The organism is Vibrio sp. A37 (assembly GCF_059777565.1).
In genome coordinates, this window is record NZ_JBLNLI010000003.1 from 173,014 (window position 1) to 403,699 (window position 230,686).

At 41.2% G+C, this 230,686-nt stretch carries 210 protein-coding genes, 2 tRNA genes, 1 other RNA gene and 4 pseudogenes (2 of these 217 running past the window's edge); 128 read left to right on the top strand and 89 right to left on the bottom strand.

From position 1 onward, the window contains the following. Positions 1-1,094, bottom strand: the 5' portion of a protein-coding gene (manD, locus tag ACM2FC_RS06850) for a D-mannonate dehydratase ManD (protein ID WP_498480144.1). 133 nt of this gene lie to the left of the window's left edge; the window shows 1,094 of its 1,227 coding nt (coding positions 1-1,094); it begins with the start codon at positions 1,092-1,094; its stop codon lies beyond the left edge, outside the window. Positions 1,095-1,551: 457 nt separating this feature from the next. Here manD and garL point away from each other — a divergent pair, with 457 nt between their 5' ends. The 5 genes from garL to ACM2FC_RS06875 all read left to right on the top strand — a co-directional run bounded on the left by garL (position 1,552) and on the right by ACM2FC_RS06875 (position 5,496). Next, positions 1,552-2,328 carry a 2-dehydro-3-deoxyglucarate aldolase gene (garL, locus tag ACM2FC_RS06855; protein WP_498480145.1) on the top strand — a complete coding sequence of 259 codons (777 nt, stop codon included), beginning with the start codon at positions 1,552-1,554 and terminating at the stop codon, positions 2,326-2,328. 52 nt (positions 2,329-2,380) lie between these two features. Further along, positions 2,381-3,271, top strand: coding sequence for a 2-hydroxy-3-oxopropionate reductase (garR, locus tag ACM2FC_RS06860; RefSeq protein ID WP_498480146.1), 891 nt, complete (start codon positions 2,381-2,383; stop codon positions 3,269-3,271). A gap of 75 nt (positions 3,272-3,346) precedes the next feature. Continuing rightward, complete coding sequence (hyi, locus tag ACM2FC_RS06865) at positions 3,347-4,123, top strand: hydroxypyruvate isomerase (RefSeq protein WP_498480147.1); 777 nt, start codon at positions 3,347-3,349, stop codon at positions 4,121-4,123. Beyond that, entirely contained in the window at positions 4,102-4,842 is a 741-nt protein-coding gene (locus tag ACM2FC_RS06870) for a FadR/GntR family transcriptional regulator (RefSeq protein ID WP_498480148.1), read from the top strand. Before hyi ends, ACM2FC_RS06870 begins: the two co-directional genes overlap by 22 nt. A gap of 105 nt (positions 4,843-4,947) precedes the next feature. Further along, positions 4,948-5,496, top strand: coding sequence for an NAD(P)H nitroreductase (locus tag ACM2FC_RS06875; RefSeq protein ID WP_498480149.1), 549 nt, complete (start codon positions 4,948-4,950; stop codon positions 5,494-5,496). Positions 5,497-5,583: 87 nt separating this feature from the next. Here ACM2FC_RS06875 and ACM2FC_RS06880 read toward each other — a convergent pair whose 3' ends face one another. Further along, positions 5,584-6,459, bottom strand: coding sequence for a LysR family transcriptional regulator (locus ACM2FC_RS06880; protein WP_498480150.1), 876 nt, complete (start codon positions 6,457-6,459; stop codon positions 5,584-5,586). 244 nt (positions 6,460-6,703) lie between these two features. Here ACM2FC_RS06880 and ACM2FC_RS06885 point away from each other — a divergent pair, with 244 nt between their 5' ends. The 6 genes from ACM2FC_RS06885 (at position 6,704) to recR (ending at position 12,008) form a co-directional block, all read left to right on the top strand. Then, positions 6,704-7,804, top strand: a complete 1,101-nt coding sequence (locus ACM2FC_RS06885; RefSeq protein WP_498480151.1) for a response regulator — start codon at positions 6,704-6,706, stop codon at positions 7,802-7,804. Positions 7,805-7,859: 55 nt separating this feature from the next. Beyond that, positions 7,860-8,264, top strand: a complete 405-nt coding sequence (locus ACM2FC_RS06890; RefSeq protein ID WP_498480152.1) for a YbaN family protein — start codon at positions 7,860-7,862, stop codon at positions 8,262-8,264. 32 nt (positions 8,265-8,296) lie between these two features. Next, positions 8,297-8,842, top strand: coding sequence for an adenine phosphoribosyltransferase (apt, locus tag ACM2FC_RS06895; protein WP_498480154.1), 546 nt, complete (start codon positions 8,297-8,299; stop codon positions 8,840-8,842). Between the two features lie 22 nt (positions 8,843-8,864). Next, a complete protein-coding gene (gene dnaX, locus ACM2FC_RS06900) occupies positions 8,865-10,979 on the top strand; it encodes a DNA polymerase III subunit gamma/tau (RefSeq protein WP_498480155.1) in 2,115 nt (704 codons plus the stop codon). Between the two features lie 74 nt (positions 10,980-11,053). Then, positions 11,054-11,383: a YbaB/EbfC family nucleoid-associated protein gene (locus ACM2FC_RS06905; RefSeq protein WP_498480156.1), complete on the top strand. Its 330-nt coding sequence runs from the start codon at positions 11,054-11,056 to the stop codon at positions 11,381-11,383. Positions 11,384-11,408: 25 nt separating this feature from the next. Continuing rightward, positions 11,409-12,008, top strand: coding sequence for a recombination mediator RecR (recR, locus tag ACM2FC_RS06910; RefSeq protein WP_498480157.1), 600 nt, complete (start codon positions 11,409-11,411; stop codon positions 12,006-12,008). A 27-nt stretch (positions 12,009-12,035) separates the two neighbouring features. On the opposite strand, the gene ACM2FC_RS06915 is transcribed toward recR, so the two are convergent. Beyond that, the gene (locus tag ACM2FC_RS06915; protein WP_498480158.1) at positions 12,036-12,296 is read right to left on the bottom strand and encodes a YkgJ family cysteine cluster protein; all 261 of its coding nucleotides are present in this window, start codon (positions 12,294-12,296) and stop codon (positions 12,036-12,038) included. Positions 12,297-12,441: 145 nt separating this feature from the next. Between ACM2FC_RS06915 and ACM2FC_RS06920 the strand changes: the two genes are divergently transcribed. Further along, positions 12,442-12,882 (top strand): YcgN family cysteine cluster protein, encoded by a 441-nt coding sequence (locus tag ACM2FC_RS06920; protein ID WP_498480159.1) that lies wholly within the window; start codon positions 12,442-12,444, stop codon positions 12,880-12,882. A 31-nt stretch (positions 12,883-12,913) separates the two neighbouring features. Here ACM2FC_RS06920 and ACM2FC_RS06925 read toward each other — a convergent pair whose 3' ends face one another. Further along, positions 12,914-13,375, bottom strand: coding sequence for an Lrp/AsnC family transcriptional regulator (locus ACM2FC_RS06925; protein WP_498480160.1), 462 nt, complete (start codon positions 13,373-13,375; stop codon positions 12,914-12,916). A 154-nt stretch (positions 13,376-13,529) separates the two neighbouring features. Between ACM2FC_RS06925 and ACM2FC_RS06930 the strand changes: the two genes are divergently transcribed. From ACM2FC_RS06930 to ACM2FC_RS06940, 3 genes are all read left to right on the top strand, one after another. After that, entirely contained in the window at positions 13,530-14,492 is a 963-nt protein-coding gene (locus ACM2FC_RS06930; protein ID WP_498480161.1) for a hypothetical protein, read from the top strand. Between the two features lie 85 nt (positions 14,493-14,577). Next, the gene (locus ACM2FC_RS06935; RefSeq protein ID WP_498480162.1) at positions 14,578-15,195 is read left to right on the top strand and encodes an outer membrane protein; all 618 of its coding nucleotides are present in this window, start codon (positions 14,578-14,580) and stop codon (positions 15,193-15,195) included. A 202-nt stretch (positions 15,196-15,397) separates the two neighbouring features. Further along, positions 15,398-15,892 (top strand): porin family protein, encoded by a 495-nt coding sequence (locus ACM2FC_RS06940; RefSeq protein WP_498480163.1) that lies wholly within the window; start codon positions 15,398-15,400, stop codon positions 15,890-15,892. A 71-nt stretch (positions 15,893-15,963) separates the two neighbouring features. Here the strand turns inward: ACM2FC_RS06940 and ACM2FC_RS06945 are convergent, their stop codons facing one another. Together ACM2FC_RS06945 and ACM2FC_RS06950 are read right to left on the bottom strand one after the other, a co-directional pair. Beyond that, on the bottom strand, positions 15,964-16,752 hold the full coding sequence (locus ACM2FC_RS06945) for a PilZ domain-containing protein (protein WP_498480164.1): 789 nt from the start codon (positions 16,750-16,752) through the stop codon (positions 15,964-15,966). 117 nt (positions 16,753-16,869) lie between these two features. Beyond that, the gene (locus ACM2FC_RS06950) at positions 16,870-17,172 is read right to left on the bottom strand and encodes an MGMT family protein (protein ID WP_498480165.1); all 303 of its coding nucleotides are present in this window, start codon (positions 17,170-17,172) and stop codon (positions 16,870-16,872) included. A gap of 52 nt (positions 17,173-17,224) precedes the next feature. Between ACM2FC_RS06950 and ACM2FC_RS06955 the strand changes: the two genes are divergently transcribed. The 12 genes from ACM2FC_RS06955 to ACM2FC_RS07010 all read left to right on the top strand — a co-directional run bounded on the left by ACM2FC_RS06955 (position 17,225) and on the right by ACM2FC_RS07010 (position 28,060). Continuing rightward, positions 17,225-17,965 (top strand): VP0952 family biofilm-associated protein, encoded by a 741-nt coding sequence (locus ACM2FC_RS06955; protein WP_498480167.1) that lies wholly within the window; start codon positions 17,225-17,227, stop codon positions 17,963-17,965. A 151-nt stretch (positions 17,966-18,116) separates the two neighbouring features. Next, positions 18,117-18,213, top strand: an RNA gene (gene ffs / locus ACM2FC_RS06960) — signal recognition particle sRNA small type. Positions 18,214-18,751: 538 nt separating this feature from the next. After that, positions 18,752-18,976: a DDE-type integrase/transposase/recombinase gene (locus ACM2FC_RS06965; RefSeq protein ID WP_498480412.1), complete on the top strand. Its 225-nt coding sequence runs from the start codon at positions 18,752-18,754 to the stop codon at positions 18,974-18,976. A gap of 1,708 nt (positions 18,977-20,684) precedes the next feature. Next, a complete protein-coding gene (locus ACM2FC_RS06970) occupies positions 20,685-21,266 on the top strand; it encodes a helix-turn-helix domain-containing protein (protein WP_498480168.1) in 582 nt (193 codons plus the stop codon). Continuing rightward, positions 21,256-21,948, top strand: a complete 693-nt coding sequence (locus ACM2FC_RS06975; RefSeq protein WP_498480169.1) for a VUT family protein — start codon at positions 21,256-21,258, stop codon at positions 21,946-21,948. The genes ACM2FC_RS06970 and ACM2FC_RS06975 overlap by 11 nt, the downstream gene beginning before the upstream one ends. 185 nt (positions 21,949-22,133) lie before the next feature. Next, on the top strand, positions 22,134-23,156 hold the full coding sequence (locus ACM2FC_RS06980; RefSeq protein ID WP_498480170.1) for a chorismate-binding protein: 1,023 nt from the start codon (positions 22,134-22,136) through the stop codon (positions 23,154-23,156). A 1-nt stretch (position 23,157) separates the two neighbouring features. Then, positions 23,158-23,604 (top strand): hypothetical protein, encoded by a 447-nt coding sequence (locus tag ACM2FC_RS06985; RefSeq protein ID WP_498480171.1) that lies wholly within the window; start codon positions 23,158-23,160, stop codon positions 23,602-23,604. A gap of 602 nt (positions 23,605-24,206) precedes the next feature. Beyond that, entirely contained in the window at positions 24,207-25,091 is an 885-nt protein-coding gene (locus ACM2FC_RS06990) for a transporter substrate-binding domain-containing protein (RefSeq protein WP_498480172.1), read from the top strand. A 270-nt stretch (positions 25,092-25,361) separates the two neighbouring features. Next, positions 25,362-26,036 (top strand): pirin family protein, encoded by a 675-nt coding sequence (locus tag ACM2FC_RS06995; protein WP_498480173.1) that lies wholly within the window; start codon positions 25,362-25,364, stop codon positions 26,034-26,036. A gap of 15 nt (positions 26,037-26,051) precedes the next feature. After that, entirely contained in the window at positions 26,052-26,678 is a 627-nt protein-coding gene (locus ACM2FC_RS07000; RefSeq protein ID WP_498480174.1) for an isochorismatase family protein, read from the top strand. A gap of 2 nt (positions 26,679-26,680) precedes the next feature. Beyond that, entirely contained in the window at positions 26,681-26,905 is a 225-nt protein-coding gene (locus ACM2FC_RS07005; protein WP_498480175.1) for a hypothetical protein, read from the top strand. A 219-nt stretch (positions 26,906-27,124) separates the two neighbouring features. Continuing rightward, positions 27,125-28,060, top strand: coding sequence for an alpha/beta fold hydrolase (locus ACM2FC_RS07010; RefSeq protein WP_498480176.1), 936 nt, complete (start codon positions 27,125-27,127; stop codon positions 28,058-28,060). Positions 28,061-28,134: 74 nt separating this feature from the next. Here the strand turns inward: ACM2FC_RS07010 and ACM2FC_RS07015 are convergent, their stop codons facing one another. Both ACM2FC_RS07015 and cobO read right to left on the bottom strand, forming a co-directional pair. Continuing rightward, on the bottom strand, positions 28,135-28,596 hold the full coding sequence (locus tag ACM2FC_RS07015) for a hypothetical protein (RefSeq protein WP_498480177.1): 462 nt from the start codon (positions 28,594-28,596) through the stop codon (positions 28,135-28,137). A 273-nt stretch (positions 28,597-28,869) separates the two neighbouring features. Then, positions 28,870-29,475 carry a cob(I)yrinic acid a,c-diamide adenosyltransferase gene (gene cobO, locus ACM2FC_RS07020; protein ID WP_498480178.1) on the bottom strand — a complete coding sequence of 202 codons (606 nt, stop codon included), beginning with the start codon at positions 29,473-29,475 and terminating at the stop codon, positions 28,870-28,872. A 122-nt stretch (positions 29,476-29,597) separates the two neighbouring features. Between cobO and ACM2FC_RS07025 the strand changes: the two genes are divergently transcribed. Then, positions 29,598-30,050, top strand: a complete 453-nt coding sequence (locus ACM2FC_RS07025; protein ID WP_498480179.1) for a low molecular weight protein-tyrosine-phosphatase — start codon at positions 29,598-29,600, stop codon at positions 30,048-30,050. A gap of 35 nt (positions 30,051-30,085) precedes the next feature. On the opposite strand, the gene ACM2FC_RS07030 is transcribed toward ACM2FC_RS07025, so the two are convergent. From ACM2FC_RS07030 to ACM2FC_RS07045, 4 genes are all read right to left on the bottom strand, one after another. Next, complete coding sequence (locus ACM2FC_RS07030; RefSeq protein WP_498480180.1) at positions 30,086-31,636, bottom strand: methyl-accepting chemotaxis protein; 1,551 nt, start codon at positions 31,634-31,636, stop codon at positions 30,086-30,088. A 17-nt stretch (positions 31,637-31,653) separates the two neighbouring features. Then, positions 31,654-32,217 carry a PDC sensor domain-containing protein gene (locus ACM2FC_RS07035; protein ID WP_498480181.1) on the bottom strand — a complete coding sequence of 188 codons (564 nt, stop codon included), beginning with the start codon at positions 32,215-32,217 and terminating at the stop codon, positions 31,654-31,656. A 269-nt stretch (positions 32,218-32,486) separates the two neighbouring features. After that, positions 32,487-33,167, bottom strand: coding sequence for an SDR family oxidoreductase (locus ACM2FC_RS07040; RefSeq protein ID WP_498480182.1), 681 nt, complete (start codon positions 33,165-33,167; stop codon positions 32,487-32,489). A gap of 202 nt (positions 33,168-33,369) precedes the next feature. Further along, entirely contained in the window at positions 33,370-33,873 is a 504-nt protein-coding gene (locus ACM2FC_RS07045; protein ID WP_498480183.1) for a VC2046/SO_2500 family protein, read from the bottom strand. A 488-nt stretch (positions 33,874-34,361) separates the two neighbouring features. On the opposite strand from ACM2FC_RS07045, the gene ACM2FC_RS07050 reads away from it, so the two are divergent. Further along, on the top strand, positions 34,362-34,514 hold the full coding sequence (locus ACM2FC_RS07050) for a hypothetical protein (RefSeq protein ID WP_498480184.1): 153 nt from the start codon (positions 34,362-34,364) through the stop codon (positions 34,512-34,514). A gap of 106 nt (positions 34,515-34,620) precedes the next feature. On the opposite strand, the gene sodB is transcribed toward ACM2FC_RS07050, so the two are convergent. After that, positions 34,621-35,205 (bottom strand): superoxide dismutase [Fe], encoded by a 585-nt coding sequence (sodB, locus tag ACM2FC_RS07055; protein WP_498480185.1) that lies wholly within the window; start codon positions 35,203-35,205, stop codon positions 34,621-34,623. A gap of 355 nt (positions 35,206-35,560) precedes the next feature. Between sodB and ACM2FC_RS07060 the strand changes: the two genes are divergently transcribed. Both ACM2FC_RS07060 and ACM2FC_RS07065 read left to right on the top strand, forming a co-directional pair. Beyond that, entirely contained in the window at positions 35,561-35,896 is a 336-nt protein-coding gene (locus ACM2FC_RS07060; RefSeq protein ID WP_498480186.1) for a Grx4 family monothiol glutaredoxin, read from the top strand. An 84-nt stretch (positions 35,897-35,980) separates the two neighbouring features. Next, positions 35,981-37,924 carry a DNA topoisomerase III gene (locus ACM2FC_RS07065; protein ID WP_498480188.1) on the top strand — a complete coding sequence of 648 codons (1,944 nt, stop codon included), beginning with the start codon at positions 35,981-35,983 and terminating at the stop codon, positions 37,922-37,924. 6 nt (positions 37,925-37,930) lie between these two features. Here the strand turns inward: ACM2FC_RS07065 and ACM2FC_RS07070 are convergent, their stop codons facing one another. After that, the gene (locus tag ACM2FC_RS07070) at positions 37,931-38,617 is read right to left on the bottom strand and encodes an SDR family oxidoreductase (RefSeq protein ID WP_498480189.1); all 687 of its coding nucleotides are present in this window, start codon (positions 38,615-38,617) and stop codon (positions 37,931-37,933) included. Between the two features lie 130 nt (positions 38,618-38,747). On the opposite strand from ACM2FC_RS07070, the gene ACM2FC_RS07075 reads away from it, so the two are divergent. The 3 genes from ACM2FC_RS07075 (at position 38,748) to ACM2FC_RS07085 (ending at position 40,677) form a co-directional block, all read left to right on the top strand. Next, entirely contained in the window at positions 38,748-39,665 is a 918-nt protein-coding gene (locus ACM2FC_RS07075; RefSeq protein ID WP_498480190.1) for a histone deacetylase family protein, read from the top strand. A 78-nt stretch (positions 39,666-39,743) separates the two neighbouring features. Next, positions 39,744-40,124 carry a VOC family protein gene (locus ACM2FC_RS07080; RefSeq protein WP_498480191.1) on the top strand — a complete coding sequence of 127 codons (381 nt, stop codon included), beginning with the start codon at positions 39,744-39,746 and terminating at the stop codon, positions 40,122-40,124. Positions 40,125-40,194: 70 nt separating this feature from the next. Continuing rightward, complete coding sequence (locus ACM2FC_RS07085) at positions 40,195-40,677, top strand: NUDIX domain-containing protein (RefSeq protein WP_498480192.1); 483 nt, start codon at positions 40,195-40,197, stop codon at positions 40,675-40,677. A gap of 437 nt (positions 40,678-41,114) precedes the next feature. On the opposite strand, the gene ACM2FC_RS07090 is transcribed toward ACM2FC_RS07085, so the two are convergent. After that, positions 41,115-41,591, bottom strand: a complete 477-nt coding sequence (locus ACM2FC_RS07090; RefSeq protein ID WP_498480193.1) for a MarR family winged helix-turn-helix transcriptional regulator — start codon at positions 41,589-41,591, stop codon at positions 41,115-41,117. Positions 41,592-41,703: 112 nt separating this feature from the next. Here ACM2FC_RS07090 and ACM2FC_RS07095 point away from each other — a divergent pair, with 112 nt between their 5' ends. Then, positions 41,704-42,606 carry an EamA family transporter gene (locus tag ACM2FC_RS07095; protein ID WP_498480195.1) on the top strand — a complete coding sequence of 301 codons (903 nt, stop codon included), beginning with the start codon at positions 41,704-41,706 and terminating at the stop codon, positions 42,604-42,606. Between the two features lie 54 nt (positions 42,607-42,660). Here the strand turns inward: ACM2FC_RS07095 and ACM2FC_RS07100 are convergent, their stop codons facing one another. Further along, entirely contained in the window at positions 42,661-44,319 is a 1,659-nt protein-coding gene (locus tag ACM2FC_RS07100) for an APC family permease (RefSeq protein ID WP_498480196.1), read from the bottom strand. Positions 44,320-44,973: 654 nt separating this feature from the next. Here ACM2FC_RS07100 and ACM2FC_RS07105 point away from each other — a divergent pair. Beyond that, on the top strand, positions 44,974-45,591 hold the full coding sequence (locus tag ACM2FC_RS07105) for an HAD family hydrolase (protein WP_498480197.1): 618 nt from the start codon (positions 44,974-44,976) through the stop codon (positions 45,589-45,591). Positions 45,592-45,667: 76 nt separating this feature from the next. Here ACM2FC_RS07105 and ACM2FC_RS07110 read toward each other — a convergent pair whose 3' ends face one another. Together ACM2FC_RS07110 and ACM2FC_RS07115 are read right to left on the bottom strand one after the other, a co-directional pair. Then, positions 45,668-46,927 (bottom strand): alginate lyase family protein, encoded by a 1,260-nt coding sequence (locus ACM2FC_RS07110; RefSeq protein ID WP_498480199.1) that lies wholly within the window; start codon positions 46,925-46,927, stop codon positions 45,668-45,670. A gap of 130 nt (positions 46,928-47,057) precedes the next feature. Beyond that, positions 47,058-47,393 (bottom strand): cupin domain-containing protein, encoded by a 336-nt coding sequence (locus ACM2FC_RS07115; protein ID WP_498480200.1) that lies wholly within the window; start codon positions 47,391-47,393, stop codon positions 47,058-47,060. A gap of 301 nt (positions 47,394-47,694) precedes the next feature. On the opposite strand from ACM2FC_RS07115, the gene ACM2FC_RS07120 reads away from it, so the two are divergent. The 4 genes from ACM2FC_RS07120 (at position 47,695) to ACM2FC_RS07135 (ending at position 54,245) form a co-directional block, all read left to right on the top strand. Then, a complete protein-coding gene (locus ACM2FC_RS07120; protein ID WP_498480201.1) occupies positions 47,695-49,860 on the top strand; it encodes a heparinase II/III domain-containing protein in 2,166 nt (721 codons plus the stop codon). Continuing rightward, positions 49,860-52,013: a heparinase II/III domain-containing protein gene (locus ACM2FC_RS07125; protein WP_498480202.1), complete on the top strand. Its 2,154-nt coding sequence runs from the start codon at positions 49,860-49,862 to the stop codon at positions 52,011-52,013. Before ACM2FC_RS07120 ends, ACM2FC_RS07125 begins: the two co-directional genes overlap by 1 nt. A 251-nt stretch (positions 52,014-52,264) precedes the next feature. Further along, the gene (locus ACM2FC_RS07130) at positions 52,265-52,990 is read left to right on the top strand and encodes a PAS domain-containing protein (protein ID WP_498480203.1); all 726 of its coding nucleotides are present in this window, start codon (positions 52,265-52,267) and stop codon (positions 52,988-52,990) included. After that, entirely contained in the window at positions 52,962-54,245 is a 1,284-nt protein-coding gene (locus ACM2FC_RS07135; protein WP_498480204.1) for an MFS transporter, read from the top strand. The genes ACM2FC_RS07130 and ACM2FC_RS07135 overlap by 29 nt, the downstream gene beginning before the upstream one ends. Here the strand turns inward: ACM2FC_RS07135 and ACM2FC_RS07140 are convergent. Further along, positions 54,199-54,915 (bottom strand): class I SAM-dependent methyltransferase, encoded by a 717-nt coding sequence (locus ACM2FC_RS07140; protein WP_498480205.1) that lies wholly within the window; start codon positions 54,913-54,915, stop codon positions 54,199-54,201. The two genes, ACM2FC_RS07135 and ACM2FC_RS07140, sit on opposite strands and share 47 nt — an antisense overlap. A gap of 641 nt (positions 54,916-55,556) precedes the next feature. Further along, complete coding sequence (locus ACM2FC_RS07145) at positions 55,557-56,333, bottom strand: SDR family NAD(P)-dependent oxidoreductase (protein ID WP_498480206.1); 777 nt, start codon at positions 56,331-56,333, stop codon at positions 55,557-55,559. Positions 56,334-56,626: 293 nt separating this feature from the next. Between ACM2FC_RS07145 and ACM2FC_RS07150 the strand changes: the two genes are divergently transcribed. Both ACM2FC_RS07150 and ACM2FC_RS07155 read left to right on the top strand, forming a co-directional pair. After that, positions 56,627-57,052 (top strand): GFA family protein, encoded by a 426-nt coding sequence (locus ACM2FC_RS07150; protein ID WP_498480207.1) that lies wholly within the window; start codon positions 56,627-56,629, stop codon positions 57,050-57,052. Between the two features lie 36 nt (positions 57,053-57,088). Continuing rightward, positions 57,089-57,553, top strand: a complete 465-nt coding sequence (locus ACM2FC_RS07155; protein WP_498480208.1) for a GNAT family N-acetyltransferase — start codon at positions 57,089-57,091, stop codon at positions 57,551-57,553. 63 nt (positions 57,554-57,616) lie between these two features. On the opposite strand, the gene ACM2FC_RS07160 is transcribed toward ACM2FC_RS07155, so the two are convergent. From ACM2FC_RS07160 to ACM2FC_RS07170, 3 genes are all read right to left on the bottom strand, one after another. After that, positions 57,617-57,707, bottom strand: a tRNA-Ser gene (locus tag ACM2FC_RS07160). Positions 57,708-57,876: 169 nt separating this feature from the next. After that, positions 57,877-59,670, bottom strand: a complete 1,794-nt coding sequence (locus ACM2FC_RS07165; RefSeq protein WP_498480209.1) for a DUF3413 domain-containing protein — start codon at positions 59,668-59,670, stop codon at positions 57,877-57,879. A gap of 25 nt (positions 59,671-59,695) precedes the next feature. Then, on the bottom strand, positions 59,696-59,920 hold the full coding sequence (locus tag ACM2FC_RS07170; protein ID WP_498480210.1) for a YejL family protein: 225 nt from the start codon (positions 59,918-59,920) through the stop codon (positions 59,696-59,698). A gap of 85 nt (positions 59,921-60,005) precedes the next feature. Here ACM2FC_RS07170 and yejK point away from each other — a divergent pair, with 85 nt between their 5' ends. Then, complete coding sequence (gene yejK / locus ACM2FC_RS07175; RefSeq protein ID WP_498480211.1) at positions 60,006-61,007, top strand: nucleoid-associated protein YejK; 1,002 nt, start codon at positions 60,006-60,008, stop codon at positions 61,005-61,007. Between the two features lie 201 nt (positions 61,008-61,208). Beyond that, the gene (locus ACM2FC_RS07180) at positions 61,209-62,492 is read left to right on the top strand and encodes an Hpt domain-containing protein (protein ID WP_498480212.1); all 1,284 of its coding nucleotides are present in this window, start codon (positions 61,209-61,211) and stop codon (positions 62,490-62,492) included. A gap of 111 nt (positions 62,493-62,603) precedes the next feature. Here ACM2FC_RS07180 and nhaC read toward each other — a convergent pair whose 3' ends face one another. After that, positions 62,604-64,040: a Na+/H+ antiporter NhaC gene (gene nhaC / locus ACM2FC_RS07185; RefSeq protein ID WP_498480213.1), complete on the bottom strand. Its 1,437-nt coding sequence runs from the start codon at positions 64,038-64,040 to the stop codon at positions 62,604-62,606. Positions 64,041-64,765: 725 nt separating this feature from the next. Here nhaC and asd point away from each other — a divergent pair. Further along, a complete protein-coding gene (gene asd, locus ACM2FC_RS07190; RefSeq protein WP_498480214.1) occupies positions 64,766-65,878 on the top strand; it encodes an aspartate-semialdehyde dehydrogenase in 1,113 nt (370 codons plus the stop codon). 81 nt (positions 65,879-65,959) lie between these two features. On the opposite strand, the gene ACM2FC_RS07195 is transcribed toward asd, so the two are convergent. The 3 genes from ACM2FC_RS07195 to ACM2FC_RS07205 all read right to left on the bottom strand — a co-directional run bounded on the left by ACM2FC_RS07195 (position 65,960) and on the right by ACM2FC_RS07205 (position 70,680). Continuing rightward, positions 65,960-66,598: a YchE family NAAT transporter gene (locus tag ACM2FC_RS07195; protein ID WP_498480215.1), complete on the bottom strand. Its 639-nt coding sequence runs from the start codon at positions 66,596-66,598 to the stop codon at positions 65,960-65,962. A gap of 138 nt (positions 66,599-66,736) precedes the next feature. Continuing rightward, complete coding sequence (locus ACM2FC_RS07200) at positions 66,737-67,462, bottom strand: response regulator (protein WP_498480216.1); 726 nt, start codon at positions 67,460-67,462, stop codon at positions 66,737-66,739. A gap of 14 nt (positions 67,463-67,476) precedes the next feature. Further along, positions 67,477-70,680, bottom strand: coding sequence for an ATP-binding protein (locus ACM2FC_RS07205; RefSeq protein ID WP_498480217.1), 3,204 nt, complete (start codon positions 70,678-70,680; stop codon positions 67,477-67,479). Between the two features lie 634 nt (positions 70,681-71,314). Between ACM2FC_RS07205 and adhE the strand changes: the two genes are divergently transcribed. Next, a complete protein-coding gene (gene adhE, locus ACM2FC_RS07210) occupies positions 71,315-74,032 on the top strand; it encodes a bifunctional acetaldehyde-CoA/alcohol dehydrogenase (RefSeq protein WP_498480218.1) in 2,718 nt (905 codons plus the stop codon). A 258-nt stretch (positions 74,033-74,290) separates the two neighbouring features. On the opposite strand, the gene ACM2FC_RS07215 is transcribed toward adhE, so the two are convergent. Both ACM2FC_RS07215 and rne read right to left on the bottom strand, forming a co-directional pair. Beyond that, the gene (locus ACM2FC_RS07215; RefSeq protein WP_498480219.1) at positions 74,291-75,850 is read right to left on the bottom strand and encodes a SulP family inorganic anion transporter; all 1,560 of its coding nucleotides are present in this window, start codon (positions 75,848-75,850) and stop codon (positions 74,291-74,293) included. A gap of 377 nt (positions 75,851-76,227) precedes the next feature. Further along, positions 76,228-79,185, bottom strand: coding sequence for a ribonuclease E (rne, locus tag ACM2FC_RS07220; RefSeq protein ID WP_498480220.1), 2,958 nt, complete (start codon positions 79,183-79,185; stop codon positions 76,228-76,230). 595 nt (positions 79,186-79,780) lie between these two features. On the opposite strand from rne, the gene rluC reads away from it, so the two are divergent. Further along, a complete protein-coding gene (rluC, locus tag ACM2FC_RS07225; protein WP_498480221.1) occupies positions 79,781-80,728 on the top strand; it encodes a 23S rRNA pseudouridine(955/2504/2580) synthase RluC in 948 nt (315 codons plus the stop codon). Between the two features lie 32 nt (positions 80,729-80,760). On the opposite strand, the gene ACM2FC_RS07230 is transcribed toward rluC, so the two are convergent. Next, a complete protein-coding gene (locus ACM2FC_RS07230; protein WP_498480413.1) occupies positions 80,761-81,342 on the bottom strand; it encodes a Maf family protein in 582 nt (193 codons plus the stop codon). A gap of 146 nt (positions 81,343-81,488) precedes the next feature. Here ACM2FC_RS07230 and yceD point away from each other — a divergent pair, with 146 nt between their 5' ends. The 14 genes from yceD to ACM2FC_RS07300 all read left to right on the top strand — a co-directional run bounded on the left by yceD (position 81,489) and on the right by ACM2FC_RS07300 (position 94,055). Then, on the top strand, positions 81,489-82,013 hold the full coding sequence (yceD, locus tag ACM2FC_RS07235; RefSeq protein ID WP_498480222.1) for a 23S rRNA accumulation protein YceD: 525 nt from the start codon (positions 81,489-81,491) through the stop codon (positions 82,011-82,013). Between the two features lie 32 nt (positions 82,014-82,045). Beyond that, a complete protein-coding gene (rpmF, locus tag ACM2FC_RS07240) occupies positions 82,046-82,216 on the top strand; it encodes a 50S ribosomal protein L32 (RefSeq protein WP_014232495.1) in 171 nt (56 codons plus the stop codon). A 9-nt stretch (positions 82,217-82,225) separates the two neighbouring features. Next, positions 82,226-83,272, top strand: coding sequence for a phosphate acyltransferase PlsX (gene plsX / locus ACM2FC_RS07245; protein ID WP_498480223.1), 1,047 nt, complete (start codon positions 82,226-82,228; stop codon positions 83,270-83,272). A gap of 9 nt (positions 83,273-83,281) precedes the next feature. Beyond that, positions 83,282-84,232, top strand: coding sequence for a beta-ketoacyl-ACP synthase III (locus tag ACM2FC_RS07250; RefSeq protein ID WP_498480224.1), 951 nt, complete (start codon positions 83,282-83,284; stop codon positions 84,230-84,232). A gap of 85 nt (positions 84,233-84,317) precedes the next feature. After that, on the top strand, positions 84,318-85,244 hold the full coding sequence (gene fabD, locus ACM2FC_RS07255) for an ACP S-malonyltransferase (protein WP_498480225.1): 927 nt from the start codon (positions 84,318-84,320) through the stop codon (positions 85,242-85,244). Between the two features lie 18 nt (positions 85,245-85,262). Next, the gene (fabG, locus tag ACM2FC_RS07260; RefSeq protein WP_498480414.1) at positions 85,263-85,997 is read left to right on the top strand and encodes a 3-oxoacyl-ACP reductase FabG; all 735 of its coding nucleotides are present in this window, start codon (positions 85,263-85,265) and stop codon (positions 85,995-85,997) included. A 228-nt stretch (positions 85,998-86,225) separates the two neighbouring features. After that, a complete protein-coding gene (acpP, locus tag ACM2FC_RS07265) occupies positions 86,226-86,459 on the top strand; it encodes an acyl carrier protein (protein ID WP_004406112.1) in 234 nt (77 codons plus the stop codon). An 86-nt stretch (positions 86,460-86,545) separates the two neighbouring features. Next, on the top strand, positions 86,546-87,787 hold the full coding sequence (gene fabF, locus ACM2FC_RS07270) for a beta-ketoacyl-ACP synthase II (RefSeq protein ID WP_498480226.1): 1,242 nt from the start codon (positions 86,546-86,548) through the stop codon (positions 87,785-87,787). A 78-nt stretch (positions 87,788-87,865) separates the two neighbouring features. After that, positions 87,866-88,669 carry an aminodeoxychorismate lyase gene (gene pabC / locus ACM2FC_RS07275; RefSeq protein WP_498480227.1) on the top strand — a complete coding sequence of 268 codons (804 nt, stop codon included), beginning with the start codon at positions 87,866-87,868 and terminating at the stop codon, positions 88,667-88,669. After that, entirely contained in the window at positions 88,666-89,682 is a 1,017-nt protein-coding gene (mltG, locus tag ACM2FC_RS07280; RefSeq protein ID WP_498480228.1) for an endolytic transglycosylase MltG, read from the top strand. Before pabC ends, mltG begins: the two co-directional genes overlap by 4 nt. Next, a complete protein-coding gene (tmk, locus tag ACM2FC_RS07285) occupies positions 89,679-90,317 on the top strand; it encodes a dTMP kinase (RefSeq protein ID WP_498480229.1) in 639 nt (212 codons plus the stop codon). The genes mltG and tmk overlap by 4 nt, the downstream gene beginning before the upstream one ends. Beyond that, positions 90,314-91,276 (top strand): DNA polymerase III delta subunit-related protein, encoded by a 963-nt coding sequence (locus tag ACM2FC_RS07290; protein WP_498480230.1) that lies wholly within the window; start codon positions 90,314-90,316, stop codon positions 91,274-91,276. The genes tmk and ACM2FC_RS07290 overlap by 4 nt, the downstream gene beginning before the upstream one ends. Next, positions 91,267-92,034 (top strand): TatD family hydrolase, encoded by a 768-nt coding sequence (locus tag ACM2FC_RS07295; RefSeq protein ID WP_498480231.1) that lies wholly within the window; start codon positions 91,267-91,269, stop codon positions 92,032-92,034. Before ACM2FC_RS07290 ends, ACM2FC_RS07295 begins: the two co-directional genes overlap by 10 nt. Before the next feature lie 452 nt (positions 92,035-92,486). Next, positions 92,487-94,055 carry a PTS transporter subunit EIIC gene (locus tag ACM2FC_RS07300; protein ID WP_498480232.1) on the top strand — a complete coding sequence of 523 codons (1,569 nt, stop codon included), beginning with the start codon at positions 92,487-92,489 and terminating at the stop codon, positions 94,053-94,055. A 227-nt stretch (positions 94,056-94,282) separates the two neighbouring features. Here ACM2FC_RS07300 and aphA read toward each other — a convergent pair whose 3' ends face one another. Both aphA and ACM2FC_RS07310 read right to left on the bottom strand, forming a co-directional pair. Next, positions 94,283-94,996: an acid phosphatase AphA gene (aphA, locus tag ACM2FC_RS07305; RefSeq protein WP_498480233.1), complete on the bottom strand. Its 714-nt coding sequence runs from the start codon at positions 94,994-94,996 to the stop codon at positions 94,283-94,285. A gap of 24 nt (positions 94,997-95,020) precedes the next feature. After that, on the bottom strand, positions 95,021-95,689 hold the full coding sequence (locus tag ACM2FC_RS07310; protein ID WP_498480234.1) for a 2'-5' RNA ligase family protein: 669 nt from the start codon (positions 95,687-95,689) through the stop codon (positions 95,021-95,023). Between the two features lie 185 nt (positions 95,690-95,874). Here ACM2FC_RS07310 and ACM2FC_RS07315 point away from each other — a divergent pair, with 185 nt between their 5' ends. Next, positions 95,875-96,264 carry a nitrous oxide-stimulated promoter family protein gene (locus ACM2FC_RS07315; RefSeq protein WP_498480235.1) on the top strand — a complete coding sequence of 130 codons (390 nt, stop codon included), beginning with the start codon at positions 95,875-95,877 and terminating at the stop codon, positions 96,262-96,264. Between the two features lie 147 nt (positions 96,265-96,411). On the opposite strand, the gene ACM2FC_RS07320 is transcribed toward ACM2FC_RS07315, so the two are convergent. Further along, the gene (locus ACM2FC_RS07320) at positions 96,412-97,182 is read right to left on the bottom strand and encodes a substrate-binding periplasmic protein (protein ID WP_498480236.1); all 771 of its coding nucleotides are present in this window, start codon (positions 97,180-97,182) and stop codon (positions 96,412-96,414) included. 156 nt (positions 97,183-97,338) lie between these two features. Between ACM2FC_RS07320 and ACM2FC_RS07325 the strand changes: the two genes are divergently transcribed. Beyond that, entirely contained in the window at positions 97,339-97,629 is a 291-nt protein-coding gene (locus ACM2FC_RS07325; protein WP_498480237.1) for a hypothetical protein, read from the top strand. A 29-nt stretch (positions 97,630-97,658) separates the two neighbouring features. Here the strand turns inward: ACM2FC_RS07325 and ACM2FC_RS07330 are convergent, their stop codons facing one another. From ACM2FC_RS07330 to ACM2FC_RS07340, 3 genes are all read right to left on the bottom strand, one after another. Then, a complete protein-coding gene (locus tag ACM2FC_RS07330) occupies positions 97,659-97,754 on the bottom strand; it encodes a MetS family NSS transporter small subunit (RefSeq protein WP_498480238.1) in 96 nt (31 codons plus the stop codon). Between the two features lie 4 nt (positions 97,755-97,758). Beyond that, on the bottom strand, positions 97,759-99,216 hold the full coding sequence (locus ACM2FC_RS07335; protein WP_498480239.1) for a sodium-dependent transporter: 1,458 nt from the start codon (positions 99,214-99,216) through the stop codon (positions 97,759-97,761). Positions 99,217-99,689: 473 nt separating this feature from the next. Next, the gene (locus ACM2FC_RS07340) at positions 99,690-100,268 is read right to left on the bottom strand and encodes a porin family protein (RefSeq protein ID WP_498480240.1); all 579 of its coding nucleotides are present in this window, start codon (positions 100,266-100,268) and stop codon (positions 99,690-99,692) included. 176 nt (positions 100,269-100,444) lie between these two features. On the opposite strand from ACM2FC_RS07340, the gene cydH reads away from it, so the two are divergent. Both cydH and ACM2FC_RS07350 read left to right on the top strand, forming a co-directional pair. Beyond that, positions 100,445-100,537, top strand: a complete 93-nt coding sequence (cydH, locus tag ACM2FC_RS07345; protein WP_498480241.1) for a cytochrome bd-I oxidase subunit CydH — start codon at positions 100,445-100,447, stop codon at positions 100,535-100,537. A gap of 12 nt (positions 100,538-100,549) precedes the next feature. After that, a complete protein-coding gene (locus tag ACM2FC_RS07350; RefSeq protein ID WP_498480242.1) occupies positions 100,550-101,704 on the top strand; it encodes a patatin-like phospholipase family protein in 1,155 nt (384 codons plus the stop codon). A gap of 122 nt (positions 101,705-101,826) precedes the next feature. On the opposite strand, the gene ACM2FC_RS07355 is transcribed toward ACM2FC_RS07350, so the two are convergent. From ACM2FC_RS07355 to pyk, 3 genes are all read right to left on the bottom strand, one after another. After that, positions 101,827-102,291: a hypothetical protein gene (locus ACM2FC_RS07355; RefSeq protein ID WP_498480243.1), complete on the bottom strand. Its 465-nt coding sequence runs from the start codon at positions 102,289-102,291 to the stop codon at positions 101,827-101,829. A 171-nt stretch (positions 102,292-102,462) separates the two neighbouring features. After that, on the bottom strand, positions 102,463-102,942 hold the full coding sequence (locus ACM2FC_RS07360; protein WP_498480244.1) for a GNAT family N-acetyltransferase: 480 nt from the start codon (positions 102,940-102,942) through the stop codon (positions 102,463-102,465). A gap of 70 nt (positions 102,943-103,012) precedes the next feature. Further along, the gene (gene pyk / locus ACM2FC_RS07365; protein WP_498480246.1) at positions 103,013-104,455 is read right to left on the bottom strand and encodes a pyruvate kinase; all 1,443 of its coding nucleotides are present in this window, start codon (positions 104,453-104,455) and stop codon (positions 103,013-103,015) included. 320 nt (positions 104,456-104,775) lie between these two features. Here pyk and mlc point away from each other — a divergent pair, with 320 nt between their 5' ends. After that, positions 104,776-105,996 carry a sugar metabolism global transcriptional regulator Mlc gene (gene mlc / locus ACM2FC_RS07370; protein WP_498480247.1) on the top strand — a complete coding sequence of 407 codons (1,221 nt, stop codon included), beginning with the start codon at positions 104,776-104,778 and terminating at the stop codon, positions 105,994-105,996. A gap of 116 nt (positions 105,997-106,112) precedes the next feature. Continuing rightward, on the top strand, positions 106,113-107,063 hold the full coding sequence (locus ACM2FC_RS07375; protein ID WP_498480248.1) for a chemotaxis protein CheV: 951 nt from the start codon (positions 106,113-106,115) through the stop codon (positions 107,061-107,063). A 21-nt stretch (positions 107,064-107,084) separates the two neighbouring features. Here ACM2FC_RS07375 and ACM2FC_RS07380 read toward each other — a convergent pair whose 3' ends face one another. From ACM2FC_RS07380 to imuA, 3 genes are read right to left on the bottom strand one after another with little or no spacing between them, the layout of a single operon-like run. Continuing rightward, the gene (locus ACM2FC_RS07380) at positions 107,085-110,183 is read right to left on the bottom strand and encodes an error-prone DNA polymerase (protein WP_498480415.1); all 3,099 of its coding nucleotides are present in this window, start codon (positions 110,181-110,183) and stop codon (positions 107,085-107,087) included. Beyond that, a complete protein-coding gene (locus ACM2FC_RS07385; RefSeq protein ID WP_498480249.1) occupies positions 110,167-111,585 on the bottom strand; it encodes a Y-family DNA polymerase in 1,419 nt (472 codons plus the stop codon). The genes ACM2FC_RS07380 and ACM2FC_RS07385 overlap by 17 nt, the downstream gene beginning before the upstream one ends. 2 nt (positions 111,586-111,587) lie before the next feature. Next, positions 111,588-112,250: a translesion DNA synthesis-associated protein ImuA gene (gene imuA, locus ACM2FC_RS07390; RefSeq protein WP_498480250.1), complete on the bottom strand. Its 663-nt coding sequence runs from the start codon at positions 112,248-112,250 to the stop codon at positions 111,588-111,590. Between the two features lie 297 nt (positions 112,251-112,547). Here imuA and ACM2FC_RS07395 point away from each other — a divergent pair, with 297 nt between their 5' ends. Continuing rightward, positions 112,548-113,261 (top strand): substrate-binding periplasmic protein, encoded by a 714-nt coding sequence (locus ACM2FC_RS07395; RefSeq protein WP_498480251.1) that lies wholly within the window; start codon positions 112,548-112,550, stop codon positions 113,259-113,261. Between the two features lie 75 nt (positions 113,262-113,336). On the opposite strand, the gene ACM2FC_RS07400 is transcribed toward ACM2FC_RS07395, so the two are convergent. After that, positions 113,337-114,080, bottom strand: a complete 744-nt coding sequence (locus tag ACM2FC_RS07400) for a YciK family oxidoreductase (RefSeq protein WP_498480252.1) — start codon at positions 114,078-114,080, stop codon at positions 113,337-113,339. A gap of 187 nt (positions 114,081-114,267) precedes the next feature. Here ACM2FC_RS07400 and sohB point away from each other — a divergent pair, with 187 nt between their 5' ends. From sohB to ACM2FC_RS07425, 5 genes are all read left to right on the top strand, one after another. Beyond that, entirely contained in the window at positions 114,268-115,329 is a 1,062-nt protein-coding gene (gene sohB, locus ACM2FC_RS07405) for a protease SohB (RefSeq protein WP_498480253.1), read from the top strand. 914 nt (positions 115,330-116,243) lie between these two features. Beyond that, the gene (locus tag ACM2FC_RS07410; protein WP_498480254.1) at positions 116,244-116,933 is read left to right on the top strand and encodes a helix-turn-helix domain-containing protein; all 690 of its coding nucleotides are present in this window, start codon (positions 116,244-116,246) and stop codon (positions 116,931-116,933) included. 14 nt (positions 116,934-116,947) lie between these two features. Continuing rightward, positions 116,948-117,652 (top strand): queuosine precursor transporter, encoded by a 705-nt coding sequence (locus tag ACM2FC_RS07415; protein ID WP_498480255.1) that lies wholly within the window; start codon positions 116,948-116,950, stop codon positions 117,650-117,652. A 17-nt stretch (positions 117,653-117,669) separates the two neighbouring features. Next, positions 117,670-118,248 carry a hypothetical protein gene (locus ACM2FC_RS07420; protein WP_498480256.1) on the top strand — a complete coding sequence of 193 codons (579 nt, stop codon included), beginning with the start codon at positions 117,670-117,672 and terminating at the stop codon, positions 118,246-118,248. Beyond that, positions 118,245-119,477, top strand: a complete 1,233-nt coding sequence (locus ACM2FC_RS07425; RefSeq protein WP_498480257.1) for an ATP-grasp domain-containing protein — start codon at positions 118,245-118,247, stop codon at positions 119,475-119,477. The genes ACM2FC_RS07420 and ACM2FC_RS07425 overlap by 4 nt, the downstream gene beginning before the upstream one ends. Here ACM2FC_RS07425 and rrtA read toward each other — a convergent pair. Further along, a complete protein-coding gene (gene rrtA, locus ACM2FC_RS07430) occupies positions 119,474-120,040 on the bottom strand; it encodes a rhombosortase (protein WP_498480258.1) in 567 nt (188 codons plus the stop codon). The two genes, ACM2FC_RS07425 and rrtA, sit on opposite strands and share 4 nt — an antisense overlap. 3 nt (positions 120,041-120,043) lie before the next feature. Here rrtA and ACM2FC_RS07435 point away from each other — a divergent pair, with 3 nt between their 5' ends. Next, on the top strand, positions 120,044-120,649 hold the full coding sequence (locus ACM2FC_RS07435) for a tRNA-uridine aminocarboxypropyltransferase (protein ID WP_498480259.1): 606 nt from the start codon (positions 120,044-120,046) through the stop codon (positions 120,647-120,649). 39 nt (positions 120,650-120,688) lie between these two features. On the opposite strand, the gene ACM2FC_RS07440 is transcribed toward ACM2FC_RS07435, so the two are convergent. From ACM2FC_RS07440 to ACM2FC_RS07455, 4 genes are all read right to left on the bottom strand, one after another. Then, the gene (locus tag ACM2FC_RS07440) at positions 120,689-121,900 is read right to left on the bottom strand and encodes a C40 family peptidase (RefSeq protein WP_498480260.1); all 1,212 of its coding nucleotides are present in this window, start codon (positions 121,898-121,900) and stop codon (positions 120,689-120,691) included. 456 nt (positions 121,901-122,356) lie between these two features. Then, complete coding sequence (locus tag ACM2FC_RS07445; protein WP_498480261.1) at positions 122,357-123,676, bottom strand: anti-phage deoxyguanosine triphosphatase; 1,320 nt, start codon at positions 123,674-123,676, stop codon at positions 122,357-122,359. Positions 123,677-123,687: 11 nt separating this feature from the next. Continuing rightward, positions 123,688-124,272, bottom strand: coding sequence for a 5'-deoxynucleotidase (gene yfbR, locus ACM2FC_RS07450; RefSeq protein WP_498480416.1), 585 nt, complete (start codon positions 124,270-124,272; stop codon positions 123,688-123,690). A gap of 83 nt (positions 124,273-124,355) precedes the next feature. Continuing rightward, positions 124,356-125,570, bottom strand: coding sequence for a pyridoxal phosphate-dependent aminotransferase (locus ACM2FC_RS07455; RefSeq protein WP_498480262.1), 1,215 nt, complete (start codon positions 125,568-125,570; stop codon positions 124,356-124,358). A gap of 245 nt (positions 125,571-125,815) precedes the next feature. On the opposite strand from ACM2FC_RS07455, the gene ACM2FC_RS07460 reads away from it, so the two are divergent. The 6 genes from ACM2FC_RS07460 to menE all read left to right on the top strand — a co-directional run bounded on the left by ACM2FC_RS07460 (position 125,816) and on the right by menE (position 132,991). After that, a complete protein-coding gene (locus ACM2FC_RS07460; RefSeq protein WP_498480263.1) occupies positions 125,816-127,123 on the top strand; it encodes an isochorismate synthase in 1,308 nt (435 codons plus the stop codon). Then, positions 127,120-128,826: a 2-succinyl-5-enolpyruvyl-6-hydroxy-3-cyclohexene-1-carboxylic-acid synthase gene (gene menD / locus ACM2FC_RS07465; protein ID WP_498480264.1), complete on the top strand. Its 1,707-nt coding sequence runs from the start codon at positions 127,120-127,122 to the stop codon at positions 128,824-128,826. Before ACM2FC_RS07460 ends, menD begins: the two co-directional genes overlap by 4 nt. Further along, positions 128,816-129,610 carry a 2-succinyl-6-hydroxy-2,4-cyclohexadiene-1-carboxylate synthase gene (gene menH / locus ACM2FC_RS07470; RefSeq protein ID WP_498480265.1) on the top strand — a complete coding sequence of 265 codons (795 nt, stop codon included), beginning with the start codon at positions 128,816-128,818 and terminating at the stop codon, positions 129,608-129,610. The genes menD and menH overlap by 11 nt, the downstream gene beginning before the upstream one ends. Before the next feature lie 17 nt (positions 129,611-129,627). After that, complete coding sequence (menB, locus tag ACM2FC_RS07475; RefSeq protein WP_498480266.1) at positions 129,628-130,494, top strand: 1,4-dihydroxy-2-naphthoyl-CoA synthase; 867 nt, start codon at positions 129,628-129,630, stop codon at positions 130,492-130,494. Positions 130,495-130,577: 83 nt separating this feature from the next. Further along, positions 130,578-131,567: an o-succinylbenzoate synthase gene (menC, locus tag ACM2FC_RS07480; protein ID WP_498480267.1), complete on the top strand. Its 990-nt coding sequence runs from the start codon at positions 130,578-130,580 to the stop codon at positions 131,565-131,567. Next, positions 131,567-132,991, top strand: a complete 1,425-nt coding sequence (gene menE, locus ACM2FC_RS07485; RefSeq protein ID WP_498480268.1) for an o-succinylbenzoate--CoA ligase — start codon at positions 131,567-131,569, stop codon at positions 132,989-132,991. The genes menC and menE overlap by 1 nt, the downstream gene beginning before the upstream one ends. Positions 132,992-133,232: 241 nt before the next feature. Here menE and ACM2FC_RS07490 read toward each other — a convergent pair whose 3' ends face one another. The 4 genes from ACM2FC_RS07490 to ACM2FC_RS07505 all read right to left on the bottom strand — a co-directional run bounded on the left by ACM2FC_RS07490 (position 133,233) and on the right by ACM2FC_RS07505 (position 139,356). Next, positions 133,233-134,156 carry a YeiH family protein gene (locus ACM2FC_RS07490; RefSeq protein WP_498480269.1) on the bottom strand — a complete coding sequence of 308 codons (924 nt, stop codon included), beginning with the start codon at positions 134,154-134,156 and terminating at the stop codon, positions 133,233-133,235. A 144-nt stretch (positions 134,157-134,300) separates the two neighbouring features. Next, positions 134,301-136,508 carry a diguanylate cyclase domain-containing protein gene (locus ACM2FC_RS07495; RefSeq protein WP_498480270.1) on the bottom strand — a complete coding sequence of 736 codons (2,208 nt, stop codon included), beginning with the start codon at positions 136,506-136,508 and terminating at the stop codon, positions 134,301-134,303. A 365-nt stretch (positions 136,509-136,873) separates the two neighbouring features. Beyond that, entirely contained in the window at positions 136,874-138,748 is a 1,875-nt protein-coding gene (locus ACM2FC_RS07500) for an MFS transporter (protein ID WP_498480271.1), read from the bottom strand. A 17-nt stretch (positions 138,749-138,765) separates the two neighbouring features. Then, a complete protein-coding gene (locus ACM2FC_RS07505) occupies positions 138,766-139,356 on the bottom strand; it encodes a TetR/AcrR family transcriptional regulator (protein ID WP_498480272.1) in 591 nt (196 codons plus the stop codon). Between the two features lie 181 nt (positions 139,357-139,537). On the opposite strand from ACM2FC_RS07505, the gene ACM2FC_RS07510 reads away from it, so the two are divergent. Beyond that, positions 139,538-140,419, top strand: a complete 882-nt coding sequence (locus ACM2FC_RS07510) for a Tim44 domain-containing protein (RefSeq protein WP_498480273.1) — start codon at positions 139,538-139,540, stop codon at positions 140,417-140,419. Between the two features lie 102 nt (positions 140,420-140,521). On the opposite strand, the gene ACM2FC_RS07515 is transcribed toward ACM2FC_RS07510, so the two are convergent. Continuing rightward, positions 140,522-141,592 carry a PLP-dependent cysteine synthase family protein gene (locus ACM2FC_RS07515; RefSeq protein ID WP_498480274.1) on the bottom strand — a complete coding sequence of 357 codons (1,071 nt, stop codon included), beginning with the start codon at positions 141,590-141,592 and terminating at the stop codon, positions 140,522-140,524. A 125-nt stretch (positions 141,593-141,717) separates the two neighbouring features. Between ACM2FC_RS07515 and ACM2FC_RS07520 the strand changes: the two genes are divergently transcribed. Beyond that, a complete protein-coding gene (locus tag ACM2FC_RS07520) occupies positions 141,718-142,176 on the top strand; it encodes an Lrp/AsnC family transcriptional regulator (RefSeq protein WP_498480275.1) in 459 nt (152 codons plus the stop codon). 27 nt (positions 142,177-142,203) lie between these two features. On the opposite strand, the gene tesB is transcribed toward ACM2FC_RS07520, so the two are convergent. After that, entirely contained in the window at positions 142,204-143,067 is an 864-nt protein-coding gene (gene tesB, locus ACM2FC_RS07525) for an acyl-CoA thioesterase II (protein ID WP_498480276.1), read from the bottom strand. Between the two features lie 187 nt (positions 143,068-143,254). Further along, positions 143,255-143,620: a hypothetical protein gene (locus ACM2FC_RS07530; RefSeq protein WP_498480277.1), complete on the bottom strand. Its 366-nt coding sequence runs from the start codon at positions 143,618-143,620 to the stop codon at positions 143,255-143,257. A gap of 290 nt (positions 143,621-143,910) precedes the next feature. Between ACM2FC_RS07530 and ACM2FC_RS07535 the strand changes: the two genes are divergently transcribed. Continuing rightward, the gene (locus ACM2FC_RS07535) at positions 143,911-144,522 is read left to right on the top strand and encodes a peptide deformylase (protein ID WP_498480278.1); all 612 of its coding nucleotides are present in this window, start codon (positions 143,911-143,913) and stop codon (positions 144,520-144,522) included. A 16-nt stretch (positions 144,523-144,538) separates the two neighbouring features. Here ACM2FC_RS07535 and rlmA read toward each other — a convergent pair whose 3' ends face one another. The 3 genes from rlmA to gap all read right to left on the bottom strand — a co-directional run bounded on the left by rlmA (position 144,539) and on the right by gap (position 147,518). Continuing rightward, a complete protein-coding gene (rlmA, locus tag ACM2FC_RS07540) occupies positions 144,539-145,357 on the bottom strand; it encodes a 23S rRNA (guanine(745)-N(1))-methyltransferase (protein ID WP_498480417.1) in 819 nt (272 codons plus the stop codon). Between the two features lie 114 nt (positions 145,358-145,471). After that, positions 145,472-146,356 carry a D-hexose-6-phosphate mutarotase gene (locus tag ACM2FC_RS07545; RefSeq protein ID WP_498480279.1) on the bottom strand — a complete coding sequence of 295 codons (885 nt, stop codon included), beginning with the start codon at positions 146,354-146,356 and terminating at the stop codon, positions 145,472-145,474. A gap of 166 nt (positions 146,357-146,522) precedes the next feature. Next, positions 146,523-147,518: a type I glyceraldehyde-3-phosphate dehydrogenase gene (gene gap / locus ACM2FC_RS07550; RefSeq protein ID WP_498480280.1), complete on the bottom strand. Its 996-nt coding sequence runs from the start codon at positions 147,516-147,518 to the stop codon at positions 146,523-146,525. 340 nt (positions 147,519-147,858) lie between these two features. On the opposite strand from gap, the gene msrB reads away from it, so the two are divergent. Continuing rightward, entirely contained in the window at positions 147,859-148,272 is a 414-nt protein-coding gene (gene msrB, locus ACM2FC_RS07555) for a peptide-methionine (R)-S-oxide reductase MsrB (RefSeq protein ID WP_498480281.1), read from the top strand. 16 nt (positions 148,273-148,288) lie between these two features. Here the strand turns inward: msrB and ACM2FC_RS07560 are convergent, their stop codons facing one another. Continuing rightward, the gene (locus tag ACM2FC_RS07560) at positions 148,289-149,107 is read right to left on the bottom strand and encodes a DUF2989 domain-containing protein (RefSeq protein WP_498480282.1); all 819 of its coding nucleotides are present in this window, start codon (positions 149,105-149,107) and stop codon (positions 148,289-148,291) included. A gap of 107 nt (positions 149,108-149,214) precedes the next feature. On the opposite strand from ACM2FC_RS07560, the gene ACM2FC_RS07565 reads away from it, so the two are divergent. Then, positions 149,215-149,496, top strand: coding sequence for a YeaC family protein (locus ACM2FC_RS07565; protein ID WP_498480283.1), 282 nt, complete (start codon positions 149,215-149,217; stop codon positions 149,494-149,496). 78 nt (positions 149,497-149,574) lie between these two features. On the opposite strand, the gene ansA is transcribed toward ACM2FC_RS07565, so the two are convergent. After that, positions 149,575-150,588 carry an asparaginase gene (gene ansA / locus ACM2FC_RS07570; RefSeq protein ID WP_498480284.1) on the bottom strand — a complete coding sequence of 338 codons (1,014 nt, stop codon included), beginning with the start codon at positions 150,586-150,588 and terminating at the stop codon, positions 149,575-149,577. A gap of 120 nt (positions 150,589-150,708) precedes the next feature. Continuing rightward, the gene (gene sppA / locus ACM2FC_RS07575) at positions 150,709-152,565 is read right to left on the bottom strand and encodes a signal peptide peptidase SppA (protein WP_498480285.1); all 1,857 of its coding nucleotides are present in this window, start codon (positions 152,563-152,565) and stop codon (positions 150,709-150,711) included. Between the two features lie 290 nt (positions 152,566-152,855). Here sppA and ACM2FC_RS07580 point away from each other — a divergent pair, with 290 nt between their 5' ends. Next, a complete protein-coding gene (locus ACM2FC_RS07580) occupies positions 152,856-154,859 on the top strand; it encodes an FAD-dependent oxidoreductase (RefSeq protein WP_498480286.1) in 2,004 nt (667 codons plus the stop codon). Between the two features lie 20 nt (positions 154,860-154,879). Here ACM2FC_RS07580 and ACM2FC_RS07585 read toward each other — a convergent pair whose 3' ends face one another. After that, the gene (locus ACM2FC_RS07585) at positions 154,880-155,257 is read right to left on the bottom strand and encodes a hypothetical protein (RefSeq protein ID WP_498480287.1); all 378 of its coding nucleotides are present in this window, start codon (positions 155,255-155,257) and stop codon (positions 154,880-154,882) included. 117 nt (positions 155,258-155,374) lie between these two features. Further along, the gene (gene purU / locus ACM2FC_RS07590; RefSeq protein ID WP_498480288.1) at positions 155,375-156,208 is read right to left on the bottom strand and encodes a formyltetrahydrofolate deformylase; all 834 of its coding nucleotides are present in this window, start codon (positions 156,206-156,208) and stop codon (positions 155,375-155,377) included. Between the two features lie 223 nt (positions 156,209-156,431). Here purU and ACM2FC_RS07595 point away from each other — a divergent pair, with 223 nt between their 5' ends. Next, on the top strand, positions 156,432-156,632 hold the full coding sequence (locus ACM2FC_RS07595) for a hypothetical protein (RefSeq protein ID WP_498480289.1): 201 nt from the start codon (positions 156,432-156,434) through the stop codon (positions 156,630-156,632). A 65-nt stretch (positions 156,633-156,697) separates the two neighbouring features. On the opposite strand, the gene ACM2FC_RS07600 is transcribed toward ACM2FC_RS07595, so the two are convergent. Beyond that, positions 156,698-157,294 (bottom strand): hemerythrin domain-containing protein, encoded by a 597-nt coding sequence (locus tag ACM2FC_RS07600; RefSeq protein ID WP_498480290.1) that lies wholly within the window; start codon positions 157,292-157,294, stop codon positions 156,698-156,700. 378 nt (positions 157,295-157,672) lie between these two features. Here ACM2FC_RS07600 and yoaA point away from each other — a divergent pair, with 378 nt between their 5' ends. The 4 genes from yoaA (at position 157,673) to ACM2FC_RS07620 (ending at position 161,368) form a co-directional block, all read left to right on the top strand. Next, positions 157,673-159,583 (top strand): DNA repair helicase YoaA, encoded by a 1,911-nt coding sequence (yoaA, locus tag ACM2FC_RS07605; protein ID WP_498480291.1) that lies wholly within the window; start codon positions 157,673-157,675, stop codon positions 159,581-159,583. Positions 159,584-159,655: 72 nt separating this feature from the next. After that, positions 159,656-160,357 carry a tRNA (adenosine(37)-N6)-threonylcarbamoyltransferase complex dimerization subunit type 1 TsaB gene (tsaB, locus tag ACM2FC_RS07610; RefSeq protein WP_498480292.1) on the top strand — a complete coding sequence of 234 codons (702 nt, stop codon included), beginning with the start codon at positions 159,656-159,658 and terminating at the stop codon, positions 160,355-160,357. Between the two features lie 115 nt (positions 160,358-160,472). Beyond that, positions 160,473-160,781: a chromosome partitioning protein ParA gene (locus ACM2FC_RS07615; RefSeq protein ID WP_498480418.1), complete on the top strand. Its 309-nt coding sequence runs from the start codon at positions 160,473-160,475 to the stop codon at positions 160,779-160,781. A gap of 104 nt (positions 160,782-160,885) precedes the next feature. Beyond that, positions 160,886-161,368: a GNAT family N-acetyltransferase gene (locus ACM2FC_RS07620; RefSeq protein WP_498480293.1), complete on the top strand. Its 483-nt coding sequence runs from the start codon at positions 160,886-160,888 to the stop codon at positions 161,366-161,368. Positions 161,369-161,432: 64 nt separating this feature from the next. On the opposite strand, the gene ACM2FC_RS07625 is transcribed toward ACM2FC_RS07620, so the two are convergent. From ACM2FC_RS07625 to ACM2FC_RS07635, 3 genes are all read right to left on the bottom strand, one after another. Then, the gene (locus tag ACM2FC_RS07625) at positions 161,433-162,311 is read right to left on the bottom strand and encodes an NAD(P)-dependent oxidoreductase (protein WP_498480294.1); all 879 of its coding nucleotides are present in this window, start codon (positions 162,309-162,311) and stop codon (positions 161,433-161,435) included. A 186-nt stretch (positions 162,312-162,497) separates the two neighbouring features. Further along, positions 162,498-163,151: a phosphatase PAP2 family protein gene (locus ACM2FC_RS07630; protein WP_498480295.1), complete on the bottom strand. Its 654-nt coding sequence runs from the start codon at positions 163,149-163,151 to the stop codon at positions 162,498-162,500. Between the two features lie 13 nt (positions 163,152-163,164). Next, positions 163,165-163,749, bottom strand: coding sequence for a GH25 family lysozyme (locus ACM2FC_RS07635; RefSeq protein ID WP_498480296.1), 585 nt, complete (start codon positions 163,747-163,749; stop codon positions 163,165-163,167). Positions 163,750-164,081: 332 nt separating this feature from the next. On the opposite strand from ACM2FC_RS07635, the gene ACM2FC_RS07640 reads away from it, so the two are divergent. From ACM2FC_RS07640 to rnd, 4 genes are all read left to right on the top strand, one after another. Continuing rightward, complete coding sequence (locus ACM2FC_RS07640; protein ID WP_498480297.1) at positions 164,082-164,630, top strand: Slp family lipoprotein; 549 nt, start codon at positions 164,082-164,084, stop codon at positions 164,628-164,630. Further along, positions 164,627-165,490, top strand: a complete 864-nt coding sequence (locus tag ACM2FC_RS07645) for an alpha/beta fold hydrolase (protein ID WP_498480298.1) — start codon at positions 164,627-164,629, stop codon at positions 165,488-165,490. The genes ACM2FC_RS07640 and ACM2FC_RS07645 overlap by 4 nt, the downstream gene beginning before the upstream one ends. Positions 165,491-165,639: 149 nt before the next feature. Then, on the top strand, positions 165,640-167,346 hold the full coding sequence (gene fadD, locus ACM2FC_RS07650; protein ID WP_498480299.1) for a long-chain-fatty-acid--CoA ligase FadD: 1,707 nt from the start codon (positions 165,640-165,642) through the stop codon (positions 167,344-167,346). A 201-nt stretch (positions 167,347-167,547) separates the two neighbouring features. Next, complete coding sequence (gene rnd / locus ACM2FC_RS07655) at positions 167,548-168,681, top strand: ribonuclease D (RefSeq protein WP_498480300.1); 1,134 nt, start codon at positions 167,548-167,550, stop codon at positions 168,679-168,681. 115 nt (positions 168,682-168,796) lie between these two features. Here rnd and ACM2FC_RS07660 read toward each other — a convergent pair whose 3' ends face one another. The 4 genes from ACM2FC_RS07660 to minC all read right to left on the bottom strand — a co-directional run bounded on the left by ACM2FC_RS07660 (position 168,797) and on the right by minC (position 170,978). Continuing rightward, positions 168,797-169,111 (bottom strand): ArsR/SmtB family transcription factor, encoded by a 315-nt coding sequence (locus tag ACM2FC_RS07660; RefSeq protein ID WP_498480301.1) that lies wholly within the window; start codon positions 169,109-169,111, stop codon positions 168,797-168,799. A 103-nt stretch (positions 169,112-169,214) separates the two neighbouring features. After that, on the bottom strand, positions 169,215-169,478 hold the full coding sequence (gene minE / locus ACM2FC_RS07665) for a cell division topological specificity factor MinE (RefSeq protein ID WP_498480302.1): 264 nt from the start codon (positions 169,476-169,478) through the stop codon (positions 169,215-169,217). 6 nt (positions 169,479-169,484) lie between these two features. After that, positions 169,485-170,297 (bottom strand): septum site-determining protein MinD, encoded by an 813-nt coding sequence (minD, locus tag ACM2FC_RS07670; RefSeq protein ID WP_498480303.1) that lies wholly within the window; start codon positions 170,295-170,297, stop codon positions 169,485-169,487. Positions 170,298-170,315: 18 nt separating this feature from the next. Further along, a complete protein-coding gene (gene minC, locus ACM2FC_RS07675; protein ID WP_498480304.1) occupies positions 170,316-170,978 on the bottom strand; it encodes a septum site-determining protein MinC in 663 nt (220 codons plus the stop codon). A gap of 197 nt (positions 170,979-171,175) precedes the next feature. Here minC and ACM2FC_RS07680 point away from each other — a divergent pair, with 197 nt between their 5' ends. Beyond that, entirely contained in the window at positions 171,176-171,460 is a 285-nt protein-coding gene (locus ACM2FC_RS07680; protein WP_498480305.1) for a YcgL domain-containing protein, read from the top strand. Between the two features lie 29 nt (positions 171,461-171,489). Continuing rightward, positions 171,490-172,470 carry a lytic murein transglycosylase gene (locus tag ACM2FC_RS07685; RefSeq protein ID WP_498480306.1) on the top strand — a complete coding sequence of 327 codons (981 nt, stop codon included), beginning with the start codon at positions 171,490-171,492 and terminating at the stop codon, positions 172,468-172,470. Positions 172,471-172,529: 59 nt separating this feature from the next. Here ACM2FC_RS07685 and folD read toward each other — a convergent pair whose 3' ends face one another. After that, complete coding sequence (gene folD, locus ACM2FC_RS07690) at positions 172,530-173,387, bottom strand: bifunctional methylenetetrahydrofolate dehydrogenase/methenyltetrahydrofolate cyclohydrolase FolD (RefSeq protein ID WP_498480307.1); 858 nt, start codon at positions 173,385-173,387, stop codon at positions 172,530-172,532. A gap of 199 nt (positions 173,388-173,586) precedes the next feature. Here folD and ACM2FC_RS07695 point away from each other — a divergent pair. Continuing rightward, a tRNA-Arg gene (locus ACM2FC_RS07695) sits at positions 173,587-173,663 on the top strand. A 74-nt stretch (positions 173,664-173,737) separates the two neighbouring features. Here the strand turns inward: ACM2FC_RS07695 and ACM2FC_RS07700 are convergent. Further along, a complete protein-coding gene (locus tag ACM2FC_RS07700; RefSeq protein WP_498480308.1) occupies positions 173,738-175,147 on the bottom strand; it encodes a cytochrome-c peroxidase in 1,410 nt (469 codons plus the stop codon). 733 nt (positions 175,148-175,880) lie between these two features. Here ACM2FC_RS07700 and ACM2FC_RS07705 point away from each other — a divergent pair. From ACM2FC_RS07705 to ACM2FC_RS07720, 4 genes and pseudogenes are all read left to right on the top strand, one after another. Further along, on the top strand, positions 175,881-176,612 hold the full coding sequence (locus ACM2FC_RS07705) for an SDR family oxidoreductase (RefSeq protein ID WP_498480309.1): 732 nt from the start codon (positions 175,881-175,883) through the stop codon (positions 176,610-176,612). Positions 176,613-176,784: 172 nt separating this feature from the next. After that, positions 176,785-177,384, top strand: a complete 600-nt coding sequence (locus tag ACM2FC_RS07710) for a hypothetical protein (RefSeq protein WP_498480310.1) — start codon at positions 176,785-176,787, stop codon at positions 177,382-177,384. Between the two features lie 341 nt (positions 177,385-177,725). Beyond that, positions 177,726-179,200: pseudogene (locus tag ACM2FC_RS07715) on the top strand (protein adenylyltransferase SelO). A gap of 96 nt (positions 179,201-179,296) precedes the next feature. Beyond that, entirely contained in the window at positions 179,297-179,692 is a 396-nt protein-coding gene (locus ACM2FC_RS07720; protein WP_498480311.1) for a PilZ domain-containing protein, read from the top strand. Positions 179,693-179,700: 8 nt separating this feature from the next. Here ACM2FC_RS07720 and ACM2FC_RS07725 read toward each other — a convergent pair whose 3' ends face one another. Next, complete coding sequence (locus tag ACM2FC_RS07725) at positions 179,701-182,838, bottom strand: response regulator (RefSeq protein WP_498480312.1); 3,138 nt, start codon at positions 182,836-182,838, stop codon at positions 179,701-179,703. A gap of 886 nt (positions 182,839-183,724) precedes the next feature. Here ACM2FC_RS07725 and tig point away from each other — a divergent pair. From tig to pyrF, 13 genes are all read left to right on the top strand, one after another. Beyond that, entirely contained in the window at positions 183,725-185,032 is a 1,308-nt protein-coding gene (gene tig, locus ACM2FC_RS07730; RefSeq protein WP_498480313.1) for a trigger factor, read from the top strand. Between the two features lie 103 nt (positions 185,033-185,135). Beyond that, positions 185,136-185,762 (top strand): ATP-dependent Clp endopeptidase proteolytic subunit ClpP, encoded by a 627-nt coding sequence (clpP, locus tag ACM2FC_RS07735; RefSeq protein ID WP_498480314.1) that lies wholly within the window; start codon positions 185,136-185,138, stop codon positions 185,760-185,762. Positions 185,763-185,834: 72 nt separating this feature from the next. Next, positions 185,835-187,115 carry an ATP-dependent protease ATP-binding subunit ClpX gene (gene clpX, locus ACM2FC_RS07740; RefSeq protein ID WP_498480315.1) on the top strand — a complete coding sequence of 427 codons (1,281 nt, stop codon included), beginning with the start codon at positions 185,835-185,837 and terminating at the stop codon, positions 187,113-187,115. 117 nt (positions 187,116-187,232) lie between these two features. Continuing rightward, entirely contained in the window at positions 187,233-189,593 is a 2,361-nt protein-coding gene (gene lon, locus ACM2FC_RS07745) for an endopeptidase La (protein ID WP_498480316.1), read from the top strand. 185 nt (positions 189,594-189,778) lie between these two features. Continuing rightward, a complete protein-coding gene (locus ACM2FC_RS07750) occupies positions 189,779-190,051 on the top strand; it encodes an HU family DNA-binding protein (protein WP_498480317.1) in 273 nt (90 codons plus the stop codon). Positions 190,052-190,194: 143 nt separating this feature from the next. After that, complete coding sequence (gene ppiD / locus ACM2FC_RS07755) at positions 190,195-192,060, top strand: peptidylprolyl isomerase (RefSeq protein ID WP_498480318.1); 1,866 nt, start codon at positions 190,195-190,197, stop codon at positions 192,058-192,060. 131 nt (positions 192,061-192,191) lie between these two features. Continuing rightward, complete coding sequence (locus tag ACM2FC_RS07760) at positions 192,192-192,491, top strand: helix-hairpin-helix domain-containing protein (protein WP_498480419.1); 300 nt, start codon at positions 192,192-192,194, stop codon at positions 192,489-192,491. A gap of 151 nt (positions 192,492-192,642) precedes the next feature. Further along, complete coding sequence (gene cmk / locus ACM2FC_RS07765; protein ID WP_498480319.1) at positions 192,643-193,338, top strand: (d)CMP kinase; 696 nt, start codon at positions 192,643-192,645, stop codon at positions 193,336-193,338. Between the two features lie 109 nt (positions 193,339-193,447). Continuing rightward, entirely contained in the window at positions 193,448-195,118 is a 1,671-nt protein-coding gene (gene rpsA / locus ACM2FC_RS07770; protein ID WP_498480320.1) for a 30S ribosomal protein S1, read from the top strand. 83 nt (positions 195,119-195,201) lie between these two features. Beyond that, entirely contained in the window at positions 195,202-195,486 is a 285-nt protein-coding gene (gene ihfB, locus ACM2FC_RS07775; protein WP_237361426.1) for an integration host factor subunit beta, read from the top strand. Between the two features lie 175 nt (positions 195,487-195,661). Next, positions 195,662-195,967, top strand: a complete 306-nt coding sequence (locus tag ACM2FC_RS07780; protein WP_498480321.1) for a LapA family protein — start codon at positions 195,662-195,664, stop codon at positions 195,965-195,967. After that, positions 195,967-197,136: a lipopolysaccharide assembly protein LapB gene (gene lapB / locus ACM2FC_RS07785; protein WP_498480322.1), complete on the top strand. Its 1,170-nt coding sequence runs from the start codon at positions 195,967-195,969 to the stop codon at positions 197,134-197,136. The genes ACM2FC_RS07780 and lapB overlap by 1 nt, the downstream gene beginning before the upstream one ends. An 86-nt stretch (positions 197,137-197,222) precedes the next feature. Continuing rightward, complete coding sequence (gene pyrF / locus ACM2FC_RS07790; protein ID WP_498480323.1) at positions 197,223-197,924, top strand: orotidine-5'-phosphate decarboxylase; 702 nt, start codon at positions 197,223-197,225, stop codon at positions 197,922-197,924. 67 nt (positions 197,925-197,991) lie between these two features. Here pyrF and miaE (ACM2FC_RS07795) read toward each other — a convergent pair. Further along, a pseudogene (gene miaE / locus ACM2FC_RS07795) lies at positions 197,992-198,624 on the bottom strand (tRNA isopentenyl-2-thiomethyl-A-37 hydroxylase MiaE); the annotation flags it as partial. Between the two features lie 79 nt (positions 198,625-198,703). Then, the gene (gene miaE, locus ACM2FC_RS07800; protein WP_498480324.1) at positions 198,704-199,465 is read right to left on the bottom strand and encodes a tRNA isopentenyl-2-thiomethyl-A-37 hydroxylase MiaE; all 762 of its coding nucleotides are present in this window, start codon (positions 199,463-199,465) and stop codon (positions 198,704-198,706) included. Positions 199,466-200,558: 1,093 nt separating this feature from the next. Here miaE (ACM2FC_RS07800) and ACM2FC_RS07805 point away from each other — a divergent pair. The 5 genes from ACM2FC_RS07805 to ACM2FC_RS07825 all read left to right on the top strand — a co-directional run bounded on the left by ACM2FC_RS07805 (position 200,559) and on the right by ACM2FC_RS07825 (position 202,805). Next, on the top strand, positions 200,559-201,458 hold the full coding sequence (locus ACM2FC_RS07805) for a hypothetical protein (protein ID WP_498480325.1): 900 nt from the start codon (positions 200,559-200,561) through the stop codon (positions 201,456-201,458). Positions 201,459-201,498: 40 nt separating this feature from the next. Further along, positions 201,499-201,711: a hypothetical protein gene (locus tag ACM2FC_RS07810; RefSeq protein ID WP_258480234.1), complete on the top strand. Its 213-nt coding sequence runs from the start codon at positions 201,499-201,501 to the stop codon at positions 201,709-201,711. A gap of 26 nt (positions 201,712-201,737) precedes the next feature. Beyond that, complete coding sequence (locus ACM2FC_RS07815; RefSeq protein ID WP_498480326.1) at positions 201,738-202,097, top strand: hypothetical protein; 360 nt, start codon at positions 201,738-201,740, stop codon at positions 202,095-202,097. Positions 202,098-202,200: 103 nt separating this feature from the next. After that, positions 202,201-202,461, top strand: coding sequence for a hypothetical protein (locus ACM2FC_RS07820; protein ID WP_498480327.1), 261 nt, complete (start codon positions 202,201-202,203; stop codon positions 202,459-202,461). Further along, positions 202,455-202,805: a hypothetical protein gene (locus ACM2FC_RS07825; RefSeq protein WP_498480328.1), complete on the top strand. Its 351-nt coding sequence runs from the start codon at positions 202,455-202,457 to the stop codon at positions 202,803-202,805. Before ACM2FC_RS07820 ends, ACM2FC_RS07825 begins: the two co-directional genes overlap by 7 nt. Positions 202,806-202,861: 56 nt before the next feature. Here the strand turns inward: ACM2FC_RS07825 and ACM2FC_RS07830 are convergent, their stop codons facing one another. The 7 genes from ACM2FC_RS07830 to ACM2FC_RS07860 all read right to left on the bottom strand — a co-directional run bounded on the left by ACM2FC_RS07830 (position 202,862) and on the right by ACM2FC_RS07860 (position 215,022). Beyond that, positions 202,862-204,226: a zincin-like metallopeptidase domain-containing protein gene (locus ACM2FC_RS07830; RefSeq protein ID WP_498480329.1), complete on the bottom strand. Its 1,365-nt coding sequence runs from the start codon at positions 204,224-204,226 to the stop codon at positions 202,862-202,864. Between the two features lie 41 nt (positions 204,227-204,267). Further along, entirely contained in the window at positions 204,268-205,479 is a 1,212-nt protein-coding gene (locus ACM2FC_RS07835; RefSeq protein ID WP_498480330.1) for a hypothetical protein, read from the bottom strand. Positions 205,480-205,921: 442 nt separating this feature from the next. Next, positions 205,922-209,182, bottom strand: a complete 3,261-nt coding sequence (locus ACM2FC_RS07840) for a type I restriction endonuclease subunit R (RefSeq protein ID WP_498480420.1) — start codon at positions 209,180-209,182, stop codon at positions 205,922-205,924. A gap of 109 nt (positions 209,183-209,291) precedes the next feature. Then, positions 209,292-209,888, bottom strand: a complete 597-nt coding sequence (locus tag ACM2FC_RS07845) for a hypothetical protein (RefSeq protein WP_498480331.1) — start codon at positions 209,886-209,888, stop codon at positions 209,292-209,294. After that, entirely contained in the window at positions 209,889-211,736 is a 1,848-nt protein-coding gene (locus ACM2FC_RS07850) for a DUF262 domain-containing protein (protein ID WP_498480332.1), read from the bottom strand. Beyond that, positions 211,733-212,983 (bottom strand): restriction endonuclease subunit S, encoded by a 1,251-nt coding sequence (locus ACM2FC_RS07855; RefSeq protein ID WP_498480333.1) that lies wholly within the window; start codon positions 212,981-212,983, stop codon positions 211,733-211,735. Before ACM2FC_RS07855 ends, ACM2FC_RS07850 begins: the two co-directional genes overlap by 4 nt. Then, positions 212,983-215,022: a type I restriction-modification system subunit M gene (locus tag ACM2FC_RS07860; protein WP_498480334.1), complete on the bottom strand. Its 2,040-nt coding sequence runs from the start codon at positions 215,020-215,022 to the stop codon at positions 212,983-212,985. The genes ACM2FC_RS07855 and ACM2FC_RS07860 overlap by 1 nt, the downstream gene beginning before the upstream one ends. A 255-nt stretch (positions 215,023-215,277) precedes the next feature. Between ACM2FC_RS07860 and ACM2FC_RS07865 the strand changes: the two genes are divergently transcribed. Next, positions 215,278-217,407: a hypothetical protein gene (locus tag ACM2FC_RS07865; RefSeq protein WP_498480335.1), complete on the top strand. Its 2,130-nt coding sequence runs from the start codon at positions 215,278-215,280 to the stop codon at positions 217,405-217,407. A 6-nt stretch (positions 217,408-217,413) separates the two neighbouring features. Here ACM2FC_RS07865 and ACM2FC_RS07870 read toward each other — a convergent pair whose 3' ends face one another. Beyond that, entirely contained in the window at positions 217,414-219,231 is a 1,818-nt protein-coding gene (locus ACM2FC_RS07870; protein WP_498480337.1) for a relaxase/mobilization nuclease domain-containing protein, read from the bottom strand. Continuing rightward, a complete protein-coding gene (gene mobC, locus ACM2FC_RS07875; protein WP_498480338.1) occupies positions 219,231-219,590 on the bottom strand; it encodes a plasmid mobilization relaxosome protein MobC in 360 nt (119 codons plus the stop codon). The genes ACM2FC_RS07870 and mobC overlap by 1 nt, the downstream gene beginning before the upstream one ends. 370 nt (positions 219,591-219,960) lie before the next feature. On the opposite strand from mobC, the gene ACM2FC_RS07880 reads away from it, so the two are divergent. Continuing rightward, positions 219,961-220,365: a hypothetical protein gene (locus ACM2FC_RS07880; RefSeq protein WP_498480339.1), complete on the top strand. Its 405-nt coding sequence runs from the start codon at positions 219,961-219,963 to the stop codon at positions 220,363-220,365. A 28-nt stretch (positions 220,366-220,393) separates the two neighbouring features. Here ACM2FC_RS07880 and ACM2FC_RS07885 read toward each other — a convergent pair whose 3' ends face one another. The 3 genes and pseudogenes from ACM2FC_RS07885 to ACM2FC_RS07895 form a co-directional block, all read right to left on the bottom strand. Continuing rightward, positions 220,394-221,980, bottom strand: coding sequence for a recombinase family protein (locus ACM2FC_RS07885; RefSeq protein WP_274060771.1), 1,587 nt, complete (start codon positions 221,978-221,980; stop codon positions 220,394-220,396). Between the two features lie 55 nt (positions 221,981-222,035). Continuing rightward, positions 222,036-222,176, bottom strand: a pseudogene (gene miaE, locus ACM2FC_RS07890) (tRNA isopentenyl-2-thiomethyl-A-37 hydroxylase MiaE); the annotation flags it as partial. Between the two features lie 63 nt (positions 222,177-222,239). Next, positions 222,240-223,001, bottom strand: coding sequence for a DNA repair protein (locus tag ACM2FC_RS07895; protein WP_498480340.1), 762 nt, complete (start codon positions 222,999-223,001; stop codon positions 222,240-222,242). Positions 223,002-223,365: 364 nt separating this feature from the next. On the opposite strand from ACM2FC_RS07895, the gene cysB reads away from it, so the two are divergent. From cysB to ACM2FC_RS07925, 6 genes and pseudogenes are all read left to right on the top strand, one after another. After that, the gene (gene cysB, locus ACM2FC_RS07900) at positions 223,366-224,340 is read left to right on the top strand and encodes an HTH-type transcriptional regulator CysB (protein WP_498480341.1); all 975 of its coding nucleotides are present in this window, start codon (positions 223,366-223,368) and stop codon (positions 224,338-224,340) included. Positions 224,341-224,396: 56 nt separating this feature from the next. Beyond that, positions 224,397-225,599, top strand: coding sequence for a methyltransferase (locus ACM2FC_RS07905; protein WP_498480342.1), 1,203 nt, complete (start codon positions 224,397-224,399; stop codon positions 225,597-225,599). A gap of 338 nt (positions 225,600-225,937) precedes the next feature. Continuing rightward, positions 225,938-226,900, top strand: a complete 963-nt coding sequence (locus tag ACM2FC_RS07910; RefSeq protein ID WP_498480343.1) for an ABC transporter substrate-binding protein — start codon at positions 225,938-225,940, stop codon at positions 226,898-226,900. Between the two features lie 53 nt (positions 226,901-226,953). Then, entirely contained in the window at positions 226,954-227,898 is a 945-nt protein-coding gene (locus tag ACM2FC_RS07915; protein ID WP_498480344.1) for an ABC transporter permease, read from the top strand. Continuing rightward, complete coding sequence (locus tag ACM2FC_RS07920) at positions 227,895-228,689, top strand: ABC transporter ATP-binding protein (protein WP_498480346.1); 795 nt, start codon at positions 227,895-227,897, stop codon at positions 228,687-228,689. Before ACM2FC_RS07915 ends, ACM2FC_RS07920 begins: the two co-directional genes overlap by 4 nt. Further along, a pseudogene (locus tag ACM2FC_RS07925) lies at positions 228,689-229,221 on the top strand (shikimate kinase). Before ACM2FC_RS07920 ends, ACM2FC_RS07925 begins: the two are co-directional and overlap by 1 nt. A 65-nt stretch (positions 229,222-229,286) precedes the next feature. Here ACM2FC_RS07925 and ACM2FC_RS07930 read toward each other — a convergent pair. Next, positions 229,287-230,686, bottom strand: partial view of a PAS domain-containing sensor histidine kinase gene (locus ACM2FC_RS07930; RefSeq protein ID WP_498480347.1) — the 3' portion only. Its footprint extends 304 nt past the window's final position; 1,400 of the gene's 1,704 nt are visible here — the last part of the coding sequence; its start codon lies off the right edge, out of view — the gene reads right to left on this strand; the stop codon is at positions 229,287-229,289.

A 230,686-nucleotide genomic window follows, 5' to 3' on the forward strand; every position in this document is an offset into this window, starting at 1 on the left:
TTCTCTGCTTTGTGCTCTGATGGGAACAGCGCATCACATTCTTCAGTTCCTAAGACTAAGTATTCCTGAATGCCAAAATTAGGCGCCCATGCATTAATATGTGCTTGAGCGGCCATTGAAATTGGCGAGTGACTTGGCGCACCGTGAAATCCTGTTCGAACATTGTGTAGGCTCGCCAGATCGACGATCCGCTTAGTTGACGTAATACCCCCAGCGTAAGTGGCTGACACTCGTATAAAGTCTATCAAGTTGCTTTGAATTAGCTTGTTGCAATCATAAATGGAGTTGAAAACTTCACCAATCGCAATGGGTGTGGTTGAGTGTTGACGCAACATGTTTAGTGAATCTTGATCTTCAGCAGAGGTTGGGTCTTCTAGCCAATACAGTTGGTACTGCTCTACATTTTTCGCAAACTCAGCCGCTTCACGGGGCAGTAATCTGCTATGCGCATCGTGCAATATTTTTATATCTGGGCCGACAACGTTGCGTATTTCCCCCAACGCGTCAGGCATGTAGCGCATATATTTGCCAGTATCCCAACACTCTTCTTTAGGTTTCGCACCGCTAAAATCTGTAATAAAGTTTTTCGTATCGCCTTTTTGGTTACTAATTCCATAGCCACCTTTAGGCATATCTGGCACGCCACATTGAACTCGAACGGCTTGATATCCTTGTTCTAAGTAATAAGAGACAGAGTCTTTTAGGTCTTCTATATCTTTGCCAGTCGCATGGGCATATAACATGGCCTTTTCTCGACTTTTGCCTCCAAACAGCTGATAAAGTGGCAATCCAGCAATTTTGCCTTTGATATCCCACAACGCCATATCTATCGCTCCAAATGCAGCCATAGAGATAGGACCTCGGCGAAAATACGCTCCGCGATAAAAATATTGCCAAATATCTTCACTATTTCTTGGATCTCTGCCGATCAAGCAAGGAATGAGGTACTCCTTTAGGTACTCTGCAGGCAGCAACTCTCGATTGTTAAGAGTTGCATCACCGAGCCCGTATATGCCTTCGTCCGTCATGATTTTTAACGTGACATAATTTTTTCCGGGTCCACCAACAAATATATCTGCATTGGTTATTTTCATCATTAGTCCCTGTGTTTGAGTTTTGCTTGCCAGTACGCTGCAAAATTAATCGACACTAAGTTGTGTATATTTGTCTAAATCACTTTTTGTTTCCTAACCCTGACATTTCAAATAATTCGACTTATCCGTTTATCGAGAGCTAAACCCACTTAGAGACAAAGCTAGTCGCTGAAATAGCTTGAAAGCTAGGTATGTATACAGTGAAAATCGGCTTTAATTATCATACAAAATTGGTGTTTTAGGGCTTTTTTAAACCGTATCGAACCTTTTATACTCGTCGTTACTAAGCGAGATTTACAGTAATTTAATGATAATTAGCAATAATTCCATACTTCTTGTTGGATGTTTGATTGTCTTCTCAAAATTAGTCTTTATTTGTATTTTATTATTGTAATACAAAATGGCGGTAATAAACTGAATTTCTCTTGATGAGCTTTAAGGAAATGAGGATTCGAATATGAACGAAGCTCAATACCCAAATAGGTTTCGACAAAAACTACGTAATGGAAATCAACTTTTCGGCTGTTGGAGCAGTATTGGCGATGCTATCACGACTGAGATTTTAGGTTTGGCTGGGTTTGATTGGATCTTGCTTGATGCCGAGCATGCCCCTAATGACGAGTTGACTCTTATCCCTCAGCTTATGGCATTAAAAGATAGCTGTAGTACTCCGTTTGTTAGGGTATCTTCCATCGATCCTGTAATGATTAAGCGAGTTCTGGATATGGGGTTTTACAATATTCTAGTGCCATTTGTTGAGTCTAAAGAAGATGCGATAAAAGCGGTATCGGCGACTCGCTACCCCCCACAAGGTGTTCGTGGTGTCTCTCTCGCACATCGGAGCAACGGTTACGCTTCGGTTGAAAACTATTTCCAATCCGCTAACGAAAATATCAGTGTTGTTGTCCAGATAGAGAATCAAAGTGGGTTAGATAACCTAGCCGATATTCTATCTGTTGATGGTGTTGATTGCGTTTTTGTCGGCCCAAGCGATCTTGCTGCTTCGCTTGGCTATTTAGGTGATATTAATCACGCTGAAGTACAACAGGCCATCAAATATGTATTTGATACTGCAACAGAATATGGCAAGCCATGTGGAATTCTCACTGGTTCTGAGCAAGATGCACGGCGTTATGTCTCTTGGGGAGCAACTTTTGTCGCTGTGGGTGCAGATGTTGGGCTATTTCGAAATGCCACACAAGCACTTGCAAATACATTTATAAACAACAAATAACTAGGCTAGGGATGCATTGAGCGTCGATAGCAATACTAAGTAAGGAGTGAACATGAAAATAGGCTTTATCGGTTTAGGTATCATGGGTAAGCCAATGAGCAAGAACTTGTTGAAAGCAGGTTATGAGCTTGTGGTTTACGATTTCAACCAAGAGGTATTGGCGGAGCTGGCAAACGGGGGTGCAGAGGTTGGCTTGAGCGCAAAGAATGTCGCAGAGCAGTGTGAAGTAATCATTACCATGCTGCCTAATTCGCCTCATGTCAAAACAGCGGCGTTAGGTGAAAACAGCATTATAGAAGGAGCTAAGGCAGGAACAACCGTCATCGACATGAGCTCAATCAACCCAATCGCGAGTCAAGAGATTGAAAAAGCGTTAGCCGAAAAAGGCATTAACCTAATTGACGCCCCTGTTAGTGGTGGTGAGCCAAAAGCGATTGACGGCACTTTGTCTGTAATGGTAGGTGGTGAAAAAGCGTTATTCGACAAGTATTATGACGTGATGAAAGCCATGGCTGGTTCCGTGGTTTACACGGGTAAAATTGGCGCGGGAAATGTTACCAAGCTGGCGAACCAAGTTATCGTAGCGTTAAATATCGCAGCAATGTCGGAAGCTTTCTCACTGGCCACAAAAGCTGGGGTTGATCCAGAGTTAGTCTTTGAAGCGATTCGAGGTGGTTTGGCTGGTAGTACGGTTCTTGAAGCGAAGGCACCAATGATATTGAATCGTAATTTCGAACCTGGATTTCGTATAGATTTACATATTAAAGATTTAGCTAACGCTTTAGACACTTCTCATTCAGTAGGAGCGAACCTTCCACTTACGGCCAATGTAATGGAAATGATGCATGCATTACGGACTGACGGTAAAGGCCAAAATGACCATTCAGCACTTGCTCTTTACTACGAGCGTTTAGCCAATGTGACTATTGAAAAATTAAAATAAGCCGTAAAGTGATATCTTAAGGCGAGCAAATGAAAACTCGCCTTAATTTCTTGATTAGAGAACCTAGGAAGAAACATGTTTAAATTTGCAGCTAACTTATCGATGCTTTTTACGGAGTACGACTTCATGCAACGCTTCTCTGCAGCCGCAGAAGCCGGCTTTCAAGGCGTTGAATACCTTTTTCCGTATGACTATTCAGAAACAGAGATTTCAAAGCAACTAAAGCAGCATGGTTTGACTCAAGTACTATTTAATTTGCCCGCTGGTAGTTGGGGTAGGGGTGAACGGGGTATCGCGTGTCATCCTGATCGAATAGAAGAGTTTAAACAGGGTGTGGATTTAGCAATTAAGTACGCTAACGCTTTGTCGTGCAAAAAAGTGAATTGTTTAGCAGGTATAAAACCAGACGATGTGACGGATGAGCAAGCAAATGAAACTTTGGTGTCTAACTTACGCTTTGCGGCAGAAAAACTAGAAGGTGCAGGCATTGAGTTTGTATTTGAAGCCATTAATACCCTTGATATTCCGGGATACTTTGTTTGTTCTAGTCAGCAAGCAAAGCGGATTATTAAAGAAGTTGGTCATCACAACTTAAAGCTCCAATACGATATTTATCATATGCAAATCATGGAGGGCGATCTTGCCCGCACTATGCAACAAAGCTTATCAAATATTGGCCATATCCAATTAGCGGATAACCCTGGTCGACATGAGCCCGGAACCGGAGAAATCAACTTCGATTTCTTATTTACTCACCTTAACGCAATAGGGTATCAAGGGTGGGTTGGCTGTGAGTATAAGCCGAAGGCCTCTACACAAGATGGCCTAGATTGGATACGGAAATACATCTAATTCAAATGTGGAAAAATGCAATAGAAGCAAGAGCTTCAACACCTAAACAGTCTTTAGCATCGGTAGTTTATGAGCGCATTTTGAGCCAGATTATTGATAGCTATGACGTAAACAGCAAGTTACCAACAGAAGCTCAACTTTGCATGCAGTTTGAGGTTTCTCGAACAGTGATACGAGAAGCCTTAAATCGGCTTAAAGAAGATGGGCTGGTGGTTTCCAAAAGAGGCTCGGGAAACTACGTTGTAAAAAAGCCGGATAGTATGGTTCTCGATTTTACCTCAATCTCAAGTATATCGGGCATTCAGCGGTGCTTTGAATTCCGCATTCATATTGAAAGTGGTGCTGCGGAACTTGCTGCAGAGAGGCGAACAGAGGCACAGCTGGAAAAAATTGTGCAGGCTCTTCATGCAATTTCATCAGCCAATAAAAGTAACCACCTTGCCACAGATGATGACTTTCAATTCCATTTTGCGGTTGCTGAAGCAACCAACAATGATTATTACGTCAATGTATTAAAGTCGCTGCAAGATAACGTAAAGCAGGGAATGAATCTAACACGCTCTCTATCTCTATGCTCGGCAACGGGGAGACGGGATACCGTTCAGCGAGAACATGAAGCCATAGTGGATGCGATTCAATCTTCTAACTCAAGTGCAGCAGAACAAGCGATGAGAGTTCACCTGACAAATGCTAGGCGACGAATGTTTGAAGGGGATTAGAAGTTGGATTCTCTGCTTTTCGGCGATACTATTCCTTCAGGCTCAAAATAGCCCTCGCTTTTTTCAACACTGAGTTGAGGGAATAACAATAAATAAGGATAAGAGATGGAAGCGTTAGAACTGCTTTTAAACCGTCGCTCAATCGCTAAATTAACAGCCCCTGCTCCAGAAGGTGAAGCTCTCGAAAATATAATAAAAGCGGGCTTACGTGCTCCGGATCACGCAGGGTTGACCCCTTGGAAGTTTGTTATTTCTCAAGGGGAAGGGCTGCAGAAATTGTCTGATATATTGGTTAGTGCGGCTCAGTCTGAGAATAAAGAGGCAGCCATTGTTGAGAAATTAAAAAATGCTCCTTTTCGTGCGCCAATGGTCATTACAGTCATCGCAAAAGTAAAGCAACACGATAAGGTTCCGGCACTGGAACAGTATTTATCTGCTGGCTGTGCGGTACAAGCGATGCAGATGGCGGCGTGCGCACAGGGGTTTCAGGGCTATTGGCGCTCTGGGGAGTGGATGTTCCACCCGGAAGTTCATAAAGCTTTTGATCTACAGGGTGACGATGAAATCGTCGGCTTTTTGTATCTTGGTACTCCGGGTTGCACTGCGATGAAGGTGCCAGAAAGGGATTTGAGTAAATTTGTAGAATTTATGTGATACTTTGCGCATATATTAAAAAGTTTAATGATTATAAAAAAGAAAGGCCCGATGAAATAATCGGGCCTTCTGTTATTTTTCTGTCAATTAATGAATCTTGTATGCAATTACAAAGTCTATGAAAAGTCGTACTTTTTCAGGTAGGTGGTCTTTGTGGTTGTACAGCATATAAATGTCACGTGGGTTTGCACTCCAATCATCTAAAACACGCACCAACGTACCTGCTTCTATGTGCTCTTTCAGCATGACATCTGGCATTAAGGTGATGCCAAGACCTTCAGTACAGGCAATGCGAACAACGTCTAATGTATTGGCTTGAAAGCGGCCCTTGTCATTGTTGACGATGGTTTCTCCAGAGCTGTTTGTGAGTTGCCATTTAATTAGTGGGTGGCCTTTAAGCAGAGAATGTGACGCTAAGTCTTCAGCATGTTTTGGTACAGGGCTGTTGGCCAAATAATCTGGGCTTGCAACTAATATATCTTTGACTTCACTGATTTTTCTTGCAATCAAACTCGAGTCACGTTGTGGGCCGACACGGAAAATAACGTCCCACTCGGTAGGGTCTAACTGATCTGCATGATTACTAGTTGTAAGTTCGATATTGATGTCTGGGTATTGCCTCATAAATTCATTAAACATTGGCATCATGGTGCGCTTCGTCAGGTTTGATGGTGCTGATATTTTAATTTTACCTGCTGCTCCTCGGCACTCATCGGTAAGCTCTTCTGCTGTGACAGATAGGCGTTGTAGAAGTGGGGAGCACTCTTGAAAAAAGCGTTCACCTGCTTCAGTTAACGATAATTTGCGCGCATGACGATTTAGTAGTCTTAGGTTTAAAGAATCTTCCAAAGCCTGAACTCGCCGCGTGATAGTAGCTACCGGAATCATTGTTTTTCTGGACGTCGCGGTATAACTACCGTTCTCCACAACCAGCCTAAATAAGTTCAGATCATCTAATTTCATTTTTTCAGACACATTTCATTGCAAATTGACATAATTTATATGTATATCAGAACTCAACGCGTGAGTCACTTTAAGTAGCTATAATAATATAACTTCTCTACATCCCGTACATATAGTATGTCACTCTTGAGAAAAGTGGAATATTTGTATAAATCGAATTTCACAGCTACTTTTAAATGAGTGCTCTAAAAAAATTAAAACCATAATAAATTTACATTAAATGAGATGCTAGAGGCGTAAGCTTATGTATGGAACTCATAATATGGCTACTGTGGACTCGGTTAAGACTTCGGAAAATCAAAAGCTTATAATGCTGGTCGATGATGACCCTATATTTCGTCGAGTTACGAGCGGTTACTTAACTGCTCAGGGTTACGAAGTAATGGAAGCAGAAAATGGCCTAGATGGACTTCAGAAACTGCGTACCGCAGAACCTGACCTGATTTTATGTGATATTGCAATGCCAGTGCTAGATGGTATCGAGTTTGCTGAAGAGGTGAGCTTAGAATACCCATCACTCCCTATGATTGTTGTATCTGCAACAGAAGATATGTCGGATGTAGCAAAAGCTCTAAGATTTGGCATTAAAGACTTTCTACCAAAACCTATCGGTAACCATCAGCACTTAACTGCTGCTATAGAAAATACTCTCGATGATACATTTAATCACATCGCGGATCAGCGAGACTTTTCCAGTCAATGGTTTAGAGTAGACGCCGGAGATATGCCAGAAGAACAAGAGCTGCATTGGCACTTGGATTTTCTCCAGCAAAACCCAAGTGCAGCGCGAGATCTATTGCACGCATTGTTACCTGATAAAGATACCTCTCAAGGGGCTTGGAAGTGCAGCTATCGTTTGCTTCAGTCTACGGATACTATGCCGATGGTATTTGATTATGCGTGGCTGATGAATGGACAATTGGCGTTTTATTTGGTTGATTCTGACAACCATGATGGACATGGAGCGGCCACGACATTGCTCGTTCGGGCGTTGTTCCATGACTATTTACGAAATTTAAAAAGCTTTAACGCTGATTTGAAAGATATGGCCTATTTGCTTGAAAAAGGTATTGACTGTTCAGATTGTGCGAGCCCTGTTAAAGCGTTATTCGGTATCGCTGATCTTGCCGAAGGAACAATCTCTGTATTACCAGCTGGTCTTGATGCACAATGGTCGAATGGTTACGTTTCCCAGCATATTACCGCCGGCACCCTGCTAGGCGAGAATTGCGTTAAAAACTTTATCGTGATGGATTTACCTATTAATAGTGCAGGGCAATTATCGTTAAATCGACTGGGTTCGAGTAGCTTTAGTATGGATCTTCATCAAGCTGCAAGTGCATAAAAAGCTTTACTTAGGTAAGGAGCCAATTTAACAATGTTTAATTGGCTCCTTTTTCATGGATGAAACAAATATAGTGAGAAAAATTGTTTTCAACTGTTTAGGGTTTTTCTTTCTGGTCGTGGGTGTCATTGGTATGGCATTGCCAATACTACCGACGACGCCTTTTATACTGCTAGCAAGTGCCTGCTTTATGCGAGGAAGCATTAGATTTCAACAGTGGTTGCATGAGCACTCTGTGCTCGGCCCGATAGTAGACAATTGGAATAAAAATAGAGCAGTGAGCCGTTCCACTAAAAGGCGGGGAGCAATGCTGATTACATTTTCATTTATGCTGTCTATTTGGCTTGTTTCCATTGTTTGGTTGAAAATCATTCTTATATTGATTTACCTACTGTTGATTTGCTGGTTTATGACGCTACCAACACTTGAGTTTGTTGCGCACAAGCGCGAAAATCACTAGCATTACCCTTTTAGAGTGGACATCGCAGCATTATGACAACTGACAATATTTCTTTAATCAAATCGAGCATCAAAAGCGTTCCAGATTATCCGAAGCCAGGCATTCTTTTTCGAGATGTGACCAGCTTGTTGGAAGACGCAACAGCGTACCGCGAGACTATCCAACTGTTTGTTGAAAAATTTAAAGATTTAGGCTTTACCAAAGTTGTAGGCACTGAAGCTCGCGGCTTCTTATTTGGTGCGCCACTCGCCCTTGAACTTGGTGTCGGATTTGTTCCAGTACGTAAGCCAGGCAAATTGCCAAGAAAGACTATTTCGCAAAGTTACGAACTAGAATACGGCACAGATGAATTGCAAATCCACACTGACTCTATCAATGAAGGCGATAAAGTTCTCGTTGTCGATGACTTGTTGGCGACAGGTGGAACGATTGAGGCAACGGTTAAATTGATTCGTCAATTAGGTGGTACAGTCGAACATGCAGCATTTGTTATAAACCTGCCAGAACTTGGTGGTGACAAACGTATAGAAGCTTTAGGGCTCGACGTTTTTAGTATTTGTGAGTTTGAAGGTCATTGATCAAAGTGAATTGGAAGCGTTCATGAGTTATCTTGCACTAGCACGAAAATGGCGGCCGACTACATTTGAGCAAGTGGTAGGTCAGTCGCATGTTTTAACAGCACTAGAAAATGCGTTGGCGCACAATCGCTTGCATCACGCTTATTTATTTAGTGGTACACGTGGTGTCGGGAAAACCACGATAGGCCGGCTGCTAGCTAAAGGGCTTAATTGCGAGACTGGTATAACAGCGACTCCATGCGGACAGTGTGATACCTGTAAAGAGATCGACCAAGGTCGCTTTGTTGATTTATTGGAAATCGATGCGGCTTCACGCACCAAAGTGGAAGATACTCGGGACTTGCTTGATAACGTCCAATACAAACCCGCTCGTGGCAGGTTCAAAGTTTACCTTATTGACGAAGTACACATGCTCTCTAGGCACAGTTTTAATGCTTTGCTTAAAACATTAGAAGAGCCGCCGGAATACGTGAAGTTTTTGCTAGCGACGACTGATCCACAAAAATTGCCAGTTACTATCCTATCTCGCTGCTTACAGTTCCACCTAAAGCCTATCAGCGTTGACAATATCCATTCGCAACTGGAATCGATTTTAGGTAGCGAATCGATACCCTTTGAACAAAGGGCACTAGGGCTTCTGTCTCATGCTGCAGATGGCAGTATGCGGGACGCGCTTAGCTTAACTGATCAAGCTATAGCTCTTGGAAATGGGCAAGTTAATTCTGGTTTAGTCGCTGATATGCTTGGGACTTTGGATACCGATCAAGCTATCCATTTACTGGAAGCAGTTGGCAGTAAGCAGCCCCAAGCTGCAATGGATCAAATTCAGCTGTTTGCTGAAAATGGTGTTGACTGGGATGGGCTGTTGCAGCAATTGTCTGCTCAACTACACCGAGTAGCTATGTATCAGGCTCTGCCATCTACTCTAGATTCTTCCCAACCAGACGCAGAAAAAATAGAGTTGTTAAGTAGAGCGTTAAACCCACAAGACGTGCAGCTTTTCTACCAAATTGCGTTAAAAGGCCGTGATGACTTAGCTCTTTCGCCGACTGAAAGAGCAGGGGTAGAAATGATCATCTTAAGAATGATGGCATTTCGCCCAGCAACAGTAGCGGTTACCAATGTGATCAGCACAGAGGTAGCCCCACACTCCAGTGTGACACCCTCTCAATTGGCAGCAGAGCCGCCTAAACGAACGACTTCAGAAGGCCAACAGTCATCACCTAGCACTGCGGGGCCGTCTGAAATTCAGCCCTCTGTGAGTAGCTATCAAGATATTGCCCCTCAGCAAGCAGAGTATATTCCAGAGTCTTATGAACCTGTGTCGAGTTATGACCAATATCAGCAAGAAGAAACGGTTCAAAGTCCAGAACCAGCAGAAATAAGCCGGGTTGACGCTGATAAGTCAGGCAAAATTTCAGGGATAGGTGGTTTAAGGCATCAACTGAGATCGAAGCGTAAAGGGTTAAGCTCTAGTGAGCGTAATAACGGTGATAGCGGAAAAAAGCCTAAAGCGGCACTAGCGACAGCCGACTCAGTTTTACAACGAGTCGCACAAAAACACGATGGAACTTCTATGGCGTCGCAAGTGTCAACTAAACAGCAGACAGTAGAGAAAGAAGTCCCTATTGAGCCGTATCAATGGAAGCCTACTCAGCAACCTGTAGAAACTGACAAGAAAGAGCTGACGCCAACTCAGATCAAGTCTGCGTTAGAGCATGTAAAGACGCCCGAAATGATGGAAAAGCTCGTTCGTGAAGCGGTTGAAAAAGATGAATGGGCGGCGCTAGTCAGTAAGCTAAATACTTCTAAGTTAGTGGAACAACTAGCGTTGAACTCGTCGTATAGAAGAGCGGGGAACCAGATAGAGCTCTCATTGCGGAGTAGCCAAGCTCACCTAAATACGGACAAGGCTAAACTAGAGTTGCTTGACGCAATTAGCACAGTGACAGGTGAAAATCTGCAATTGAGTATCGAAGTAGGTGCTCAAGGGGTAACACCTTTCGAGCTGCGAGAAGATATTTATCAGCAGAAATTGAAGTCTGCAATGCAAAGTTTAGAGAGTGACGAGAATGTTCAATTTTTAAAGACTCGCTTTGTGGCAGATATTGATACAGATAGTATTAGACCTATCTAAATAATTTGTGGGGTTGAAAATTTCGGTTTTCTACCCCATAAACAGGACGTAACCATTAAATCAGAGAGATAAGCATGTTTGGTAAAGGTGGCATGGGCAATCTAATGAAGCAAGCCCAGCAAATGCAAGAGCAAATGCAAAAGCTTCAAGAAGAAATCGCGAATATGGAAGTGACAGGTGAGTCTGGAGCTGGACTTGTAAAAGTCACCATTACTGGCAGCCACAGTGTTCGTCGTGTTGAGATTGATGAAAGCTTGATGGAAGATGACAAGGAAATGCTTGAAGATCTTATCGCAGCAGCATTTAACGATGCGGCTCGTCGCGTAGAAGAAACTCAAAAAGAGAAAATGGCATCAGTAACCGGTGGAATGCAACTACCACCTGGCATGAAAATGCCTTTCTAAGACTTTTGCAAAAAGTATCTAATTAATGCGTACCAGTCATATGCTGGAGCAGTTAATGGAGGCCTTACGTTGCTTACCTGGGGTTGGCCCTAAGTCGGCGCAGCGTATGGCCTTTCATTTATTGCAACGAGACAGAAAAGGCGGCTTGCAGCTGGCCGAAGCATTGAATCAAGCAATGACAGAAATAGGTCACTGTTCAGAATGTCGAACATTCACTGAGCAAGAGATCTGTCATATTTGCGATAATCCCAAAAGGCAGGAAAACGGTCAAATTTGCGTTGTCGAAAGCCCAGCAGATATTGCGGCTGTAGAAGCAACAGGTCAATATTCTGGTCGATACTTCGTGCTTATGGGGCACCTTTCTCCTCTCGATGGGATAGGGCCGAGTGATATTGGTCTCGATGTGCTTGACTATCGTTTAGGGCGAGGGGATATCTCTGAAGTGATATTGGCGACCAATCCCACAGTTGAGGGGGAGGCTACGGCTTATTATATTGCCGATTTGTGTAAGGCTCATGAAGTGAGTGCTTCTCGGATTGCTCACGGTGTTCCGGTTGGAGGAGAGCTAGAGTTAGTCGATGGCACAACGCTTTCGCATTCTTTGCTAGGTCGCCAAAAACTTTAAAGCTTTTACTCGGTGACATTAGAAAACTTATTCGTTTTCTTGAGTCACCGATTCTAACTCTAGCAGTGTTTCGAGCGCACTTTCATTTGTATTCCCACAAATATCCGCACATGGTTTAAAGCTAAGGCAGACTTTCGGTCTTTCTGGTTTTCCAAATAGATTGCACAAATTCTCTTCATTCAATTGTACGCAGCGCTCACCTGCTGGCTTGCCATCTGGCATTCCAGGAATGGGGCTAGAGATGCTTGGAGCTATACAGCATGCTCCGCAACCAAGGCGACAATCCATTACTTTTCTCATTTATCTAAAAGATGCGGATAGTAGCAAAAACTAGTACAAGACGTAAACTTATCTTGGAAGGCATGACTTGCACTTTTACTCGTTGAGAGTTATAAAGCCAGGCGAAATTATACTATTCGAAGAAGCGAGATATATGAGCGTACCATTTTGGCAGTCGAAGTCATTAGAGCAGATGAATGAGCAAGAGTGGGAATCTCTTTGCGATGGCTGTGGAAAGTGCTGCCTGCATAAGCTTGTTGATGAGGATACGGATGAGTTGTATTACACCAACGTTGCCTGCAGTTGGCTCAACAGTAAAACCTGTTCTTGCAAAGACTATCCAAATCGCTTTGACTCTGGGGAAGAGTGTTTAAAACTCACCCGCGAAACTATTCCCGAATTCAACTGGCTTCCAGATACCTGTGCCTACCGACTTCTAGCCGAAAATAAACCGCTACCAAATTGGCATCCACTGATCACCGGTTCAAAATCTGCTATGCATACAGCAGGAGAAAGTGTGCGTAATAAGGTTGTTTATGAAATAGATGTTGTGGATTGGGAAGACCATATTTTGAATAGGCCTAAGGGTGTTTAGCGCTTCATGCCGACTTTGCTTATCCGAGTAACTACATTAAGTCTATTTCAGTCGAAAACTTCACTGTCCTCAAAGAAACCGACGTATGGAACTTTCTTATATTAAGTTGAGTGTGCAGTACTCGCTCTACAAAGTGTTCATACGCTTGTATGTCTTTCACGCAGACAATCAGCAAAAAATCGTAATTTCCAGAGACTTGATAACATTGGGTGACTTCGGGCGCTTCATCCATTGATTGTCTAAAGCGCTGATAAATGTCTGCTCGGTCTCTTTCCATTTCTACAGAAACAATCATTGTCATAGTATTGCCTGCTAGTTCAGGGTTCAATATAGACACGTCGCCAACGATTATATTCTCTTCTCTCAAGCGCTTAACCCGTTTTAAGCAAGCAGGGGCCGACAAACCTACTGAGTCGGCGAGCTCGATATTGGCAATACGATTATTTTTTTGCAGTAGTTTTAAGATTGCTATATCTAATCGGTCAAGTTGCATAATTTCTTATATTGATATTTTGTTGAATATATATTTCTCAATATAAGTATAAAAAGAAATACTAGCTATTAATTTATCCCAATAAAGAAATTTAGAAAGCTAGGAGTGCGATAGAATTTTGGTCAGGATTTAGTCAGTTTTTAGGAGCGTTGCAGTGATACGAATAAAAAAATTTTTCATAGAGCTAAGAAAAGAAATCTTAGAAGTCACAGTGACCCTATTTAAAATCATGATTCCTGTGATCATCTTGATGAAGCTGATTGAAGAAGTCGGTGGTATTGATGCACTCAGTCATGCTTTAAGTCCGGTAATGGGACTAGTTGGTTTACCTAGTGAAATGGGTATTGTCTGGGCAACAACATTACTCACCAACAATTATGCTGGTGTTGCAGTCCTGCTTAACCTTGGTATACCTCTTACCGTTGCTCAGGCTTCGATTATTGGGAGTATGATGTTACTTGCTCATTCAATACCGATTGAAGGCGCGATTGCGAAAAAGGCCGGTGTCAGCTGGTGGAGTACGATTTTGCTTAGAGTGGGTGGAAGTCTTCTATTTGGCTGGATACTTCATTTAATTTACCAATCTGGTGGCTATTTGGATCAGCCGTCAGTTGTGCTTTGGCAACCTGACGCTATTACCGATCCACACTGGCTTGATTGGATGGTGGGCCAAGTAGAAAGCTTGTTTATGATTGTCGTCATCGTTTCTTTATTGTTGTTTGTGCTCAAAGTTCTCAAATTGATCGGGATCGAGAAGTTGATGGCGATACTACTACGCCCTCTGTTTAGAATCTTAGGGATTAGCAAGGAAGCGACAAATTTAACCATTATCGGAGTGACACTAGGTATATCTTTTGGTGGAGGCTTGCTGATTAATGAGGCCCAAAAAGGTCATATTCCACCTAGAGATGTTTTTACCGCTGTGATGTTGTTAAATCTACTGCATAGTTTGATTGAAGATACATTGTTGATTCTCATGATCGGTGCTGACTTTTATGCCGTTTTTTGGGGAAGATTAGTGTTCTCAATTGTCCTAGTTTCTATCATCGCAATGCTTGTTAGACAAATGGATGAAAAGTTTTGTGAAAAATATTTTTATCGCCGGGTGTGTGGTTAGACAGCTGTAGTGTTTTTCTACACTGTTGCAAAGCTGAGCATATGCTATACAATCGCTTGATTAATTTTTGTTTGTAAGTGATGCCATGATGAATCGTTGGAGTCTCGTTAACAAGGTGACAAAATTAACCTGTTTAACTACCGTCATTTTTGGTGCAGCCTCAAGCTCTGCTTTTGCTGAAACTTTGTATTTTGAAGGTGGGCTGGGTAGTGCTGTTCAAACTATACCTCACACTGGGTTTAACAATACCACTGAATCACACCTTTCGAGTCGCATTGCTGTGGGGTACTCCCAACCTATGAGCATGAATCTAAATGCAGGCTTAGAAATTGGTTATACCAATTTCGGTGAGGCAACTTTTCAGTATACTAACACCGACGAATACAAAGTCCGTGGCTCCTCAGTTGATCTAGCAGGTAAGGCTTACTATCGAATTGACGATATCTGGAGTATGTTTGGTAAAGCAGGGGCGGCTTATATGATGTCAGATGTCACCGACGAGAGTAACAACACCAAAACAGACGATGGAGCGTTTAAACCTCTGCTAGGTGTAGGGGTGCGATATAACTTTGGTGAAGCGTTAAGTTTTCAAGCATCGGTAACGCATTACTTTGGAGATAAGTCGGTTAACGCAGACAATACAAACGAATTTGTTCCTGTCGTAGACAATTTTATGCTTAGTCTACACTATGAGTTTTATTAAATTACCTGTATTCACACTATCAATATGTAATTGGTGTGTGAGGTGTTCATTTACTCTATGATGACAAGCTATTGACATAGTTGACATTTAATGGGTGCTTATCACCCTAGAGCTTCAGCGCAACCGTTCATACAATACCTTCTTTTTGATTCTACTCGCCAATATGCGGGCAGTTTATCTTTTTGAGCAAAGAAGGTTAATAATGAAAAAAGCCCTAATCGCAATAACATTGCTTTCAGTTTCGGCAGCCGCTAGTGCTGATTCTAAGTTTTATGGGGGCTCCCAAATTGGTGTGGCAAACTTGGGCAATGACTCTTCGGCAACATATGGATTTCATCTAGGAACCAGTTTGACACAGAATATTGGTGTAGAGGCAGGCTATCAGTTTAATGGAAAATTTGACGACTCAAGTTATGACAATACAAACCAACAGCTAAAAGTTAGAGCTCGATACCTTGCGATTCGCCCTAATATTGATGTTGGAGCATACAACTTGTATGCACGCTTTGGTATTGACGACTATAAAGTCACTGGTGCAAATGGATATACCGAAAATCATGCAGCTCCAATGTACGGGCTTGGGGCCGAATACCATTTCAGCCAACGGTTTTCTATTGGGCTCGGTTACAATCTGTACGATATGAAAGAAACTGATTTACACTCGGTGACTGTTAATTCAAGCTTCCACTTTAGTTAATGTACTTCCCTATGCACCAAAGGAGCTGGGTGCTCCTTTGGTGTATAGGCCTTTGACTATCGCTGTGTATGTTATAGCTGATACCGACTAAGGCTTTCATCGAATGATAGGCGGTTCAATAGTTCAGTGGACGTTTCACTACTCTCTTCACTAAACTGCACACCATATTTCCAATAGTGGTTGCTGCGTTTTTTATTTTTGATTGTGCCATGCAAGATGGTTTCTTTCTCATCTTCACCGTCAAGCTTAACGTCAATAGTGTCACCAAGCTTGTAATTATTGCCTTCGATATCAATTACTACTTGGCAACCACTCGCTGAGAAATCGCGAATTTCACAAGCATGCTTATCATCTTCTGGATTGATAATGCCAGGAATGGAAATTTCCAGTCGAGCTTCGGCTCGTAAGCCAAATACAGCGTCTGCAGTGCGAGGTAATGCGACAAACACGATGCTTTTGCCAGAGCCTTCAATTGGCATGATGAACTCGAGTTTGCTTCTAAAGTAAATTCTTGCACCTTCGCCTTTTTGAGAAAGCGCGCAAGCTTTAATTGGGTAGCCCTTCTGAAAATACAGTTGAAATTGCTCTTGTGTAATTTCAGGAGTTTCAAACAATACATAATTGTGTGAATGCATACCTATATATTTAGAACGGCATTTTAGAGGCTTTTGATTTGGTGCTGCAACATAAAATGCTAAGTCACTGAGCGGAGAAACAAGCGCTAGAGCATCTTCACCTTTTATCGAGGTTGTCTCTTTGGGCTCTGCCTTTGCTGACGACGTTTCTGCTTGATTTTGTTCAGCATTCGATTCAGCTTCTTGTGTAGTATCGGGTTCGGATTCATTCGCTAACTGAGTCATCTTTATCGTCTTTTTATATAAAAGCCTTACTAAAAGATACGACATCCTCACACTTATTGGAGAAAAAAATACTCGATTTGTGACCAATTTTCAGTTGTTGAGAAGTAGTGGTGGAATTTAAGGCTGCCAACGATAAAGGCGTAATTGAATTTTTCCTCCTTCACTCACTTTAATATCTTCGCTTTCAAGCATTCTCTTTTGGCGGCTTGCACAATCACCCGTCAAAGAGATTTTTCCTTGGCTATTTATTACTCGAAACCAAGGCAATTTGGTGTCTTTAGGTAAATTACTTAGTGCCCGTCCAACGTGGCGAGCATAGCCCGGATAGCCTGCCATACGAGCAACTTCTCCGTAAGTTGTTACTTTCCCTTGAGGAATTTGAGAGATCACAACCATGATCTGCTGTAAAAATTGGTCCATACTAAAAATGTCCTAATTCAAAAGTCACCAAGGAAAGGTCTAAGGAGAGGGCATGGTATTATCGATGTTTCAGTTTTTGATAACAACATTTCTCGCTATTGTTTGCGCGAGAGCTATCACTTTAGGGGAAGGCGACGTCCCAGTGTTGGCAATGTTAATTCCTGCGTTATGGGCAGTATCTGAACGTAAAGTCGTCAACATTGTTCTTATTTCTGGAATGATAGCGTATGGGTTTACTCTACCTAGTCAACCGGCATCAGTGTCAGTAGCGGTATGGATTATTATGCCTTTACTGATGGTTATTTTTTCCAAAAGAAGCAGCATTGGTGTTGTGTGGACCGCCGCTCTTATTGTTGTCACCTTGCAAATTGGCTTAATGGTTACGCAGTCCTCTGGAAAGTTATCTGGTAGCGCTATGATGACCGCTATTCAAACGTTATCTGTTGTCGCGATCTGGTGGGCCGCAAACAATTGGAAGCCAACAAGGCAAACGCGTTGGTGGTCTTTGTTGCTCATTCTTCCTTTATGGGTAGCAGGATTGAGTTTCGCTGCTGTCGCCTCGATAGCCTTTATTGCGATGATTGCGTCAATGGAAAGCTTTATGAAACCAAAATTTGAAGGGTGGAATGAACTACTTTGCTGGGTTTTACCTGTAATCGCATTTGCGTCTTTGGTTGTTGTGCCAGATATTGATGTGCCTAGCCCTGTATTTGTAGTTTGGTTTTGTCTTCTCGCAACTGCTTGGATGACCGATTATATTTTACGAGCAGAAGAAGAAAATGAAGAGCTATAGCAATAAATCCTTTCAGTTTGTGCAATTGCTAGCCAGTTGCACACTATATTAAGAAAATTCCGCTCTTTAGTCTTGATTTGATTGTGTGTATCCCTGATAATCCATTCCACTTCTTAAGCGGGTTACGCTTTTGAAACCAAATCTATGGAGGCTCTGGTCCTCCCGCAACAATAGCTCGTGAACTCGGTCAGGTCCGGAAGGAAGCAGCCGCAGCGTGTGACTTGTGTGCCGGGATGTGGCTGGAGCTTCCACCCTTTTGATTGTTGTTAAAAATTTAATTTATGCTTTTAACGACATTGATGATGTTAAATTTTCTAAGTTGATTTTAGCAACAATGTTTGCAAACATCACCCTATCCGGTATCAAAAGAAGATAGCACTTTAAACACCTTCATTCTGTACCAATTCCCAGCAAAACTCCTCGAGAGATGATCAATTAGTTGATCGAGATTTATAAGTGCTCAATACGTTGTAAGTAAAGCAATGAAGTAGATTTCAGCGAAGAGGTGTATATTTAAGTTACAGGAGAAGGGGGTAATTTGGAGAGTTCTTAGCGTAATACATATAGTCTTTCATGGATTACTGCACAGCCAACTAACTTTCGCCCTGTCGCCTCTTCACAACCCAGAGCGTGTTCATTCACAAGTCATGTAATTTTTTATGTAGACTTGTGTAGCTATTGATACTAGGAACTCTCCAAATACCACTGTGGGACCAAGACTATAACGTTTTGCTCATGTTGTCTATTGTTGCATATTAAATTTTGTTGACCAGTTATCCCAAAACTTTGAATACGGATGACGATAAAGTTTACTCACCTTCCGCCGTCGATTTAAGGATGGATGGAGCCAGTGAAAATTACATCAAGCAACGATACATCAACTATTTGAATAATCGAATAAAATTAGATCATGGTAAACTCAAGCGCCTCATTCTTCCTGTTCGAGGTTTTCAATCCATGAAGACGGCATACAGCACCATGAAAAGATTTGAAGTGGTGAGAATCTGTTGAAAAAAGCAATTGAACTTCTGGCTGTATAGTCGCGCCCTTTTGGTAGAAGTGCGCATGAATGAAAGTGAATTTACATTTTAACCGGTAGGAAGACAGGAAACTCTACTGCTTGAGAAACCTTGCAACAGAGCCCATCAACACCTAAAGAATATGTAAGACTAGGCTTATACATACTGCCTCCATACAACCGAATTAAATGGACGGCTATGAAAAAATGCCCACTAATGTGGGCGAACAATCGCAATGCTCAAAGATATTGTGAAGAGGCGAGCATAAAGTTAGTTGGCTATGTGGTAACTCATCCCAAAATATCAAAAAGGATGAGAAATTTATTCTAAGAAATTAATCTATATGGAGACATGTAATAACTGATACAATGTAAAGCACAATAAAATTTCTTAAGAACAAATATACAATAAACATAGTTCTTATATAGGTCAACAACTTTAATAGGTATTTCTATCTAAGGTTTTAATTTAAAACATACTAGAGAACTAGTATACCCATAGTATTAATGGAGCACTAAAAATACATATATAAGAAGGTATAGGTTATATTGAATGCAAAAATAAAATATATTTATAGTTGGCTCTATTATTAAAATTTCATTTTAAACTAACCTCACTAAGAGATTTAATAAATTTTAAAACCAAAAAATTTACTATATAAAAATAGCCCCACAGAAATTAAGTGGGGCAACGCTTAATTTAGCGACTACCCAATTGAAGAGGCGGGTATAATGTTTGTTGGCTATGTACAGCATTCTTAAATAAAAATACTGCGCTATAAACTCTCTATAGATAAAAGTTCATAGCCTAATAAATAAGCGAACAGTTCGATAACAAGGAACCATAAAAACTTTGATATCATATTGATTGTTCTTTTATTTTTAGCATCATCCATTAGTATTAATAAATAAAGCTTGTCTCGTTGAATGCTTAATAACAGCGACATTGAATCCGTCACCTTAGCCGTCTGCTAATACCTTTTTAGAGAAAACAGTTCTATCGTCTATGGGTTTTACCTAATAAGGTTCAGGGTTGCATCATCAATGTGTTCTTCTGAAATTTGTATACTCATATCGGTTTACCAGTCAAACTAAAGCTCGGAAAGCAAGAACTAATCTATCTCTTATCAAGCCAGGATTTTCCGATGATATTCCTCATCAATAGCTGTATCAAAAGAAAACCGTATTCCTCTCATTTCAAACTAACTTAGGATTGGGACAATCTATTTTCTCCATTATGACTTGAGTTCACATCGTATGACTCAAGTCATAATGGAGGAGTCTACATAACTTTAAGATGTTATTCAACTGTAAGCACATTGATTAATGTTTTTCTTGATCACACTCTTTGCTTGAATGGTTACGCAAACGCCAATTTCTCTGGGCTGAAATTTTGGGAGAAAAGACACCCACAAAGTTTGGCTGTGTGGGCGCGGTCCTTTGACACAAGCGCCTCCAATTGCAACTTCGCTGCAATGTTCTACTGCAATTTACAATTATTGGTTTTCAATAAGTTGTTATTAAATCTTCAATGGGTTGTTATTAAATTATCCACATTTTAAGTAACTCATGCACATTATCACTTGGACCGGTGATATCTGATATCTGTTTATTTAATTTTATAATGAAATATAAGGTTTAGCATTGTTCGTAATGAAGTTTTTTTGTATAGTTCGCTATTTGCCATGATAGTATTGAATAATGATAAATAAGCTAGAAAATAATCAGTTCATGAATGATAATTTGTTGATATCACATTATCAATGGATTATAAAAGATAGGCTAAAACAAAAAGGCTTAACTGAACAAAAATTAGCTGATTTATCTGGCATTAAACAACCAACGCTGCATAAACTTATCAATGATAAAACACGAACTTGTCAATTCAATAATTTATACAAAATATTTTTCGCTTTAGATATTCCATTAAGTTTAATTGACCATCGAGATGGTTTCATCAATAGTGATTCCAAACACACTTTTCTCCCTATTTTGGACATTAATGATATAAAAAAGGGATTTGATTATAAAAAATATACGCCATCCCGCTGGAAAAACTTCTTATCATGTCCAACAAGTTTATTAAACGGAGCGCAATTTGCAATATTAAAAAAAGAAATAATAAAAGCGAAAGATGAATTAAACCCAATATTGCTAGTATCGACATCAAGCAATTACAATGCATTTTCTTATATCAATAACAAAAATCATAAAATATGTTTATCACAGGTTAAATGTGAAAACACGATCTATTATATCGTAGGTGAAATCGATGATCTCTAATAAAGTAACTAACAGAATTACAGATAAAAGTGAGGATGGCTTTCTATTTTTATTAACTATTGGACTATATTTTATTAGTCTATGCCTATCAAATTTATTATCGCACAAAATATGGGATTTTAATGGGTTTCTAGTATCAGCAGGCACCATCCCAATTCCATTAACATATTTGATTTTAAATATTACGACAGTGGTTAAAAATGTTCGATATTCTAATAATCTGGTATTTGCAGGAGTTTTAATAGAACTTATTTTTTCATGGTCAACTTACTTGTCTACCCATATTGATGTTAACAGTAGTCATTTATCTCAAGCGTACGCATCAATATCGCAGCTACAAGTTGTAGGATCCATGGCGTTTCTAATTGGCATGCCACTCTCTATGTTACTAAATAACTATATTTTTAATAGATTGACATTGTTAACTTTAAAATACACTAACTATTATGTCTCATCGTTAATATCGACAATACTATCTGAGTTTGTGTGCGTAATGATTATTTTCCCTATCGCATTCTACAATGAGCCGTTATCTGTTATTTTTAAGCTTGTTCTTTCAAGTATGTCAATAAAGATAGCTTTAGACCTAATATTAATTAGACCTATAAGCTATTTAATATTGAAGGATACTAATAAAACCGACTTGGCTTATAGTTCAAGAAAAATAAGGATTGAACAGTGACAAAGATAAAGACAGTCTTGCAAGATAAAAGTTCGATCTGTATATCTCCAATTTTTATTTATGCTGATAATGCGTCACAATTTCCAGTCGTAACATGCTTTGATTCATATTATGCATGTATTGAATGTTATTCGGATTGTATTTCAATAAACAGTACGTCTGAATTAGTACGTACTGAATTTTCCATGACCGGTGAGCTGTTAAAAGTAAAAAATTTCCGTTCTCATATAGAGTGTTATTTTGAAGTTTTAGAAAGAACAATTAACTTGCTTGAAGAAGATGAAAATACTAAATTATATGGTGCATTTTCTTCAGAGTTTTATAAAGAAAAACCTAAAAATAATGAGTTGTTGGCTGTTTTTTATATACCAAAAACAATTTATCAAGAATTCGGTCCTGAAAACGTAAATAGATATAAGTCAGGAACTTATGGAGATTTCGATTTAGGTTTCCTTGATAAAAATATGGAACTATTACGAAACACACCGGATTTGATGATGGTAAACCCATCAGCTCGAATAAAAATAAATACAGAAAAAACAATTCTTGATATATTTAAAGATTTATATTTTAAAAATCCATCAAGAAATCAATTTTACTTAGAACATAAAAAAATATCTTTTGCTGGTTCTTCTCCATGTGAAAATTTCAATATTAATAGAGGAAATATTACATTGAAATCCACTTGTGGTACCGCAGAGAAAGTAGCTGATGACAATAAAACTAACATCAATAATTTAATAAACCTAGTTAATAGCTCAAAAGAAGATTCGGATTTGTCTAAATCTAGATTAGAGGATATAAGTAAAATTAAAACGATATGTAATAGTCATCATATCGATAGCTATAAGTCAATAGAAGAATATAGTAATGTTTATCATACGTCATCCACAATCACCGGTAAATTAAAACCTGATATTAAAATAAAAGATATTATTTGCGCATTTTCGCATCCGCCTACAGTTACTGGTACCCCACTAAACAAAGCATTAGAGGTGATTTCTACTGAGGAGCGAGGTTTTTATGGCGGTAGTATTGGATATATATCTAGGCATTCATCTCGTCAATCTCTATTAATTAGGTGCATCTTTCACGATAGTGAGTCTACATATACTCAAGTTGGCACATCTTTGTCATCTGATTCAAAAATTGAAGATGAAGGAAATGAATTGCTAGCTAAATCTAGACTTATTTTAGGTGTTATCTAGAATGTACAAAATCGCATCGTTATTATCAGACAGTGCAATATTACAGTTGGTTGGTACCAGGCATACCATTGTTATTTCTTTTAAATACCCAATAGATGAAAATATTATTATGTCTATAAATAAAAGTGAACTGATCACTTTGGGGGTATTTATTGGTGACTATCTGGCATGCAACAATAAAGTAGATTCTTTTTATAAAAAGAATCTACCAAGTGAAAAAAATGAAGACTTTTACCTCTTTGGATTCTCCGCTGAAGAACTATTTTTCAAATCAAATGAAAAAGAAGTCTCAATAACTCCGACTAGAATATTAAATAATCTACAAATAATATCGAAGTTAACTCATGCAGATTGTCAGCGAGTTGGAATTGCAATAGGTCGGACTCAGAAAATCAAAAATATAACTTTTTCTGAGTATGATAAACCTTATTTACTCATAGAGAATTGATGTGTGTACGGCCTCGATTACTGTCGTCGAACAGCTTTGTGGATTGTGACGTCAACCGGTTGAATTAAATATAAAACTCTTGTTGGCGGAGTCCATTTAAGTTTGATCGGCTTTTGTTTGTATGGAACCTAAAGAGGTAGGGGCGCTAAAACAGCTCCTGCCTTTTTCTTCACAGCTGCTATTTAAAACTCGCCTTTAATTAACAAGTGTTTCCCCAAATAAAACTTATCCGATTAGCCTAGCTTCAGCTACTTAATTCTATTTGGAGAATAGTGTCAAGCTAATGGGTCACAAGCTTTTAAGTTCACTTGCTCATAAAGTGGTGTTCTCTTGGAGGGAGACAACCTTCTATCGCAAGGTCGAAAACTTTCTTCGTGCTATATTGAGTAGTCTTGTTCGAAAGGATGTTAATACAAATAAAGAACACATAGCTGCCCAAAAAATGAAGCTTATATATGAAATTAGCGAATTCATATAGTGAGAATTTAGGTAGTCTATACACACTATCAAAGATAGTGCTGTTTACTAAATGCTTCGAGTAAAACACTTCGCTGTGATAACTATCAACTATAATTAGCGTATTTGTTACCAAATTGAGATATTTGAAAGTGAAGTTAGCGCTGATGTGGTGGGTACTTTTAATCGTTTACTCTGTAGGTGAGGTGCAGGCTACAGAAATAGATGTTGTTAAATGGCCCAAGATATGGGACGACGGTGATAAAAGATATGCATATCCCTTTCACATATTGAAGCTTTCTTTAGAAGCGAGCAAAGATAAATATGGTGACTACAAGCTTATTGTCACCAAATGGTCAGGCAAAAGAAATCGAGTGCTGAAAGAGCTGATTAAAGGAGAAAAGTTTAATGTCCATATAGCGCCTACTCGCCCAGAGTGGGAAGAAAAAGCGATTCCGGTCTATTTTCCTGTGTCCAAAGGTTTACTCGGTTATCGTATTTTTTTAATCCATAAAGATGACCAGCTAAAATTTGCTAAGGTGAACAGCCTTGGCGATTTAACCAAACTTCGTGCGGGAGTGGGGACGCAGTGGTCCATTACCAAGGCTTTGAAGTTAGACGGTAGGTTTAACATCGTGACTGGGTCAGATTACAACGGTTTGTTTGGAATGTTAGAAGCAAAGCGATTCGACTACTTTATACGTGGTATGAACGAAATTTTTGTCGAGTTTGATGATAAATCGAAACAGTATCCAAATATTATGATTGAACCTAGCATCATACTTGATCTCCCCTTACCCAACTTTTTCTTTGTTTCACCCAAGACAAAAAGAATTGCTGAGCGAATTCATTACGGTCTACACAAAATGAAGCGAGATGGCTCTTTTGACCGGGAATTTTACGAATACAATGGCGACAGCATTCAAAGGGCAAATCTATCGAATAGAAAATTACTGAAAATGGATAACCTTAACTTACCACCGCATGAAATTTATTCTGATGCGAGCTACTGGTTCATTAGTTCAGAATAATCAATAGTATGATGTGATTTTGTTGATCCTCTAAAACTTCGGCTTCTTACAGATAGAGTGTGTATTCATCAGTAAAGCCCTTCCTAACTATATCAAATTCGTCTCCAGCCTCTCTTCTAAAATCATACTATACCCTTATGAATAATAGTCTTTTTTTCTAATTGTTCTTATATATTGAACAATGATATCCGAAATGATGTATTTATCAATAAATGAAAACTAACTAATCTACTCAACATACTTTCAAGCGAAGTGAGTGAGGAGAAAGTTATGCAAATATTAACTCTAGATCAATTACCACAAGGTGGGTTTGCCGGTCTAAAAGAAAAGCAAGTTGTTAAAGATGAAAGAGTTTTTAATAACAGCTCAGAGTCTAAAACTTTTAATGGGATCGGTAACTTTGTCTATCTAGCGGATGCTGACTTTGATCCTCAAGGTGAAACAGGGCTTCATCCACACCGAGAGATCGACGTGATTAGCGTGATGGCAAAAGGCCGAATTACTCATGCAGGTTCGTTAGAGCATGGCCAAAATCTAGATACAGGCTGGGCACAAGTGCAACGAGCCGGTGGAGAAGGGTTTGTTCACAATGAAATAAATCCAGATTCTGAGCCGAACAAACTGATTCAGCTGTGGGTGCTACCTGAAGTGTCAGGACAAAAAGCGGGCTACAAAGCTTACCAACCAATTGTGGGAGAACGCGTACGTATCTATGGTGGTACACAAGATCAACACGATACTTTTGAAAGCCATACGATCATCGAGTTATTCCAATCAAAAGAAGGTGATAGAACGGAGCATACGGGAGAGGTTCTTGCGTATTTAAGTACCGGTTCAGCCATTATTAATAACCAAAATATCGAAGAAGGCACGTTGATACGTACAGATAATCTGGAGTTCACTGCCCGAGAAGATAGTCAGCTAATTCTCATTTTTAAAGAGTAAAGAAAGGATAAAATGATGTCTACAAAAACCAAATATTCAGAATTTTTAACACCGAACAACTCTGTGTTAGCAATGATTGATCATCAAACTGGACTAATGGTTGGCCTTGGTGATGAACACCCAACCGTGTTGAAAAACAACATTATGGGTCTAATTAAAACAGCTAAGGCAATTGACTTGCCGTCAGTGGTAACCGCTAGCCTACCAGATGGGCCAAATGGACCGATAATGCCTGAGATTCCAGAAGTGCTTGGCGTCGACGTGATAGAGCGTGAAGGTCAAATAAATGCATGGGATAGTGAAGCTTTCCGCAACGCGATTGCACAAACTGGACGTAAAAAAATAATCATGGCAGGTATCGTTACTGATGTATGTCTACTGTTCCCAGCACTAGCAGCAGTAGAAGAGGGCTATGATGTTTATGCTGTAATTGACGCTTCAGGCACGTGGAATAAAACGGTTCAAGAAGTGACGATCCAACGTTTAACTCAAGCAGGAGTAAAAGTAACAACATGGGCATCAGTGCTTGCTGAACTTATGAATGATTGGCGTAGTGATTATGGTGATGCTTTAGGCCAAGTGCTTGCAGAGCATACTACAAAATACAGCTACGTAATGAATAGCTATTTTTCAAGGAGCTAATCATGAGTGGTGAGTCTAAAAGCTCGCCACCTAATACACATTGGGTGGCGCTATATACATTTATTATACTGTTACCCTTAGTGTATTTTATTCCACCTTGGGTAATCGAAACAATTTCTGACAAGCCAATCATCGTTACAGTGGTCTCCGTAGCGGCAATCACACTGATTGTGAACTACTTTGCTTTGCCAGCGGTACTCAAGGCGCATACCAAAATAGCGAGCTAGCCAGCTATTTTGGATAGTTCGGAATAAGAATAAAAACTTTGAAAAACACAGGGTGATACAAAGCCCTGTGTTTTTGTCTCGACGTCACTTAAATCTTTGTGTGAAGACATCAAAGTTGTTGCAAAGAATCGACTCCGTCAATTACTGTTCAGCGGCTCTTTTATTTTGTCGGCTCTTTTATTTATATTCAAAGCTTAGTTGGCAAAGTTAGCAAGGATTATGAAAAAAAGGATTTGGGTCACAGCCATTTTGTTTGGGCTGATAGTTGTCTTAATAGGAAGCTACATATCACTGAATCGAGAGTCAAAAAAGCTTGACGATATCGCTCGAAAGGACAGAGGTTTTAACTACATAACTCTGACAGATGGAGTGACACACTACAATATAGAGGGACCGAAAGGTGGCGAGTTAGTTGTGCTCGTCCATGGCGGCACGATCCCTTCTTGGGCATGGGACAAGCAAGTTAAAGCGTTAACAGAAAAAGGTTTTCGCGTGCTTAGTTATGATAAATACGGTAGGGGTTATTCAGACAGACCTGTGCGGGTTTATGACCAAAATTTGTATCGACGTCAGTTAAGTGAATTGCTCGATACACTCAACGTTTCCGAGCCTTTTCATTTAATAGGAGTTTCCCTCGGAGGAGGAACTGCAATAAATTATGCGTCGCAAAATGCTGATAAAATTAGCAAGCTTATTTTGATTTCGCCTGTTGTTAATAATTATCAAGTTCCTACGGTATTTCAATTGCCATTAGTTGGTGAAGCAGTAGCAAGATTTGCAGGAGCTAATACACTGATTGACAGATTCAGCAATTTGTATGGGAGTAGTCCCAGATTCAACCAGTATTTAGCACTATATAAAGAGCAGATGGAATATGAAGGTTTTCAGCGCTCTATGTTGTCGATGCTGCGAAGTGATGCTCTGGGAGATTATACCGGGAGCTATGAAAGCTTTGCGAAGCAAAACAAACAGGCACTACTGATTTGGGGTACACAGGATCAAGAGATTTCTAAAGAGGCAATTGCTGAAGCTCGCTCTAAAGTTCCACATATAAAATTTATCGCAATAGGTGAAGCCGGCCATGGTGTTTTATTTCAAAAAGCAGAGCTAGTCAATGACCAAATTATTCATTTCTTACAAAAGGAAAGAATCTAAATAATAGATAGCTGTGCGCAAATTAGTTTATGGTGATAAATTGAAATATCCACAATTTATCACCATATAAATATTTATGCGGCTCTGCCTTTAGGGCAATGAATGGATATATAAGCCTGTTGGTTACTTGCTGGAGCAGATCTATTATTGTCGATAATTTTTACTTTACATTGGTTATAATGATATCCCTTATATCCTAAGTGAACCAAAAAGCGCTTCATGCTGGAAGGAATGAACCCTTTCTTAACATCATGCTCCCATTCAAAAACTCCACCTCTGCGGCTATGTAACCTATATAGCCAACACTCATTGATATTCGGGTTTTTGTTGCAGCTAGTATAAGCCGGTACAGTAAAGAGCATCCCGTGTCGCCCGTTGTGTAATGGTTTTGCTGTGAATAGCTGTGGTCCTAAACTATTGGCACCGAAATTTAATAAATACAAATGATTACTATTAGTCTGTGCAAATGCCGATGTTGATAATAATAAAAACCCAAAAGAAGAAAAGAGAGACAATATAAGAAGATGTTTTTTCATCTAAAGCTCCGAATAAATTGATACTAAGTAAAACTAGAACCTTGATTGTCTCTAGAGGCTGTGAAATTTTTGTATACGGTTTTTGAAATAAAAATGAAATGTTTAGGCTTTAACGCAAATATTTTAATTCTTTAAACAACCTGATGTGCGTGTTGTAAATAACTTTATGGTACTACGTCCAAAAATATTTTTACTTAGCTTCAAATGCTTTTATTTAGACGGCCACCTTCATCTATTTGATATATAGTGAAGGTGGTTGCAATCGGCAGTATTTTACCAATCGACGCCTTTGAGCGCTTTCACTCCAGATTCAAACGCGTGCTTTACATTTTTCACTTCTGAAACGGTGTCAGCAACTTCAATTAATTGCCGATGAGCGGCTCGACCTGTAATGACAACAGATTGCATTTTGGGGCGATTAGATAAAGCTTCAATTACTTCTTCGAGCTCTATATAGCCGTAAGTAATCATGTAGGTCAGCTCGTCAAGCAATATGACATCTATAGCGCTATCTTTAAGCCAGGTCTGGCACTTTTGCCAGACTTTTTGGGCGGCTTCAGTATCAGTTTGTTTGTTCTGGGTTTCCCACGTGAATCCCGTCGCCATAACACTAAATTCGACGCCAAGTTTTTCAAGGAGGTTTTTTTCCCCATTCTCCCACGTGCCTTTAATAAATTGCGCAACTGCACATGTTTTTTCATGGCCTACAGCACGAGCGACGGTGCCAAATCCAGAAGTGGACTTACCCTTTCCATTTCCGGTAATGACCAGAATCAGTCCTTTTTCTTCTTGGGCCGCTGAGATTTTTTCGTCGACCTGCTGTTTAACCTTCTGTTGTCGAGCTTTGTAACGAGAGTCCTTATTTTCTTCTGTAGACATAGGTGATCCTATTGTGAATTTGTTATCTATCTGATACCTCAGTCTATTGAGGTTACTCGGGTATATGCTAATTTATTCTCTGAAAATCAACAAATATGTACACCCAATGGAGTAGAAAGTCGATGAAAAAAATTTTGGTCGTTTGTATGGGAAATATTTGTCGCTCACCGACGGGTGAAGCAGTGCTAAAGGCGAAAGCGGCTGAGTTAAAAGTGGACGTTGAGGTCGATTCTGCTGGAACGATTGCTTACCATTCAGGAAACCCGCCAGACGAAAGAGCTGAGGTGGCTGCGAATCGAAGAGGGTATTCATTTGAAGGTATATCTGCGCGTAAGGTAGTCAGTGAAGACTTTGAATACTTTGATTTGATTCTTGCTGCTGATGAAAGTAATTTGTCCGACTTGAAACGGGATTGTCCGGTGAAATTTCAAGAAAAACTGGCGTTATTTTTGAGCTTTGGTGATAGTGATTACCAAGAGATCCCAGATCCTTATTACGGTGGACAAGATGGTTTCGAGCTAGTGCTAGATCTTATCGAAAATGCGTCGGAGAACCTATTGAAGTCACTGAGTTAACGTGAGGATTGATTCTCTTTGCGGCAGTTTGCGGTTTACTGAATATTATAGGCAGCTAAATGTTGGCTGGTTTCATAGGATCGAGTATGTAGCTCTGAACTGCTGTTTGAAATGTTGTCTGTGTCTTGAGCTAACTTGTCTATTTGCTGGTCAATCATAGATAAATGCTCAATTAATGAAGCCATTGAATCACTCTGCGACACCGAAGAATGTACGATCCCCTCGTTAACTTGATTCGCTTTTGACACATCCTCAAGCGTAGTTTTGATATCTTCTACCGTTTGTTCAATAGACTCAACGCAATTTTGGCTAGCATTGAGTCCTTCATCTGTGTATTTAATGAGTTCATCGGAAACATGACTAAGTTCGGATAAAATGCTTTCTACTTGATCAGTTGAAGTTGATGTCTTTTCTGCCAAACCTCTAACTTCATCAGCAACGACGGCAAAACCTCGGCCATTTTCTCCTGCTCGAGCAGCCTCAATTGCAGCGTTAAGAGCGAGAAGGTTGGTTTGGTCGGCTATGTTTCGAATAATTCCGAGAATTTCACTCACTCTATGTACTTGGCTACTTAATTCAGTTGCGGACTCTGAAGTCGCAGTACTTTTTTCAGCCAGCGTTTTTATATCGTTTAGTGCCTTGGTTAATCTTTGTTGCCCTTGTTTGGCACTATTTACGGCTTGATGGAGAGATTCGGAAGATAATCCAGCGTTGTCTTTCACTGAGTCAACTGAGCTTTTGGTTTCCTCTCCAATCGATACTGTTTGTTTAATATCGCCTCTCTGTGCGTTTACTTTTTGTCTTAGGGACTCGAGGTGAGTTTCTACATCTTCAGCAACATTAGTGACGGCCATAGAACCTTGATGAATGGGGTTCAAGGTCTGCTCAATTTTCTCTATAAAGCGGTTTATTTGATTTGCCAGTGCGCCCAATTCGTCATCTCGTTTAAAGCGAATTCTTTTTTTCAAATCGCACTCTCCAGATGACAGTTCTTCACATAGACTCGACAGGTGGTGAAGGGGCTCAATTAACACCTTCCTCAGCATAATTAGTAGTACGGCAATGGTGATTAAAATACAAAATAAACCATATAAAAAAGATTGTTTTCCCAAAGCGCTACTGAGCACCTGAACCTCACTAAAGTGCCACGTAGTTAGCATATAGCCAACTAGCTTTTTCTTTTTGCCAGAAAGCAGAGGAACCACGAGTTCAAAGGTATCTTTATTATCTTTGAGTACCTGTTCTCCCTCCCACTTGAAGTCTTGCATCGACTTAGGGACGGTTTTTTCTACAGATGAGTACAACAGCGATTGGTCAGCGAGGAAAATGTCCACTCTTTGTAGGTTTCCCTCACTGGACTTGATGGCTAAATCTACCCTTTCAGTAATACTATTGGTTTTCTTGAATTTTACTGCGGTTCCAAGCTGTTCTGAAAGAGAGTTGGTAGCTTGTACGTACGACTTCTTACTTAGTTTGTAGATAGCATCAATACTGCTTGACCAAGAGGTGTAGGAAAGCACTGCTATAGCAATAAATGTCAATAGAGCAGAGCTTACTATTACCAGCTTGTTAATGGTTAATCGCATGTTGTACTCAGCCGTTTTTAGAGTTCTTCTACATTAACTCCGACCGTTACGGCACCGATAACTTTGCCTGAAGGATCGGTAATGGCGTAGCTGACTTGGGATTGGAACATCTGAGTTGACTCATCTTCTTCGACTTCACTTATGTGATACGCATTTGGACCAACTTTGTAAGTTTCTTGCCATTTGGCTTCGTCACCTTGCCAATAATCAGAAGTAACTGCACTCTGAGCGACATTTAAGCCTTTGTCATCCATGATAAAAATCTCAGTAATTTTTCCGCCACTGGCTTCTTGTATTTGTTTCAATTTACCTGAAGTAGGATTGTTTAGCTTTTCGTCAATCAATGGCTGGCTACCAGCACCTACTTGAGCTCGCCACTCTTTGTCTAGAGCAATAACTTGGTCCTGAGTGAGGTTTTGGTTAGCAACATTTTGAGCTTGAACGGCAGCAATTACGTCTGGATTTGAAGCAATATCTTTAACTTGGCTGTTTGCGTAGCCTTTCAGAGCTGCTTCATATTCATTAGCGAATACGTTAAGAGACAAACTTAACGTAGCAATTAAGACTAGTAAGTGTTTCATGGAAGGTTCCCTCTGTCATGATGTAATTAAATTTATTACCTGTTGAGCGTAGGCAACAAAGTTATATATGTGAAATAAATGAATAATATTTTTATGAAAATATGAGAAGGTGAATTAAGTTTTTTTTGAAAATGAGATGAACAATCTTGCAAAAGTTTATAATCTTGCTTTGGTGTTGCCTTGTGGGTATTAAACCTGATAAATCCAAGAACAGTAATGAAAAAACTCTACAACAGACGTAGGTTTATATGATTGTGGATGCTTATAATTTATAGTTCGGCTGACATCACTCTGCCACTAAAGTATTCATTCGAAACGATATATTCAGTATTTCGAATGAGTTCGTCTTGAACTTGAGCCCAGTGATATTGTTGGCTGCTGGAAGAGGGGTGTAAAGCAGGAACAACGCCTCCAACACGGATATTGAAGGGGGTTAATTCTCGCGCCCAACTTTGAGTAAAGCCAGCGATTAATGAGGTAACATTTTCAAACCCGGAAAGGTCTTGGCAATCTTCTAATGAAGCCACATTAACAATGACGCCTTTTTTATTATCTGTGAGCATTCTCTCTGCTGTTGCTTGTCCAAAGCTAAACAGTGTTGTCGCCATGACAGATACGGTTTGCGTATATAGATCTGGTGACGAGTCGCCGATAAGTTTTGGTACTGTACAACTTGGCCAATTGTTGACTAGCACATCTGGGGAGCTATTGTATTCGGCGCTAATGTAGTCGAATAAGCTGTTGATAGAATCTCTAGAGTAATCGCGTGTATAAAACTGGTGTACTTCCTCTGAGATAGAGCGGCAGCGTTCATAAGTGTTCGTTAGACGGCTTTTTTGTTGATCACACAGAATGACCTTGGCGCCAAGCTCGCAGAAGTGGGCAGCTAGCGTTTCTCCTAATGTAGAGCCAGCTGAGGTAATAACAACGATTGCGCTTTGTATATTCATTCTGTTGTGCCTCCAACTCTAGTGATAATTTTGTAACTAGAGGCGAAAAAAGGTTCACAAAGAATGGTTGATTAGTTGTGATTTAGTTGTGAATAAGTTCAAACTTATGGCTACTGAGTAAATAATTAGTAACATTTGTGGTCTGATTCACACAATGAGTTTTTATAGAAATTGTTATGCAGTAAGGTGCTTTATTTTGCTGTTAGCAGCGAATTGCCAATTGATCTTTTCTACAAGAAATAAGTAGTTGTTCATATAAATCAAAGGGCAGAACGTTGTCAGAAATATCTTCAGCGCACTTTCTGCGGTCATGGCCTGATAAATTGTGGTATACATCTTCTGGTAAGTTGCCCGTGTCTTCTGCCCGATACACCAAAGGTTCGGGCTTTAGGTAGTGATTAAGTTTGGTACTGGGTAATCCGCCTTGGTGAAATGCCTCTGCTTTCTTTGCTGATTCAGTGTATGAACTTTCGTTCGAAATTAAGTTTTGTGGCTCGGGGAGGGCAAATTGCTTACGTAATGCTTCGTCTGAATCTTTTTGCTTTTTTATTTGTTGAACGGGGGTATAGTCTCTTACGTCATTCGAAAACATAGACAATAGCAGAGAGAAGTCGGCTCGACGTCCAGATTGAATGGCGTTATTTATATCAGAGCCAACAGTTAGCTCATTAATAATGTCGACTTTGTCTAAGGTATGTATTTGCATTTTTATCTCCGCTTTACAGTTTGTTAGCGGTCAGAAACGATAAAACTTTAGCTTTCACCTCAACATTTTCTTCCTTAAATCCACGCTATTGAATAATTTATTCGGTTTTCATTTCGCGTAAAAAAACGTAAATTGACTCGATTCTATAGATTGAAGTCGCATACTGGTATGCGGTAAATAACCAAAGTGGGTTAAAGTATGAGAAAGCTGATTATTGGGCTTTTGGTGACCGCGACACTCCTGCTAAGTGGGTGTGTTATGGTTCCAGGGCCAGTGGTAGTTAGGCCTTTGCCTAGGGTTGTCGTACTTTAAAACAGTTAATTATCAGATTAAATTAGCAATTTCTCTAAGTGACGCAGGTTCTCTGCGATTTATTAATCATGACTGAAACATGTTTATACAGAATTGCTGACAGAATCTTAACTAATTGAACACTGTTTTTATGCTAAAGTACGGCCTGACTATATTGACAAAGATGTAGGTATAACATGAAAAAATTACTAGCTGGGGTAACTATTGTTGTCGCTTCTTTATTAAGTGGCTGCGTTGTTGCTCCTCCACCTCCAGCGAGAACGGTCATTGTAAAACCGGCTCCTCGAGCAGTAATCGTTCGACCAATGCGCAGAGTCGTGGTGATTTAGTAGGTTTATCTATATCACTATTTTTGCCAGAGTGTCGATATAGGGATATTGGACAATTAACAAAAAAGCCTGCAATTGCAGGCTTTTGCTATATTGTAGAACCTAGCTATTTAGCTAGGTTCTCAGCTACGAATGACCAGTTAACTAGAGCCCAGAAACCGTTCATGTATTCTGGACGCACGTTGCGGTAATCGATATAGTAAGCGTGTTCCCAAAGGTCAACAGTTAGAAGTGGAGTGACACCTTCTTCTGTTAGTGGAGTAGCAGCGTTAGAAGTGTTAACGATGTCTAGAGAGCCATCTGCTTTCTTCACTAGCCAAGTCCAAGAAGAGCCAAAATTGTTGATTGCAGAATCAGTGAATTTTGCTTTAAATTCTTCAAATGAACCGAAAGAAGCGTTAATTGCGTCAGCAACTGCACCTGTTGGTTCGCCACCTGCGTTAGGCGCTAGGCAGTGCCAATAAAAAGTGTGGTTCCAGATTTGTGCTGCGTTGTTGAATACACCGCCAGTTGAAGTTTTGATGATCTCTTCTAGAGACTTGCCTTCAAACTCAGTACCAGGGATAAGACCATTTAACTTAACTACGTAAGTGTTGTGATGTTTGCCGTGGTGGAAATCTAGAGTTTCTGCTGAGATATGAGGTTCTAGTGCGTCTTTAGCGTAAGGAAGAGCTGGTAGTTCAAATGCCATTGCTCGATTCTCCATATAGATGAAAGAGTTAGTACTTTCGATTGCTTCCGAAATTTGTTCTTATTGAGTCAATGTGACCGACTTGCGATACAGTTTAGCAAGTTTTTACTTTATTAAAAGAGAAAAGCGCGGAAATTTATCTTTAAGCTTTCGGCTATAACTTGGTTGCAACTGCACTGGGAATTAAGTTGATGAGTTAGATAGGCTTTTACTGACAAATGAAGCTGAAGTTTAGGGTTAAACCTTAGCTTGTCGCTGAGTAGAACAAAACCTTATTGAATATATGCTTTTTATTCTTGTCTAATGGTTTAAAATAGCAAGATTGAGTGTCGTCCATTTGTACAATGAGGAAGCAATGGAAACTATAGATAAAATTAAACAGCAAATTGCAGAAAACCCAATTCTTTTGTATATGAAAGGTTCTCCTAAGCTACCAAGCTGCGGCTTTTCTTCTCAAGCTTCTCAAGCATTAATGGCTTGTGGTGAAAAGTTTGCTTATGTTGATATTCTGCAAAACCCAGATATTCGCTCAGAGCTTCCTGCTTATGCTCAGTGGCCAACATTCCCTCAATTATGGATTGAAGGTGAGCTAATTGGTGGCTGTGACATCATTCTAGAGATGTTCCAAAAAGGTGAACTACAGCCTCTTATTAAAGAAGCCGCTGCAAAAATCGAACAAGACTCAGAATAATACTGTATAAAATTACAGTTTTTCTTGTTTTAGGGCTACAATTTCAATATTGTAGCCCTAATTATTTCCATTCTATTTATCCTTATGACTCGTCTATTTATCGCTGAAAAACCTAGCCTTGGTAGAGCGATCGCCGCTGCACTTCCCACCCCACAAAAAAAAGACCAAGGTTTTATCCGATGTGGCAATGGTGATGTTGTCACGTGGTGTATTGGCCATTTGCTAGAACAGGTTGAGCCGGATGCCTACGATGAACGTTATAAAAAATGGAATATCAATGATCTACCAATCATCCCGTATCAATGGCAGCTCAAACCGCGTAAAACATCAAGCAAACAGCTAACAGTTATTCGTAAGCTACTCAAAGAATCGACGACAATTGTGCATGCTGGCGACCCCGATAGAGAAGGGCAACTGCTGGTGGATGAGGTTATCGACTACTGCAAAGTGAGCAAAACAAAAAAAGAAAATATCCAAAGGCTTCTGATTAGTGATCTGAACTTGCCAGCGGTTAAAAGGGCGCTTAATGGGATGAGGAGTAACCGAGAGTTTGTTCCTCTATCGGTCTCAGCTTTGGCACGTTCAAGGGCTGATTGGCTATATGGAATGAATATGTCTCGGGCATTTACTTTGCTTGGTCAAAGAGCTGGCTATCAAGGTGTGCTTTCTGTTGGCCGAGTACAAACGCCTGTACTGGGTTTGGTTGTCAGACGAGACGAGGAAATAGAAAATTTTGTCCCAAAAGATTACTTTACTCTGCATGCTTTGATTCCCTATCAGGGCAACCACAGCTCGTTTGATATCCGAGCGAAATGGCAGCCTAGTGAAGCCTGTCGTCCTTGGCAAGATGAAGAAGGTCGAGTGTTAAACCGTAAGCTTGTTGAAAATGTCGCGAGCAGAATTGCGAGCCAACCTGCCACGGTTACAGAATCAGAGCAGAAAAATACCAAACAAGCACCACCACTGCCTTATTCTCTGTCTGCGTTGCAAATCGATGCATCTAAGCGTTTTGGCATGAGTGCTCAGCAAGTGCTGGATACTTGCCAAGCACTGTATGAGAAACACAAACTGATCACCTACCCACGTTCTGATTGTCGCTATTTGCCCAATGAGCACTTTTTGCAAGCTTCAAGCATTGTTGCTGCGATTTTTGGTAATTCACTGCAACTATCAGAATCAGGGAAAGATGCGGATTTGGGTTTGAAATCCAAAGCATGGAACGATAAAAAAGTCGATGCACACCACGCAATAATTCCTACTCCTAAATCAAAGTCAGTTGACGCCTTATCTGTTCAAGAAAGTAACGTTTATCAGCTAATTGCCAGACAATATTTAATGCAGTTTTTCCCTGCTGCAGTTTATGCAGAAAGTAAGCTGGTATTTGACATAGTAGGGGGTAAGTTCGTAGCTCGTGGAAAGAATCTGTCTTCTCCCGGTTGGAGGGCTTTATTGGGTCAGCAAGTCGACGACACCGAAGATAAGGTAGATAAAGTTCCTGCGCTTGAAAAAGGCACCCAGCTTATTTGTCGCGAAGGAGAAATTAAAGACTGTAAAACTGAGCCACCAAGACACTTTACCGAATCAACTTTGTTGCTGGCGATGACAGGAATCGCTCGCTACGTAGAAGATAAAGAGTTGAAAAAAATACTCAAGGAAACCGATGGGTTAGGAACTGAGGCCACAAGGGCGGGCATTTTAGATACATTATTTAAACGCCAGCTACTTACGCGTCAGGGCAAAACTATCTTAAGCACGGAGGCTGGAAAGGGGCTAATCCATGCACTTCCAATCGAGTCTACGTTACCGGACTTAACTGCCCACTGGGAACATCAACTACAGGCGATGGCAGAGAGAAGTCAGCCCTATCAACCTTTTATGGATAAGTTGGTAGAGCGTGTTGGCGAGTTAATGACTCAAGCAAAAACATCGCCTTTACCAGAGTCATTACGCCACTTACCGCAAGTCAAGCGCCCAGCATTCAAGAAAAAGCGTCGGGCTAAAAGTGCTAAAACTGCGAGTAAAAACTGACATCAATTACCAAGGAATGACAGAGCCATCATAGTTGAAGAATTGCCCAGACTGCTCAGTGGAAGCTGAGCTGATCACTTTTGTTAAGCCATTTACGGAGGTTTCCGTATCAATCAGTGCATTAGGCCCACCCATCTCGGTTTTAACCCAACCAGGGTGAAGAGCAAGAACTACAATCCCATCAGGTGCTAAGTCTATGCTCAAACTTTTAACTACAGAGTTTAGTGCTGCTTTCGATGAGCGATAGATGTAGCCACGGCCAGAAGAGTTGTCCGTCATACTACCTACTTTTGAAGAAAGACAGGCAACTTTTTTCACTTGACCTTGCTTGATGAGTGGTAAAAAAGTTTCCACGATCTTCAACGGTGCGATGGTGTTGATTTCTAGTACTTTTCTCCACTCCTCGATATCAGTTTCACCCAGTGAATAACCTGATGGACCATAATATCCAGCATTGTTTATAAGCAAGTCGATAGCTGACAGCTTGCCTGCAATATTAGCGATGGCTTGATAGTCGGTGACGTCGATACAATGACAAGTTAGAGAAGGGTTTTGAGTTGCTAATTCAAGTAACTCCTTGGCAGTATGTTCATTTCTATAGGTAGTGTGAACTTGCCAACCGTTGTTTAAGTAATGTTTCGCGAGCGCTAAGCCAATACCTCGACCTGCTCCTGTGATAAATACGAGACTCATTTACTAGCCCTTTTACTTTGACGTAGAGTGGCCATTGTGCGCGCCAGAATTCGGAAAATCAATATTGAAACAGAGCAGTTGAACAGATAGCATAGCGTTTGTTTTTTATAGTAGGCTCTTCCTTAACCGTATGATTCCATTGGTTTACCATCCTATTTATTCTGATCTCCCACTTCCAGAGGGGCATCGTTATCCCATCAATAAGTATCGACTGCTGTATGAGGAAGTCACCAAGCAGATCGAAAAACAAAGGAATTGGAGCAATGTGTTTCAGTTTTTTCAGCCTCAGACTATGACCGCTGAAGAAGTGTGCCAAACGCATTGTCCTGAGTATGTCTCTCATTTAATGAGTGGCGACATGCCGGCAGCCAAAATGCGCCGAATAGGTTTTCCATGGAGCCAGCAGTTGGTGCAGAGAACCCTTACATCTTCCGCAGGTACTTGTTTAGCGGTTGAACTGGCAATAGAGCATGGGGTTGCCATCCATCTTAGTGGCGGATATCACCATGCTCACTTTGATTTTGGTAGTGGCTTTTGTCTTTTTAATGATCTCGTGTTGGCAGCGAACTATGCTCTAAAGCAAGATTGTGTTGATAAAGTTCTAATTATTGATAGTGATGTTCACCAAGGTGATGGCACCGCGGCACTTTGCGAAAATCGAGCAGATATCGTGACGGTTTCGTTTCACTGTGAGAAAAACTTTCCAGCGCGTAAAGCAAGCTCGAACATTGATATCGATTTGCCAAAAGAAACGTCTGACAATGAGTTTATCGACAATTTTAGCTCTATAGTCGAAATGTCCATCAATTTACACCAACCAGATCTTATCATTTATGACGCTGGGGTCGATATTCATGTTGATGACGAATTGGGCTACTTTCACATTTCTACATCAGCCATTTACCAGCGAGATTGTTTGTTATTTAAATTGGCCAAAGTGAAAGAGATCCCTGTAGCATGTGTTGTCGGCGGAGGCTATCGCTCAAATCATGCCGACCTTGTCCCTATCCATATGCAGCTGATTCAGTCGGCCTTCGACAGTCTATAAAATTACTCCAAAGGTTTATATCAAGTTGCTCAAACTAGACTATCTTGTAAGAACGTGAAAGCAAGTGAGGATATAGCCATGCAGCCAAATCCGATAGTCTGGTTTGAAATATACGTTGATGATTTGCCAAGAGCCAAAACGTTCTATGAATCTGTACTCAATGTTACCTTAGATGCTATTGAAAACCCGACCAACATCGAACTCGAAATGTGGGGCTTCCCTGGAAATACTGAGGAGTATGGAGCGACAGGGGCATTGGTAAAAATGAAAGACGTTAAAGCAGGGGGCAACAGTACCCTTGTTTATTTTGCCTGTGAAGATTGTAGCGTTGAAGCCGCGCGAGTGGAAGCAGCTGGTGGGAGTCTACAAGCACCAAAATTTCCAATTGGGGAGCATGGCTTTATAGCCATAGCAACGGATACCGAGGGTAATACAATCGGCTTTCATTCGATGAATTAGCGCTTTTACCACATTGTGATTTTTATGGCCGGGCATAAACGCTCGGCCTTTTCAACATAGAAGGAACAATATGCAGCACCGTATTCGATCAGCTGGTATTTTACTATCTGAAAGCAAGGTATTAATGCTGAAGGTGAAAGATTTTTCAGGAGAATATTGGATACTACCGGGTGGTGGTTTTGAAGACTGCGATCGTAGTACAAAACAAAGCTTACAAAGAGAATTCGAAGAGGAAACTGGGTTGGCTGTTGAAGTAGGAGAGTTAGTCTGTGTTAGAGAGTTTTTAGAGACAAGCCGTAATCGATATAACGCGGAGTTTTTCTATTTGATAGAAAGCTTCACTGGCCAATTAACGCTATCTAACTTACAGGGATTGAATGATGAGGAATACATTCAATCAGCTCAATGGATTGAAGTCGGTAGCCTAGCGAGTAAACGAATTTACCCAAAGGAATTGGACAGCACGATAATGGAAATGATTAGGTCAAAGCAGTTTTCCACTCACTTAGGTAGTTATGTCCAAGGTAATAATGACCAAATAAACCACCTATAATCAGCATTCTTGTGTCACTAAATTCTTAATTTTCAATTTGTCTTGGATGCCAAGTTGAGGATGCTTGTTAAATTTATTCTGTAAAAGCATGGACAGGATAACGAAGAGAATACTTCTAGCGCCTAAACAGTTCGCATATGAGTCACTATCATAATGCGGTGTTGCCTCTGTTATAGCGCTAGCAGTATTATTTACATGTACGCTATAGGCTTTGATAGAAAAACCTATAGCACAACACTTATTTGCGAGAGTGTTGTACACAGCCAACTGGCATTGTTACCTGCCTCTTCAAATTTTGGGTATCAAATACGAGTTATTCTCACCCATACCTTTGATATGGGATTTTTTATTTATAGAGCTATAAATCATACAATTCAGGGAAGAATTGATGTAACTTTTTTACTTATTTTAATTTTTATAGGATTTTATTATCATTTTTACGGCTTGGCTAGGACTTTTTTTAATAAGTTGGCAAGAACCTCCTGCTCTTGATCTGACAAAGGGCTTAGCATCGATTGCATATTTTTTACGTGCTCCCCTAAAATCTCATTCATTAAATTTGTTCCAGTTTCGGTAAGGGATACTTGGCAACTGCGCCTATCTTTTTCGCTGGCTGAGCGAGCGACTAGTCCTCTTTTCACTAATGATTCCAACCGAGTACTCATAGCACCAGAGGAAAGCATCACTTCTTGGTATAACTCTGTAGGGGTCAAGGAAGCTTGGTTGCGGCGCAATGTCGCTAATATATCGAATTCAACAGAGCTAATTTGAAACTGCTTAAACACTTCTGACAACTGTTTCATCCATAGAGAGCTAACCTTATTTAACCTGCCAACTACGCCCATGCTTGTATAGTCCAAGTCCGGACGAGCGATCTCCCATTGAGAAATAATTTTATCTACGTGGTCTTTCATACCGGTATTCTTTTAATTTATCTTTCTGAAAAGATACTTGATCAAAAATCATATTTCCATTACTTTCTAAAAAGTATCTTTTATGAAAGGTAATCTTTAGAGGAAGTATATTTTGAATAGAACAAGTATTTTGGCTTTGCTACTGACGACTGCTATTGCCCCACTGTTATGGGGCAGCACTTATATTGTTGCGAATAATTGGTTGCCGCCTGATACGCCTTTGTTTGCAGCCTTAGTACGTGCTTTACCTTCAGGGTTGCTGCTTATTGCGGTAACTCGAACATTGCCAAAAGGGAGTTGGTGGGGACGAATAGCAATTCTCGGAGTGCTAAATATCGGTGTGTTTTTTTACGGTTTGTTTTTTGCTGCGATGCATCTTCCCGGGGGAATGGCAGCACTCGTTATGTCTTGCCAACCGATCATCGTTATCTTCATGAGTCGGCTACTGCTTTCGACTCCAATCCAAACCAATCACTTTGTTGCAGTCATTCTGGGTATAGCTGGAATAGGATTACTTGTTCTGAAAGGAAACGCGGCTCTAGACTTTTCTGGTGTGGTAATGGGACTCATAGCTACATCAAGCATGGCGCTGGGAGTCGTGCTGACTAAAAAGTGGGGCCGGCCAAACAACATGAATTTGCTGGCGTTTACGGGGTGGCAATTGGTCTTTGGTGGTTTAGCTCTATTGCCTATTGTGATTCTGGGAGAGGGAGTGCCGAGTTCATTCACTTCTACAAATATCTTAGGGTACGTTTACCTAATAATCATTGGCACTGTATTATGCTATCTCATTTGGTTCAGAGGGATAGAGCGGTTACCTACCATTTCTGTTTCTTTCCTAGGCTTTTTTACGAGCATTTCTGCCTGTACGTTAGCGTATTTGTTCTTTGGGGAAGCGATCACAGGCGTTCAACTAATAGGAGCTTTTGGCGTGTTGATGGCCATTGCTGTGTCAAATAGAAAGCAAAAACCAGGGCTACGAAACACAAATCTGAATCTCAGTGTTAATAGATAAAAAATTCCGCCGAGTAGGCGGAATTATAAGGTTAAGATTTTCTAATTGTGAAACTTAGCTAGCTTGTGTTTTAAGTGTGTTACTGTCTTTAGTTGTATTAAATAACTCATTTGGCTCGCTTAGCTCCTGTTCCAGTAGTTGAGTGCGCCAAGCGGAGTTTACTCCCCAATAAAAGAACACCAAACTTGCTAACGCTACAGCAACCATGCCGTAACCAAACGGCAGGATATTGATACCGCCAAACTGGCTGCTGCCAATGTAAGAAAGAATCATCATTGCCAAGAAATAGCAAAGCATCCATAAGCTAGCAGTCACATGTTTACGAATACCAAACCAACCGCGTTTGGTCTGGAAGTAACCGTAGATAACGAAGCCTAGTAGCAACACAATAATGACTTTGCCTGTCAGCGGCCAACGAGACCAATACAGAACCTCTGATGAAATGGCGAAACCAAGTGGCGCTAGAATATTCAAATATTTGAGGCGGATAGGGCTTACTATCTCTGGTGCAATCTTGCGTAGCGACATTGCAGACATCGGCCCTACGATATAGGTTACCACTGTTGCTGCCGAGATAATGCCAGCCAGTTGTCCCCACCCTCTAAATAGGTAGAGAAAAATAAAACCGATGATTAGGTTTGTCCAAAGAGCAGCACGTGGTATGTGATATTTTGAATGCAGCTTCGCCATGCATTTTGGCATATGGCCGTGTTCGCTCATCGCAAACAACATTCTAGTTGTCGTTCCCATGTATGTTATACCAGTGCCAGTTGGAGAAACGAAGGCGTCGATATAAAGAAGAAGTACAACTAAGTTCAGGTTTAGGGCAATGGCCAACTGGGCAAACGGAGAATTAAAATCAAGGCTCCAACCATGTTTCGCTAGATCAGAGGGCTCTATACCTCCAATGAAACTCACTTGTAATCCTATGTATAGAATAAGAGCGAACACTAGAGTAAAAATGATGGCTAATGGCAAATCACGTTTTGGGTTTTTTGACTCACCAGCAAAGTGCATAGGACTTTGAAAACCGTTGTATGCGAAGACAATCCCTGCTGTTGCAACAGCGGTTAACGCTCCAGCCCAGCCATAAGGTGCAAATGAGTGGTTTACCGCTGTAAAATTACCGGGATGAAAGCCAGCGAGAACAATAGAAGTGACACAGATGACTGGAACCAACATCTTGAAGATAGTGATGCCTGTTTGGGACTTGCTAAATAGGTTAACACTCCAGAAGTTTAGCAAGAAGTAGATGATCATTAGAACAGCTGCAATCGCTAAACCAAACGCCGAAAGAGAGTGGGTGTGCATGTCGAAGATAGTACTGGTAAGTGGTTGTAAAAGGTGCCACTTCCAAGTCGCCATATATTGTACCGATGCTTCTGCTTCTATTGGGATGACAGTCACAATGGAGAGCCAAGTTGCCCACGCGGCCATGTATCCGACAACCGAACCATGAGTAAACTCTAAATAGCGAACAGGTCCGCCAGATTTAGGAAAAATCGTTGATACTTCCATATAAGTAAGTGCAACAATTAAGACGGCAACCCATCCAATTACCCAAGAAGCAATTGCAGCAGGACCAGCTATTTTTGCTGCGTGATAAGCGCCGAACAACCAGCCTGAACCGATCACTGAACCTATGCCTGTCATTGTTAGAGCAACCAGCCCCATTCTTCTTTTGGGCCTAGCCTTGGATTTGTTCATACTCATAAAGTGTATGTCCTTTATTGTAATTATGTTATGTCTGCACGGTAGAGTAGTACTCTAAGCCGTATTGATCGGAAACAACCGAATAATCTGTGGCTGTTTTCCTCGTTATTGGAAAGTAAAAAATATGACTCAACGAATAATGGAGTCTTTAGTGAATAGTTTTTCTATTTATTTTATCTGCATAGCAGCTAGGGTATTTGTTGTGATTTATTTGCTGCTAATGATTATGTGACAGCTCAAAATAAGAGCGAGTAGAATTTATATTTGAGTGTACAAGTTATGTCTCCAACCAGTGTTATTTATAGCTGTCGCATTCCTTGCAATATGAAATTTGTTTGGCATCATTGCCTGCTTAGTGCCAGAAACGTAACACTTTGCATCGCGTTGTGTCAACATGCTAGTGTATTTCTCGTACGATGTACCAGAGCTAGATAGGAATAATTTGGAGGACTATTTGTTGTATTTTTTCGTAAAATTATTCCGAACTTTGTACTATTTATAATTCTTGAGTTTAGTTATATATAAACTAAATAAATGCTCACGATTGGATTGTAATGGATATATTCTTCGTAAGGTTGTTTATTTTAATTCCTACTCGAATAGGGTATTTAATTGATAGGTTAATTAAATTTTAATGAAATTTTGGGGAACGTTATGGCTAAAGGTCAAATTAAGAATGTGGTATTTGATGTAGGGAATGTCTTAGTTAGGTGGTCTCCGCTGGAGATTGCTCGACTCACGTTTGGAGCAGACTCTAAAGCGAGTGAAATGGCACCATTGATCTTCCAAAATGAAATCTGGAGTGAACTCAACAAAGGTAAATTGACAGAAAAGCAAGCCAAGAAGCTGTATGAAACTCAGCTAGGATTACCATCAAACATAGTCAATATGTTGTTTTTTTATATCAAAGAAAGCTTGATTCCAGTTTATGGGAGCCACGATTTACTTTGTAAACTAAAAACAGCGGGCTACAAAATTTTTGCTCTTACCGATAATGTTGTCGAAATTGTCGATTTTTTGCAACAGCGATACGAATTTTGGCCACTGTTCGATGGTGCAATTGTCTCTGCAGAAGAAGGGTGCTTAAAGCCTTCGCAACAAATATACAACCAGCTTTTGGACAGATATCAGTTGAACGCTGAAGAAACGGTATTCCTAGACGATATGATTGCAAATGTTAAGGGCGCACAATCTTTAGGTATACATGCCATTCAATTTAAAGATGTGTTTCAAAGTGAAATAGAATTGAAGGCGCTTGGTATAAAGTTCTAGAGCGTTCTCAAATTGAGCATGAAATACCAAAAGTAGATGGTGTGAAAGTTAACAGCCATCTACTTTCAGCTTCAAACTAACTTGATGCGCCTGCGTGTGGTGACAGGAGTTCAATCTCTCTTTGGGCCCAAACCTCAGCTAGATTATTTTTGACAGTATATTGGCTAAAGTCAGCATCTTTGGCCAATTTTATCCATGAGCTGTTATCTGTCGCTAGACCTGCTTGCAGATATATCGGTGTCATCCTTTCAACACGACGTCGCTTGTCTTTTTGGGTGTAGGGCCATTTCGCCTCTGGGTTGTTGTATTTCGCCATCAACTGAATGCCTGCGAGCAACGAGCCACCTTGTTTATTGGTGTATTCCCAAATATTAATACCAACTTTGTCTCCAATTTGTGCTAGTCCAACTAAAGGCGTTAAGCTGAAGTAGTGGTAATGGTAGGCACGGGTTCTAGCCACTTCATGGGGCTGTGATCCGTCTTTGTTAAACTGGCTATCAATGCGGAACTTGCTTTTTTGAACCATTTGCTTAGCAAGAGGTTCATTGCCCAAGAAGTACGCAATACCTGCAACCTGATAATCATACCAGTTACCGTGATTGTTTTCCGAGTATGCTTCTCCTTTAGGCCCTCCTGAGAGGTCATCGACAATCAGCCAATTGAGATACTGACTGTACCATTGTGTGATATTGGCTTCGTCGTTAGGTGTCCATGATGAAGACTGGGATAATATAGCCACTGAATCCAACATTCTTTCAACCAGTGTTCGGGCATCAATGATTCCGCCTCGTCTACCTTCTGCTACCCCTGGTACACCTTGACCATAGTTTACGTTCGGGTTCATTTTGGTATCGGGATTAATAAACCAAATTCTGACATATTCAACGGCTCGCTGAGCATATTTTTCATCTTGGCTAAAGTAGTAAGCAAGTGCGAGTGCGCGAACTGAGCGGGTAAAATGTCCGATGCGTTTAGAGTCAGTGTCGTTTGTTTTTGAACTAGGATTGGTTTTGCCATCTTTTCTTATCCATGGCAAACCGTCTTTTTTGCTAGTATCCGGCCACCAATAAGGACTGATACTCATATAGTCGTGCTTATTACCACTTGGCGGAACAAAACCTTTATCAGTAACAGAAAATGGACCATCAGTCATCGCGAGATCTGCTTCCTCAACCAACCGAGTGTAAGCTTGTTTCATTGACTCACTTGCGCGCTCTGAAGTGAGTAATTGCCGATTTTGCTCTAGTGTTGATGGTTCTAAGAATACAAATGGTGCAGCGATAGAATTGGCACTTAGTGATAGGGCGATAAGATATAGACTATGTCTAACTTTCATACAAAACTATCCTTGTTTGCTTTCGTTATTGTAAAAAATGCCCAGCAAACGAGTCTATGGGGTGGTTTGCAAGGCATTAATTTGTTCTTTAATGTGTTTATAGTTATTGTGTTCTTTTGTAAGTGTTTACTTACTTCAAAAAGTCTTCACGGGCTGGGTTAAACATATCTAGAAGTACGCTATTGTCTTCCAATGCTACTGCTCCATGCTGCATGTGTTTTTTAGCTAGGAAGGCATCACCAGGTTTCAGGATTTGTTTTTGCCCGTCGACTTCTGCTTCAAAACTACCGCTAACGACATAGCCAATTTGGTCGTGAATTTCATGCGTGTGAGGCGTGCCAATAGCACCTTTTTCAAAGCATACGTGTACGGCCATTAGATCGTCAGTATAAGCAACAATCTTGCGTTTTAGCCCGTCCCCTATATCTTCCCATGGGTGCTCTTGTGAGTTAAAAAATGGATTCATTGAATCTCTCCACAATCATTTTGATTAGATTTGTTAATTTTGAGTGAGGACAGAATATAAGATTTGGATAATTAGTAATACAATATAATTTAATTAATGTGATGATTGTCGACCTAGTGTATGAAGCTAATCTAACTCAACTAGCACAGAACTTCTAGGGTTTATAGATATCAAACGCTTAGCGATAACTGTGATTCTACTCATCATTTTGATTGTGGATGGTGGGATTTTTTGTCTATTTGTATTATTTTATCGAAAGTTTATAAGATCGTTCACTTTAATGGAGAGGATGGCAAATAGAATGAATGTACAACCTTTGTTGCTATCAAAAGATGAAATAGTTGAATTACGTCAAGAGGTGGGCCGATCAAGCTTAATGGGTAAAACCATTGCGGCGCACACAAAAGATCTTGAACGCTTTATGTGCTTGCCTTTAGACGTTCCGGGGCACGGAGAAGCCGGCGGATACGAGCATAACCGCCATAAACAGAATTATACCTATATGAACTTAGCAGGCAGACTGTTCTTGGTGACTCAAGATGAGAGATATGCCCAGTTTGTTAAAGACCTGCTGTTTACTTACGCGGAAAAATATCTCACTTTCGATTATCACGTACAAAAAAATACTAATCCAACAGGGCGTTTGTTCCACCAAATTCTCAATGAGCATTGTTGGTTATTGTTCACCAGCTTAGCGTATAGTTGCGTAGCATCGACCATGACAGAAGACGAAAGAGCCATGGTTGAGCAAAGGCTATTTGAACCTATGTTGGAAATGTTCACCGAAAAGTATTCTTTTGACTTCGACCGTATACATAACCATGGCATTTGGGCTGTTGCGGCAGTCGGTATTTGTGGACTCGCTATTGGTCAAAGAGAGTATTTAGAAAAAGCAGTTTACGGCTTAGACAATAACGGTACTGGTGGCTTCCTCGCGCAGATCTCTCAGTTGTTTGCGCCATCTGGTTATTATATCGAAGGACCGTATTATCACCGTTATGCAATACGACCACTGAGTGTATTTGCTGAGGTGCTACATCGCCACATGCCAGAGTTGGATATATACAACTACAAAGAAGGTGTGATTGGTACGACGGTTAGAGCAATGCTTTCTACTGCCTACCCGAATGGAGAATTTCCTGCCTTAAATGACGCTTCGCGAACCATGAGTATCAAGGATATGGGTGTGCAAGTTGCGGTGAGTTTATATACTCAGCATTACGGCATTGATGACAACATTTTGGGTATGGCCAATATCCAAGATGCGGTATGGATGCATCCATGTGGCCTAACTTTATCTAGAGCCTATGAGGAGGCGACGGAAAAAGGTAAGCAGATTGGTATTCCTTTCTGGCCAAGTGTTGAATTGAATGAAGGGCCAAATGGTGACAAAGGTGCCCAGGGCTTTATCCGTATGAAGGATAAAACAGGTGATGTGTCTCAGTTGGTGATGAACTATGGCCAGCACGGTATGGGGCACGGGCATTTTGACACTTTAGGTATTACTTTTTTCAATCGCGGAGAAGAAGTTCTTAGAGAGTATGCGTTTGCACGCTGGGTTAACGTAGAGCCAAAATTTGGTGGTCGTTACCTAGATGAAAATAAATCTTATGCACGTCAGACTATCGCGCATAACGCCATTTCTATCGATCAAGGTTGCCAAAATAACTTTGATGTCGAACGAGCTGATGGCGTTCATGGTTTGCCTCACTTCTTTAAAGTCGATGATGATAATGCCAAAGGCATGAGCGCGTTTGCTAACGAGCATTACGATGAAGTTCAAGCTCAGCGCAGCGTATTTATGTTGCAACTTGATGAGCTAGATGCGCCATTGTTATTAGATATCTATCGTCTAGATAGTGACGGTGATAAAGAGCATCAGTACGACTATTCTCACCAGTACAATGGTCAAATTGTGCGTACTAATTTTGAGTACGAAACGTCTACAGAACTTGATACTTTAGGTGAAAACTATGGCTATCAGCACTTGTGGAAGGTTGCATCTGGCGAAGTGATTGACACGGCTTTGGTTAGCTGGCTACAAAACAATACCTACTATTCTTGGTTGGGAACCAGTTCAAATCAGGATGAGGAAATTATATTCACTCAATCTGGGGCAAATGATCCAAGTTTCAACCTGCGCAGTGAACCAGCATTCATCATGAGAAGCAAAGGCAAGACAACTGCGTTTGCATCTGTTGTGGAAACTCATGGCTACTTTAACGAAGAGTTTGAACAGTCAGTAAAAGCTCGAGGCTCTGTCCAAGACATCAAACTTGTTGGGCACAATGAGATAGGGACAGTCGTTGAAATCACTACTGATCAGTCAACAGTGACAGTCATGGTTAGCAATCAACCTGACGCGAGCGATGATACTCAACACAATGTCAAACTAGAGTCCGATGAGTACAGCTGGACAGGTTACTATTCACTAAATATTAAATCACGCGTTCAGGAGACAAACTAATGAGCTATCAACCACTACTTATCAATGCTGATGAAGCGGCATCCATGCGTGAAGAGCTGGGTAAAGATAGTTTATTGGGCAAAGCGTTAAGTCGCGATATTCATCAACTTGAAACGTACATATCAGACGTAGGTATTGAAGTTCCTGGGCATGGTGAAGCTGGAGGTTACGAGCACAACCGTCATAAACAAAACTATATTCACATGGATATCGCGGGACGGCTCTTCCTCATCACGGAAAAACAGCAGTATCGTGATTATATCGTTGATATGCTGACAGCGTACGCAAAAAAATACCCAACAATGGAGAGCAATGTTAGTCGGGACTCTAACCCTCCGGGTAAACTCTTTCATCAAACTCTCAATGAAAATATGTGGATGCTTTACGCGTCGTGCGCATACAGCTGCATTTATCATACACTCGACCAAGAACAAAAAAGCCTCATTGAAACAGATTTGTTTAAGCCGATGATCGAAATGTTTGTTGTGACTTATGCTCATGATTTCGACATTGTCCACAATCACGGTCTGTGGGCAGTGGCTGCTGTAGGTATTTGTGGTTATGCAATTAATGACCAAGAATCGGTAGATAAAGCGCTATATGGGCTTAAGTTAGATCGAGTCAGCGGTGGCTTTTTAGCGCAGCTCGATCAGCTATTTTCGCCTGATGGTTATTATATGGAAGGTCCGTATTACCATCGATTCTCCCTACGTCCAATCTTCTTGTTTGCTGAAGCGATCGAGCGCCGTCAACCTGAATTAGATATCTATCACTACAACAATAGTGTGATAAAAACGACCTCTTACGCTGTGATGTCGAGTGCTTTTCCTGACGGTACGCTGCCAGCCCTTAATGATTCATCGAAAACTATTAGTATCAATGATGAAGGGGTGATCCTTGCGACCTGTGCCTGTTATCAGCGCTATGAGCCTACTGAAACGTTGATCAGTATGGCGAATCACCAACAAAATGTTTGGGTTCACGCTTCAGGTGCGAAGCTGTCAAAAGCTGTAGAAAGCGCTGAAGAAATTCGTCCTTTCTTCTGGGGAAGCCTTGCTATGAGTGATGGCCCTGAAGGAGAAAAAGGCGGGGTGGGTATCTTACGTCACCGAGATAAACAAGATGACGATACCATGGCGTTGATGTGGTACGGTCAGCATGGTTCGGATTCTCAGTACCATTCAGCATTAGATCATGGACATTACGACGGCTTACACCTGAGCGTATTTAACCGTGGTCACGAAGTGTTACATGATTACGGTTTTGGCCGCTGGGTGAATGTCGAACCTAAGTTTGGTGGTCGTTATATTCCTGAAAATAAAAGCTACTGTAAGCAGACTGTTGCTCACAACACCGTCACTGTCGATCAGAAAACACAGCACGCTGGTGATACAGCGACTGCTGAAGCCAACTTTGGTAAGAAGCATTTCTTCTGTATCGATGATCCTAAACTGCAAGGAATGGGCGCGGGAATCAGTGAGTATTATGAAGGGATTGATATGCAGCGTCGTGTGTTACTTGCTGATATCGCAGAGTTTGAAAAGCCGTTAGTTATTGATCTTTACCGAATTGATGCGAGTGAAGAGCACCAGTATGATTTGCCTGTTCACTATACAGGACAAATTATCCGCACTGACTTCGAATATCAAGTAGAAAAAACGCTTCGCCCACTTGGTGAAGATAATGGTTATCAACATCTTTGGAAGTTGGGTACAGGTAAAGTAGAATCAAGCTCTTTGGTTACTTGGTTACATGACAATAGCTACTACAGCTTGATTACTAGCGCGACAGAAAATTCTGAAGTAATTTTTGCTCGAACCGGTGCAAATGACCCTTCTTTCAATTTGCGTAGTGAGCCAGCTTTGATTCTAAGACAAAGCGGACGCAAACATGTTTTTGCCTCAGTGCTAGAAACTCATGGTCATTTTGATGAATCAGTGGAAGCATCTGTTGGTGCGCGAGGATTAGTTAAATCTGTCTCTGTGATTGCTGAAACTGAAGAAGCAACGGTGATTAACATCCTGACAACCACTGGTAATAATTATAGGTTGGGGGTCTCCAACTTAGAGAGCCCGTCAGATGAGACAGAGCATCAAGTCAAAGTGGATAGGTATTGTTTTAGTTGGAAGGGAGCGTTTTCTCTTCTGAATTAAAACCTCCTAATATTTATTTAAAAAATAAATAACCCAAAGCCATATTCATAGAGAATGTGGCTTTTTTATTTTACGGACCGGCGATTAGAATGATTAGCGAGAAATCTATTAACCCTAAATATAATGCAGAGGATAAGTAGATAAATGCTTTAAATTATGGAATCATAGCCCACCACATATTCATTGATAAATAATAAATATGTTTTTCGGTTATGTATTTGGCATTCTTTGGTGTGTAGGATGGAATCATCGTGAAAGATAACTTGCTTGTTAGCAATTCGGTTATTGATGATGTTGTAGACTTTGCTGAGCAGATGACAAACCCTGTGCTACTAAAAGATACAGATGGGCGGTACCTTTACGCCAATAGCACGTGTATCGAATTATTTGGTTTGAGTAAGCAAAGCGACTTGTTGGGTATCAACGCCAAAGAGCTTAACAGCAAAATTGAGCATCGCTGGCACAGTGAATACGAGCTAGCAATTCAGTTACTTGATGATTATGTTGTCAATAGTAGGAAGTCTGGACGCGACAATATGCGAGTTATTCCATGTCAAGATGGAACACTTCGAGTTCAAAACATGATCAAGAAGCCAATGGTCAGTCGAGTGTCAGATAAAGTAACGTCAATATTTACTTTTAGTGAAAGCCTTACGGATAACATTGATAGAGTTGCGTTACTTCGTCTTTATATTGAGTTTTATTCATCAAATAAACTCGCAATTAAATATTTTATAAAATATTTAGGCATAGAGAGCCTATTTTTAAAAGCACCGTCATTGAGAGAAATGGAAACGTTACTACTTTTATCACTATATGGGTGTCAAAAGTCAGTATCAAATAAAATGGGAATATCTGTAAGAACGGTGGAAGAAAATATAAGAAAGATAAAACAAGATAAGTTAAAAGATGATTACCTTTGGGTAGTCTTGTTGGAATTAATTAGAAATGATAAACGAAAAATTAAAATTACGTAAAATAATTCAAATTACCATGGCGTCAAATGTATTTGAGTGGTACGAATATATAGTGTTTGCCTATCTTTATTCTGCAATAGGGCATCACTTTTTCTCATCTACGGACCCAGTGTCCTCAGCAATCGAGACATTCGGAGTATTTGCGTTAAGTTACTTAGCAAGGCCTTTTGGTAGTTTATTTTTTGGCTGGCTCTCCGATCTATCTTCAGTTGCAAAGTCTGCCAAGATTGCAATGTTTCTAATGGCGATTCCTCCCATTGCTATCATACTTATCCCAAGCTACGCTCAAATCGGCATATTGGCTCCGGTCCTATTAGTTATTGCTCGGTTGATTCAAGGCTTTGCGGCTGGTGGTGAGCTTCCTGTAACCGCTACCTTTGCTTACAATCACTCTGAAAGCAAATTCAAACGACTGGCTTGTGCACTTGTAAACTGTAGCTCGTTAATTGGTGTGTTGTTGTCGTCTGTGACAGTCACCGTGATGAACTCTCTGCTAACGTCTCAACAGATTATTAATGGTGCTTGGAAATATCCTTTCTATATTGCCATCCCGCTTCTGCTGTTTTTGATTTGGTTACGCAAGGATTTGATGACTTTAGAGCCTGCCAAAACGGTATCGAAGCCAAAACAAAATGTAAAAGATTACCTACAGCTAATTACTGGGCATAAAGTGGAGTTTTTAAAAGGTTTTCTGGTTATTGCTTCTTTGCAAATCTCTTTTTACTTAATGTTTATTTGGATTCCAACCTATTTGCACTTGTTCCTAGCTGTGCCTAAATTGACCGCTTCTGCTTTTAATACAGTAAGTCTTGCTATTATGACCGCAACCGTTATTTTAACGGGAATTGCACTGATCAAATATGATGGTTCCAAAGTTCTCATGCGCTTAATGGCGATAGCGATTGTTATCGTACCTGCACTTTTCTATTTGATGATAAACAACCAAAATTACACCATATTGGCAGTAGTTAGCGTCGTTTTTTCAATACTCATTGGTATCATCGACGCCATTGCTCTGAGCTTCCTAGGGGACTTATTTGAGTCTAGTGTTCGTGGTATTGGAATGAACCTCACCTTTACTCTTCCAGCCGTATTTTTTGGTGGTTTTTCTCCACTTATTGCGACTTGGCTTATCCATAAAACGGGTTGGTTAATGACCCCAGCAATTATGATTGATGTTATTTTGGTCGTGTCGGTACTCGCTATCGCTAAATGTGGGCGTGTATCAAACAGCCGCCAAGCTCTACACAATTAAAGTACTCTACTAACTGAGTAAATGAATGGAGCACTGTATCATAGGCCAGCGCTCCATGTTTTGAACGAAGTAGAGCCCGATTTGCCACCATGGTGTTTATGGTTTCCATGTAGCTTCGATAAAACATATCTGTTATGTCATAAGTATGTATTACCTTCCAAGGAGCTAAAATATTTTCCACTTCGGCTAAGTTTACCGGTGTAAATGTTCCCTTGTCGTCATGGAATGGGTCCTTATTAAACGTTCCATTTGACGAATATTCAAAGATCAGTAAATCGGCATTGGGTTTCGAAAGTTTCGCGAGTTCGTGACACGCGGATTGTTGGTCTGGAAATGCATAAAATGCACAGAAAATAGTAATAAGATCGAACTGTTCTGAAATGAGTTTGCTTGCGTCTATGACGTCCCCAATAATAAACTCGCATTGGCCATAGTTTTTCTTCGCGTAATCGACAGCATTTGGGTCTTTATCAATACCAATAGTTGGCAAGTATTTATTAAGTTCTGCTGCGGTCCCGCCTAGCCCTGACCCTACATCCAAAATATGAGTTTTGTTGTTAAGGTTGATTTTGTTTAACGCGAAGTCTACCGCATGCTTTCCTTCTGGGTGGGTAAAGTCTCCTTTCCTAATTTCTGACAAAAGATGCTTTTTTTGGATGAAACAGTTCATTTTTATCTCTGTATTCGAGTGCTGATCTACTACTGTCGCCACCTAGTCGCGTGACAATTTGCGTGAATTTAAAGATAAATCTGATAATAAATCAATCGATCTTTTCACTATTTAGATAGATTTGATGAATGTATGATGAAGTCGATTTTGCTGTAGGCTCAGGAGGAACAAATCTATGTATATCGTATTCCAACAAAATATAGGGGAAATACCCGTATGTTTTAAATCACTGTATTTGCTATAGTTTGTTTAAGTGCTCAGCTGCATATATACACGAGTGATGATGCTCACTGTTGTTTATTAGCTTGAAGAATTTTTTAGGTTATAGCGCATGCTATGTATGTTTTCGTCAAGCATATATAGCACAATGCTTTTGTTCAAGAGTGTTGTACATAGCCAACTGACTTTATTACCCAGCCTCTTCAATTAGGGTAATCATATTATATATTCGCCCATTCTTCAGAATGGGCTTTTTTCTTGCTAATTATTTTTTGCTAATCGTTTTCTTGCTAATAAAGCAACTTGCGAAATTCTAAATGACTTTGTTGAGCGAGCAGATATAAAAAAGCCGGCATCTTTTCGGATGCCGGTCAGTCATGAGACCAAAGATGTTGTTGACTAGGTGTAGGTAAAAAGAACCTTTACGGTGCCATTTGGCCACCGTTAACGTCTAATACTTGCCCTGTGATATAGCCACTGCAAGCATGAGACGCGAAGAAAGCAAAGGTCGGTGCCACTTCTTCAATTTTGCCAAAGCGTCCCATTGGAATGCTGTTTGCGATGGCTGACTTGAGTTCATCAGATTTATCGCTATGGAACGCAGTGTCGATGGTGCCTGGAGACACAATGTTGAATCGGATATTGTCTTTCGTAAACTCTTTTACCCAGTTACGATGGATATCATGTAACCAAGCTTTTGATGCTGCGTAAACGCCGGCACCGATACCGCCACCTTCACGTGCTGCGATGGAGCCTGTACTGATTACACATGAAGTTTCGCCAGACTCAGCAGCTGATGTACGAAGATGCGGGATAGAATATTTAGTCATCATGAGTGCCGAACGCGCATTGAGATCCATTACTCGATCATAAAATGCGTCGTCGATACTCTCTAAGTTTTGACGACCACCAAGGCCACCAGCATTATTGATGAGCACGTCCATGCCACCGAAATGCTCAGTAAACTCTCTTACTAGTTTTTCGCAGTCGGAAGTTTCCATAAGATTTGCTTTGAAGAAAGCAGCATCACCACCCAAAGCCGTCAGTTCAGTTAATGCAGCATCTGCAGCAGGACCTGCTTCGTGGCTATTAATACCAATTTTTGCACCATAAGAAGCAAAAACTCGTGCTGTGGCCAATCCCATTCCTGCTGTTGAACCGGTAATTAAAATGCGCTTACCTTTTAAATCGTTAAACATAATATGCTACCTATCTCGCAATGCTGTGAACAAAATAAATAATACAATATTACTTATCTTGTTCAAGCAAAAATTGAGAAAGTTGTATTTAAGTTAGACAAATTACTCTATCTGTAACCAGATTTGTGATCTAATACAAACAACAAAACATAGTTATACTCTGCACCTTAAGGTTACTTGGGTATATGTCGGAATTAAGTAGTTGAACTTTTGCTTGTAGGCAGCGATGCTGTTTTGGTGACCAGCAAGAATGATTGAATAGTTGCTGGAATGGGTATAACGGAGGGAATGCGATGAGCACTACTATAGGTCAATGTTCTTGTGGTGAAGTTATGTTTGAGTTTACTGGTGATCCTATTAATACGGCATTTTGTTATTGCCATTCGTGTCAAAAGTTAACGAATTCCGATAAGTGGTTTGGTGTCTGGGTTCCAGTCGATACGTTCAAGTTTACTAAAGGAAGGCCTGAAACTTACAGCAGGCTAGGGGACTCAGGAAAAATGATGCATCAAAAGTACTGTAAGAAATGCAGTACAACTTTAGCGATTGATGTTGAAGTGGCGGGGTTCTATTCTGTTGCTGCGACGGCGATACATGGAAGCAACGAGCTCACTCCGAATATGTGTATTTATGCGTCTCATGCATCTAATTGGGCTGTTTTTCCTGAAGGTGTGCCTAGGTTCGATATTTTGCCGCCAGAGTTTAGTGAAGAAAGCTAGAGCGTTGCGTGTGTTTCAAGGAAGGCTTAGAGGTAAATGATACAAATTAGAAAAGCAACAAAGCAAGATGCTGCAACGTTATTTGAATTGCGTATTCAATCGATTCGCAGCCAGTGCGCTGACTTTTATTCGGCTCATCAAGTTAATGTTTGGACAAGTGGCAGTATCACGGAAAAATTTGCTCAGGCCGTCGAACGTTCGTTTTATATCTCCGAGAGTGAGGGAACAATTATTGGCTCAGGTATGATAAATAGCATGACGGGCTTTATAGATGCGATTTTTGTCCTGCCACAGTTTATGGGGAAAGGGGCCGCAAAAATGATGTTGCAGCACCTTGAGTCTATTGCAATAAAGCAAAACCTTTCTTGTGTATCGCTACAATCAACGCTTAACGCCGCAGGCTTCTATCGAGCTCATGGCTATCAAGGCGACGAAATATCGATTTATCACTCACCAAAGGGCATTCAGCTAGATTGTGTTCCAATGAGAAAATGGCTTTGAATGAGATTATTTACAAGTAAGCAAAACCAAAAAAGCCTCTGATTTCTCAGAGGCTTTAAAATGTGGCGGAGAGATAGGGATTTGAACCCTAGATACGCTATTAACGTATGCCGGTTTTCAAGACCGGTGCTTTCAACCACTCAGCCATCTCTCCGTTGTTGAGGCGCATTCTATAAGGGTTGTTTTAGCTTGTAAAGAGCTGAGCAAGTTGTTTGTCTAACTAATAGACAATTAAAGATAAAAAGTTGTTTTTGGGCGAATTAATATCCAGAACAATAACAATTAAGGAAGCCACAGGCTTCCTTAATTAGTGAAATATAGTGCTAATTATTCTTAGTGTAAAACCGTTGCAGCTCAGTGAGACCTTGCATAAGAACTGGTAAAGGCGGGTTGTCGTCTAGTCGCTTGTAGTTCTTATCATACAGCTTGTAGTTGCCAAACCTGTCGATAACGGCTGTTTTGTCTGGTGTGATGAGCGCTAGCTCTTTTGAATCACCAGCGAGTACCCACTTCCTTTTGCTTTCATTAAATAAACTGCGTCCGCTACTGTAGTAGAATGGGTTTGATGACACACCAAGTAGTTCCTGCAAAATAGTGACTGAAAAATCCAAATGACTCGAGCGATGAGTAAATTTAGCAGGTAGCATTCCCGGCCAGTGAATAATCATTGGTACTTGCAGCTGATAGCGGCTGTAGTTGGAGTTTGAGCCCCAACTATTCGTGTTGGTATCGTTGAGTTCCATACCGTGGTTGGAGGTGATAACAACAACGGTATCCTTACTTAGATTTAATTTTTTTACTTGGCTGAGCACTTGCTCAAGCTCGTTATCCGCCACGTGAACGGCTTTGTCGTAGCCTTCAACTAGCTTAGGATAAGACAGCTTTTTATCGCCAGTGTAGTTTGAAAAGTTGCCAACGGTGGTTAGTTCAATAAAGCTAAACCACGGTGCTTTGGCTGTTTTCGCCCACTGTGTCCATTTATTAATGGTTTGGCTATCGGTCGAACTTTTTTCGTTGAAGTCGATTTTTGTCAGTTTTAAACCATGGAAAATGGTGTCTGCAAATAAGTCGTCCTCAAAATTATCACCGCTAAAGAGGCCAAATTGGTAGCCTTGATTTTTCATAGCAGTGAGCATGACAGGCGATGTGCCTTGGGCTTCGATACTGCTAGCGTAGCTGCTCGGCAAGCCGTAAAACAAGCCAAACATGCCGTACATGTCATTACTTGAACTGTAGTGGTTGGTGAAGTCTAAATTGTTCTGTGCGTATTGATACGCATTGGGCATCTTGTCTTTGGTGAGCGCATCAGCCCTAAGGTTATCAACGCTAATGACCAAGACATTGAGGTGGTTCGCACGACGATCGAACTTCAGTGGTTCAAGTGGATAATCTACTAGGTGCAGTTTGCCTTCATTCTCAGACTTACGTTTTAAGTAGTCGGCTCTATCGAGTAATCCATGCTTTTCCATAAACGATTTCGCTGTCATTGGGTACGACAACGGGAAGTTGGATTTTTGAGTAGTAACTGGATTGTAGAAATAAGCGTCAGACCAAACATAAATGAGGTGACTAGTGATAAAGCAAACAAATAAAAGTGCAGCGATTGGTCGTCCAACTCGTTTGTGGCTAAGCTTGCGTTGCTTTCGCCAAACCCACTCTGATAGCCCCAATTCAAGCAAGAAAATTAGCGGCATAACAATAAATAAATGCTGCAGATCTGTGCTTATGGCACTATTGCTATCACTAAATAACACTTCCCAAACAATGCGGTTTAAGTGCAGATTGATAATCTGGTAAGCCTGAGTATCAATCAGTAACAGCGTAAGTCCAACCGTGGAAAAGCATACCGCAACAAGCCGGAAAAGCTTGCGTGAAGGTATTAAGAAGGTTAGGGGAAATAGAATAAGCAGATAGAGAGCGAAAACTAAGAAGCTAAAGTGTCCGATCCATGAGACTGCTAAATAGAATTGGCCTAATAGTGTCTCAGGCCAAGGAGAATGCACTATATACCGCGTGCCAATTAGCATTGCAGCTATGATGTTGAAAAAGGCAAACCAATGCCCCCAACCAACCAAACGTGAAACTCGTTCTCCGTATGTGTTTCCGCTATCAACCATGCGTAGTTCTAATACCCGGTTCTAATTAATGTGTAGTAAGGTCCAGAGAAGACAGTAATGCTTGTGAAAATTTTTCTGCGAGTTCTTTACGTTGTGCAACAGACACGTTCTGATTTAATACGTTGGTTGCTATATTGCCCGCAATCATTAACGTAAGATCTGGTGTTGCTTCATATTTTTCCAGCACCGCAGCTACTTCAGTTAGTATATTTTCTACTTGTTTGTCACTGTATTTGGATGTTATCGGCATAATATCTCTAAAGATGATAGTCAAAGCGGCCTATGATAACCTACTATGCCATACAACTAAAACTAAGTACGACGATAAATTTACAATGAGTCTTTCTCTATCTAATGTCATTCTACACCAGTTAATAAAAAATGATCAGGAAGATCTGATAGTTAACTATAGACCTAATGTTTTAGAACACAATAATTCGAGTGAAAACTTGGTAGCTGAGTTGCATCGTGTCTTTAATTCCAAGGCGGGAAAGGGCTTTGGCACTTTTAAAGACGACAGTGAATTTCAAACTCAGCTCAACGATTTACGCTCTGGTGACCTAAACTTTTACGAATTTTCACAGTCTTGCGCAGATAGACTGAAGGAAGAGCTGGCAAAATACCCTTTTGCAGATGAAGGGACGTTAGTATTAGCGAGCTATCAGTCGTTGGCGACCGATTATCTATTTATTGGCGTTTTGCAATCTCATGCTAGTCTCAAGGTGACGGAAAAGCTTGATATTAGCTCAACTGAATACCTTGATATCTCGAAAATGGATATTGCAGCACGAATTGACCTTTCGAGTTATGAAACTGATCGTGAGTCGAATCGTTATTTGTCTTATATAAAAGGTAGAGTAGGGCGTAAAGTAGCCGACTTCTTCTTGGATTTTCTACAGGCTGAAGTCGGTTTAGATACCAAGCAGCAAAACCAAGTTCTAATGCAAGCCGTCGATGATTTCTGTGCGGACTCCAAATTGGAGAAAAATGAAAAAGACACGTTTAAGAAACAAGTCTTTGAATACTGCAACGAGCAGGTGAAATCAGGCGAAGAAGTGATAGTCAAAGAGTTATCCCAAGAGCTTCCGCCGAGTTCGGATGGTACTCAGTTTATCGATTACACAGAGAAGCAAGGTTATGAGTTGGAAGAGAGCTTTCCGGTTGATAGAACGACAGTAAGAAAATTGACCAAATACGTAGGGGCTGGTGGTGGAGTTAATTTGACGTTTGATAGCCTTTTACTTGGTGAACGCGTTTTTTACGATCCGGAAACAGACACTCTTACAATTAAAGGGACACCGCCAAATTTGCGCGACCAACTTACACGGAATATGTGACAACTTAGAAAGAGTGCGATTTGCACTCTTTTTTCTTTTCAGCGGGCTAGCTAGGTCACTTGGGAATATGATGAATACAGTATATTATTGAAACAGTAGTATTGTTTAAAGTTATCAAATTCAAAGTTTTAAGATTCATGTGAAAGCCCTTCGGCTAGCATAACAAATGGATAGCAATTTACCTTTTGAGGTGGAGTATCAATGGGAAAGGGATATCAGAAGATACGTTGGACATGGATTGTAGCCATCATATGGGCTCTTGTTGTTATCGTTATTTCGATTAACTATCGCGCGAATGTAACTTCAATGCATACGCTTGAAAAAATGACTAAAAATGTTGAAGAACTTCAAGGTATTCTAGCGTATGACGCACCTTTTCGAGCTAAGCACCTCGATAAAGTCAGTAGTATAATCCAGAAAATCTATATCCAGCGAGTCAAGTTAGAATCGGAGTTATCCAGCGGAATTTTTAATCCTGACTTTAATCAGACTTTATACACCATAGATAAATATATTGAGCATATCCGCAGTTACGTTAGAGCAGAAACGGATATCGCAACTTTAGTGAATAACCTAAGTGCTACACGTGAAAAATACGTGAGCCAAGAAAAGCTAGAAGCGGTTTATTTCCAATTGAGTGCGTATGTTTTAGAGGCTTTGTATAGTGACTCTAGTGGTAGTCCTGCTATTTATCGAGCGCTTGATAAGGTCTTTTTGCTTTCGCAAAACTTGCCCACGGAGCAAAGCAAGGAGCTTCAGCAAGTGTTGGGTCAAATTTCAACAGTGTTGGGAGGGTATGCCCAAAGTAACTATCTTGTGGAAAAGCTGCTCAATAATTCTATTCATGAGCAAATTTCCACCCTAGAGGGACAATACCATCACTTCCTCGATGTTTACCTAATTATTCTCGTCTCATTTAGCGGTTTGTGTATTTTTATCCTCTCTATTTCCAGAGATAAAAAAAGAGTAGACGCCTTTCCAGCCACAGGGGATGAGTTGGTTGAGCCTGTTGAGGTGCAGGCAACTTCTGCTCAGGCGAGCCTTGCTGTTCCTGAGTACGCCCCTGTTGCATTGCAAGCAATGAAAGATGAGCCTAGAGAATCTCAGCCGATAAATACGCTAGTGAGCGAGTCCGTGTCAGAACCTCAGTCAGACATCATCAATTTCGAAAAGCTGTCAGATTCACTAGGGGGTGACGAAGAATCTGTTGCATTGCTTCTGAACGTTTTCATACAAGACCATGAACGTGATGTTGAAATACTGGAATCGGTGCTGAACACGGATTCGGAAAAAGCCTTAAGAAAGGCACATAGTCTTAAAGGAGTGTCGGCCAATATCGGTGCCGATAGTTTAAGAGAAGCCGCGAATATAATCGAAAAGGCGCTAAAAGACAGTCACCCAGTCGATAGCCAAATGTTACAACAATTAAGTGTTGAGTTGGAAAAAGCAATAAATGCTGCGAAAGATTATCTAGAAAAGGCTTGAATGATGGTCACATGAATATTTAGCCTATTTGCACCGTCTAGGTCGCAAATAGGCGTTCACTTTGAATGGCTACATTTATAACGTTCGACGCCGCAATGAGAATTAGGTTGTTTACTGCTCTGGCATTATTGATGTATCCGGTTTTTCTGTTTTGTGTGCTCTATGCTGTGGATGGCATTTGTCAACGAACCAACCCATGTAAGAACAAAAAATAGTGACGATAATACATACAAAGCTTAGCCACATATACGGCGCATATGAAAGTGTCGCCACACCTAAAATACTTGCCATATAGATACCGTTGTCACTCCAAGGCACCATGCCTGAGGTTAAAGTACCTCCAAACTCAGCATTACGTGACAGGTTTTTACGTTGGTAACCCAACCTGTCATAATTTTTTGCACAAATTTTTGGAGTCAGTATTAGAGACACATACATGGCTGAACCAAAAACATTACCGAGAAATGCTGTACCTATGGTACTTGTTGCGAGTGAACCACTTGACTGAACTTTGTGTTCGAACAGCTTCGCTATCGTGTCTAGAACGCCTACCTTTTCCAACAATCCCCCAAAGCCTAGCCCGAAAACAATTACCGCGACAGAGCCTAGCATAGAGTACATTCCCCCACGATTTAATATGGCGTCAATAAACTTTACGCCAGTGTCTATTGCGTGTGGTTCCCAAGCGGCATGGAAGGCCACTAAAAAGTCACTATGTTGGAAAATAACGGCCCAAACCATACCAAGTAATGCGCCAAAGCTGATCACTGGAAAAGCAGGCATACGCATCGCTAGCAGGCTAAGTACCGCGATAACTGGAATGAAGGATAACGGCGTAATCTTAAATTGAGCTTGCATGGTGTCCATGACAGTCTGGACATGGGAAATATTTAGGTGTCCGCTATAGTGGAGGCCGAAAGCCGTGAACATTAATCCTGTAATAATGTAGCTTATGGACGCTATAGGTAGCATTCCTCGAATATGTTCTACGACTTCTACGCCTGACATAGAAGACGCAAGTATTACAGAATCTGATAGTGGGGACATTTTGTCACCAAAATAGCATCCAGATAAAACGGCTCCAGCAGTGATAGGAGCGGGGACTCCCAGCCCTTGGCCTATGCCCATCATAGCAATTCCTGCGGTTCCAGCCGATCCCCAAGAAGTACCAGTCGCGAGGGAGGTCATTGAACAGATGAGCATTGTCGCGAGAAGGAAGATAGAAGGGTGTATCGCTTTTAGCCCATAGTAAATAATCGTTGGAACAATCCCGCCGACTATCCAAGTGCCAACTAACGCTCCGACAGCCAGTAGAATAAGTACTGCTCCAAGTCCATTAGCGATGCCATTGAGAGCGGATCTTTCCAGCTCTTTGTAACTGTGACCGAGCCAGATGCCTAAGGATATAACAATAAACCAACCAATATAGAGTGCGAGCTGAATAGGTAAATCGAGTTTGGCAGTAAAAGAGAATGCCATCAGCAGGAACAACCCTAAAGAAATAATAACCTGAACTAGGCTTGGTAGCCGTGGGCTAGCTTGCTTCATAAAAAACCTCTTGTCCAATTTATGAGCGAAGAAAACGTTTTCCTCCTAAAAATGCGCCAAGCACTCTACATTAATCAGAATGAGATATCGATATAAATGTGAGTAATTGTAATTTTAATAAATGTAATATATTGATAATAATGAAAAATAAAACCCACATGGTGTATTTATAGTTTTTGTTAAAAAATAGACTTGAATTGTTGTGTTTGTGTTTGTGTTAAGTTGTGGCGTTTGTGAATTGTTATGCGTGTCTTTGAATTTATTCTATTAATGATTGCGCTAGGCATATATTGCCTCAAAAGGGAGTGGAAAGGGTATTGAAGTTAATCTCCTTAGCTTGGCGTAAACTCAGGCTATTGGTGTTATGTTTCCTCTGCTTTATATAAACTCAAAGTAACAAAAACCGTCATCTATGGCTTTACAGAGTTATTCATCCGAAATCTCGGCACTGATATTTCGATGAGCCTAAGCCTATGAATAGAAGGGTGTTATAGGCATTCTTATCCCAAGCTTAGGTTTCAATAGTCATATCCTTTAACCGATAAATCTATCGAGAATATCGGTCAGATTGATTGAGCCCACAAAAATTGATAAATACTTTTCAATATGAAGAAATTATTTCTTGAAGTTTCTTGTTAAAAAATCAAATATGGCGGTACAGCGGGACTTAGTTTGGAATGTCTTGGCTAAATGATAGTGTTTGAGATGATTATGGAGTGTTAAAAATGAGAGTGGGTCTGATTGGCTGGCGTGGTATGGTTGGCTCGGTTTTAATGAAGCGCATGGTAGAAGAGAAGGATTTCGATCTAATAGAGCCTGTTTTCTACAGTACGTCTCAAGTTGGCATTTCAGCCCCAAATTTTGGAAAGGATGCCGGATTACTTCAAGATGCGTTTGATATCGAAAGCTTAAGTAAACTCGACGCGGTTATTACCTGTCAAGGCGGTAGCTATACGGAAAAGATCTATCCGAAATTGCGCCAAAGTGGTTGGAAAGGCTATTGGATTGATGCGGCATCAACACTCAGAATGGACTCAAACTCCATTATTACTTTAGACCCTGTAAACCTTACTCAAATCCAGCAGGGAATCCACAGTGGTGTAAACACGTTTGTTGGAGGTAACTGTACGGTCAGCCTGATGCTAATGGCTTTGGGGGGGCTATACGAAAAAGGCTTGGTTGAATGGGTAAGCGCAATGACTTACCAAGCTGCGTCTGGCGCTGGTGCACAAAATATGCGTGAGCTCATCACTCAGATGGGGGTCATTAACGATAGTGTTAGCACTCAATTAGCTGATCCTTCGTCATCGATTCTTGAAATTGATAAAACAGTCGCAAATACTTTGCGTTCGTCTAGATTCCCAAAAGATCAATTTGGTGTTCCATTAGCAGGCTCTCTTATTCCTTGGATTGATGTTAAACGTGACAATGGGCAGAGCAAAGAAGAATGGAAAGCAGGTGTTGAGGCGAATAAAATTCTTGGTACTCAGGGTTCTCCTATTCCAATCGATGGCACTTGCGTGAGAATTGGCGCGATGCGTTGCCACGCTCAAGCATTAACGATAAAACTTAAGAAAAATGTTCCAATGGACGAAGTTGAAGAAATGATTTCAACACATAACGATTGGGTCAAAGTCGTTCCAAATGAACGTGATGTTACAGCGATGGAGCTTTCCCCTGCAGCAGTCACAGGTACTATGTCGATTCCAGTCGGACGTTTGCGTAAAATGGCAATGGGAGAAGATTTCTTAAACGCGTTTACAGTAGGTGACCAGTTGCTGTGGGGCGCCGCAGAGCCGCTGAGACGCACACTTAAGATTATTTTGTCTGAGAAGTAACTCGCTGGCTAAGCTAGGCAGTATTTGCCTAGCTTTAAAATAGCCATAGAATTAAATTGCTCGGCCTGAGGCTAAAAGAGTTTAGGCTAAACCGGGAAGAAGGTGCTTCAAGCCTTCTACGATAAATTGGATGCCAAGTGCGCCCAGTATTAACCCCATTATCCTTGTAATCACGTTTATACCTGTCTGCCCACACAATTTTACAATATAAGGTGCCGATCGAAATAATAGCCAAGTACAGAAACAAAATACGCTGATTGTTAGTATTATGCCGAATGTATCAAGCGTAGTTGGATACTTTGAGCCATAAACTATCGTTGAACTAATTGCACCAGGTCCAGCCATTAGAGGCATCGCGAGAGGAACGACCCCAATTTGTTCTTTGCTGGCGTACTCCGACTTTTCTTGCTTATTTTGTTTATCTTCACCAAGCTTTCCGCTCATCATTGAAAACGCGATACTCAATAGCAGTAGTCCACCGGCAACTCGGAATGAATCTAATGAAATACTGAACATATCCAGTAGCATTTGACCACCGAGCAGCGATACCACAAGGATAATAGCTACCGCTAAGTTGGCAGTCAAAGCAGTTTTATTCTTTTCTGTCTCGGACATGTGAGTTGTCAGGGAAACAAAGACAGGCATAACACCAATAGGGTTAACTGCAGCGACTAGCCCAAGGAAAAATTGAAGGAAAATAGCGGTTTCGACTGGTGACATGATTTTAGGCTCAACAAAACTATCTATCTAAGTAGAATCGGACTAATTAGATATTTCAAAAACCAATACTAGGAGCGGTATTGTATGATAGTTTTGATACCAGTACGAGAATAAAAAGTAATTAAAAAATCAGAGAGCCTAGCCATCATTAACCACTTTGTTTTGGCTGACTCTGACTTTCACATGCCCCATTTCTATGATGCTGCTTAGTTCGTAAAGTCTATGAAGCAATTTTTCGTTAATTGTTGTTCCTGCTTTTAACAGGCACCCACCGTTAATCATGCATAAGTCATCGACGAGAGTCATGCCTTTTTCCAAATCTGAAACGCTATTTGGTGTGAAGTACTCGCTGTGAGCTTCTGTCATTCTGCCTTTGTTTAAGGCTTTTTCTGTCTCTTTTGGTTGGCCTTCAGCTAGGTGAATTTTTGTATTTACGTTGTCGTACAAATGTTGCTGATACAGGACTCTAGGCTGAGACACTGCAAGCTTAATTTTTTCTTGCGCATTTTTTACCGTAATAGGTTTGACGAGGAAAGAGTCTATTTCTAACGTCATACACGCTGAAACGGTTGCGGCATCAGAAAGACAGGTAACCGCAATGATATGGGTGTGAATGTCTCCACCCGTTTGTCCAAGTCTTATTGCTTTGATTAGCTCTAAGCCGTTCACTTCCGGCATATTAATATCAGTAATGACCAAATCAACTGGATGGCAACTGAGCTTCTCAATCGCATCAGCGCCATTTTCAGCAGATAGGACATTTTCATATCCACTTCTCATTAGCATGCTAATAAAAGCTTTGCGTGAAAATGCATGATCCTCAACGACCATGATGGTGAATTTGGTTGGATCGAATTTACTCATTGTCCTAAATCCCTTTATTCAATGATTGAGTTCTGCTGTAGGTAAGATTTCAACTTATTTAATTCTGTTTTGCCACTTGCAATGGTTTGCTCTAGGTGAGTCCAGTCTTTATCCAAGGCCGTATTTTGTAATATTTCAAACGTTGACGCTATCGTTTGAGCGCCTGCAGAGCGGGCAGCGCCTTTTGCAGCATGAGCGAGTTGCTGAAGCTTCAATTCGTCTTCTTGCTCAAAGGCGCGATCAATTTCTTCAACATCGCTGATCACTGACTCCCAGTAGCCTTGAAGAAGAGGGAACACAATGTCATCCTCTGAAGTCCCTAATATATCTTCTAATGACTTCATGCAGATAGGAGAGTCGGCTTCGATTTTTGCAACAGTTTGGGACGTATTGTCTGATGGTGAGTAGGGTGCTGTTTCAGAGTTTTTTTCCGGCCTTGGTGAAAGATGTAGCCATTTTTTAACACAATTTCCTAAAGTTTTGAGCTCGACCGGTTTTGCTAGGTAATCATCCATACCTGAAGATAAACATTGATCAGACGCATCAGCTAACGCGTTAGCAGTGATTGCAATAATAGGGGTGTGGCCCAAAGACTTATCTTGATGCTCAGAATTCCTTATATTCAGTGCCAGCTCATACCCGTCCATAACTGGCATGTGGCAGTCAGTAAGTATGAGATCAAAGTGCTTAGCATGCCACTGCTTTAGGGCATCCTGGCCGTGTATTGCCATTTCACATTCAAACCCGAGGAAATTTAATTGTCTCTTTAATACGTCACGGTTAGTGGGTTGATCATCAACAACAAGAATCAGCCCCATTTCGCTGCCAGCAGGAGCTTGATCAATCTGTTCGTTAGGGTGCTCTAAAATTTCTGGTGAGCGTTTTCCATTGACAATGGCAATGTTGTCAATAAGTTCGCTAGGCTTGAATGGTTTGCAGTTATAGTGATAAATGCCATCGCAGGTATCTGACTCTTGTGAATTCTTACTGTGAGTCATGTTAATTAATTTGTATTCACTAGATAGGGCGTCCTTCAACTCGTTTAACTCTCCGTCGACTTTTTGTGGAGCAATATCTGGGCCTAGCAAAATTATGTTATAAGGTTGGTAATTATTTTCTGCGTACTCAAGGACATATCTGGCTCGACTGAATGAGGATACAAAGGTAGCCTCGCACTCATATCCTTTGATGGATTTTTTGCAGGCTTCAATCAAACTTTTATCTGTGGTCACAAATAGCAGCTTGTTCTCGAACATGTCTTCTCTATCAGTGTTTGACGGTTGATTTTCCACCTCAATGAATGGAATATTGATAGTGAAGGTACTACCTACACCATATTCGCTGCGAACACCTATATCCCCACCCATTAACTCGAGTAAAGTTTTAGTGATGGATAGCCCTAACCCTGTGCCTCCAAAAAGTCGGGTAGTACTTGTATCGGCTTGAGTAAAAGCGTTAAACAGTTTTAACATCTGTTCGTCGGTCATACCGATACCATTGTCACTTATGATGATCTCAATTTGAGGCGTAGGACTGTCGGGTTTGTAATTAGCGTGCATGGTGACTAAGCCATTTGTGCCATTGTGACCATCGGTGAACTTAACGGCATTGCCAACAATGTTAAGTAATATCTGGCTTAGGCGAACACTATCACTCATTATAACTTTTGGTAGATTGGCGCCATAAGTTGTGTATAAATCAATACTTTTTTTATCTGCTTGTAGGCCTAACACGTCGAGTGTTCTTTCTAATACCATAGGCAGCTCTACAGGGACACTCTCCAGTGACATTTGACCTGCCTCTATCTTTGAAAAGTCGAGTATGTCGTTAATGATATGTAGAAGCGTGAGGGCAGAGTCCTTGATGGTTCTTACCATGTTGTGTTGTTCGCCAGTCATGTCACTCTCGCTGAGCAGGCTTAGCATACCCACTACACCATTCATTGGAGTGCGAATTTCATGACTCATATTTGCTAGGAACATCGACTTGGCTTCATTGGCTGCTTGGGCTATTTCACTTTCATGGCGCAAGAAATCTTGGGCGTTTTTCTCTTTAGTAATATCAATGTTGATACCACCCATACCTACTGGAGTGTTGGATTCTTTATCGAAAATAATATCTGCAGCAGCTCTAATCCAACGAATTTCACCCATTGGAAGCTGGATACGAAATTCAGAGTTGAACTGAGTCAATGTTTCTCTGGCATGAGAAAGAGCTTTTTCAGCGGCATCGATATCTTCAGGCAAAACTGCCTGTTTCCACATATCGTAGTTAGGGTCACATGACTCTGGCGATATGTCGTATATCTCATACATTCTCTCGTCCCATTCGACGTCATTAGTTAAGAAATTCCAATTCCAAATCCCGATGCCACCTGATTTCGTGGCGAGGTTAAATCGACGAACGGTTTCTTCTAATTTAGTTTGGCTTTTCTGTAACTCTTGCTCAGTCATTCTGTAAGTCGTCAAATCACGAAGAATCAAAATGATAAAATTTTGGTTATTTAACCTGACTCTACGAACATACCCAATCAAAGGAATGGTGTTCGTATTTGCTTGAACCCCGGCTAGGCCATTTAGCTTGAATTCTTTGTGTGACAATGAAGAAGTGTCATCAATTTTCAATGAATCCATATTTAGGTTGAGTAGAAGCTTATCTAGACTGATACTCGCTAGCGTGTCTATATCGTAGCCAAACAACTCAAGAGTTGGTTCGTTGGCATCTACGATACATTGATTGCTGTCGATCAGAATCATGCTGTCCAGAGCGTTTTGGAACATCGCTTGCATTTGAGATTCATGTTCAGATATCTGATTCGCTTGAACAGATAAGGCTTTCTGTAGATTGTCGTTGGCTACCTTGAGCTGAAGTTGAGCTTCTTTCACGTCAGAAATATCTGTCTGGGTGAGTACAAAGTACATCGACTTATTGTCTTGACTCAATAACGGATCAATACGAAGTGTAATCCATCTGCTCTTATCTTGATTTTTAACGGAAAGTGTTAAAGTGGTTGAATTTGTCGATAGAAGAGCTTGTTCTAATTGTTGACACTCATGCTCTGGGCAGACAGATTGATAAAACGTGAATACGTTCTGTCCTACTAGCTCAAGTCCCTCTTTAACGAAAAACTGTTGGATCGATTGGTTGGCGTATAGGATAGAGTTAGAGCCTGGTGCTGTGTCGCAAATTAAAATGCCATCACTGACACTGTCTAACACACTATTCCTAAACAGTGATTCGGGAATTTGTGAAGGAAGATTAATACACCTCCCTAAGTAAGATTTAATGGAGTTCCACACACTTAGCCAACCTTATATTAAATATAATAATTATTTTGATGCTGTATTTAATTATATGCGCATAGTTGTTATGCAATATATATACAAGTGTAGGCTTTATTTGTGTTAGGTAAAGAAAATGATAAACGATGGTGGAGCAAAGCTTAGTCGTGATTCAATTAGTCGTGACTAATTTGCAAAATTTGAGCGAGATCAAAGAATGTTTGTCAGCTAAACTTTAATGTTTCTGCAGCACGTGAAATGCAGCGTACATGAAAAAAACTTACGTAAGAGTGTTGTTTTATAAGTACAGGCTTTGATGTTTTTTTGTAGTATTTTATGTAATTTGCATAATGTGTAATGTAACTGTGAAGTACCCGTTTTTATTAGGTTGATGATAAAAATTACAGATAAGTGAAAGAATATTTCACACCTGATCTGAGTCAATATTTTTTGTAACGTGAAACAATATAATCCGAAGGGTGAAAGCAATTTACTAAGACTCCTGTTTTTAAATATATGCAGTTTGCTTAATAAAAAGTTTTTAATGTTTTATTAATTTAGGAGATACAATATGCCTGTAACTAATTTAGCTGAATTAGACGCACTAGTGAATCGCGTCAAAGCAGCACAAGAAGAGTTCGCTACCTTCTCTCAAGAAAAAGTAGATGCAATCTTCCGTGCAGCTTCTCTAGCAGCTAACCAAGCTCGTATTCCTCTAGCACAACAAGCTGTGGAAGAAACGGGTATGGGTATTGTCGAAGATAAGGTAATCAAAAACCACTTTGCTTCAGAGTTCATCTACAACCAATATAAAGATGAAAAAACTTGTGGTGTTTTAGACGAAAACGACAGCATGGGTACAATGACAATCGCTGAGCCTGTTGGCATTATCTGCGGTATTGTCCCAACAACTAACCCAACATCTACTGCAATTTTCAAATCTCTAATCTCTCTTAAAACACGTAACGGTATCATCTTCTCACCACACCCACGTGCAAAACATTCTACTAACGATGCAGCAAAACTAGTTCTTGATGCAGCAGTAGCTGCAGGTGCGCCAAAAGACATCATCGGTTGGATTGATGAGCCTTCAGTTGAGCTTTCTAACGCGCTAATGAAGCACGACGGTATTGCACTTATCCTTGCAACTGGTGGCCCAGGCATGGTTAAAGCAGCATACTCTTCTGGTAAGCCAGCAATCGGTGTAGGTGCAGGTAACGTACCAGTAGTTATCGATGAAACTGCAGACATCAAACGTGCGGTAGCTTCTGTTCTTATGTCTAAAACGTTCGATAACGGTGTTGTTTGTGCTTCTGAGCAAGCAGTGATCGTTATGGATGAAGTCTATGACGAAGTGAAAGAGCGTTTTGCTTCTCACAAAGCTCACGTACTAAACAAAGCTGACGCAGACAAAGTACGTAAAGTACTTCTTATCGATGGTGCACTAAACGCTAAAATCGTTGGTCAACCAGCAACTAAGATTGCTGAAATGGCAGGCGTATCAGTACCAGCAGATACTAAGATCCTTGTTGGTGAAGGTATCGGTGAAGTTTCTTATGATGACGAGTTTGCTCACGAGAAACTATCTCCAACTCTTGGTATGTTCCGTGCGTCTTCTTTCGAGAACGCGGTTGCTCAAGCTGAGAAAATGGTTGAAATTGGTGGTATCGGTCATACTTCAGGCCTATACACAAACCAAGATGTTAATGCTGACCGTATTCGTTACTTTGGTGACAAGCTTAAAACAGCTCGTATCCTAATCAACATCCCGACTACTCACGGTGGTATCGGTGACCTTTACAACTTCAACGTAGCGCCATCATTGACTCTAGGTTGTGGTTCTTGGGGTGGTAACTCAATCTCTGAAAACGTTGGTCCTAAGCACTTAATCAATAAGAAAACTGTTGCGAAGCGAGCTGAAAACATGTTGTGGCACAAACTACCTAAGTCAATCTACTTCCGTCGTGGTAGCCTTCCAATCGCTCTAGGTGACTTAGAAGGTAAGAAACGTGCGTTCCTAGTAACTGACCGCTTCCTGTTCAACAACGGCTACGCTGATGAAATCGAAAGATTGCTAAAAGAGCAAGGCATGGAAGTTCAAACTTTCTTTGATGTTGAAGCAGATCCAACTCTATCTGTTGTAGAGAAAGGTGCTGAAGCAATGAAGAGCTTCCAACCAGATGTTGTTCTAGCTCTTGGTGGCGGTTCACCAATGGATGCTGCGAAAATCATGTGGGTTATGTATGAGCATCCAGAAACTCACTTTGAAGAGCTAGCAATGCGCTTTATGGATATCCGTAAACGTATCTACAAGTTCCCTAAAATGGGTGAGAAAGCGGATCTAGTATGTATCACTACGACTTCTGGTACTGGTTCTGAAGTGACACCTTTTGCGGTTGTTACAGATGATAAAACTGGTGCTAAGTACCCACTAGCTGACTACGAACTAACACCACAAATGGCAATCGTAGATGCTAACCTAGTGATGAACATGCCTAAGTCTCTAACAGCATTCGGTGGTTACGATGCAATCACTCACGCTCTAGAAGCTTACGTATCTGTTCTTGCGAACGAGTACTCAGATGGTCAAGCTCTTCAAGCACTTAAGATGCTTAAAGAATACCTACCATCAAGCTACAAAAATGGTGCAAACGACCCAATCGCTCGTGAGAAAGTTCATAACGCGGCAACTATTGCAGGTATGGCATTTGCAAACGCTTTCTTAGGTGTTTGTCACTCAATGGCTCACAAAATTGGTAACGCGTTCCACTTGCCACACGGCCTAGCTAACGCTCTACTAATTTCTAACGTGGTTCGTTACAACGCGAACGACAACCCAACTAAGCAAACTGCGTTCTCTCAATACGACCGTCCACAAGCACGTCGTCGCTATGCTGAAGTTGCAGATCACCTAGGTCTATCTCAGGCTGGTGACCGTACAGCTCAGAAAATTGAGCGTCTACTTGCTTGGTTAGAAGAGATGAAGCGTGAGCTAGATATCCCTCTATCTATCAAAGAAGCTGGTGTTAATGAAGCGGACTTCCTTGCTCAACTAGATACTCTATCTGTTGATGCATTCGATGACCAATGTACTGGTGCGAACCCTCGTTACCCTCTAATCTCTGAGCTGAAAGAGGTTCTAACAGATTCTTACTACGGTAAGGCATACGTTGAAGGTGAAACTTTCGAAGGCACTTCAGTTATCGTTAAAAAAGATGACCAGAAGCCAGCTGCGAAAACGAAAGCAAAAGCTTCTACTAAAGCTAAGAAAGAGAAAGCAGAAGCTTAATCTTAGTTAGTTAAAGAAAAAATACTTCAAGCCCTTACATCGTAAGGGCTTTTTTTATGTATGACAAATAGCATCAAAATCATTGCTAAAGGTTATTAGGTGATAGTTTTTCTAGAGGATTGATACGCAATGTTGGCTCTACTCTGTGGTTATTTTGCTTGGTAGAATCCATGCTTTTACTAAAGCTAGATTGCTAGGCATAAAAATACCGCCTGATCGGCGGCATTTTCTTTACCATCTATAGATATTGCTTTTCAATTACCCAGCAAGAACATCCGTGGCAACTTTATAACTAGGATCTTCTTTGACGTTAATTTCAACAAGGCTACCGGCTTTGTGTAACAAGGCTCTGCAGTCTTGGCTTAAGTGTCTTAGGTGAAGGGTTTTACCTTGAGCACTATAGCGCTCTGCGATGGTTTCGATAGCATCAATTGCAGAGTGGTCCGCGACGCGCGAATTAGCGAAATCGACAATAACATCTTGAGGATCGTTGACTGCATCAAAAAGGTCTAAGAAGTTAGCAGACGAACCAAAGAATATCGGGCCGTTGATGTGATACTCTTTCGAACCCTCTTCATTGATTTTGCTCGAAGCATAAATATGTTTTGCGTGGTCCCAAGCAAACATAAGCGCCGAAACAATCACCCCTACAGCGACAGCCATTGCTAGGTCGGTTATTACAGTAACGACGGTAACAAGAACAATAACAAAGAAGTCTTTTTTAGGTACTCTGCGAGCAAACTTAAATGTTGCCCACTCGAAGGTGCCGATCACAACCATGAACATGACACCAACAAGAGCAGCTAACGGGATCATTTCGATTAAAGATGAAGTAAACAAAATAAAGCTCAGCAGAGCAATAGCTGCAACAAGTCCAGATAACCGACCACGGCCGCCAGAGTTTACGTTTATCATTGATTGTCCGATCATCGCGCAGCCACCCATTGCACCAAAGAAAGAGCACGTTACGTTAGCGAGGCCTTGACCAATACATTCTTTGTTAGATTTACCACGAGTATTGGTAATTTCATCGATTACCGTCAGAGTTAGCAAAGATTCAATAAGACCGATAGCGGCGAGGATAATTGCATACGGTACTATCACTTTCAATGTATCTAAGGTCATTGGTACTGAAGGAATAGAGAAAGTTGGCAAATCTCCTGCCAATGTAGCGTTAGGGTTGTGAGTCATTGTTCTCAGGAAGTCAACGACTGTACGTGTATCTAATCCGAAGAAGTGGACGAGTAGGGTTACGATAATGATGGCGGCAAGTGAAGATGGTACAGCCGTCGTCAATTTCGGCAAAAAGAAAATGATTGCCATGGTGAGTACAACGAGGCCCAACATAATCATCATCTGATCTTGCGGAAGCCAAGTTAACATGCCCGATAAGTCAGGGGCTTTGAACTGACCTAGCTGCGCAAGAAAAATGACAATTGCTAAGCCGTTTACGAAACCTATCATGACAGGGTAAGGCACCATGCGAATAAACTTGCCCAGTTTAAATACGCCTGCTGTGATTTGTAAAATACCCGCCAACAGTATCGTGACAAACAAATACTGAATACCGTGCCCTGCGACTAGGGAAACCATCACAACGGCCATTGAGCCAGTTGCCCCTGAAATCATTCCAGGGCGGCCACCGAATAAAGATGTGACTAGGCCTACAATAAAGGCTGCGTATAGCCCCACCATTGGGTCGACTCCGGCAACGAACGCAAATGCCACAGCTTCTGGCACAAGTGCCAGTGCAACAGTTAGTCCCGAAAGAACGTCATTCTTAAGCGACTGCTTAGAAAGTTGTGAAAAATCAAACATGTTATGTGCGTCTTATTCCTGTTAGATATCCTTTTGAGTTGCAATAGATATACAAAGGGTAAGCTTACTTGATTGCAAAGCTTATCTTCTCGCTAATATCTACAACTTCAATTGTCTGGACGTAATATGAGTGTTTTCAAACTATATCAGCCAAATTATAGGTGAATATGACAAAGTGTAAGTGGCTTGATATAGGGTTTGGGTGAGCAAATCCTACCCAAAACTGTGACCAACTTCAATAATGAACTGGTAGTTTAACTATTTAGGCTATGAATATTTTCTTTGGGATAGATGAAATACTTAGCTTTTGCTGGCCTAGAATAGACGAGAAGGCCACCTGGTTAGTGACCTTCTTAAGCTAACTTTTAATATGAAACTTAAAAGCTTTGTGGCTTCGCCATTTCAGAGCCTGCTTGGTTCCTTGCGACTTGGCTACCGGCTCCTTTTGCTACGTATCTTTCCGTTCTAAAAGGTGCTGCGTTCACTTGAATTTCTTTCAATTCTTGTGGGCCGGGCGCTTTTGCCATAGGCGATGAAGCGTGAGACTGTAGTGCCTTTGGAACGAGAATCTGAGATTCTTCTAATTCGATCTTAGCTTCAGCCACTACCTCTACTGCTACAGTTTCTACTGACTCAACCTGCTTTTCAGTGCTTGCTTCAACACTATTTACTGAGGTTGGAACAACTGCTTCTTGTATTACTTCAGTTGGCTCTACAGCAGGTACTTCGCTTACTTCCACTTTTACTAAAGGCTCTGCAGCAACAGGTTGGGTTGGCTGCTCTTGTTTAACGTTTTGCTCTTGTGGGCGAGTAACAATAACTTTACCCATGGCCATTTCCGGACAAGCTACGCCGCTTAACAGAGGTTTAACTTGAAGGACTTTTTCGTTTTGAGCTGCCACATCTTGTTTATTGGTTTTTGCTAGGTCGTAGCGAGGCATTACTTTACCCATCGCCATTTCAGGAGAAGCAACACCACCTTTGCGTAAGCGGAATGGGTTCGGACGTCTGTCACGGCCGCGACGTCTACGCTGGCCATTTGCTCTCAAGTGGCGAGGTGAACGGCGACTACGGCGTTGTTTCGGCTCTTCTTTTTTAACCTCAACAGCTTCGACTTGGTTATTCGCTGGCTCGATATTGGCTGTTTCTACCGTCACTTCAGGTTGTTTAGCTGCTTCAATTTTATCAACCTGGGCAGCATTGTTGTTCGCAGCCTGCTGATCTTTAACACGAACTTGCTTATTCAGCTTGCGTCGTTGACGCTTTTCTTTAACTTTCGCTGCTTTCTCTTCAGGTGCTTTATCAACCTTATTTGTACGTGCATCTGCGGCTAATTGTTGACCTTCTTCAGCCAGTTTATTTTGTTTTACATCATCGCGCTTGTTACGGCGATTCTGCTGCTTGCGATTTTGCGGCTTAGCCTCTTTGTTAGCAGTATTTTCTTGCCCATCCCGTTTGTTACGACGATCTTTATCGCGATTTGAATCTGGGGTGGTATTGCGTCTGCGCTGGTCGTTACGATTGTTACGACGTTTTTGGTTAGTGTTCTTAGCTTGTTTGCCAGATTCTTGTGGTTTAGGCGCTTCTTTAGCCGCTTCAGGCTCCGAACCAAATAACGCACGGCCAAGAGCTTTAAAGAATCGGCTAATAAGTCCGGGTTTACTTTGCTCTTGTTCTGCTTTCTTTGTAGTGTCGGCTGGGGAGCTTGGTTTCGGAGCTTTTTGAGCTGGGGCTGCAAAACCTTTCAGTGCCGGTTCTTCAAGTTTTTTCGCTTTAACTTCAGTTTCACCAACTTCTTTGCTTTCTGCTTCCTTCATTGCTTCTAGCTTCTTAGGAACTAGATAAGAAAGCAGGTCTTGCTCTTCTCCGTCTCTGACACGAATAACTTCAAAATGAGGCGTTTCCATATCCGAGTTAGGAACGATGGTGATCTTAACTTCTTGGTTCTTTTCAATATGATTAACTGAACGACGCTTTTCGTTGAGTAGGTAAGAAGCGATTGGAACAGGGACGATAGCCAATACCTGAGAAGTATTGTCTTTAAGTGCTTCTTCTTCGATAAGACGTAGAACAGAAAGTGCGAGTGATTCGTTATCACGAACGACACCTGTGCCGCTACAACGAGGGCAAATATGGTGGCTTGCTTCTGCAAGAGAAGGGCTCAAACGCTGACGAGACATTTCAAGCAAGCCGAAGCGAGAAATGCGGCCGATTTGAACGCGAGCTCTGTCTAGTCGAACTGAATCACGTAGGCGATTTTCCACCTCGCGCTGGTGTCTAACTGGCGTCATATCGATGAAGTCGATAACAACCAACCCACCAAGGTCACGTAAACGCAATTGACGAGCAATTTCTTCTGCCGCTTCTAAGTTGGTGTTTAGAGCGGTTTCTTCGATGTCTCCGCCTTTGGTTGCTCGAGCAGAGTTGATATCGATTGAAGTCAATGCTTCAGTTGGATCGATAACAATCGAGCCACCAGAAGGCAGACGAACTTCGCGTTGGAAAGCAGATTCGATTTGGCTTTCGATTTGATAATGACTAAATAGCGGAACGTCACCTTGATATTTCTTAACACGGTTAACAAAATCAGGACGAACTAAACGGATGTGAGCAAGTGCACGCTCATAAATTGTGTTGCTATCAATCAGTATTTCACCAATATCACGGCGCAAGTAGTCACGAATAGCACGAACAATTACGTTACTTTCTTGGTGAATCAAAAATGGAGCAGGGTTAGAATCAGAAGCTTGCTTAATCGCTCCCCAGTGATTGAGAAGAACATTTAAATCCCACTCAAGCTCTTCAGCACTTTTACCAACACCAGCAGTGCGAACAATCAGTCCCATGCCTTGAGGTAACTCTAAAGTGCTTAATGCGGCTTTGAGTTGAGTTCGCTCTTCACCTTCGATTCGGCGAGAAATTCCGCCAGCTCGAGGGTTGTTTGGCATCAATACCAGATAGCTACCGGCAAGAGAGATAAAAGTCGTTAACGCGGCCCCTTTACTGCCACGCTCTTCTTTCTCTACTTGTACAATGACTTCTTGGCCTTCTTCTAACACTTCTTTAATGCTAGGACGGCCTTGGTATGTGTACCCCTCAGGGAAGTATTCGCGAGCAACCTCTTTTAAAGGAAGGAAACCGTGTCTTTCAGCGCCATAATCGACAAATGCAGCTTCAAGGCTTGGTTCAATACGGGTAATACGTCCTTTGTATATATTTGCCTTTTTAGATTCGTGTCCTGGGCTTTCAATATCAAGATCAAATAACTTTTGGCCATCGACCAAGGCAACACGCAACTCTTCTTTTTGAGTTGCGTTAATCAACATTCTTTTCATTAAAATTCTCGTACAATTTTTTCGTTGTCGTAATTATTATCTTGCCCACTTTTTCATCTTGTATGGTGCCGGATCCCATGGCTATAGCAATGCAGCCTCGCGGCTGGGAAGGGATGCTCTAAGGGCACTTCAGTCTCACAAACAAATGTGCTTGTAAGCCGCAAATAGTGCGGATAATACTCAACATATAAGATGGCGAGTAGAAGTCAGCAAGTAAGCTCAGTTTGAACATGTCTTACGCCATATGCTGCATATCAAAATCTGAGGAAGTCTACTCTGTAATTTGCTTTAAAATGCTAGGTGAAGATTAAAATATAACCTAAAACACTCATTGCAGCAGTGAACTATAGCAGTGCTACGTTCGCACAGCAATCTGCTTTGTTATAAACAGCGAGAAAATCTCACATATAAAAAAATATAAAAACGATATCTATTTGGAATTTAAGCGCTAGATCAAGTTTTTTATAAATTAGTTGGAATACTAGAATAATGTTATCCACAGCTCATTGGATAAGAAAATTGATCAAACAAGGTGGATTTTGCTAAGTCGAAAGAAAATGTGATATAGAAAAGTTTCCGATGGTACAATGTGGCCATGAATGAAATTAAAACAAAAGTCCAATTCGTCGAAATCGATGAAGATATTGCTGGACAGCGCATTGATAATTTTTTGCGCAATCAACTTAAGAGCCTACCGAAAAGCGTCGTATATCGAATCATTCGTAAAGGCGAAGTAAGAGTTAACAAAAAGCGAATCAAGGCTGAATATAAGTTAAAGGGTGGGGATCTGGTTCGTATTCCTCCAGTCACCATAGAACAGACTTCGGCACAGCCAGAAGTGAGTACGAAACTAAATAAGGTCGCTGAGCTAGAGTCGAACATACTTTATGAAGACGAACACCTTTTAGTGTTAAATAAGCCTTCAGGTACAGCTGTCCATGGTGGCAGCGGTTTGAAATTTGGGGCTATCGAAGCGTTACGAGCGTTGAGGCCAAAAGCGCGCTTTTTAGAGTTGGTTCACCGAATTGACAGAGATACGTCTGGAATTTTGTTAGTGGCCAAAAAGCGTTCTGCTCTTCGTCATTTACAAGCCCAGTTTCGCGAGAAAACCGTGAAAAAGTTTTATTTTGCGCTCGTGATGGGCAAATGGAAAACGAGTTGTAAGGTAGTTAAGGCTCCGCTAAAGAAAAATGAAGTCAACAGTATTGTTCGAGTCAACCCAGATGGTAAGCCCTCTGAAACTCGCTTTAAAATTCTTGAAACCTATGCAGATGCAACACTCTTGCAGGCGAGTCCGATCACCGGGCGTACTCACCAAATTCGGGTTCATACTCAATATACTGGCCATCCTATTGCTTGGGATGACCGATACGGTGATAGAAGGTTTGACGCTTATACGGGGAAAGTTGGCTTGGATAGGCTTTTCCTTCATGCGGCCAATATTAAGTTTATTCACCCTTCCACAGAAAAATGGATGGAGATTAGTGCGCCGATGGGAAATAAGTTAGAAACAGTTTTGCAATCGCTGCGAGATTTGCCTTAGTAACGGACGGGCAGCCCGGAGAAAGGCTGCCTTTACAATATCTTCATACCTTGATTTTCTAATAATCGAACTAAATCAATTAAAGGTAGGCCAACTAAGCTGTTCGGATCTTTACTTTCTATTTTTTTAAACAGAGCAATACCTAATCCTTCACATTTAAAGCTACCAGCACAATAAAGTGGTTGCTCCTTGTCGATATAATTTTCAATCATATCGCGAGTAAGTTGACGGAAGTGGACTATAACAGTGTCGATAGTCTCTTCGATTACTTGAGTTTGTGAATTGTACACAGCGAGCCCAGTATAAAAGGTGATTTGCTTGCCACTTTGCTTCTCTAGTTGTTCAATGGCTTTTTCACGAGTGAGTGGTTTTCCGACAATTTGATCATCTATGACACAAACTTGATCACTGCCTATAACAAGGCTCGGTTCGTGAATAGGGCAAGATGTTGCTTTCTCTTTTGAAAGGCGGCGAACCAATTCTATTGGCCCTTCATTTTCTTCTGGTTTTTCATCACACTGCGGCTGAGCGGTGATAAATGGTATCGCAAGCTTTTTTAATATCTCTTGTCGATAAGGGGACGTTGAGGAGAGAACTAATGGTAAATTGGCCATAACTGTAGTTGTACGCACTTACAAAACAATGATGATAGTGGATAAACCTAGGGTGACACAATGCTTTCTCTTTAAACGAAAAAAACTTCAAGTTTTTTACCTTTTTCTTTGACTAAATTAGTGGATAAAGATAATATTCGCGCCCTATGCAAAAGGTAAAAATACCGCGAACGGTTGATCCGGCTAAAGCGGCTCAAAAAAGATTGGACTATGATGGTATCATTCAGACTAGTCTTTTGAAGCGTTTAGAGGAATCGGTCGAAGGCGTGAAACGCGACGCTCAAGTGTCAATGTCATTTGGGTTAGATGAACAGCGACTTGTTGTTATCTCTGGTAAAGCTAACATCGAAGTTGATTTAGAATGTCAACGCTGTAATGAGGCATACACACATCAGTGTGAAGTTTCTTTCACTTATACTCCATACTATGGAGAGAAGAGTGAAGAGGAAGCACCGGAAGAGTACGATTTGGTAGATCCGAACGAGTACGGTGAAATAGACCTCATTAAATTAGTCGAAGACGAGTTCATCTTAAATTTGCCCCAAATCGCAATGCATGATGCAGCGGATTGTAGCGTTGATTCAGACAATTTGGTATTTGGTGAAATTCCAGAAGAAATTGTGGAAGAGAAACCGAATCCATTCGATGTTTTAAAGAACTTAAAAAAGTAATTTTTTAAGCAATTAACTCAGGAGTAGGGTCCATGGCCGTACAAAAAAACCGTAAGACACGTTCTAAGCGTGGTATGCGTCGTTCACACGATGCTCTAACTACAGCAGCTCTATCTGTAGACGCGACTTCAGGTGAAACTCACCTGCGCCACAACGTAACTGCTGAAGGTTACTACCGTGGCAAAAAGGTTATCAACAAGTAAGGTTGACCTTTGCAAGATATAACCGTTGCAGTTGATGCAATGGGCGGGGATTTCGGTCCTCGCGTTACAGTGCCTGCCGTTGTGCAGGCACTGTCGCATTTCCCAGAGCTCAAAATTATACTTGTTGGCAATCAAAATACTCTATTCGCTCAACTGTCAGCTTTTGGCTATCGCTCCCAATCGCAGCTTAGCGCCAAGTTTGGCGAGAGAATAGAAATTATTCATTGCGAGCAAGTCATATCAAATTCTTTAAAGCCTTCTCAAGCACTTAGGAAAAGTGCGGGCAGCTCTATGGATATAGCAATAGAGCTAGTCGCGAATGAGAAAGCTGATGCCGTCGTAAGTTCAGGAAACACTGGAGCCCTCATGGCGTTGTCACGCCGCCATTTAAATCTTTTGCCAGGGATTGAGAGACCTGCGTTGGTATCAGCTATGCCGACTAAACAAGGCAAGTTTACTTGGATGCTTGATCTTGGAGCGAATGTCGTCAGTAGCGAAGAAGCGTTATTTCAGTTTGCCGTGATGGGAAGCGCGTTAGCGGAACAACATCTTGAATGCCAACCTAGAGTGGCATTACTGAACATCGGTGTTGAAGAAACCAAAGGTGTTGAAAGAGTCAAACGCTGCGCAGAACTCCTATCTCAAGCACAATCTGTGAATTATATTGGTTATATTGAAGCAAACAAGCTGTTCGATGATATTGCAGATGTGATAGTGTGTGACGGTTTCACAGGTAACAGCTGCCTTAAAGCCAGTGAAGGGACTGCTCAGTTTTTTATTGAAAAGCTAACCACTTCAATAATGTCACCTTCCATAAAAGGTTGGATTGGGCGAAAATTATTCTCTGGGCTTTTGAAAGAGCTGAAACTATTGAACCCCGACCAGTATAATGGCGCAAGTTTGCTAGGATTGCGCGGAATTGTCATAAAAAGCCATGGAAGTGCGGACGTATCGGCGGCAATTAACGCGATAGGTGAGGCAGTACACGAGGTCAAACGGCAAGTGCCAAGCCGTATACGAGATCGTTTGGAAGCAGTTTTACTCGAGAGGCATTAATAAGTCTTCATGTATAGCAAAATATTAGGTACTGGCAGCTACTTGCCATCTCAGGTGCGTTCTAACGCAGATCTGGAGAAAATGGTAGAGACAAGTGATGAATGGATCGTAGCGCGGACAGGAATCAAAGAGCGTAGAATTTCTGCTGACGGCGAAACTGTTGCAGATATGGCGTACTATGCTGCGAAAAATGCTATCGAAATGGCAGGTATTGATAAAGAAGATATCGACCTAATTATCGTTGCTACAACCAGTGGTAGTCACGCATTTCCTTCTTCAGCGTGCCAAGTGCAAGCAAAACTTGGAATAAAAGGCTGCCCTGCATTTGACTTAGCTGCTGCATGTTCTGGGTTTGTCTATGGCTTGTCTGTGGCAGACCAGCATATCAAAACAGGTATGTGCAAAAATATATTGGTGATTGGATCTGATACATTAGCTAAAACGTGTGATCCAACTGACCGATCCACCATTATACTGTTTGGTGATGGTGCCGGTGCTGTGGTAGTAAGTGCCAGCGAAGAGCCTGGAATATTATCTAGTCATGTTTATTCAGATGGTCGCTACGGTGAATTATTGTGTTTAGAAATGCCTGAACGAGGTGGTAACCCAGATAAGTGGTTACATATGACTGGCAACGAAGTATTTAAAGTTGCAGTAACACAACTTTCCAAGTTAGTGAAAGACACCTTGGCTGCGAACGGAATGAATAAGTCTGAGCTGGATTGGTTGGTTCCGCATCAAGCGAACCTCCGTATAATATCTGCTACAGCAAAGAAGCTTTCTATGCCTATGGATCAAGTTGTTGTGACACTTGATCGTCATGGCAATACTTCTGCCGCTACAATTCCAACGGCACTTGATGAAGCTGTGAGAGACGGCCGAATCAAGCGAGGTCAAACACTTCTATTGGAAGCATTTGGTGGTGGTTTTACTTGGGGCTCGGCTTTAGTCAAGTTCTAACCTAGATAATCTAATCAATTAAGGTGTGTAAAAGATCTAATGATCGTGCGCACCTTTTATTAATTTTTGCTTAAGGAAATCTAAAATGAGCAAGTTTTCTATGGTATTTCCAGGCCAGGGCTCACAAGTTGTGGGTATGCTGTCAGAGCTTGGAGAACAATATGACATTGTAAAACAAACTTTTTCAGAAGCGTCGGAAGCGCTAGGTTACGATCTTTGGGCTTTAGTTCAAAATGGACCGGCAGAAGACCTTAACCAAACATTCTGTACTCAACCAGCTCTTCTTGCTTCTTCTGTGGCAATCTGGCGCGTATGGCAAGAGCAAGGCTTAGAGCAGCCAGCAAATTTAGCTGGTCACAGCTTAGGTGAGTATTCAGCATTAGTTTGCGCAGGCGTTATTGATTTTAAACAAGCCATTAAACTGGTAGAGCTACGTGGGAAATTGATGCAAGAAGCTGTACCAGCAGGCGTTGGCGCAATGTATGCAATCATCGGCTTAGATGACGACAGCATCGCAAAAGCATGTGAAGAAGCAGCGCAAGGTGAAGTCGTTTCACCAGTAAACTTCAACTCGCCAGGTCAGGTGGTTATTGCTGGCAACAAAGCAGCAGTTGAGAGAGCAGGAGCACTTTGCAAAGAAGCAGGTGCAAAACGGGCACTTCCACTACCAGTGTCAGTACCTTCTCACTGCGCTCTAATGAAGCCAGCAGCAGACAAGCTTGCTGTGGCACTTGAGGAAATCGAATTTAATACTCCTAGCCTACCTGTTATCAACAATGTTGATGTCGTTGCGGAGACCGATCCTGCAAAAATCAAAGTTGCGCTAGTTCGACAACTTTATAGCCCTGTTCGTTGGACAGAAGGTGTGCAACTAATGAGCGAGCAAGGTGTCGAAAAACTGTTTGAGCTTGGTCCAGGAAAAGTACTGACAGGTTTAACAAAGCGTATTGTAAAAACAATGAGTGCAGCAGCAGTGAATGATGTTGCTACGCTAGACGCAGCAAAAGCGTAAAAAGGAAGAAATAAAATGATGAATCTTGAAGGTAAAATCGCGCTAGTGACAGGTGCTAGCCGTGGTATTGGCCGAGCAATTGCTGAGCTACTGGTTGAACGCGGTGCAACTGTCATCGGCACTGCAACCAGCGAAAATGGTGCAGCTGCTATTAGTGAATACCTTGGTGAAAATGGCCGAGGTCTAGCGTTGAACGTTACTGATGTAGAATCAATCGAAGCAACGTTAAAAACAATCAATGACGAGTTTGGTGCGTTGGATATCTTAGTGAATAATGCGGGTATCACACGCGATAATCTTTTAATGCGCATGAAAGATGACGAATGGACGGATATCATGGATACCAACCTCACGTCTATCTTCCGCCTATCAAAAGCGGTATTGCGCGGTATGATGAAAAAGCGTAATGGCCGTATCATCAACGTGGGTTCTGTTGTCGGAACTATGGGTAACGCCGGGCAAACTAACTACTCAGCGGCAAAGGCTGGTGTAATTGGTTTCACTAAGTCGATGGCGCGCGAAGTCGCATCCCGCGGTGTAACAGTTAATACAGTTGCACCAGGATTTATTGAAACAGATATGACAAAAGCACTTAACGATGAGCAAAGAGCTGCTACACTATCTCAAGTGCCAGCCGGTCGCTTAGGTGATCCTCGTGAAATTGCTTCAGCTGTCGCATTTTTGGCATCTCCTGAAGCGGCATACATCACAGGTGAAACTTTACATGTAAATGGCGGCATGTATATGGTTTAATATACGCTTGTTGGTGGCTTTTATTGATAAGTTAACCAAGTTAAGTGTTAAACTTTTGGCTAACGTGCGCAAGAATTGTGCATGATTTAGATTAAAAATGTACTGAATTTCGGTTAAAATCGCGAAAATTGTGGTTTGACCAGCAAGGTGCCTCTTGCAACTTTCACTAGTTTGAATAAACTACGGAATCATCGCATTAGGCGACATCTGTAATAGGAAAAGAAAAAAATGAGCAACATCGAAGAACGCGTAAAGAAAATCATTGTTGAACAGCTAGGTGTAGACGAAGCAGAAGTTAAGAATGAAGCTTCTTTCGTAGATGATCTAGGTGCTGACTCTCTAGACACAGTTGAGCTAGTTATGGCTCTAGAAGAAGAGTTCGACACTGAGATTCCAGATGAAGAAGCTGAGAAGATCACCACTGTTCAAGCTGCGATCGACTACGTAAACAGCGCTCAGTAATATCTCTCCCAGGCGGCTTCCTGGCCGCCTGTGTTTTTTAAATCTTTTTACCTTCTCTAACCTTATCAACTCCGGAGAATAATATCGTGTCCAAGCGTCGTGTCGTTGTAACTGGCATGGGAATGTTGTCGCCGGTAGGCAACACTGTAGAAACTTCTTGGAAGGCCTTGCTAGAAGGTCAAAGTGGCATCGTAGATATCGACCACTTTGACACCGCTGAATTCTCAACTCGCTTTGCTGGTCTTGTTAAAGACTTTAACTGCGAAGAGTACATGTCAAAAAAAGACGCGCGTAAAATGGATCTATTCATCCAGTACGGAATCGCAGCAGGCATCCAAGCTCTTAAAGACTCAGGTCTGGAAGTCACTGAAGAAAACGCAGCGCGTGTTGGTGTCGCTATCGGTTCTGGTATTGGCGGTCTTGATTTGATCGAGAAAGGTCACCAAGCTCTTGTCGACAAAGGCCCTCGAAAAGTAAGCCCATTTTTTGTACCGTCTACTATCGTAAACATGGTTGCAGGTAATCTGTCTATCATGTGTGGTATGCGCGGCCCTAACATCGCTATTTCAACAGCATGTACAACAGGCTTACATAACATTGGCCATGCAGCCCGTATGATTGCATACGGAGACGCAGACGCTATGCTAGCAGGCGGTGCAGAAAAAGCATCGACTCCTCTAGGTATCGCTGGGTTTGGCGCTGCAAGAGCACTATCAACTCGTAACGATGAACCGCAAAAAGCCTCTCGTCCTTGGGACAAAGCTCGCGATGGGTTTGTACTTGGTGATGGTGCAGGTATGGTTATCCTTGAAGAGTACGAGCACGCGAAAGCGCGCGGTGCCAACATCTACTGCGAACTTGTCGGCTTTGGTATGTCTGGTGATGCTTATCACATGACTTCGCCAAGTGAAGATGGTTCTGGTGGTGCACTAGCGATGGAAGCTGCGATGCGTGATGCAGGTATTTCTGGTGAGCAAGTTGGCTATGTGAATGCGCACGGTACATCAACTCCAGCGGGAGATGTAGCTGAAATCAAAGGCATTAAACGTGCCCTTGGTGAAGCAGGCTCAAAACAGGTCTTGGTTTCTTCCACTAAATCTATGATTGGTCACTTGCTTGGTGCGGCTGGCTCTGTAGAGGCGATCATTACTATTATGTCTTTGGTTGATCAAAAAGTTCCACCAACGATTAACCTTGATGATCCTGAAGAAGGACTAGATATTGATTTAGTGCCTCACGTTTGCCGCGAAGTCGAAATGGAATATGCTGCTTGTAACTCGTTCGGTTTTGGTGGTACAAACGGTTGTTTAATCTTTAAAAAGATTTAAAAAACATAAGTATTTACTAAGATATAGTAGGGCGGCTTGATGCGTTGGCATTAAGCCGCTTTTTTGTAAGGAGTGAATATGTTTTGGGTTAATGGAAAAGCTTCAGATAGTATCTCGGTGACCGATAGGTCTTTCCAATATGGGGATGGCTGTTTTACTACTATGCTCACATGTAAAGGGAAGGTTCAGCATTGGCCACTACATATAGAACGAATGGAAGCCTGTTTAAAACAGATCGAAATTGACGTCCCTCATTGGGATGATATCTTGCTTGAATTAGAGCGCGTATCCTTGCCATCAGAACGAGCGGGCATAAAGCTACATGTCAGCAGGGGAAGTGGTGGGCGAGGCTATAGCCCTGCTTTGAACGGTGCAGCCAATATCACTATCAGTCAATTCTCTTTTCCTAAACACTATGAACAAATACAGCGCCAAGGTATTGAACTAGGAATATGTGAAAAACGCTTAGGCCACAGCCCCATGCTTGCAGGCCATAAGCACAACAACCGCCTAGAGCAGATTTTGTTGAAATCGGAAATGGATAAAAAGGGCTTCACTGACGGGCTGACGCTTGATATTGAAGATAACGTTATTGAAACCACAATGGCGAATATCTTTTGGCATAAACACAACAAGTTATATACACCTGCTTTAAATAAAGCGGGAGTGGCTGGTGTGATGAGAAAGTTAGTCTTAGACAAGCTCTCATACATGGGGGTAGAAGTCGTGGTTGGAGAGTTTAAATTAGAGCAAGCTCTTGATGCCGAGGAACTATTTATAACAAACTCTATCCTAACAGTTGCGCCAATTACGAAGATAGAAGAACAGTGTTATTCGATAGGCGAAATGACTAGACGTATTCAGGAGTATTTTACATCGTGATAAGAAAAATTGCTGTTGGGCTTGTTCTTTCCATTGCGTTAGCAGCGGGCGCGTTATGGTTTTTGAACAGCCAAGTTAGCCAATATCTCAATCAGCCTTTGCTTATTCAAAACTCACAGTTAGTGACTGTTGACAGCGGAACCAACCTAAAAGAAGTTCTACAAGATTTCACCGATCGAAACTGGATTAATTCGAGTGCCTACTCACGGTTGACCGGCCGATTTAGGCCTGAGTTAACAGATATAAAGGCAGGCACGTATGACTTTAAGCCAAATGAAAAATTAGTCGATATATTGAAGCTGATCGTCTCTGGAAAAGAACATCAATTCTCCATTACTTTTATCGAAGGAAGTCGTTTCTCCGAATGGAAACAGCAGCTAGAGCAGGCACCGTATATCAAACACACAATCGACTCAATGTCGGAAGCGGAGATTGCGAAAAAATTAGGTATAAAAAGAGATGATCTCGAAGGGCTATTCCTGCCGCAAACATACAACTATACCGCAGGAACAACAGATATTGAGATTCTAAAGCGGGCGCATAAAAAGTTATTTGCTCACCTTGATACACTGTGGGCAAATAGGCAGAGTGACTTGCCGATTAAGACTCCATATGATGCTTTGATTCTAGCTTCAATCATCGAGAAAGAGACGTCAATTGAGTCAGAGCGCATTACTATTGCTTCGGTTTTTGTCAATCGACTAGAAAAGCATATGAGATTACAGACTGACCCCACAGTTATCTATGGTATGGGTAACAAATACAAAGGGGATATTACTAAAAAAGATCTCAGAACACCGACGCCTTACAATACCTACGTTATTCGAGGTTTACCACCAACGCCAATTGCAATGGCAGGGCTTGCGTCTATAAAAGCGGCGTTGCACCCGGGCAAAAGCCCATATTTTTATTTTGTGGCAAGTGGTAGTGGTGGGCATGTTTTCTCGAAGACTTTACGTCAGCACAATATTGCCGTTAGAGCCTATTTAAAAAAGTTAAGAAGTAGCAAATGAACAATGCAAAATTTATCGTAGTCGAAGGGTTGGAAGGTGCTGGAAAAAGTACCGCAATGAAAGCCATTGTTGAGATTCTCAAACAACGAGGCGTAACTCAGATAAAAACAACTCGTGAGCCGGGAGGCACCGTGCTTGCTGAGAAAATGCGAGAGCTAACGAAACTTGAATTAGAAGATGAGCCGCTTCAGGACATGAGTGAGTTAATGCTCATGTATGCTGCACGAGTCCAGTTAGTGGAAACAGTGATCAAGCCGGCTTTGAAGTCAGCGGCTTGGGTAGTCGGTGATCGGCATGACATGTCGTCTCAGGCTTATCAAGGAGGAGGGAGGCAAATCTCTTCAACGTTGATTCAATCCTTAAAACATACCGCGCTCGGTGAGTTTAAACCTGATCTAACCTTATATCTTGATATCGAGCCAAGTTGTGGCTTAGCGAGAGCGAGAGGGCGTGGAGAACTAGATCGCATTGAGAAGATGGATATGAGCTTCTTTCAACGAACCCGAGACAAATACTTGGAGATCGCTAATGCCGATGATTCTGTCATCGTAATTGACGCAGGGCAAAATATAGAAAACGTCAGCAGTGATATTAAAACCGCACTTAATCAATGGTTTGATGAGCAAGATTTATGAATACCTTATACCCTTGGCTTGAAAGTGTTTGGCAACAATGGCAAAAAGCTCTTCAAACCGAGCAATTTTCTAATGTGTGCTTACTAAATGCTCCTCTCGGTTTGGGAGGAGACAAACTCGTTGAGCAACTTTCGAAAGCTTTGATGTGTTCAAAAAACAGTTCTGAGCCATGTGGGCTGTGCCACAGTTGTGATTTGATGCAATCAAATACCCATCCTGATTTTCATTTATTTAAACCAGAAAAAGAAGGAAAAGCGCTAACGGTTGATCAGATCCGTCTATGCAATAAGTTTGCTCAAGAGTCATCTCAACTCTCTCATCACCGCTTGATTGTCATAGAGTCAGCCCATTCTCTTAATGAAGCCGCCGCTAATGCGTTGTTGAAGACTTTGGAGAGTTCTTCAGTGCAATGCTTTTTTGTATTGTTAACTGATAGAGTAAATTTGATGTTGCCAACGATTGTAAGCCGTTGTCAGCAGTGGGCTCTGCCTACACCAACGGCTCTGGAAGTAACTGCGTGGATCGAGCAGGAAATACATCAAGATTGCCCATTGTTTGTCGCTCACATATGTAATTATGAGCCTCTAAAGGCAAAACAATTTATCGAGCAAGATTTACTTAAAGACTACCAACAGTTGGAAGAACAATTTTTGCGTTATGCGCAAGATGGGGAGAACTGGCTACAGCTAACATCATTGCTTGCCCAGCAACCTATGTTAAACCTGACGTGGGCTTGGTACTTAATTAGCGACGCGCAAAAAATCCACTTTGATGTGTGTGATCCGCAACTGACACCAGGCAGCGCAAAGTTGCGACAGCTACTAGGTTACAACCAGCTTTATCAAATGGGCATGGCTCTTGGAAAATTAAAGCGACAGTTAGAAATAAACTCTGGTCTGAATGTTGAGTTACTTATTGCAGACTGGCTGATACAAAACAAAGAGGATACATGTTTGTAGATTCCCATTGTCATCTAGACAAGCTTGATTACGCAGAATTGCACACAGGAATAGAAGACGTGCTTGAAAAAGCGCGCAAAGTAAATGTCACTGATATTCTCTCTGTGGGAGTAACGCTTGATTCGTTTCCAAATATGCTGGAGATGATAAAACCATATGACAACATTCATGCGTCTTGTGGTGTTCATCCACTGGATGTGAATAGTGACTTTGCTTTAGATACTCTTCATCAATATGCGAAGGATCCTAAGGTTGTTGCGATAGGTGAAACAGGTTTAGATTATCACTACCAGCCAGAAACTGCTGACTTACAAAAGCTTCGTTTTGAACAGCAAACTCAGTTGGCTGTAGAGCTTGATAAGCCACTGATCATTCATACTCGCAACGCTCGGCAAGATACGTTGAGAATTTTGCGTGACAACCATGCCGATAAGTGTGGTGGAGTCATTCACTGTTTTACGGAAGACTTGCCGTTTGCCGAAGCTGCAATGGAACTTGGTTTCTATATATCGATCTCAGGTATAGTGACATTTAGGCAAGCGACTGAGCTAAAAGAAGTGGTCAAAGCACTTCCACTAGATAGACTCCTCATTGAAACCGACTCTCCTTACTTGGCTCCTACGCCTCATCGAGGTAAACAAAATCAGCCTGCGTATGTTGTGGAAGTTGCGGCATATATTGCTCAACTTAAGGGAATTTCCCTGTCTGAAGTTGCATATAAAACCACCGAAAATTACAAAAATCTTTTTTTTCGATAAAAAATAATTATCGAGAGCTTATAAATAAATAGTGTGAATTTAATGTGACCAAAATCAATGTTTGGTCGTTATTTAATCATGTTTACCAAATCTGTTGAAGTGAGGACGAAAAAAACGTCAATATGTAATTTCGTTACATAAAATAACAACCTGATCTATTTTATTTACGGGGCGAAATTAATTGATTTGTCATTTAATTTATTAATAAACAGAGACTTAATGCTTGAATGGGGTATTATTGACCACATGAAAGACTGTGATCTGTCTTTAGTTTTGGAACTAATTTTCGTAACTGTCTAGAAAGTTAGATTGACGTCAATATATATTTAGAGCCGAAAAATATAATGCAACATCTGGTTACATTGTAATTGAGTACTAAGATTTAGGCTGCGGGGGTGTGCCCTTAGTACCCAAAATAAAATTCTAAAATACTTTATCAGGAGCATATTGTAATGGTGCAAAAAAATAATGTGTCTGCTGCTCAGGCCATCATAGATGGCTTAGGCGGTCCTAGTAATATAAAGTTCATGACGTGCTGCGCGACGCGCCTACGTTTTGAGCTGCATGATGGTTCGCTACCTGATAAGGACAAGTTAGACGCGATCCCACAAGTTATGGGTTGTGTACCACAATCAGGCGACCGCTACCAAGTTATCATTGGCGGTGCTGTAATGTCTGTTTTCAACGAAATCAAAGCACTACCTTCTATGAAAGGTGCAACTGGTGAAGAAGATAGTGAAGGCGGCGAAAGCTCTGCACAGTCGAACGATGACCTAAAAGCATCTATTCGTAACCAAGGTGTACGCGGCAAAGTTGCTTGGGTTGATAGCTTTTTCGAATACCTATCTGATTCTTTCCGTCCTATTCTAGGTGTTCTACTTGGCGCATCGCTAATCATTGCTTTAAGGGCTGCACTAAGCTCTCTTGGTATTGTTGACTTTAACGATCCATCAGCAGGCTGGGTTTTAGTTAACTCTATGTGGCATACAGTATTCTACTTCTTGCCAATTATGATTGCCTACAATGCTTCGAAGAAACTCAGCGTTGACCCTTGGGTGGGTGCCGCTATCATGGGTGCTTTAATGACACCTGAGTTCGCGAGCTTGAAAACGCTTGCATCAACTGTTGTAACGAAAAACCCAGTGCTGGGTACAGAGAGCTACGTAGCGAATATCTTTGGTCATGAAATGATTTGGTACGACTACTCAGGTTCGGTTTTCGTTCCATTAATCATGGTTGCAGTTCTTGGGCTAGTATATCGTGGTCTTAAGAAAATCTTCCCTGAGAACGTACATATGGTTTTCGTACCGTTCTTGTCTCTAGCTATCATGATTCCATTAACTGCGTTCTTCCTAGGTCCACTAGGTGTAATGGCTGGTACTAAACTAGGTATTGGTCTAGCTTGGATGAATACTCACGCACCTTTCTTGTTCGCGATTATTATTCCAATGCTATACCCATTCTTGGTACCACTTGGATTACACTGGCCACTAAACGCGTTGATGCTACTGAACATCCAAACACTTGGCTACGATTTCATCCAAGGTCCAATGGGGGTATGGAACTTCGCATGTTTCGGTGCAACTGCAGGTGTTCTATTCCTATCATGGCGTGAAAAAGACTCTCTAATGCGTCAAACTTCTGTTGGTGCATTGGCTGCGGGCCTATTCGGTGGTATCTCTGAGCCATCTCTATATGGTATCCACCTTCGCTTCAAGAAAGTTTACTCACGTATGCTTCCAGGTTGTTTCATCGGTGGTGTAGTGATTGCAGTTCTAGGCTCACTAACTACTCACACTGTAATGCACAATGGCGCAGCTGTTGCAGCTAGTGGTGTTACTACTAAAGCGTTTGCCTTTACTTCACTGCTAACAATCCCTGTATTTAGCCCTATGTGGATATATGCAATTTCAATTTTAGTTGCGTTCTTGGTTCCTTTCTTCCTGATTGTTCTCTTGGACTATCGTACTGAAAGCGAAAAAGAAGAAGCTAAAGCACGTATTGCAGCTCAAGCTAAATAATATCTAACTCATTGAGTTATAATTGAAAGCCAGCAAGAAATTGCTGGCTTTTTTGATCGTAGGCGGGACAACGTTCTTATAACGCTTTACAACGAGAGAAGAGCAATTCCGAAAGAAGGTAATGTCATACTTTCAGATAATTTTAGTTAGTGGAAGAGCTCAAAAAATTGGTGTTAAAAATGGAGCCAATACTGCTCCACTATTTTTCTGCAAAAGGTCAACAAGCTCTAGTATTCAGAATTGATGAGTACTTGTTCACCAAGTGAGCCGTTGTGTGGCATAGGACGGTTTGTTGAGTTACTAGGACGTAAAACTCGGATACCTTCGGCTCCTGCAGCGCGAGCATCTAGAATATCTCCATCAGAGTCGCCATAGTACAGCTTGATGTCATGATCCTTAATATAGGATGTTTTTGCGCCGTGGCTTGGGCCAGTGAATATTACAGGGCTCATTTGGTCGCTTGGGATATTAAAGTCTTTTTGGATAATTTCAGTCACTTCTTCCTTGCCTGAAGAAGGACGTGGACGACCGGTAATGAAGTAAATGTGGTCCCCGCGTTTCAGGTGAAGTTCGATAAGCTTACGCGCCGATTCTTTAGGAATCGAAAACTTGTCCCAGCCGTTACTCACTTCATCCCAAAACTTCGGATTCTTAAGATAGTCATTGCTATTGGGAGAAAAGACTTGCTTGCCGTGGAAAAACGCAGGACTAGAAAACAGCACGGTATCATCTACATCAAAACCAACGTTCATTGATGGTTTACCCTTTAAACTTGCAGCTATTTGTTCTACGGACACCCAATGAATTGGTTGACGCTCAGAGAGCTGATTGATTGTCACACCCGGGTTTAATGTGTCTGCTGTTGCTTGTGTGGGCACAGCTAAAGCAGAACTCGCAAGAGCTAAAGTAAGTGTGCTTAGTAATAGTTTAGTTTTAGTCATCAATGACTTTCCTTTAATTATTATTTATTTGAAAAAATACGCGGCTAGGTCTTTTTTAGCTTGACCGTTGGCGTTAGTTTGGGCGATGCCGATTCCAATGACTTGAACAGTTTTTGGTTGGAAAGCATTGCCATACCGCTGCATGAAAAGATCGAGGCTTTTTGCTTCGCTTTCGGGTAATAAGGTCACGTGGGGTTGGAAATTCGTAAACACATTCGGGCTACCGTATCGTTTAAAGCTATCTAGCTTTTGCGGGTATTTTAGAACCCAGTTTGGCAGGGTCGGATTTGGTGATCTGAGCGGTTCTAAGGCGACGGTTACATTGTCGGCTAAACTCTGAAGCTTTCTATTGTTCTTCACATTAAGTAATAGCCAGTTACCTTTAGTACGTTCAATTTTGTCCAGCGTTATTTTAAAAGGTCGAAATTGAGCCGTTAGGCGTTTTATTCTTGCTTCAATCAATCTGATGTTTTGTTGAGGATACTCAGTTAAATAAAGCGTGATATGTGGTAAATAGTTTTGACTATAAAGAGAGTGTAAATTTTCTTGTTTTAACTGCTTGCTAATACTTTTTACTGTTCCAGTTACGGCATTAGAAGGTATAAGAAATACGTTATAACTCACATTTTCAGCCACGGCTTGAGTGCAACCGATGGAGATGAGTGCAAATACTAGAAATATTTTTTTAATCATAAACATCTTTTTTTACAAAGTTGGAGAAACTGCGCGCAATGGTATCTATTCATAGAATAAATGCCATTAACTTATGCACAAATTAAGACGAATAGCCTGATAGAAGAGCTTGTTTGGATGCTTTCTATCCAAGCCTACGGGGTAAAAAGTGTATAGGCGTAGAGAAACACGGTGATGAATTTAATATGTCAAACGAACAAAGCAAAATATTACGAGGCAAACTGAGAACAGAATTTAAGACCGTTCAGTCAATGGTTCAAATTTATTGTTCCGCCAAGCATGGCAGTAAAAATCATATTTGCACACGGTGTAGCGAGTTATTAAATTATGCGGAGAAGCGACTCGATCGCTGTCCTTACGGTCAAGAGAAGCCTACCTGCAACCAGTGCCCCATACATTGTTATAAGCCTGAACCGAAAGAGCAAATGAGGTTGGTTATGCGCTATTCTGGACCAAGGATGTTATTGTCGCATCCCATTTTGGCCATACGCCATTTGCTACATGAAAAACGTCGTGTACCGGAAAAAATACAACCCAATGCATCAAACCGACACGTAAGGAAAAAGTTTGATTAGCTCGCGTTTTACGCGTCTAAAAATGTATTTGATCGATAGTGATTTGGAGTGGTAGCCAAAGACTTTTTAAAGTGATTGGTTAAATGGTTTCGGTCATAAAATCCGCATTTGAAAGCAACATTTATCGGTAGTGCACCATTGCCGTATTTATTTTGAGGCATTGTTAGGCCAGTTTCGAACGCCTTTACCCAAATATTTTTCAGCGATTTTATGAATAGTACCGTCATCAAGCATCGATTGAATGGTGGTAGTAACCTTCGGAGCTAACTTACTACCAAAACCATATTTTGAAAAGCCTAGAAAGCTCGGTTCTTGAACTAGGTGCTTAAGTATTTTGATGTCTTTTGTCGAGCCATTCACTTTTGGGAGCAAGTAATAAACCACAGCATCGTTATCCACCAAAATATTGCACCGGTGACGTAAAAACTTTTTCAAATTCAAAGTAGAAGAACTGGCTAAATCAATGTTGGTGATGATTTTGTTTTCGATAGCCGAGTCAAACGCTTCACCCGAACTATAACCACGTACAAGGCAAAATGAATACGAGGCTAATGAATCAATGTTGTCACCTTCATTGATACTAGACTCTGGGTGCGTAAAAAGTGCCATACTTTCATAGACGATAGGCAAGTCCGGGTAATGAGTAAATTGTGCCCTTTCAATTGTCTTGAACATGGGGAATAGGGCGTCAACATCGCCAATTTGCATTCCTCGTATTGCTCTAGCCCAGGGCATTACAACAACTTCATGTTCAATCTCCAATCGAGTCATCAATTCAGTAACGATATCTACGGCAATGCCTTTTGGTTGTTGGTTTTCTAAATATGTAAAGGGGGGGTAAGGCAGGCTAGCAATTTTTAGTGGCTGAGCTAATGTCTGAAAACAAAATAGGGCGAAAATGAATAGCAATATTCGCATATGTAACTCCAAGGTGTCACTTTTACAATAGAAAGGATTGGCTAGGTTATCCAGTTTCTATCTCGGTCTAGAGCAAGTTCTGACCTGACGCTCTATATGAATATCACCTACTATTAAAAGACAAACAAAAATGTTTCACAGCGTTATGGGTAAGGTATGCAATTTAACGTAACGATTATTGTTCATATTTTTGATAGAAAGAATCAGAATTATTTAGTGGGTTATCGAGAGATAGAGCTGCCTTTTGCGCCTTATATAGGAATGTCTGTGCAAAGTGGTGGCGTTGACTTTGGTGCTTTAAACACGGTGACTTGGATAGAGCTGGAGAATCGATTTAGCTGTACGATTAGTTACGATAGGCAGCACAGTAACGAAGACTTAGAGTTTATTATCAACGAGGCGAAGTCGGTGGGCTACCAATGGGCAGAAGAAAATCATCCCACATAGGCATGTAAGCAAGCCTATGTGGGAAAAGTTTATGATTTGCTCATAGCCCGTTTAAGGCAGTATGCAGCACCACCCCAAGTAATTCCTAAGCCTAAAATCATCATAATGATTGCGCCTGTAGTCATAACGTTAAAACTCCTTCTTGCTAGTTGCGTTAATAAGAAGGCTGACAACTAGCAGTGCAGCGATAAGCACCCAACCCAATGTTAGGTTGTAGCCTTCATAGCCTTTGGTCAATAAAGTAAAGAATTTGGTTGCGACAATAATCGCCAAGATGATTGGTGTAATAAAACGTAGACAGATATCGAACCAAGTACTTATTCTAAAATCAGAGATGCTATTTACGTAATCTCGAACATCTGCAATTTTAAACAGCCATGTCATTAGAATAATTTCAACTAAGCAGCTACTAATAATTCCAACGTTATTGGCGAAGTGGTCGACGAGATCGAGCAGCAAAATACCACCGTTCGTGGCGAAGGCCATGGAAATCACAAAGCCTAGGCCGATAGCAATATTGGCCGCTTTTTTACGACTCCAACCTAATTTGTCCATGATGGAGCTGGTGACTGCTTCCATAATGGAAATGTGCGAGCTCAGACCAGCAACCACTAGGGCCAAGAAAAATAGTGGGCCTAAAATATATGGTGCAGGAAGCAGGTTTATAGCAGCTGGTAGGGTGACAAATGCTAAGCCGACACCAGAGGTTACAACATCAGTAATAGGTTTATCTTGGGCATGAGCCATGTAACCTAACACTGAAAAAATCATAATACCCGCAAGAATTGAGAAGCCACAGTTGATTAACACTGTCATAAAGGCGTTATTGCTAATGTCTGACTTGGACGGCAGATAACTGGAGTAAGCAATCATGATGGCGAAGCCAATACTCAGAGTAAAAAATATCTGGCCATACGCTGCAGCCCAAACTTTTACATCCCAAATCTTGCTAAAGTCCGGCTTAAACATGTAGTTCACGCCTTCAAGAGCCCCGGGTAAGGTAATCATCCTGCCAATAAGCACAATTACCATGATAAATAGAATAGGCATCATTACTTTCGACGCTTTTTCTATCCCAGCTTTTACGCCACCAACAATGGCAGCATAAGTAATTGCCCAAGCAATGAGCATGGCAAAGGCAATATTCCATTGGATGGAGCCAAGGTTAGTTGGGGAGTTGTCACCTAGTGCAAGGTATTGTTTGAAGAAAAAAGTATTGGTGTCATGTCCCCAGCTTTGGGTAAATGACATGCCAAAATAGGAAATAGCCCAGCCAATAACAGCCACATAGTACACGGCGATGGTAGCGGCAATACCAACTTGAAACCAGCCTAGCCACTGAAACTTAGAATGAATATGAGCTAAAGTTTTTGGGGCAGAGCCCCTATATTTATGCCCCATACTAAACTCAAGGATCATAAATGGGATCCCTGCGGTAATCATGGCAAATAAATAAGGAATGAAGAACGCGCCTCCACCGTTGTCATATGCCATATACGGAAAACGCCAAATATTACCCAAACCAATAGCAGAACCTACAGCAGCCAGTATAAATCCAGCTCGAGATCCCCATTGTTCGCGACTCATAAATTAACTCCTGTGAAATACAAAAAGCACAAAGTTTTGTTGGTAGTGAGTGGAGCTAAACCTATGGGGTTCGATAATGTAATTTGACTACTGAAATATAATAATGATTATGTTTTATTCAGTTTCTAATGCATTAATTGGAACTATATCCCATAAAAACCAACGAAACGTAGTGTATTATTCTTATGATGTAGATGTTGTTTTGCTTATGCCAAAATATTCGGCTATCTGCATTGACAAGATATCTATTTGTTCTAGTTAGCGCAATGAGGGTAAATTGTTTGTTTATGGTTAATGGGATGGTGTTTTGTCGTAAAAAAACTGAGAAATAGCAGCTAAGAACGGACTTATAAATAAATTTAGATTGATATACTGCTAGTAGTCTTTCTAACAATACAAAGGTCTAAATTCTGTTTAATAAATTAAATTTAGATGAATGTTCTATTTGATTGTTTTTAGTACACTCTGATATTTCAGAATACGAAGCTGATCCCAAAACTTGCTGAGTATTGATTCACCCAATCAGTTTTGAACTGGACTACACAGCTCCCAGATGAAGAAGTACAAACTCCGGTGGTTTCTCCGTCAACACTGGTTCCTAGCCAACGTAGTTGAGCATTTAAATAAAGGTGGCTGAACATTTGGTACTCAAAGCCAGTAAAAATGCTAGCGGCGAAACCGTAGTCCGTCATCCAGTCAGTATCGACATATGAGCCTCCAACACCAACGCCTAAGTAGCTGTACACGTCTTTTCCTAGTTCATAATGAAGGCTGCTTTGGAACAGTAAATAATTCATCGTGGTGTCGACATTCAACTGCTTTACTTTGCTTTTCTGGTAAGCATAGAAAAAACCGATCCGGCCATCTTGGAAGTCACTTTCTAAACTGACGGCTCCGCTTTCTGAGCCTCTAATACGATAGTCCGTACCATCTTGATCCTTTACTTCACCTCCTGCGGTATATCCTATCCAAGGTGTCACATAAAAATCGGCGGCAGCAGTAAAACTGGTGAAAAAGCTGCAGAGAAAAATGAGCCTAACTCTTTGCTTCATATTCAGATTCCTAAATCCACTAAGTTAATAACTATTTGTGTAAGTGTGATAGCAACGCCAGAATCTAGCCCAAAAAAAGCGCAATAATTGAAGATGACTCACACAGGTGTTATTAATTTGTTAGGGATTGTTAACAATGTAAGGGAAGTCAGTTCTATTAAATGGCGGAGGAGCTTATGGAGAAAGATTTAAAATACGCAATTATTATCTCGGCTTTAACATTGGTGTATTTGTTTGGGTTTGGCATTATTGCCATTACAACTAACTAGTACAGATCATTTATGGACAACAGCGGAATCATTACTAATAAAGCTTCCGCCATCGATCTTGATCGATTAGGGAAATACACTGGAGGAAAGATTGCTCTTGTCGCACAAGGTGGCGGACAAAGAGGGATTTTTACCTCTGGTGTCCTTGATGCGTTTATCCTATCTAACTTTGACCCATTTCATGAGTTTTACGGCACTTCGGCTGGAGCCTTAAACTTGTGCGCGTTTCTCTCTCGTCAACATGGTTTAGGCCGTTCTTTTATTTTAGATCTCACTACCTCTTCAAACTTTTTTAATCTATTTCGGTATATTAGAAAAAAGCAGTATTTGGGCTTAGATTGGGCACTCGATACAATTTGTGAGTTTCCTTATCAATTGGATATTGAGCTTGGTCGAAAAGTATTAGGTGATCGCAAGGCATTTGCCGCTGTCACTCACGCTCACTCTTATCACGATCACTATTTCCCTATTTATAGCCAAAATTGGTATGACATTTTAATCGCAACTTGTGCCATCCCCCGTCTTTATCACAAATCAATACAGTTAAGTGGTCAGGAATTTGTCGATGGCGGAGTATCTGCCGCTATTCCAGTGCAGCAAGCATGGAGGCAAGAAGCCCGGTGTATTGTCGTCATTCGCACGGAAGGAAAAGATCTAGAAGATGATTGTGCAATTGAAGAAATCCCGGTGCCAAATTCAGAAGTTGAGTGGTTTAGAGATTCATTCAACAGCATCCAAGAGCAATGGAGCCAAAAAGTGGAGCAGTGGAAGTCTGATTGGAACAACTTTTTCTATCAGCAAGTTGAGCGCTCTAAACAACAGAAAAAAGATCACGTTCACTTAGAATCTCTAAATGGTGGTCGCTGGCTTTTTGGCGCGGATGACGTGTATCGTGTTAGTCATTTAGTGGGTGAAAAGTTCGATTCTGGTCTAGCGGATATGCTGATGGTTCATTATCAAACTTACTCTTTAACGCAAAACTTTCTTAACTGTCCACCTGATGACTGTTTCATCGTGCAGATCAAACCAGAAGGCCCACTACGCTCAAGCTCTTTAATGAGTAAGGAAGAAAACCTGTTACATGATTACGAAATGGGGTTTGTTGCGGGTAAGCGTTTCGTAGAGTCGTTCAACAAGGCTTACAAAGGTGATCATTTCGAAACTTGAGTGGAGAGTCTAATAACTATAACAAGTTTTTCATATCGAGCTTTTTGCGCTAGGTAGATTAGATTTCGGTGTGACGGTATGGCGAAGTGACGCGATGCCCATTACAAATAATGTTTCCCTTTTTACATATGCATTTTGATTTTGAGTAGACGATTATTATCAAGTTTGAATGTTTGTACTGATGAACTATCGGGCTGTATGTCAAAGGAATAATGAATAAATCCTTGCTTAACTTCGTCTTTTTTAAAGCATGATGCTTGTCCATGTATTTGATAAGCAACGTCACCTATTGAGTACTCATATATTTCTACATGCGTATGATCTGGTGTAAGGACGAAATCGTAGCCTTCATCAAATCTTGGATATCGGCCTGCAGAAGAACACATAGGTACGAAGTAGGAATCCACTCTCAAGTCACTTCCAAAAGTTTGTGAGGAGCTTTCAACCTTGACGAATACATCACTGACAATTCGTCCATCCAATTGCATTACTTTATATTCAATGACAGCACTGCCTTGGCTAAAAGCATGAAAACTCACACTCATCGTCGCGACAGCCATAATAAAAAAACTGATGAAGCTCTTCATGTGCTCACCTGACACGAATGTGTCAATACCAATCGTGCCTGAATATACAATATGAAACAAAGTGTATATTGATTGGTATTTATTCAGCAAGAAAAAAATGCATGTTTAATTACACGTGTGAATAATTACAGCGATTGAAGTGAGGGTATGGTGTCAAATGTGTGAATTAGCTTATAAAATCAGTTCACGTTGGTAGAAGTCTGTTTCAATATGCTTCGGGTTGGAATACAGGAAGTCCCAGCCATTTCGCGTGTAAAACTTTAAAGCTCTGTTATTTTTTTTACTCACTGAGAGAAGAGCATACTGACAACCAGCGAGTGATAGAGTGTTCAGAATATACTGGTGCACGGATAAGGCTAGTCCAGAGCCTCGGTAATCTGGTTTTAAGTAAATTAAGTGTATGTATCCAGTATTGGGTTTGCCTGAAACACTTCGAAACTCAAGTTGCCCAGAAATCTCTCCATTGACCCACACATGAATGTAAAACCATTCTTTTTGATTCATTCTCTGAGCCATTCTATCTCTATAGCCTTCAAGAAAATCAGTGAATCCGTCGTAAGACAAAAAGCTGCAAAAATACGCATCTTTTCTGGCTTCAATACAAGCATCAAAATGTTGTGCAAGATTTATCGGTTTAAATTCTACATGCATGGCCTAACCAAAAAGGGAAGAGCCCAGACTTTGCCTGGGCGGTAAACATTGATTTAGCACAAATACAGGTTTATGCTGACAAAATTCTCATGCAGTTCGTTGAACCAACCACGTCCATGACATCACCTTGAGTGATAATGACCAAGTCGCCAGAATCGAGTAGTCCTTTATCTTTTAGGGTATCAACTGCTGCTTTTGCAGTGGGTAATCCGGCGTCACCAGTATAGTGGAAATAGACAGGAAAGACACCGCGAAACAGAGTAATGAGCTCGAGTGTACTTTCATTGCGCGACAAGGCAAATATTGGTAATCCCGAACTTAGGCGTGACATCATAAGTGCAGTTCGGCCTGATTCAGTTAAAGTCACTACGGCTTTTACGCCTTTCATATGATTAGCGGCGAACATTGTTGACATGGCAATGGTTTCTTCACCGCTATAGAAGGTTCTATCGACTCGATAAGTAGAACGGTTGATGGCCGACATTTTTTCTGCACCCAAACAGACCTCTGCCATCGATTTAACGGTTTCCACTGGGTATTTTCCTGCAGCTGTTTCCCCTGATAGCATAACCGCATCTGTACCATCTAATACGGCATTGGCGACATCCATGACTTCAGCCCGTGTTGGAACGGCATTTTCAATCATAGATTCCATCATTTGGGTTGCTGTGATTACGGTACGGTTTAAACTGCGTGCGCGACGAATTAGCTGTTTTTGCACACCAATTAGCTCAGGGTCTCCAATTTCGACTCCTAAATCTCCTCGGGCGACCATGACGGCGTCTGAGGCCATGATTATATCATCGATATTTTCTGCGCAATCTACGGTTTCCGCTCGTTCAACCTTGGCGACGAGCTTTGCTTCTAAACCTGCATCCCGAGCCAGTCTACGCGCGTATTTCATGTCTTCACCGTTTCTTGGAAATGAAATGGCGAGGTAGCTTACCTTTATTTCTGCTGCAGTGATAATGTCTTGCTTATCTTTTTCTGTGAGTGCATCGGCGGACAGACCACCCCCTTTCTTATTGATCCCTTTGTTGTTTGATAGCACTCCACCCATAGTGACGCGAGTATGAACTTTGCTGCCCTCAACGGAGGTAACTTTGAGCTGTACCCGTCCGTCATCTAACAACAACAGATCATTTGGCATAACATCTTTTGGGAGCTCTTTATAATCAATACCGACTGCTTCTTGGTGGCCTTCACCCACACTTAACTCCGCATCTAGGGTAAAGCTGTCTCCGACATTGAGGTGTATCTTACCTTCCTTAAAAGTAGATATACGGATTTTGGGCCCTTGCAAGTCGCCGAGAATGGCCACATGGGTACCTAGCTTGGCAGCAATGGTTTTTACTTTGTCTGCTCTTTTTTTGTGATCTTCTGGGCTGCCATGAGAGAAATTTAATCTGACTACATTGGCTCCTGCGGCAATAATTTGTTCTAGATTATCGTCTTTGTCCGTTGAAGGACCGAGAGTAGTGACAATTTTGGTGCGTCGTAATGTCGATGTCATGATGAAGTCCTAGTTTCTTGGGTGGCGGTAGGGACAGAAAACCCTTAGGTAAGTATAAGCAATGTATAGAATTTTAATTTATAAAGTCTAGAATTTTAGTGCGGATTCTAAATTGCTTATTAGAAGCGAGTTTTATGTCACAAGGTGTGCAATATTGTGAATGGTATATAAATTAAATGTAACTATACTTCGTGTCTTTCACTAAATTTTAGAAATATAACTGATTATCCGTGACCCTTGTCACGATGAGCTATCAAAGGGCTTCACAATTACTTCGCAAAGTAAAAAAATTACCGAGTTGTGTAATTCTGGAGTACAAAATGTACATGGCTCACCCTGGCCATATTGATCATATCAAACAGGTCAATGCTGGTCGTGTATATAAGCTCATAGACCAAAAAGGTCCTATTTCTCGAATCGATCTCTCGAAAGAAAGTAGCCTTGCCCCTGCAAGTATCACCAAGATTACGAGAGAGCTGATTGAGGCTCACTTGATCCATGAAACGGTAGTGCAAGAAGCGATCAGTCGTGGACGGCCAGCTGTCGGTTTGCAAGTGAACAATTCGGGTTGGCAGTTTCTTTCGTTGCGCCTTGGTCGTGGCTACCTCACAATTGCTCTACACGAGCTTGGAGGGGAGGTTCTGATTGATACCAAGATTGATATTCATGAACTCGACCAAGATGATGTACTTGCGAGGCTGCTTCATGAGATTGATGAGTTCTTTCAAACTTATGCCCATCATCTTGAACGTGTCACGAGTATCGCTATTACTCTGCCTGGCTTGGTCAATTCAGAGCAAGGCGTTGTGCTAAAAATGCCTCACTACAATGTCGAAAATCTCGCTCTGGGCCCAGAAATATTTAAAGCGACAGGCTTACCCGTGTTTGTAGCCAATGATACTCGAGCTTGGGCGCTCGCTGAGAAGCTTTTTGGTCATTCACAGGATACGGACAACTCTATCTTACTCTCTATCCACCATGGAGTAGGCGCTGGTATTATTTTAGATGGTCATGTACTGCAAGGCAGGTTTGGCAACATTGGTGAACTAGGGCATGTTCAAATTGAGCCAAATGGAAAGCGCTGCCACTGTGGTAATATTGGTTGTCTTGAAACAGTAGCAAGTTCGCAAGCTATTCGAGAAGAAGTCGAAGAGAGGCTTGAAAAAGGTGAAGAGTCTATCCTTAAAGACGTTGAAGGAGAGATCACCATAGAAGGCATATGCGAGGCTGCAGATGGTGGTGATCCACTTGCTGTGGATGTCATTATGGAGCTTGGCCGTTATCTCGGGTCTGCAATTTCAATAGTGGTTAACCTCTTTAACCCAGAAAAGATTCTTATTGGTGGCGTCATTAATCAAGCTAAAGAGATAATTTATCCTCAAGTGTTGAAGTGTATTAAGGCACAAACTCAGCCCAGCTATCATGAAAACCTGAACATCGTAGAATCTCGATTTTACAAGCAAGCGACGATGCCGGGAGCAGCGCTTGTTAAACAAGCACTGTTTGACGGGCGGTTATTAATCAAGGTTGTTGAAGGTTAGGGGGCATTGACCTTTAGAGGCTGATAAAGAATTTTGTCACCTATTCAACTATTTTTTTGTCTTAGAGGCCAGCTATAGACTATTTTAGATATAGATAAGATTTTGTGAGAATCCCTATGTCTGGAGTATTAAATACTGTTGATCAGCGTACTAATCTGGTGGGTGAAAACCGCTTAGAGCTATTATTGTTTAGCCTTAATAGCTCGCAGATTTTTGCTATTAACGTATTTAAAGTTAAAGAAGTCATAAAGTTACCTCCACTAACCAAGATGCCTGGTTCTCATCACCATATCACTGGGGTTGCTTCTTTACGTGGCAATCCGGTACCTGTTATCGACTTAAGAGGTGCTATCGGTTTCCCACCTTCTCGGTTAGAAGATCAAGAAGAAAATCTCATCATTACTGAATACAACCGTTCTGTTCAAGGCTTTCTGGTCGGTCAAGTGCGCAATATTGTAAACACTGCTTGGACTGAAATTCAGCCGCCTCCGAAAACAACTGGGCGTTCTAATTATTTAACTGCGATTACTCAGATTAAAGAAGACGATAATCTACAAATTGTTGAAATCATTGATGTAGAGAAAGTACTCGCGGAGATTGTTGACTACGATGTGTCTATCTCGGAAGGAGTGTTAGACGACGACCTTTCCTCTGAATTGATGGGAAGGAACGTGCTTATTGTCGATGACTCATCTACTGCTCGGGCTCAGGTCAAAGGTACGCTCGAGCAGCTGGGCTTGAATATCATAGAATGCAGAGATGGCCTAGAAGCCTTAAGACTTCTAAAGTCTTGGTGTGATGAAGGCAAAAAAGTTACTGATGAGTTGCTATTAATGATCACTGATGCCGAAATGCCAGAGATGGACGGTTACAAGCTGACTTATGAGATTCGTAATGATGATCGAATGAGTGACTTGCATATTGTCTTAAACACGTCATTAAGCGGCAGCTTTAATGAAGCCATGGTTGAGAAAGTGGGTTGTAATGATTTTATTTCTAAATTCCAGCCAGACCTTCTTGTGGGGGCTGTTCAAGGTCGATTACGTAAACAACTTACTGCTCAATAGGTTGGATACATCGTACTACTTTTAATGGAAATCTCTTGAACGACTGACTAACTTATCTAAGTAGTGGGTGAGGTCCGTTAGCTTGCCGGCAATGATATGAGTCACTTCTCCCTCTCTTTCTAATATACCTTGTACCTTTAATATTTTTGCTGCCATATAGGCTTGTTTCTGTGCTCTAGCGGTGGCTTTCCATACCACTATATTCATGTTTCCTGTGTCATCTTCTAAGGTAAAAAAAGTTACGCCAGCTGCGGTGCCTGGAGATTGCTTACCTGTGACAATTCCTATCACAGTGACAATGGATCGATTCTTTTTGTCTATTAGATGCTCCATTCGGGTGAATCGTCCTAGTGGACATGTTTCGGCAAGAAGCTGTATAGGATGCTTTTCTAGTGAAAGGCCAATGGTTGCGTAGTCTTCCAGCAAATTATCAATTTCTGAAGGAGAGCGTAAACCAAGAGATTTGGTCGCGTCATGGGTTCTAAAAAGTGGTAACTCGGACAATGAATCCATCATGGACCATCGGGCTTGGTAGCGATCTAGATTGAAACAACGCATAGCTCCAGCAGAGGCTAAACATTCAATATCCATTTTATTTAAACCAATATGTTTAAGCTGATTTGGGCTCCGGTAACCGTCATTAGGACGAGCGTTTAATAAAAGCTGGCTAGAGTCATGGCTGAGACCTTTAATCTGCCTAAGCCCAAGTTGAATGGCAAAGCTGTTTTTATCGTGTACCACCTGATGGTCATATTGAGATTGATTGACACAAACAGGCAGGATAACCAGCTTATGTCTGCGAGCATCTTGTACCAGTTGTGAGGCGCTATAAAACCCCATAGGTAAGCTATTCAGTAGAGAAGTATAAAAAGCATGAGGGTAATAGTGTTTTAGCCATGAAGAGCAGTAAGCGAGCACGGCAAAGGAAGCAGAGTGACTTTCAGGGAAGCCATATTCTCCAAAGCCACAGATTTGATCGTAGATGCGTTTTGCAAATTCTTGTTGGTAACCGCGCGCTAGCATGCCGCCAATCAGTTTATGCTTGAATTTGGTCAGATCCCCAGTTTTTTTCCATGCAGCCATTGCCCGGCGAAGTTGATCGGCTTCGCCACCACTAAAGCCTGCAGCTACCATGGCAAGTTTTATCACTTGTTCTTGAAAAATGGGTACGCCTAACGTTTTCGACAGAACCTCTTTTACTTCTTCTGATGGATAGCTCACAGCTTCTTGCTTGTTGCGTCTTTTGAGGAAAGGATGAACCATATCGCCTTGGATGGGGCCGGGTCGGACGATAGCTATCTGGATTACTAAGTCATAATAACAAGCAGGTTTGAGGCGGGGTAGCATGCTCATTTGCGCTCTGGATTCAATTTGAAATACGCCGATGGTGTCGGCTTTTTGAATCATTTGGTAGACGTGAGGATCATCTTGTCGGCGAGTGATCTCAGCAATAGATAGTTTTTCACCATGGTGTTTTTCTATTAGTGAAAAGCATTTGCGAATTGCAGTGAGCATGCCCAAAGCTAACACATCTACTTTGAGCAAAGAAAGGCTTTCTAAATCGTCTTTATCCCACTGAATAACAGTTCTTTCTGCCATAGTAGCATTTTCAACAGGAACTAATTCATACAATGGGCCGGCAGAAATAACAAATCCGCCGACATGTTGCGACAGGTGCCTAGGAAAGCCAATTATTTCTCCAACTAAGCGTATAAATTGCTGGCCTTTTAGAGAATCAGGTTGAATGCCAAGATCAACTAATTGCTTGGTCCAGCTGTATTCTTTGTCTCGACGATTGACGTTTTTGATGAAGAAATTAAGTTGTTCTTCAGCAATGCCTAATGCTTTTCCTACTTCTCTCAAAGCACTTTTGAAGCGGTAGGTGATCACTGTCGCAGCTAGGGCAGCTCGCTCTCGGCCGTATTTCTTATAGATGTATTGAATGACTTCTTCACGCCTTTCGTGTTCAAAATCGACATCAATATCAGGTGGTTCATTACGCTCTTTGCTAATAAAGCGTTCAAAAAGCACTGAAATCTGTCGTGGATCAACCGAAGTGATTTCCAAGCAGTAACACACCACAGAGTTCGCCGCAGAGCCTCTTCCTTGATAGAGGATACCTTGCCTTTTGGCGAACATCACAATGTCGTGGATGGTCAAAAAATAAAATGGATAATTGAGCTCTTCAATTAATGCCAACTCTTTTTCTATTGTTTGTTCGACCTTGTTTGGAACACCTTGTGGAAATCGTAGTTGTTTGCCTTTTTCAACTAAGTGGCGCAGATAGCCTATCGGGGTTTCACCGTCAGGAATGAGCTCACTTGGGTATTCATATTGCAACTCATCTAAATGGAAGTGACATTGGTTCGAAATATTTATGGTTTCAGTGAGCCACTCGGATCTAAATAGTTTACTCAGCTTGTTAAGTGGGCGAAGAGAACGCTCAGAGTTGCTCAGTAGATGAGGGCCAATATTTTCTACGGTCTCTCCGAGTTTAATCGCAGTTAATACATGCTGCAGAGATAAACGTTCTGGCGTGTGCATCAGCACGCCTCCACAGGCGCATATAGGCAGTGAGAGCTCGTTAGCAAGTGTTTGGCAGTGCTGAATATAGTGATGTTCTGAGCCAGTAAGGTGGCGTTGAATGCCTAGCCATAATCGAGTTTCGTGATACTGCATTAGCCAACGCCCCCATTTAGTATCGGAGTCCTGCTGGCAAGGCAGCCACAGAATGAAACAATGTTGTATAGACATCAGGTCCCACTCTGATAGTTGATAATGTCCTTTCTCGACACGCCTTCGAGCGTTGGTGATGATGCGGCAAAGCTCGGCGTAAGCGGCTCTATCTGGACACAGTAAAATGACTTGGCACTCTTGGTTAAGCCAAAACATACTGCCGATAATTTGCTTGATAGCAAGCTGGTGCTGTTCAATTGCGGTATGAGCGCGAACGACGCCTGCCAATGAACATTCATCGGTAATAGCAATGGCAGAGTAGCTCAGTTGGTCGGCTTGGAGAACCAGCTCTTCAGCATGAGAAGCACCAGTGAGAAAAGAAAAATTACTCTGGCAGAATAGTTCTGCATACAAAGCTTTTGATTCGTCAGCTGAAATAGCCATGTAGATACCATTGCTGCTGTTGATTGCGAAATATCCAAAGCCATTGACCAGAGTGACTACGGGAGACAAAGTAATCTCGTACGATCTCATTCCCATCCCACCAACCTGTCACGATACGTTCGGGACCGTAAACAATTTGACCTCTTTGTTGTAACTTTTTGGGTGTTGGCAATAAAAAGCTAGGGCGCAAGCGTTTTATGCTATTCAATTTATCCGAGGATAATATTGGTGCTTGAGGATAAGTCGGATTGTACAAACTAGTGGCATGCTCTGGCCTTGGATCACCACTAAGGCTGAGTTTTTGTACTTTATCTGTCCCTAACTTTGCTTGTAGGTAAGAAATAAGTTCTAGCTCGCTTTGTTGCTCTTGGCGTTTCGAAAATAAATCAGAGCTGGATGCCTGCAATTCACCTGTACGAGAAGCTTTTAGGGTCAGGCTTTGCACTGATTGATTTAACGTTAAGGATTCTAACGCTAGTTGACAAAGCGTTTGCCATTTAGAAGCGCTATCATCACCACAAGCTGAGGTAAAGATTAAATCATTTGAGTCAGCATCTCGTAAGTGTAGAGAGAGGATGAGTTCGTATGCGACAAGGTTTCGAGATCTTAAGAACTGCTCTAAACGTACCAGCAATATATGTAATGGCTTCTCTAGCCATTGCACATTATCGATATCAAACAGCAGCTCTAAATCGCTTTCAAAATGCTCTGGTGGAGAGTAAAAGTCGATAACATGCTTAAATTGTCCTGTCAGTTTGCCAATATAGTTAATGAGTTCGATATCAAATCGGCGCGCGATATCTGCTAGGTGGATCGCCAAAAGGTCGCCCATACTCTTTACACCAAGTCGTTGTAAAAGTTCAAGGTGATCCTTTGATATATCAGCAGCTGAGATATGTTGGTGTGTTATCAACTCTAAAATAGCTGATTTTTCACATGACAAGCTGTCTGTAGCCGATTGAGCCAACAGTTGTGCTGAAAGTGGAGAAAAGCCAGTGGCGAAGTGATAGTGAACCTTCAGTTTATCAAGAGAGAAAGTTAAAGCTTGCCAATAGTTATCTAGTCCTTGATAAAGGGTGAGCATATCTGTGACTTTAAGTAATAAGCCTTGCGGTGGGCAAAGCATCATATCGGCAGTAATTAAGTAAAGCTGCTGAGCGATTTCTTGTAAGGCTCTTGCTTCTACCTTGCTATCGTAAGGGTGAACTTTCAGTTTCGAACAAAGTGCCGCAGCACTGCCAAGCCCCATATTTAGCTGAACTCCTTGCTCTAATGCGGTTGAGTTTGCTTGCACAATACGGTGTACTTTTTCACTCACAATTGCCATAGGTTGCTCGCAATGCTCAGCAAACAAGCTATCTAACTGTAGAGTCGGAAAGTGTAAATAGAGCCACAACTGCATAGTTACCCCAATTTCCTTAACTTTGAGAGTTCATCTTGGTGGAGCTGTGGTATCGAGAATGTATCTAGGCCAAGGACAAACTGACCTTGTGGCCAACCACCTTTACGCTTTGTGATTGCCACTTCTAATCCTAAAGGGTGTGCTTGTAATGTCATGCTTAGGCTAACAGGCAAAGAGAGGTTGTTGTTGACATTGTCTTTAAATAGGAACTGTAAACATTCTCCTTGCTCACTTGCGATCTGGAGGCGCCTTATGTGGTGAATACTCAGGCTCTTTTGCCATAACAAAACATGACTACATGCACCGCTTTTTAAGCACTGTTCAGCTGCCCAAAGGGCATCATTAGTCCGCTTTGTAGAAATAACGAGCACGTTGTTTAGATCAATACCTTCAGTAAGTAACTGTTCTGCACAAGGTTTACCTGGCGGCTGTATAAACACAATCATTCTATCGTCTTGGTGGCCTTTAATATGTGGCCACAACAACCGTAGCTCACCAATGCTCGGAGATGATTTTATCTCTATCACGCCAGATGTAGGGAACCCGCCATCTAGCCGATCATCCAGAGTACAAAACCCTGTTGATAGCATTTTAATTGGGGACTGAGCGTAAGATCCTTGCCAGATCAATTGTTTACTTCTAAGTTGATTTATCAGTTCATGCATAGGGAATACCTGTATATATATACAGTATAATAAACAAGAAAAAGGTTGCAAGGGGGAGATGATTGTCAGAGAAGGTAACCTAAGTCACAAACTGTATGGTTTGTTCCTCAACACAAGTTTATGAGAAATTACCGCGAATTTTTTTTGATATTTTTATTTTTAACTACAATTACCTTTGGCAGACAATGTATCTTGAGGCCAAAAGGCTCTAGAGTACGGCTTATATACTTAATTTGTATTGTAATTATATTCCGATAAGAGATATTGTTTTCATCAGTATGCTATGAGGGCTAGGTAGTGAAAAATATCGTATTGGCTGTTGGTTGTCTTTTTTCCTTGGGAGTTTCTGCCCAAGAGCTTACCTTAGTCACTGCTGAGATTCCGCCGTATTCAATGGTTGAGAATGGTGTTCAAACTGGAGTCACTGTTGATGTTGTTAAGGAGATGGCTCGTCGAGTCGGACAAAGTGATGAGTTTCAGTTTCTACCATGGGCAAGAGCTCAAAATAAAGCATCACAAAATAATGCCTATGGAATAACGCCGCTGTCACGTACACCGCACCGAGAAAATAAATACACTTGGGTTGTCCCCATTCCTGAAATTAATAATGACTACGTTCTAGTTGCGCTTGATAAAGATGTGAATATCGACAAGCTTGAGGATGTTATCGGCTTATCGGTTGGAGTCCAACGAGGAACGCCAGCTCAGAAGCTACTTGAAAAAGCAGGCTTTGATGATATTCAGACCGTTACCTACGAAGAGCAGAATGTAGAAAAGCTACGTAAGGGGCGAATCAAGCTTTGGGCTATCCCTCGCTTAGTGGGTAAATATGTTTACAAAACTCACGGCTACGACCCAAATGATCTAGTCTTTGGTTATGTATTATCTAAACCCATCATTTATTTTGCAGCTTCGAAAGATATCTCAGAAGTTGAAGCTAAGAAGTGGAAAAACGCTTTAAACTCGATGCGCGATGATGGCACATTTGAAAAGATTATTTCTAAATACTAGTCCATATACATGCTCTAAGAGACAATAGAAGGTGCTAAATTAAATAGCACCTTAACTGGTTACTTCTTCATATCATTACTTTTTTGGCTGTGCATCAATGCATTGACCGTTCACTTCTTTGCCCTCTGGAGCCATCAGATAAAGGTACAAAGGCATGATATCTTTTGGTGTTTTTAGCAAATCAGCATCCTCAGCAGGAAAAGCTTGTGCTCGCATACTCGTCCTTGTACCGCCTGGATTAATAGCATTAACACGAATTGACGTATCGCTTAATTCATCTGCCAAGACTTGCATCATTCCTTCAGTAGCAAACTTTGAAATAGAATACGTGCCCCAAAATGCTCGACCAACATGCCCAACAGTTGATGAGGTAAAGACAATACGAGCGTCTTTAGACTTACGCATTAATGGAACCAATGCCTGAGTCATCAGAAATTGAGACTTAACATTAATCTGCATAACATCATCAAAAGTGGCTTCGTCGATTTGATCAAAAGGGCTTAAAACGCCAAGCACGCCAGCATTGTGTAATACTCCATCAAGGCGACCAAATTGACCTTCAATGGTATCGACCATGTCTAAGTAATTCTGTTTGCTTGCTCCTTTCATATCCAATGGGATGATAGCCGGAGTAGGGTAGCCAGCAGCCTCAATTTCGTCATAGGTTTGCTCGAGCTTTTTTACTGTACGGCCGAGAAGAATGACAGTTGCACCATGTTCGGCATAACTGAGAGCAGCTTGTTTTCCAATACCAGCGCCAGCGCCTGTTATTAAAATAATTTTATCTTTGAGTGCATTTTCAGATACTGAGTAGTTCAATGTAAGCATCCTTAGAAGTAGAATAAGAACTTTTAGAGATAAGAGTGTTAATTGAGTGATATGGAACTCACTGCATTACCGTCCTCTTCAATCTAAAGGTTTCACAAATCACGAGTGGAATTTATTTGAGTAAGATAATTTTACTTGAGTGTACAATACACTAATTCATTTAATTGGGGATATTACATTGGAATTTTTGTTGGATTACGGACTATTTTTGGCCAAAATCGCGACTGTGGTAATCGCGATCATAGCGATATTGGTCATTATTAAAGGATTAGGTGGGAAAAGTGGTGCCGCAAAAGGTGAGCTGGAAGTCACTAACCTTACTGAACAACACAAAAACACCGTTGAACAGCTAGAACACCATTTACACGATGAAGCGTTCATCAAAGCACGTGATAAAGCCGAGAAAAAAAGCGAGAAAGAGAAAAATAAATCTCGTGAGAAAGAGATAAAGAAAGCAGCTAAAGAGGGGGCATTGGATACCAAGAGAGAGCCACATTTATTTGTTTTAGATTTCAACGGCAGCATCGATGCGAAAGAAGTGTCTTCGTTGCGTGAAGAAGTGACAGCGATTTTAGCTGTGGCTCGTGAAGGTGATGAAGTGTTGCTTCGTTTAGAGTCTGGTGGCGGTATGGTTCACGGCTATGGTTTAGCATCTTCTCAATTAGATCGTATCAAGAATGCTGGATTACCACTAACTATTGCCGTCGATAAAGTAGCAGCAAGCGGTGGCTACATGATGGCTTGTATCGCAGATAAAATTGTTTCGGCACCATTTGCAATTGTTGGGTCCATTGGCGTTATCGCACAAATTCCAAACTTCAATAAGCTTTTGAAAAAACATGATATTGAGTTTGAACAGCTGACGGCTGGTGAATATAAGCGCACGTTAACAATGTTCGGTGAAAATAGCGATAAGGCACGTGAGAAATTCAAGCAAGAGCTGGAAGAAACTCATGGCCTGTTCAAAGGCTTTATCCGTGACCACCGCCCAGAGCTAGAGCTTGATAAGGTTTCAACGGGTGAACACTGGTATGGAACACAAGCAAAAGAACTCGGTTTAGTTGATGATATTAAAACGTCTGATGATATTGTTGTGGAAGCTTGTAAAGATAAAACGGTATTGTCAGTTCGCTACGTGCGTAAGAAAAAGCTGGCGGACAAGCTAGTAGGAACCGCAAGCAATGTTGCAGATGGTGTTCTGCTTAAGTTGGCAAGCCGTGGGCAAAGGCCAATCGTTTAAAATAGTGTCAAACGGAGGGGGGTAATATCCCCTCCGGAACGTTCTCCAATCGTAGTATACCTTTATCGGCAAACTCACTTTCATACTGAAGTGAGTTCTTTTCTTCGAAGCTAGACGCGAGCTGGGAAAAGTCGTGTTCTACAGCCGGCTATTCGTTTAGCAAGTAGTATTTCTCTTTTAATACAAAAATTGGCTATGAATGAAGTGAAGTTTTATTTAAAGCTAAAACTCATCAATAGTATCTATGCTTTCGAATGATCCCTTTGATATTACCTATGTTACTTCTCGAAGGGGCCTGTATTTATTTTGTATATTTCAGATAGAGAACAAAAAAAAGCCCAAATATATAATTTGGGCTCAAAAGTGTCCTAGCTTGAAGAGGCGTAAAGGACAAAGTTAGTTGGCTATGTAGCAACACTCTTTACAAAAGTGTTGCGCTATAAGCTCTTCTATATTTATGCGAAAGCTTATAGCTGGTTTGATGGAATAGATAAGTCTTCGAAAGCCTCCAATCGATATAGTGCGGTATCTAGATATCTCGATCTTTAGTTTTTTCCTATAAATGAGAAAACTTAATCATATATAGTTGCTTCAATATAAACTAAATTTCATATATGTAAAATTATTTATTTATATGATTCTTATAGAAGTTTTAGTTCAAGTTATATATGGCCAATTCGTAAATATTAGATCTCACATATGCGATTGCAGCATGGAAACCATGTTCATATAATCCATCCGGCTGGAGTCTCCCATAGATTAAGTTGACCTTGTTAAGTATTAAAAAGCCTAATTGAGTTTTTAAAGGTGAGTAAAAATCGTCGCCTCTCCAGCCCATTAACAAACGAATAAATTCTTTCGTTCCAAGTTTATGGTTGGCAAGAGATTCAATTAATAGTATTGCAGTGTTGCTTATGAAAAATGCTTTAGAAAAATTCCTGCCTAAAATTCCAACGAGTAAGGGAGACATAACAGGAAACCTTTCGAAGAACCTCAAGCAGCTTATGCTGCAAGCAGATGTTGACTCGAGCGAGTTAAGTCAGCATACCAACTTAACTATTAGCACAATCAATAGACTTCGTTCTGCTTCTTCGTCGGCTAATCCAACAGTGACTACACTAGCCCCGATTGCTAATTATTTTGGTGTTTCTATTGAAAACCTAATTGGCGATTCCCTCGGTGGAGCGCAGTACTCGGGAGATATAAACTTTACTAGCATGACATTAGCACGAGTTCCAGTGATAACACTTGATGAAGTCGTCTCTTGGAGTAATGGACTCATACATAAAGAGTATGCAAAGTGGGTGAATACTGAACTAGCGGTCAGTAACAGAGCTTTTGCAATAGAATCAGGTGCTGATGACCTAGTAAATAACGTCAACAACAACAATATCATTCATATTATAGACTTGGAGGTTAATCCGAGTCATTACGACTATGCATTAGTCACTGAGAAAGAAAATCAAAAAAAACCTTTTCTTCGTCAAGTTCTTATAGATGGAGATGATATCTATTTGAAACCCATGATTGAAGGATTAGGGATTGTTTTTTGCGAGTCACCGACATTCTATGGGTGTGTGGTGCAAACAATAGTAAATTATTAATTAAGAAGAATAAAATGGAAAAAATATTATATTCGGCTAGAAAAGGTGCAGGTGATTATAAACTACTCGTTCCACTTTCATGCATTTTTGTCATCATTCAGTCAGTCTCTACGGTGGTGATTTACAAGCCTATTGATATTGGCTTTAGCCATTTGTTTATAGCATCTAGTGCCCTTATTTATACGCTAGATTACTCGATATGTAATATATTGGCGGAAGTTTATGGCTATCATCATACTCGCAGAGTCATATGGGCCAATGCGATTTGCATACTATTTTTTACTCTAAGTATCCAGTTTGTGCTTGGGTTACCTTCTCCTCATTTTTGGCAGCTAGGTAAGCCTTACGATCAACTATTCCACTCTATTTGGAGACAAGGGACAGGCGGCCTTATTGCTGTTCTTGTTGGCTATTTTTTGAACTCTTATCTTATTCAAAAATTGAAGATGATGTGGAAAGGGAAGTATTTTTGGTTAAGGCAAATTGCTTCGTGTGCCGTGTCTGAGCTGGTTCTGCTCACTATTGGATATATGACTATTTTTGCGTTCGCCAAACCCTTTAAAGAGATATTTATACTGATATTTACAGGTTGGGTTTGGAAAATACTAGCAAATACTATACAAGCTCCATTTGTATCATTGATTGCCGGATATTTTAAAAAGGTAGAAGGAACCGATGTTTATGATTACAACACTAACTTCTCTCCATTTAAGTATTAGCTAATAAAGGCAATATTATGAACTTGATTCAGTATTGCCGGCGATTGAAGGAAATGTTTTCTGCTTTGAATTCGGCAGTGAATAACCAGAATAATGGAACAGATAAGAACCTTAGGTTAGATAGCATAGTTACAAGTAAAAAACATGGATATCCCGTCTGTAGATTACAGGTTGTAGGCCAGAATATATCCAACCTTTTTACTGCCCGAGAGATACTATTAGACCGAAACCTAAAGTCTGAACTTACTTATGATGACCTTGAAAAAATTGCAAGGTTGGATGAGCAGATAAAGCTCCATGTTGACATGGAGCGTATAAAAATTCAGTCATTTAGGCCATCATTGAGTCAAAAGTATGAGTTGACGGTGACGATGCAGCAGGTTGGTATCGACAAAGTTAAGAGAGTGAGCTCAGAGAGAATCTGTAATAACAATGAACTACTGGATAGGTTTTTAGGTAGTGAAGCCTTCCAGTTAGGGTATTCCCTTGGACAAAGGCATGCTGAAAAAGCATCAAATGAATTCGAGGAAGCGAAGAAACTCAGAGTGAGGCAGAAGAAACATAAGCTTTATAGTATCAAGAATGTAAAATTATGAAAAAGTTGGTTTTTGTATTATCAACGGTTGGTTTGCACTCCTATTCCTTGGCGAGATTATCGAGTGAATATGATTTTATCTTAGTGGTTGATGAACTAGAACTAGGCAATTTATCTGAAGATTTAAAACAGTACTTTAAAGAAGTTGTTGTCAGCTCTTCGGGGACATATTGTGGACCCATTGTGACTCTGAATTTCGATAATACCGTGTTGGTATTGCAAGAATTCGTAGAAGAATATCAAGCTCAGCCGTTGTACTTGATCAATACAAGTGAAGCAAATACAGTCGTTGCCGCTAGGTTAAGAAAGCACTTCGATATTAATGGTTTGCTTCCTCATTCTGCTAGTCATTTTGCTGATAAATCTTTAATGAAAAAGTGTGTATCAGAAAAGGGCATTAACACTCCAATATCCGTAGTTTTATGCAGGGACTATGAAGCAATATCATCACTTGTTGGAAGTAGTTTTATCGCAAAACCTATCGATGCGGCTGGGAGCTATGGTGTCGAGTTGATAAAATCTCAAAAAGATTTAGATAGGTATTATCAAAAATATTTACCACAAGGACAACATTTCATTGCTGAGCAGTTTATCACAGGAACCTTATACCACTGTGACTTCGTTATTTACAATGGTAGGCCAATTTTTAAGGCATGTTCAGAATATCTCTACCCAAACTTATTTTTTAAAGAAGGCAAAAATCTAGCGAGCTTTCCTGTTTTAGATGAAAATATCAAGGCGTCTCTTCTTCCCTTCACTAATGATTGTCTCAAAGCTCTTGGTTATCAAAACGGAATCTATCATGTGGAGGTTTTTGTTCAAGATGGAGAGTACTACTTTTTAGAAGTTGGGGCGCGTATCCCTGCTGCATTAGTGGTAAAAATGTATGAAGTGGTTTATGGGATCAATATTGCGGACTTGAGTATCTCTGTGCTTACAGGTTCACTAGAGCTGCCCGTCGTGCAGAAGCAAACAGGAAACTACTTTTTTTGGTCTTATTTGTCGAAATCTGAGGGGGTCATACAGAAATTACTCCCTCCGCCAATAGAAAGCCAATTCAATCTTAGCTGGGAGGTTCAGGTTGGAGACACTATTGATAAAAGCAAGTCGATTATAGATCGTTCGGGCATATTAACCGTTGAAAGCAACTGTTTAGATCGAATTCAGCAGGATTTTGAAAGCTTAAGGAGCTATGTGCCTGTCGTGACAGCGATTGAATCCTCGGCTTAAGTTTTTAAGTTATTGATTTTAATTTCTTTGTAAAAACAATAAATAATGATAGCCAAAACCAACCCGCTAATTGTTCCTGCTAAATGCGCTTGAATGGCTATAGGAGCATGTATCCATTCACTGGTCGTCGTGGATGGCCCAAATATGTGTTCCCACACTACCTTTCCGATAACACCCGCAACTAGCAACCAGCTTGAGCGTCGTCCTCTCAAAGCCTCTAAAAGGGCATAGTAGGCAAACAGCCCATGTAAAATACCTGATAGGCCAAGGTACGTAGTGATATTGCTGAAAAGCAACCCCACACCAACTACTACGGATAGATAGAAAAAAACCAATAAGAATGATTTAGTTTTGGGCTGAAATAGAAAACAAATGATCCACAAACCCGCCAAATCCATAGCTAGGTGGGCGTAGTTGGTGTGAGTGAGATTTCCTGTTACGATCCTCCACCATTGTCCTTGATGAATGGCATAAATATTCCAAACGGCGTAACTGCTTGCGGGCTCAAATTGCAGAGCTAAACAAACTAAACTAATAACAGCTAAAACAAGGTAAAGAATCACGTTATGTCTCGGTATTGTTCAAAATGTGGTAAAGCCAATAAAGCGTGCATATGCCAATGGATAAAAAGCCTAGCATCGAACGTTGAGTTAATCATCCTCCAGCACCCTAGCGAACAAAATAGACCATTAGGAACCGCTAGAGTCTTACAACTTTCGTTATCGAATAGCCAAGTTTTTGTTGGCGAAAATTTTTCCGAACATAAACAACTCAATCAGCTTCTGACAGATTCAGACACTGCTCACTACGTCTTGTTCCCTAATGAAGGCTCTAAATTAGTGACAAAAACGGGTTTAGTCCAAGAAGCTAAACGGTTACGCATCATCTTGATTGATGGAACGTGGCGTAAGGCCTATAAAATGTGGCAGCTTTCAACCAACTTACAAAGCCTACCAAGTATCCATTTGCCTGATGGTTTAAAAGGGCAATATATTATTCGTAAAGCGCCTTCTGAGAATAGCTTGTCTACAGTAGAGGCGGGGTATCACATCTTGTCCATACTTGAGCCTGAAAAAGATTTTACGCCATTAATCATGGCATTTGAAAAAATGATTCAGTTTCAAATAGAGAAGATGCCAAAAGAGGTGTTTGAAAAAAACTATCGAGAATGAGACAACATCCTTGTGTCTCTATGTAGGGAACAGGCTCTATTAACAAGGTAGCTTAAGAGATTGCTTGATTCTAATCCCGCTCGATTTCAATTCGTTTAGCGCTTTGATTTCCGAAACGGTCGTGTGGAATTTATTCGCAATGCCCGATAATGTGTCGCCAGATTTAACGGTATAGTCAAATCCTGATGGATAGTTAGATTGGCGCACTTTTAATACTTCGCCCAGTCTAATTACGTTACCCTTCAAGTGATTATCTTGTTTTAAACGATCAACAGATACTGAGTATTTGTGTGCAATTTTGATCAAGCTGTCGCCAGATTTAACGGTATGCTCAATCCAGCTGTAACGCATGAAGCAAGCATGGACATGCCCTTTACGATAAGCTTCGCCGTGTCTGTCGGCAAGAAGCTTAGCTTGATCTTCAGCTTTTTTCGCTGCTTCTTCGCGGGCTTTTTCTCTTCTCAGCTCAGCGGCTCTTTGTGCTTCCTCTCGTCTTTCTTTCTCGATGCGAGCAACAACCAATCGGTTGACTTCAGCATTAATTTTCTTGGTACGAGTTTGTAAAGCTTGCTTAAGGTCTTCAACTACCTCGTCATTTGGCACTACACGACGGGCTTGCCAATAGTCCTTTACCCAATAAGGGTGTTCAAGGCTACTCATTGCAACACCACGGCTACTTGTTGAGCTAATAAATTGATGGTTACCTAGATAAATACCCACATGGCGTTCATTGACTCCGGTTTTAAAGAAAACTAAGTCACCTACTTGTAGATCATCTTTAGGGATTTCTCTACCGAGCTTTACTTGCTCTAGAGTCGTTCTTGGCAGATACACACCTAGCGCGCCAATATAGACTTGGCGGATAAAAGCGGAGCAGTCAATACCTTTTGAGCTATCGCCACTGTACTCATATGGTGTGCCAGCCCAAGTTTGATAACTGTTAATTAGGCTTATTTTATAGGCCATCTGCTCTGCAGGGGTTAGATTTTCAGGCTCTGAGCTCTTTTTGATTGGATCAGCTTTAGCGACCAAAGTGTGGTCATTTTTTGGAGAATCTTTTGCTTCGGTAGTTACAGTTGATTGCGCCACTTGGGCAGAGTGATCTGCAACTTGGTGTACTGGATGCATTTGGCTGCTCTCATTCGATTTAGCTGCATTGGCAGAACTTGGGGAAGTAGTAGGCAAGCTTGCACAACCCGCAAGCAGAAGTGCAGGTAAGGGCAACAGCATTGGGTGGCGACAAACAGACATTCAAACTCCTCAAGTCAGGAAACGATTAAAAAGTGGTTCACAACAATGTGATAAGTTTCAAAATATGTGGTTTCGTTTCTTGGGTTAAATATTAATACGCTGCGAACCATCAGATAGCTTTGTAAAAGAGCCGTCTTGGTTCTCGAAACTCATTGTTTGTTTGAGAAACTGGGAATGTTTGGAAGATCGATTTATCAACATAGGAAAAACAACGACACAACTTCATTAACTAAACAATATTAAAGGCAATACAACATATCCAAATATTTGCATATAAAAATACAAACTATTTAGATTGCGGATTCTCCTTGAATTTTTGCTTACAATTGTTCGAAAAACGTCAATTCGTCACAAAAATATGCTTCAGTCGGTTGATATCTATAGTAAGTATTAAACTAACGTTTAATAAATGGCCTGCATGCATATAAAACTGTTTTAATTCTATCAGTTTCATCGCTATTCGGGTGCAAAAAGTTGCTTATGGAGGCGCAGAGCATGGCCATCGGTTATGGAAGAGATATAATCAGCAATCACTCGCTTTTCAGCAATGATATTTCCAGCGGCCAGCAACCACTTTTGCTTTTCTAAATGAGGTAATAGTCGTGTCGGTGCTGCACTAAGGGCCTCAAAAATATCCATTATAATTTGCTGGCCCTTGTATTCTACGATCTGGACTTCAGGTATTTGGATGACATAGTCATTGACAAAGCGCTTTAGGATTTCGAGTGCTTGGTGCATTGCGGATGTTAGATATGCATTGCTATTGAGTAGAGGGTTTTCAAATTCTTCATCAACTGACCTTATATTAACACTCGTCAGGAGCGCATTAACGATACCGCCAATAGCATCTTTACGTTGGTAGTGTTTTCCAGAAAATAACATTTGGCCAAGGGTGGAAATGTGTTTGTTAAACCAATCATCCCCAACCTGTTTGAGCCTTGTTTCTGCAATTTCCTGCCATTGAGAGTAGCTAACCATTCCTAACACAATCGCATCTTCTAAATCATGAACTCCATAAGCAATATCGTCGGCAAGTTCCATAATCGAGCAGTCTAACGATTTGAAGCGAGTTTTGTTGTGTTGATTAGCAGGACAGCTACCATCACGTAGTGACATCAAAGTTTTCTTGTCTGATTGGCTTAGCGGTGACAGAACCCAGTTGAGAAGCTCTTGATCACAGTCATAAATACCTTTAGCGGGCATCCAATCGTGAGCATTTAACTTTCTTTGGTCAGAGGTAGGTGCTGGCTTTACTTTCGCTTCTGTCTGACTAATTAGGGCAGGGTATTTCAGGAGCCCAAGTAAAGACCGGCGAGTGAGATTCATGCCGTCATTCTCGGTGTAAGGTTCAAGTTGCGTGACTATTCGAAAAGTTTGCGCGTTACCTTCAAATCCGCCATATTCTCGCATCATGTAATTCAGGGCCACTTCTCCGCCGTGCCCATATGGTGGGTGGCCGATATCATGAGCCAGACATATTGCATCAATCAAGCTATCCGAAGGTAGTAAATCACGAATCTCAGGTTGCTTAGATTTAAGCTGGGCGATGATGCCAGTGCCTAATTGAGCGACTTCCAGTGAATGAGTGAGGCGAGTGCGATGGAAATCGTTGTCGCTGGAACAATGCACCTGAGTTTTTGACTGAAGCCTACGAAAAGCGGCAGAGTGGAGGACTCGCGCTCTGTCTCTTTCAAAGGGGCTACGATGATCATTTTGTCGGAGTTTATTTTCTAGTTTGTTTCGTTGTTGCCAAATTGAGTCAATATTTTCAGGCACTCATGCCTCCCTCAACTAATTTCATCCAGTGATAACTGAAAACTTGGAGCAAACGTAGTTAAAAAATATTCCATTTCGGGTGAGCTCCGCTCTTTAAGTGTTACCTCTAAGCGTTTTTTTGCCAGTGCGAATTCATTATTTCCTGCACTTAACTCCTCAAGGCACTTGAGGTAGGCACAGATTGTGTCGGCTTGCTTGACGACTTTGGCATCATCAGAATGAGAAGATGTCGATACGAGATAAGGCGTAAAGTCTTCGCGGAACTCTTCAGGAAGCATGGAAAGCAATTTCTTTTCCGCCGCAGCTTCTATCTTTTTATATTCCTTCGCTATTTCAGGGTTATAGTATTTGACTGGGGTGGGGAGGTCGCCTGTTAACACTTCACTGGTGTCGTGATACATACCTAGTATGGCAATACGCTCAGGGTTTAAATCTCCCCCAAACTTTTTATTCTTGATCACCGCTAATGCATGAGCAACAAATGCAACCTGTAAGCTGTGCTCCGAGACATTTTCTTTTGATATGGAGCGCATTAATGGCCAACGCTGGATATGTTTCATTCTTGCAAGGTGAGCAAAAAAGTGACTGTTCTTCATCATCGCGAGTGCACCTAATTCAAAATAAAAAAGGTAAGCTGATTAAGCTTACCTTTAAGCATATGGAAGATTGAGGAAAATTACTACTGAGAATAAGTCGATAAAAATTGACCGAAGCGACCGATGGCAGCTTCTAAGTCTTCGACATGAGGCAGGGTGACAATTCGAAAATGGTCGGGTTTTGGCCAATTAAAGCCAGTACCTTGAACAAGTAATACCTTTTCTTGAATTAAGAAATCGAGGACCAATTTTTGATCATCTTTAATGTTGTACATTTTTGTGTCAATTTTGGGAAATAAGTACATCGCCCCTTTGGGCTTTACGCAGGATACACCCGGGATCTGGTTAATTAGCTCCCAAGCTCGGTCGCGCTGCTCTAAAAGTCTACCACCCGGTAGGATGAGCTCATTAATACTTTGGTAACCCCCAAGAGCAGTTTGTATGGCATGCTGCATTGGTACGTTGGCGCATAAACGCATAGAAGCCAGCATTTCTAAACCATCAATATACTCTTTCGCAAGGTGTTTTGGTCCGCTTAAAAACATCCACCCACTGCGAAAACCGCATACGCGATAAGCTTTAGAAAGGCCATTAAAAGTTGTGACCAAAACATCATCGGCTAACGTGGCAACGGAAGTGTGTATAGCACCGTCATATAATACTTTGTCGTAGATTTCATCAGCAAAGATAATAAGCTTGTGCTGTCGAGCAATTTCAATGACTTCTAACAAAAAGTCTCGGCTGTAGACAGCCCCCGTTGGGTTGTTCGGATTGATCAGTACAATCCCACGAGTTTTTTTGGTGATTTTCTTTTTTATATCATCTAGGTCAGGGTACCAATCTGCTTCTTCATCGCACAAGTAGTGAACTGCGTTTCCACCAGAAAGTGATACAGATGCTGTCCAGAGTGGATAATCCGGGGCAGGAACCAGCATCTCATTGCCGTCGTTCAGTAGTGCTTGCATCGCCATCACAATCAGTTCAGATACGCCATTGCCAATAAACACATCTTCTACGTCAAGGCTTCTCAATCCCTTTTTTTGGTAGTGTTGGACGACGGCTTTTCGTGCGGAATAGATGCCTTTAGAGTCACAATAACCCTGAGACGTGGGGAGATTACGAATAACATCTACTAGGATTTCGTCTGGTGCATCAAAGCCAAATGGAGCAGGATTGCCAATGTTAAGTTTCAGAATTTTATGGCCTTCTTCTTCCATTCGCTTAGCATGTTTGAGCACTGGACCACGTATGTCGTAGCATACGTTATCGAGCTTGGACGACATCCCGATATTTTGCATTCTTAATTTCCTGAGAATTTGTAGTTACTTGGGTATAAATTACATCAATGAGGCTTTTTTTAGTATAAAAATCTGTAAATTCTTTTAATCCAAACGTTGACCTGAAAGTCAAAAGTGAGCAGACGCAAATAAAGTTGTCAGTAGCCGACAAAAATTGATGTTGTTCTTGATCTGAGTAGGGTCTATAAATACAGTAGCCGCGGATAATATCTATTTCTTATAACTCACAGAATTTCGAGGTTGATTTGTCACATTTTTATCGAGCCTTAACTCAATTGATCCAACGAGTAAAAAATGCAAAAGACGACGAGTTTCGTGTGACGCAGGCGCTTGATGAAAAACCCGAGTTTGAATTTATAGATTGGCTTGAATCTCAACCTATTTTTCCAAAGTTTTATTGGCAATCTCGTAACACACGTGAAGAGGTTGTCGCGTTAGGTACACTGTATTCTTTTTCTGATATTGCACCTGCATACGCTATTTTAGGTGATGAGCAACGAGTGTGGGGTGGTCGTTCATTTGACGGCCATTCAGAAAAAAATCAGCGCTGCATGCCTTCGTTCTTTTTCTTGCCTCAAATCGAGCTTATTCGATTTGATAATCAGTGGACCATTGCCGCCAACTTAAACCGTGAAAGGCATCGCACTCTGGCTAGTTTGCACAAGATTAAAAAAGAAATACGGCCAGTATTGCCAATCTCTTCACATATAGAGTCGCTCGAGCATCTGCCAGAGAAAAAAGGCTGGGAGAATATGGTTGACCGTGTGCTGGAAGGCATCTCAGAGCAAGAGTTTAAAAAGGTCGTACTCGCTCGTCAAACGACAGTAAATTTGGACTCTCCACTGTCTGCCGCGCAGTTGTTAAAAGCGAGTCACGAAACCAACCATCACAGCTATCATTTTTTGATGGCTCTGGATAAAAAGCATTGCTTTGTTGGCTCGACACCGGAATGTTTATATTCTCGCTATGACCAAGAACTTCACACTGAAGCGTTGGCAGGTACGATAGGTCGGGGAAGCGATGCTGCGCAAGATATGGAGCTTGCCCGTTGGTTGTCTCAAGACAAAAAAAACCTCAACGAGAACCAGTATGTGGTTGATGATATTGTTGAGCGCCTTTCTCCTCACATAGAAAGTATAGAGGTTGAAAGCGGCGCGAGTTTAGTTCGCTTACGTCAACTGCAACATTTAAAGCGTAGTATTAATGCTAAGTTGCATGCAGGCGTTAAGGGCGTTGAACTGTTAGGTGCTCTTCAGCCAACGGCTGCTGTAGCAGGTCTACCAAGAAAAGAAGCCAAGCAGTTTATAGAAAAGCACGAACCGTTTGCTCGTGGTTGGTATGCTGGTTCAGTGGGTTTTGTCAGCCATAAACAAGCCGAATTTTGTGTCGCAATTCGAAGCGCACTCGTTTTAGATAACGTGGTGAAATTATACGCTGGTGCTGGAATTGTTCCCGGCTCTGTTGCCGAAATCGAATGGCAAGAGCTTAACAAGAAGGTATCTACTTTGTTGTCCTTAATCTCGGACAACACGCCTTTGGGGGTTGCTTCATGAAGCAACAGGCTGGGCTGAATAGGATCTGGTGCAAAGTAATATTAGAAGAGCTGGTTCGATTTGGTGTTAAACATGTATGCATAGCCCCGGGTTCGCGTTCTACGCCACTTACTCTAGAAGCAGAACAAAACCCAGCGCTTGAGCTTCAAACTCATTTTGATGAAAGAGGACTGGGGTACTTGGCTTTGGGTTTAGCGAAAGCAAGCCATCAGCCAGTCGCTATTGTTGTTACTTCTGGTACAGCGGTGGCGAATCTTTTACCTGCGGTTACTGAAGCGAATCTAACTGGAGAAAAGCTTGTTGTTTTGACTGCAGATAGGCCAATAGAGCTAGTTGGTTGTGGCGCGAATCAAGCAATTAACCAAGTCGGTATTTATTCTCAACATGTGACTGGGTTTGTTGCGTTACCGAGCCCAAGCACCAATAGTTCCTTAAATTGGCTGCTGACTACCATTGATGACGTGATGTTTAAGCAAGCGTTAAATGATGGGCCTGTTCATATTAATTGCCCATTTCCAGAGCCTCTATACAGTAAAATACAAACGAATACATTCGATAAGTATTTAGGTCAAATTCAGCGCTGGCAAGAGGCGAATAAAACGTATTGCCAACGTGTTTACCAACCTTCGACTTACGTACCCATTGACCCTACATTACTAGATAAAAAAGGACTCATCGTATTAGGCAGGGTCACATTAAAAGAAGCACAGCAAGCGAAGCGCTTAGCTGAATACTTAGGCTGGCCACTTTTAGCCGATCCGCAATCGGGTGTAACAAGTGATTGGGCGCACTATGATTTGTGGTTACAAAACCAAGACAGTGAACAAACCATTAGCCAGTGTGATTTAGTTGTTCAGCTTGGTGCACAAATCATTTCAAAGCGTTTTAATGCATGGTTGGAAAAGAGAGTTGGTGAAGGTTGTGACTATATTTATGTTTCTCCAAGAGCGACTCGAAACAACCAATCGCATTTGCCACAACTCCATTATGTAGCGGATATTCATGAATGGTTGCTTGTACAATATACGGCAGCCCAACAGTATAACGTTTTATGTGCGAATTGGGCTGATTTGTTAAAGGTTGACTCACTGGGTATAGAAGAGTTAGTCGCACCAAACATCGAGGCTAATGCCTCTCCTTCAGAAGTGGGTATCGCATGTCTACTTTCGGACCTACCCAATAAAATCCAGCTTTTTCTCGGCAACAGCTTGTTTGTTCGATTAGTGGATATGTTCTCTAAAATTAATGACAAAGAAGTGTTCACCAATCGTGGAGCGTCAGGCATTGACGGGAATATTGCAACCATTGCTGGAGTCCAAAAAGCCACTCAGCAACCAATGGTCGCATTCATTGGTGATACAACGTTTCTCTACGACTTAAATTCATTGTCGTTATTATCTGAACATTTGCCGCTAGTGATTGTCGTACTAAATAATGATGGCGGTGCGATTTTCAATTTATTGCCTGTGCCAGAAGAGAAAAAGCGACGCTTGTATCAAATGCCGCATGGTTTACAGTTTGAACAATCTGCAAGGCAGTTTAATTTGTCCTACAGCAGACCAACAACATTGTTGGATTGTCAAACGTCGTTAAGGAATCATATCGACCAAGGAGAAGGTGCGATGATCATCGAAATAGTCGTTCCTCCAGGTGAGTCTAGTCAGCAGCTCAGCCAAATTGTCGAAGTGATCCATGCTGAGTAGTCGAGTTTATCGTAAAGGCGCAAAAAAATTACCCGCTGTCGTATTTATTCATGGCTTACTGGGCAGTAGTAAAGATTGGCGCTCTTGTATAAAAAGGCTCAAGCCGTTCCAGTGTATTGGTATTGATCTTCCAGGTCATGGAGAAAGCAGGTTTATTCGGTGCGAAGGTTTTGACCACTGCAGTAGGCTGATCACCGAAACTTTGCAGCACTATATATGTGATGATACGCCAGTGATTTTGGTGGGCTATTCTTTAGGTGCAAGAATTCTTATGCACGGTCTGGTTTCTGGCATCTATGATGCATTCAATTTGCATGCTGCCATCATTGAAGGTGGGAACTTCGGCCTTAAATCGGACGAAGAGAAAAAGCAAAGGTTAATGAATGACGAAAACTGGGCTAGCCGTTTCGAAACAGAAAAAATAGAGCAAGTTTTAGCCGATTGGTATAGGCAACCAGTGTTTTCTTCATTAAACCATGAGCAAAGACAAAACTTGATACAGAGGCGAAGTGATAACCTAGGTGAATCTGTAGCACGTATGTTGGTCGCAACATCGCTAGCTAAGCAAGAGTTCTTGTTAGATAAGCTCAAAACAGTGAGCGCCCGAACACACTACGTATGTGGCTCCAAAGATACTAAGTTTTCACGCTTAGCAGCAGAAAGCCAGTTGTCATACAGTGAAGTTGAGGGGGCTGGGCATAATGTTCATCAAGAACAACCGGAAATATTTTCGCAAGTGATTAGGTCTATTTTATCTGATTCAGTCCCGAAAGCTTGCGACTAGGCAAAATTGGAGTCTCCATGGCTAAAACAGTAGGCATCAGCGAAGAAGAACTATACGCACCAGTAAACTGGCACGACTGCAGTGCTCAATACGAAGATATTCAATACCATAAATCTGAAGATGGTATTGCAAAAATCACTATCGCTAGACCTCAAGTGCGCAATGCATTTCGTCCACAAACCGTTAAAGAGATGATTGATGCGTTAGCCGATGCGCGTTACGACGAGAAGGTAGGCGTTATTATTCTGACTGGGCTAGGTGAGAAAGCATTTTGTTCTGGTGGCGATCAAAAAATTCGTGGTGATTACGGCGGCTACAAAGATGATTCGGGTACACACCACCTAAACGTATTAGATTTCCAACGTCAAATTCGCACTTGCCCTAAGCCAGTCATTGCTTCTGTAGCTGGTTGGGCTGTCGGTGGTGGTCACGTTCTTCACATGATGTGTGACCTGACAATTGCTGCTGAAAATGCTCAATTTGGTCAAACTGGGCCAAAAGTCGGTTCGTTTGATGGTGGTTGGGGTGCTTCGTATATGGCTCGAATTGTCGGTCAAAAGAAAGCACGTGAAATTTGGTTCTTGTGCCGATTCTACGATGCACAAGAAGCGTTGGATATGGGGCTAGTGAATACAGTAGTGCCTGTGGACCAATTGGAAAAAGAAACCGTAAGATGGTGCCGAGAAACGCTGCAACATAGCCCTATGGCGTTACGTTGTTTGAAAGCTGCGCTCAATGCTGACTGTGATGGTCAAGCAGGATTGCAGGAGTTAGCTGGCAACGCCACTATGATGTTTTATATGACGGAAGAAGGTCAGGAAGGCCGCAATGCGTTCAATGAAAAACGCCGCCCAGACTTTGATAAATTCCCACGTAATCCATAAATGAAGCTTGTTTATACAAGTTTAAGGTTGCAAAGAGGCTTTTATCATCACGCTGGCTAGTGTTTATAAGAAGGAAAAGGGAAATGACAAGATCTGCCAAGTTGTATAGGTACAAACTGCCTATGGATAGTGGTGTCATATTAAGAAGCCAAAAACTGTCTGAAAGGGTAGGCTTTATCGTCGAGATTTCTGAAGATGGTAAAGTAGGTAGGGGAGAGGTAGCCCCATTAAGCTGTTTTAGTTTAGAGTCTACAGAAGAAGCAGGCGTTCAAGCTCAGCATCAATTGGAAATGTGGGTACATGGTGGGCAGTTTGACTACTCCAACCTATACCCTTCCGTCGCATTTGGGCTCTCAATCGCGGAGTTGGAACTCAACGATGAGTTACCTGATGAAGGTAACTATCTGACAGCGCCATTATGTACAGGCGATCCTGACTCGTTGCTACCTAAGTTGGAGGCAATGGGTGGAACGAAAGTCGCTAAGATTAAAGTGGGTTACCATGAGCCTATTCGTGACGGTATGCTAGTCAATCTATTTTTAGAGGCAATCCCTGATCTCAAGCTTCGCTTAGACGCTAACCGCTCTTGGGATTTACCAGAGGCGATGGAATTTGCTAAGCAAATTACGCCTTCACTACGCCAGCGTATCTCGTATGTGGAAGAGCCGTGTAAGCAACCGGGAGACAGTGTCTCTTTTGCGATTGATACTGGAATTGCAATTGCGTGGGATGAGACGATTCAACATGAAATCTCACGTAAAGATTTTAGTATTGAAGACCTGTTAGGTGTTAAGACGCTAGTCATCAAACCAACGCTTATCGGTTCGGTGCAAGACTGTATCAAATTGATTGAACGGGCTCAGGCTCACAGTATTCAAACCGTGATCAGCTCAAGTATTGAGTCAAGTTTTGGACTAACACAATTAGCTCGATTAGCGAAATGGATACTGCCAGAGAAAGTGCCTGGTTTAGATACCGTAAAGTTTTTTGAGTGCCAACTTGAAACGCCTTGGCCCGGCTGTGATCTTCCAGTTGTGCCACTTTCTGAGCAAGAAATTATGTGGCGGTCGTAGTGGCCACTTTTTTGTCAGATTTGAAAAAATGGTCGTCTAGGCGGCCATTTTCTATTGCTCTAAAAGCTTCAAATACGCATTATAATTGGAGAGAAATAAATTACTCCGTAGAGCAGCAAGCTCGTCACCTTTCATACCAAGGAGTCACAACGTCAGATCTCGTCACCTGTATTGGTAAGAATAGTTTCGAATTAGTCATAATGTATCTAGCTTGTGTGGAGTTAGGTGTAAAGTGCGCTATCGTTATGCCTCAGCCTCTTCCTTTACTTAAAAATAAGCTCAACACTCTCTATCAAAAGCAGCAAAACAAGTATGTCTGGATGAGTGATTCTGACTATGAGCAAATGCCTGAAAACGATCAGACTGAACTTAGAATGAGTGTGCTTCGTTTGTCACAGGCACATTTTAGTGTACGACTTCAACGAAAACAGAAGTACGCTTTGCAAAACATCGCTTCCTTAATTTTTACCTCAGGTTCTTCCGGAGTCGCCAAAGCAGTCGCACATAATGTGGATCAGCACCGAGCCTCTGCTCTAGGGTTATTAGAACAATTCAGCTTTACGCTTGGTGATACTTGGCTGCTTAGTTTGCCTATGTATCATGTCTCAGGGTTGGGGGTTATTCATCGTTGGTTGGTCTCAGGTGCATGTATGAAAGTGGGCACTGGAAAGCTAGAAGATGATGTTAAAGACGTGACCCATGCTTCTTTGGTTCCAACTCAACTGCAGAGGTTATTGGCCCAACCTGAGCATAACTTGAACTTAAAACGTGTGTTGCTTGGCGGTAGCCATATTCCAAGCTTATTAGCCCAACAAGCAGCAGCAAAAAATATCGAAACTTGGCTTGGATATGGGATGACAGAAGCTGCGTCTACCGTTACGGCTAAGCGAGTCGATAAACTTGATACTGCTGGGTCTGTGTTAGCAAATCGAGAACTACGGATTGAGGGAAGAAAAATTTATCTCTCTGGGAAAACACTAGCCAGTGGTTACTATTTTCAGGGTCAGCTGCATAGTCTACGTGATGAAAATGGTTGGTTTGATACAAAAGATCTCGGTGAGTGGGTGGGCGATGAAGTGCGTATCTTTGGTCGTGAAGGGAATATGTTCATCTCTGGTGGTGAAAATATTCACTGTGAGGAAATAGAGGCAGTACTAAACCGACACCCACAAGTGAGAACTTCGGTCGTTATTCCTATCGAAGATGATGAATATGGCGCATTGTCTATCGCACTTATTTCCACAACATGTGATTTAAAAGAACTATATTTAGATGATTGGATAGAGAATAAAATTGAACGCTTTAAACGCCCACGTCAGTACTTTATATTGCCTAATGAGCTTTTAGGTTCGGGTATTAAAATTCCACGTACGCAAGTCAAAGAATACGTCACTTCACATTTCACCAACTATCGAGTTATTTGATAGTCCAAAACAGAATTTAACCTTTTTATAACCACGACTCATAATAACAGTCGTTATCTGTTGGGTATGGGTATAAAGGTTTAACATGAGATGGTTTCTTTTGGGCGCTGCGTTTTTACAACTGGTGATAGCGACACAGAGCGATGGCTTGTTTAGGTCGATCATTGAGATGACGGCTTTTCTGACCGTGTCTATTTTGTGTATTCACATTTCGATGCAGAAAAGCCCAAAGTAGCCAATTCTAGTGCCAGAGCAACCAAGATAGAGAAGAGACAGAAATAGCTACCCATAAGCCGACGCCATAAAGTAAAGGTTTGGCTCCAGTTGTTTTCAGCTTTTCAATCGTAATCCCACAACCAATCAAGAACAAACACACGACTAGAAGTTTTTTCGATGCAACGAAAATACCATGGTAAAGCACTTCAAATTGTGGAGTTAAATCGCTAATTCCTATCGCAATCACGTAGAAGAAAATAAAGTAAGGAATGGTGATTTTTTTTGAGTGGCTACGGAACAAGAAAGCACTTAAGAAAGCAACAGGAATGATCCACAATGCACGAGTTAATTTTAGTGTTGTTGCGACGGTGAGCGCTTCGTTCCCATAAGCAGAAGCAGCCCCCACAACCGAAGAGGTATCGTGAATTGCGATAGCCGCCCACATTCCGAACGTTTCTTGGCTGAGGTGAAGGGCATGGCCAATCACAGGGAATAGAAAGAGAGCGATGGAGTTCAGAACATAAATCGTTGCAAGTGCTAGCCCAATTTGCTCATCGTCTGCATTGATAGCAGGCGCGATAGCGGCAATCGCACTACCACCACAAATCGCAGTACCTGATGCGATAAGATAGCCCGTCGTTTTATTTAACTTAATGATACGAGTTACAATCCACCCTAAAATTAAAGTGCCAGCGATAGTCGCGATAATGAGCCCAATCCCATCGGATGTGACAGTTAGTGCTTGCCGTAATGGGATACCGAATCCAAGGCCAACTATGGAGTAGGCTAATAGTCTTTTGGTCCATTTAGTGAGAGAAAACTCTTTTGGTACAAAGCCTAAGCTCGCCATGGCAAAGCCAATAACTAGCGCGATTGGAGAGTTAACAAACGGAGTTAAGGTAAGCACAATAGCTAGCCCAAATGGGAGGTAATTTTTCTTTAAAACCATGAAACTGAACCAAATGAAGAAGATGGACTAATTGTACACAAGAATAGAGTTTTGTTTGTATTAATGTTTTTAACACATGTTAAGAATTTTTGAACAAAAAATGTAATAAGCCTCTAGCTTTAACTCGTAAGGGGTGAATATGCTCTAGTGTGAACGCTTATTTATATCAACAATATTTTTGTCTGTGCTGTTGGAATAGAAATCAAATCGGATTTTGCCCTCTTTTTTTGCCTTGTACATAGCGGAATTAGCTTTAAACAAGAGCTCGTCTGGCTTCGTTCCATTGGAGGGGCTCAAAGCGACTCCAATACTTGGTGTAATTTGGTAAGGCTGCTCATTGAGAGTTAAAGGTTCAATCAATTCTCGAGTGACGTTTTCACAAAAAGCGCTTACTTCACTTGGCTCGAAGAATGTTTCGCTAACAATGACAAATTCATCTCCGCCAACTCGGCAAATGGTATCTTTGGGTTGGATGACATTCGCTAGCCGTTTAGCAACATTTCTTAAAAGCTCATCACCCGCGAGGTGCCCAAGAGAGTCATTGACAGTTTTAAAGCTATCAAGACCTATAAAAAGTAGAGCGAATTTCTTATCGTGATATTTCACTTTTTGACAGGCTAACGAAAGCTTATCCATTAACAGAGAACGATTTGGCAGACCAGTGAGTGCATCATGTTGAGCGAGGTAAGTCATTTTTGTTGTTAAAGCGTGCGATACGCTGACATCTTGGAAAATGACTACGGCACCATATGCTTGACCTTTATCACTTAGAATAGGCGCAATGGTGTTATGCACTGCGTATACTTCGCCTTTTGAGCTGATGATAGCAGTGCTATCAGGCAACTGGTAAGCCATCTTATCGTCGATAGCGCGCACAAGAGGGTTATGCAGTTTAGCTCCAGTACTTTGGTTAATTAGATAAACGATGTCCGTAAAATGTCTTCCGAGAATATGCTGTCGAGGCATGGAAATTAGCTTCTCTGCCACTGGGTTAACGAAGGTAATACGCTGTTTAGAGTTAGTCGCAATGACTCCGTCACCAATAGAATGGAGAGTGACTTCCAATAGCTCTTTTTCCGTTTTGAGAGATTCGGCCAAAGAGTATTCCTTTCTTTTATCACTGATGACGGCTAGAGAGCGAAGAGTCTGGCTATTTTCGTCAACTTCTAAAATTCCAGATAGCTCAACATCTATTACATTGCCTTGTTTATGTACCATTTGATACTGAACATCGTGCACTGCTCCGACACGAAAAAACTCTGGCAATACCACTTCTTTCGCTTTTTTAGCACTTTCTTCAGTAAGGAAGTCTGTCGAGAATTTGCCGATGACTTCATCGCGAGTATATCCGAGTAACTCTAGCCACTTGTCGCTCACTGAAATTATTTTTCCATCTTCCCCAATCGAATGCATAGCGGCGGGAGTCTTTTCATATAAAGACACATAGCTATTTTTTGTACTTTTTAGTTTTTGCTCAGAACTCTTAGCTTGTAGTACCGTGACAGCAAGGAAGGAAGGCGTAAGAAAAGACAGCAACATCGGAATATAGAAATATATTTCTTGGTGGCCGTATTGATAGTCAACAGGGATGTAAATGTTGGTGGATACCATTACAGCGGACAGTAACCCAGAGAAAAATATGGACAGTGCAACGCCAGTGTAATGAACCAGTATTGCGGCACAAGCTAACACGGAGCATATATAAACATAAGGATAAGGAAGGTATAAAAAGCTGACATATGTAGTGAAAATGGTAACAACTATTGTGACCAAAGAACTCGGCTCCAAAGCATACCTAACCATTTCCTTCAAAGGGAAATTGGTTAAAACAAGGCAAACAGGAAACATGATTACAGCACCAACCATCGAGCCGATTGCCCAATTTCCCCAAAAATCTGTGACAGGCTGTGTGTGTAATAGGCTTAGAGTGTACGCTCCTATAAGAGAAGAAAATAAAGCTGGAATAAAGCAGGCCGAAGCAACGGTTTTAAAATAGGTGGGCAGAGTTTTAAAGCTATTATTACAATTGCCATATTGCGATAATAACCAAGCAACCAAAAAAACTTCAGTAAGGTTAGCTGGTAAGAATGCCAAGCTTTGCAACACACTTTGACTATATGGTAGATCGGCAAGGAAGTTTGCGGTTGCTACCACTACTAACAATAAACCCCAATGTTTAAGAGGGCGACATGCAATGAGAACCCCGACGACGACATTGGCCAGCCAAATGGTCGCTAAACTGTGCCCCGCACGACTTAACTCTAGTGAAATAAGAGCAAATATTGAATAGAGAACAAAGGTTAATATTGGCGGGAAAAGAAAGTGGTTCCCGAGCTTATGTGTCAATTTCATTAATGCTTACCCTGAGCGCTAATGTTGCTTTCCATTGCTAGCTAAAATAGTCGGGTAGTGCGCTATATTCCTTATACCGCTGGTATTTCATTAAGGTGTAATGGCCCATTGTGTATACACTTTATCTATTTTTCACTCGGGTGAACCCCGAAGTTGAAAGCGACAGTGTGAACACAGAAACGAGTCACCCTTAGTGACCGAATTTATATCGGTTGTCTACCTCTATTTTATTGGGTAAACATATACCCTAACCACGCTAATTATTTTTGCTGCTTTTCTTTGTTACTACTCAAGCGTAGAGGGCGATATTAAAATTGACAATTTCAGAACTGAGACTATCAGGAGATCACCGTTAACATGTTCAGTTAACGCCAATCTCCTCTCAATTCAGAGATAGTTTGTTTGAGCTTTTCTAATGATGTTTCATTGGAGTTGACAGGCTCAGCTGCCTCGATTTCAATCTTAGCTCTAAAACGAGTTGGTATGCCTTTGCAAGCTCGTCCTTTATGGCGACTAAAGTAGCTCCCCCACATGCCCTTAAGTGCGATTGGTACAACCGGAGCAGAGGCCTTGCGTAGTATGAGTTCAACACCGCGACGAAACTCTTGGAGTTCACCATTGGAGGTCAGTTGGCCTTCAGGAAAGATACAGACTAGCTCGCCTTCTTTTAGGGCGTCATCGACGGACTTCAGTGCAGATCGAATTGAGGCCTTGTTAGTTGCTGAAATAGGGATAACACCAGCGCGTTTGTAAAAACGTTGTAGAGGCTTAAAATTGGCATAATCTTCTTCCATGACAAAGCGAATCAACCTTGGACAAATTGCACTTAATAATAGGGCGTCCATATAACTAACGTGATTACACACGATCAGTGCGCCGCCTTGTTCTGGCAATTGGTGTAGGTTTTTATGTTTCACCTTGTAAATAGTGTGCGTCAAAATCCACAATACAAATCGAACCAAAAAAACCGGTACTTGAAAGCAAAGATATAAAGTGATTAGGAAGTTGAGAACCGCAATAGCAACAAACAGTTGGGGAATGGTTAGCTGAAATACTGATAGTGCCACAATAGCTAACACGGCACTTCCAACCATATACAACGCGTTATATATATTTAATGCAGCGATGATCTGGGCACGTTGATTTACCTTCGAGCGATGCTGGATAAGTGCGTAAAGTGGTACAATAAATACGCCGCCTGAAGCTCCTAATAGGAGTAAAAATAAAAATACAGGCCACAGCTGAGAGTACGAGACAAATTCATGCAGTGAGGTGAATTGCGGCAGATCTGCAGGAACCGAGTACGCCATGAAAAAGCCAAAAATTGTAATGCCTAGGCTACCGATTGGCACAATACCTATTTCAATTCTATGTCCTGACAGTTTATCGCAGATTTGCGAACCTAGAGCGATACCAATAGAAAATATCGCAAGCAGGAACGAAACAGCGCTCTCGCTTCCATGAAGATAAATTTTAGTAAAGTTTGGAAACTGGGTCAGGTAGGTAGCACCAAGAAACCAAAACCAACTAATAGCCATAATCGATTGGAAAATCACCCTATCTTGCTTAGAAATAGATAGCGTAGTCTTGGTATGTTTTATTGGTCGCCAGCGAAATTTGAGTTCTGGATCTGCTGCTGGCGCATCAGGAATGTAGCGACTTGCCAAGTATCCCAGCAATGCAAAAAGAATCACAGATATGCCCGCCAGCAACTTGGCATTTTCTGCAGAGGCGATAAAGCCAGCTCCAATAGTACCGATCAAAATAGCGAGAAATGTGCCTGTTTCGACCAAAGCATTTCCTGGAACCAATTCATTTTGCTTTAGATGTTGTGGCAGGAGCGCATATTTGACTGGGCCAAAAAAAGCGGATTGAGTCCCCATCAAGAATAACAAGAAAAGCAATATTCCGTAGCTACTCGTGATAAACCCAAGTGCACCGAATACCATAATGACGATTTCAAACAGCTTTACTTTTCTAATGTAACCCGATTTTTCATATTTATCCGCTAACACCCCCGCTGATGCGGAGAAGAGAAAAAAAGGTAGAATAAATAGCCCAGCCGCTAGGTTAATGAATAAATTGCTCGACATGGGCAGTGCTTGGACGCTAGAAAATGCAACAAAAATTAACAGAACATTTTTAAATATGTTGTCGTTAAAAGCGCCAAAGAATTGTGTAATAAAATAAGGAAGAAAACGCTGCTGAGAAAGCAAACTGCCATTTTTATTTTTTGGCATGCTGTATCCTTTACAAGTTACCAGTCGACTAGATATCGTGACATCAAATTAGAAATCAACTTTTTACCATCAATAGGCTCTGCGGCAAAAAATTTATCATCAACACTAAGTAGAGTAATGCCATGGACACCAGCCCATAAAACTCGACTTGCCTCAAGAACTTCGGATTCAACACGATTTGGTGATAGCTGCTTGAGCAGGCCTTCAAGCATGCCGGTCATATTGTCGATTCTTTGTGCTTGCCACTGAGGAAGATCCTCTCCATTCATATTGTGATCGAAGATAAGCTGCCAGCGGTAACGGTTGGCGTGAGCGAAATCGAGATAACAATAGGCGAGTTGGTAAAGTGCTTCTTTCGGCTCTTGCTCGCTTGCCAAGATACCCCTAGCTTGAGCTGCGAGCTCATCTAAAGTTTCTGCGATAACATGCAGAAGCAGCAGGTTATAATTTCCGAAAATATTAACCAGTGTGCTTGGGACGTAACCAACGAGATTGGCGATTTTTCTTAGGCTGAGTTCGTGATGAGGCTTATCAGCCAAAAAGTTTTTCACTTCAGATAAAGTGAGTTCGGTTAACTCTTCTCGAGTATGATCGTTTCTACGTGCCATGCTATCTATTCTGTAAAAATACAACGTTCAATATTTTAGTTAGGTATGTATGTTACCGTCAACAAACCTCTGTTCCTTTTGCAATATTCTGATACATGTATTCTGTCGGCAAATGTTTTCACGTGCTAGGTGAAAAGCTATGATTAGCTGTGATTAGGTTAGAATTACGTTAAGGAAAAACATGAAACGCTTTTTATCCCTAGTGGCGATACTTATTGTAACTGTCACCACAGCTCAGGTTGCAGAGGCAAAAAAATTCGGAGGAGGTCGCTCTTTCGGTAAAAGTTTCAAAACTGCTCCTGCGCCTAAACAACAAAACTTAAATACAAATAGTGTCGGCAAAAACCAAGCTGGTGCAGCTCAAGGTTCGAGTAAAAAAGGGCTGATGGGGGGGCTGCTAGGTGGTTTGCTAGCTGGTGGACTACTTGCCGCTATGTTTGGTGGTGCGTTTGATGGCATCCAGTTTATGGATATCTTAATTTTTGGTGTGATTGCTTTCATTATCTTTAAGCTAGTTCGCTCTATGTTAGGGGCGAAGCAAAGCAGTATCAATCAACATCGTCAACAACCAGCGTATGGCGGTGCACCCGAGCCAAAATTCGAACCAGAAAATGAAAGAAATTTTGAACAAGGCCAAGGAAGTTCAACAACTAGTGGCAGTGGATTTGGCGCAGCTCATGACGTTCCATATAAATTCTCACCGGGCTTTGACCAAGTGGCTTTTGTGAACGGAGCAAGAGAGCATTATAGAATTCTGCAAGGGGCATGGAACTTCAATCAACTAGAGAAGATTGAAGAGTATGTTTCTCCAAGTCTGTTCGAAGATCTGAAAGCTGAGCGCGCAAAACTACAGGGTGAGCAGCATACAGAGGTGATGTACGTCGATGCGGAAATTGTACGTGCAGACTACGATTCGGAAAAAGCGCAAATCAGTTTACAGTTTAGTGGACGTTATAAAGATACTACGGAGAAAGTAGAAGAGGATATTGAAGATTTGTGGCACCTTGAAAGAGATCTCACTAAGCCAAATGCGCCTTGGTTAATCGTCGGCATTCAAGTTTGAATATTATTTTAGCTTGTTAATCTTAGCTATTGTATGAATATGGGCTCTGGAAAGCCAGAACATTTGTTCTGGCTTTCCATCTTATAAATGAGGTCTTTTACTTTACGCTACGAGCACACCAGAGACTTCAAACTCTTTTAGCTTGTTTCTATAGAGCTCTAAGTTTCCAATATTTTTACTTATCCAAGCAGAGTTGTAATAGGTGTCTAAGTAGCGCTCTCCGCTGTCGCAAAGCAAGGTAACAATCGAGCCACGTTGACCACTTGCTTTCATCTCACTTGCTAATTGCAAAGCTCCGTAAAGGTTGGTTCCAGTCGAGGCTCCTACTTTTCGACCGATAATGTTTTCTAGCCAATGTATTGTTGCGATACTCGCAGCGTCTGGAATGGATCGCATTTCATCTATCACTCCAGGTATGAAGCTTGGTTCCACACGTGGTCGGCCAATTCCTTCTATTCTACTGCCAGTTGTTGACGTAAGAGTGTCGTCACCTGTTTGGTAATAGTTATGAAAAACCGAGTTTTCAGGGTCTACAACACATAGTAGGGTGTCATGCTGCTGATAGCGTATGAAGCGGCCAATGGTTGCTGAAGTGCCTCCTGTTCCTGCACTCATTACTATCCAGCTTGGAATCTTGTGCTCTTCCATTGCCATTTGCTCAAATATTGAGTTAGCAATATTGTTGTTGCCACGCCAGTCCGTTGCTTTTTCTGCGTAGGTAAATTGATCCATATAATGACCATTTAGTTCTTTAGCAAGCTTTGCTGACTCGGCATAAATTTGGTCGGAATTATCGACAAAATGTGCCTTCCCACCATAAAATTCTATTTGCTCGATTTTTTTAGGTGCGGTATGTTTTGGTACAACCGCAATGAAAGGTAAATCAAGTAATCGCGCAAAGTAGGCTTCAGAGACTGCAGTACTACCAGATGAAGACTCAACCACAGTGGTATTAGGGCCAACCCATCCATTACAGATAGAGTAGAGAAAAAGTGAACGGGCTAGTCGGTGTTTAAGAGAACCTGTCGGGTGAGTGCTTTCGTCTTTTAGATATATATCAATACCATCGATGGATGGAAGCGCTAACTTAATTAGGTGTGTATCTGCCGAGCGTTGAAAATCAGCGGCTATTTTACTTATCGCGTTATTGGTCCAACTTTTACTGATCGCCATAGTTACCTCCTTTACTATGATATTAGTAAATGTTATATGCAATTACCAAAAACAACTTTATTTTTGTTATCCTCATTGGGATAATGTGTAGAAAATTTTTCTAAAAAATTCAACGAGGATAGAAAGTGGAATTGGATAAAGTTGATCGCACTATATTGTCACTTTTACAAAAAGACGGCACGTTATCATTGAACGAGCTGGCAGAGGCAGTGAATCTTACCACAACACCTTGCTGGAAGAGATTAAAAAAGCTAGAAGACTCAGGTGTTATTGATAAACGTGTTGCCTTGCTTAACCCAGATAAGCTGGATCTTTCGTTCACTGCGTTTGTCTTGATTAAAACTCGCGACCATTCACATGAATGGTATACAGGTTTTGTAGAAAACGTGTCTGAATTTCCTGAAGTCATGGAATTTTATCGCATGGCTGGCGAGTATGATTACATGATGAAAGTTCAAGTAAAAGACATTCAGAAATTTGACGAATTTTATAAAAAGCTCGTTAATAGCGTTGATGGTATCACCAACGTGACGTCGACCTTTGCGATGGAGTCTCTAAAGTACACAACCGCGTTACCTATCTAACGAAACTTATTGATTAATTGAGTTAGGTTAGCTTTTGCTAAAGCGCATTACGCCTTCTTGTACTGCGCTGGCCACGAGCTCACCGCTACGGTTGAAAATTTCCCCCCGAACAAGTCCACGTGTTGCTGAAGCATTTGGGCTTTCAATCACGTACAAAAGCCAGTCGTCCATTTTAAATGGTCTGTGATACCACATGGAATGATCAATGGTCGCAATTTGAAATTTAGGAGTAAGTAAAGATACTTTGTGAGGGTGCAATGCTGTTACAAGGAAACCCCAATCTGATGCATATGCTAGCAAGTATTGATGAACAAGAAGATCGTCCGGCATATCGCCATTTGAGCGTATCCATAAATATTGTTTTGGCTTTTCTTCGCGTGGATTGAGCGGATTAACTACTACCACAGGTCGAATTTCAATTGGCTTTTCACCGCAAAATATTTTCTGAACTTGCGGAGGTAACTTATCGGCAATTTTTGCCGCTAGCTGTGTTTCTGAGGCAAAATTTTCCGGCCCAGCTACGTCTGGCATGCTATTTTGATGTTCAAATCCTTGCTCATGAATATGATAAGACGCGGTAAGATAAAATATCGGTTTACCGTATTGAATAGCTTTCACGCGGCGCGTGCTAAAGCTTGTCCCATCTCTGAGATTATCAACATCATAAACAATAGGTTTATTTGGATCGCCTTTGTAAAGAAAATAACTATGAAATGAGTGGACCGAACGATCTGAAGGGACAGTATAGCGGGCGGCGGAGAGAGCTTGGCCGATAACCTGTCCTCCGTATACTTGCGGCAAGCCTAAGTTTTCACTTTGTCCTCTAAATAGCTCTTCTTCCAGTCGCTCAAGTTGTAAAAGATTTAGCAGTTCATCAAGTGGTCGACTCATACGTTATCTCTAGGTGTTAGTGATCTGTTTGTAGATATTACGATGAATTACAGAACTTTGCGCTGCGAGTAGTGAAATATTTGAGGCAAAAAAAGAGCTTGCTGATGAATACGGCATTATCAACAAGCTGGACTTATTCTGAAATGTTTATAAAACTTAGCTACTTACGTGTAAGCAAAGCTCTGCGTTAAACTAGAGCCAAAATTATGCCGCCTATCGTTGCCGCTGTGGAAAGAATTTTCCCCGCATCATAAGAATCATCCGGCGCTTCCTCTTCCACTTTATCTGGCCGCTCTAAACCTAAAGCTCCACGAGTAAATGAATTTACGTTGTCGCCAATTGACTTATCTTGGTTCTTAGCTTCAGAGAGTTTTTCTTCTTTTTCAATTTGTTGTAAAGCGGCAAGCAGTGCTTTGCCTTCTTCAGAAAGCGTCACTTTATTTTGCTCTACCTTAAGCGGTGCTGGTTCAGTACCAACATTATTAGAGTTAGTTTGAGGCTTAACCTGTTGGTTTGGAGTCAGTTTGGTTGGCTCCATGCCTACTGGTGTCATATTGCTCTCCTTACTACATGCTCTTCAACTGTATCGACAGTGATGGACAAAACTTGCGCAAAAACTGCACGGTTTGAACAATTAATCTTCTAGCAAAAAGCGATCCCGTTTGAAGGTTTGAATGTAAATTTGTTATAACGAAGTTAAGGCATTAGGAATTAACTTTTTGAATTTATTTTCAATTTTAAAGTAATTTAGATTTGGTTGTGCTAGAAATGGAGGTTCAAATGATGATCCGAAAATGCGTTGGGTTAGGTTTACTCTTTTTTATATTGAATATGGAATCAGCTATGGCATTAACAATTATTAGTAAGGAAGAATATCCAAACTCTCAGGTTTTAACTTCTCAAGCAAAACCTGTTTCTTTCCCATTGAGCTCAGAAGACAAACAGCTAATTGAACAAATGAAGCAGCAGCTATATAGTTTTGAAGGCGTCGGGCTGGCTGCTCCACAGGTAAATGAAAGCAAAAGAATTATTGTCATTTATATACCAGAGAATGCAGTGTTATTTAGGGACAATGCACACCCTTACCCGATGCACACCTTAATAAACCCTAGTTACCAGCCAGTTGAAGACAGCGGTATAGAAACCGATATAGAGGCTTGCTACTCGGTTAAATCAAAAGCGGGCAAAGTAAAGCGCTACGATAAAATCATACTCACATACCAAGATGAGCTCGGGAACCAGCACCAATCCATTGAGGAAGGGTTCTACTCTAGAGTTCTTCAACATGAAATTGATCATATTAACGGCAAACTAATTACCGATCGCCTAAGCGAAAACGATGTGCAAGGTACAATTGAAGAGATGATGACCTTGAGAAGAAATGAGTTACCTGATGATAAAAAGCAGTTATTTGATAAGCTGCTTGCGGAGAAACAGCTCGCGACTGAAGAGTAATTTATTAAGCGAACACTTAGTGCTTACGATAAACACGAACGATAAAATCAGCTTCACATTCAAAAACGCAAGCTGATTTAAGCTCTTGCTTTAATTTATCATCCGCTTTCCAAGCAAATGGTGTCATTTGCAATAAATCAAATGCCGCACCTTGTGTAAGAGACATGGTGTAGTGGATATTTTCTTCAGTCTCCAGTTCGAAACCGTCTATAAGCTCTGGCTTAGAGTCGTGAAGGCGTACTTCTTGGTAGATACGTTCTCTTAATTGAAATAGATGGCGAGCAGCTGGAGTCACTGTAATTAATACTCCGTCGCTTGTTATACACCTAGCCAATTCACTCTCTTTACATGGCGCATAGATACGCAAAACTGCATCTAGTGAGCCATTGGGGAAGGGTAATCTATGGCTTGAAGCTACAGTAAATTGGCAATTTTGGTAACGTTTTGCCGCATAGCGGATAGCAACCTTGGAGACATCTAAACCGTAAGTCATAGAGTTTTCATTACTTTGGCGAAGCTTGCTACTGACTTGAGCGGTGTAATAACCTTCACCACAGCCGATATCCAATAATGAAGGAGCGTCACCCTTGGTAGCTTCAGCGCAAATAGTAGCCACTCTGCTGCTCAAAGGAGAATAGTGGCCAAGTTCTAAGAAACGACGCCTAGCTTGCATCATTTCTGTATTATCGCCGGGTGCTTTTGAACGTTTTTGGTTGGCAGGCATTAAATTGACATAACCTTCTTTGGCAACATCGAACTGATGGTTATTTGCACATTTGTAGTAAGAATCAGTCTTGTTTAAGTTCTGTTGGCAAATTGGGCACTGATAGGTCATGGTCATCTTAATTCTGTCGTTCCAAGAGGGCGAGAGTGTATCTGCTTTCAAACATCCACTCAACTCTCAGGGAGGCAATTAACAGAGGCAGTGTATACTGCCTCTGTTGTTATTCTAGATAGAAGAAAGTGTGGTAGTTAGCGTATAGCTCTCACCTGGCTCAACCGAATAACCAGTATCTAATGTTTCGGAATAAAGAGTAGACTCAATACACAGCATGGTTTTGTAACCGTCATCAGCCATGTCAGCCATGTTTTGTGAGTTTTCAATCCAAGGGTTCCAGATTACTGCAGAATTGTGGCCAGAGTTCGTCACTGAAATTGTGCGATCAAGCTTTTCATCTTTTAGCAATACAGTGTCTTCTGCTTGGTTATAAATTCGATCAACGCCTTTATCAATACGCAAGCTATCGCCACCTTGGCAAGTCTCACCACCTAGCAATTTATCTATGTAGGTTCCACCCATGCCTGTTACCGCAGTTTCTAGGATGTTGCCGACATTTAGGTAAGTGTGCAGGGCACCAGAGAATTTCCAAGGCTGAGAATCGTTGTTTGAAACCTCTAAAGAAACCTTGAGCTCTTCAGATACTTCAACGGTTAGCTTAGCTTCAAATTGGTGTGGCCAAATTGCTAGTGTTGATTCATTTGTGGATAGTCCAAGCTGAAGGACAACACCTTGATCATTTTCTCTATGTTCGATGATCGTCCACTCTTCTATTCGAGTGAAGCCATGACTTGGTGCTGCAAGTTTTGCAAACCATGGCCAGCACAGTGGTATACCGCCACGAATCGCTGATTGACCGTCGTAAGGCGTATTTTCGCTTACCCAGATAAGATCTTCTTCACCTTTTGGCTTATACGAAAGGACATGAGCGCCAAAAAGAGACACTGCCGCTGAAGCCTTTGGATGGTCAATGCACGCGATTTTGATATCGTCTTTTTGTTTTATGGTAATACAGTCAGATAGGACACTGATTACAGGTAGAATAGAGAAGTCCATGAGTGTTTCCTTTATGAATTCTAACAAGTCGGTAACAACGTAATATTTTGATCAAAAAAGAGATAGGAAAAGGCGTTTTTCAAAAATATTATGTAACTCAAAGCTTGATGAAAGATACAAAAAAGGCGACTAAAAAGCCGCCTTTTTCTCAACAATGTTGACTTAATTACTTAGAGATGTGAGCAATTAGGTCTAGAACTTTGTTTGAGTAACCGATTTCGTTGTCGTACCAAGATACAACTTTAACGAAGTTGTCAGTTAGAGCGATACCAGCTTTAGCATCGAATACTGAAGTTTGAACTTCGCCGATGAAGTCTTGAGAAACAACTTGGTCTTCAGTGTAGCCTAGAACACCTTTAAGAGTCGTTTCAGAAGCTTCTTTCATCGCTGCACAGATAGCGTCGTAAGAAGCACCTTTCTCTAGGTTAACTGTTAGGTCAACAACAGAAACGTCAGCAGTTGGTACGCGGAAAGCCATACCAGTTAGTTTGCCGTTTAGTTCAGGAAGAACAACGCCTACCGCTTTAGCAGCACCAGTTGAAGATGGGATGATGTTTTGAGAAGCACCACGACCACCGCGCCAGTCTTTCATTGAAGGACCGTCAACAGTTTTTTGAGTTGCTGTAGTAGCGTGAACTGTAGTCATAAGACCAGACGCGATACCGAAGTTGTCGTTAAGAACTTTAGCGATTGGCGCTAGGCAGTTAGTAGTACAAGAAGCGTTAGAAACGATGTCTTGACCAGCGTAAGTGCTGTCATTAACGCCCATTACGAACATTGGAGTCTTGTCTTTAGAAGGACCAGTTAGAACAACTTTCTTAGCACCAGCTTCGATGTGTTTACGAGCTGTTTCGTCAGTTAGGAACAGACCAGTAGCTTCAGCTACAACGTCAACACCGATTGCGTCCCATTTAAGGTCTGCTGGGTTGCGCTCAGCTGTAACGCGTACAGTTTTACCGTTAACAACTAGGTTACCATCTTTAACTTCAACTGTACCGTTGAAACGGCCGTGAGTTGAATCGTACTTAAGCATGTAAGCCATGTACTCAACATCGATAAGGTCGTTAATACCTACTACTTCGATGTCTGCACGCTCTACAGATGCACGGAATACGAAACGTCCAATACGGCCAAAACCGTTAATACCTACTTTGATAGTCATTATAGTTGCTCCACAACTTAAATTTCTGATTAAAGATAACTGGTAGTAAAATTACAGAATCCAGTAAATATCCGCAACAGATAATCGATCTTATATTGCTTAAAGTCAAAAAAAACTGCTGCTTTTCTCAGTTACTGAATGTAAACGGCCGTTTTTTGAACTTCTTACCGGTTTTTCTCGTGTCAATTTGAAGTAAAATACTACAGTGCTCTTGTCACTCTGTATTTTTTATACAGAATGTCATGGGCAGAGAGTATGTGCCAGAAGGGCCATCTTTCGCAAGTACTTTGCGTAACAATAAGATTTATAAAATGCAGAATTAGGTGAGGAGATTCATAACGTGGAACAACCAGTCAGTAAAGTCGAGAAATCAGAAGAAGAGTGGCGTGAAGAGCTCACCGAAGAACAGTATCAAGTATGTCGACTGCATGGCACAGAAAAACCCTATTCAGGTAAACTACTTTATCAAAGCGGTACTGGGGTATACGTGTGTACGTGCTGCCAGTCACCATTGTTCATTTCGGATAATAAATATGAATCTGGCTGCGGCTGGCCTAGCTTCGATGCGCCAATCGATGACAATGCGATTCGATATATAGAAGATCGCAGCCATGGAATGGTTCGTACGGAAATTCGCTGTGCTAGCTGTGATAGCCATCTAGGTCACGTATTTCCAGATGGCCCGCCAACAACAGGTGAACGATTTTGTGTTAATTCGGTATCGTTAATTTTCAACAAAAGTTCTACTAGCTAGCTTGAGCTCAGGTTAGTTAAAAATTACTCGGCATCATTGTTCGTCGATATTTACCTGACTCGATAGCGGAGTCTAATTTATCCGCTATCTTGTCTAGTTTCTCATATTTATTTTCATCGAAGCCATAGAGCAGTTGTAATTCTCGGCCAGAAACCACCGACACCTCATGGTTCTCTGCCACTTTCGCCCAAATATAAGCTTTTTCTTTGTTGTGTAGTCTGTAATGAATACTTGCTAACGACTGATATATATCTGGGTTAGCGTTGCCATCTTTTGATAGTTCGAGTGCTCGATTGAGTAAAGAGACGGTTTTTTCTACATCTCTTTGAATATACAAGGTTGCGAGGTTGTATTGCATTTCAGAAGTATCAAGAGCTTTAGTTCCTTCCATAAATAGGAACGTTCTTTTGGCATCTTCATCCCCTAGCTGAGACCATAAAAAATATAGCGTTTCAGGAGTTGCGGATACTTTTAACTCGGCAATTAGCCGCTCTTGTTCTTCTCCAGAAAAGAGTAAAGCTTCGACTCGTTTTTCAGCTCGTTTGGATGTGTCAAATGTTTGAATTTGAGAGGCATTGGCTAGACATTTTCGATAAAGTGTAACCAATTGATATTCTTTTATTTTATTCGCATCTGTTGGCTCTTTGTATGTTTCGTATTTATGCCATATCAAATCGGTGCGAGGAAGGCGGCACTGTCCATCATGAGTATTGAGTTTTGTGCAGTTGAGTTCAGGGTAGCTTTTACACAACTTATCCGTGTTGTTTTTATTTTCAAAACAGCCAGAGATAATAAATGGCAATATGACGATAGCAATTAGTTTTAGTAGACTCATAGTATCCTTACTTGTGATCACTTCCAGTGATTTATAACTAGTTACTTGACTCGTATTGGTCGCAAGTTATGTTCAAACAAATTTTTACCCTATGTTAAGGATACACCATGGATACAGAGCGCGTGTTAAACGCAATTACACCTGAAGCTTACGAAAGGCTTACTTACGCTGTTGAAACTGGACGATGGCCAGATGGCACAAAATTGTCAAAAGAACAACGCGATTCTTGTATGCAAGCTGTAATGCTGTATCAATCTAAGCATAATGTAGAAGCGCAACATATGACAGTTGCGGCAGGAGGAGAAATTAGCTTTAAGTCAAAGTCTGAACTAAAAAAACAGTTCCAAACGTTAGAAAGTGACATTTATAAAGTTAATATTAATGATTAAATAGACGTTACAGAACAGAGGTCTATTTAATCTAGGCCCCAGTTCCCAAATGGTTGGGGACTGGGAAACAAGTGCTGACTATAGTGACATTTCGCCTCTCAGTACTTGCTGCATTTGTTTTTTTACTTCTTGATATGAAAGTTTCTTACTTAATAAGTAGTGTAGTTTTGCTAACGCGGCTTCTGGCGTCATATCATAGCCGCTAATCACTCCCGCTTCCGCCAAAGCACAGCCAGTCGCATAGCCGCCCATATTTACTTTGCCTGCTAGGCATTGAGTCAAGTTTACTACGATGACACCTCTGTCAGATGCATCTTTTAACTGAGCAAGAAGTTCTGGGTTTTGAGGTGCATTTCCCACACCAAAAGTAAGTAAAATCATGGCATTAACTGGTTGTAATAGTGTATTTCGAATCACTTCATGTGAGATGCCAGGATACATAGTAATGACCCCAATAGGTTGTGGTGTGATGTTATGAACGCAAAACTCACCGTTAACACTATTGTCTAATATTAAACTTTCATTCGTTTGAATATTAATACCTGCTTCCAACAGTGCTGGTAGGTTTGGTGATGTAAATGCATTAAAACCGTCTGCGTGAGATTTTGTACTACGGTTACCTCTCATCAGCTTGTTGTTGAAGAATAGTGTTACTTCATTAATTGGGTGGTAAGCGGCGATGTGTAACGCATTGAGCAGGTTAGCTTGACCATCAGATCGAAGCTCGGCTAAAGGAATTTGCGAACCAGTAACGATAACAGGCTTTGCTAAGTTCTCTAACATAAATGATAGGGCTGAGGCCGTATAAGCCATGGTATCCGTACCGTGTAGAATGACGAAGCCATCATACCGGTCATAATTGTCTTTTATGTCATCCGCAATCTGTTGCCAGTCTTTGGGAGCCATATCGGAAGAATCAATCAATGGTGAGTATTCATGTATTGTGTACTTAGGCATTTCTGGACGATGGAATTCTGGCATGTTAGCCAGTTGTTTTTCCATAAACCCAACAGCAGGGACATAACCCTGATTGGATTTTTGCATACCTATAGTACCGCCTGTGTAGGCAATATAAATGTGTTTTCTTTCCATAGCTAAAGCCAAAATATGATAGGGGAAACAGAGCCGCGATTATAGCGAATAATTTACAGATAAAAAAAGAGGTGACATTCGTATTCGTCACCTCTTTTGCATTACTTCGGTTATGTAAATTTATTGAACGTTACACGTTAAACACATAGCGTATTGACCTTTTGGATCATTCAGGCTGTTTAACAAACTGGCGCTCTCTTTGATCTGGTTAGCTACAGGAGCTAAAGATTCTGGAATTAAGCTTGACGGTGCTAAGCCCATATGTACGCTGACTTGCTTCATTAAGTCTTGAAGAATTTGTTGAGCGGGCGACAAAGGCTTTTTCATCCAATCTAAATTGTATGATTTCAGTTTAGCTAATTTCGCAGCTAACGTGATGGCATCGTCGAAGTCACCGAGTTGATCAACTAGACCAAATTTTTTCGCGTCTCGGCCAGTCCAGACTCGGCCTTGAGCAATTTTATCGACTTTAGCTAATGGAATATCTCTGCTTTTACTGACTAATCCGGTAAATCGGTTGTAACCATGTTCTATACCCATCTGCATAGCTGCCGCGATGTCTTTATTTAATCCGGTTGTAATTCCAACACCAGAGAAAGGAGTGGTACCAACGCCATCCGTATAAACTCCAATCTTATTTAAGCCTTTTTCAAAAGTAGTGATAACGCTGAATATGCCGATAGAGCCAGTAAGGGTTGTTGGCTGCGCGACGATTTTTGTTGCGCCCATGGATATCCAGTAACCACCAGAGGCAGCAAGGCTAGACATTGATACAACAACAGGTTTGCCTGCAGCTTCCACGGCTTTTATTTCGTTTAAAATGACGTCTGATGCGAACGCACTGCCTCCTGGACTATCGACGCGAAGCACAACCGCTTTAATTTTTTCATCATTTTGAGCTTGTCTTAGCAGTCTAGCGACTGTGTCACCGCCAACCGAACCTCTTTTTTGGTTGCCATCGATAATTGTTCCGCTGGCGACAATAACGGCAATATCATCTGCAGCATTTTGTGGTTTCGCTGGGACTTGATTTAAATACTTGTAGTAACTAATCGCGTTGTAACTGTCTTTTCCATCACTGCCAAAGCTTTCTGCGAGTTCGCTGCGAATTTTTTGTCTGGTAGCCAGTTCATCAACTAGGCCAATGTTCTTTGCAAGTGCAGCAAGATCGCCGTTGTTCTTTTTCATCAACGCCAAAAACTGCTTCATAGAAGGGGTTAGGGTGCTTGGTTTGATGTCTCGGTTTTTCGCCACGTCATGTACATACGCTCCCCAGAGCTGGCCTAACCAATCAGATGCGTCTTTTTTCGCAGCCTTCGACATGTTATTGCGAATAAATGGTTCTACAGCGGATTTGTAAGTACCAACGCGGAAGACATGCGTATTGACATCCAGTTTATCGAGTAAGGTTTTATAGTACAAAGCGTAAGCACTGTAACCTTTGATTAGGACGGCTCCGTCTGGTGAGAGAAATACTTTGTTAGCGTAGCTCGCTAGATAGTATTGGCTCTGGTTGTAGAAGCTTCCCACAGCATAGATGGGCTTACCCGATTCTTTAAATTCATTTAGTGCTTTTGCAATGTAACGAAGCTTGGTCAAATTTGTTTCAGGCATTTTACCCAATGAAAGTACGATACCGCTGATTTCTGGGTCATTTTTTGCGTGTCTAATGGTGCTGACTATTTGATATAAGACATTTTCTTTAGGAAGTTCTTTGCCTAAAAGCGACTCTGTAAACGAATCCATTGGGTTGACATAACTATTTTGTTCCACGATAGGGCCAGATAAGTTAAGCAAAAGCGCATTTTTTTTATCTGACTTGTCGCTAGGAGTGGAAGAGTCGGAGTGAATGACACCGAAGAAAATAATGGCGACTACGAATAAAAAGACGAGATTAATAATAGCAAGTCTAATAAAAGTGATAACTTTCCAGATACCTTTAAAGATCAAGCCGATAAATTTGAATATTTGTTTCATCGTATCCCTACAGTGGTGAATCACCAACGTTTGAGTGAACAGGGATGATACCCTAGAAGCTTATAACAGTTAAACAATTGTATTGTATAACAAGTTATTTGAAGGTTTTCCCCTCAACCCCATATTTAGCTCCAAACTTTGTATAACCAAATACGGTTAACATCGAGCTTTGTTAGTATAGGTAACAGAAAGAAAATGATCGATGTTAAAGACATGTAAACAAATGTTTGATTTTTTTTCTAACTCTATTTAATCTGGTCAGACCATTACTTATAAAGTGAGCGCTGATTATGTATCCAAACTTGTTAGAACCATTGGACTTAGGCTTTACACAATTGAAAAATCGAGTGTTAATGGGTTCTATGCACACTGGTTTAGAGGAAGATAAGTCAGGGCTACAAAAGTTGGCTGCTTTCTATGAAGAACGAGCAAAAGGTGGCGTTGGATTAATTGTGACTGGCGGATTTTCACCTAACTTTCGTGGTCGTTTGCATCCATTTAGCGCCCAATTTAGCAAAGCAAAACATGTGAGCGCGCATAAAGTGGTAACGGAAGCCGTTCATAAGCACGAAGGCAAAATTGCATTACAACTCCTCCATGCGGGTAGATATGCCATGCATCCATTAGCGCTCAGCGCGTCCGCAATAAAAGCCCCTATCGCAAAATTTGCTCCTTTTGAAATGAGTCGCCGCCAAATAAAGAATACCATCGAAGATTTTGCAAACAGTGCAAAGCTTGCCAAACAAGCGGGGTACGATGGCGTTGAAATCATGGGTTCAGAAGGTTATTTAATCAACCAGTTTATCTGTACTCGAACCAATGCTCGCTACGATGAATGGGGCGGGAGCTATGAAAACCGCATTCGTTTTCCACTTGAAATCGTGCGTGCGACGAGAAAGCTTGTTGGGCCTGAATTCATTATTATTTTTCGCCTATCAATGCTTGATTTGGTTGAACAAGGCAGCACTTTTGAAGAAGTGGTACAACTTGCGCAAGCATTAGAAAATGCGGGGGTTACTATCATCAATACTGGCATTGGTTGGCATGAGGCAAAAGTACCGACCATTGCTACTCAAGTTCCAAGAGCGGCATTCAGCTGGGTGACAGAAAAAGTGAAGCCTTTTGTCTCTATTCCAGTTGTGACTTGCAACCGAATCAATACACCAGAAGAAGCAGAGCGAATCATTTCGACAGGACAAGCTGACATGGTATCAATGGCTCGGCCATTTCTTGCGGATCCTGAGTTTGTTGCCAAAGCTGAGAAAAGTAAGCCTGAGCTTATCAACACCTGTATCGGTTGCAATCAAGCTTGTTTAGACAACGTATTTAAAGGTAAGCGAGCGAGTTGTTTGGTGAACCCTAGGGCGTGTTATGAAACAGAAATTCAAATAAAGCTCACAGAGAAAGCGAAAAATGTTGCGGTAATTGGTGCTGGGCCAGCAGGCTTAGCGTGCGCAACCACATTGGCAGAGCGTGGGCATAATGTTGACTTATATGAAAAAAATGACCGCATTGGTGGGCAGTTTAGATTAGCCATGCAAATCCCGGGGAAAGAAGAGTTTAGAGAAACCATTCGTTATTTTGCAAACCGTATTGATGAAACAGGTGTGACTTTAAAGCTTGATACAGAAGTCACCTACGACATGCTAAAAAACTACGATGAAGTGGTGATGGCTTCTGGTGTAGAACCAAGGAAAATACAACTTTCTGGCTTTAATGGGTCGAGTAAAGTCTTAGACTATCAAACCCTAATAAGAGAAAAACCACCAATCGGTCGTAGTGTAGCGATTATTGGTGCTGGTGGTATTGGCGTGGATGTCGCGTCAATGGTCACTGAGCCACAAGAGCATGGCCTAGAAGACTGGTTACAAGATTGGGGAATAGATAAAAGCTTGTCTCATGCTGGGGGGTTGTATCCACACCCAGATACCTTATCGGATAAGCGAGTATGGTTATTACAACGAAAAAAAGGACGTATAGGAAAAGGCCCGGGCAAAACGACAGGCTGGATACACAAGCGCACCTTAGAGAAACGGGGTGTTGAGATGATTGCAGGTGTCAGCTATGAAAAGTTGGACGAGCAAGGCTTGCATGTTAAGCAATCAGGAAGTGAGAAAGTGTTAGCGGCGGATACTGTAGTGGTGTGTGCTGGCCAAGAGTCAGTTCGCCCGTTTGAGAACAAGTGGCAAGACCTTGGCGACAAGCTGCATGTCATTGGTGGGGCAGATTACGCTGGGGAGTTAGATGCCGTTCGCGCGATAAGACAGGGAGTGGAACTGGCAACGAAGCTTTAGGTCAACTCTCTCACAGATCGTTAAGAACCAGAGCTGGCCCTAAAGAGCGTATCTAAACATGCCTGAAGGGCTTCGTCATAACTGAAGAAAAGCTTATGTTTACTCTGATCAACCAAATGTTTTTCTTCAGTAAATTGCTGAAGCTTAGTGTTTATAACTAGAGCAAACAAGGCACAATTGTGCTCAGTCATCCATTTGATACTGGTATCAACAATTTCCCAAGAGTCTAACGAAGATCCTTCCCAGTTTCGTAGATCTGACAAAAACACCCAAGGAATTAAATCTTTATCTTCAGAAGAGATGATTTCTTGCTTCATCTCTTCAAACCAAGTTTTGCTCGCTTCGGCATTAAACGCTCCAGAGCCTGAGCAGAATAAGATTCTATTCTCAAATCTCATACTCCACTCACCATGGATATTTTTTGAACGCAATTTTATCTGCCTATTGTTACAAGTCTTGAGACTTAGTATAGCTCTAGGCAGAAGTATTGAGTCTTATAGCTAGACCGATAACTTTTACAAAATCACCGTTTTGTTTTCGTAAACAAAAACATGATCATTGACGACTTTATTCAGAGCTCGACTTAGCACGTTTTTTTCTACGTCTCGCCCAGCTTTCGCCATATCTTCTGCGTTGAAGTTATGATCGACAGGAATGACGTCTTGTTTAATGATTGGCCCTTCATCTAAGTCATTGGTTACAAAGTGTGCCGTTGCACCGATAATTTTGACTCCACGGTCATAAGCCTGTTGATAGGGCTTAGCGCCAATAAATGCAGGTAAAAAGCTATGATGAATATTAATGATCTTGTGTCTATAACGTTCAACAAATTCAGGTGTTAGCACTCGCATGTACTTGGCGAGAACGATATAGTCGGCATCATACTGCTCAATAGCGTTAAGCATAAGCTGCTCGTGTTCTTGTCTTGATACGTCTTGGTGAGATATGTAGTGATAAGGAATATCAAATTTTTCGGTCAGATTTTGCAAGTGATCATAGTTGCCAACCACGGCAGCAATATCGATATTTAAGCTGCCATCAAAGGCTTTCATAAGAATATCGCCAAGACAATGCGCTTCTTTGGTTACCATAATCACGACACGTTTTTTGGAGGAACTCAAAAGTCTTCTTGAGGTTCCAGCAGGTAACGCTTGATCTAGGTCGTGCAGAAACGTTTCATCATTGAAAAAACCTTCTAACTCAGTGCGCATGAAAAAGTGGCCGCAAGTATTATCGACAAACTCATTGTTGTGAATAATATTCAGCTGGTGCTTGTAACAGATATTGGTGATTTTTGATATCAAACCAGGTTCATCTGTACAGTGTGTGAGTAGTGTTTTCTTTTCCATTTTACGAGTATTCCGCTGTATTATTTTTTTCGTGGTCAAAACTAATTGGTTAAGGATTGAACGGTTGTTTTTTGTGCAGTATAACCACAGTGAAGAGCTATAATTAATCTATTATGGGCTTGGTTTCAACAAAAAATCTTACGTACAGAAAGACCGTACGATTTTGGTTGCTGTGATTTGTTGAAGATTCTTCCATCAGTCTAATACTTGATAAGGTGTCGGTATGGATAAAGAACTTCTCGCTAGAAAACTGTATTCTGAAAGAGTTAATGAATTGCTTGGTGAACATGAGCTTGATGAAGAGCTGTTAAGCGAAATGTGGGAAAATAAAGCCTCTCCCATAGAGGCGGCTAAAGCGATGACTCCAGATGAAAGTAGCTTTGACGGACCAGCTTGGTTGTCTAGGTATTTAAATCGAAAATAGTATTTATACAATTGCTGAAACGCGAGCCCATTCTATGGCTCGCGTTTTTAATTGACGCCCTAGTTTTAATATTTACGTTCATGCTTAAGAAAAATAGGGATGATCACTTCTTCTTCGTCATCAAGATGCCTCTTTAAAACTCTATCTAGCTTAACGGCTTTGTCGTGGATATAACCGATAGCACGCTTAGGATCAGTTGTCGGAGGCTGGTTAATGTATTCTTGGACATCGTTGAGTGCCTTGGAAAGCACCTTGTGATCACCGTCAAGTAAATCTACGCCCTTACCAAGTTCAGGCTCAATCATGCGAAAGTGCGGGAAATAAAACTTGTCTTCCATATAATGATGGTGGTGTGCGGTTTGGATAAACCCATTTCCCTGATTAAACACATCTTCCAAATCGAACTTCACGGTGGCGTCGATGTTTGGCGCTGGTTCGAGAAAGAACTCAAGATTATGGATAAAAGCGCTAGACATCTCTTTTAGGCTGTTGTGATAGTCGATAAAAAATTTGGCTTTGCCATAATAGTTTGGGTGACTTATCCATTCACGGCGAGAGATTGGTATTAATGACCGCTCAATTGAATCTGGCAGCTGCGTTCGATTATGTATATCAGTGACTTCAATCGATTCTGTTGAGTTTTTGTATTTGATGTTTTCCATTGCTTGAACTTTGTGATTCGCTTTTTAGCAGGTTAGTCTAGCGGGGGAGATATGATCTATATCCAAATAGGCAAATTACTGTTCAAAATATGATAACAATAATTAGGGCGTGTTGACCTTTAGCGATGATTTTTGCAGCGTTTGTCGTTTCTTTCTACAAGGAAGTGGTGGTGCCGTGTAGTCATCTACTCAAATCAGCACTGACGCCTTAGAGAGGAGCGACAAACGCTGCCCAAAGGGTTCGCTTCCAAGGCTTTTACTCTTCGTTGCAGGCTCATCACTTAGAATGCTAAGCTTCTTAGCCTGCGCCTTGATTAAAAGCCTTGGAATTCGAACAAAATTTAAACTCAAAAGGGCAACACGCCCTAAGAACTTTATATGATTTCGACGACTTTTTCTGAGAATGGCGCTTTGGGTAAAGCCATTGAAGGCTTTCAACCTAGGCAAGCACAGAGCGACATGGCACAGGCTGTTCTTGAAGCAGTTGAAGAGCAAACACAGTTAGTCGTTGAGGCTGGAACAGGCACAGGTAAAACCTTTGCTTATTTGGTACCCGTGCTCCTCAGCGGCAAAAAATCGATTATCAGTACAGGTTCAAAGAACCTGCAAGAGCAGTTGTTTCACCGTGATTTACCATTGATTGCCAGTGCGCTTGGGTACTACGGCAGTATTTCCCTTCTCAAAGGGCGTTCAAACTATTTGTGTTTGGAAAGGTTGAGTAAGCAAATGGTAGAAAGTCACAGTGGAGACGCAGATCCCAGTTTGTTATCTCAGCTAGTTAAAGTGCGTCGTTGGTCGAGCGAGACGAAATCCGGTGATTTGGGTGAATGTGAAGATTTAGCGGAAGACAGCAATGTTATCCCAACGATTACGTCAACCAACGATAACTGTTTAGGCAAAGAGTGCCCAAGTTATTCTGACTGCTTTGTTTTAAAGGCGCGCAAAAAAGCCATGGATGCAGATTTAGTCGTGGTCAACCATCACTTGTTTCTAGCCGATTTAGCTATCAAAGAAACCGGATTTGGTGAACTCATACCTGAAGCAGAAGTATTTATTTTTGATGAAGCGCATCAGTTGCCAGATATTGCTAGCCACTATTTTGGACAGTCGGTATCGAGCCGCCAAGTACACGATCTAGCAAAAGATATTGAACTTGCGTATCGAACGGAAGCAAAAGACATGCGACAACTGCAGAAAGTGTCTGCCAAGCTGGTTCAAGCAGCCTCCGATCTTCGAATTGTATTAGGTGACTCTGGGTTTCGTGGCAATTGGCGGGAGGTTATTCAGTCTCTAGCCATTAAAAATGAAGTTGATCGATTAAACGAAGCGCTGGACTTTGCTATTGAAGTGTTGAAGTTAGCTTTAGGTCGAAGTCAGCTTCTAGATGCTGCGTTTGAAAGGGCCAATACAATTAAAGCGCGAATTGCCCGAGTGTGCGACGTTTCGATTACAGGGTACTCATATTGGTTTGATACCACGCCAAGGCATTTTGCTTTGCATGTTACACCGCTTTCAGTAGCGGATAAGTTTCATGAACAAATTGAATTAAAAGGTGGCGCTTGGGTTTTTACTTCTGCAACCCTTTCTGTAAATGAAGATTTTGGCCACTTCACTTCTAGGTTGGGGATTCAGCCTAACAAACAGATGCAACTACCCAGTCCATTTGACTATCAAAAGCAAGCGCTGTTGTGTGTGCCACGCTATGTGCCTGAGCCAAATAGCCCCGGGCTAGCCGATCATTTGGTTAGTATTCTTACACCAGTGATTGAACACAATAAAGGTCGGTGTTTTTTTCTCTGCACGTCTCACAGTATGATGAGAGAACTAGCGGAAAGGTTTCGACAAGCTTTAGAGCTGCCAGTTCTAGTGCAAGGCGAAACGAGCAAGCAAAAAACGCTGGCAGAATTTATGGAGCTTGGTGACGCACTTTTGGTCGCAACAGGTGCATTTTGGGAAGGCATCGATGTTAGAGGGGATGCGTTAAGTTGCGTTATTATCGATAAATTGCCGTTTACGGCCCCTGATGACCCCTTGCTTAAAGCTCGTATAGAAGATTGCCGACTCCAAGGGGGCGATCCATTTCAACAAGTTCAGCTACCAGATGCAGTTATTGCGTTAAAACAAGGAGTTGGGCGACTTATTCGCGATAAGGAAGATAAAGGGGCGCTAATTATTTGCGACAATCGTTTGGTAACTCGCAATTATGGCGGTATATTCCTCGCCAGTTTACCTCCAATTCCTCGCACCAGAGATTTGGAGAAAGTGCAGTATTTTCTGAAAGAGTGCTGAGTTCGTTTCTATTTACAAATTCGAACCGGAAGGCCTCCTTCAACCTATTGATTTATAAGATTAGAGATACGAATGAGTGCAAAAATTCTAGCTTTGGATACAGCAACTGAAAATTGTTCGGTAGCATTGCTGGTCGGAGAGAAAATTTATAGTCGCAGTGAAATTGTGCCGAGAGATCATACAAAAAAGATCCTGCCTATGGTCGATGCAGTTTTAAAAGAAGCAGATTTAACGCTGTCTGAGCTCGATGCTTTGGCATTTGGTCGGGGACCGGGGAGTTTTACTGGCGTACGCATTGGCATTGGAATTGCACAGGGTATAGCATTCGGGGCAGATTTACCTATGATTGGTATTTCTACATTGTCGGCGCTTGCTCAAGGCACTTATCGTAAAACCCAGTCAGAGCGGGTGGCGTGTGCCATTGATGCAAGAATGCAGGAAGTATACTGGGCGAGATTAAGCCGCCAAAATAATGGCGAATGGCAGCAAGTGGATGAAGAGTGCGTCATTCCACCTTCCGTTTTGGTTGAGACTACTCAGAGAGATGAAATTACGTGGGCCAAGTCCGGGACTGGGTGGAAAGCATACGCTGAGGAATTGTCTAGTTTAGCTCTTGACCTATTGGAAGGCGGTGCTGAGCTTCCTGAAGCGCAGGATATCGCGGTATTAGCCCATTTTGAACTGAAGAAAGGCAATACTGTCGCAGCTGATGAAGCTAGTCCTGTTTATCTGCGTGACAACGTCGCGTGGAAGAAAATGCCAGGTAGGAAGTAATACTCGATGCAAGTACTTAAGTGATTAAGTAATTGCGGAAATAGGTATTAAAGCTGTCAGCTTGAGCTAAGTCGAGTAGGCATGGACTCAAAAGCAAAGAGGTGTGAAGAAAGTTATGGTTTCGATTAACGGTTTACCACCTTCACTGGTTTCAAACAGCAAAAAAGCTTCAAAAACATCAAAAGCTAGGGCGCAGGAAACACGCGCCCAAGATGAATCCGCGGTTAGCAAACCCACCAAAGTCGCCGACGCAGTGGCGCAATCTATCAGAAATGTCAAAGAGTCCGATATTCACTATTCCAACTTGCAGTATGATTTTCCGCCGGGTGAAAATAGAAAAGCAATGTCGCATTACTTAGATGTACTTAATCAAAGTAAACGTGAAGAGTTAGCAAGGCTTATCGGTGTGGATATCTATATTTAGTCGTCATTCAATAGTCACTTTAAAACTAAGAGCAATCATTGGGATAAGTTTCGCAAAGTTGTTGCAATACCAATAAATACCCCAACTCAGTGAGGGCTGATGACTTGATAGTAATCAGAAATTATTCAGAGAAAGATGCTAACGCCCTATGGGAAATTCACTTTCACACTATCCGCAAGATTAATATACGAGACTACACGAGTTCACAAGTGGAGGCATGGGCTCCTGATAATTTCGATATGTTCGGTTGGCAAAAGCGCATGAAAAGTCTAAAGCCATTTGTAGCCGAGATTAACGGCGTGATTGTTGGATATGCAGACTTGCAACAAAATGGATTAATTGACCACTTCTTTTGTCATCACATGTATTTAAGACAAGGTGTTGGCTATGCACTAATGAATCACGTGTTCAATATTGGTCATCAACGTCAGCTAAACCGTTTTTATTCTCACGTAAGTGTTACTGCAAAAACATTTTACGAGCATTTTGGGTTTGAGGTCGTTCAGGAGCAAGAAGTATCAGTGAGAGGATTAAAACTGAGAAACTTTCTTATGGAAAAACTAGTAAATAACAGCCGTAGATTTTGACTGAAATTTGTACTTAAGCCCCTGACTTGTAGGGAGAAGACAAGTCAGGGGTATTTAATTCAGATTATGCTTCCAACTCAAGGAAGTAATCTAGAATTTCAGGTACATTTGCGTTACCCATTCCAGCATCGAATGCTGCTTGAAGGTTAGCCGAGGTACCTTCTGCGATCGGTGCTTTGGTGCCAAGATCTTTCACCATTTCTAGGAAGTAGCCTAGATCTTTGTTCGCATTTCCGATAGAGAAGCCAAGGTCACTGACTCCATCTACTGCGTAGTTCTTACAGAACTGCATGAATGGCGAGTTAGATGGGCCAGTTGACATGATTTCAAATAGTTGCTTACGGTCAACGCCTGCTTGTGAAGCGACAGCGAATGCTTGAGACATTGTGCAGACCGTTGTCATACCCATAAAGTTGTTGATAAGCTTAGTTGTGTGGCCAGCACCTAGTTCACCAAGGTTGAAGATGTTTTCACCTAGAACTTCTAAAATAGGCTTCATGCGCTCGAATGTTTCTGGCTTACCCGATGCCATGATATTAAGCTTACCTTCAAGAGCGTGTGCAGGAGTGCGACCAAGAGGGGCATCAATCATACCAGCGCCTTTTTCTGCCAAATCAGCACCAATTTTGCGTGTAGAGGCTGGAATTGAAGTACCGAAGTCAATCAGTACAGAGCCTTCTTTGATGCCAGCAAGAAGACCGTCTTCAGCGTAGACAATCTTTTCGACGATGGCTGAAGTTGTAAGGCAAAGCATAACGATGTCACATGCCGCTGCTAACTCTGCAGGGGTTTTTGCTTCAGTTGCGCCGCGCGCGACTGCTGCTGCAACCGCTTCCTTGTTAAGGTCCATGACAATTGGCTCAAAGCCGTTGCTTTGTAAACACTCAACCATGTTGCCACCCATAAGGCCTAGGCCGATGAATCCGATGACAGGTTTAGTCATATCTTACTCCAAATTGTATTATTATATGCTTTAAGTGTGGTAAGAATATATGCTTGTTGCGATTTAAGCAATCGTTGTTTTTAAGAAAACTTGATTGACGAGAGCTATCGCACGGAATTGCAAAAACTGTGACAGATTTCCCCTACACACTTTGTATGTAGGGGGCTGAGAGGATGTTAAAGGAATTTATGTTGTTAGGGGAGTTAAGTTCTTTAAAGGTGTAAAACGTTTGGCAAGAAGTACAAGCACAATGGCGAACACTGAGCCCAGATATGCGCCGCCAATAAGATCACTGACGAAGTGAAAGTACATACCTAATTGTCCAAGGCAGGTTAAAGCGATGAGTAAGAAAGCGGGAATACGCAATTTCGGATAGAGTATCCAAACAACGACCATAGAAGCGAATATTGCCGTGGCGTGACCGGACGGAAAGGACTGATACCAGACGCCTGAATGGAAAGGGTGAAACCCGTATTCACGATTATTTATCCAAGATGGGTTGCCATCTTTCCATGTTGCTGGCCAGTACCGACCAAAAACATATTTTAGTTGGTCTTTCACCGCAGAAGAGAGATATACACTGATGGCGACAATGAATGAACATAACATCCATTTTTCTACCTTTCTTTTAAAAATAAAGACTAGGATAGACAGAATACAGAAAGCGGCGATAACATAGCTGAGGTAAACAGGAATCGCTGAAAACCAGTCTAGTATTTTGTACTGTCTTAGGTGATTCACTGCAGCGAATTCAGCAGCAGGCCGATCAACGAAATAGTAGCAAAATACTATCGCTAAAAAAGTGAGAATACTTGCCGAGACGAATTTTTTTAGTGTCATTACTTACTCCAATTTAGTTTGACGGTATCGTTCGATTAAAATCAACAGGACCTTTTGCCCAGTTTACGTTTTGATTGATGGCATATTGGACATATTTTGTTTTTGAGCTGATATCAGATCTCTTGCTTGGCTCGTAGCCTTGCCACAAAGTTAAACCAAGGTTTTCAGGCAACTTTTCTAGTATTGTTTGAGTTTTCGTTGTGTTATAGACGAGAATTTTCGAAGGATGCATCTTTCTGATTTGGATAAAGAATATTGTCAATTGGTGTATGTTTTTATTTGAGGCTTTGAGGTGAATACTGTCGATATCTATCGCAACTTTAGCAATGCTTTGATCAGCACTTCTACTTATTACTTTTTCAAAAAACTGGGCTTGTTTTTGACCACTAACCTTATAAGAAAATACGTGGTAGGGGATGACTTGAATACGGTTTTCAGTCGCTAACCTTACATTCTTATAAAACATAGGGTCGATATAATTGTCTCCTTGTGTCGCTTTTAAAATCGCTATCTTTACGCCAGATTGTTGTGCGGCATGCCAATTTATTTGTCCACTATAGTGAGAACTGTCAACGATAGAAGGTGCCGCAGAACTCATTGCAGAATAGAATAAGGCTACACTAATTAATAAGCTTGTTATGTTTTTACTTATCATATTGATTATTATGATGAAAATTTATTCACATTATTTCACAATGTCAGTCTAATGAGAACGTTCTTGCTACGAAGTCACTACTGCTATTCAAGATAAATTAACGTCGCAAACAGAAAGCAGCTTTTCTTAAATGGATCCAACAAGTGATATGTTTAGGTAAATATATTGATTGTTCTATAAGTAATTTGTCAGTTTATACTGCCAGTGAATGTTATTTAAAACGCTTACTTAGTGCTGGTACTATTGGATTAATTAGACTTAAGAGACACACTGCGATGAAACATAATTGCTATAAAATCTTGTTAATAGTTGGCTCCTTGCTGTTAGGTGCTTGCGCTTCTTTACCTAAGAGTCTTGAGTCAAATAACCCGGACGTTGTGACGAGCTACCATACTTGGAAACAGTCAGATTCCATTGTTGGCTCCGAAGTTAGAGTTGGTGGTGTGATTGCCAAAGTGACCAACCTTAAGGAAAGAACCAAAATAGAAGTTGTCGATTTACCGATCAACTCAGCGGGGCAGCCGAACATTCATGCTGAAGCTCGAGGCAGATTTATCGTTTATGTTCAAGGATTCTTGGACCCAGTCACTTTTGCAAAGGGCAGATTAATTACTGTTCTTGGAACGACATTGAAACCAGAAGTAGGTACGGTCGGAGAATATCAGTATCATTTTCCAGTGATGGAAGCGACGGGATATCATTTGTGGCGGATACAGAAACGAGTAGTGGTTGATGGGCCACTTTATACCTATCCATGTCTAGGCTTATATTGCCATAGTTATTATGGTCCTAGAGAAGGCCGAGTGGTTACCGAGGTACAATGAAAACTGAGCAAAAAAAATACCAATTAAAGCAAGGCCAAATCGCTGCAATAGAGCTTGGTGAAGTGAGTGCTTCGCCAATTACTATTTTATTTTTGCATGGTTGGTTAGATAATGCGGCAAGTTTTGCTACGACTATGGAAGCACTTCATCAATTTGCACCTTCTTACCACTTATGTGCCATAGATTTACCTGGTCATGGGTGCTCGTACCATAAGTCTGAAGGAAATTACTATCCTTTTCATGACTATATTGACGACATCTACCAGTTAATCAGCACTCATTTCAAACAGCGGCAAATAGTGCTGGTGGGACACTCACTTGGAGCCTTGATTGCGAGTTGCTTCGCAGCGGCTTTTCCAGAACTAGTCGCTGGCTTACTCGAAATAGAAGGAGTGGGTCCATTACCAGAGAGCGAATCGGATACAGTAAAGCGTTTACGAGAAGGCATTATTAGCCGTAAGCGAATTTTGAATAAACCACGCCGTTCTTTTACTAGCTTAGAACAAATCATTAGCCATCGAGCCGAAATAAATAAAGTGAGCCCCAAGCTCATTGAACCGATAGTCAAGAGAGGCGTAAAGCAAGACAATAACTCGTATTATTGGTGTCATGACATCAAATTACAGTCTCAGTCCGTCTATCGAATGTCCTTTCGTCATGCTAACGAAACCCTTACTCAGATCACGTGTCCTCATGAAATTATTTTGGGTGAGTCTGGTTACCCTGAGTTAAAAGAAAGAGTTAAGCAAATTGATAGATTGAATTTCGGTTTAACCGCCTTACCCGGCGGTCATCACTGCCACCTAGAAAATCCAAGTATTGTTACAGATGTAATAGTAGGCTTAGTTAACAAAATTTAAACAACTGTTTGAATATGAATTCAACCAATGGTTGGATAGGGCTTCGTTCAAACAATATTCCCTCACTAAAGTTGTCAATTCCCTACTTGTGTATAGATAGCAAGCGTTCGGTGAAAGGTGAGGTAAAACTACCAAATAGGAGTAAACACGTGGACAAGCCTTGGCTATCTCGTTACCCAAAAGACGTTCCAGAAGTGATTGATCCGGAGCAATACACATCACTTGTTGAAATGTTTGAACATTCAATCGCAAAGTTTTCCGATCAGCCCGGTTTTGAGAACATGGGGACGGTAATGACTTTTCGAAAATTAGAAGAGAGAAGCAGGGCTTTTGCTGCCTACTTACAACAAGAATTAAAGCTACAGAAAGGTGACAGAGTTGCCTTGATGATGCCTAATTTACTGCAATATCCGATAGCTCTTTTTGGCATTTTGCGAGCAGGGTTAATTGCGGTTAACGTCAACCCTCTATACACCGCCCGAGAGTTAGAGCATCAACTCAATGATGCTGATGTGTCAACTATTGTCATCGTCTCTAATTTCGCTAAAACATTGGAGGAAATCGTTGATAACACGCCGGTTAAGCACGTAATTTTAACTAGTTTAGGGCAAATGCTACCTAGGGCGAAAGGAACCGTGGTGGACTTTGTCGTTAAGTACGTTAAAAAATTAGTACCGAAATACCACTTACCTGGTGCTATTTCGATGCGCAAGGCGATTAGGTCTGGCAGAAAACTGCAATATGTCAAACCCTTTATGTCGGGAGAAGATATCGCTTTCTTGCAATATACTGGAGGTACAACTGGGGTAGCCAAAGGGGCGGTTCTCACCCACCGCAATATGGTCTCAAATGTGCTGCAAGCGAAAGCTATATATGGTCCTGTATTGTCTGAAGGTAAAGAAAACGTTGTGACCGCACTTCCGCTTTATCATGTTTTTGCATTGACTGTAAATTGTTTGCTGTTTATGGAGTTGGGTGGCAGGAACCTTTTGATTACTAACCCTAAAGATATCCCCGGTTTTGTAAAAGAAATTGCCAAATTTCCGTTCACTGCTATTACCGGGGTAAATACGCTTTTCAATGCCCTAGTCAACAATGAAGATTTCCATGAAGTCGATTTTTCTCACCTCAAGTTATCAGTAGGTGGGGGGATGTCTGTTCACCGAGCTGTCGCTGAAGAGTGGAAAAAAATAACAGGAACCTACCTACTCGAAGGATATGGATTGACCGAATGCTCGCCGTTGGTCTCAGCTTACCCATATGATTTGAAGGAATATAATGCTTCTATCGGCTTGCCTGTTCCTTCTACTGATATTCGCATCGTAGATGATGAAGGAAACGATGTGGGTTTTGACGGAGAAGGAGAGTTATTGGTTAAAGGCCCTCAGGTAATGCAAGGGTATTGGCAGCGAGCTAACGCAACAAAAGAAGTGATAAACCAAGAAGGCTGGTTGTCAACAGGAGATATTGTGCGATTTGAACAAGACGGCTTTCTGCATATTGTTGATCGCAAAAAAGATATGATCTTAGTATCGGGTTTTAATGTGTATCCAAATGAAGTTGAAGATGTCGTTGCTGGGCATGACAAAGTATTAGAAGTTGCGGCAATAGGTCAACCAAACGACAAGTCGGGCGAAGTAGTAAAAATATACGTGGTGAAAGCCGATCCGAGCCTAACCAAGGAAGAGATATTGACTCATTGCAAGTCACGCCTAACTGGGTACAAGGTACCGAAATTAATAGAGTTCAGGGAAGACTTACCTAAAACCAATGTCGGAAAAATTTTGCGTAGAGAGCTAAAAGCGGAAAATGATGCTTCAATCGAGAAAAATGCTCATATAAGCAAAAGCGCGTAAGATGATTGGCTGAATGTGAGTAGATTCTATGGCTGTGTAAATGATTCAGATACAAACAAACTATATACCTTTCTAAATTGACAAGAATCTAAATGGGAATAGTGATAGTATTCGTTTAATTAATGACTCTTTCTCTGAATGGTTTGAGAAGCTTTTCTCAATTTACATAGATATCAAATTTTTAACCTGAATGGGATTTCAGTGAACTACCAAATTATTACTACACACTCGGAGCTCAGTTTAGTTTGTCAGCAAGCTCGAAACAGCGATGTAGTCATGCTTGATACAGAGTTCGTACGTACTCGCACCTATTACCCTCAATTAGGATTGATCCAACTTTATGATGGTTCGACGTTATCGCTAATTGACCCGATAGCACTTGCAGACATGTCACCTTTTGTTGACTTATTGAAAGATGTCTCAGTATTAAAGGTACTGCATGCATGTGGAGAAGATTTAGAAGTCTTTCAAAATACATTTTCATGTGTACCAATGCCGTTAGTTGATACTCAGGTGATGGCCTCATTTTTAGGAAATGGAGTGTCCACTGGGTTTGCAGCTTTAGTTAAAGAGTTTTTAGGCGTTGAACTCGATAAGAGTGAATCAAGAACGGATTGGATGGCAAGGCCGTTAACACCAAAACAACTCGATTATGCAGCAGCAGATGTGTTCTATCTTTACCCGCTTTTTGAAACCTTGCAAAGCAAAGTAATACAGCTTGGCTGGTGGGAAGCGGCTCAACAGGAGAGTGATCTCATTACGAGAAAGAGAGTTCGTCAGACACAACCGACTGAAGCATACCTCGAAATCAAAGGTGCGTGGCAATTACGGCCTAGCGAGTTAGCGATTCTGAAACCATTGGCAACTTGGCGTTATGAGGAAGCGGTAAAAAGAGATCTTGCGCTGAATTTTGTATTTCGAGAAACTGACCTTTTGACGGTCGCTAAAATGGTGATAACAGATACTAAAGTGATGGAAAAACAAGGTATTGATCCAAGATCAATCCGACGTCATGGCGCCAAAATCGCCTCATTGGTAAAAAAAGGCAAATCAACACCTACAGAAAATTATCCCGAACGAATTGAGCGTCTTATGGATGCTCCTGGATATAAGCAGCTGTTCAAACAACTTAAAGATGAAGTAAAACGCGCTTCGCATAATTCGGGCTTAGCAACGGAATTCTTAGCTTCCAAAAAACAGCTTAACCAACTCATAAAGTGGGTATGGAAGCAAGATAGAGATCCATCGAGATTACCTGATCTTATGCAGGGGTGGCGCATGGATATACTTGGAAGTAAATTAGACAAAATTATTGGTGGCAATTTGTTGAGTTAGTTTGTTGCGGGATCTTGGTTTCTATTATTATTGCTTTGAAGGAGTGAGTCTTATAGTAGAGTGTTAGGTTGAGCGCTGGATAGAGGGATTGTATGCTATTTGAGCGCTCAGTAGGTTAATTTGTTTCGCTGGGGCTACAATTTGCTTCGTCTTCACAGCACTCACTCTGTAAATAAGCAATAACCTGTAAAAGGTGGCGATATTCCGCTGTACAGAAAAGGGTTGTACTTTCCCTACGCTGTGTTACTAGTCCAGCAGAGCAAAGACCAGAGATATGGTGAGATAAAGTTGAACCCGGCATTTCTAGCTCACGTTGGATATTGCCAACTGGGATACCTTGGTGCCCAGCTTTAACAATACGCTTATATATTTGTAATCTTGTTGGGTGGCCTAGTTCTTTTAGCACCTTTGCCACTTCCTGTAATTCCATCTTATTTAAACCCTAGATACTCCAATTGGTATGATGATTTTGAGTGGGCAATTGCCATCTCAATTTAAGGGAGCACTTTGGCGCCCCCTTAATTGATTTCAATTTACTTCTCTTCATCTGGTAGTTTTACATTGAGCTCTAATACAGAAATATCGTCATCTTTTTGCTCAAAGGTAAGATCGACCATCGATGGTTCTACTGCGACATATTTACCTATGACTTTTAGAATATCTTCTTTAAGCTGAGGTAAGTAGCTTGGCGCAGGGTCGTCAGCACTTCTTCTTTCAGCGACGATAATTTGTAACCGCTCTTTTGCAAGGCTTGCTGATGTTTTCTTTTGAGGTCGGAAAAACTCTAATAATGACATTCCGTATTAGCCTCCGAATAGACGTTTAAAGATTCCTTTCTTCTGCTCGGTTAAAAAGCGGAAGTCAATTTGTTGGCCAAGTAAGCGTTCAACAGTATCATGATAGGCCATACCAGCATCAGATTCCTCATCGAAGATCACTGGAACACCTTTATTTGATGCATTGAGTACCGCTTGGCTTTCTGGAATGACGCCTAATAGTGGAATATGCAATATTTCTTCTACGTCTTCGACACTTAACATCTCGCCTTGGGTGACTCTCATTGGGTTATAACGAGTCAGCAACAAGTGCTGTTTAACCGGCTCCAAGCCTTCTTCTGCTCGTCTGGACTTGGAGTCCAATATACCCAAAATTCGGTCAGAGTCTCGAACGGAGGATACTTCTGGGTTAGTCGTGATGATAGCTTCATCAGCAAAATAGAGTGCCATCAATGCCCCTTGCTCTATACCCGCAGGAGAGTCACAAATGACAAAGTCAAATCCCATTTCGTCCAGTTCATCAAGCACACGTTTTACTCCGTCTTTGTCTAATGCTTCTTTATCACGTGTTTGTGAGGCTGGTAAAACGAATAAATTGTCTGTTCTTTTATCTTTAATTAGTGCTTGGTTAAGCGTCGCTTCTTCGTTAATGACGTTAACAAAATCATAAACGACTCGTCTTTCACACCCCATAATGAGGTCTAGATTTCTCAGGCCGATATCAAAATCAATGACCGCGGTCTTTTTGCCTTTCAGGGAAAGCCCTGAAGCGATCGCCGCGCTTGACGTGGTTTTTCCCACACCACCTTTTCCTGACGTTACAACAATAATGCGTGCCATTACGTTTTCCTTATGTTTCTAGATAGTGAGGACTTCAAAGTGTAAGTTATTGTCACACATACTAAACATGACTTTTTTTTGCCATAGCTCACTATCAATTTGATCGCTGAGCCAATAATTTCCGGCTATGGATATCAACTCAGCTTGTAAATCGTTGCAAATAATTTTTGCTTCGGTGGAACCTCCGGCCCCAGCTATCGCTCGACCTCGAAGGGTTCCATGAATATGTATAGAGCCGTCCGCAATCACTTCTGCACCTGGGCTTACGTGGTTGAGTACGACTAAATCTGAGTTTTGGGCGTATACCTGCTGCCCTGACCTGATAGGTGTCCGAACAATTTTAGTCGGCACCATATTGGTAGGTTTCTTTGACGGTGGTTTGCTCGAAGACATGATAGCAAAACCTTCATCGGAAGCCAGTGCTTGGATGCGCTTATCTTTACTTCCAGTGATGCCAACAGGGATAAGTCCAGCTTCCTTTATACCTGTTTTAAGGGCAGCAAAATCAATATCTTCACTCACGCATGAAATATTGATAACGACCGGCGCAGATGTAAAAAACGTCGGAGCTTGCTCCACTTTTTTTTTCAAAAACTGGATAGATTTTTCTACTTCGTTGTCAGACAGATGTAGAACCGACAGAGTAAAGCTGCTGCCTTTTAGGTCAGGTGCTTGCGACATTGATGATTCGACCTCAATAACCTTTAGCTCAGATGAATAGAGTATTCTTTTATAATAGAGTTATCATGTTATATTTCTCACATTAGCTCAGCAAGCTATCTGGTCGTTAAATGAGTGATTTAGTCGAAAAAATAGCTAAACATTTACGAAATTCATTATTTTTGATGAGAATTTGAAATTTATATTTAAGGTATTCAATGCTCTGCTCAATTTACAAAAGTTCAAAAAAAGAAGGCACCTATCTTTATTTACCAAAGAAAGATGATTTTTCTCAGGTTCCTGACACTCTCATGAAGATGTTCGGTAAACCAGTATTTGTGATGGTGATAAAGTTAGAAGGACGTAAGCTGGCCCGAGTAAGCATAGAAAAAGTAAAAGAATCTCTAGATTCTGAAGGCTTCTTCTTGCAATTACCTCCACCTCCTGAAGACTTATTAGAACAACATAAGAAACAGAAGGCCCAGCGAAATAACTCCGCTTGAACTCTGATTAATTGCTCAAGGAGGGCAATTTGAAAAAATTACTGACTGTCTTATTAGGCCTCGGCGTAGCTACTTCTGCTTATTCTAAAGATGTAAGTTTCGAACAATATGTTGAAACGTTAAAAGAAGAAGCGCGAGCTGACGGGATCTCCGACCGAATACTTACTGAAGCGTTTGAAAATGTTAAATATGTTCCTAGGGCAGTAAAAGCCGATCGCAACCAGCCTGAAAAACGCCTCACACTTGACGAGTACATTCCAAGAGCTGTTCCTCAATGGAAAGTAAAACAAGCTAAAGCCTTGTATAAGAAATATTACCCAGACTTAGTCAAAATTGGTCAAAAGTATTCCGTTCAACCTCGATTTATTGTCGCACTTTGGGGCGTTGAAAGTAATTTTGGTAAATTTACGGGTAACTACAACGTTATTGATGCGCTGACGACGATGGCTTATGACGGGCGAAGGGAAACCTTTTTCCGAAGTGAGACCATAGCTGCTTTAAAAATACTTCAGGAAGGGCATATTCAAGTCGAAGACATGAAAGGATCTTGGGCTGGCGCTATGGGGCAGTGCCAGTTTATGCCGAGTTCATACCTAGCTTATGCAGCCGATGGTAACGGTGATGGCAACAAGGATATTTGGACATCACCTGACGATGTTTTTGCATCAACCGCAAATTATTTACACAAATCAGGTTGGAGTGACAAGCATACTTGGGGGCGTCAAGTTCGCCTACCTAAAGGGTTTGATAAGGCGTTAGCTGGTAGAGAAGAAGACAAAGCCAAGCCTCTAGAAGAGTGGAGTAAGCTCGGTATCACCAAATACGATGGTAAACCGTTACCTAATTTAGGTAAGAACGATATAAAAGCGTGGCTAATTATGCCTGATGATTTAGATGGGCGAGTGTACCTTATTTACAATAACTACCAAGTTCTAATGAAATGGAACCGCTCCTATTACTTCGCTACTGCAGTCACTCATTTAGCTGATGCAATAAAGTTTGATCCTTAAATGAAAAAACAAAAGGCTCCATTCGGAGCCTTTTGTTATTACGAAGCGTTAGTTTTTATTTATTTTGTATGAAACTGTTCACAAGCGATCATTGTATTTTCTATGAGACTTGCAACGGTCATTGGGCCAACTCCGCCTGGGACAGGTGTAATAAAGCTCGCTTTTTCTTTTGCTACATCGTATTCAACATCACCAACCAACTTTCCTGATTCTAAACGGTTGATGCCTACATCGACCACGATTGCACCTTCTTTTATCCATTCTCCAGGGATAAAGTTAGGCTTACCAACAGCGACGACTACAACATCCGCTTGGCGGACATGGCTTTCAAGATCTTTAGTGAATCGGTGACATGTGGTCGTAGTGCAACCAGCCAATAGAAGTTCAAGAGTCATAGGACGTCCAACAATGTTGGATGCACCTACAACGACAGCATGCTTACCTCTAAGTTGAATATTATAACGGTCAAGTAGAGTGATAATACCTTTTGGTGTACAAGAGCGTAGCTTAGGGATACGCTGAGCAAGTCTACCAACGTTGTAAGGATGGAAGCCGTCGACATCTTTTTCTGGAATGATACGCTCTAGAACATGAGTGCTATCAATTCCAGCTGGTAGTGGCAGTTGAACTAGAATTCCATCAATTTCAGGGCTCTCATTTAATTCATCTACGAGATCGAGTAGCTCTTGCTCAGTGGCTGTTGCTGGCAAGTCATAGGATTTAGATACAAAACCTACTTCCTCACAGGCTCTGCGTTTGCTACCTACATAAACTTGTGACGCTGGGTCTTCTCCAACTAATATAACGGCAAGACCTGGAGCTCTCAGTCCGGCTTCTGTGCGTGCTTTTACACGAGCTGCAACTTCAGAACGTACAGTTTGTGAAATAAGTTTACCGTCGATATTTTGAGCAGTCATGACTTTCCTTCAAATGGGTGGCCAATAAATTTGTGCGCATTGTCGCAAAAAATCAAGCCAACATCCACAGGCAAACGTTTGCATTGTTCGTAAATTGTTCGTGTTTATGAGCTTTGTGGATTTTTTAGGCACTTGAATCAAAAAGTTATATAAAGACGTTGATTTCGGAATTTCAACTCGTATAATTCCCTCCTGTAGCGCGCCCTTAGCTCAGCTGGATAGAGCACGTCCCTTCTAAGGATGTGGTCGAAGGTTCGAATCCTTCAGGGCGTGCCATTTATGCAGAAAGCCCGATAACTTATAAAGTTATCGGGCTTTTTCGTTGTTATCACATCGCAATGAATAAACTACTACTGTTCTTCAGGTGCTTGCGGTGCATCTGTTAAGGTGTGTAGGAAAGCGACTATGTCTTGGACTTCTTCGTCGGTTAAGCCTAATTCCCCAATATTTCCTCCATTATTTATGTTTTCGTCCACCTCTGGAGTGAAATTACCATTACGTGTGTTATAAAAGTTGACGACTTCTTCTAGGGTATTGAATACTCCGTTGTGCATGTACGGCGGAGTGACGGCAACGTTTCTTAACGTCGGTACTCTGAATTTGCCGTTTTGGTCATCGTCATTGACAACTGCGCCTAAACCTAAGTCTACAAATGCCGTGCCATCAGGGTTCAATACCGAATCTAAGTTTAAGAACGGATTGTCAGGGTTTGCCGGCACTCCGATATTAAAGTATCTAAAGTCAGTAAACAGCATTGGATTTTGACCTATTTCATGGCAACGTTCACAGTCTCCCCCGTCATCATCATTGAATAGAACAAATCCTCTCTGTTCTTGAGCGGTGAATTGAGCCTCTCCGGCCATCACAGCATCAAATTTTGAGTTAAATGGTGAAAATGCTTCAGTTCGCTCAAATGCAGCAATGGCTTCGGTCATACTCTCATAAGCGTCTTCGACATTATTGAAAATGCCAGCACCAAATATCGCTTCAAAAGAAGGGGCGTACTCTGCTTGACTGAGTTTCAGAACCACCTCTTGTTCATCGGCATTATTCATTTCAAGCGGGTTGAGGAAAGGTCCTGCTGCTTGTTCCTCAAGAGTGTTGACCCTACCATCCCAGAATAAGCCGCCCTCGAAGTCACCATCATTATCTTGGGTTCGAGGAGGAATGAACTGAGCATAGGAAGCTGTTGGTGAATTTCTGCTACCAAAAATACCAGCGACAGCACCTTCTGAAGTTGCGATACCTGCGCCCGGATCAGCGAACCCAGCATTTGCAGTGTGGCAGCTAGCACAAGATTGTGAGCCAACTGGATTTGATAGGTTAGCATCATTGAATATTGCTTCTCCTAATTCTGCAAGGGTTAGCAACTGCTGGCCGTCGTCACCGTTGTTTGGATCATCACCATTGCCCGCATTTCCGTCATCGCCGCCATTTCCGTCATCGCCGCCATTTCCGTCATCGCCGCCATTTCCGTCATCGTCGCCATTTCCGTCATCGTCGCCATTTCCGTCATCGCCGCCGTTTCCGTCATCGTCATCATTTCTGTCTCGATCTTTATCCCTTCTCTTTTTCTTTTTCTTATCATCTCTACGGTCAGATTCTCCGGCTGCGTCAGTTTCACCTTCAATAGGGTGTTCGACTTGTGAGTCAGGTTTATCTTTCTGTCTTTTCTTCTTATCTTCATCGGCTAGTGCCGAAAAAGGAAGCAGAAAAGCTAGAAGAAAAATTATTCCCATGCGTCTAAAGTTCACTTCCATGTTTACATTTCCTCTGTTCGTTTGGGCTATTGCTTAAATAAGACTGTATAAAAATAATTTGGCGTTTTTTTTAAGACATTTAGATAAAGTTTATTTGAACAACTTCAAAGCGGTTTAATTTAGAGTGTTAAGTTTAGATAGATGGAATAAGTATCAATTTGAATGAATTATTTACATTGCTCATACAATGTTTAGTTAATTTATTGAAAGTGGGATAAATTAAAATAATCACATAAAATTTACATAAGTTAGGTAAATAAAGTAACTAATTAAAAATTAGGATATTATTAGGTTGTTGCTTTAATTTAGTATTGTTCTTTTTTAAGACGAAGCTGTTACATTTAATAATGTATTTATGTGATATTGTGTCCATTTTAATTTTGGTTTTTTCTCTTTTATTTGTCTAATTGCCAATTGACTAATTTTTGTATCCATGCTCTAACTTATGGGGTCTGGCCCAAATTGTCTAAAGAATTTGTGATTGTAGGATGTGGGGGGCTATGTTTATGTTATCTTTAAAATCTATATATTTGTGATGGTTTATTTCCTTGGTGTTTGATGTTTTATATAGGTCGGTGGCATTTAGTCGAGTGGTTTACTTTCCATAATATGAAAATGAAGTTAAATAGAAGATTACTTTATTTGGTAATATTAATTCTTAACCCTTTCTAATCCCGATAAATTATGTTTTCCTGTTACTTTACTGCAAGAATATCAACGTAGGTATAATTAAATGAATAAAATCGCTCTAGTGACTGGCGGCAGCCGAGGTATTGGTGCTGCTATCGTAAAATTGCTGGCGAATCAAGGCTATTCAGTAGCAATCAACTATCGTTTGAATAGAGAAGAGGCTGAAAAAACTCTAGCAGCAGTTGCTGATTGTGGCGCTCAAGGGATGTTAGTGCAAGCAGACGTGTCTGATGAAGAGCAAGTGATCAACATGTTTAGGGTTATAAAAGAGCAACTTGGTCCAGTTACTCACTTAGTTAACAATGCCGGTATTTTAAAAAAGCAGACATCTCTTTTAGGGTTAGATGCGGCACGCATCAACCAAATCTTAGCGACTAACGTTACAAGCTATTTAATTTGTTCAAGGGAAGCTGTGAGACATATGAATGACGGCGGTGCTATTGTCAATGTATCTTCCATTGCTGCAAAAACGGGTTCGCCAAATGAATACGTAGACTACGCTGCTTCAAAGGGTGCCATAGACACCATGACAATTGGTTTAGCGAAAGAATTAGCCAGCAAAAATATTCGAGTGAATTGTGTTCGGCCGGGGCTTATTGAAACTGATATTCATGCATCAGGTGGAGAGCCGAGAAGATATGAACGGGTAGGTAAGACTCTACCTATGGGGAGAGGTGGCAAAGCTGAAGAAGTTGCTCAAGCGGTAGCGTGGTTGCTATCCGCTCAAGCAAGTTATAGCTCAGGAACATTCATTGATGTTGCTGGTGGATTATAAAAGAGCTAATTAGGTAAGGATATAAATGGCATGTATTTATTCTGTCTACTTTGCTATCTACATAAATATAATTATCTGAATATATTAATAAAACCTTAACCTACAAAGCTGCTCAATTGGGTAAGCTATGCATCCTTTATCCTATTTGGTCGGTTGGTTAAGGAGAAGTAGTATGGGTAATTGGTATAAAGACGAAAAGAGCAATGAAGTTCCGGGTATCTCTCTCTCAACTTCTGACGGCGTATCATTTGAGTCTTCGGAATGGTTCTCATTGACGTTAGGGAATAAAGATGATTGGTCGGTTGGTAACTATTTCAGTTTTGCAGGACCGGTAACCGATAAGATATATATGGGTGAGTACACGCAGTATTATCCGGGGTACAAAATTGATATTGGCGGTATCAGCAAAAAATATAAAACACTTAGTGAGGCGTTTTTTGCCTTTTTCCACAAAATTACCTTTGGTAAATTTGAAGCTTCGGGAAATAGCGTAGTTGTCGATGAACAGCAAACGAATGTGGTTGAGAACAGGGTAGATAGTATTGTTAGTGAACTCAGTTCATCACTCAATCAGGTGCGTTCTTCGACAATCGTAAGTGAAAGTGTTCAAAGCGCGGTAAGCTTGGTTCAAAATAGAGTGCGAGCTCATTCACTCGATAGTGGAGTTTCTAAACTAAAAATCAGCAAAGCTAATGGTGAAGTACATTCGGGAAATTCTTCTGTTAGCAAAGTGGGCATTAGGATGCGGTCGCATAGCTTAGATATTTTTTAGGTTTGAAAACTCGGCCTTTAACATTTGTTGAAACAAAAAATTAACATTTAAAACATTGAGAAATTCGCTAGCTTTCATAATACTGTAACAATAACGTAATAAACAAGAGAGGCTAGCTTATGCATCATCAAGAAATGATTCAACCTTCCAATTTTGGCCTTATTAGCAAAACAGTTGTGTTTGCTTTATTGGGTATTTTCATTGTTTTATTAGTCATTTAATAGCAAAAAAATCAAAGAGACACTACCGCTTGCGGTAGTCGATCTTGTACAAATTCCATATAGAAATCAGTGATTTTATTGTGCTACCGTTGTTCCATACCGCTTTCTATGGAGTGACGAATGTCTATTTTCGACAACCTCTTAATTTCTAACCGATACTCTGAGCTTCCAGACTCGTTTTTTACAAGAGTCAATCCGCAGCCTCTAAAAAACACTCGTTGGGTCATATGGAACAATGATCTAGCTGCAGTATTGGGTTTTCCAACCTTTGATAAATCTTCCACAGAATGGCTTGCGAAGATGGACGGGAGTGATATTCACCCAAAATTTAAACCGCTCGCAATGAAATATACTGGCCATCAGTTTGGTGTTTATAACCCAGACTTAGGGGATGGTCGCGGGTTGCTGCTGGGAGAGGTCGTTGGGGCAGACGAAACTACATACGATATTCATTTGAAAGGCGCGGGACTAACCCCGTACTCACGTATGGGGGACGGGCGGGCTGTATTACGTTCATCTATTCGAGAATACTTGGCCAGTGAAGCAATGGCTGGGCTGAATGTTCCAACGACAAGAGCACTTGGGCTTATTACTAGTGATACGTTGGTATATCGCGAACAAGCAGAAAGTGGTGCGCTACTTTTACGCGTGACCGAAAGTCATGTTCGTTTTGGGCATTTTGAGTACTTGTTCTATACCAACCAACATGAAGAGTTGAAACTGTTGGTAGACAAAGTCATTGACTGGCACTTTCCATCTTGTCGGCTGTGCGACAAACCGTACGTAAGTTTTTTCCAGCAAGTCGTGGAACGTACAGCAAAGCTGATTGCCTGCTGGCAAGCTGTTGGGTTCGCCCATGGGGTGATGAATACCGACAACATGTCGATATTAGGACAGACCTTTGATTATGGCCCTTACGGTTTTCTGGATGATTTTGAAGCGGGTTATATTTGTAATCATTCCGATCATACTGGCCGCTATGCATTTAACCAACAACCAAGGATTGGCTTGTGGAACTTGTCGGCTCTTGCTTACGCTTTATCTCCTCTTGTAGACAAGGAAGACTCTCAATTATTGTTGGATGAATATGAAAGTACTCTGAGCCAGCAATATTATTATTTAATGAGGAGCAAGCTGGGCTTAACAACTCCTAGAATGGAAGATACTGAGTTGATAAATCAACTGCTCAATTTGTTAGAGAAAGATAATATCGACTATACCCACTTCTTCCGCCAACTCTCTTATATCGATTCCGCTGGTACCAAAGAAGTTGCAACACTATTTAAATCCAAGCCAGAAATTGAACACTGGTTCAAAAAATACCTATCCAGAATTGAGCAAGATAACCGAGAGCAAAGTCAAGAACTGTCAATGAAACAGCGTTGTGCAGATATGCGCAAATGGAATCCCAAATATATTCTACGAAATTATTTAGCACAGAATGCGATTGAGTTGGCTGAGCGAGGAGACTTTAGTGAAGTACATAAATTAGCCAGCCTCTTGAAGCATCCCTTTGATGAACAGGCCGAAAATGAGAAATACGCGGAACTTCCTCCCGAATGGGGGAAAAAATGTGCTTGAGTTGTTCATCATAGTCGATGGTGAACTCATTTTTTTGCGACTAAACTAGAAGAGAAGTCATAGCCTCAGACTATGAAATGTTTATTTTTGAGGCTGAATGGAGGTGTTTTATGTTTAGGCAAAAAGGGAATAAGTTCAAACAAAAAAGAAAACACTTTCGATTGCGTTATCCTAAAACAGATCGTCCAGTTATTCATTTGATCGATGGAAACTATTTCGTGTCAGAAATGTCTGAAAACGGCTTGCGCCTGGTCATGAAAAATACATCAATACTTTGTCACGGAATGTCGGTGCATGGAACCGTGTCATTGCACGAAGACAGTCATGTTGATATTGAAGGTGCAATAGTACGTTTTGAAGGTGACGAGGTGATTTTGTGTTTGAATAAAGGCCCAAGCGTCAATGTTATGGAATCGGAGAAAATTCATCTTCGTCATGAGTATCCATTGCTTGCTCAAAACTTAAAGGTATTAAATCAAAGGCGGCCGAGTTTTAAGCGTCGATGATGTGCACTTCAAGAGGCTTTTGAACTCCCAACCGAGCTCCATTGCTGAATTTTTTCAAGCACTAAAGCTTTATTGATTGGCTTGGTCAAAAAGTCATTCATTCCTGCGTTCAAGCAATCTTGCCTATCACTCTCCATTGCGTTTGCAGTCATGGCTACAATAGGCGTATTTGCGTGTAAATCGCCTGCTTCTCCAAGTCGAATTCTTTGCGTCGCTTCATAGCCGTCCATTTCAGGCATTTGGCAATCCATCAAGATGATGTTTATTTCGAGGTCCGCTTTTAATTTCTCTAACGCTTGTAGCCCGTTCTCCGCGATGACGATATCAACATTAAATTGACTCAGAACACCCCTTATTACTACTTGATTAACCCTGTTATCTTCGACAACTAATACTTTTGTTCCTTTGGCGATGGTTTGGGCAAGCTCACCAGTGTCTTCCGCTTTTAAACTGGTTAGATAGTTGTGTGTAACAAGCGTTTCTTTTCCGCTAAAACTATCACTTGCTATAACATTTAACGCATTAAATAAATCTGAAGTTGTGGCTGGTTTAGCAAAATAACCGGAAAATCCTAACTCTTTGAATTCTTTGTAATTAGCAATGCTTTCCATTGAGGTCATCATAATAAGCTTTGTCGCTTTGAATTCTTCAACACTTCGAATTGCTTTACATAGTTCAAGGCCATTGCAATCAGGCATTTGCATATCGAGAAATGCTATATCATACAGTCCTTTATTCGTCTTTAGCGATTTATCAAACTGAAGGAGAGCTGAATTTTTGTCAAAGGCACTCTCTACATTCGCTCCCCAATGTTCTAGCTGTTTGCTGAGAACTTCTCGGTTAACTTCATTGTCGTCAATCACCAATATTGAAAGTTTGCTGATATCCGCTTTTGGCAGAACTATAGCGGAGCGGTTTGATTTACCCACTACAATTTCAAATGAAAAGGTACTACCTTTGCCTACCTCGCTTTCGACTTGTATGTTTCCTCCCATTAGAAGACATAGTTTTTTCACTATGGCCAGCCCTAAACCTGTTCCTCCATATTTACGTGTAGTCGAAGCGTCAACTTGACTAAATTTGTCGAATAGATTTTCTATCTTGTCGTTAGGTATTCCGATTCCAGAATCAGCAACGGATGCTTGAAGTGTCCATTGAGTATCTGAAAGCTCGACTAATTTTGCAGTAACAATGATTTCTCCTCGCTCGGTGAACTTAACCGCATTGCCAACTAAGTTTGCGAACACCTGACGTATTCGACTACTGTCGCCAACAATCATAGTTTGATTGACTTCAATGGTGTCGAGAATCACTTCTATATTGGAATTCGATAGACTGGCTGCAGTTGATTCACAAAAGTCGCCCAATACTCTGCGAAGATCAAAGTGATGAGATTCTAATTCGAGCTTGTCGGCTTCAATTTTGGAGAAATCCAAAATATCATTGATGATATGCAGAAGAGAGACGGCACTGTTATGCGCTAAATACGCTTGGTGTTTTTGAGAATTATTAAGACTATTTTCAAGGAGTAATTCAAGCATGCCTATCACACCGTTCATTGGTGTTCGTATTTCGTGACTCATGACTGCTAGGAATTCGCTTTTGATACGTGCCGCTTGCTCTGCTTTTTCTTTGGAGTCGATTAAGGCTTGTTCTGCCTGCTTGGAAGTAGTGATGTCTTTGACGATACCTGAAAATATTATGCCGTGTTCAGTGGCTACGCGTGCAATCGAAAGTAATATTGGAAAGCGCTCCCCATTTTTTCTGATTGCATGTAGTTCTCGGCTTAATGCTCCTTTTTGGTTCTGATTGCTAATGATATTAGACTTTCCAGAATTAATGTATTTATCGATATGGTGTTGGTGTATTTCTGCGTTGTGTTTGTCCATCAGCATTTCAATGGGTTGATGGAGTATTTCTTGCTCAGAATAACCAAAGATAACTTGTGCAGCTTGGTTGAAAGTGAGGATGCGCCCTTCCGAGTTAATCGTAATTATCCCGTCTGCTGCAGTGTCGAGAATTGCGGTAAGCTTTTGTTTCGTTGTTTCTTGAATGGCTAAGATCCGCTCCTTTTCCTTTACCTCATAATCTAAGTCACTAACGGACGTGGTGGTGATTTTTAGTTGTGAACTTAAATCGTTAATGGAAGAGGCAATGAGCGCTATTTCTTTAGAGTCTGATGGAGGTATAACGTAGTCGAGTCCTTTGTCACCTAAGGTTTGAATTTGAGAGATCAAACTAGTAATGGGCTTAATCATCGTTCTTCGTAACAAAAAGAATAACAAGACGGACAAAACTAGAATGGTGATTACTTCAATATAGGCAATTGCGGATTGTAGGCTATCGGTACTATGCAAAGCAGCATCTTCAGCAAAGCTTAATGTTAATAGATAAGTTGCCAGACCGATTTGTACTGATTTTGAAGCGGTCACTACCTTTTCTTCTTTGTTATCAACATTTGTGCTGACTTGTAACTCTTTGTTGCTCAGACTTTGAAGTGAAATACTGTGAATGGGCAAATACGCTGACTTCAGCTTATCCACCGACTTAGCGAGTAAAGCTTGATAATTGTGTTGCCAGTTGTAGGATACAATGACCCAACCAATGAGGCTATTGTTTAACCTAATTGGACTTGCAACCCATTGAGATATATGGGGGGATATGCTGTCGTGGAGGAGAAGATCATTATTGGGTTGGCTGATAACAGTGTGATCTTTCAGAAGCTGAGAGAAAAGAGGGCTCGATTCGACGTTAAGTGTTTGTGCTGCGGAGCTTAAGCTAGTGTTGTGATTTAAGGTATTTGATGTCGAAATCACTTTTCCGTTGTAGTCGACAATAAGTATATAGTTTATCGTTGAATATTCTTTTACCACACTATTCAATATTTGAGTTATCCGCGGCCCATTTTTGTACTTGATGAGCATAGGTAAGTCTTGGTTTCTAGATGTGATTTCACTGATTGATGCTTGAGCGAGGCTATTTTCCTCTAATATGCCAGATAAAAGTTCAAGGGTTCCGTTAAGTTGTTGATAAACAGATTTTTTGATTTCGTTATGAGTTACCGTAAAAGTGATTGCACTCATAATCAGCAATATACCAGACGTTAACCCAGTGATGATTAATGTTAACTTTGCAACTAAACCCATTCCATGGCACTCATGTTGGTAAAGTGAAATCTAACAGGCAGTTTATCTACCTGAAGGGATAGAGAAGAGAGGGCAAGAACAAGCTACCCAACAGATGGACGCTTATGTGCAAAATCATTCGGGCTCTATGTTGCCCTAATCCTAGCCGTTCTTATCTTTATAGCTATAAGTTTAGAGCCAGAGGTTCAAACTTCAAACATTTGTATCATATGCATCGAAGGATATATGGAATCGATCTGATATTTAGTCTTCTAAAGGTACTCTGACATAAAATTTGCATTAAATTGATATTGTTGACTCTGCACTTTTCTCAGCCTTCTATACTTACAGTAACGTTAATATCAAATCCCCCACTTAAGGTGTTTTTGCTTGCTTAAATACCTTTACAAAATGGTATAGGAGAGGGTAGAGCATGTGTTCCTTCCCACTGTGGTACCCTCTCCTTACTTTTTCTTTTTTACGCCACATCTACGGAAATTTTTCTGAGGCTTCCTTTATGAAAAATTTTGCGGCTAATACTTGAAAAATATTATCTAGTCCCCACCTACACGGTTGTACGTAACTTTGTTCGAATTTGGAGCGATTGGCTGGAAATATCGATTGTAAAACAATCTATCTAGGGGATCGGCTCGACAGGTTAGATTAAGGTCGTTAGAATGCTGCGTCTAATTTAATTCCAGTGGTGAGATCGAACAATATTCATTCTACTTCTCAGGATTCATTTAAGACTGAGAGAAATGAAGGTCTACCAGACGCTAAAGTAAAGATTGTGCTTTGATACCCAATCATGAATTGGGGTTGTAGTGCATAAATTAAAGGATGTAGTCGCTGAAAGAGTGACTCATATGCTCAGAATAACATGAGCCATTTTTGAGGTTAATAAATAATGCAAGTTACTGTTGAAACGCTAGAAGGTCTAGAGCGCCGTATTAATATTACTGTTCCAGCTGCAAATATTGAAGATGCAGTTACAACGGAGTTACGCAAAATTGCAAAGAACCGTCGTTTCGATGGTTTCCGTAAAGGTAAAGTGCCATTGAAAATGGTTGCTCAAATGTACGGTCAAGCAGTACGCCAAGACGTGATGGGTGACGTAATGCAACGCCACTTCATTGACGCTATCGTTAAAGAAAAAGTTAACCCAGCAGGAGCGCCAACTTTTGCTCCTGTAGAATCTAAAGAAGGTGAAGACTTCGTATTCTCTGCAACTTTTGAAGTTTATCCAGAAGTTGAAATCAAAGGTCTGGAAAACGTTACTGTTGAAAAGCCAGTAGTTGAAGTAAAAGACGAAGACGTAGAAGAGATGATCGATACTCTACGTAAGCAGCAAGCTTCTTGGACTGAAGCTGATACTGCGGTTGAAGAAGGTACTCGTGCAACGATCAACTTCCAAGGTACTATCGACGGTGAAGAGTTCGAAGGCGGTAAAGCTGAAGACTTCCCACTAGAAATCGGTGCTGGTCGTATGATTCCTGGTTTCGAAGATGACATCATCGGCAAAACTGCTGGTATGGAATTCGAAATTGACGTGACTTTCCCAGAAGATTACCACGCAGAAAACCTAAAAGGTAAAGCGGCTAAATTCGCTATCAAAGTGAACAAAGTAGAAACTCGTGAGCTTCCAGAAATCAATGACGAGTTCATCGCTAAGTTTGGTGTATCTGAAGGCGGTGTTGATGCACTTAAAGCTGAAGTACGTAAGAACATGGAACGTGAACTTAAGCAAGCTGTTAAAGGTCGAATCAAAGAGCAAGCTCTTGACGGTCTAGTAAAAGAAAACGAAATCGACGTACCTGCTGCGCTTATCGACCAAGAAATCGGTGCACTACGTCAACAAGCTGCTCAACGTTTTGGCGGTAACCCAGAAGCGGCTGATCAACTTCCACGTGAGTTGTTCGAAGAGCAAGCGAAGCGTCGCGTTGTTGTAGGTCTACTTCTTGGTGAGCTTATCAAAGCAGAAGAGATCAAAGCTGATGATGAGAAAGTAAAAGCTCTAATCGAAGAAATGGCTACTGCTTACGAAGATCCGACAGAAGTTATCTCTTACTACGAGCAAAACGAGCAGATGATGAACAACATGCGCAATGTTGCTCTAGAAGAGCAAGCGATTGACGTAATCATCGAGAAAGCTCAGGTTTCTGAAAAAGAAGTAAGCTTCAATGATCTAATGAACCAACAGCAGCCTGCGGCATAACAAGTTATGTAAAGTAGAAGGTTGACTTAGAGTTAACTATTCTGCTAACAATGGTCCGTATGATTGTCGTCATCCGGACCATTTATTTTAGGGATATAAAATTATGAGCAACCAAGAAAAAAATGCTATGTCGCCGATTTTAGATGCATTGGTGCCAATGGTGGTTGAGCAAACTTCACGAGGAGAAAGATCGTACGATATCTATTCTCGTCTGTTAAAAGAGCGTGTGATTTTTTTAACAGGTCAAGTTGAAGACCACATGGCAAACCTAGTCGTGGCTCAGTTACTTTTCCTAGAGTCAGAGAATCCTGACAAAGACATTTTCCTTTATATCAACTCTCCAGGTGGAAGTGTCACTGCGGGTATGTCGATTTACGATACCATGCAGTTTATCAAACCAGATATAAGCACGGTGTGTATGGGCCAAGCATGTTCAATGGGGTCTTTCCTTCTTGCTGGCGGTGCTAAAGGTAAGCGTTACGCGTTACCAAACTCTCGAGTTATGATCCATCAGCCATTAGGCGGATTCCAAGGTCAAGCGTCTGATATTCAAATTCATGCACAAGAAATTCTAACTATTAAGAAAAAGTTAAACAATTTGCTAGCGGAGCACACCGGTCAGCCACTTGATCGTATCGAAGAGGATACCGACCGCGATAACTTTATGTCGGCTGAACAAGCAGTTGAGTACGGTTTAGTAGACTCGGTGTTGAATCGACGTGACGACTAATTTGTTTAGCGCAAATCGGATCAATTTGATGTACACTCAAAACATGAAGATTAAAGGCGAAGAGGTTAGTGAATGACAGATAAAAACAAAGAGGGCGGTAGTAGTAAGCTGCTTTACTGTTCGTTCTGTGGCAAGAGCCAGCATGAAGTTCGCAAGCTAATCGCCGGCCCATCAGTATACATCTGTGACGAATGTGTCGACCTTTGTAACGATATTATTCGTGAAGAAATCAAAGATGTTTTGCCTAAGAAGCAGTCTGAAGCATTACCGACTCCAAAAGAGATCCGTGATCACCTAGATGACTATGTTATTGGTCAAGATTACGCGAAGAAAGTATTAGCTGTAGCGGTATACAACCACTATAAACGTCTGCGTAACGGTGACGTGACGAGTGAAGGGGTGGAGCTTGGTAAGAGTAATATCTTGCTGATTGGTCCTACTGGTAGTGGTAAGACACTGTTGGCAGAAACCTTAGCTCGCTTCTTAGATGTACCTTTTACTATGGCAGATGCAACCACGTTAACTGAAGCAGGTTATGTGGGTGAGGATGTTGAAAACATCATTCAGAAACTGCTGCAGAAATGTGACTACGACGTAGCAAAAGCTGAACGTGGTATCGTTTATATCGATGAAATCGACAAAATTTCTCGTAAAGCAGAAAACCCTTCAATAACACGCGACGTGTCTGGTGAAGGTGTTCAGCAAGCATTGTTGAAGCTAGTTGAAGGTACAGTTGCTTCTGTTCCGCCTCAAGGTGGCCGCAAGCATCCGCAACAAGAATTTTTGCAAGTTGACACTTCGAAGATTCTATTTATCTGTGGTGGTGCGTTTGCAGGCCTTGATAAAGTTATCGAGCAACGCGTAGCAACAGGTACTGGTATTGGCTTTGGTGCGGAAGTGCGTTCTAAAGACGAATCTCGCACCGCAGGTGAGTTGTTTGCTCAAGTCGAGCCAGAAGATCTTGTTAAATACGGTTTGATTCCTGAGTTTATCGGTCGTTTACCTGTAACAACTACTCTAACGGAATTGGATGAAGAAGCACTGATTCAAATTCTATGCGAACCTAAGAATGCGCTTACTAAGCAGTATGGTGCGTTGTTTGATTTAGAAGAAGTCGAGCTAGAGTTCCGTGAAGATGCATTACGTGCAATTGCTAAGAAAGCAATGGAGCGTAAAACAGGTGCACGTGGCTTACGTTCGATACTTGAAAGTGTTCTTTTGGACACTATGTATGAGCTACCTTCTGCATCAGAAGTCAGCAAAGTAGTCATTGATGACTCTGTCATAAATGGTGAGTCAGAGCCGCTGCTGATTTACAGCAATTCTGACAATCAAGCTGCTGGTGCTGATTAAATAAACTAAAATTCTAAAGGAGGTATCATTTACCTCCTTTTTTTTATTCTTTCATTTGAATCCAACCAATTAGCCCCCATATACTGCACATAAGATAAAAGCAGAAGAGAGAAAAATATGAACTTGGAACGTTCCGAGCGTATCGAGATCCCCGTACTGCCTCTGCGTGATGTGGTTGTCTACCCTCACATGGTAATTCCTTTGTTTGTTGGTCGCGAAAAATCCATCAATTGTTTGGAATCTGCGATGGATAATAACAAGCAAATCTTGCTGGTAGCGCAGAAACAGGCTGAAACGGATGAGCCTGAATCAGATGATTTATTTGATGTTGGGACCGTCGCGACTATCCTCCAGCTTTTAAAACTGCCTGACGGAACGGTTAAAGTACTTGTTGAAGGACAGCAGCGAGCTAAAATTAACCATTTTATCGAAAGCGAATATTTCTTGGCAGAGGCGCAATATCTGCCGACTCCTGAGCTTGATGAAAAAGAGCAAGAAGTCATCGTTCGTAGCGCGATTAATCAGTTTGAAGGCTTTATAAAGCTCAATAAGAAAATTCCACCAGAAGTCCTGACTTCATTAAATGGTATCGATGAAGCGGCACGTTTAGCGGATACCATTGCTGCGCATATGCCTTTAAAACTATCTGACAAGCAGCAGGTACTCGAAATTATTGATGTTACCGAGCGTCTTGAATACCTGATGGGTCAGATGGAATCTGAAATCGATATCTTGCAAGTCGAAAAGCGTATTCGCGGTCGAGTTAAGAAGCAGATGGAAAAATCCCAGCGCGAATACTATCTGAATGAGCAAATGAAAGCGATTCAGAAAGAGCTGGGTGATATGGATAACGCGCCAGACGAATTCGAGACTTTAAAGAAAAAAATCGAAGAATCAAAAATGCCCCAAGAGGCGCGCGATAAGACAGAGCAGGAACTGCAAAAGCTTAAAATGATGTCGCCTATGTCTGCCGAGGCAACTGTTGTTCGCAGTTATATAGACTGGATGATCGGTGTTCCTTGGTCAAAACGCTCCAAGGTTAAAAAGAATTTGGCTAAAGCTGAAGAAGTGCTCAATGAAGATCACTACGGCTTAGAAAGAGTGAAAGAGCGTATTCTAGAGTATCTTGCGGTTCAGAATCGTATTAATAAGCTAAAAGGTCCAATTCTATGTTTGGTAGGTCCTCCAGGTGTCGGTAAAACGTCTCTAGGCCGCTCTATTGCTGCTGCTACCGGGCGTAAATACACGCGTATGGCCTTAGGTGGTGTACGTGATGAAGCTGAGATCCGTGGTCACCGAAGAACTTATATCGGCTCTATGCCGGGTAAGCTTATCCAGAAAATGTCCAAAGTTGGTGTGAAAAATCCGCTATTTCTGTTGGATGAGATCGATAAGATGTCTTCTGATATGCGTGGTGACCCTTCGTCAGCATTACTTGAAGTTCTTGATCCAGAGCAAAACAACGCGTTCAACGACCACTATCTCGAAGTGGATTACGATCTCTCCGACGTAATGTTTGTTGCGACTTCTAACTCTATGAATATCCCAGGCCCACTTTTAGACCGTATGGAAGTGATTCGCCTTTCTGGTTACACAGAAGATGAAAAGCTGAACATCGCTAAAAATCATTTGCTTGAAAAGCAAATTAAGCGAAATGGTTTAAAATCGGACGAAATCACCATTGATGATACCGCGATTGTTGGCATCATTCGCTTCTATACTCGTGAAGCTGGTGTTCGTAGCCTTGAGCGTGAAATTTCTAAGATTTGTCGTAAGGCAGTGAAGAACATCTTGCTAGATAGCGATCTCAAGACTGTACATGTTCATATGGACAATCTTAAAGAGTATTTGGGTGTTCAACGCTTTAATTATGGCAAAGCGGAAGAGAACAACCGTATCGGTCAAGTGACGGGGCTAGCATGGACTGAAGTAGGTGGTGATCTGCTTACCATTGAAACTGAGTCTGTACCTGGCAAAGGAAAACTGACTCAGACTGGTTCTCTAGGTGATGTCATGCAAGAGTCTATTCAAGCAGCAATGACGGTTGTACGCTCTAGAGCGAAAAAACTGGGTGTAAATCCGGACTTTTACGAAAAACGTGATATCCACGTGCACGTTCCTGAAGGTGCAACTCCAAAAGATGGTCCAAGTGCTGGTATTGCCATGTGTACTGCGTTAGTTTCAAGCCTGACAGGCAACCCAGTCAAAGCTGAAGTCGCGATGACGGGTGAAATTACCTTGCGTGGTGAAGTACTTCCAATTGGTGGTCTAAAAGAGAAGCTTTTAGCCGCTCACCGAGGTGGAATTACTACGGTACTCATTCCAAAAGAGAATGAAAGAGATCTAGAGGAAATCCCAGAAAACGTGATCGCTGACTTGAAAGTCATTCCTGTACAATGGATTGATGAGGTGCTTAAGGTAGCACTAGTACAAGATCCGACAGGTGTGGAGTTTTCTATAGAAAATAGTGATGAGTAGCAAAAACTAAGTAAAAGAGTAGGCTGATAAGTAGAAAAATGCTTGTCAGTTTTTTTACGGAGAGCTAACGTTACCGACGTGGCTTGAAGCCTTGGCAGCTCTAAGCTGTGTTCACGTTGGATACGCATATGGAACGAATAGCTACTTTTAAAAAACTATAATGGGTAGCGCAAAGGAGAATCACAGTGAATAAAACTCAACTAGTCGAAAAAATTGCAAGCAGTGCGGACATCTCTAAAGCATCGGCAGGACGTGTGTTGGATGCGTTTATTGAAGCAGTGGGTGATACTTTACAATCAGGCGATCAAGTAGCTTTGGTTGGTTTTGGTACATTTACTGTTCGTACTCGAGCAGCACGAACTGGTCGTAACCCTAAGACGGGTGAAGAAATTCAAATCGCTGAAGCGAAAGTGCCTGCGTTCAAAGCTGGTAAAGCTCTAAAGGACGCATGTAACTAGTTTTACAATTTAATGTCTACTTTTTTGTAGACTAAAATAGAACCTTTTTATTTTATGCGCATCATACTGATGCGCATTTCTTTTTCTGGTATCATCGCGCATATTATTTTTTTGAACTTCCGTTTCTGGAGAGCAGTTATACTATGATGGATCGATTACGCGCGGGCGCGAGCAGCCTCGCGATAAAAGTAATACTTGGCCTTATCATTTTGTCTTTCGTTTTTGCTGGCATAGGCAGCTATTTGGTACGTGGTAGTAGTGACGCTGCTGCTAAAGTAGGAAGCACAAAAATAAGTAGGCAAGCGTTCGAGCAAGCTTATCAAAATGAACGTAACCGTATGCAGTCTCAACTAGGTGATTATTTCAATAACCTATTAGCCGATCCGAACTACGTTAAATCATTTAGAAAATCTGTTTTAGACAGAATGATTAATAATTTACTCTTGGAGCAATATGCTCATTCTCTTGGGCTTCGTGTTAGCGATGCTCAGATTCGTCAGATGATATTGACGCTTCCAGAGTTCCAAAAAGATGGCAAATTTGATCAACAGACTTACCAAACGTTGCTAGCGCGTGCTGGTTATACGCCGGATGGTTTTGCTGATTACCTACGCAAAGATTTACTTCGCAACCAAGTGCTATCTGCAGTTGAGGGAAGTAGCTTTGCATTAAAAGGAGAAGTGGAAGCACAGAATAAGCTAATTAGTGAGACTCGAACTATTCGGACGATTACTCTATCGCCGCAAGAGTTTGCTAAAAAAGTTAAGCTAAACGATCAAGAAATCGAAAGCTACTACAAAGCACACCCAGCTAGCTACACAAGACCTGCTCAAGTTAAAGTCGCGTATGTCGAATTATCTGCAAATGAGCTTAAAAACAAGATCAAAATTTCTGACGCTGAAGCTAAACAGTATTATCAAGAGCATCTAGATAAGTATTCGACTCTGCCGCAAATAGAAATCAGCCATATTCTAATTAAAGATAATAAGTCTGAAGCAGAAGCGCTTCTAACTCAGCTAAGAGGTGGCGCGAACTTTGCGAAAATGGCAGAGGAAAAATCTCAAGATCCTGGAAGCGCTAAAAAAGGCGGAAATCTAGGTTGGATTGAGAAAGGTGTCATGGACCCTGCTTTTGAGAAAGCGGCTTTCTCTCTTAAGAAAGTGGGAGATTTGTCAGGAGTTGTTAAGACTTCCTTTGGCTATCACATCATCAAGCTAGATGGAATTAAGAAGCCTCAAGTTAAACCATTCAATGAAGTGGTAGCTCAAATCAAGAGTGACTTGAAAGACCAGAAGGCAGCGGATGAGTTCTACAAACTACAGAGCAAGCTAGAGAAAGTGGCCTATGAATCTCCTGATTCACTCGATGATGCAGCAAAAGCTATTTCTCAGCCAATCCACACTACAGACTACATCACTCAAGAAACGGCACCTAAGCGTTTGCAGTCTAATGCAGTGTTCCAAGCGTTAATGGACCCAGAAGTGAAAGAAGATGGCATGAATTCAAAAACCATAGAAATTGGTCCAGAAGATGTGATTGTCGTTCGTGTCGAAAGCTCTCGCGAGAAAGCACTCAAGCCGTTAAAAGATGTGCGAGCTGAAGTGGTTAAACAGCTTTCTATGGACAAAGGTGAACAGAATGCGATGGACCTAGCGAACAAGATTGTCCAAGGTTTAGACAAAGGTGATAGCAAGTTGTTGAAGGAAAATGACTTGGCATTTGGTAAACAAGAAGACATCACTCGTCGCTCACCTTTAGCACAGGTTGTATTTACGATGCCGAAACCAGCTCAAGGCAAACCAGTTTACGGCCAAAGTAAAGACATGACTGGCAATATTGTTGTTGTAGAGTTGGATAAAGTTGAGCAAAAAGCGAACCCTCAATACACCAAACAGATAGCCTCTCAATTGACGCAAATTGATGCGCAGCAAGATATGTCTGGAGTCTTGGGCATCTTGCGCAAGCATACCGACATTGAGTATTACTTGAGTAACGATACGACTCAGTAGACATAATTATGTAACTGAGAAGTACCTAGGAACGGACTGTGAAAACAGTCCGTTCCTTTTTTAAATACGGCAAAGCTATTTTTCTCTGAGGACTTTTATTCTGTTTTCTCTTTAACGTACAAAGAGGAAACATCATGAGTATTTACAAAAAAATCATCTTGTCTCTAGTTTTACTTTTTAGTATCCCTTCGTTGAGTTTGGCGAATGAGCCTACAGAACACTATGAAGGTATCGAAATTACAGTAAATATAAATAGTGCTGAAGCAGACGAGCTTGCAGCGTTGTTGTTGGGTGTGGGTTTGAAAAAGGCTCAAGCGATTGTTGAGTACAGAACGGAATATGGAGAATTCCAATCGATTGAGGAACTCACCAAAGTAAAGGGCATAGGGAATTCCATTGTGAGTAAGAATCAAGACAGAATCCTACTTTAGTCGGAGCTTTAAGCCTTGAAGTCAAAGAATCGTAACATCTTTACGCTAACTTAATACTCTTGACTAGCTCTCGAAACTCAATACCACTATAATTCCGCCAGCATCGGCCTAGTTGCTGTTTAATCTAGGCCAAACTTTAGTGGAGTTAACTATGTTTTCTGAAAGCGGGCCTTCTGAGACAGCAATTATCACTGTTGATGGTCCAAGTGGGGCAGGTAAAGGTACATTGTGCATGGCTTTAGCTGAAAAGTTGGATTTTCAGCTTTTAGACTCAGGAGCTATTTATCGAGTACTGGCGTTAGCAGCGATTCATCATGGGGTAGAATTAGATTCTGAAGACGCTCTGGTTCCGCTTGCCACACATTTGGATGTTCAGTTCGTTGCAGAAGGCGATTTAGTGAAGGTCATTCTTGAAGGTGAGGATGTATCTCGTGAGCTGAGAAAAGAAGAGACTGGCATGGCGGCTTCAACGGTTGCTGCTCTGCCAAGAGTTCGCGAGGCTTTGCTACGTCGTCAGAGAGCATTTGCTAAGGGTATTGGTCTTGTTGCTGATGGTCGTGATATGGGTACTGTGGTATTCCCTCAAGCACAAGTGAAGATATTTCTTGATGCCAGTGCAGAAGAAAGGGCGAGAAGGCGCTATAATCAGTTGCACGAAAAGGGCTTAAATGTTAGATTTGACGACCTTTTAAGCGAAATTCAGCAACGTGACGATAAAGATCGTAATCGTCCTGTCGCTCCATTGCGACCAGCGGAAGACGCTTTAGTGCTTGATTCCACGTCGATGGGTATCGACGAAGTGATAGAAAAAGCACTACAATATATCGAATCAAAGCTGAGTGAATAACTGAATTCATTCAAGCTAGGACGTCGGTCGCAAGGATGATGACTGGCGAATTTAATAACCCCATGAGGTAGGATACCCATGGCTGTTTAATTTATTGAAGATTAATTAAATGACTGAATCTTTTGCTCAACTCTTTGAAGAGTTTTTAAACGAAACTGAATTCCAACAAGGTACTATCGTTAAAGGTACTGTTGTTGCTATCGAGAACGGCTTTGTACTTGTTGACGCAGGTCTTAAGTCTGAGTCTGCTATCCCAGCTGAACAGTTCAAGAACGCATCTGGCGAGCTTGAAGTTGAAGTAGGTTCTGAAGTAGACGTTGCTCTTGATGCTGTTGAAGATGGTTTCGGTGAAACTCAACTTTCTCGTGAGAAAGCTAAGCGTCACGAAGCTTGGATCGTTCTTGAGAAAGCATACGAAGAAGCAGAAACTGTTGTTGGCATCATCAATGGTAAAGTCAAAGGTGGCTTCACTGTTGAACTAAACGGCATCCGTGCTTTCCTTCCTGGCTCTCTTGTAGACGTGCGTCCTATCCGTGACACCGCACACCTAGAAAACAAAGAGTTAGAGTTCAAAGTAATCAAACTAGACCAGAAGCGTAACAACGTTGTTGTTTCTCGTCGTGCTGTTATCGAATCTGAGAACAGCGTAGAGCGTGACGAACTACTTGAAACTCTTCAAGAAGGTTCTGAAGTTAAAGGTATCGTTAAGAACCTTACTGATTACGGTGCATTCGTTGACCTTGGTGGTGTTGACGGTCTTCTGCATATCACTGATATGGCTTGGAAGCGTGTTAAGCACCCATCTGAAATCGTTAACGTTGGTGACGAAATCCTAGTTAAAGTTCTTAAGTTCGACCGTGACCGCACTCGCGTCTCTCTAGGTCTTAAGCAGCTAGGCGAAGATCCATGGGTAGCAATCGCTAAGCGTTACCCAGAAGGTCACAAGCTATCTGGTCGTGTTACTAACCTAACTGACTACGGCTGCTTCGTTGAAATCGAAGAAGGCGTTGAAGGCCTAGTACACGTTTCTGAAATGGATTGGACTAACAAGAACATCCACCCATCTAAAGTTGTTAATGTTGGCGACGAAGTTGAGGTTATGGTTCTTGAAATCGACGAAGAGCGTCGTCGTATCTCTCTAGGTCTGAAACAATGTAAAGCTAACCCATGGCAGTCATTCGCTGAAGCGCAAGCTAAAGGCGACAAAGTTACTGGTAAGATCAAGTCTATCACTGACTTCGGTATCTTCATCGGTCTTGAAGGCGGCATCGATGGTCTAGTTCACCTTTCTGACATCTCTTGGAACATTCCTGGAGAAGAAGCTGTACGTGAGTACAAGAAAGGCGACGAAATCTCTGCAGTTGTACTTGCAGTTGATGCTGAGCGTGAGCGTATTTCACTTGGCGTTAAGCAAATGGAAAGCGATCCATTTAACGCTTATGTATCTGAAAACAAAAAAGGTGCTCTAGTTAACGGTACTGTTACTGCAGTTGACGCTAAAGGTGCTACAATTGAACTTGTAGACGGCGTTGAAGGTTACATCCGTGCTTCTGAAGTATCTCGTGACCGCGTTGAAGATGCGTCTCTAATCTTGAGTGTTGGCGATAGCGTTGAAGCGAAATTTACTGGCGTTGACCGTAAGAACCGCGTAATCAACCTATCTATCAAAGCTAAAGATGAAGCTGAAGAGCAAGAAGCAATGGCTTCTCTGAACAAGTCTGAAGAAGGCGCGTTTGGTAATGCTATGGCTGATGCATTTAAGGCTGCTAAAGGCGAATAATCATTATCGCTAAAAGAGGAGCCGAAAGGCTCCTTTTTTTTTTGATTGTGCCTTCTTTGATATAGAAAGTAATGAGGGAAACTATGACTAAGTCTGAATTAATTGAAAGACTCTGCACCGAGCAAACACACTTGTCAGCAAAAGAAATCGAAGATGCGGTAAAGAATATTCTTGAGCATATGGCGACAACTTTAGAGGGCGGCGATAGAATTGAAATTCGTGGCTTTGGCAGCTTCTCGCTCCACTACCGTGAGCCAAGAGTTGGCCGCAACCCAAAAACTGGCGATAAAGTGGAGTTAGACGGAAAGTACGTACCTCATTTTAAGCCAGGTAAAGAGTTACGTGAGCGAGTCAATGTAGATAGCTAACTCATTAAAGCGCTTTGAATAGCGGCATGCTTAAAGTATGCCGCTTTTTTGTCACCATAATTTTCTTTACCAACTGGAATTCTGATTCCAAAAGGTAATTGGTTATATAAACGTGGTTTGTATGCCAGTTTTGCTGCATAATCATAGCGGCTTGAATCTGTTAAGGTGATGTATTATGAGAATTATAAAAATCATTGTCGTTATCGCGTTGTTTTTGATTGCGTTAGCGCTAGGTGCTCAAAACCAGTCTGTTGTAACTTTCAACTATTTGATTGCACAAGGTGAGTTTCACTTATCGGCTTTATTGGGAATTGTTTTTGTTATTGGGTTTTTAGTGTCTTTGCTTATTTTTGGAAGCCTTCACGTTAAATCTCAATTCAAAGTGCGCAAGCTCAATAGACAATTAAAAAAATTAAATGCGAACATGGCTTCGCAAAATAAATCTAAAGAGAATAGTGTAGATACTAAGGCTTCTGTTTAATGCTAGAGATCCTCTTCTTGTTATTGCCGATTGCTGCCGCCTATGGCTGGTACATGGGGAATCGCAGTGCCCAGCAAGACAAGCAGAAACAGTCTAATCAAATCTCCCGTCAATATGTAACCGGGCTTAATCTGCTACTGTCTGATCAATCTGATAAGGCAGTTGATCACTTCATTGAGTTGCTTCAAGTCGATGATGAGACCATAGATACTCACTTAGCGCTTGGTAACCTTTTTCGCTCAAGAGGCGAAGTGGATCGTGCTATTCGTATCCACCAGAATTTAATTTCTCGTTCAGGATTGACCATCGACCAAAAAAATATCGCGTTACAACAATTAGCGCGAGATTACATGGTTTCTGGCTTTCTAGATAGAGCGGAGAAGATTTTTGAGCAGCTTGTGGATGAGCCTGAGCACAAAGATGCCGCCTTGCAGCAGTTAGTTTCTATTTATCAGCAAACTCGGGAATGGCACAAGGCTATTCATTATTCATCAATGCTTGTTCGTCTGGGACGCAAACGAATGAAAGGGACGATTTCACACTTATGGTGTGAAGTGGCGGCTCAGGAACAGGCTGAGGGTGAGAGCAATAAAGCGATACAATGTTATAAACGTGCTTTGGCTGAAGATCCAATGTGCGTGAGAGCAAGCATTGAGCTTGGCAAATTGTACCTTGAGTTTGAGAACTACAAGCAAACAATCAAGTACATGGAAAGGGTTCTTGAGCAAGATATTGATTTTATCGGTGAAGTATTGCCAACTTTGGCTGACTGTTATTATCATCTTTCCCAAGAGGAGCACCTAGTTCAGTTCCTGAAGAAATGTATCGCAAAGAAAGCAGGGGTTTCGGCAGAGCTTATGCTGGCACACTTAGTCGCTCAGCATGATGGAATGGACTCTGCTCAAGAAGTATTAACTCGCCAGTTAGTTAAAAACCCTACAATGAAAGGTTTTTACCGTTTAATTGACTATCATTTGGCTGAAGCAGAAGAAGGTAGAGCGAAAGACAGTTTAACAACACTGCAAAAGTTAGTTGGTGAGCAGTTAAAGTCAAAACCTCACTATCGTTGTAGACAATGTGGGTTTTCAACTCACTCTCTATATTGGCACTGTCCATCGTGTAAAGGGTGGGGCACCATCAAGCCTATACGTGGCTTGGATGGAGAGTAATGTACACCGATTTCAAAAAGTAATAAAATTAGCAAATACGGCCTCGTTGGCTGTATTTTTTTGTGTGGAAAGTATTAGGAGATGTAATGATCGACCAAAAAGTGATAGTGGCACTTGATTATGACAACGTTGAAAGCGCGTTGTCATTTGTAGATAAAGTTGACCCAAATTCGTGCCGCCTTAAAGTTGGCAAAGAAATGTTTACGCTGCTTGGTCCAGATTTCGTCCGTGAACTTCATAAAAGAGGCTTCTCAGTATTTTTAGACCTCAAGTTTCATGATATTCCGAATACTTGCTCTAAAGCTGTAAGAGCAGCAGCTGAACTAGGCGTATGGATGGTCAATGTTCATGCAAGTGGCGGTGAAAGAATGATGACGGCAGCTAGAGAAATCATAGAGCCATATGGTTCTTCTCGTCCGTTGCTGATTGGTGTAACCGTTCTAACGAGTATGGAGCAAGCTGATTTAGCAGGCATTGGTATCCAAACTAGCCCACAAGAGCAAGTGATTCACCTTGCCAAGTTGACTAAAAACTCAGGTCTTGACGGGGTTGTCTGTTCTGCTCAAGAAGCGACAATGCTCAAGCGAGAGCTAGGAAGTGAATTTAAGCTTATTACACCTGGAATTCGTCCGGCTGGCTCAGCGGCAGGCGATCAGAAGCGTATAATGACACCCAAAGATGCAATTCAAGCTGGCTCTGATTATTTGGTTATCGGAAGACCAATAACGCAGGCAGAGGAGCCTCAAGCGGTTCTAGAGTCGATTAATAGAGAGCTTGCTTCAGTATAGTGAAATGTTGAGCTTAAATGTAAAAAGCACCAAACTAGGTGCTTTTTCTTGTTTAGGCAGAACCGATTTAAATCGGTAAGCCACTATGGAATTTGAAGTCTGTATCGGGAGATGCGATCAAGCTTGCTTCAATATCGCCGAAGTAGTTCACTCTATCCGAAATGTCTTCACCTGCTATGTCTCTCGCTAACGATAGGTAGTCTTGGTAGTGTCTAGCTTCTGAGCGCAGTAACGATACGTAAAATTTTGCTATGTCTTCTTTTAGGTGAGGGGCTAGCTTAGCAAATCTTTCACACGAGCGTGCTTCGATATACGCGCCAATAATGAGCTTGTCTATTAATGTTTGTGGCTCATGGGTAGCCATTTTGCTCATTAGCCCTTTCGCGTAGCGACTGGCGGTGATAGGTTCGTAGTTGATGCCTTTATCCTGCATGATCTCTAGCACCTGATAAAAATGGTGCAGTTCCTCTTTTATCAACATCACCATCTTATCGACTAGATCTTGGCTATAGTGCGTTGAAGATTTCGCTATGATGGATTTCGAAATCTGGCTTTTGCCTTTTAGTGACTCTATGGTTCCTACTTGCCGGTAGGCAAAATCTTCATAAGGCTTAAACCACTCCAGTAAGCTTTTTGCACTGTCTTTGTCTACAGCGTACTTTCGAATAAGAAACATTGCTGACTGTCCTGCTTTTAACTCATCAAAAGCTGAGGTGTGCATATTGATGTAAAAGTGATATAAATGATTGATTTATATCACTTAAAAGTTTATTAAGAAATTATGAGAAGTTTGGTGCGCCAGAGTGGAATCTAAACTCTGAATCGTTAGAAGTAATTAACTCAGCTTCAACATTAGCGAAGTGTTCAATGCGCTCTGAAATATCTTTATCAGCAATTTGCTCTGCTAGTTCTAAGTAGTCTTGATAGTGCCTTGCTTCAGAGCGTAACAACGAGATGTAGAACTTTTGAATTGGTTCTTCAAGGAATGGGGCAAGTTTAGCAAAACGTTCACAAGATCGAGCTTCGATGAATGCACCAATAATTAGCTTGTCGATAAGAGCTGCTGGTTCAAAAGTGCGGATATGTTTAATCATCCCTTTTGCGTATCGACTGGCAGTAATAGGGCGGTATTCCAGTCCTTGCTTTTCAATGATTTCTAGAACTTGATAGAAGTGATGTAGCTCTTCTTTAATCAGTAGAACCATTTTATCGATCATATCCTGTCCGTAAGGGCAACTATCTTTTGGTTTGATAGATTTAGATATACTACTTTTTCCTTTAAGTGTTTCGAGGCTACCGCTCCCTTTGTAAGCAAAGTGCTCATATGGCTCAACTAGCTGAGTAATAAGTTCTTTACCTTCATCGGTTAATACATAGCGTTTAAGAAGAAAAACAGCACTCTGAGAAGCTTTCAATTCGCATAGTAAATGATCCCGCAAAATCACGGATAGGTTTTCAGGTTTGCGAGCCTCTTCAATCCAAGAGTTTGGGGTCGGGCATTTCAAAAATGAATTGATTGGTTCTAACAGTTCTTGATACATCTTTCTTATTTTGTTGATACGAGCATTTAGCGTGATCTTATCACGTAAATTGGTCGTGCTGGGCTACTTAGATTTAAAAATGGTGTTAACCCCCAAAGTGAGTAAACATCAAATTGAGCGTGAGAAAAAAACCTCAACTATGGTGTTTTTGCGTTTAGAGAATATTATAGTGCTTGAAAAATTGAACGAGACGGCGAGTTTTTCAAAAAAAATATCTTAGTGAATCCCTTTTTCTAAAAGGATTTGAGAGTGAAAAATCCTTAGTTGTCAAGAAAAAATCAAAATAATTCTTGCGCCTTGATATTAATTTTGATATGATATGAGAACACTAAACATTGTACGTAAGTTTTAGTGTTGAAATCGCTAAGTATTCCAAAGGAAGTGGAATAATTGATAGAGTCATCGAATGACACTTTAGCGTAAGTGAAAATTATTTTCGCTTTATATTGGCTTATCTGCGGACATACACCTCCGTTGTTTGCCGCCAAATAGTACGAACGAAATGTTCGAATAAAACTTAGCAGCCCCGTTGATGAGGGTAGCTACACAAAATAACTGTAAGTGCCACTTGAAGAGGAGTGTTTGACGAAAGAACAGTGAATAAACGTTGTTGATAGCTTTTAGGCTATCAGATCAATCTTTTGTGATTGATGTGCCTTCGCTTTAAGCGATAGAGAAACATAAATAGGTGTCGTGTATTGCGATCCCGATCCTGACGTTTATTGATTTTCAGTGTGTTTTATCACTGAAAAATGCTGTGCTAATTCGTTAAAACGCCACTCATCTCAGGCTGTGTGTTTTGTGATTTGGTGACAAATTAACTTTGGAGGAAACGCTATGTCATTATTAACATCGATTCAAATTAAACCTACCTTGCACTCGTTCGTGTCTATCACTTACGAGGGATTTCCATGCCTGCAATTCCATCAACACTATCCCTATTTGATGCGCTTTCCCTAGCGTATGACCCTGAGTTCGTCCGAACTTAGTTATAAACAAAAACAGATAAATCAAAGCGTTAAAGAAGTACACCTACTGGGTGGGGGTTCTTACACCCCGAAGAAAGTTAATAAATAAAAAAGAGGAAAACATTATGACTTATAAAACTTACGAAACTCAATTAGACATCGCAATGAACCATTCAAAATCAAGAAGAACCTTGAGAAAGCACTTTGGCAAGAAATCAATTAGTTACGATGATTTTACTCGTTTAATGGCAAGAGGTGGGGAGTCTATAGATGCTGAAACGAGTGATCTACTGGGAAGAGAGAAACTGTGGGTTGATAGTGGTGAACCGACAATTTTCATCGAAAATAAGGACTTAGCTCAACAGCTTTATTTAGCTTCATTTGATGTCCAAGACTTCAATGTCGAGCCTCCATTCAAGACCTTTGCTATGTCTTTTCCGAAAAATACGGAAATTGAGGGGGTTAAGATGCACACGGCTTTGGTCAGTGTGATGACGGTTGCGGAGCATTTAAAGGCTAACCGAGATGTTTTGGGTATTCCGCAGACTTTGGGCAGTGAACTAGAAATGAATGATGATCTGGTCGTTTGTGTCAGTGCTAATGATGGTGTTCATCTAATGCGTGGACACTCATATCTAGATACTTATGAAGATCCATCCGTCAAGCATTCGGAAAGTGATGAGATTGATATGTTACTAAAAATTGCACTGTCGTTATGCGTTTATCACTCAGCGACCGAAGGCAAGAAGCTTGAAGCGGGCTACCCAAAATCGTGGGTTAAAAAGTCAAAAAAACGACAAGGAACAAAAGGTCGAGGAATGGTGCTTCGAGGTATGGGGTGCGGTTCAAAACCGTCAAAAGAGAAAAATGCTGGACGAAAAATCACGCTTAAAGTCCCGTTCTTCCGCAACTTACGTGCAGAGAGATATTACCAAGGAGAGCATAAAAATAAGCCTATTGGTAGTCGTTGGGTTTTCGTGAAGGGGATCGATCTGAATAACAGTCAACATTCGCTGTTAGCTTAAAAAATCACATTAAATCAAACAAATATTAGAGGAGATGCTTATGTGTGAAGAAAATAAAGTCATTCAATTTGACGAAGAAATGGACATTGACCGTAGTCCGAATTGCTGCTGGCGATGCGAAAGCTCGGATTCGAGTGTCGAGGAGACGGATGTCGATTTTGATACTGTAGCCGTTCATTTTGCTTGCAACGATTGTTCAAGCACTTGGGAAGTCAGATATGACGCAACAACACTGTTTATCGCAACACAATAATTTTAACAAAACATAGGAGAATAGTTATGAATATTATTGATACAACAAGAAAATACGCTAATAAAAACAAAGAGTTCAGTGAAAAGTGTGGCTTGATTGCCGCTTCAATGCGCTTCTTTATAGATATTGAGGTGAGTCCATTTTTGCAGAACGAGATGAAACTGATGGAGCAATTGTTCAGCTTCAGAGGATCGGTGAGTCTTGATCAGGTTCTGCAAGCTGTCGATGAGTGTGCTTTTATGGTGAATATGCTCGAAAGAAATATAGATGCGGTTTCACAGAGCGATGATGCCGATATAGTCATCCAGTTCACGATGTTGCTCAGAATGCTAAAGGCTTCAATTGCGTCAATTGAGTTGGTCTTAGGGTCGGAAAACATCAACTAAAAGCTTTAATCGTTAACCACGACAAGAGTAAAAATGATGAGTAGTCATTTGAAAGAAGGGGAACTTAACGCAACAGGGATGTGCATAACAATTAGGTGATTTTATGAATATACACGAACAAACTTTTCAGCATTTTCAACAACTCTATCAAGCGGCAGCGCCGATCAATGAAGTCGATGATTTCTTTATTGAGATTTTTATGGATTTTATCGAACTATTAGAACCTTACGCCAGCGAAGGGGTTGATTTGGAATTATTGATTGAGCATATGGCAGAGATTGACTTTGAAATGCAGCAAGCATTCATATCTTGTTTATTGTCCTTGGGTGTGGAGCTTAATGATGAGGAGGATGCACAATGTTAATGACAGAAGTGATGATGAAAAACCGAGCAATCACCAAGACGATAGAACTTTGGTCTACCAACGAGATTTATGAAAAATGGCAGATTAGGGAGCGTATTGAAGATAATGACTTAGACTTGATAGAAAAAGCAGTCAGAGATTTAGTTGTATCGAACCAAATCAATGTACTACTGGCATTCCCCAATTATACAAGGTTATGTGTGATAGAAACGCTTGATTGGTATGATCAACTTTCGATGGATAATGTCTATTACATTGAGCAACAGCTTCATCTTGCAAGGGATGACTATCAAATAGACGATTCTGATTTTGAGGTGATGATGAGAAGGGTGAAACGACACTAAATCGAAACTTGTATGCAAAGAAGCCCGTGAAGGGCTTTTTGCGTTTTTGAGGAAAATCAAATTGATAGGCCATTGGTTTTTCTTGGTTTTTGTTTTGGTGAAAAATCTGGCTCAATATCGAGCATTGATTCACTAGACAATGATTGTTTCATTTCTAATTCTGACAGTTTTTTCTGTAAGGCTGTGGCTGCTGGGCCGTACACATTGATACATTTCTCATCGGTATATACCGCCAACCCTTTATCTAGTTTATTTACACCAATGATGTACTGATTTTTTAGTGGAATCATCAACCCAAAAGATTTTGATTGGTCGTCAATAAAATCACTCAGTTCAGACTGTAAATGGTCACTCAACGCTACGTGATGATCGAGATGCTCAGGGATACGGTACTGTGCCTGTTGCGCCAGTTTCAGTTTATGCTCCTCCACCTTCTCTGAAATGTATTGCTGTGCTTGTTTCGCTTGCTTACAGACACTTAATAATCCTTTCTTTTTATCAGCAAAATGGCTACACCAACTCTCAAGGTAACGGGCGTGAGCGTTAAATGTTTCTAGTCCTTCTTCTAGGCATAAGAACATAGTGCTAGTCTCAGCAATTAACTCTTCTTTTGCATAACCAAGTGAGCCAAAGCTGTGGTGCATTTCACGATTTAAAGCCTTTGATGTGGAGTGGCTTAATTCGTGCAGCACTACGGCGAAAAACGCCTTATCAGAGTGAAACTTATGGCGTGGTGGTACAACAATGCAATGTTTACTTGGTGAGTAGTAAGCACGATCTTCGTTTTTTTCAATAACAGGCACACCCATAGCATCAATAATTAGCTGGGCTTTATCGATAAATGCTAGATCTTGTTGCTCTGGTGACATTGATTGCTGTTCAAGTTCTTCTTGCTTTGCGAAATAGGGACGCTCATCAATGAACGTTTGAGGCAGGAGGTGTTTGATTTTTTCAAGCGGAAAGACTTTGTAAGGCTTTAAACCTTTACGATGTTGATAGCCGTTGTCTCGCATTTCTTTGAAGCTCATACCGTGCGTTTCACGCTCGAACTGACTCTTACCTATTGCTTTACCGTCTTTTTTGAAGCTTTCGAGGTATTTCACTACAACAGAGTCTAATTTTAATCCTTTCAATGGTTTATCGGGATCAAACGTATCGGATTTTTGTGGAAGTTGCTCTTTGTGCTGTTCCAGTAGGTCTGCGGCTTGCTTGAACGTTGCGTAAATCGGTACTTTCGTTGCTTGTTCTTGTTGATCTTGAAGTAGCATTATAATGTTAATACCAGCATATTGGTCATTATAAAAATTGACTGGTAACGTATTGAGCGAAGAGCGGAAAAAACTTATCTCATTTTCACTGTCAGAGCTTGGTTTTTCGCCCTTGGGCTTGGAAAAATAATCAAATAATCTGTCCAGTATCACGCCTCTGTATTTTTGAAAGTTTCAGCCGCTTGAGCGACTGTTTATTCCTGAAAAATAAAGGGTTTTATTTTTGATTTGCTGATAATTTCTGGTGTTAAAATCATCATTTCGTTAGTAGTTTTGGACTTATCACACAAGCTCAATGCACCATTTACAGTGCGAAAAGCAACGGTGTTTTCGTCAGATACTGCCAAAACCCACGCTTCATCTAACTCATCAAGATCTAAATCCAATACCTTTTCTACTTCAGCGGTAGCACTCCGCTTCGTTACTCTCTTATGTTTAAATGTTGTACAACATACTACATTCGTAAGGGTGTCATTATCAGCCTCAAAAACAGCCGAATTAGCGGCAGTTTTTGTTTCGTGAGCCTCTGGCTCACTCTCTTGAATATTTTGGCTCTGAGTGGGCTTTGAACGTTGTTTTGCTGCTTTGGCTTCGTCTTTACGCATCTTAGCCACAAAACCGTCATCGACACTTTTGATGTTAAACCTAGAAAATGGTTTTGGAATGCCAGGCAAGTGACACTGCTCTTTTTCATACTCAAGAACGTGCTTTTCTTTCAGCTTCTCAAAAGAAACCGACAGTTTTTTGTTTAAATCACCTTTAATGCCTAAAATGTTAGAGATGTAGCTCTTTGTGAAAAACGGATCATCTAATCCTCTAAGGGATTGAACTATAAGGAAAATAGGGATTTGATTTTTCCTTTTGATAGCGACAAAGTCGCTTTTCTGGATGAATGTAAGTGAATGCTCACGTTCATTCATATAGTCGATAAAATCACCGTGAAGCTCAAATCGCAAACTATTATCGAAGCGGTTGATGAATAGCTCTTCAAAGATAGTGACTGGTTCATCATTGACAAAAAACTCTATTTCCTTGAATCGCTCGATGAAGTTTTCAATCTTTTCTATCAATTGACTGAGAGTAAAATTACCCTTTAGTTTTAACTGCTTGAAGATTTTTGAGCCTTTATCCAAGCTTAGAATCACGCACTCGTCATTTTCGTCATTGCTGGAGTTGAGATAGTAGTTATGGTGTTCAACAAGTAACAAACTGAAAAGTAGGATCTCCACAAATGTGTCGCAGTAAAGTCCATCTAGATCATAACGCTGCTGTGATAGGTTATGAGTGATCACATCAATGTTTTGTTCAGCGTTATTTCTGAAAAAACCGACCTGAAGAAGTTCTGTTGGTAGGGCTAGTGTTTGGTTAGAAAGAAAATCATAGTGGGATAATGGTCTAGTGCTCATTGAGTTACTCCTTGGTTAATTTAAACAAGAAGTCTTGACTCAATGGTTATCCGTGATACGTTGAAATTATGAACTGCTGCAATGCACCTATTGTATTGAATAAGAACCAAGTTGACGCTTGGTTTTTCTTGTTTTTATCCCTATGTTGTACCGCAGATCGAGAAAACTTCAAGAGCTGAACAGCAAAAAAATCCAGAAATATTATTCTGCTTTTTGAGCCTTTGTGTAATCCAATTACACCGTTTCTAAAAATCTATCTTTAATAGAAGGTGTATCTATTGGTGGAATGGTATGGAGTAGCAAAAAGAATGGTATGGAGTTTGGGTAGAATGCTATGGAGTTTGGGTAGAATGCTATGGAGTTGGATTGTTTCTGTCTTTTCGACTTTTACAAGATAATCTCACCACCTTGACGGTTTGCCAAGGCGGTGAATAAATCAGGTTTAGGTTTGAGCTTCGTTTGACTTACCTAAGCCCTTCATCAGCACATCAAACATCAACCCAGCAAAGCCTTTTGCAACAGCCTCATTAGATAGTAGCTTCATTGCCATTTCGTTATGAATATCCATACTTTCAATTACGGCATTGCTGATTGACTCTGGGAATTGCCCTAGCATCGCTTGTTCTTTGGTGTTGCTGCGAAGCTGATCCATTACCACTTCATTTTCTGAGATTTTACCTGCAATGGTATTGGCGTAATTGAGCATATCATTTTCAGATAATCCATCTTCAATGAACAAATCGTTCATTCTCTCGATGATCTCGTTGAGCAATTCCGTTTTTGGATCTTTAGCTGCAGCACCAGAACCTTCTTTTGCCGCTGGTAGGTAAGGTTTAGGCTCTTCACCTATTTTATTACCTAGTTGCAAATCTGCTTCACGCTGCTCGTGCAAACGGTAATGGGTCATTACCACATCAGACAGATCTACATCGTCTTCCACGATATCTAAGCGCAATAGTGGATGCAGGTGTTTAGCGAAGATACTGAGCTTTTCTAGCTCAAAATCATCAAAATTAACGATCTGAGAAGTAAACTCATAGTAGCGATAGAATGAGATTAAATCCTTCTTGAACACTTCCAGAATATTTCGTGCTTCTTTAGCGTGTTTGACGCTGTTTTCAGCGAACTTAATCTTCTTGTTGTTCTTTTCAATCTTCGCTTTGGATAATTCAGCCTGTGCCGATTGAAGCACCTGAGTGGCTTCTTTATAACGAACTGAGAAACGGTCAACGGCTGGTTTACACAAATTGGCTAGTTTGGCTTGATTAGCTTGTTTGTCATTGTAAGTATCAACAAACGCTTCCACCTCTCGCCACTGGTAAATCCCGACCTTATCAAGCTTTTTCATCAGTTCATAGACGATGTTTGGATCTGACACGCCAGCCAATTCAGCCGTTTGGAAGTAAACCTTAAACTCTGCCAAGATCTCTTCTGGGTCATTCACAAAGTCGAGCACAAAGGTCTTGTCTTTGCCTTTACACGTCCGATTTAGTCTTGATAGGGTCTGAATACATTCCACGCCTTTTAATGGCTTATCGACATACATAGCGACTAGCTTAGGCTGGTCAAATCCCGTCTGGAACTTGTTCGCAACCAACATCACCTGATAATCAGTAGTATCAAATGCTTTACGCATATCACGACCACGCAGATTCGGGTTCATATTCGTTTCAGTGAATGGCTGATCGGGTAAGTCTGGATCATTCACTTCACCAGAAAACGCCACCATTGCATTAACATTATCGTAGCCTTTAGATTGGACGTATTTTTCAAACGCTAGTTTGTAACGCACCGCCTCTAAACGGCTACTAGTTACAACCATTGCTTTTGCTTCACCGCCTAGCAAATGTTTCACTTTCTCGTTGAAGTGCTCAATGATGGTTTCCACTTTTTGAGCAATATTGTAAGGGTGTAAGCGAACCCATTTCGCCATTTTTGAAGCGGCTTTTTTACTATCCACTTCTTGGTCTAAATCTGGATTTTCGTGGGCTAGTTGATAAGCAACTCGGTAACTGGTGTAGTTTTGCAGAACATCGAGAATAAACCCTTCTTCAATTGCTTGGCGCATTGAATAAACGTGAAACGGCAACGGTTTGTTAGTATCACTTGCTGGTTCATCAAGGTTTGGTCTGCGACCAAACAGCTCTAATGTTTTTGCTTTTGGTGTTGCAGTAAATGCAAAGTAACTGAGCTTATTTGAGCCTTTACGAGCTTCGAGCGATAAGCGCAGCATATCTTCACTGTCTAGCTCTTCGTTACCGTCTAGTTGCTCTGCCATTAACACTTCACGCAATTTACGTGCGGTTGTTCCTGTTTGGCTAGAGTGCGCTTCATCGGCAATAACTGCGTAGCTTCGACCTGCAAGGGTTGAGTCTTTGCGGATCGCTTCTAAAACGTGAGGGAACGTTTGAATCGTTACGATAATGATAGAGGTGCTTGCCTTTAACTCTCCTGCTAATTGGCTTGATTTAGAGCCTTGCGCCTCTTCTCTATTAACACGAGCAATCATTCCTTCATTATGGTCAAACTGATAAATCGTATCTTGCAACTGGCTGTCAAGTACTGTTCGGTCAGTGATGACGATGACGGAATCAAAAACCTTATCCCCAGCTTGTTTTTCAAGCTCTGGGTGGTCGGTATAGTAGTGTTTTGATGCGAGTTGGTGAGACAGCCACGCAATTGAGTTTGACTTACCTGAACCTGCACTGTGCTGAATTAGGTACTTATGACCTGTGCCTTCGCTATCCACCGTTTTAAGCAGTTTAGAAACAACCGCCCATTGGTGATAACGAGGGAAAATCATTGTCTCTTTAACTTTGATTGAACCGTCTAACTGCTCTTCATCTTTTACTTCGAGGTGAATATATCGGCTTAGGATCAGCAGTAGGTTATCTTTTTGGAAAATCTCATTCCACAGGTAAGAGGTCGCATAGCTACCATCTTCTGGCACATCGTTGCCCTTACCACCGTCAACCGTGCCTTGGTCAAAGGGCAAGAAGAATGTCTTTTTACCAGCTAAACGGGTCGTCATTGCAACATTGTATTGGCTCACAGCAAAGTGAACCAATGCACCACGTTTAAAGGTCAATAGTGGCTCTGGTTTCTTAGTCTTAGGATCTTTTGGCTGCCTGTCCTTCATATACTGGACTTTGGCGTTATCAATCGACTGCTTAAACTCAGACTTCAGCTCACAAGTCGCAACAGGGATACCGTTGACGAAAAGGGTTAAATCTAAACGCCCATCATAACCACTTGGTGAGTAAACTAGCTCAGGAACAACACGCAAAATATTTTGCTCATAACGTGCCGTTGCCGTTGGATTTAAGTCGTGATCAGGTTTGAAGTTACAAAGGTCAAACTTCGCTCCACGATTATTGAGTTTATTTCGCAATACCCAAAGTGTGCCTTCGTTTTTAAGCTCTTGCTCTAATGACTTGAGCAAAGCGTTAGCCGTTGCGTTTGGGTTACGCTCTGTATCTGGGAAGTGCTGCGCTAGCTTATCCCATTGTTTAGGCTGTGTTGCTTTGGCAAAAGCGATTACATCTTCAGGGTAAAGTGCCAACTCTTTGTTGTACTTGTTCGACTCGCCCAACAACCAACCTTGTGACTGCATTTGGTCAAGGATGTCGTTTTGGAATACTTGTTCATTTACAGGGGCTTTATATGTTGGGGTAGATTCGCATACTTTATCCACACAACGCATAGCTGTTTTATATACTTCTTGTGTTGCTAACTCGATAACCTTTCTTCTTTTAGGCTTTATAAATGGTTCAAGGTTATTTGTAGGACTGTTTTTATCTTCCGTTGTCATCTCATTTTACCTTATTGTCGAAAGAGAGGTTCTCGCAGTTAAGTGGTTGTGTAATAACAACCGTTGTGTCTTTCCTTGAAGAGGCTGCGTCAAGGTCTGCGAATATGAAAGCTAAACCGACAAGAGATAATGGAACTAATGAATATTTAAAGGGGCGGTTCATTAATTGAAGTTTATGCTGTCTGGTATCATTAGTTTTAGCAATTTGGCCTGCACAGGAACTAAAATCTCGGATTAGGTAATCAATGAAGCAGTCTGTGTTTGCATCAAAGTACCCCTTTTCAATCATATCTAGTCTTGTTTTTTCAACTTCATTGGCATAAGGAAAAAAATCAAACTCATTTTCCCAAAATGCATCTAATAATAAATAGATAGCTCTAGCTAGGAACATTAGGCCTATAAACGTAGCTGTTCCAAGTGTTAATAAAGCGATTAAAGGTATGGTTAAGTCAATATTTTTGCTTATATACAATAATAAAGTAAGGATTGTAGCAATAGCTGCAAACCTTACTTGAATGTTAGAAGTTATGGTGTTTTTCCTTTCTAACTCGTAGGCATATTGCTCTTTGTATAAGGTTAATACTTCCAGCTTTTCCATTTAGGAACTCTCTCTTAAGCACCAGATCTGCTCAGCGATTTGGCGATACAAATCTCGTCTAGTTTGAACATCGGCTATCTTCATTTCAGCGTGTGCTCTAAAAGCTAAGCCATTATGTGAGATGAGCTTATTGAAGTTTGGGTTATTCTCGTAAGCTAAAGGATGCAAAGACTTTACAAGAAGATTTTCTTTAATGTAGTGCTCTACTTTTTCTGTGTAAGGCTTATCACTGTATGACTGGTTTGTGCCTCGTGGAAGCAACACTAATGCGCCAATACTATTACGAGCATCATTGAACTCGTTTAGTTGTTCAAACTCATCACGATGGTTATCAAAGTTGTTCGCCCACAAGTGTTCAATCTCATAAGGCTTGCCATTGGTAGCGTGATAATAAGTTGCAAAATCAGTATTTTCGCCAGCTAGACCATCAACATAACCAGACAGGCGTGAGAGTAGATACTTAACAAATCGACCATTTTGACCGTGTAGGCGGAACCATTCAAAGCCGTTCCACTGCTCATCCATCTCACTTAGCTTTTTGTCAAATATCTCAACTAGCTCGCCGTAGTCTTTGTTACGGATCTCTTTCACGAGATTGTACATCGTGTAGCGAATTGAACTTGCAGAGAAGTTGCGGAAGTTGACAGATCTACGAACACAGAAGATATCAATGTACTTAGCGACAAGGTTCATCTTTTGATTAGCGAGATCAACGGAGTCTGTTGTTTTAAGCGGAGCAAGCATAAGCGGATAGCTTAATGAGCTAGCGATACCCCACTGATAAATATAGTGAATCGAGTCGAGTTCAGGCGTGAACGTTTCTTCAGCCTTACGAAGGCGCTTATACGCATTCACATAATATCTAAACTCAGTATTAATAAAGGCATCAAACTCATTCTCGCCAGCTTTAGCTAGGTTCATTCGAGATAGGTTGTCTCTTACCCAGTTATGGAAACGAGTGCCGATTTTTTCAAAGTCTTCGTTTAGGGAACCAGCTTTACTCTGCCTGATAGACTCGGCATATTTGGCTCTTAGCCACGCTTGAATGAAACGCTGGTCTTCTTCTTTATCGAAGACTTTTAGGTCAATAATCGTCTGCTTCCAGAAGTCGTTGGACTGCTTTCTCTTGTTATCATCACGGTATTTCGATAACAAGAAGCCTTTTAACATCTCTGTTGGCGTGAGGTTCAAGCCTCTGTCGTTCATTGTTTCAAAAATGGTGTAAGCATTCTCATCGCTGTAGGCGACAATTTCGACCAAAACAACAAGCCATTTTAGCCAATCAATGAACAGTGGAAGAACGTTTTCATCAATACGATCTACTGGAAATGCATCACAAATATTTTGATAGCGAGCTACCATATTAATGGTTGAAGCATCTGCATCTTCAGGTGGTGTGTATTCTCCTTGCTTAAATAAAGCGTCAAGGCAGGCAGTTCGCTCTGGTACGTCAATGTTGAATGATTTTTGCCCAAACTGCTCTGAGAAGATCATTCCTGATATGGCTTCGTTTAAGCCTAGTTCTTTTTGCTGATTGTTAAGATAGATCAGGAACAACGTTAGCGAGGTTAGGCGTTGTTGACCATCAATAATACTACGTCTGTCTGGTCTTTCGCTCAGGACAAATGGACCTAAATAGTAACTGTTGTAACCAGCAACATCTTGACGTTGGTGTTCTGGATCATAGTTATCTAAAAAAGCATTGCACAGGTCTGTAACCAATTGCTCTATGTGAGTTTGCTCCCAGCTATACTCACGCTGATAGTAATCAACGGTGTACTTCTTGTTATCAAGAACCTCTAAAATAGAGCGGTTTTTGGCTTCAATCTTATTTTGGAAATTGCTCATCCTTGAACTCCTTGTGCATCCCAATCACGCACATCAATCTTTCCTGTTACTGCCGCTGAGATCAGTGCTGTCTTTCGTTCATTCAGCAAATCAATTTCAAGGTCTACCCGTTGACGAATCTCTTTTTCAGCCTGAACAAACTTCGAGACTTCAAGCTGACTTTTTATACAAGGAAGAGGTACTTTCTCTTTTAACAACTTTTTGATGTTTAAAGGTCTATTTCTTCCAGCAGAACCAACAGAGCACTCATTCAGTAAAAAATCACCTTCTTTGGTTGTTAAATACGCCCATAGGTATTTAGTGTCGATAAGGCCATCTCTTCCTTTTAATATGGGATAGCGATGAGAAACGACACAGTTGCAATGCCTTTTATCGGCTAGGGCGATAGCCCCCTCCCAAGCAAATTGTCCACTTATTAATAGGTCTCCATCTTGAACGTGGAAAAAATCTGATTCCCCTAACTCTTGCGGTAATTTAGGTTCTTTTTTGAAGATACCTCGTCCTCTATTGTACAAACCTAACGCTACGACCATTTCTTCTTGCGAATGGTCAAACTCCCTAAAGTATTGATTTACTACAGATCCAAGTCTAACTTCGGTATCGCATTGAGTACCAATAGCTTCATAAACCAAGGAATGACGCTTTTCTTTTAATAGATTAACTAGCTCTTCTTGTTTGCTGATTAGAATGTCAATCTTCTCAATTTGATGGTCAAGAAAATGAGCTATTTGTTGTTGTTCCATTGCATCTGGGTAAGGAAAAATAACCTCATTAAATGCCTCGGTAGGTAAACGCCAACGTCCTAAATGAGCACTGCCTTGGCCTAGAGGAAAGAACACCTTTTGCTTGTAACACATTTGCAACAAGTATAAGTAGTATCGATCGTTGTAGTTTTTTCTATCTTTGAGTGAAAAAACTCTATAATCAGGACTGGTTACTCCGTTAAATTTAGATATATCAACATATCCCGTTAATAAATCCATATGGTTCATCGCAAAATCACCTTCAAATACCAATTGATATTTTGAGTAATCCATTGATAGTTGACCATCACCGCTCAGTATATCTTTAACAACAATTCCCTTTTGAGTAACAGAAAGTACATCGAAGCCTAGTTGTCCTGCGATTCTTTTTTTTATATCGAATACATTTTTTAGACGTTTAACTTCCCAATGTTTAGGAATGTCACCGATCCAGTCCACTTTAGAACTAATATAGCCTGAATATGGTTTATAACGACTTGTCATTATGAATGCACCTCTTGAAGTAGCTGCATAATCTCAGCCGATACTGTATCTAAATCAGCGTCAATATCTTCAAGTGCTCTTGGTGGCTCATAAACGTAGAAGTGACGGTTGAATGGGATCTCGTAACCCACAACACCCACTTCACCGTCTCGTTCATCAGTCTTCTTCGTATCGATCCACGCATCTGGGACGTGAGGTAGCACTTCACGAGCAAAGTATTCGTCAACGGTTTCAGTTAATGGCACGTTCTCGTTATCACGTAAATCTGGATTTGCTTCCACCTTACCTTTAACCTTGCATACCTCAGCTTCATCATCGTGCTCACCTAAGTGTTTCACGATCGTCTTCTGTTGGGCTGCGGTTAGCTTTATGCCGCTCAGTTTGGCAATAAAGGCTTTTAGGAAGGCATCACGAGATAACAGCTTCTCTTCAGTAAATGAAGCTAGAGTTTCTAACACTGCATTTTGAACTGACTCGCCTAACTTACCCCACGCTTTATCCGCTTGTAGTGCTTCAAGGCGGTGCTCGTCTTTCGGGTAAATAGCCAATTTAAGAGGGCGTTCAACCGTAATTCTGCGATAGCCGAACTCTTTGTAATCAAAGATTTTACTAAACTCGTTTTCGGCAAACTGACCGTAAGTTTTAACAATGGTATCAATCGCTTCAGGTGTGAGTTCTTTACGTTTACTACCTAACGATTTACGCATTGCTGCATAGAATACGTGCTCATCATTACCTTCAATTTCACCGCCGCCACTGCGACCACGACCGCCTGTTTTAGCTCGTTCTTTTGAAGCGTTGATAAGTTGAACCTTACCTTTGCGGTTAACTGGCTTGTGAGATGATAGAACCCAAACATAAGTCGCAATACCTGTGTTGTAGAACATATCGGTAGGCAGAGCCACAATTGCTTCAAGCAGGTCATTTTCAAGAATATAGCGTCTAATTTCACTTTCACCGCTACCCGCACCGCCTGTAAAGAGTGGCGAGCCATTCAAGATAATACCGATACGTGAACCGCCTTCACTGACAGGGCGCATTTTGCTTACTAGGTGCATCAAGAACAGCAATGAACCGTCAGACACTCGTGGTAGACCAGCACCAAATCGACCTTCAAAGCCTTTTTCGTTGTGCTCATCATTGATGAACTTTTGGATCTTCTTCCAATCCACACCAAATGGAGGATTTGACAGCATATAGTCAAACTTCTCGGTGCGGAGTTGGTCATTAGACAGGGTATTACCTAGTTTAATATTATCGACCTTTTGCCCTTTGATAAGCATATCCGCTTTACAGATTGCGTATGACTCTGGGTTTAGCTCTTGACCAAAAGCAGAAAGAGAGGCTTTGTCGTTAAGGTTATGAACGTATTCCATACCTGACGACAAGAAACCACCCGTACCAGCCGTAGGATCGTAAATAGAACGAACCAAGCCAGAACTGGTTAGCTCTTCTTCATTGGCGAATAGTAGTGATGTTGTTAGTTCAACAATATCCCTTGGGGTAAAGTGCTCACCAGCCGTTTCATTAGAGCTTTCTGCAAAGCGTCTGATCAGTTCTTCAAACACCAAACCCATTCCGTAGTTGCTAATGGTATTAGGGTGAAGATCTGTAGTTGCGAAGCGTTTAGCTACTTTGTAAAGCAGATCCGCTTCTTCTAGTTTGTCGATGGTATTGAAGAAATCGAAGTGCTCAAAAATCTCACGAGCATTAGGACTAAACGATTGAATGTAGCTCTCTAGGTTACTTGCTACACCTGTTTCACCAAGGCGGTTTAAGTCCATTTTTGAAGTGTTGTAAAAGCTCAACTGAGCTGCGTGCGTCAGTAGCTTATCTTGTGCCTCAATTGGCATTGCCTTTACAGTTTCGTATTTTGCGAGAACGTCTGGTTTTGTTGTTTCAAGCACACACTCTAAGCGTCTTAGTAGAGTGAAAGGGAGAATGATACGTCCGTATTGAGATTGCTTGAAATCACCACGTAGAAGGTCAGCCACCGACCATAAAAACGCTGCTGTTGATGAGAAATTGTTGTTAGTCATTATAATCAGCACATTGAATATGAAAAATTGCGCTGATTATATCACTTTTTCAACTTTTGATATTCCTGTAAACGATGTTCTGTGAACTATTCAAAACCATTAAAGTGATGATTTTTAGAACTATGTAAGTTAACAAAAAACGATTTCGGTACGCAGGTAGAGCTGACAAATAGTGAAATCACTGATAATTGTTGCTACCCTGATCATACATACACTATTTCGATCAATAATTTCGTTAAATTAAGTTGGCTGACAATGAAAAACCCAAGCGCACATTTGTCGGGAATGTTGAAGCTCATTCCTGCATCAAAGCATACGTTAGCTCCCGTTTTTGAAGCAATGACTAACTCATTGGAGTCAATACTAGAGCGGAAAAGTGATGATAAACAGCGGATTACTATCACATTTCAATTCAATGATGTGGATGAAGAGCACAAAAAGCTTGAACAGATAGTCATTTCTGATACTGGTGCTGGGTTTAACTCTGAATCTTTTGAAAGGTTTAGCTCATTATTGGATAAGTCAAAAGGCTACCATAATCGAGGAACTGGACGTTTGCAGCTCCTACACCGTTTTTCTCAAGTGGATGTTACTAGTCGGTATATTGAAAATAACGAGCATTACCTTCGTTCATTTAAGAGCAGTAGCGATAACTTTATCTTTGACGATAGTCTAGAGCCTTCCAGACCAACCGAAACATTAACGACTATTAGTTTGAAGGGCTTTCAGCCGCAGAAGAAAGATTCTGACTTTTTCCGCACTTTGACGTTGAAGAAGTTTGAGTCCCTGATTCAGTCGCAATACGCACTGCGTGTGTATCTAGAGAAACAAAAAGGTATCACATTTCCAGATCTTGTTCTTCAATTCGAATACTCGATTTCCTCCAAGCAGGACACTGTCATTCTTACGCCTGATGATTTCCCTGAGCCTAGTGAATCAGGTCAATTCTCTATTCATTATTGCTACCCAAAAGAAGCACCAAAAGCAAAAAATGGGATTGAATGGATAAGGGATTCTAGCAAGGAACCAGAACAATTTAATTGGTTGGTTTTTGAGTTTGATGCTGAGTCAATTGAAAGACACGGGGCATTTCTTTGTAGTAAAGACATTCCAGTTGAGCACATCAATAACTCAGTTATAAACAATGCTAACTCGCTGACTGGTAAGAAGAAAGTTGTCGCTTTCTATGGTGACTACTTAGATATATCTGACAACGTTAATGACGCTGTTGATTCATTTAAGATTAAATCTAAAGCTGAAGTGAAGGAGATATCTTCAGGCTTATTTGGTGATGACTCATATGTGTACTTAGATGACATTAAGAAACAGGCAAGTGTCCAGTTAGAAAGCATTTACGAGGAACTTTTAGATGCAAAAGAAGCGACAACTAAAAGAGTGATGTTGCTTGCCCGTGAGCTTGGATTATCAGCTAGAGTTGCAGAGTTAGCCAAAGGCAAGGTAAAGCTAAACGCCACTGATGAAAGTATTACTAACGCTCTCCATATTGAATTAGCAAAGATCATAGCAGACAAAAGCAATAAAGCTCGCTCCATTGTTAAGCAGCTTGATCGACTAAACCCAGCATCCGAGGACTATCAAGTTAAGATAGCTGAAAAATCTAAAGAGCTATCGTTGCTTGTAGATGAGCAAAACAAGGAAGAGCTTTCTAAGTATGTTGTTCGTAGGGAACTGGTCGCCAAACTACTAGATAAAATCGTATCTAGCGAGCTTGACGCACAAAATAACCAACTTGCCGACAAAAAGCGTAGAGATAAAGAAGGCATCATTCACGACTTGTTTTTTAAAAGAAAAACGACTTCAAATGATGAGATCAACGATCTTTGGGTGCTTGATGAAGAGTTTCTTTATTATCAAGGCTTCTCTGAAATGGAGCTGAGTAAAATGACGCTGCCTGACGGTCAACCCTTACTGCGTCAAGAAGCATATGAGGAAATGAAAGAGCTTGGATTCAAGCCAAATCAGCGGCCTGATGTCTACTTATATGCAGGTGAAGGGAAGTGTATTCTTCTAGAGTTTAAAGCCCAAGATGTTGAGTTGTCAGACTATCTACAGCAAATGCCGAACTACTGTAATATATTGGCAAACTACGCCAACGTGCCGTTGGAGAAGTTTTATTGCTACCTGATCGGTGAGAAGATCTCACCAATATCTTCGTTGAATGAATATGAGCAATCAGTTTCTGGGAGTTGGTATAGAGACTCGATTCCAGTACGAAGTGCTGATTACACGGTTAGGCAAACTATAGCTAATATCCGAATGGAAATACTTACACTGTCAGATATTTCTAATCGAGCAAAAATGAGAAATCGAAGTTTTGCTGAGAAATTGGGGTTGCAAGAAATGCTCTCTGATTCTAACAGGTAAGCTCAATCAACGGTCTGGTTTTGGACGGCAGTCATTGGAGTATTTAAGTTTTGGTGAAACTGTTTCCAAGCTTTCCAGTTGCATAATGATGTCGTCTTTAGCCTCCAGTCGTTGAGCTTCCAGTGTTGCTTTTACTCGACTTGAGTACGTTTGCATTTTATGAGCTTTCTGAGCTTGGTAGAGTTCAGCAAGCTCTTTTTTACTCATTTGATCTGCCATTTCAATACTCATCCCTGATTCTATCGCTACAATGTAACCCTTTTTGTCATCACTTCTGGCTTTTTTCTTTAACTGAATCAGCCAGTCACTACGTGCTTGTTCAATATCATAAATAGCTAATACATTGCTTATCAGAGCTTGTTTTAGCTCTTTATCTGTAGGAGCTGGGCAGATAGATTTCAGACTGTTGTAGCTCAGTTGATTAGGTGTATCTGATTGAACAAAAAACAACAGTTCAGGATCTTTGTCATACGCCGCTTCCATCATACGCTTCAAAAAATCTGGGCTTGAGTTAGTCAGCGTTGCCGCTTGCCAGCCATTCTCTAATGCAACGTTGATTGACAGGGTGAGATCATAGTTGTTGGTTGATGAACCAAACGTGATTTTGCTTCTGTCGCTCGATAAAACAATGTTGAAATTGTATGGACGAGCTGCAATGTTCTTTTTGCCGAAATAAATCAGAATGTCGCCATTAACGTTGTTCCTTTGCTGTTTGTAATAGCGGTTGATGCTCTCGATCTGAAAATCCAGCATTTTACGCTGCTGCTTGAATGTCTCTCGTAACGATGGTGGTTTTTCTAGCGTATGAATGAAATTAGGAAAACGCTTTTTGATTTTGCCTAGTGTCATCGAACTTGAGATTTTACCGCCTGAAATGGTTTCGCCTTGGTGGTGAAACACGATGCCCTTATTCTTGCCTGATTTGGCGTGTTTTAGTATCTCTACGGCGATTCCTTGCTCTTCTAACTGCTCAATAAAATCAGCTTCATCGTTAGCTGACTTGTAGAGATTAAAAATGCGCTTTTTCACAGCTTCGAGTTTTTGGTTTACCTGTGTCCTTTCCGTTAGATTTTGCTGAACTTGTTCATAAGCGGTGTGCTCCGCCAATTCAGCTTCACTTTGATACTTATCTTCCATCAATAGATCATAAGATTTACGTTTGAGGTTGGTTAGCGGTGAGTCTTGTCCTTTCGCTGCGCTGAGGTTTTTCTGGTGTTGGTACTGCGCTTCTAATTGACGGTTTTTTAGCACTTTTGCCATTGGATCATTCGCAGGACGGATCTCGTTAGAAACATTGTTGCCCGTTGCCGTTAGGTTGTATTTACGTTCAATTTTTTCGCACGCTTGGCGCATTTTTCTTTTTGAGTTTTTGACACGCTGATACTCGCCACGGCTGTTGTGCATTCCCCTTACAAAGTGAAAGTGCAAACGTCCACTGTCGATTTGCGGGTAAATAAGGTAAGGCGTGTTTTCCATATCGTATAGGCTTGATAATAGCTCCACGCTGATTTGTGCCAGCTCATCTTGAGAAAATCGGACGTTATCTTCATCTTCAAAGGAAATCATTTCGTGAGCGTAAAGCTTTGTTTGACGTTTGTTGGTCGATTGGCTTTTGTTGAGCTTTACCTCTTCAACAAATCCATCCATAAAGCTTTGATATGCTTCTGGATCTGATATGTCGATAATCCCTAGATTGGACAGGGCTTGCAGCAATCGAGGATTGTTAGGCGAGTTAAGGTACTCCTTGGCTACCGTGTTGTATCGAATAATGTTTTTAAGTTGCTTAACCGCTTCTCCTTCGTGGAGTAATTTTGCAATTGCCATTATTTACCTCCTTCAACCACAAAACTTTTCAGCACTTTGTTTTTAAGCGAAGAGATCTGAACTGCCAGTTTTTTTAGCTGGGCGGTTTCTTGAGGCGTAATTGTCCTGCTGTTGTTTGCGAGTTTCGTTACTTGATTGAGGTTGTTACCGCAGCGTTTTAACTCCGTCAGGATTTCTAGTAGGTAAACACTATCTTGAATGATGGTCTTAGGTGGTTCGATTCTCTTACGGTGCAAGAGCTTTTGAACCATTTCAAGCCACGTCCTTGCCTTGATTTGGGATTTTGCCAATAACAGGGCTGATTTTTCCTCTTCACTACAACGTATTACGATTTTTGTATTGCTGCTCCTTTGCGTCATAACTTCCTCCATAAACGACAAATACAATGAGTGTTAAGACGATTGATAGAACGCTGGGTAGGCTTTTTATCGAAGATCGCTGTCTGAAGTTAGCTACAAAATATCGAATGAAATGAGATTTTTCAGGTAATTTTAGAAAGTGATCACCACTCCTTTTTAAAACGTTTTTTCTGTTTTAAAACAAGTGGTTTGGGGAACCCAAGCCTCAACTTGCCTCTTCTTTAATTGTCTTAAACTCTTATACACAACAGAGCATATTTTTAGGCGATGTCAAATTGGGAGAGCTGGGTCCCCTGTGGTCCCAGAGCTGGTAAGTCCTTGCCAAACCTGATTTTTGTGGTATCTCAAAGGTATGGCTAGGAGAAAAATGATGAATAAAAAAGATCACGAAAAGAGGCTGGAATCAACAGCGAAAAACGAATTACAAAAAACACAAGAATTGGCGAACTCGGATTTCGTCAAAGGTCAGTTGAAAGAGATGATGAATAACAAACTGCGAAAAGATATTGTTATTCGTGATGATTTGCTCAAAGCTGGCGCAGAGCCGTCACAAAAACTGACGAATAGAATTGAAGGGCGACAAGAAGCACTTGATGAGTTGGTCGCAATCATCGATACGCATCAAACCCATCTTTTAAGCACTTATGACATTGCTAAAGCTGCGATTGCCGAGCTTCGCAAATACAACCTCAAAAAAGCCAATGAGCTAGAAAACTCGCTGGCTTTGAAGGTGAAGCAAAGTGGTTCACAGACGATTAAGAAAAAGCGCCTGTAATGTAGTTGCATCGGTACAATGTGGGAGGCTAATTGTCGCTTTCCCATATTTTTTTCATAAATGGTTCGGTTTGAACCTTTTCTTTCAAGCCCTTCATCATTAACAATTCTTCGGTAGCAGCTGAAGCTGGCCACTCCTCTTTCCAAGGTATGCCTTGAGTACGGTATTCGTAGTTCTTTGTTTTGCGGGAGTAGCCTAGATACTCAAGGGTAGGGATTTCTTCATCAAACCCTTCTGTACTTAAACTATGTTCATCAACAACAATTCTAAAGCCAAGTTTGTGCATTTCTAAATTGTAGTTTTCGGGTGATAACACCAGCTCTCTAGCCTCACGGGATATCGAACCTTTAGATAAGGTTTCTAAAGAGGCTTTAATTTCATTTTCTTTTTCTTCTAGTTCTTCAATTTTTTCATATTCATCTTCTATCATAGATAAGGTAGCAAACGCTCTTTTTCCTGCTTGGCGTTGTTGTTCTAAGAACTCTTTTAGTTCGATTAGATACTCTCGACTTTTAATGAGTTCACTTTCGATTTTGTGAAGTTGTTGTTGTAGTTCTTTGTTGGAAGTAAGAGTAGAGTACTTTCGTAGTGCGTATTTTCTTACCACCGTAGTCATATAGATATGAGCGATAAAGTAGGGAAATGTGGTCTTTCGGTTACAAGAACGATCTCTTTGCTTTGAGCTACAACGAACCACAGGGGCACTGTTTTTTGATTTTTGAATGGACATACCTCGGCCGCAAACACCACATTTCATTAAACCCGATAGAGGCCACTTACGGTCAGGTTTTACATTTTCATATAACCTATTTTTATGAATTGATTGGACTTCATAGAAAATAGCATCGTCAATTGCTGCTTCATAGATACGATTTCCTCGCCAAAATCCTCTAGTTATATCAGCCTGAATCCAGCGCATAACTGTAGATGGGTTAATTTTTTGGATTGCGGTGTCTGGGTATTTTTCTCGAAGAGCGACAACAATTCTTTGTTGGCCCATACCGTTTCTATACCAATGGAACATATCTTTGATGGCTTGGTGTAAATGATTAAGGGTTCCATCATCATTGAGCCAAAAGGGTTTTCTGATGCGGGGAACAATACCTTGCTCACGAGCCTGCTTTTCTCGGCGGGTGTAACTGGCTTTTACTTTTGATGAGCGCCATTCAGATTCTTTATAGGCTTGCTCCATTTCAACAATTAGCCTGATCCTAAGAGCCATATCATTTACGGCAGATGGTGGATAATGGGTATTATCACGAACAGTAACTAGTGTTATACCAGCTTTCCAAATCTTCTTAATGAGTTCTTCTGCATTATCAATGTTTTGGCGTGTGAGACGAGAAAAGTGTTCAACAAGAATTAAAGTACCTTCCTGAATAATACCATCCTCAATAGCAGTCATAAGTTGACCAAGAGAACCGTTTTCTAAGTTCTTGCCACTCCAACCTGACATTGCTTCATCTACGAAGCTATCAATGATAGTTACATTAGGGTTTTGTCTAAGCCACTCTTTTTGAGCATCGGTTTGTCGGTCTAACGAGCTGTTGTTTTTTTGTCGCTCACTACTAAATCTCTGATAAGTAACGGCATAAATTGTATTTTCGACAGACATATTTTAGCCCTTGTTTAAAATATAATCTAATTATAACCAATATGCACACCTATGTCTTTAGCTCGCAATGCAAGTGGTCAAGAAGCAGGACTTTTAAGTTCTCAGGTTTTTTCGCTTCAAAAACCCATTCATCAGGAGTTGGGCAATGTAAAAATTGATTTATGGGTTCAAGTAATTGTTGATAGTTTTCAATCATGGCACTTCTTAAAAACAAAGGCCGCAAATTGCGGCCTTAGCAAAAATCTTGGTTGAGATTATATTACCATTTTTTCTTTTCACCAAAGAGAGCATCCATATCGTCTTCGCGCTCTTTCTCTGAAATTTGTTGAAGCTCTTCTGCACTTTTCTCCAAGCGTGTTTCCTCCAAGTCATTAAACATGGCTTGAAGTTTTTCACGAATTTGGTTGGAGTAGGTATCATTGCGCGAACTTAACGCGTCAATCCCTTTGCGTAGCAGTTGAATGGCAGTGCCTGGTTGTCCACGGCCAATTGCTTCATTTGCCCGTTTAACTACATTTTCGATGTTAATGCGAATCTGCATTGTTTCTAAGCGAGCATTTTCATTCACAAATGACTGAGTATCAAACCTGCCTTTATTATGCTCACTTCTTATCGTATCTCGCAGGCGCTTGACTAACTTAAGCATTGTAATGGCTTGCTTATCACTTTGAGGTACTTTAAAGGGTGTCGTTTCTCCGCCGCCACCTTCTTCAAGCTGAGATATTTGCTGCTTCATATTTACTATTCGCTGAGGCCACTGTTTATTCTTGGGATCAAGATCGGCCATGTTTTCTAAGCAATCAAGTATTCGATTATTCAAGCAGACGAGAAGCTCTTTACTGTACGGGAGGTGATGAGCATTGCCGATGAGCTCCTCTGTTGCGTCGATGATTGCAACATATTTGGATACTTCTTGTCGTTTTGCCGTTTCAATTTTGTGCCGATACTGCAACATTATGTTGTAGCCAAGCACAAGGACTAATAAGACGGCAACTAAAGCGATGATTAAACCAATGTTCATATATCCGTATCTTACTCTTCTATGGCTAGGAGACTAATGTAATAAAAACTCTCTAGCGCGATATCTAAAAACTTAATATCTTTATCTAGGTTCGCACATTGATTATTAATGAAAAAATGCAAATTGGGCAACATTCTTGGCGGATTAATGCAAAAAATGTTTACTAGATACGTAAAAGCTCTACGATATTGATGCCTAATCAGAATTTCACTATCAATTTTGCATATTAGACGTTATAACTAATAATTATAAACTATCAGAGTCTCTTTATCTGCACATTAGCTCTTCGACTGTATATTAATGTATTGATATTAGACCCAAATGCTCAACTTTGTGGGCATGAAAACGGATAACGAGGTAATTAATGAAATTACAGCAACTCAAATATATTGTTGAGGTCGTTAATCACAATCTGAATGTATCCGCCACTGCTGAGAGTCTCTATACTTCCCAACCTGGCATAAGTAAGCAAGTTCGACTGTTAGAAGATGAGCTTGGCATTCAAATTTTCGAAAGAAGTGGTAAACATTTAACTCAAGTGACTAATGCTGGTGAAGAGATTATTCGTATTTCTCAAGAAATTCTCTCTAGGGTTGAAAGTATCAAAGCGGTTGCTGGAGAATATACCCATCCAGAAATGGGTACATTGAATATATCTACTACGCACACCCAAGCCCGATACGCACTTCCTGAAGTGATCAAAGGGTTTACAGCGAGATACCCTAAAGTGTCATTGCACATGCACCAAGGCACACCTAGTCAAATGTCAGAAGCAATAGCAAAAGGGACGGCCAATTTTGCTATTGCGACTGAAGCTTTACATCTGTACCAAGACGCGATCATGCTGCCTTGTTACCATTGGAACCGTTCGATAGTGGTTCCTAGAGATCATGCTCTTGCCAAAAAATCTCAGGTGACTATTCGCGATTTAGCCGCTTACCCGCTTGTTACCTATGTGTTTGGTTTTACTGGTCGTTCTGAGTTAGATACCGCTTTTAATCATGAAGGTTTAACACCGAGAGTTATTTTCACTGCAACCGATGCAGACGTAATTAAAACTTATGTGCGAATGGGAATCGGTGTTGGTGTCATTGCAAGAATGGCATTTGATGAGCAGCAAGATTCGGATCTGGTTGCGATAGATGCAAGCCATATCTTTGGTCCAAGTACGACGAGTATTGGATTTAGGCGTGGAATTTTCCTCCGCTCTTACATGTATGATTTTATGGAAAGGTTTGCACCTCATTTAACACGTCCAGTAGTGGAGCAAGCTATTTCTTTGAAATCTAACGTTGAAGTAGAGGAAATGTTTAAAGACATTGAACTACCTGTCCGTTAATGCTTTCTTCTTGAGCCAATTACCCCTAAAATCGGCCTGCGCTTTAGGGGTAGTCAATGAAAAACAAGTTCGAACAATTAGACTCAGTATTAACTGCCAAACAATCTTATTGGCGGTTCTCCCCATTTCATGACTCACGTCTAGACTGTCCATCTCGATGGCAACGCATTAATCCCGCTCTTCAGGCGTGGTTGTCTGAATTAGATCCTCAAGATGTTGTACAGATGAGACAAAGTCCCGGTCTACTGCTTTCGGTTGCAAATGAGTTTTTGCCAGAGCTCGAAGCTACCCAAGAGCTGATCAAACTGCCTGAAGCCATTGGTATTGATATAGAGTTGCCGAGAGGATTTCATAACGGTATCCCCGGTCGAAAGCTTGAGCAAATACTGTCTTTTAGCGGCGCTACTTTAAATCAATTCAATTCTAAAGAATGGCTAGAATGGTGTTCAGGCAAAGGTTATTTAGGTCGAGTACTTGCTAGCTGCTCAGAGAAAAATGTGTTGAGTTTTGAATATCAGCCATGTTTGTGTGAATCTGGACAAGCGGAGGCAGACAAACACAACTTGCCTATGCATTTCATTCAAGGTGATGCTTTTGCACCCGAAGCAGAAGAGGTATTTAACTCGAATCAACATGCGGTAGCACTTCATGCTTGTGGAGATTTACATGTACGCTTATTACAACTTGGGGCGCAACACAACTTGCCGGCTATGTCTATTGCGCCATGTTGTTATCACCTGATTAATACTGAACATTATCGACCACTTTCTGCCACCGGTAATGCTTCTAAGTTGCAGCTATTAAAACAAGAACTTCGTATTCCTCTACAAGAATCGGTGACGGGAGGTGCCAGAGTTCAGCGCCACCGACAGCAGGAAATGACTTATCGATTGGGGTTAGATTCGTTGCTGCGTTATGACCTCTCTCATCACAACCATATACCGATACCAAGTATCAAAAAATCTCTCCTTTCAAATGGTTTTGAATGGTTTTGTCAGTGGGCAGCGCAAGAAAAGAAATTGATGTTACCAAGCCAAGACTTCGAATATTTCCACGAAATAGGGCGTCAGCGCTTCGAGAAAATGGAAAAACTAAGCCTGATTCAAGACTTGTTTAAACGACCACTTGAAATGTGGTTAATTTACGATAAGTCACTGTACTTGCAAGAACAGGGTTATATTGTTCATATCTCTACTTTTTGTGATAGAAAAACTTCACCAAGAAATATACTTATTCAGGCATATAAAAAGTCTGAGTAAGACTGCGTCAAAATCCATATCTAAATCTCGATACTCTAAGCCATGGTATTAAGGTCTCTTTTTTGTTTCTAGTTTGTAAATGAAATCTTCCAAAAAAGTCAATATATTGCTATTAATGGTGTTTTTCTAAGCAAACACAATGTAAACAATCAAAATTGCTTATACCGATGCTAGCAATTAAGTGATCAAAAAATTGCACAGAAAAATCATTCAGGCCAAAACAGGATTTTTATAACTAGTTGTTCTAATTATGAAAACCCTCGCGAAGTGATGAGCGATTTTAACCAGCAAGAATGATTAACTAAATGTTGGAACTGGTCATATATCAAGGAGTTAGAATGAAAGCAGGTAGAATTATTGCAGCTGCGGCTCTAGCAGGCATGCTATTCACTTCCCCAATTGTTGTGGCGAAAACGGTTACGGTTGCCGTGTCACAAATAGTTGAGCATCCAGCGCTAGATGCAGCGCGGCAAGGGTTACTTGACGGGCTTAAGGAGAAGGGGTTCGTAGAAGGCAAGAATCTAAAGTTTGAATATAAAACCGCTCAAGGAAACCCTGCGATAGCGGTGCAAATTGCAAGGCAGTTTGTCGGCGAAAACCCTGATGTATTGGTTGGTATTGCAACTCCTTCCGCACAAGCATTGGTTGCTGCAACAAAAACGATACCTGTTGTCTTTACGGCAGTAACCGATCCAGTCGGTGCAAAGCTAGTATCACAACTTGAACATCCTGGAAAAAATGTCACGGGTCTATCAGACTTATCCCCAGTTAATCAGCATGTTGAGTTGATGAAAGAAATTTTGCCAAATCTTAAAACGATTGGTGTTGTCTACAACCCAGGCGAAGCGAATGCGGTGTCACTGGTTGAATTGCTTAAAAAGTCAGCGAAAGAACACGGTTTACAGGTTGTAGAAGCGACAGCTTTGAAAAGTGCTGATGTTCAGTCTGCAACGCAAGCTATTGCGGCAAAATCTGACATTATTTATGCACCAACAGACAATACTGTAGCCAGTGCCATTGAGGGTATGATTGTTGCGGCGAATCAAGCAAAAACGCCAGTCTTTGGTGGTGCGACTTCTTATGTGAAAAGCGGGGCAATTGCTAGCTTGGGCTTTGACTACTATCAAGTTGGACAGCAAACCGCTCAATATGTTGTTGATATCCTAAATGGCCAAAAGCCAGGGGACCTTGCGGTTAAAGTCGCAAAAGGTTCAGATCTTGCTGTGAATGAAACGGCTGCAAAAGCTTTGGGGATTACTATTCCAAAATCTGTTCTAGATAGAGCGACTTCAGTTCAATGATCGCTAAGGCTCGTTAAGCGAGCCGATACAAAATAAGTAAGATAGGAGTTTTTATGTCTGCGTTTGCTTTTTTTGGAGCGATTGAAATAGGGCTGATTTATGGGCTGGTTGCTCTAGGTGTTTTCCTCACTTTTCGTGTCCTAGATTTTCCCGACTTGACCGTTGATGGCAGCTTCCCTATGGGAGCTGCAGTTGCTGCGACGGCAATTGTCGCAGGTATTAATCCATGGCTGGCTACAGGGATGGCTATTCTGGCTGGTGCAGCAACAGGTTGGGTAACCGCTTTTCTGGCAGTAAGGTGTGGAATCCTTCATTTGCTTGCCTCAATACTGACTATGATCGCAGCTTTTTCGATTAATATCCGAATTATGGGACGGCCCAACATGGCGTTGCTTGGAGAGCCGACCATATTGACGCCATTTGAAGCACTCGGTGACCCTACCTACATTCGGCCACTCGTTGTCGGTATCCTCGTGCTGATTTCAGCATTTTTTGTAATTCGCTTGCTCAACAGTGATTTTGGCTTAGGTCTTAGAGCGACAGGTGTGAATGCTCGAATGGTTTCTGCTCAAGGCGCAAGTATCGCTTTTTATACTTATTTTGGCCTTGCGCTCTCCAATGGATTTGTAGGGTTCGCGGGCGCTTTGTTTGCCCAAACTAACAGCTTCGCTGACGTCACTTCCGGTGTTGGGACCATTGTAGTGGGCTTAGCGGCCGTCATTCTTGGGCAAACCATTATTCCGGGACGTAAGATATGGGTTGCCGTGTGCGCAGTGATTATTGGTTCGGTGTTATATCGATTGGCCGTCGCATTTGCACTTAGCACCGGAATGTTTGGTTTGCAGGCATCGGATTTGAATCTAGTTACCGCAGTTCTCGTTGCTATCGCACTAATTGCACCGAAAATTAAAGGGAAGCTACGCGTAAAAAAGTTTAGTTCGTCGGCAGAAATGTCGACGGCTCAAATCAAGCCAACTAAGTCAGGGGACGTATCATGATTCGCTTGCAAGATATCCAAGTCACTTTTAACCAAGGGACTATTTTGGAAAATAAAGCGCTAAAAGGTGTTTCGTTGGATGTGCCGGAGCATCAGTTTCTGACCGTAATTGGCTCGAATGGGGCAGGGAAGTCGACATTGCTCGGTGCTGTTACTGGTGAAACGCCAATGGCCGGTGGACAAGTTATTATTGATGAAACCGACGTCACGAAACAAAACGTCGCACAAAGGGCCAAACAGTGCGCAAGAGTGTTTCAAGACCCACTGGCCGGTACGTGTGGCGATTTGACCATTGAAGAGAATATGGCTCTCGCCTATATGCGTGGCAAGCGTAGAAGCTGGGGGCTTGCGCTATCATCGAAAAGGCGCAAGCTATTTAAGGATAGAATTAGTATTCTGGGACTAGGTCTTGAAGATAGGTTAGGTGACAGCATCGGTCTACTATCTGGAGGTCAACGTCAAGCGGTGAGTTTGGTGATGGCAACGTTGTCAGAAAGTAAATTATTGCTGTTGGATGAACATACAGCTGCGTTAGATCCAAGAATGGCAGCGTTTATCATCAATTTAACCAAAACCATAGTGCAGGAGTTTAATTTAACTGTGCTTATGGTCACTCACTCCATGAAAGATGCTCTGGCTTGTGGTAATCGAACTATCATGTTGCACCAAGGTGAAATTGTATTGGATGTTGCAGGAGAACAACGAGCAAATATGCAAGTTCCCGACTTGTTAGAAATGTTCTCAAAAGTGAGAGGGGAAGAGCTCGCAGACGATAGTTTACTTTTAAATTGATGAAAAAGATAAATGTGATCGGAACCTGTGGAAGCGGGAAATCTACTTTCAGTAAAAAGTTAGCAAACAGGCTCAAGTGTTCTTACATTGAAATGGATCGATTGTATTGGAAAGCAAATTGGCAAGGCTCTTCTGATGAAGAGCTTTTTAATAAGCTTCGCGAAAAAATATCTTCGGAAACTTGGGTTCTCGACGGAAATTACAATCGTAGCACATCCACAAATGGGAAGATGTTGATACAGTTATCTGGCTGGACTACCCGTTTTTAAGAATATTCTTTCAAGTAACAAAACGCGCTATTTTAAGAGCTATATCAAAACGAGAACTTTGGCCCGATACCGGGAATGTTGAAAGTTTTTCTAGGGTGTTTTTTAGTCGGCACTCAATCATATTGTGGGCAATAAAAATGTATCACTATAACCGCAAGCGCTACAATGCGCTCTTTACAGATTCTACCTACCGCCATATCGATTTTATACGGATAACTAGTCCTAAGCAGGCGCAAGAGTTTGTTGATACCTTAAACAAGTAAAACCTAGTGATCTTCGCCTGAGAATTATTAATGCCATTAGGGATTGTGACTCAAATCCGTTGTATCTATTCACTTAAATTCCGAGGCACAACAATTTCAAACTTAGTTCCTTTGTCAGGAGTGCTGGTGCAGGTGACTTTTCCTTTGAGTTTTTGGGTGACGGCATTAAATACGATGTTCATGCCAAGCCCACCTCCAGATGCTTGCTTGGTCGTAAAAAATGGGTCGAAAACTTGTTTTGCCGTTTCTTCGTTCATCCCACAGCCATTATCTTCATAAGTCAGATGTAAGTGCCCATCTTTTTCGACGGCAAAGATACTGATGTAGCCGGATTCAGAGTCAGCAAATGCGTGCGTATAGCTGTTGGTAATAAAGTTAGAAAGGATTTGAGCGAACACTCCAGGGAAAGTTGAAGCTGTTAGTTCTTCGGCAATATCGACATCAATGTTGATACGGTCATTTTTTAGGTTGTGCTTCAGGCTAGCAATCACCTCTAACGTGTACTCACGTAAGTGAATTCGCCTTATTTCTTCGTTAGTCTGATCAATGGCGATGAGTTTGAAGCTACGAATTAATTCGGCTGCTCGTTCCAGATTTGAGACGATAAACTTATTATTAGTACTGAGTAATTTAATGAAGTTGGCTAATTCAAATTCACTGATATCTTTCGAGGAAAACTTCCGACTAAATCTATCGATTTCATCGCTCAAATGTGAAGAAGCAGTAATACCGTTACCTAAAGGAGTGTTTATCTGATGTGCGACACCACTAACAAGATTGCCTAGGCATGCCATTTTTTCAGCTTGAACGAGTTCATCTTGCGCTTTTTTTAGTACTTCAAGTGTACTGTTTAGTTGGGAATTAGACTCTTCTAGCTGTGCGGTTCGTTCTTCGACTCTTTTTTCAAGTCCTTGATTAAGTTCTTGAATTTCCATGTCCGCATGAACCTTTTCGGTTATATCTCTTCCTTCTGGAAGCAACATCGTAACCGTGCCATCGCTATCTACAACCGGTTTCAAGGAGAAGTCTACGTAAACTTTGTCCCCATCTGGGGTAATGTGGTAGGTATTGAAACGTGCAAGTTGGCCACTTTTGGCGATCTCAATCGCCTCGAGAATTTTTTTGCGCTCTGACTCTGAGTGAGACCAAAATGGGGTATCTGGAAAATAGGCACCTAAAACATCTGCTTCCGTGACGTTAAACCTGTTTTTGACAGCGTCATTGGCCATCATCAAGCAGCCGTTAAGATCCAATAGGCCAATAAACTGAAAAGTTTGATTAAAAAGTGCTTTAAATCGAGCTTCACTGTTTTTTAATTCGATGACCCGATTCTTTTCTTCTGTGATTTCTTCGTAGGTTCCGAGTACGCCAACTATTTCACCATCTTCCCGCCTCATTGGCATTTTACTGGTTCTAAGCCAAGTGGCTTTTCCTTCAGCAGTGTATTGGGGCTCTTCGTAGTTAA

Bases quoted from the DNA above. Each gene is read 5' to 3' on its own strand.
- garL (WP_498480145.1), top strand. From the start codon at position 1,552: ATGAACGAAGCTCAATACCCAAATAGGTTTCGACAAAAACTACGTAAT.
- garR (WP_498480146.1), top strand. From the start codon at position 2,381: ATGAAAATAGGCTTTATCGGTTTAGGTATCATGGGTAAGCCAATGAGC.
- hyi (WP_498480147.1), top strand. From the start codon at position 3,347: ATGTTTAAATTTGCAGCTAACTTATCGATGCTTTTTACGGAGTACGAC.
- ACM2FC_RS06875 (WP_498480149.1), top strand. From the start codon at position 4,948: ATGGAAGCGTTAGAACTGCTTTTAAACCGTCGCTCAATCGCTAAATTA.
- ACM2FC_RS06880 (WP_498480150.1), bottom strand. From the start codon at position 6,459: ATGAAATTAGATGATCTGAACTTATTTAGGCTGGTTGTGGAGAACGGT.
- ACM2FC_RS06885 (WP_498480151.1), top strand. From the start codon at position 6,704: ATGTATGGAACTCATAATATGGCTACTGTGGACTCGGTTAAGACTTCG.
- ACM2FC_RS06890 (WP_498480152.1), top strand. From the start codon at position 7,860: ATGGATGAAACAAATATAGTGAGAAAAATTGTTTTCAACTGTTTAGGG.
- apt (WP_498480154.1), top strand. From the start codon at position 8,297: ATGACAACTGACAATATTTCTTTAATCAAATCGAGCATCAAAAGCGTT.
- dnaX (WP_498480155.1), top strand. From the start codon at position 8,865: ATGAGTTATCTTGCACTAGCACGAAAATGGCGGCCGACTACATTTGAG.
- ACM2FC_RS06905 (WP_498480156.1), top strand. From the start codon at position 11,054: ATGTTTGGTAAAGGTGGCATGGGCAATCTAATGAAGCAAGCCCAGCAA.
- recR (WP_498480157.1), top strand. From the start codon at position 11,409: ATGCGTACCAGTCATATGCTGGAGCAGTTAATGGAGGCCTTACGTTGC.
- ACM2FC_RS06915 (WP_498480158.1), bottom strand. From the start codon at position 12,296: ATGGATTGTCGCCTTGGTTGCGGAGCATGCTGTATAGCTCCAAGCATC.
- ACM2FC_RS06920 (WP_498480159.1), top strand. From the start codon at position 12,442: ATGAGCGTACCATTTTGGCAGTCGAAGTCATTAGAGCAGATGAATGAG.
- ACM2FC_RS06925 (WP_498480160.1), bottom strand. From the start codon at position 13,375: ATGCAACTTGACCGATTAGATATAGCAATCTTAAAACTACTGCAAAAA.
- ACM2FC_RS06935 (WP_498480162.1), top strand. From the start codon at position 14,578: ATGATGAATCGTTGGAGTCTCGTTAACAAGGTGACAAAATTAACCTGT.
- ACM2FC_RS06940 (WP_498480163.1), top strand. From the start codon at position 15,398: ATGAAAAAAGCCCTAATCGCAATAACATTGCTTTCAGTTTCGGCAGCC.
- ACM2FC_RS06945 (WP_498480164.1), bottom strand. From the start codon at position 16,752: ATGACTCAGTTAGCGAATGAATCCGAACCCGATACTACACAAGAAGCT.
- ACM2FC_RS06950 (WP_498480165.1), bottom strand. From the start codon at position 17,172: ATGGACCAATTTTTACAGCAGATCATGGTTGTGATCTCTCAAATTCCT.
- ACM2FC_RS06955 (WP_498480167.1), top strand. From the start codon at position 17,225: ATGGTATTATCGATGTTTCAGTTTTTGATAACAACATTTCTCGCTATT.
- ACM2FC_RS06970 (WP_498480168.1), top strand. From the start codon at position 20,685: ATGATAAATAAGCTAGAAAATAATCAGTTCATGAATGATAATTTGTTG.
- ACM2FC_RS06975 (WP_498480169.1), top strand. From the start codon at position 21,256: ATGATCTCTAATAAAGTAACTAACAGAATTACAGATAAAAGTGAGGAT.
- ACM2FC_RS06980 (WP_498480170.1), top strand. From the start codon at position 22,134: ATGACCGGTGAGCTGTTAAAAGTAAAAAATTTCCGTTCTCATATAGAG.
- ACM2FC_RS06985 (WP_498480171.1), top strand. From the start codon at position 23,158: ATGTACAAAATCGCATCGTTATTATCAGACAGTGCAATATTACAGTTG.
- ACM2FC_RS06995 (WP_498480173.1), top strand. From the start codon at position 25,362: ATGCAAATATTAACTCTAGATCAATTACCACAAGGTGGGTTTGCCGGT.
- ACM2FC_RS07000 (WP_498480174.1), top strand. From the start codon at position 26,052: ATGTCTACAAAAACCAAATATTCAGAATTTTTAACACCGAACAACTCT.
- ACM2FC_RS07005 (WP_498480175.1), top strand. From the start codon at position 26,681: ATGAGTGGTGAGTCTAAAAGCTCGCCACCTAATACACATTGGGTGGCG.
- ACM2FC_RS07010 (WP_498480176.1), top strand. From the start codon at position 27,125: ATGAAAAAAAGGATTTGGGTCACAGCCATTTTGTTTGGGCTGATAGTT.
- ACM2FC_RS07015 (WP_498480177.1), bottom strand. From the start codon at position 28,596: ATGAAAAAACATCTTCTTATATTGTCTCTCTTTTCTTCTTTTGGGTTT.
- cobO (WP_498480178.1), bottom strand. From the start codon at position 29,475: ATGTCTACAGAAGAAAATAAGGACTCTCGTTACAAAGCTCGACAACAG.
- ACM2FC_RS07025 (WP_498480179.1), top strand. From the start codon at position 29,598: ATGAAAAAAATTTTGGTCGTTTGTATGGGAAATATTTGTCGCTCACCG.
- ACM2FC_RS07030 (WP_498480180.1), bottom strand. From the start codon at position 31,636: ATGCGATTAACCATTAACAAGCTGGTAATAGTAAGCTCTGCTCTATTG.
- ACM2FC_RS07035 (WP_498480181.1), bottom strand. From the start codon at position 32,217: ATGAAACACTTACTAGTCTTAATTGCTACGTTAAGTTTGTCTCTTAAC.
- ACM2FC_RS07040 (WP_498480182.1), bottom strand. From the start codon at position 33,167: ATGAATATACAAAGCGCAATCGTTGTTATTACCTCAGCTGGCTCTACA.
- ACM2FC_RS07045 (WP_498480183.1), bottom strand. From the start codon at position 33,873: ATGCAAATACATACCTTAGACAAAGTCGACATTATTAATGAGCTAACT.
- ACM2FC_RS07050 (WP_498480184.1), top strand. From the start codon at position 34,362: ATGAAAAAATTACTAGCTGGGGTAACTATTGTTGTCGCTTCTTTATTA.
- sodB (WP_498480185.1), bottom strand. From the start codon at position 35,205: ATGGCATTTGAACTACCAGCTCTTCCTTACGCTAAAGACGCACTAGAA.
- ACM2FC_RS07060 (WP_498480186.1), top strand. From the start codon at position 35,561: ATGGAAACTATAGATAAAATTAAACAGCAAATTGCAGAAAACCCAATT.
- ACM2FC_RS07065 (WP_498480188.1), top strand. From the start codon at position 35,981: ATGACTCGTCTATTTATCGCTGAAAAACCTAGCCTTGGTAGAGCGATC.
- ACM2FC_RS07070 (WP_498480189.1), bottom strand. From the start codon at position 38,617: ATGAGTCTCGTATTTATCACAGGAGCAGGTCGAGGTATTGGCTTAGCG.
- ACM2FC_RS07075 (WP_498480190.1), top strand. From the start codon at position 38,748: ATGATTCCATTGGTTTACCATCCTATTTATTCTGATCTCCCACTTCCA.
- ACM2FC_RS07080 (WP_498480191.1), top strand. From the start codon at position 39,744: ATGCAGCCAAATCCGATAGTCTGGTTTGAAATATACGTTGATGATTTG.
- ACM2FC_RS07085 (WP_498480192.1), top strand. From the start codon at position 40,195: ATGCAGCACCGTATTCGATCAGCTGGTATTTTACTATCTGAAAGCAAG.
- ACM2FC_RS07090 (WP_498480193.1), bottom strand. From the start codon at position 41,591: ATGAAAGACCACGTAGATAAAATTATTTCTCAATGGGAGATCGCTCGT.
- ACM2FC_RS07100 (WP_498480196.1), bottom strand. From the start codon at position 44,319: ATGAGTATGAACAAATCCAAGGCTAGGCCCAAAAGAAGAATGGGGCTG.
- ACM2FC_RS07105 (WP_498480197.1), top strand. From the start codon at position 44,974: ATGGCTAAAGGTCAAATTAAGAATGTGGTATTTGATGTAGGGAATGTC.
- ACM2FC_RS07110 (WP_498480199.1), bottom strand. From the start codon at position 46,927: ATGAAAGTTAGACATAGTCTATATCTTATCGCCCTATCACTAAGTGCC.
- ACM2FC_RS07115 (WP_498480200.1), bottom strand. From the start codon at position 47,393: ATGAATCCATTTTTTAACTCACAAGAGCACCCATGGGAAGATATAGGG.
- ACM2FC_RS07120 (WP_498480201.1), top strand. From the start codon at position 47,695: ATGAATGTACAACCTTTGTTGCTATCAAAAGATGAAATAGTTGAATTA.
- ACM2FC_RS07125 (WP_498480202.1), top strand. From the start codon at position 49,860: ATGAGCTATCAACCACTACTTATCAATGCTGATGAAGCGGCATCCATG.
- ACM2FC_RS07135 (WP_498480204.1), top strand. From the start codon at position 52,962: ATGATAAACGAAAAATTAAAATTACGTAAAATAATTCAAATTACCATG.
- ACM2FC_RS07140 (WP_498480205.1), bottom strand. From the start codon at position 54,915: ATGAACTGTTTCATCCAAAAAAAGCATCTTTTGTCAGAAATTAGGAAA.
- ACM2FC_RS07145 (WP_498480206.1), bottom strand. From the start codon at position 56,333: ATGTTTAACGATTTAAAAGGTAAGCGCATTTTAATTACCGGTTCAACA.
- ACM2FC_RS07150 (WP_498480207.1), top strand. From the start codon at position 56,627: ATGAGCACTACTATAGGTCAATGTTCTTGTGGTGAAGTTATGTTTGAG.
- ACM2FC_RS07155 (WP_498480208.1), top strand. From the start codon at position 57,089: ATGATACAAATTAGAAAAGCAACAAAGCAAGATGCTGCAACGTTATTT.
- ACM2FC_RS07165 (WP_498480209.1), bottom strand. From the start codon at position 59,670: ATGGTTGATAGCGGAAACACATACGGAGAACGAGTTTCACGTTTGGTT.
- ACM2FC_RS07170 (WP_498480210.1), bottom strand. From the start codon at position 59,920: ATGCCGATAACATCCAAATACAGTGACAAACAAGTAGAAAATATACTA.
- yejK (WP_498480211.1), top strand. From the start codon at position 60,006: ATGAGTCTTTCTCTATCTAATGTCATTCTACACCAGTTAATAAAAAAT.
- ACM2FC_RS07180 (WP_498480212.1), top strand. From the start codon at position 61,209: ATGGGAAAGGGATATCAGAAGATACGTTGGACATGGATTGTAGCCATC.
- nhaC (WP_498480213.1), bottom strand. From the start codon at position 64,040: ATGAAGCAAGCTAGCCCACGGCTACCAAGCCTAGTTCAGGTTATTATT.
- asd (WP_498480214.1), top strand. From the start codon at position 64,766: ATGAGAGTGGGTCTGATTGGCTGGCGTGGTATGGTTGGCTCGGTTTTA.
- ACM2FC_RS07195 (WP_498480215.1), bottom strand. From the start codon at position 66,598: ATGTCACCAGTCGAAACCGCTATTTTCCTTCAATTTTTCCTTGGGCTA.
- ACM2FC_RS07200 (WP_498480216.1), bottom strand. From the start codon at position 67,462: ATGAGTAAATTCGATCCAACCAAATTCACCATCATGGTCGTTGAGGAT.
- adhE (WP_498480218.1), top strand. From the start codon at position 71,315: ATGCCTGTAACTAATTTAGCTGAATTAGACGCACTAGTGAATCGCGTC.
- ACM2FC_RS07215 (WP_498480219.1), bottom strand. From the start codon at position 75,850: ATGTTTGATTTTTCACAACTTTCTAAGCAGTCGCTTAAGAATGACGTT.
- rne (WP_498480220.1), bottom strand. From the start codon at position 79,185: ATGAAAAGAATGTTGATTAACGCAACTCAAAAAGAAGAGTTGCGTGTT.
- rluC (WP_498480221.1), top strand. From the start codon at position 79,781: ATGAATGAAATTAAAACAAAAGTCCAATTCGTCGAAATCGATGAAGAT.
- ACM2FC_RS07230 (WP_498480413.1), bottom strand. From the start codon at position 81,342: ATGGCCAATTTACCATTAGTTCTCTCCTCAACGTCCCCTTATCGACAA.
- yceD (WP_498480222.1), top strand. From the start codon at position 81,489: ATGCAAAAGGTAAAAATACCGCGAACGGTTGATCCGGCTAAAGCGGCT.
- rpmF (WP_014232495.1), top strand. From the start codon at position 82,046: ATGGCCGTACAAAAAAACCGTAAGACACGTTCTAAGCGTGGTATGCGT.
- ACM2FC_RS07250 (WP_498480224.1), top strand. From the start codon at position 83,282: ATGTATAGCAAAATATTAGGTACTGGCAGCTACTTGCCATCTCAGGTG.
- fabD (WP_498480225.1), top strand. From the start codon at position 84,318: ATGAGCAAGTTTTCTATGGTATTTCCAGGCCAGGGCTCACAAGTTGTG.
- fabG (WP_498480414.1), top strand. From the start codon at position 85,263: ATGAATCTTGAAGGTAAAATCGCGCTAGTGACAGGTGCTAGCCGTGGT.
- acpP (WP_004406112.1), top strand. From the start codon at position 86,226: ATGAGCAACATCGAAGAACGCGTAAAGAAAATCATTGTTGAACAGCTA.
- pabC (WP_498480227.1), top strand. From the start codon at position 87,866: ATGTTTTGGGTTAATGGAAAAGCTTCAGATAGTATCTCGGTGACCGAT.
- tmk (WP_498480229.1), top strand. From the start codon at position 89,679: ATGAACAATGCAAAATTTATCGTAGTCGAAGGGTTGGAAGGTGCTGGA.
- ACM2FC_RS07290 (WP_498480230.1), top strand. From the start codon at position 90,314: ATGAATACCTTATACCCTTGGCTTGAAAGTGTTTGGCAACAATGGCAA.
- ACM2FC_RS07295 (WP_498480231.1), top strand. From the start codon at position 91,267: ATGTTTGTAGATTCCCATTGTCATCTAGACAAGCTTGATTACGCAGAA.
- ACM2FC_RS07300 (WP_498480232.1), top strand. From the start codon at position 92,487: ATGGTGCAAAAAAATAATGTGTCTGCTGCTCAGGCCATCATAGATGGC.
- aphA (WP_498480233.1), bottom strand. From the start codon at position 94,996: ATGACTAAAACTAAACTATTACTAAGCACACTTACTTTAGCTCTTGCG.
- ACM2FC_RS07310 (WP_498480234.1), bottom strand. From the start codon at position 95,689: ATGATTAAAAAAATATTTCTAGTATTTGCACTCATCTCCATCGGTTGC.
- ACM2FC_RS07315 (WP_498480235.1), top strand. From the start codon at position 95,875: ATGTCAAACGAACAAAGCAAAATATTACGAGGCAAACTGAGAACAGAA.
- ACM2FC_RS07320 (WP_498480236.1), bottom strand. From the start codon at position 97,182: ATGCGAATATTGCTATTCATTTTCGCCCTATTTTGTTTTCAGACATTA.
- ACM2FC_RS07325 (WP_498480237.1), top strand. From the start codon at position 97,339: ATGCAATTTAACGTAACGATTATTGTTCATATTTTTGATAGAAAGAAT.
- ACM2FC_RS07330 (WP_498480238.1), bottom strand. From the start codon at position 97,754: ATGACTACAGGCGCAATCATTATGATGATTTTAGGCTTAGGAATTACT.
- ACM2FC_RS07335 (WP_498480239.1), bottom strand. From the start codon at position 99,216: ATGAGTCGCGAACAATGGGGATCTCGAGCTGGATTTATACTGGCTGCT.
- ACM2FC_RS07340 (WP_498480240.1), bottom strand. From the start codon at position 100,268: ATGAAGCAAAGAGTTAGGCTCATTTTTCTCTGCAGCTTTTTCACCAGT.
- cydH (WP_498480241.1), top strand. From the start codon at position 100,445: ATGGAGAAAGATTTAAAATACGCAATTATTATCTCGGCTTTAACATTG.
- ACM2FC_RS07350 (WP_498480242.1), top strand. From the start codon at position 100,550: ATGGACAACAGCGGAATCATTACTAATAAAGCTTCCGCCATCGATCTT.
- ACM2FC_RS07355 (WP_498480243.1), bottom strand. From the start codon at position 102,291: ATGAAGAGCTTCATCAGTTTTTTTATTATGGCTGTCGCGACGATGAGT.
- ACM2FC_RS07360 (WP_498480244.1), bottom strand. From the start codon at position 102,942: ATGCATGTAGAATTTAAACCGATAAATCTTGCACAACATTTTGATGCT.
- pyk (WP_498480246.1), bottom strand. From the start codon at position 104,455: ATGACATCGACATTACGACGCACCAAAATTGTCACTACTCTCGGTCCT.
- mlc (WP_498480247.1), top strand. From the start codon at position 104,776: ATGTACATGGCTCACCCTGGCCATATTGATCATATCAAACAGGTCAAT.
- ACM2FC_RS07375 (WP_498480248.1), top strand. From the start codon at position 106,113: ATGTCTGGAGTATTAAATACTGTTGATCAGCGTACTAATCTGGTGGGT.
- ACM2FC_RS07380 (WP_498480415.1), bottom strand. From the start codon at position 110,183: ATGGCTATTTCAGCTGACGAATCAAAAGCTTTGTATGCAGAACTATTC.
- ACM2FC_RS07385 (WP_498480249.1), bottom strand. From the start codon at position 111,585: ATGCAGTTGTGGCTCTATTTACACTTTCCGACTCTACAGTTAGATAGC.
- imuA (WP_498480250.1), bottom strand. From the start codon at position 112,250: ATGCATGAACTGATAAATCAACTTAGAAGTAAACAATTGATCTGGCAA.
- ACM2FC_RS07410 (WP_498480254.1), top strand. From the start codon at position 116,244: ATGAAAAATGCTTTAGAAAAATTCCTGCCTAAAATTCCAACGAGTAAG.
- ACM2FC_RS07415 (WP_498480255.1), top strand. From the start codon at position 116,948: ATGGAAAAAATATTATATTCGGCTAGAAAAGGTGCAGGTGATTATAAA.
- ACM2FC_RS07420 (WP_498480256.1), top strand. From the start codon at position 117,670: ATGAACTTGATTCAGTATTGCCGGCGATTGAAGGAAATGTTTTCTGCT.
- ACM2FC_RS07425 (WP_498480257.1), top strand. From the start codon at position 118,245: ATGAAAAAGTTGGTTTTTGTATTATCAACGGTTGGTTTGCACTCCTAT.
- ACM2FC_RS07435 (WP_498480259.1), top strand. From the start codon at position 120,044: ATGTCTCGGTATTGTTCAAAATGTGGTAAAGCCAATAAAGCGTGCATA.
- ACM2FC_RS07440 (WP_498480260.1), bottom strand. From the start codon at position 121,900: ATGTCTGTTTGTCGCCACCCAATGCTGTTGCCCTTACCTGCACTTCTG.
- yfbR (WP_498480416.1), bottom strand. From the start codon at position 124,272: ATGAAGAACAGTCACTTTTTTGCTCACCTTGCAAGAATGAAACATATC.
- ACM2FC_RS07455 (WP_498480262.1), bottom strand. From the start codon at position 125,570: ATGCAAAATATCGGGATGTCGTCCAAGCTCGATAACGTATGCTACGAC.
- menD (WP_498480264.1), top strand. From the start codon at position 127,120: ATGAAGCAACAGGCTGGGCTGAATAGGATCTGGTGCAAAGTAATATTA.
- menH (WP_498480265.1), top strand. From the start codon at position 128,816: ATGCTGAGTAGTCGAGTTTATCGTAAAGGCGCAAAAAAATTACCCGCT.
- menB (WP_498480266.1), top strand. From the start codon at position 129,628: ATGGCTAAAACAGTAGGCATCAGCGAAGAAGAACTATACGCACCAGTA.
- menC (WP_498480267.1), top strand. From the start codon at position 130,578: ATGACAAGATCTGCCAAGTTGTATAGGTACAAACTGCCTATGGATAGT.
- ACM2FC_RS07490 (WP_498480269.1), bottom strand. From the start codon at position 134,156: ATGGTTTTAAAGAAAAATTACCTCCCATTTGGGCTAGCTATTGTGCTT.
- ACM2FC_RS07495 (WP_498480270.1), bottom strand. From the start codon at position 136,508: ATGAAATTGACACATAAGCTCGGGAACCACTTTCTTTTCCCGCCAATA.
- ACM2FC_RS07500 (WP_498480271.1), bottom strand. From the start codon at position 138,748: ATGCCAAAAAATAAAAATGGCAGTTTGCTTTCTCAGCAGCGTTTTCTT.
- ACM2FC_RS07505 (WP_498480272.1), bottom strand. From the start codon at position 139,356: ATGGCACGTAGAAACGATCATACTCGAGAAGAGTTAACCGAACTCACT.
- ACM2FC_RS07510 (WP_498480273.1), top strand. From the start codon at position 139,538: ATGAAACGCTTTTTATCCCTAGTGGCGATACTTATTGTAACTGTCACC.
- ACM2FC_RS07515 (WP_498480274.1), bottom strand. From the start codon at position 141,592: ATGGCGATCAGTAAAAGTTGGACCAATAACGCGATAAGTAAAATAGCC.
- tesB (WP_498480276.1), bottom strand. From the start codon at position 143,067: ATGAGTCGACCACTTGATGAACTGCTAAATCTTTTACAACTTGAGCGA.
- ACM2FC_RS07530 (WP_498480277.1), bottom strand. From the start codon at position 143,620: ATGACACCAGTAGGCATGGAGCCAACCAAACTGACTCCAAACCAACAG.
- ACM2FC_RS07535 (WP_498480278.1), top strand. From the start codon at position 143,911: ATGGCATTAACAATTATTAGTAAGGAAGAATATCCAAACTCTCAGGTT.
- rlmA (WP_498480417.1), bottom strand. From the start codon at position 145,357: ATGACCTATCAGTGCCCAATTTGCCAACAGAACTTAAACAAGACTGAT.
- ACM2FC_RS07545 (WP_498480279.1), bottom strand. From the start codon at position 146,356: ATGGACTTCTCTATTCTACCTGTAATCAGTGTCCTATCTGACTGTATT.
- gap (WP_498480280.1), bottom strand. From the start codon at position 147,518: ATGACTATCAAAGTAGGTATTAACGGTTTTGGCCGTATTGGACGTTTC.
- ACM2FC_RS07560 (WP_498480282.1), bottom strand. From the start codon at position 149,107: ATGAGTCTACTAAAACTAATTGCTATCGTCATATTGCCATTTATTATC.
- ACM2FC_RS07565 (WP_498480283.1), top strand. From the start codon at position 149,215: ATGGATACAGAGCGCGTGTTAAACGCAATTACACCTGAAGCTTACGAA.
- ansA (WP_498480284.1), bottom strand. From the start codon at position 150,588: ATGGAAAGAAAACACATTTATATTGCCTACACAGGCGGTACTATAGGT.
- sppA (WP_498480285.1), bottom strand. From the start codon at position 152,565: ATGAAACAAATATTCAAATTTATCGGCTTGATCTTTAAAGGTATCTGG.
- ACM2FC_RS07580 (WP_498480286.1), top strand. From the start codon at position 152,856: ATGTATCCAAACTTGTTAGAACCATTGGACTTAGGCTTTACACAATTG.
- ACM2FC_RS07585 (WP_498480287.1), bottom strand. From the start codon at position 155,257: ATGAGATTTGAGAATAGAATCTTATTCTGCTCAGGCTCTGGAGCGTTT.
- purU (WP_498480288.1), bottom strand. From the start codon at position 156,208: ATGGAAAAGAAAACACTACTCACACACTGTACAGATGAACCTGGTTTG.
- ACM2FC_RS07595 (WP_498480289.1), top strand. From the start codon at position 156,432: ATGGATAAAGAACTTCTCGCTAGAAAACTGTATTCTGAAAGAGTTAAT.
- ACM2FC_RS07600 (WP_498480290.1), bottom strand. From the start codon at position 157,294: ATGGAAAACATCAAATACAAAAACTCAACAGAATCGATTGAAGTCACT.
- yoaA (WP_498480291.1), top strand. From the start codon at position 157,673: ATGATTTCGACGACTTTTTCTGAGAATGGCGCTTTGGGTAAAGCCATT.
- tsaB (WP_498480292.1), top strand. From the start codon at position 159,656: ATGAGTGCAAAAATTCTAGCTTTGGATACAGCAACTGAAAATTGTTCG.
- ACM2FC_RS07615 (WP_498480418.1), top strand. From the start codon at position 160,473: ATGGTTTCGATTAACGGTTTACCACCTTCACTGGTTTCAAACAGCAAA.
- ACM2FC_RS07625 (WP_498480294.1), bottom strand. From the start codon at position 162,311: ATGACTAAACCTGTCATCGGATTCATCGGCCTAGGCCTTATGGGTGGC.
- ACM2FC_RS07630 (WP_498480295.1), bottom strand. From the start codon at position 163,151: ATGACACTAAAAAAATTCGTCTCGGCAAGTATTCTCACTTTTTTAGCG.
- ACM2FC_RS07635 (WP_498480296.1), bottom strand. From the start codon at position 163,749: ATGAGTTCTGCGGCACCTTCTATCGTTGACAGTTCTCACTATAGTGGA.
- ACM2FC_RS07640 (WP_498480297.1), top strand. From the start codon at position 164,082: ATGAAACATAATTGCTATAAAATCTTGTTAATAGTTGGCTCCTTGCTG.
- ACM2FC_RS07645 (WP_498480298.1), top strand. From the start codon at position 164,627: ATGAAAACTGAGCAAAAAAAATACCAATTAAAGCAAGGCCAAATCGCT.
- ACM2FC_RS07660 (WP_498480301.1), bottom strand. From the start codon at position 169,111: ATGGAATTACAGGAAGTGGCAAAGGTGCTAAAAGAACTAGGCCACCCA.
- minE (WP_498480302.1), bottom strand. From the start codon at position 169,478: ATGTCATTATTAGAGTTTTTCCGACCTCAAAAGAAAACATCAGCAAGC.
- minD (WP_498480303.1), bottom strand. From the start codon at position 170,297: ATGGCACGCATTATTGTTGTAACGTCAGGAAAAGGTGGTGTGGGAAAA.
- minC (WP_498480304.1), bottom strand. From the start codon at position 170,978: ATGTCGCAAGCACCTGACCTAAAAGGCAGCAGCTTTACTCTGTCGGTT.
- ACM2FC_RS07680 (WP_498480305.1), top strand. From the start codon at position 171,176: ATGCTCTGCTCAATTTACAAAAGTTCAAAAAAAGAAGGCACCTATCTT.
- folD (WP_498480307.1), bottom strand. From the start codon at position 173,387: ATGACTGCTCAAAATATCGACGGTAAACTTATTTCACAAACTGTACGT.
- ACM2FC_RS07700 (WP_498480308.1), bottom strand. From the start codon at position 175,147: ATGGAAGTGAACTTTAGACGCATGGGAATAATTTTTCTTCTAGCTTTT.
- ACM2FC_RS07705 (WP_498480309.1), top strand. From the start codon at position 175,881: ATGAATAAAATCGCTCTAGTGACTGGCGGCAGCCGAGGTATTGGTGCT.
- ACM2FC_RS07710 (WP_498480310.1), top strand. From the start codon at position 176,785: ATGGGTAATTGGTATAAAGACGAAAAGAGCAATGAAGTTCCGGGTATC.
- ACM2FC_RS07720 (WP_498480311.1), top strand. From the start codon at position 179,297: ATGTTTAGGCAAAAAGGGAATAAGTTCAAACAAAAAAGAAAACACTTT.
- ACM2FC_RS07725 (WP_498480312.1), bottom strand. From the start codon at position 182,838: ATGGGTTTAGTTGCAAAGTTAACATTAATCATCACTGGGTTAACGTCT.
- tig (WP_498480313.1), top strand. From the start codon at position 183,725: ATGCAAGTTACTGTTGAAACGCTAGAAGGTCTAGAGCGCCGTATTAAT.
- clpP (WP_498480314.1), top strand. From the start codon at position 185,136: ATGAGCAACCAAGAAAAAAATGCTATGTCGCCGATTTTAGATGCATTG.
- clpX (WP_498480315.1), top strand. From the start codon at position 185,835: ATGACAGATAAAAACAAAGAGGGCGGTAGTAGTAAGCTGCTTTACTGT.
- lon (WP_498480316.1), top strand. From the start codon at position 187,233: ATGAACTTGGAACGTTCCGAGCGTATCGAGATCCCCGTACTGCCTCTG.
- ppiD (WP_498480318.1), top strand. From the start codon at position 190,195: ATGATGGATCGATTACGCGCGGGCGCGAGCAGCCTCGCGATAAAAGTA.
- cmk (WP_498480319.1), top strand. From the start codon at position 192,643: ATGTTTTCTGAAAGCGGGCCTTCTGAGACAGCAATTATCACTGTTGAT.
- rpsA (WP_498480320.1), top strand. From the start codon at position 193,448: ATGACTGAATCTTTTGCTCAACTCTTTGAAGAGTTTTTAAACGAAACT.
- ihfB (WP_237361426.1), top strand. From the start codon at position 195,202: ATGACTAAGTCTGAATTAATTGAAAGACTCTGCACCGAGCAAACACAC.
- ACM2FC_RS07780 (WP_498480321.1), top strand. From the start codon at position 195,662: ATGAGAATTATAAAAATCATTGTCGTTATCGCGTTGTTTTTGATTGCG.
- lapB (WP_498480322.1), top strand. From the start codon at position 195,967: ATGCTAGAGATCCTCTTCTTGTTATTGCCGATTGCTGCCGCCTATGGC.
- pyrF (WP_498480323.1), top strand. From the start codon at position 197,223: ATGATCGACCAAAAAGTGATAGTGGCACTTGATTATGACAACGTTGAA.
- miaE (WP_498480324.1), bottom strand. From the start codon at position 199,465: ATGTATCAAGAACTGTTAGAACCAATCAATTCATTTTTGAAATGCCCG.
- ACM2FC_RS07805 (WP_498480325.1), top strand. From the start codon at position 200,559: ATGACTTATAAAACTTACGAAACTCAATTAGACATCGCAATGAACCAT.
- ACM2FC_RS07810 (WP_258480234.1), top strand. From the start codon at position 201,499: ATGTGTGAAGAAAATAAAGTCATTCAATTTGACGAAGAAATGGACATT.
- ACM2FC_RS07815 (WP_498480326.1), top strand. From the start codon at position 201,738: ATGAATATTATTGATACAACAAGAAAATACGCTAATAAAAACAAAGAG.
- ACM2FC_RS07820 (WP_498480327.1), top strand. From the start codon at position 202,201: ATGAATATACACGAACAAACTTTTCAGCATTTTCAACAACTCTATCAA.
- ACM2FC_RS07825 (WP_498480328.1), top strand. From the start codon at position 202,455: ATGTTAATGACAGAAGTGATGATGAAAAACCGAGCAATCACCAAGACG.
- ACM2FC_RS07835 (WP_498480330.1), bottom strand. From the start codon at position 205,479: ATGAGCACTAGACCATTATCCCACTATGATTTTCTTTCTAACCAAACA.
- ACM2FC_RS07840 (WP_498480420.1), bottom strand. From the start codon at position 209,182: ATGCGTTGTGTGGATAAAGTATGCGAATCTACCCCAACATATAAAGCC.
- ACM2FC_RS07845 (WP_498480331.1), bottom strand. From the start codon at position 209,888: ATGGAAAAGCTGGAAGTATTAACCTTATACAAAGAGCAATATGCCTAC.
- ACM2FC_RS07850 (WP_498480332.1), bottom strand. From the start codon at position 211,736: ATGAGCAATTTCCAAAATAAGATTGAAGCCAAAAACCGCTCTATTTTA.
- ACM2FC_RS07855 (WP_498480333.1), bottom strand. From the start codon at position 212,983: ATGACAAGTCGTTATAAACCATATTCAGGCTATATTAGTTCTAAAGTG.
- ACM2FC_RS07860 (WP_498480334.1), bottom strand. From the start codon at position 215,022: ATGACTAACAACAATTTCTCATCAACAGCAGCGTTTTTATGGTCGGTG.
- ACM2FC_RS07865 (WP_498480335.1), top strand. From the start codon at position 215,278: ATGAAAAACCCAAGCGCACATTTGTCGGGAATGTTGAAGCTCATTCCT.
- ACM2FC_RS07870 (WP_498480337.1), bottom strand. From the start codon at position 219,231: ATGGCAATTGCAAAATTACTCCACGAAGGAGAAGCGGTTAAGCAACTT.
- mobC (WP_498480338.1), bottom strand. From the start codon at position 219,590: ATGACGCAAAGGAGCAGCAATACAAAAATCGTAATACGTTGTAGTGAA.
- ACM2FC_RS07880 (WP_498480339.1), top strand. From the start codon at position 219,961: ATGAATAAAAAAGATCACGAAAAGAGGCTGGAATCAACAGCGAAAAAC.
- ACM2FC_RS07885 (WP_274060771.1), bottom strand. From the start codon at position 221,980: ATGTCTGTCGAAAATACAATTTATGCCGTTACTTATCAGAGATTTAGT.
- ACM2FC_RS07895 (WP_498480340.1), bottom strand. From the start codon at position 223,001: ATGAACATTGGTTTAATCATCGCTTTAGTTGCCGTCTTATTAGTCCTT.
- cysB (WP_498480341.1), top strand. From the start codon at position 223,366: ATGAAATTACAGCAACTCAAATATATTGTTGAGGTCGTTAATCACAAT.
- ACM2FC_RS07905 (WP_498480342.1), top strand. From the start codon at position 224,397: ATGAAAAACAAGTTCGAACAATTAGACTCAGTATTAACTGCCAAACAA.
- ACM2FC_RS07910 (WP_498480343.1), top strand. From the start codon at position 225,938: ATGAAAGCAGGTAGAATTATTGCAGCTGCGGCTCTAGCAGGCATGCTA.
- ACM2FC_RS07915 (WP_498480344.1), top strand. From the start codon at position 226,954: ATGTCTGCGTTTGCTTTTTTTGGAGCGATTGAAATAGGGCTGATTTAT.
- ACM2FC_RS07920 (WP_498480346.1), top strand. From the start codon at position 227,895: ATGATTCGCTTGCAAGATATCCAAGTCACTTTTAACCAAGGGACTATT.